Genomic DNA, 223,075 nt, shown 5'->3' with positions numbered 1-223,075 from the left:
GCGGTGTCGGTATCCAGCCGGTGCGCCGGCTGCGGCAGGCGCTTCTTGCCCAGCCGCAGCGCCGGCAGGAAGGTTTCGAGCGTCTCCCCCTGCCGGGCGGAAAGCGGCAGGCCGGCCGGCTTGTCCAGCACCAGCAGATCGGGGTCCAGGTGCAGGATGCGCGCGCGCAGCCAGTCCGGCAGCGCCGGGTCGCGCGTATTCGGCGGTGCAGCATTCTTCGCTTGGCGAAACCTGCCCGGCGGTGGAACCCTGGGAGCCATGAAAGCGCCTGATCTCCGCCCAATCGTTGTCTGCCTCGGCAGCGTGGTCATGGACCACACTTTCCTGGTGCAGGATATCGTGCAGCCGCCGTCGAAGAACCGGGCCAGCGGCTATAGTCTCGGCGCCGGGGGGCTGGCGGCCAATGCCGCGGTGGGCGTGGCACGCCTCGGCGGCCGCTGCATCTTCTGGGGCAGGGTGGGGGACGACCTGAACGGCACCCCGCTGCTGGAGGCGCTGGCCGCCCAGGGGGTCGATGTGGCGCATTGCCACCGCGCCCCCAATGCCCGCACCCCCGTCTCCGCCGTGCTGGTGGACCCGGTGGGGGAGCGCAGCATCTACGCCTATCGCGGCGACAATCTCGGCACCGATCCCGCCTGGCTGCCGCTGCACCTGCTGGAGAAGGCGAATTCCTTCCTCTGCGATCCGCGCTGGCCGGAGGGCAGCGCCCGCGCCCTGGACCATGCCCGCCTGCATGGCGTGCCCAGCGTGATCGATGGCGAGAAGAGCGAGACGCGCCTACTGCTGGACCTGATCCCGCGCGCCGACCACGCGATCTTCTCCGAGCCCGGCCTGACCAACTACGCCCCCGGCGCCCGGCCGGTCGAGGGGCTGCGCAAGGCGATCGCCGCCGGCTGCCGCACCGCCGCCGTGACGCGTGGCGAGAAGGGCACGCTCTGGCTGACGGCGGAGGATCCGGAGCCGCGCATCACCCCGGCCTTCCGCGTCCAGGCCACCAATACCACCGGCGCGGGGGATGTCTTCCACGGCGCCTATGCCCTGGCCATGGCGGAACGCCAGAGCGTGGCGGAGGCGATGCGCTTCGCCTCCGCCGCCGGCGGCCTGCGGGCGCGGGACGGCGCGACGCCGACGCGGGCGATGGTGGAGGAACTGCTCCGCGGATAGGCGGGTTCAGCGCCCCAGCACGGGCAGTTCCGCAAAGCGGTGGCTCAGCGCCCAGGGGCTGTTGGCCAGCGTGATGCCGGTGCCCTGGATGCGGACGCTGACCTCGGTCGCCTGGCCCGGCGGCAGGGCCAGGGGGCGGGGGAACTTGAAGAGAAAGCCGGTGGCGCCGAGCTCGCGGCCCATGCGTTCAAGGTCGGAGCGCCGCCGCTCCGCCGGCGCGCTGCCCACCATCTGGCCATCCAGCCAGATCTCCACCGTCACCGGCAGGTCGGGGCAGGCGAGGTTGGCGGCCCAGCCGCGCACCAGGGATTCGTTGCACCGATCGATGGCACCGGCCAGGCGGGTGGCGATGCGGCGCCGCGCCAGCGGCTGCAGCCCGCCCCCGACTTCCACGGCCAGGGCGATCTCGGTCCCCTCCGCCAGCGCGGCCTCGGCCAGGGGGATGCGGAAGCGCAGCGGGCCGCCCTGGGTGGCCTCGGGCAGCCGCGCCTGGCCCAGGCTGCGCCCCGCATGCAGCGCATGCAGCAGCGCCCCGGCCCAGCGACCCGGCGCGGCCTCCCCGGCCAGGTGGAAGCGGTCCGCCGCCAGCAGCATCAGCCCGTCCTGGCCTGGTTCAGCCAGGGTCCCCGCCGATGCCCGGGGGCCTTCCCTCACATTCGATTCGCTCACCGCGCAGACTCCAAGCCCGTCCGGAAAAGGCCGTGATGTTCCTGGACGTGCCCTGGCGGGGCGGGGCACCGGGCTTGGCGCCCGTGGTGCCGATGCACTGCCGCGGCGTCCCTGGCGCCGCGACCCCCTTATTGCCCGGGTCCTATTCCTGGCCCGGCGCCCCTTCGAACCAGGGGCGGATATGCTCCAGGCAATTGCGGATCTTGTCGAAGCCCACGGGATTATGGAGAGCCTTGGCGTCGGAATACAACTCCAGGATGAACCGCTGCGACAGGTCGATCTCCTGCTTGTGCTCGGCGCGCAGCTTCAGCGTGTGGAGCAGCGGCAGCAGGTGGTCGGTGTAGTGGTCGTCGTCCAGGATGTTCTGCAGGTAGTAGATGCGCGGCACCGCGGCGCCGCCGGCGATGCTGGCGACGAAGGAGAAGCGGTCGGGGAATTCCGCCTTGGCGCGGTCCAGCGGGATGCCGCCGAAGCCCACCTCCAGCAGCCGCCGCACGCCGCCGCGGCGGAACTTCAGCACATCGGTCTGCGGGTTGTTCACCAGGGCAGAGGCGCCGGGCATGCGGCTTGCCATCATCAGCGAGGTGAAACCGCCGGCGGAGGAGCCGTAGAAGAGGATGTTCTCGTTGCGGATGCCGAGCGTGTCGCGCACCTTGCCCACGATCTCGCAATGCGTCGGCAGCACCGGCGCATCCGCCGTGCCGGCGCACCAGCCGAGGCTGATATCCTCCCGCAGGAACAGCGTGGGATCGTTGAAGATCAGCACGTTGTAGGGAAGCTCCTCGGCCCAGTCCATGCGCTGGAAGCGCGGCAGCTGGACCTCCGAGCGGGACTGGAAGCCCTGGCCGAAGACCAGCAGCGGCTGACCGGGATCGGTGAACTTCAGGTAGAAGGCGAAGTGCAGCGGGCTGCCCTTGTGGTCGTAGATGAAGGTGCCCGGCCGCAGTTCCAGCTTGGCCAGATCCGCCACCGGCAGCGTCTCGGTCCGGGCGCGGGCAGCCATTTCGCCGCGCGAGACGAAGCGCCGGGGGGCGCTGTCCGGCTTGACGGAAGTCGCGGCCGGAGGCGGGGAATCCACCATGTCGAACTCAGATCCTCAGAGGGGCGGGCAGGGCAGTCGGTCAGCCGAACTTGCGGGCCAGGCGCCGCGCATGTTCCAGGCCGCGCCGCAATTCGGGCGAGGCACCGGCGGAGGGTTCTACCGTCTGCAGCACGAATTGCGACAGCCCTGCATAAGCATCCTGTAACATATCCGCGCGTGACTCGGCCGCCTGGGCCTGCGCGGTCAGCCGCGCCACCTCCCGCCGCAGGTCCGCCGCCTCCCGGCTCGCCTCGCGCCGCGCCCCCTCGGCGGAGGAGGCCTTCCAGAACAGGCCCTGGGACAGCAGGAGGAAGGGGCGCACCGCCTCCGGCGCCGTCTCCAGGTAGATCTCCGCCGCCCGCATCAGCGCGCCGTTGCGGTCCCGCTTGCGCCAGCCGCTGCCCCAGCTGGCTAGGGTGGTGCGGTACCAGAGCAGCGATTCCGGCACCACGTCCACGCGCAGGCCCTTCGACCAGGCCTTGGCGAAGAAGCGCCAGTCCTCGGCATGGTTGAAGCGGCCATCCACGGTGAAGCCGCCGATCTCCAGGAAGCGGTCGCGGCGGACGAAGGAGTTCAGGTCGCCATAGCTGTTGCAGATCAGGCCGAGCGGCCCGAAGTCGCCCATCACCACGAAGCGCTTCAGCGCCTCCTGGTCCGCGGCCGGCGGCGCCTCGGTGGCGAAATGGTCGTTGAAGCAGGTCAGCACATCGGCGCCGCCGGTCTCCGCCGCGCGGCAGAAGACCTCCACCTCCTGCGGCTTCGGCACATTGTCGTCGTCCATGAACAGCACGTATTTGCCGCGCGCCGCATAGGCGCCGGCATTGCGCGCGGCGGGCTCGTAGAGGTTTTCCCCCAATCGGACGATGTGAAGATTGCCGCGGCTGCTGGCCTCCAGCTGCGCCAGATAGGCCACGGCCTCCGGCGTGCGGCTGCCATTGTCGACGATGATGATCTCGAGATTCGGGTAGGTCTGCGCCTCCAGCGCCGCGATGGCCTGGGCCAGCCCCTCCGGCCGCTCGTAGTGCAGGATATTCACGCTGACGAGCGGCAGGCGCGCCGGCGGCGGGGCGGTCGGGCGGGCGCGGTCCGCGGCGATCTCGGCCGCGAGATCCGTGTGGAAGCGCAGCATCCGCGCGCGATGCGCGGCGAAGTCGAAGGCGCTTTCGGCCGCGCCGAAGCCGGGGGCGGAAAGCGTCCGCAGGATATGCGTACCGAGTCCGGCCGGGGTCGGCGGAAACAGCACCGCGTCGCGGCTGGCCGGGCCGATCAGCTCCGCCACCCCGCCGACATCGGAGGAGATGAAGGGAATGCGGTGGTAGACGCATTCCATGACCGTATAGGGCGAATTGTCGTGCAGCGCCGCCAGCACGGCCAGCCGCCCCGCCCCGCGCAGATAGTCCACCGCCTGGAAGGTATCGAGGCCCGAGAGCACGCTGACCGGCCGGCCCCATTTCGTCGCCCGCGCCTCCAGCACCTCCTGCGGATACTCCCGGCCGGCCTTGCCGAGGAAGGTGATCTTCACCTCCGGCGGCAGTTCCGCGTTGATGCGGTCGATGGCATCGCAGAAGACCAGCAGGCCCTTGCGCGGCTCGATCCGGCCGAAGAAGACCAGTTCCCGGATCGGACCGGCCTCGGTCGCGGCCGGCGGCGGCGCGCCGTGCAGGCGTTCCGGCATCAGGTTGGGCAGCATCACCTGGCGCGCGGGCAGCCGGAAGCCGGCATCGCGCAGCCATTTCAGCATGTAGTGGCTGGGGCTGATGACGAGGTCCGCCAGCTCCACCAGCCGGCGCTCCATGCGGTCCCGCACCATGTAGGAGATGTCATCGACCGGGGAGGCATTGGTCAGCCGCGACCAGAGGGTCGGCGAATGGGTGGTCACCGCGATGCGGGTATGCGGCAGGCAGAGGCCCTGGGACTTGGCGAGCGCCGTGAAATAGCCGAGGCCGATATAGTCGACGAAATGGATCAGGTCGTAGTCGCTGTGCTTCAGCACCTCATGGACCTGGTAGGCGCGGGCGATATTGTCCTGGTCATAGACGGTGGGCGTGCGGTGCACCGGCGGCAGCGTCTGCTCCGGCAGGCCGATCAGCCGGACACCGGATTTCGCATAGGCCTCCTGCCAATAGGCCAGGTCCTGGTTCTCGAAATAGGTCGAGGTGTAGAACAGCGTCACCTCATGCCCCGCCGAGGCCAAAGCCTGGGCCAGCGCGGTGCAGGCGGTGCCGACGCCGCCATTCTTGATCGGCCCCACGATATCGGGCGAGGCGACGCAGATCTTCATGGCGGCGGGTCCCGTGGCGCGGTGGGTGGCAGGGTCTATTCCACGGCCTCGCGCGCCGCGGCATCCCGCGACGGCGCGAAGGCCATGGACTCGTCAGGCAGGGCATCCAGCTGCAGCAGGCTTTCGCGCGTCACCGCGCGGCAGACCCACCAGGGGCTGTTGGCGAGCTCCACATCCGTGTCGCGCACCCGCACGGAAACCCAGGCATCGGCGCTGACCGGCAGGTGGATCGGCCGGGCGAAGGTGAATTCGAAGCCGGAATGGGCATAGTCGGCGCCGAATTCGGCCAGGTCCGGCCGCGGCCGGTCGGCGCGGGCGGAACCCTGGAAGGCGCCGTTGATGAAGACATCCACCATCACGGGGTGCCCGGGCAGCGCGGGATTGGCGGCAAAGCCCCGCACCATGCTCTCGTTGCAGCGGTCGAGGCCGCCGGTGAAGGTCGAGCGCAGCGGCGCGGAGGCGAGGGTGAAGCGCTCCCCCTGCCGTTCCAGCGCCAGCTCCGCCACCATGCCGTCGCAGACGAAGGCGCCGCGGCCGAAGGTCATGCGCAGCGCAACCGCCTCGCCCTCCGCCGGCAGGCGCAGCGCGGCCAGCGGCATGCGCCCGGCCGGCCGGCCATCGACCGAGAGCAGGAAGGCGGCGCCATCGCGCGCGGCCGCCTTCGCCCAGTCGCCGCCGGGCAGCACCACCTCCGCCGCCAGATGCATGATATCGGCGGCCAGGATGCGGGTGGCCACCTGCGCCTCCGCCTCCGGCAGGATGGGCGTGATGCTCGTGCCATGCTTGACGCGGGCCAGCGCCAGGCGCGCGAGGTCGAGCGGATAGGCCAGTTCCGGCCGGTCATTGACCCGGACCAGCAGCCCGCCCTCGCCGATCGCCAGCTGCAGCCGGATCGGCGCCTCGAAATCGGCCGGCTCCAGCGGCAGCCGGACCTCGGGCTGCCAGGCGCCGCCCAGGAAGCTGTTGAAGACGACCCAGCCCAGCGCCCGCAGCGGCTTGGCGTGGAACAGGATGTCGTCGCCGTCGATGAAGTCCAGGTGGGTGCTGTCGCGGATGGCGCGCTGGGAGAAGAGGTAGCTGTCGGAGGCACCCGGCAAGGCCATACGAAGTCTCTCCTGCGCATCGCGGACCAGGGACCGGCCCCATCACCCCGGGATGGCCTCCGCGGATCCCGCCCGCAAGGCCCTGGCCCGTGGGTGGCGGGCTGAGACCCGGAGCAGGAGGCCTGGTCAAGCCTAGGGCTCGGCGGTTACAGGAGAAGGCCGCTTCCGGTCAACGTCAGGCCGCCGGGGCCAGGGCCGATGGACAGGCGCGGCCGAGCTGTGGTCTAGATCGTATCGCAGCCGCAGCGCCCCAGCTTCCGGACCGACCAGGATGAAGATCACCCTCGCGAAGCCGATCGAGGTGGGCGAGCGCCACAGCTTCCGCGTCTCCCGCACCGGCGGCCATGCCTCGCCCACCATCGACTATGTCTGGCGCGGCACCAGCATCCTGCATCTCCGCCTCGACAAGGCGCGGCAGCGGCTGGTGCTGAACGACAAGGCGCTGGGCCATTGGCGGGCCGAGACCGTGCTGCCCTTCCCCGCAGCGGCGGGGGAGAGCCTGGCCCTGTCGCTCCGCTTCCAGGAATTCGGCGCGCGGGTCAGCCTGGAGGAAGGCGGCCAGGCCGATTTCGACCGCGACATCGAGCTGAAGGACGCCGAGCAGATCCTGTTCGACGACAGCATCAGCTTCAGCCGGAGCGAGGCCTCGCCTGCCGCCCCCTCGGCGCCCGCCGTCCCGCCCCTCGCGGCGGAGGCGCCGGTGGGCGCGCTGACCTTCGCCGGGGCCGCCGGGGTGCGCGGCTGGGCCTTCGATGCGCGGCGGCCGGCGGCGCCCGTCGCGGTGGAGCTGCTGGTGAATGGGCGGGCGGTGGCGCAGGTGCTGGCCGATCGCGGCCATGCCGGGCTGCGCCGCGCCCGGCCGGAGCTTGCCCATCGCGGCTTCACCCACCGCTTCGACCCGCCGCTGGACCTGGCCGAGGGCCAGGACCTGGTGGTGGAGGCGCGGGTGGGCGGGACGCTGCTGCAGCACAGCCCCTGGTTCCTGACCCGGCGCCTGCGGCCGGAGGCGCCGCAGCCGGGCGCGGCGCCGGCGCCGCAACTGGCCCGCCTGGCCGCGGCCGCGCCGCGCGGCAGAGCCCGGGCGCCGCTCCCCCCCAGGGGGAGAGGACTGGTCCGCTCAGCCGCGGGCGACGGCGACCTGGGCGCGGGCGGCGGTCAGCATCAAGCCGCTGTCGTTCATGATGGTGGCCAGGTTGAAGCCGCGCTCGAACATCTCCTTCGAGTACTGGCCCGTCATGGTGTGGATGCCGACCTTCACGCCGGCCGCCTGGGCGGTGGTGCGGATCTTGTCCAGCACGGCCAGGAATTCCGGCTCCCGCCGATCCTGCAGCGGCGCCATGCCGAGCGAGAGGCTGAGGTCGGAGGGGCCGATATAGATCGCATCCACGCCGGGGACATTGACGATGGCTTCCAGATTGTCGAGCGCCGTCTTGGTCTCGATCATCGGGATGACCAGCACATCGTCATTCGCCGCATTGGTATCCGCCGCGGCGCCGTAGATGCCGGAGCGGATCGGGCCGAAGCTGCGGGCGCCCTTCGGGGGGTAGCGGCAGTAGGAGACCAGGGCGCGGGCCTCGGATTCGGTGTTCACCATCGGGCAGATCACGCCCTTGGCGCCGCCATCCAGCACCTTGCCGATGATGCCCGGCTCGTTCCAGGGCACCCGGACCATCGGCGTGACGCCATGCGGCTGCATGCCCTGGAAGCAGGCGACCATGGACATGTAGTCCTGCACGCCGTGCTGGATATCCACGGTCAGGCTGTCCCAGCCGGCCTGGGCCATGACTTCGGCCGTGAAGCCATGCGGGATGGCCAGCCACCCGTTCACCACGGGCTTGCCTGCCGCCCAGGCCGCCTTGACGCCGTTTGCCATCTTCTACGTTCCCCCGAGGGTGGTTGTATGATGACTGGAACGCTAGGCCCGGGGGTGAAAGGCGTCAACGCGGGGGGGGGCGGTTCAGCGCGGCGGGGACCATTCGCTCTGCAGCTGCAGCATCAAGGCGGCGGCGGCCAGATCCCCGCTGGAGGCCGCAAGCTGGCCCGGCTCGACGGCGGGCGGCGTGATCACCTCATCGGCCAGGATCGTGCCGCGCCGCAGGTCGACCGCCGTGACCCGGTAGATCGAGCCGCCCGGCGCCGCCTGCATCGGCGCGGCGCGCACCAGCACCACCACCTCCGCATGCTCCCGGATCGCCGCGGTCTCCAGCTGCTGCGGATCAAGGACGCTGCGGGCCGCGGTGGAAATCCGCAGCGCCGTGGCGCGGTCCACCATCCGCACCCGCTCGGTCGCCAGGCGCCGCGTGAAGCCGGTCTCGAACAGCCATTGGCTGCCCTCGTCCATTGGCGCGTTGCGCGCGCCAAAGGCCTGGCGTTCGACGGTCACTTCCGTGCGGCGTTCGCTCTGCAGGCGCAGGCGCTCCCCCACCTCGACCTGCCGCGGCCCCGTCTCGCCGGGGGCTGTGGCATCAGGCTGGGCCTGCACCTCCAGCGTGGACTTGCTCTGGCCCAGGGGTGGCCGTTCGACTGTGGTGGCCGGCGCGGCGGGGGCCTGTTCACGCAGCGTCAGCCGGCCGTCGCGCTCAAGGGTCGCGATGTCGCGGCGCTGCACACGCGCTTCGCTCGTCGGAATGGCGGAGATGTCGCGGTTGAAGAACAGGATCAGCCGCGGGCTGCCGGCGCGGCGATAGGCGCTGGCAAAGGGGGTCTCGGGCGCCGGCTGCGGCGGGCGTGGCGGCCGTGGCGGGCTCAGCACGCCGGGGACGCCCTGGCGGAAGCCGTCCTGGCCGATGCGGGGCTGGTCCTGCGCCGCGCCGGGGCCCGCCGAGGCCAGGAGCAGCAGGGCGGCCAGCGCCAGGGCCGGTGGGGCGGAGGAGCGGATTGCCAAGGTCATGTCAGCTGCCCCTGCGGATATCGATGGTGAAGGCCGCGGCCCGGGCATTGGTCGAGATCTCCGAAAAGTCGCGGCTGCTGCGCGGCGGCAGAAAGACGCGCTTCCAGACGCTGGGCGGCTCCGTCTGCGCCCCCGCCGCATCAAGGAACTGGATCGCGCCCTCGATCTGCACCGGAAAGGCGCTGCAGTTCAGCAGCCGGACCGCCACCTCGACGCTGCCGTTCGGCCGGCGCCCGCTGCGAAGCTCCTCGACATGGACCAGGTTGTTTGCGTCATCGACCATGCGCACGCCGCGCCGGTCGATGGCGGTGGCGGATTGCGGGAAGGCGGGCGCGGTGCCGCGGCCCAGCGCCGCCTCGGCATTGTGGAAGGCCGGTGCCTCGCAGATCTGCGGCGGCGGTGGCGGCTGGTTGGCACAGGCGGCAAGCCCGAGCAGCGCCGCGCCGAGGGAGATCTGCCGCATCACGCGTGGCATGGCGCCGTCCTTCTCCGGTTCAACGGGCAAGCGTGTAGGGCGCCGTATCGGGCACCGAGAGCGCCGGAACCTCGCGGCCCCAGGCGATCGAGCAGGCCCCGGCGGTGCGCACCGCCAACTCCCGCTGCATCGGTCGGCCGCCCCGCTCGAAGCTGGCCTGGACGGTTGTCGGTGCCGGCACGGGCGCGGGCTGCGGGCCACGTCTCGTGGTGGGGCGGGTCATTGGGCGCGGCGCCGTGCCGAAGAGCAGGTTCGCGGGCAGATTGTCCCAGAACCGTGCATCGGCCTCGGTCTTCATGGATTCGGCGGCAGCCTGGGCGATCAGGCCCACCAGCATCACGGCCGCGCCGGCGGCGGCCATATTGGTCTGCGCCTGGTGGTTGCCCTGGAAGGCAGAGGCCGCCAGGAGGCCCGCACCCACTGCGGTCGCCGCACCGCCGGCAAAGGCCGTGTTGGTCTGGTAGACGACCTTGCCCTGATTGATCAGGTCGACCCAGCGGCCCGCGCGCGTTGCGGCCTGGTAGAACAGGTCCTCGGCGGGTGCGGCGGCGATGCTGGTCGGGCCGAGCTGGAAGCTGGCGCGCGCGAGGGCGGGGACGCTGCCGCGGCTGTAGCTGAGAAGCTCCCTGCGCGAGCCGGCGGTGCCCTTGTTCGGACCCGTGCCGGCTTCGAAGATCAGCAGCATGTTGTTTTCGGCAGGCGGCTCCGGGAGATTGGCGTTGCGGCTCCGCGCCTCGGTGAAGGAGGCCTCGACCGTCTGGCGATCGAAGGCGGCGCAGCGGGCCGCCCAGCCTTCCAGGAAGGCCATGGCGCCGAAATCGGACGCCATGCGCGTATTCTCCTCCATGAAGGTGTCCTGCAGCAGGCCGCCGCGGAAGGAGGCGCGGGCGTTCTGGTAGTCGCCCTGCATCAGGTAGATGAGGCCCCGGTAGTAATAGGCCATCGCCCGTTCATAGGGTTCGCCCTTGAAGTCCTTGGTGCTCTCGGCATACCAGACGGACCGCGCGCGCTCCGCCGCCGGATTGTCGGCGTAGATCGCCTCGATGATCTGCAGCGCGTCGTCGAAGCTGGCGGCCGCCAGGTCCAGCCGGCCGAGGTCGAGCGCGGCGAGGCCGCTGCGCATCTGGTTCAGGGCGCGGTGCTGGTCGCCCTGGATGGGCACCTGCCGGCTCAGCCGGCGCAGCTCCGGCGGATGGTCCGCCACGAAGCTGTCGATGGCCTGGGCGCTGACGACGGGACGTTGCTGCTGCGCCACGCAGGCGGTGAGCAGGAGCGCGCTGGCCGCCACGAGGCTGGCCGAGCGCAGGGCGATGCTGTTGTGCATTCTTTTCGTGTTCCCGCGCTTGTCAGCGATAGAGGATGTCGTCGGCGGCGGCGCGGGCGAATTCGTAGAGTCCGGACCAGACGATGACGCCGCGCTCCAGGTCGATCATCTCGAAGGTGACCTGGTTGTAGCGCTGCACCATGCCGGTCCGCGGATTGCGCTGGTCGAGCGAATTCAGCCGGCCGACGAGGCGGAAATCGCCGCCCGCCTGGGCCCGCGTCAGGCCCAAGGTCCCGACATCGACGCGGCCGCCACGGCGCATGGCGCGCTCATCGGCCACCACCCCGAAGCTTTCGCGCGAGACGAAGACCATCCGCCCCTGCGCCGCACGCGACAGGCCGATGCGAAGCCGGTCCGTGATCGCGTTGACGTTCAGCCGCTGTGAGGAGAGGTTCTGGAAGTACTGTGCATCGACGATCACCTGCGGCGGCCGTGCGGGATTGGCCAGCAGGGGGTTCTGCAGCATGTCGCGCATCATCTGGTCGGTCATCGCCAGGATGTCCTGGCTCTCGATCCCGACGCCGCTGACGGGGCCGCGGGTCGAGGGGTCGAGTTCCGTGGTTGCGACGCCGCCGACATTCGGTGGCATGGGGGCGCAGCCAGCCAGCAGGGCCAGGAGCGCGGCCGCGAGGGGAAGGCGGTTGCGCGAGGGCCGTCCCGGCGCGAGAGAGTTACCGGCGATGCGGACAGAAGACGCGGGGATCACAAGATTCGATCCTAAATTGTTCTCAATTAAGAATATTGCATTAAAGGCTCGAGTCAACTGTAGGCAGGCGGTTACAAATTCTGATCGCCGCCTCGGCGCCGTTTGGGCGCCGCGGCGAAGTCGGGCCCTGGAGATTAGGAACAGTTGGGCTGCGGCCCCATCGCGGTCCCCAGGCCCTAGCCCAGCACGGGGCCCCTGCCATACCATCGCCCCATGAACACCTTCTCCCCCCGCCCCGTGGACGCCGTCATCGCCGCCGCCAGCCAGTTCCTCGGCGACCGCATCACCACAAATGCGGCGCTGCGCGAGCAGCACAGCCATGGCGAGGACAGCTCCACGCCGACCCTGCCGGATGCCGTTGCCTTCGTGGAGACGACCGAGGAGGTCAGCCAGCTTCTGGCGCTGTGCCACCAGCACGGCGTGCCCGTGGTGCCCTTCGGCGCCGGCACCAGCCTGGAGGGGCATGTGAACCCCGTGCGTGCCGGCATCAGCCTCGACCTCTCGCGCATGACCGCGATTCTCGAGGTCAACGAGCAGGACATGGACTGCCTGCTGGAGCCCGGCGTCACCCGCCAGCAGCTGAACGAGTATCTGCGGGACAAGGGCCTGTTCTTCCCGGTGGACCCGGGCAGCCATTGCACGCTGGGCGGCATGGTCGCCACGCGGGCCAGCGGCACGAACGCCGTCCGCTACGGTACCATTCGCGAAAATACGCTCGGGCTGGAGGTGGTGCTGGCGGATGGAAGGGTGATCACCACCGGCGGCCGCACCCGCAAGGCGGCCAATGGCTACGACCTGACGCGGCTGTTCATCGGCAGCGAGGGCACGCTCGGCGTCGTCACCAAGATCCGCCTGCGGCTGCACGGCATCCCGGAGGCGATGAGCTCGGCCGTGGTGCAATTCCCAACGCTGGCCGGCGCGGTGGAGAGCACCATCCAGGTGATGCAGCTGGGCATCCCCGTGGCGCGGATCGAGCTGCTGGACGACGACATGATGGCCGCCTCCATCGCCTTCTCCAAGCTCGAAGGCTTTCTTCCCATTCCCACCCTGTTCCTGGAATTCCACGGCACCGAGGCCGGGGTGAAGGAACAGGCGGAGCTGGTGGAGGCGATCACGACGGAAAATGGCGGGTCCGGCTTCCGCTGGGCGACCGACCCCGCCGAGCGCACGAAGCTGTGGAAGGCGCGGCACGACAGCTACTGGGCGGGGGTCGCCTGGAAGCCGGGCCACAAGGCGCTGACCACCGATGTCTGCGTGCCGATCTCCCGCCTGGCGGAGGCGCTGGTGGGCGCCAAGCAGGAAGCCACCGAACTCGGCCATACCACCTGCATCGTGGGCCATGTCGGCGACGGCAATTTCCACCAGATGATCCTCTACAACCCGGAGGATCCGAAGGGGCTGGAAGGCGCCTGGGACATGGACCGGCGCGTGGTGGCGCGCGGCCTGTCGCTGGGCGGCACCTGCTCCGGCGAGCACGGCATCGGCCTCGGCAAGCGCGAATTCCTGGAGACGGAGCATGGGGCGGAGGCGCTGGCGGTGATGCGCAGCCTGAAGGTGGCCCTCGACCCCAAGGGCATCATGAATCCGGGCAAGATGTTCCGGAATTGAGGTGATGTCCCCCGCCCAGGCCGGGATGGCGCTGCCCATCCTGGTGCTGTGCCTCGGCCATGTCTTTTCGAACGCCGTGCGGACGATTCCGGCGGTCGCGGCGGATGTGCTGATGCGCGACCTGGGCCTGACGGCGGAGGCGCTGGCGCAGATCACCGGCGCCTTCCCGCTCGCCTTCGCCGTGGTGATGCTGCCGGTCGGCATCGCGCTCGATCGTTTCGGCGTGCAGCGCGTGGCGCTCGGCCTGCTGACGGTCGCGGGCTGCGGCGCGGTGCTGGGCGCGCTGGCGACCGGGCCCTGGTCCATGCTGCTGGCCCAGGTGGTGCTCGGCGCCGGCTGCTCGGGGATGCTGATGTGCCCCATCACCTTCGCCGCGCGCGGCCTTTCCACCTCCCGCTTCGCGGTCTGGTCCGGGCTGATCCAGGCGGTGGGCAATACCGGCATGCTGCTCTCGGCCAGCCCGCTGGCCCTGCTGATCGAGGCGGTGGACTGGCGTGCCGGCTTCCTGGCCTGTGCCGGCATCGCGGCCCTCGCTTTGCCGCTGGTGGCGCTGCTGGTGCCGCGGGACCGGCCCGCGGCGCAGCCGCCGCGCAGCCTGGGGGCGGATCTGCGGGAGGTGGCGCGCATGGCCGCCCAGCCGGCGCTGCGCGGCGTGATGATCTTCGTCTTCGCCTCCTTCGCGGCGGTGCTGGGGCTGCGGGGGCTCTGGGGCGGGCCCTGGCTGATGGAGGGCAAGGGGCTGGACCGGGTCGCCGCCGGCAATGTGCTGCTGGCCTGCACCGTGGCGCTGACCATCGGGCCGCTGCTGGCCGGCCTGGTGCTGCGGCGGGTCGGCCATGCGCCGGCCCTGCTGGCCGGCAGCCACCTGCTCTGCGCCGGCTTCATCCTGCTGATCGTGGGCGGCGGGCCGGGCGGCTGGCTGGCGGGGCTGCTCGGACGCACGGTGCTGCCGGTGGCCTGGGATGCGGCGCTGCTGGTGGCCTTTGGCGCCGTCATCTCCTTCCAGGTGCTGGCCTTTTCCATCGTGCGCTCCGCCGTGCCGCCGGAACAGGCGGGGCGGGCGCTTTCGGCGGCGAACCTGTTCTTCTTCTCGGGCGCCGCCTTCTTCCAGGCGCTGTCCGGCGTGATGGCCGCCTGGGGCGGACCGGCTGCGGCGCTGACCACTTTCGCCGCGGGACTGCTGGTCTGCTCCCTCGGCTTCTGGGCGCTGCGGCCACGGTGACCCTGCCCCTGTCGTAACTGGCCCGCCGGCGGCCCGGCCGGTTAACCTCTCCCGATCGCGGGGAGGGCGGGGCGATGCTCAGGCTCATCGGGATGCTGGCGCTGCTGGCAGGCGTCGCGGTGCTCGGCCACTGGCTGCTGCTGCAGGGCCAGCAGCAGCCGGGCCAGATCGGGCGCATGGCTGCCGGCAGTTGTGCGGCCTGCCATTGAGGGTGCGGGGTGCCGCGGCCGGCGCGGCTGCGTTAGGATGCCGTTGCAGGAGGAATTGGCATGCTGCGCAGCATTCTGGTCGCTTTGGATGACACGCAGGGCGCAAAGGCGGCGCGCGATGCCGCCTTCGCCCTCTCCCGTCGCACCGGCGCCAGCCTGACGGCGGCCGTGGTGCTCGACCGCCCGCATACCGAAAGCGAGCATGAATTCGTGCCCATCGGCGGCGCCGCCTTCAAGGCGCGGCGCGACGCCGCGCTGGTGAAGCGGGCGCAGCAGGATGCGGACCAGGCGCTGGCCGAATGCGCCGCCGCCGCCGCCGGCCATCCCTATGACGAACTCCGCCTGGAGGAGGCGCCGGAGCCGGCCCTGCAACGCGCCGGCGCGACGCATGACCTGGTGGTGATCGGCCGCGACAGCACGCTGGGCCTGGAGGAGGTGGAGGAGGGCGTGGCGCCGGTGATCGAGCGCCTGCTGATGGACGGCGCCCGCCCCCTGCTGGTGATCCCGCCCGAGCCGGTGCTGGCCGAGGGCCCGGTGCTGGTCGGCTACGACGCCTCCCTGCCCAATATGGCCGCGCTGCAGCTTTTCGCCCTGCTCGGCCTCGCGGAAGGGGCGCCGGTGCGCGTCGCCTCCGCCGCCGAGACGCGGGAGGAAGCGCTGGCCATGGCGGAGGAGGGCTGCGCCTATCTGCGCCGCCACGGGCTGCAGGCGACGCCGCTGGCCCTGGTGGGCGACCGCCCGGCCGACCTGCTGCTGGCCGAGGCCGAGGGCATGGCCGCGCGGCTGCTGGTGGTCGGCGCCTTCGAGGAAAGCGGCCTGCGCCGCCTGCTGACCGGCAGCGCCACCCACGAGCTTCTGCGCCGCGCCCGCTGCCCCGTCTTCATCCACCACTGACGACAACGCCCTCCCCCCTTCTCAGGGGGGAGGGTTGGGTGGGGGGTCGCGCCACCCTCACCCCGGCCGGTGCAGCACCGCCGGCGCCCGCGTCACCGTCCGCCGGCCGCGCTTGAAGGCATCCAGCACCGGCGCGATGCCGCGCAGCGCCTGCACCTCGTCCGGCGCATCCACCACCACCAGGTCGGCCGGCGCCCCCTCCCGCACGCCGTAATCCTCCTGCCGCATCAGCCGGGCGGAGCCGTCGGTGATCATCGACCACATGGCGCGGACATCCTCCGCGTTCCCGCGCTGGATGATATTGCCGTAGTGGCTCGCCTGCCGGATCAGCTGCCCATCGCCATAGGGGGTGAAGGGGTTCTGGATATTGTTGGAGGAGATCGAGCAGACCACGCCCGCCGCCACCAGCCGGTTCGCATCCACCACGCTGCGCGGCACATCCGCATCCCGGTGCCGTCCGCCGAGATAGAGGTCCGTCGCCGGCAGCACCGTCAGCGCCACGCCGGCATCCGCCAGGCGCTTCGCCACCTTGTCCACCTCCGCAGGCTTCATGGTGGAAAGCTTCGTCACATGGCCGATGGCGACGCGCCCGCCCCAGCCGTATTTCTCGGTCAGGTCACAGACCAGCAGCGTGTCGAGATCCTCGCCGCTGGTGCCGCTGTCGAGGTGCATGTCGATATCGACGTCGAATTCGCGGGCCATCTCGAAGACACGGCGGATCTGCGCGGCGCGGTCGCTGTCGTAGTTCGGCGCGGCGCCGACCACCCTGGCGCCATTGCGCAGGGCGGCGACCATCAGCTCGTCGGTGCCGGGATTATTGGTCAGCCCCTCCTGCGGCATGACGCAGATCTCGACATCGATGGCCCAGGCATAGGCATCGATCAGCGCCTTCACGCCCTCGAAGAAGCGGAGCCCGATGCGCGGGTCGACCTCGACATGGGTGCGCATGCGGGTGCAGCCGTGCAGCACGCACATCTCCAGCGTCCGGCCGGCGCGCGCGGTCACCTCCTCCACCGTGATCTCGGGCTTGATGGCGGAGACGCGCTCCATGGCCAGGTGCGGGAAGCGCGTCGTCTCGCAGGCGCAGCGGTTGAACAGGCAGGACTTGTCGAGGTGGATGTGGGTTTCCACGAAGCCGGCGCAGACCAGCCGCCCCTGGCCGTGGACCGTCTCCGCCGCCTCCGCCTGCAGCCGCGGGGCGATGGCGGCGATGCGGCCGGCCTGCACGCCGATGTCCATCAACGGGTCAGATGCGGCCGAATGAGGCAGGCGCATCTCGCGCAGGATCAGGTCGAAGGCCATGCGATGCTCCGGGATACCAGTTGTGCGGCGGGCCACCGAACCATGCAGGGCGCGCCTCGTCTACGGCACCGAAGTTGCTTTCCCCGGCGCGACGCAAGGGAGCCTCTCGCATGCACAAGCCCACCCGCCGCCAGATCCTGGGCGGAACCGCCGTGGCGCTGGCCGCCCCCGCCGTGGCCCGCGCGCAGGCGGCCTGGCCGGAGCGGCCGATCCGCTGGATCGTGAACTTCCCGCCGGGTGGCGCGGCCGACATCCTCTCCCGCATCCTGGCCGAGTGGTTCGGCACGAAGCTCGGGCAGCCGATCGTGGTGGAGAACCGGCCCGGCGCCGGCGGCATGCTGGGCAGCGACCTGCTGGCCAAGGCGCGCGGCGACCAGCACCTGGTGATGATCTCCAACGCCGCCTCGCACGGCATCGGGCCGGTGCTCTATGCCAACGTGCCCTATGACGCGGTCAACGACTTCACGCATATCCACCTGGTCGGCACCTTCCCCAGCGTCCTGGCGGTGGGGCCGGGCGTGACGGCGCCGGACCTCGCGGCCTTCCTGGCGCAAGCTCGGGCAAAGCCGGGCGAGATGACCTATGGCAGCGGCGGCAATGGCACGATGAACCACCTGATCGGCCAGCTTCTGGCCCGCGCCGCAGGAGTCGAGCTGACCCATGTGCCCTATCGCGGCTCGGCGCCTGCGATGACCGATGTGATGGGCGGGCAGATTCCGGCGCTGATGGAGAGCCTGCCCACTGCCTTGCCGAACCTGCGCTCCGGCCGCATGCGCCCGATCGCGACCAGCGAGGCCGAACGCTCCCCCGCCTTGCCGGATGTGCCGACCTTTGCCGAGATCGGCTTCCCGGGCGTCACCTCCACCAACTGGTTCGGCTTCTCCGCCGCCGCCGGCATTCCGCCGGCCGTGAAGGCGCGGTGGGAGGAGGAGATGGGCAAGGCCATGGCCTCCCCCGAGATTGCGGAAAAATTCGGCCGCATCGGCGTGCGCCCCGGCACGCTGGGGGCGGAGGCCTATACCGCGATGATCCGCAGCGAGCTGGACAAGTGGCGGGAGGTGATCCGCGCCGGCGGCATCAAGGTGGATTAGCCGGTCAGCGCGCCGCTCGCCCGCAGCGCCGCGATCTCCGCCTCGGAATAGCCGAGCTCCGCCGCGATGGCCGCGCCATCCGCGCCCACCGGCCGCAGGTCTCCGGTGCCGCCGGGGCGGGCGCCGTCGATGGAGACGGGCAGGGCCGGCAGGTCGATCGGCGTGCCGTCCGGCAGGTGCATCGGCACCAGCCCGCCGGAGCCCAGCAGATGCGGATCCTCGAAGAGTTCGGCCGGCTTGCCGATCGGCGCGAAGGGCAGGCCGAGCGTCTCGCACTTCGCCATCAGCGCGGGCTTGGTGTAGGTCCGCAGCACTTCCGCGATGCGCGGGATGGTGCGGTCCCGCGCATCGGCGCGCTGCTTCTTGTCGCTGAGCGTCGGGTCGTTCGCCAGCTCTTCCAACCCGAAGGCCGCGCAGAAGGCCGGCCACTGCGTATCCGTCACCACGCCCACGAAAACCTGGCCGCCGTCGGACGTGGAAAAGATGTCGTAGACGGGCCAGGCGGGGCGGCGGATGGACATGGGCGGCGGCGCCTCGCCCGTGATCTTCGTCTGCGCCATGTGCTGCGCCATCAGCAGGGCCACCGTCTCGAAGAGCCCGGCCTGGATCTCGCCGCCCCGGCCCGTGCGCTGACGCTCCGCCAGCGCGGCCAGGATGCCGATGACGCCGGACATCCCGCCCATGATGTCGATGACGGAGGACCCGGCCCGCAGCGGCCGCCCCTCCAGCCCGGTCATATAGGCAAGGCCGCCCATCATCTGCACCACCTCGTCCAGCGCCGTGCGGTGCTCATAGGGGCCGGGGAGGAACCCCTTGCAGGAACAATAGATCAGCCCTGGATTGATGGCGGACAACTCCGGAAAACCCAGCCCCAGCTTGGCCATGGCGCCCGGCCGGAAATTCTCGACGATCACATCGGCCTTCGCCGCCAGCTTCCGGACCAGCGCCAGCCCATCGGGCTGCTTCAGGTCCACGCAGAGGCTGCGCCGCCCGCGGCCGAAGGCGGCGTAGAAGCCGGCGCCGGACCCGCCCAGGCGGCGCGTGCTGTCGCCGGAAGGGGCGGGCTCCACCTTGATGACCTCCGCGCCGAGATCGGCCAGCGTCATGCCCACGGTCGGGCCCATCACCATATGGGTGAATTCGAGAACGCGGATCCCGGCGAGCGGGGTCGGGCTGGTCATGCGGATGCTCCGGTGGGCGGCATCAGGTCGCCGCCGAGTCGTCGGGTGAGATCGGAGGCCGCTTCGGCCACCGCGGCAAGATGCGCGGCGTGCTGCGCCTCGATCCGCGCCTTGGGGCCGGAGAGGCCGAGCGCGCCGGCCAGGCTGCCGCCGGGGCCGAAGACGGCGGCGGCGATGGCGGCGGTCTCGGGGTTGCGCTCGCCGAAGGTGGCGACCACGCCGAGCGCGCGGGGGTCGGAAGCCGTCAGCACGCGGCCGCCGGCGCCGGCGGGCAGCGGGATCAGGTCCCCGGCTGCCAGGTCGTCGCCGATGCGGTTGGGGCTGCGAACCCGCGCCAGGCACAGGCGCTGGCTTTCGTGGCGCACCCAGAAGCTGGCGGTCTCCCCGCTGCGCGCGGCGAGCGCGGCCAGCAGCGCCGGCAGGTGCCGCTCCACCGGCAGGGACCGGGCATAGAGCGCGCCCCAGTGGAACAGCATGGGCCCCAGGGCCCAGCGCCCATCCGCCTGCCGCGCGGCGCAGCGGCCGCGCTCCAGCGAGGCGAGCAGTCGCAGAATGGTGGATTTGTAGAGGCCGGTGCGGGCCGCGAGTTCCGCCAATGTCAGCGCCGTATCGCCTTCGCGAAAGGCGCCGAGGATGGACAGCGCGCGATCGACGGCGGCGACGCCCTCGCTCATCCGGCGCGCACCCCGGCGTCCCGCAGGATCACGGCCCATTTGGCCATCTCCGCCGTGACGAAGCCTTGGGCTTCGGCGGGGCTGTTGCCGACCAGGCGCTCGGCGCCGAGCTCGGCCAGGCGGGTGCGCGTCACGGGTTCGGCCAGCACGGCCGCAACCTCCGCCTGGATGCGGGCGAGCAGCGGGTCCGGCGTGGTCGCCGGGGCCAGGATCGCCTGCCAGACCATGAAGGTGGCGTCCGGAAAGCCCGCCTCCGCCATGGTCGGCACATCCGGCATCACCGGGCTGCGGCTGGGGCCGGAGAGGGCGAGCGCCCGGGCCCGGCCGCCCTGCGCCAGGCCGAAGCCGGTGAGGCCCGCATCGTAGAGCATGTCCAGCGTGCCGGAGGCGAGGTCGAGCGCCGCCGGGGCGCCGCCGCGATAGGGCACCTCCGTCATCCTGATGCCGGCGGCCCGCAGGAACAGCAGGGAGACCAGCTGCAAGGCGCCACCGCCGCCGGTGCTGCCATAGCTCAGTTTTTCGGGGTTGGCGCGGGCCGCGGCGACGAGGTCGGCCAGCGTCCGGTAGGGCGAATTGGGCGGCACCAGCAGCACCATCGGGCTTTCCGCCACAATGGAGACGGCCTTGAGATCCGCCGCCGGGTCGTAGTCCAGCTGCGGATAGAGCGCCTTGGTCACGGCATGGCCGATATTGTGGAACAGCAGCGTGTGCCCATCGCCGGGCGCCTTGGCGACGAAGGAACTGCCGATGGCCCCGCCGGCACCGGTGCGGTTCTCCATCACCACCCGCTGCGGCAGGCGCTGCGAGAGCCGGTCCGCCACCAGCCGCCCGATGACATCCGTGGCGCCGCCCGGGGCATAGGGCAGCACCATGCGGATCGGCCGGCTCGGCCAGGCCTCCTGGGCGCGCAGCGGGGCGGCAAGGATCAAGGCGGGGGCGGCGAGCAGGCTGCGGCGGGCGAGGGTCATGGCGCTTCCTTCTGCGTTCTCTCAGATGGAACGCCGTTCTGTTATTGCGGCATGAAGCCCCGCCGGCCCGCGCCGGTCAAGGCCCGCCTCGCCTCAGGCCGCCGGGATCTCGGCCGCCAGCAGGCTGCCGGACTGGCTTTCCGTGATCACCAGCGTGCGGCCATCCGGCGCGAAGGCGCAGTTGGTCGGCATGCGGCCGAAGCCCGTGCAGTCCACCCGATGCGTCGCCAGGCCATGCGGGTCCACCACCCAGACCTGGCCATGGCCGGGATTGGCCACGAACAGCCGGTCATGCGCATCCACCGCCATGCCATCGGGGCCGGAGGTGCCGGCGGGCACCCGGAAGAAGAGGTTCGCCTTGGCCACCAGCGCATCCTCCCGCAGGGCGAAGCGCCAGACCTCGCAGGACCGCGTCATGGCCACCAGCAGATGCGTGCCGGCGCGGTTCAGCGTGAGGCCATTGGGGCTGGGGCCGTTCGAGATCAGCCGGTCCATCCGCCCATCCGGATGCAGCCGCCACACGCGCCCGGTCGGGTCCTGCAGCCCGGTCTGGCCCTGGTCGGTCAGCAGGATGGAGCCGTCCCGGTGCAGGATCAGGTCGTTGATCCCCCGAAAACCTTCGCTGTGGATATTCTCGGCCACCGCCGCCATGGCGCCGGTCCGCGGGTCCAGGCTCAGCACGCCGTGGCGATAATCCGCCACCAGCAGCTCATCCTCCCGCGCTGCCAGGCCGTTGGGCCAGCCCTCGTATTCCACCACCGCCTCCCAATGGCTGCCGGAGACGCGGAAGACGCGGCCATGCGGGATGTCGGTGCAGAACAGGTTCCCGGCGCCGTCGAAGCAAGGGCCTTCCAGGAAGGAATCCACCGGCGCGCCGGCGCGGTTGGCATCGGCCCAGGCGCTGCGGCGTGGCCGGCGCAGGCCCTCCGGCAGGCGGGAGAGAAGGGTCGGGGTGATGACGGCGGGGGGCGTGTTCCACATCGCCAGACCCTGCCCGGCTCTTGCGAAGCCGCCAAGCCGGCGCCATGAGTCCTTTCATGGGACAGACGCTTTTCGAGAAGATCTGGGACGCGCATGTGGTGCAGGCCCGCGATGACGGCCTCGCCTTGCTCTATGTGGACCGCCACTATTTTCACGAAGGCAGCTTTCATGCCTTCAACATCCTGAAGGCGCGCGGCCTGGCCGTGCGCCGGCCGGACCTGACCTTCGGCTTCGGCGACCACTACGCGCCCACCGTGGGCCGCAGCACGCCGGAGGTGGCGGACCCCGAGATCCGGGGAATCATCGAGACGTTCGAGGAAAATGCCCGGGCGAATCGGATCCGCGCCTTCGAACTGGCGGACCCCGACCAGGGCATCGTGCATGTCGCGGGGCCGGAGCAGGGGCTGACCCTGCCGGGCATGACGGTGGTGTGTGGCGACAGCCATACCTCCACCCATGGCGCCCTCGGCGCGCTGGCCTTCGGCATCGGCGCCAGCGAGGTGGCGCATGTGCTGGCGACCCAGACCATCTGGCAGGCCCCGCCGAAGCAGATCCGCTGCAATTTCGAGGGCGCGCTGCCCGCCGGCAGCACCGCCAAGGACATGGCGCTGGCCCTCATCGCCCGCATCGGCACCGGCGGCGGATTGGGTGGCGCCATCGAATTCGCCGGCGCCGCCGTGCGCGCGCTGTCCGTGGAAGCCCGGCTGACGCTCTGCAACATGGCGATCGAGGCCGGCGCGCGGACTGGGATGGTGGCGCCCGATGATGTGACACGCGCCTGGCTCGCCGGCCGCCCCTATGCCCCGGCGCAGCCCGACCCCGCCTGGGACCGCCTGTTCAGCGACCCCGATGCCGTCTTCGCCTCGGAAGTGACGCTGGACGCGGCGCAGATCCGGCCGATGGCGACCTGGGGCACCAGCCCGGAGGAGGCGGTGCCCCTCTCCGGCCGCGTCCCCCGCCCGGACGATGCGCCGGACGAGGCGCGGAAAAAGGCCTGGGCGCGCAGCCTGGAGTATATGGGCCTGCGCGGCGGGGAGGCGATGGCCGATGTGGCGCTGGACCGCGTCTTCCTCGGCTCCTGCACCAATGCGCGGATCGAGGATCTGCGCGATGCCGCCGCCGTGCTGCGCGGCCGCCGCATCGCCGTGCCCATGCTGGTCTCGCCCGGATCGTCCCGGGTCAAGCGCGCGGCGGAGGCGGAGGGGCTGGACCGCGTGTTCAAGGAGGCCGGGGCGCGCTGGGAGGAAAGCTCCTGCGCGCTCTGCGTCTCCATGCATGGCGAGACGGTGGGGGAGGGGGAGCGTTGCGCCTCCACCTCCAACCGCAATTTCGCCGGCCGCCAGGGGCGGGGGGCGCGGACGCATCTGGTCTCCCCGGCCTCGGCCGCGGCCTCGGCGGTCGCCGGCCGCCTGGTGAGTGCGATCTGATGCAGGCCTTCACCCAGCTCACCGCCATCGCGGCACCGCTCGACCTCGCCAATGTCGATACGGACCAGATCATGCCGGCCCGCTTCATGCGGCGCCCGCGCGACGAACGCTACGCGACCTACGGCTTCCACGACCAGCGCTTCACGCCGGAGGGCGCGAAGCGGCCCGACTTCATCCTGAACCAGCCGCCCTTCGACCAGGCCGGCATCCTGGTGGCCGGGCGGAATTTTGGCGTGGGATCGTCGCGGGAGGCGGCGGTCTATGCCCTTCTCGCCATGGGCTATCGCTGCGTCGTCGCCGCCAGCTTCGGCGATATCTTCTTCTCCAATGCGCTGAAGAACGGGCTGCTGCCGGTGCGGCTGCCCGAGTCGACGGTGAACGGGCTGCGGGCCGCCATCGCGGCGGCGCCGGGCACCACACTTTCGGTTGACCTGCGGACTCAGATCCTGACGGCGCCGGACGGTTCCACGCATGAATTCGTCGTCCCCGGCTTCGCCCGTGACTGTCTGCTGCGTGGCTTGGACGAAATCGGCCTGACGCTGACTCTGGAGCGCGAAATCACCGCCTTCGAAACGCGGCGCGCGGCGGGATAGCGCCACGCAGAAAACTTGACGCGAGCGGTCGGGATAGGTTTGGGTACCTGCCAAATCTTGGATCGCCTCCATGCTGACGAAGCACCCGGCCGCGCATCGCGCGGCCTTTTCCGGTTCGGCCCTCCTCCTCGGCCTCTGCCTTCTCGCCGGCCCGGCGCAGGCCCAGTTCGGGCCGCAGGGCCCCCCCGCCGTGGGCGTGCTGGCGGTGGAGCGGCGCCCGGTGACCGAAAGCACCGAATTCGTCGGCCGGGTGGAGGCGCAGAACCGCGTCGAGCTGCGCGCCCGCGTCACCGGCTTCCTGGAGGCGCGGCCCTTCCGCGAGGGCCAGGAGGTGACGGAGGGCCAGGTGCTGTTCCGCCTGGAGCGCCCGCCCTTCGAGGCCGAGGTGGCCCGCGCCCGCGCCTCCGTCGCCTCCGCCGAGGCCGAGTTGCAGAACGCCAATAGCGCGCTGGCCCGCGCCCGGGACCTGGTCCGCAGCTCCGCCGGCACGCAGGTGAATGTGGAGAATGCGACGGCCGCGCAGCGCACCGCCCAGGCGACGCTGCTCGGCGCCCAGGCGCAGCTGCGGGTGGCCGAGATCAACCTCGGCTATACCGAGATCGCCGCCCCCTTCGCCGGCAAGGTCGGGCGGTCCACCTTCTCGGTCGGCGCCGTGGTGGGCCCGACCAGCGACACGCTGGCCACCGTGGTCAGCCAGGACCCGATGCGCGTCTCCTTCCCCGTCAACCTGCGCACGGGGACGGAGCTGCGCGACCGCTATGCGACGCGCGGCGGCGCCGATGCCACCCGCGTGCGCATCCGCCTGGTGACCGGGGAGACCTACAACCAGGTCGGCCGCATCGAATTCATCGACCCGCAGGTGGACCGCAATACGGATACGGTGCTGGTCCGCGCGCTGATCCCCAACCCACCCCGCGGCGCCAACAACAGCGACGGCAGCATGGACCGCGAGCTGATCGACGGCATGTTCGTGAATGTCTTCGTCGAGGGCGCGGAGCCGGTGCAGGCGGTGGTGATCCCGCGCAGCGCCGTGCTGCAGGACCAGGCGGGCAACTACGTCTGGGTGCTGGATGGCGAGAACAAGCCGTCCCGCCGCCCGCTGACCCTCGGCCGCTCGATCGCCGACCAGGTGGTGGTCGAGCGTGGGCTGGAGACCGGGGAGCGCGTGGTGGTGGAAGGCGTGCAGCGCGTGCGCGCCGGCCAGCCGGTGCAGCCCGGCCCGGCCACCCCGCCACTCCGCGCCCCCGGCGGCGCGGCCCCGGCCGGCCGGCAGGGCTGACGGCGCATGATCTCCGCCGTCTTCGTCGATCGCCCCCGGCTGGCGATCGTCCTGTCCATCCTGCTGACGCTGGCCGGTGGGCTGGCCATGCTGCGCATCCCGGTGGCGCAGTTCCCGGATATCGTGCCGCCGCAGGTCTCCGTCACCACCAGCTATCCCGGCGCCTCCGCCGCGGTGGTGGAATCGACCGTGGCGCAGGTGGTGGAATCCGCGGTGAACGGGGTGGAGGGCATGATCTACATGTCCTCCAACAGCGCCAATGACGGCAGCTATTCGCTCTCCGTCTCCTTCGCGCTGGGCACCAACCCGGATATCGCGACGGTCAACGTCAACAACCGCGTGCAATCGGCACTCGCCCGGCTGCCGACGGAGGTGCAGCGTTCCGGCGTGACGGTGCGCAAGCAGTCCTCCGCCGTGCTGCAGTTCATCGCCGTGACCTCGACGAATCCCGAGCACGACGCGCTGTTCATCTCCAACTACGTCACCATCAATATGCTGGACCGGCTGGCGCGCACGCCCGGCATCGGCTCCGCCCAGATCTTCGGCGCCCGCGACTATTCCATGCGGATCTGGTTCGAGCAGGACCGGCTGATCAGCCTGAACCTGACGCCCGCCGATGTCATCGCCGCGATCCAGGCGCAGAACGTGCAGGCGGCGGTCGGGCGCATCGGCGCGCAGCCGATCTCGGACGACCAGCAGTACCAGATCAACCTGCAGACCCAGGGCCGCCTGACCACGGCCGAGGAATTCGGCGCCATCGTCATCCGCGCCGATGCCACCGGATCCCTGCTGCGGCTGCGCGACGTGGCGCGCGTCGAGCTCGGCGCCGCGCGCATCGACCAGGAAAGCCGGCTGAACGGCCGCCCGGCGGTGACCATCGCCACCTATCTCTCGCCCGGCGCCAATGCGGTGACCGCGGCCTCCAACCTCGCCACGGTGCTGCAGGAGATGTCGCGCCGCTTCCCGGAGGGGATGCAGACCCAGGTCTTCTACGACACCTCGACCTTCGTCGTGGACACCATCCAGGAGGTCATCAAGACGCTGCTGGAGGCCTTCGTGCTGGTGGTGCTCGTGGTGCTGCTGTTCCTCGGCAGCTTCCGGGCCACCATCATCCCGACGATCGCGGTGCCGGTCAGCCTGATCGGCACCTTTGCCGTGCTTCTGCTGCTGGGTTTCTCCGCCAATACCGTGTCGCTGCTGGCCATGGTGCTGGCCATCGGCATCGTCGTCGACGACGCCATCGTGGTGGTGGAGAATGTCGAGCGGGTGATGTCCGAACACCCGGAGATGACCCCGGCCGAGGCCACCAAGCAGGCGATGCGGGAGATCACGGCGCCGATCATCGCCATCACGCTCGTGCTGCTCTCGGTCTTCGTGCCGGTGGGCTTCATCCCGGGCCTGTCGGGCGTGCTGTTCAGCCAGTTCGCCGTCACCGTCTCCGTCGCCATGGTGATCTCGGCCTTCAATGCGCTGACCCTGTCGCCGGCGCTCTGCGCGCTGTTCCTGCGGCCGCATCCGCCGGGGCATGGGCCGCGCAAGGGCTTCCTCGCGGCGGTGATGCGGGCCATCGACTGGGTGCGCGACAAATACGGCAATATCGTCGCGCGCCTGGTGCGCTTCTCCATCCTGTCGCTGGTGCTGGTCGCGGTGGCCGGGGGCGGCATCCTCTTCCTCGGCAGCCGCACGCCGCAGGGCTTCCTGCCGGCGGAGGACCAGGGCGCCTTCTTCGTGCAGATGCAGCTGCCGGCCGGCGCCAGCCTGTCCCGCACCCGCGCGGCGGTGGAGCAGGTGGAGGCGATCATCGCCCCGGTGCCGGGCGTGGACCGCGTGCTGTCCATCGTCGGCTTCAGCCTGATCGATGGCGGCTCGCAATCCAATGCCGCCTTCATCGTGGTGCGGATGAAGCCCTTCGCGGATCGCCCCTCGGCGCAGGAAAGCGTCTTCGCGGCCATCGGCACGGTCTTCGGCGCGACGCAGCAGGTGCGCTCGGCCAATACCTTCGCCTTCAACATCCCGCCGATCATCGGCCTCGGCACCGGCGGCGGCTTCGAATATCAGATGCAGAACCTGGAGGGGCGGCCGCCGGAGGAGATGTTCTCCGCCATGCAGGGCCTGGCAGCTGCGGCCAACCAGGATCCGCGCCTGACGGCGGTCTTCTCCACCTTCACCGCCGATACGCCCTCCCTCTACCTCGATGTGGACCGCGACAAGGCGCAGGCGCTGGGCGTGCGCATCAGCGATATCTTCAATGCGCTGCAGACCACGCTGGGCGGCTTCTACGTCAACGACTTCAACCTCTATGGCCGGTCCTGGCAGGTGAATATCCAGGGCGAGGCGACGGATCGCGACGACATCCCCGACCTCTGGCGCGTGCATGTGCGCAATGCGGCCGGGGAGATGGTGCCGCTGCGGTCCTTCGCCGATGTGCGCATCGTGCTGGGGCCGCAGACCATCAACCGCTACAACAATGTCCGCTCCGTGCGCATCGGCGGATCGCCGCGGCCGGGCATTTCCTCGGGCGATGCGCTGGCGGCGATGGAAGAGCTTTCGGAAACCGCGCTGCCGGCCGGCTATGGCTATGAATGGACCGGCACCGCCTTCCAGGAGAAGCAGGCCAGCGGGCAGACCGGCATCATCATGGCGCTGGCCTTGCTGTTCGCCTATCTCTTCCTGGTCGCGCTCTATGAAAGCTGGGTGATCCCGATCCCGGTGCTGATGTCCATCTCGGTCGGCGCGCTGGGGTCCTTCGGCGCCATCGTGCTGGCGGGGTTGTCGCTCGATGTCTATGCGCAGGTCGGGCTGGTGGTGCTGATCGCACTCGCCGCCAAGAACGGCATCCTGATCGTCGAATTCGCCAAGGAGAAGCGGGAGGCCGGGATGCCGATCCGGGAGGCGGCGGTGATGGGCGCGCGGCTGCGCTTCCGGGCCGTCATCATGACCTCGGTCGCCTTCATCCTGGGCCTGGTGCCGCTGATCATCGCCTCCGGCGCGGCCAGCGCCTCCCGCCGCGCGGTCGGCACGCCGGTCTTCGGCGGCATGCTGGCGGCCTCCATCATTGGCATCTTCATCATCCCGATGCTCTACGTGGTGTTCCAGTCGCTGCGGGAGGCGACGAAGCGCCGCTTCGGGGCGAAGCCCGGCGCCGAGGCCTGACGCGAAGGGGGGGCGCGCAGGTCCCCCCTTCCCCAAATCCCCCGCGACAGCAGATACTGTGCTGAACCAAGCGGGGATGTGACGCCATGGCAAAATTCGGATTGAGCCAGTCGGTACGCCGGGTCGAGGATCCGCGCCTGCTGACCGGCCGCGGCCAGTACACGGATGACCTGGCCATGCCGGGCCAGGCGCATGGCATCGTGCTGCGCAGTCCGCAGGCGCATGCCACCATCACCCGCATCGACACCACGGCCGCCAAGGCGATCCCCGGCGTGCTGGCGGTGATCACCGCGGCGGACCTCAAGGCCGCCGGCATCGGCGAGCTGCCCTGCCTGATCCCGATGAAGAACCGCGACGGCACGCCGCGCGGCAATACGCCGCGCCCGGCGCTGGCCGATGGCGTGGTGCGCCATGTCGGCGATCCGGTCGCCTTCATCGTCGCCGAGACCGCCCAGGCCGCCCGCGACGGCGCCGAGGCGGTGGAGGTGGACTACGACGCCCTGCCGGCGGCCACCGACCTCGCCACGGCCTGGGAGCCGGGCCAGCCGCTGGTCTGGCCCGATGTGGCCAACAACGTGGTCTTCGACTGGGAGGCCGGCGACAAGGCGAAGACCGACGCCGCCTTCGCCCGCGCCGCCCATGTCACCCGCCTGACCGTGGTGAACAACCGCGTCGTCGTCGCCAGCATGGAGGCCCGCGCCGCCGTTGCCGCCTGGGAGGGTGACAAGCTGACGCTGCACACCAATACCCAGGGCTCCTGGCTGCTGAAGAACATCCTCTCCGGCAATATCTTCAATATCCCGGCCGAGAATGTCCGCGTGGTGACGCCGGATGTCGGCGGTGGCTTCGGGATGAAGATCTTTCTCTACCCCGAGCATGTGCTGGTGTCCTTCGCCGCGCGCCAGGTGGGCCGCCCCGTGCGATGGGCCAGCGATCGCAGCGAGGCCTTCCTCTCCGACACCCATGGGCGGGACAACATCACGCTGGGTGAACTGGCGACGGATGCGGACGGAAAATTCCTGGCGCTGCGCACGCGCAACTACGCCGGCATGGGCGCCTATCTCTCCACCTTCGCGCCCTTCATCCCGACCGGCGCCGGCACCAAGGTGCTGGCCAGCGTCTATGGCTTCGAGGCGATCCACGCCCATGTCATCGGCGTCCTCACCAACACCGTGCCGGTCGATGCCTATCGCGGCGCCGGGCGTCCCGAGAGCAACTACCTCGTGGAACGCCTGATCGACGCCGCGGCGCGGGAGATCGGCATCGACCGCATCGAGCTGCGCCGCCGCAACATGGTGAAGCAGGAGGCGATGCCCTGGGTCTCCGCCATGGGCCAGCGCTACGACAGCGGCGATTTCGGCCAGCTGATGGACGCGGCGCTGGCAAAGATCGACTGGGCCGGCTTCCCGGCCCGGCGGGCGGAGGCGGCGCGACGCGGCAAGCAGCGCGGCATCGGCCTGGCCTATTACCTGGAAGCCACCGGCGGCGCGGCGACGGAGAATGCCAAGGTCGTCTTCGCCGATGACGGATTCGTCGATGTCTATGTCGGCACGCAGTCGACCGGCCAGGGTCACGAGACCGCCTATGCGATGATGACCAGCCACGAGCTCGGCATTCCACTCGAAAAGATCCGGGTGAAGCAGGGCGACAGCGAGACGCTGCCCTCCGGCGGCGGCACCGGCGGCGCGCGCAGCCTCTATTCCGAAGGCCAGGCCATCCTCGTCACCACCGCCTCCGTGGTGGAGAAGGGCAAGCAGGCGGCGGCGGAGCAGCTCGAGACCGCCGTGGTCGATATCGAATTCACCGCCGGCCGCTTTGCCGTGGCCGGCACCGACCGCGGCGTGGACATCCTCGACCTCGCCGCCATCCAGCGGAAGCGCGTCGCCGCCGGCGAAAGCGCCATCCTGCTGGATGCGATGGAGACCGCGAATATCGATAGCCACACCTTCCCCAACGGCTGCCATGTGGCGGAGGTGGAGGTGGACCCCGAGACCGGCATCGTCACCGTGCCGCGCTACATCGTGGTGGACGATGTGGGCCATGCGCTGAACCCGCTGATCGTGCGCGGCCAGGTGCATGGCGGCGTGGCCCAGGGCATCGGCCAGGCGCTGCATGAGCGGACCAGCTACGACAATGGCTCCGGCCAGCTGCTCTCGGCCTCCTTCATGGACTATGCCCTGCCGCGGGCGGAGGACCTGCCGGATATCGACGTGGACCTGATCGAGGTGACCTGCGCGACCAATCCGCTGGGCGTGAAGGGCGCGGGGGAGGCCGGCGCCGTGGGATCCCCGCCGGCCGCCATCAATGCGCTGGTCGATGCGCTCTCGGGCTCCGGCGTGACGCATATCGACATGCCGGCGACGCCGGAGGCGGTGTGGAAGGCGCTCTCCGCCGCCAAGGCCGCCTGAGCCCCATGGCCCTCCCCCCTTCTCAGGGGGGGGGAGGGTTGGGCGGGGGGCTCGCCCCCCGGGACCGCCCTCTACCGGAAGACCAGGTTGATCATCTGGCAGGTATCCAGCCGCCGCCGTTCCTCGTTGCGGCCATCCATCCAGACGATCCGCACATCGTTCAGGCAGTCCCCGGCCGGCAGCCGCACCGCCAGGTGGCGGCCGGGCGGCAGCACCTGATCGCCCAGCCGGTCCTCGCCCCAGTTATCCTCCCGCACGGAGGAGACATAGACCTCCCGGATCACGGCATTGCCGTGGTTCACCAGGTTGAAGGAGGGATTGGCCTGGCTGGCGCTGGGCGCCGGGGAGGCACCTGCGCCCGCGCCAAAGACCATCTGGCTCATCCGGCAGGTATCCTGCCGTCGCCGCTCCTCCGGCCGTCCATCGGCATAGACCACCCGCACATCCTGCAGGCACCCGGCGGAGGGCGCGATCCGCAGCGGGAAGCTGCCGCCATCCGGCAGCACCTGGCTCTGCAGCAGGTCGTGGCCCCAGTAGCGATCCTCGCTGGGCGAGACATAGATCTCCCGGATCGTCTGGCCGCTGCGGTTCACCAGGTTGAAGGAAGGATCGCCCTGGGCCTGGGCCGGCGCGGCGAAAGGCAGGATCAGGCCGGCCAGGAGAAGCAGGCAGCCCATGAGATGGGCGAGGCGCAGGGGCAGCGGGCGCATCGGCGTCGGGATCCGTTCCGGGGTGCCGCGCAGGCTACAGGCTCCGTCCCGCGCCCTCAACAAGCCGGGTCTTCACGCGGCGGAGGGGTGGCTCAGCCGGCCAGGGTCCGGGGCGCCAGCGCGGTGCCGGCGGCCTGGGTCCCGGCCCAGCCGGCCAGATCCTCCAGCGCGCGGCGGTCCAGGATCTCCAGCCGACCCTTGTTCAGGGTGGCGACGCCGTCCTTGCGCAACCCGGCGAGCGCCCGGTTGGCATGTTCCACGGAAAGCCCCAGCGCATCTGCCAGGTGCGCCTGCTTCAGCGGCACCGCGGCGCCGCGCGAATCGGCCCCGCCGCGCCGCAGCAGCCGGCCGTGCAGTTCCAGCAGCATATGCGCCACCCGGCCCGTGGCATCGCGCCGGCCGAGGCTGGTCAGGCGTTCCCGCATCCGCGCGCGGTCGCGGGTCAGGCCCTCGACATAGGACAGCGCCAGGCCGGGATCGTTGCCCATGAAGGCGCAGAGCCTTTCCTTGGACAGGATGCAGAAGGAGGCATCGGTCAGCGCCTCGACCTCCGCCGTATCCTCGGTCCGCTCCACCAGGTCGCCGGGCAGGTGGAAATCCAGCACCTGGCGCCGGCCATCAGGTGTCGCGGTCCAGGAGAAGGCCCAGCCGGCATACATGGTGAAGACCGCATCCAGGATGGCATCGCCGGCCCGCACCAGCCGGACGCCGGAGCGGATGCGCGCGATCTCCCCCACCCGGGCCTGCGGGATCACCCGGAACAGGGCAAAGGGTCGCACGGTGCAGGCCGCACAACTGCCGGGCAGCGGGGTGAGATTCGGGTTGCGGCTCATGGGGTGGGGATCATCCCTGGCGGTGCAGGCTGCCATCCAATACCCGTAATCTACGCTCCCGTGTCTTTGATGGGAACCTCATTCGCGACATGGCTGCAATGGCTTGACGTTGCCGGGCTTGCCTGTTGTGCCGGGTGCCGGGCGCGGCCGAGAGTGGCTCAACAAGGACCGGTGCCACCAGGGAAGGAAACACGCATGTCCGGCTTCGCCTCCGCCAATGACCTGGCCGAGAAGACCGTCTCCTTCGACGAACTCGGCCCGGGCCTTTTCGCCTATACGGCGGAGGGGGACCCGAATTCCGGCGTGATCGTGGGGCCGGACGGGGTGGTGGTGGTGGATGCCCAGGCCACGCCCGCCATGGCGCAGGACGTGATGGCCCGCATCGCCACGGTCACGCCGCGCCATGTCGGGCAGGTGGTGCTGACGCATTATCACGCGGTGCGGGTGCTGGGCGCTTCCGGCTACGGCAACCCCACCATCATCGCCAGCGAGGCCACCCGGAAGCTGATCGTGGAACGCGGCCAGCAGGACATGGACAGCGAGATCGGCCGCTTCCCCCGCCTGTTCCGCGGCAAGGAGAGCATCCCCGGCCTCACCTGGCCCACCCATACCTTCGCGAATCGCATGACGATGTGGCTGGGGGAGCGGGAGGCGCAGGTGATCCATGTCGGCCGCAGCCATACGGCGGGCGATACGGTGGTCTGGCTGCCGAAGGAACGGGTGCTGTTCGCCGGCGACACGGTGGAATTCGGCGCCACCCCCTATTGCGGCGATGCCCATTTCGCCGATTGGTCCGCGACGCTGGATGCGGTGGCCGCGCTCGGCGCGGAGAAGCTGGTGCCCGGCCGCGGCCGCGCCCTGCTGACCCGGGAGGATTGCCGCGAGGCGATCGAGGGCACGCGGTCCTTCACCACGGATCTCTTCACCCGCGTGCGGGAGGGCGTCGCCAAGGGCTGGGACCTGAAGGCGGTCTATGACGACACCATGGGCTTCATGCGCCCGAGATACGGAAGCTGGGTGATCTTCGAGCACTGCATGCCCTTCAACGTCACCCGCGCCTTCGACGAGGCGCAGGGCCTCGACCACCCGCGGATCTGGACGGCGGAGCGGGACGTGGCGATGTGGCGGGCGCTGGAACACGGCACGGCCATGCCCTCCGCCGAAGTGCCGCGCTGAGGCCGTGCGCCACGTCAACCCACGCTACCCCGCCGCGCCGCGCCCCGACCCGGGCGAGGACCACCGCACGGTCGTCGTGGTCGGCGGCGGGCTGGTCGGGCTGACGCTGGCGCTGGATCTCGCCCGCCACGGCGTCGCGGTGACCCTGCTGGATGAGGAGGACAGCGTCGCCACCGGCAGCCGCGCCATCTGCTTCGCCCAGCGCAGCCTGGAAATCCTCGCCCGGCTCGGCCTGGGCGCGCGCCTGCTGGACAAGGGCGTCACCTGGCAGACCGGGCGGGTCTTCCACGGGCAGCGGGAAGCCTTCGCCTTCGACCTGCTGCCGGAAGCCGGGCACGAATATCCGGCCTTCGTGAATATCCCGCAGTATCACGTGGAAGCCTGGCTGGTGGAGGCCTGCGCCGCGGCCAGCGTGGATCTGCGCTGGCGCCATGCCGTGACGGGCCTGGCGAGCGATGCGGCCGGCGCGACGCTGCAGGTGGAGACGCCCGACGGCCCCTATCGCTTGCGCGCCGACTGGCTGCTGGCCTGCGACGGCGCCCGCAGCTTCGTCCGCCGCAGCCTGGGCCTGGCCTTCCAGGGCCAGGTCTTCCCGGACCGCTTCCTGATCGCCGATGTGGTGATCAAGGGCGAGGTCGCCTTCCCCGCCGAACGCTGGTTCTGGTTCGACCCGCCCTTCCACCCCGGCCAGTCCGTGCTGCTGCACAAGCAGCCCGACGACCTCTGGCGCATCGACTTTCAACTCGGCGCGGAGGCGGATGCGGCCATCGAGACCGAGCCCGGCCGGGTGCGGGACCGCGTCGCGGCGATGCTCGGCCCTGCGGTGCCCTTCGAGCTGGAATGGGTCAGCCTCTATAGCTTCCGCTGCCGGCGGCTCGATCGCTTCATCCATGGACGCGTGATCTTCGCCGGCGATTCGGCGCATCAGGTCAGCCCCTTCGGCGCCCGCGGCGGCAATGGCGGGCTGCAGGATGCGGACAACCTGGCCTGGAAGCTGGCGGCGGTGCTGCGCGGCCAGGCCGGTCCCGCGCTGCTGGCAAGCTATGATGCCGAGCGGATCGCGGCAGCCGACGAAAACATCCTGCACTCCACCCGCGCCACCGACTTCATCTCGCCCAAGACCGCCGCGGCGCGGGCCTATCGGGATGCGGTGCTGGAACTGGCGCCGCGGCACGCCTTCGCCCGCGCCATGGTGAATTCCGGCCGGCTGTCGCGCCCGGCGCATCTGCCGGACAGCCCGCTGAATGCGGCGGATGACGGGCCCTGGCCCGGTGGCGCCGCGCCCGGCAGCCCGGCGCCGGATGCGCCGCTGCTGCGGGATGGCCAGCCGGACTGGCTGCTGCGCCATCTGGGCGGCGACTTCGCCTTGCTGGTCTTCGACGCGGTCTGGGCGCCGGTGGCCGGGCTGCGGCTGGTCTTCCTGACGGCGGAGGAGACGCCGGGGGCGCTGTGGGACCACACCGGCCTGGCCGCCGCCCGCTATGGCGCGCCGCCGGGCGGGGCAGTGCTGATCCGCCCCGACCAGCACATCGCCGCGCGCTTCGCCGCGCCGCGGCCGCAGGCGGTGCGGGCCGCGCTGGCCGTCGCCACGGGATGGAAGGAGCCCCCCGCATGACGCTCGACACAAGGCCGCGGCTCGCGGAGCCGGATGCGATCTTCGCGCTTCTGGTCGCCGCGCATGCCGGGCTGGAGGAGGCGGAATCCCGCCGGCTGGATGCCCGGCTGGTGCTGATCCTGGCGAACCACATCGGCGATCCCGCCGTGCTGCGCCAGGCGGTGGCGCTGGCGGCGGAAGCGGCCGGGGCCGGGCAGAGGCCTGGCCTATCCCTCCCATAGGGGGAGAGGGGCTCGCCCTTCGCGGTGCGGGCGGCCTAGGGTCGCGTCCGCAACGAGATGCAAGGAATCGCCACCATGGCCCGCCCCACCCCGCTGAAAGACGAGTCCCTCGACAAGGTGACCGGAGGCGCCTTCCAGCAGACCGGAGCCGGCCACGACGTGGTGACCGGCACCGGGCAGGAGGATGTCATCTTCGCCGGCTCGGGCAACGATAAGGTGGCTGCCGGCGGCGGCAATGACCAGGCCTATGGCGAGGCCGGCAATGACGTGCTGGCCGGCAATGGCGGCAACGACCTGCTCTTCGGCGGCGCCGGTCACGACACGCTGAACGGCGGCGCCGGCGAGGACCAGCTGCAGGGTGGCGACGGGGATGACAGCCTGGATGGCGGCGCGGGCGATCGCGCCGCCGACCTCGCCTTCGGCGGCCAGGGCAGTGACAGCTTCATCTGGGCCCCCGGCGACGGCAACGACCAGTTCAATGGCGGCGCCGGCACCGATACGCTGCAGCTGGACAATGTCAGCCTGCAGCAGTTGCAGGCGGCCCTGACGCTGGAAGGCAATACCAACCTGCAGATGTCGGTCGCCCAGGGCCCGCAGGGTCCGGTCATCACCTTCACCGATGCGAACGGCAATCCCGCCACCTTCCAGGGCGTGATCCAGATCGGCGGCGAGACCCTGCGCTTCAGCGAGATCGAGCGGATCCAGCTGGTCTGAGCGCTCTCGCTCAGCGCAGCTGGCTGAGCCGCAGCGCGGGGCTGCCGCCGAAGCCGGACGGCTCCTCCAGCCGCACGCCGGTCACCTGCCAGCGCGGCGCCAGCGCCTCGCTGGTCAGCTCCAGCTGCAGGGTGATCGGCGCGAGGCTGCCGCGCAGCGGCATCTCGAAGCGGGTCAGGCCGACCGGCACGGCGCGGCGCAGCGCCTCCACCGCCGCGCCGGGCGGCACGCCGCGGGCGCGGGCCACCTCGGCCAGCGCCTCCGGATTCGCCCAGGCGGCGCCGATCTCCTCGGCCATGGCGCCGAGGAAGGCGCGTGCCTGCGGGGTGCGGGTCGCATCCTCCGGCGCCCGCGCCAAGCTCTCGCGCACCGCGGCCTGCAGGGCGGGCATGTCCAGGTGGCGGGTCATGGTGGCGCCGTCGCGCCCATCCAGCGCATGCACCACCTGCCAGGCGGTGGCATAGGGTGCGCCCAGCCAGCCGGCGGCCAGCACCGGCAGCAGCAGCAGGGCGGCCCAGAAGCGGCGGCGCTGCGGGGTGGCGCGCGGCGCCGGCGCGATCGCCTGTCGCGGCGGCAGGGCCCGTGGCGCGGGCTGCGGCGGCGCCGGCTGGCGCGCATCGTAGTCGGCCCAGACCTGATCCCACTCCGCCGTCACGCCGATGCCCCGTGTGCTCACCTTGTGCCCCGCACGTTAAGATTGTGTCGCCGGATCTTCCAGCCGGAAAGACAACCTTAAGTTGCGTCGCAACTTGTGAGACGTCTCACCTCGGCTCTTCCGCCACGACCTCCATGCGGAGGCGGCAGCTTCTCTTCGGTGGAGACGATCCAGGAGCCCTCTCCGGTTTCGGAGAATGAGGCACAACTGGTGGGAAAAGGATTAACGGGAGATGGGGGTCTGTCGCATTTCTGAGAGTGTGCCGGAAAAGCGAAGCGCACTTCCGGAAAGCGTCACGACCCCGCTCGGCACATCAAGACTTCGTGATGTCTACCGTGCCAGCGGGGCCAGGACCGTCTCCAGCCGCGCCAGGGCCAGGCCCAGCGCCAGCGCCATGGCCTGTGCCATGGCCGGTGCCGCGGCGCCGGGCGCCAGCGGCGCCTCCGCCGTCACCTCCAGCGTCTCGACGACGCGGGAAGCCAGGCGCTCCTCCCGCAGCAGCACCCCCGCCAGCCCGGCACGGGCCTGGCCGGCGGCGGGCACTGCCTCCAGCAGCGTCAGCTGCATTTCCAGCACCAGCTCCGCCTCCGCCCGGCTGCCCTGCGGCACCACGGCGGAAAACAGGCCGGAGGCCTGCAGCCAGGCGCGCAGCGCCGCATCGGCCAGGTCCGCCGGCGGCGCCAGCCATTCCTCATAGACCAGGATCTCATAGGACCCGTCCGGATTGAGGCGCCGCAGGCCGACATCCTGCAGCCCGGGGATCGCCCGCACCCGGCGCACCTGCAGCACCGGCGCCCGCGGCCGCGCGCCCTGGCTCTCGGGGCGCATCGGCGCCAGCGCATAGCGCCGCACCGGCACATTCGGGCGGTCCGGCAGGATGGAACAGCCGCCGGCCAGCAGGGGCAGGGCGGCCAGCAGGTGGCGTCGGTTCATCGGCGGCGATCCGGGGTCGGCGGCGCGCCGAACAGCAGCTGGGAGGGCGAGCTCCGCAGCTGTTCGGCGGTGGCGCGCAGGTTGGCGGTTGTGGCCCGCAAGTCGATCAGGATGGGCAGCAGCTCGGCCTGGATATCCACCGTCGTCTCCCGCGCCGAGCGCAGGGTGCGCTCCAGCCCCTCCACCGCGCCGGGCAGGCGCTGCGCCGTGCGGCGCAGCTCCGCCGCGGCGCCATTGGCATTGGCCAGAATGCCGCGCACTTCCGGCCCGTTCAGCAGCGCGCGCGCTTCCCCGGCCGCGGCGCGGAATTCGCCCAGCGCGCCGGCCAGGTCGGCGCCTTCCACCGCCTGGCGCAGCAGCGCCATGGTGGCCGCGGCCTCCCGCAATGTCTGCGCCAGGTCGCCGTCGCTGGTCTGCCGGTTCAGGTTGGACAGCAGCCCGGCGATGTCGTTGGAAATCTGGTCCACCGGGATATCCGCGATGCGCTGGATCAGCAGCTCCGCGGCATTGGTCACCTGCGCCACGGTGGAAGGCACGCCCGGAATCACCGGGAAGCGCGGCTGCCAGGGCGGCGGCGTCACCGGGAAGCGCTCCGCATTGACGAAATCCAGCTCCAGGTAGTTCACGCCGGTGATGCCCTGCGCGGTGATCCGCGCCCGCAGGCCCAGCCGCACCGCCTCCGCCAGGTCCGGTGCCTCTCCCACCTGCGCCAGGTCCAGCCCGAAGCGCAGGAAGACCCGCTGGAAGCCGCGGCTATAGGCCTCGCCCTGCTGCCGCGGATATTCCGCCGCCACCAGGCCGATCTGCGTCACCCGCCCGATCGCCACGCCGCGGTAGCGCACCGGCGCGCCGACATCGAGGCCCTGCACCGATTCCTCGAAATAGCTCTCGAAGACCTCCGTGGTCTGCAGCCCCCGCCCGCCGGCCAGGAACAGCACGAAGCCCACCGCCAGCACGATGCCCACCAGCACCAGCGCGCCGACCCGCGCATAAAGCGCCCTTCCGCTTGCCATCACGCCGCCTTTCGCAGGAAGAAGGCCTGCACCGTGGGGTGGGTGCTGTGGTCGCGCAGCTCGCGCGGGTCGCCCTCCGCAATCATTCCCTTGGCCCCCTTGTCCAGCATGATGCAGCGATCCCCGATCGCCAGGATCGAGGCCAGCTCATGCGTCACCACCACGAAGGTGGTGCCCAGCGAACGCGACAGATCGCGGATCAGCGCATCCAGCCCCGCCGAGGTCACCGGATCCAGCCCCGCCGAGGGCTCGTCCAGGAACAGGATGGAGGGATCCAGCGCCAGCGCGCGGGCGATGCCCGCCCGCTTCAGCATGCCGCCCGAGATCTCGGACGGCAGCTGGTCCGCCGCCGCCGAAAGCCCCACCAGGCCAAGCTTGGCCCGCGCCACCTCCCGCCGCGCCTCGGGCGGCAGGCTGGTGTGCTCGGCCAGCGGCATCTCGACATTCTCCAGCAGGGTCTGCGAGCCGAACAGCGCGCCCTGCTGCCACATCACGCCGATCCGCTTCAGCAGATCGAGCCGCGCCGCCCCCTCGGTCGCCCAGACATCGGTGCCGAGCACGGAAACCTTGCCCTCCGCCGGCGGCACCAGCCCGATCATCAGCTTCAGCAGCGTCGACTTGCCGCAGCCCGACCCGCCGAGGATGACGAAGACCTCGCCCCGCCGCACATCGAAGGTGACATCGCGGAACAGGGTATTGGTGCCGAAGCGCGCGGTCAGCGCGCGCGCCTCGATCACCGCGGGCACCTCGGGCCCCGGGGCCCGGTCGTCCAGCGCCTCGCCCGCCTCGCTCACAACCCCAGCCTTTCGAAAAGCACTGCAAAGATGCCGTCCAGCACCACGATGGCGACGATGCCCCCCACCACGGCGGAGGTCGCCGCATCGCCCACCGCGCGCGGCCCGCGCCCGGCGCCGAGGCCCGCGCGGCAGCCGATGATGGCGATCGCCAGTCCGAAGACCGCGGCCTTGAACAACCCGCCCAGCAGGTCCTTCAGGCTGACGAAATTCACCAGCTGCTGCGCCACCGTCGTCATCTGGAAGCCCAGCAGCCGCATGATCAGCGCCATGCCGGCCAGCCCCGCCAGCGTCAGCACCAGCGACAGCACCGGCATCACCAGCACCCCGGCCAGCACCCGCGGCAGCACCAGCAGCGCCATCGGGTCGATGCCCATGATGCGCAAGGCCGCCACCTCCTCGTTCACCGTCATGGTGCCGAGCTCCGCCGCATAGGCGGAGCCGGTGCGCCCGGCCAGGACCACGCCCGCCATCAGCGGCCCCAGCTCCCGCAGCAGGGAAATGCCGACCAGGCTGGGCACGAAGATCTCGGCGCCGAATTGCCGCAGCGGGATCGCCGACTGGAAGGCCAGGATCACCCCGAGCAGCGCGCCGAGCAGCGTCGCCAGGCCGAAGGCGCGCGTGCCGGCCTCGTCCAGGTGCCGCAGCAATTCCCGCGCCCGCAACCGGCCCGGGCGGATCAGCGTGCCGAGCGCGACCACCAGCGTCTCGCCCAGGAAGGCCAGCGCCTCCATGCCATTGTTCAGCAGGCCGACCACACGCCGGCCGAGCCCGGACAGCGGCATGAAGCGGCGCGGTGCCACCGCCGGCCGCGGCGCCGCCAGCGCATCCCGCACCCGGTCCAGCACCGCGACCACGCCGGGGCTCGCGCCCTCGATCCGGCTGCCCTCGGCGGCGGATTGCGCGGTCAGCAGCAGGGTGGCACCGGTGGTATCCACCGCCTCCACCGCCTCGAGGTCGAGCACCAGCGGCGCGCCGGGCTTGCGCGCCTCCGCCATCAGGCGGCTCCACAGCGCCGCCGCCGCCTGGGTATCGATGCGTCCGGACAGCGCCAGCCATCGCGCGCCCTCCGCCTCTCGCACCGCAAAGCTCTCCGCCAGCGCCGTCGCCTCCAAAGCCATCATCCCCCGCCATTATGGCAGAGGCCGGTGCATCCTGCGTTACTGCAACGCAGCAAGCACGTTTCCGACTGCAACCTCGCCGGATTCCCAGGCCCCGCCCACCGTGCCGGCCAGCCGCGCATGGCAGGCCTCCCCCGCCAGGCACAGCCGCCCGCCGGCCAGCGGCGCCGCCAGGACCCCCCGCGCCGCCGCGCGCCCGACCCTGGCGGTGCTATAGACGCCCCGCGCCCAGGGGTCGCGCTTCCAATCGGTCACAACCGGCCCAGCCCGCAAGTCCCGCGCCGCCTGCGCCCCGAACCGCAAGGCCACCTCGGCCCGCATGAAATCCTCGGCCGCCGCATCGCCGGCCTCCTCCAGCGCCGCCGCGGCATCGCCGCCGACATGGCAGGCCAGCAGATCCCGCCCGAAGGGCCGCGCCGACATGGCCACCAGCGCCTCCCCCGGCGCCACCTGGCGATCCAGCGCGCTGAAGTCCGGCAGGCCCAGCCCCGCCACGCCACGAAACCCCACCTTCACCACCTGCCCCAGCGGCAGGTCATGCGCCGCCTGCAGCACCTCCACCGGCAAAGGCGGGTCGAAGCGCACCACCTCCGCCGCCAGCAGATCCGTGGGCAGCGTCACCACCACCGCCCGGGCCCGGATGATGCCGAAATCCCCCTCGGCCTCCGCCCAGGCGCCACCCCACCGGACCCGCCGCACCGCCGCCCCCCGCCGGATCGGCAATCCCTCCGCCAAGGCCGCCAGCAGCACCCCGAAGCCCGGCTCCGGCAACATGTTCCGGCCATCCAGGGCCGTCGCCGCGAAATCCCGCAGGCTCAACCGCTCCAGCGGCGCCGCGGCGATGATATCGCCCTGCCAGGCCGCCACCGTCGCATCCCAGTCCCCACCCCGCGGCACAGCCTCCGCCACGCTGATATCCGGCCCCCCCGCCGCCACCCGTGCCCGCACCGCCGCCGCAAACCCATCCCAGGCCGCGCCATAGGCCGCTTCCTCCGCCGCCGTCGCCAGCCGACCTCCCACCCAGCTCCGCTCCCGCCGCGCCGCATCCGAATCGACCAGCCTCACCCCCAGCCCCGCCGCCAAGGGCACCAGGGGATTCTGCTCCGCATTGTGCAGCCAGGCCGCCCCCAGATCGAAGGGCACCCCCAGCCGCCCATCCGTCACCACCCGCCCCCCCACCCGCGCCCGCGCCTCCACCACCAAGACCGACCGCCCCGCCGCCCGCACCGCCCGCGCCGCCGCAATGCCGGCCGCACCCGCGCCGATAACCAGAACATCCGGGTCTGCCATGGCGATCCTCATGCAGTGCGGGGGCGGGGTGGCGCAGGGAGGCGCGGGTTGCTGCCAGGGGGCTTTGCCCCCCGGCACCCCCCACCAAAGGGACAGTGGTCCCTTTGGAATCCCATCAAGGAGCAGGCGGGAGGAGGGGCAAGGCGGGTGTGCTGGCCGAGGCGGTTGCGCCGCGCCCCTCCTCCCGCCTGCTCCTCCATACCGGGGTTCGAAGGGTCCACTGACCCTTCGTGGGGGGAGCGCGAGGGGGGCAAAGCCCCTCTCGCATCACCCGCGCGCCCTGCCTCAGCCTGCCATCGCATGCAGGAGGACGGCCGCGGCGACCGAGACGTTCAGGCTTTCGACGCGGCCGCTGCCTGGCAGGGTGACGCGGTGGGTGCAGGCGGCGGCGGTCAGGCCGGGCAGGCCGATTTCCTCGTTGCCGAGGGCGAGGAGGAAGGGTTTGCCGCGGGGCAGGGCTTCGGGCGGCATGCCGCCGGCGGCCACGGCGGCGACGGTGGTGAAGCGGGGGGCCAGGGCGCGGAGGCCCACCGCGGGGTTGGGCAGGCGGAGGATGTCCAGGTGTTCCAGCCCGCCTTCGGCGATCCGGTAGGCGGCGTCGGAGAGGCTGGCCTGGCGCGGGTCGTTGGACAGCAGCAGGCCGGTGCAGCCGAAGAAGGCGGCGGAGCGGGCGATGGCGCCGAGGTTGTGCGGGTTGCCGATGCCGTCGAGCAGCGGCAGCACGGGGGCGGACAGCAGCTTTGGCGGGAAGGGCCCGTTGCCGAGTTCCGCGATGGTGCGCGGCACGGCGATGGCGACCACGCCGCCGTGGTGTTCGGTGCCGGCGATGCGCATCAGCTCGTCCGGGGTGACTTCCCGGTAGGGGCGGCGGGCGCGGGCCATTTGCGCGCAGAGGGGTCCGACCTCGCGGCGCCGCGTCTCCAGGTAGAACAGGCGGAGGATGGCGTCGGGCCGGGTGGCGAAGGCGGCCGTGGCGGCGGCGGGGCCGCAGAGCCGGTCGAGGTCGGAGTCCCGCCAGCCGCGCACCGGGGCCTGGCCGGGTTCGGTGGGCGGGCGTGGCGTATTGGCCAGTTCGGGGCGTTCGGGCGGGCGATCGGGCGCGCGCCCCCGGCTGAAGGGGCGCGTGCGGAAACCGCCGCCCTCGGGCGGGGTCAGGCGGTCGCGGTCGCTTCGGCCGTCTCCGGCGTCTTGCGGCCCGTCTGCGGGACCGCGTCGTTCTGGCCCAGGAATTTTGCACCCTCCTCGCGGATTTCCGCGGCTGCGTCATCATAGAGGAACGGCAGGAAGGCGTATCGCCGCCCGCGCGTCACCGGACGCGCCTCATGCAGCAGGGAGCAGGAAAACACCACAGCCCCGCCGGCCGGGGCCTTGTAGGTCTGCGGGCCGAATTCGGGGAAGTTCAGCTCGCCGCCCTCATATTCGCCGGTGTTGAGGTTCATCGTGACCGCGAAGCGGCGGTGGGCGGTGGCCTTGGTGGTATTGTCGCGATGCGCCCGGAAGAAGCCCTTGTCGGCGGAATCGTAGCAGGCGACGACGTAGCGCTCGAGGCGGGTGACGTTGTACTGGAAGGCGCGACGGATTTCCGGCACCAGCCGGGCGTTCAGCCGGGCGCGGATCTGCGCCTTCAGCGTCTCATCCTCCAGGAACAGGTCCTTCCGGCGCTTATGGGTCGGGTCCATCACGCCGATGGTGCGGCCGCCTTCGTCGCGCATGAAGCCGCTCTCGCCGCCGCCGAACTTCTCGTATTCCGCGATCAGGCGCTGGCAGAAGGCGGGTTCGAAGACGCGCGGCAGGATCAGCACGGGGGCGACGAGCGGCACGCCGGCGTGGTCGCCGGGCGGCGGCAGGGCGGCGAGGGTTGCCATGGCCTCGGCGCCGGCTTCCAGCGGCCAGACGGCGAAGACGCGCAGCATGGGGTCCAGCAGCACCCAGCCGGTGCGGGGCGCGCCATCGGCCTCGGCGGCGCGGAAGGCGCGGCGGGCGGCGCCGTTGTCGTCCCAGAGCACGCGGCGGCCATTGCCATCCACCAGGCGGCCGGCCTGTTCATCGGCGGGGTCGGTGCCGATCACCAGCATATAGGCGTGGTCCAGACGCAGCACATCGGCATGCGGCGCGACCATGGCCGTCAGGCGCTCCAGCTGGCCGGGCGCGCCGAGCGAGCCGGGGATCAGCACCATCAGCCAGCGCCCCGCCGCCGTGTCGAAGGCGAAGCGGGGATTGCCGGCCGCGCGCGCATGGAAGGGCGGGATGGGCTCGCCGGGGCGGAGCTGCGGCGTCGACATGCTGCGGGTTCCTGGTAGCTGTTGCGCGAAGGTCAAGAAACTTATGCCACGTTAAGGTTTGATCGGGCCAGGGCCTGCAACTGCGCGAGCAGCGAATCCGGCACCTCCAGCCCATCCGCCGCCGCATGCGCGGCGAGGCCGGCGCGGCGGCTGCCGGGCAGGCGCACGCCGGGGTCGCCCTGCATGGCGGCGAGCAGGAATTCCAGCCGGTCGGCGAAGCCGGCCTCGCCCACCAGGGCGCCGGGGTCGATCGCCAGCAGCGCATGGCCGAGGCGCGGGCGATTGCCCTCGGCGGCGAAGAAGCTGTCCGCCTCGAAGCCGAAGGCGGCGCCGGTGAGCGCGCAGCAGAGCAGTTCGACGATCAGCGCCAGCAGCGCGCCCTTGGCGCCACCCATGGCCAGCATGGCGCCGTCCAGCGCCGCATGCGGGTCCGTGGTCGGGTTGCCTTCCGCGTCCAGCGCCCAGCCGAGCGGGATCTTCTTCCCGGCCTTGGCGGCCAGCATGATCTTGCCGCGGGCGACCTCGGACAGGGCCATGTCGATGATGAGGGGGGCGGCGTCGCGGCGCGGGAAGGCGGCGGCGACCGGGTTGGTGCCCATCAGCGGCCGGCGGCCGCCCGGCACCGGCATGGCGGCGGGGGAATTGGTGAAGGCCAGCGCCACCAGCCCCTGCCGGGCCAGCGCCGCGACGGGCAGGCCCATGGCGCCGGCATGGTGGCTATTGGTGATGCCGAGGAAGGCGACGCCATTCTGGCGCGCCCGGCGGGCGGCTTCCCGCACCGCGAGGTCGAGCGCCGGATAGGCTAGGCCGTGCCGCGCATCGATCAGCGCCGCGCCGCCGCGCTCGGCGAGGAGGACGGGGGTGGCGGCGCCATCGGCCCGGCCATTGGCCAGGAAGCCGGCATATTGCGGCACGCGGGACAGGCCATGGCCGCCCTGGCCCTCGGCCTCGCCGGCCACCAGCGCCTGCGCGGTCAGCCGCGCCATCTCGGGATTGGCGCCGGCCGCGGCCAGCGCCGCGGTGGCCAGGGCTTCGGCCTCGGGAAGGGTCAGGCGTGGCATGGGGCGGGGCTCATCGGCAGGTTTCACGCATCGGGCTTGATCCCGGCCTCCGTGACAAGGGTGGCCCAGCGATCCGTCTCCGCGCGCACGAAGGTGGAGGAGCGCGCGCTGTCCCAGCCCAGCACCTGGAAGCCGCCTTCCTCGGCGCGGCGCCTGGTCTCCGGATGGTGGATGGCGGCCAGCACGTCGCGCTCCAGCCGGGCGAGGAGGGCGGGCGGCACGGCGGCCTGGGTCATCAGCGCGGTCCAGTTGGTGATCTCGAGCGCCGGTTGCCCGGCCTCCCGCACCGTCGGCACCTCCGGCACCAGGGGGTGGCGCTCCGCGCTGGTCACGGCCAGCGCCCGCAGCCGGCCGCCGCGAATCTGCGCCAGGCATTCGGGCAGGTTGGAGACCATCATGTCCAGGCTGCCGCCGGCGAGGTCGGTGACGGAGGGGGCGCCGCCGCGATAGGGCACATGCACGATATTGTCGCCCGCCTGCGCCACGCGGCGGAACAGCTCCAGCCCCAGATGCGGCGGCGATCCGGTGCCGGAGGAGCCGCCATTCAGCCGGCGTTCGCGGGAAAGGGCCACAAGCCCGGCCAGGTCCCGCGCCGGGCTTTTCTCGGCATTCACCACCACGGCCAGCGGCAGCGAGCCGAGCACCGAAATGACGGAAAAGGCGCGCCGGAAATCGTAGGGCGCGGCGGGGAAGAGCGTCGCGTTCACCGCATGGGTCAGGGTGATGGAGAGCAGCGTATGCCCATCCGGCTCCGCCTTCGCCGCCAGGTCGGCGCCGATCAGCGCATTGCCGCCGGCGCGGTTGTCCACCACCACGGCGCGGCCCCAGCCCTCGCCCAGGCGCTGCGCCACCAGGCGGGCCATGATGTCGGTGAGGCCGCCGGGTGGGAAGGGGACGATGAGGCGCGGATTGCGCTCCGGAAAGCTCTGCCCATGCGCCCCGAGGGGCAGCAGCGCGGCGGCGAGGCCGAGGACGTGACGGCGGCGAAGCATGAAACCTCCCATCCTGCGTCTTGATGCGCGGCGGGAGAGTGGCAGCAGAGCAGGCGCCGGGGACAGCGAAATCCGCCCCGCGCGCCGGCCGGTCAGCCGGCGAGCCGCACCCCGAGGGCGCGGATCAGCGGCCCCCAGGTGGCGCGCTCCGCCGCCAGCATGGCGTCGAATTCGGCCGGCCCGGAAGTCATGGCGCCGATCCCGCCGGCGGCCAGCCGCGCCTGCACCGTGGGCTCCGCCAGCGCCGCGGTCAGGGTCGCGGCCAGGCGGTCCACCGCCGGCTGCGGCGTGGCGGCGGGTACGACCAGCCCTTGCCAGGCCTCCACCACATAGCCATCCAGCCCGGCCTCCTGCGCCGTCGGCACATCGGGGAGTGCGGGAAGGCGGGTGGCGGAGCCGATGGCGAGGGCGCGCAGCTTGCCCTCCCGCAGCTGCGGCAGGGCGGCGGCGGTGTCGAGCATGGCGAGGTCGAGGCGCCCGGCCATCAGGTCGGTCAGCACTGCGGCGCCGCCGCGATAGGGGATATGCGTCGCCTCCTCCGCCCCCGCCTGGCGCAGCAGCCGCGCCGCGGCCAGGTGCTGCGGGGAGCCGACGCCGGAGGAGCCGTAGCTGAGGCCGCGGCGGCCGCGCAGCGCCGCCAAGTCGCGCAGCGGGCTCTCCGCCGGCACCAGCACCAGAAGCTGGAAGCGTGCCAGCCCGCCGATGGCCCGGAAGTCCCGGGCCGGGTCATAGGGCAGGCGGTCGTGCAGGAAGGGGTGGAAGACCAGGATGCCGTTGTCGCCGGACAGCAGCGTGTGGCCATCCGGCGCCGCGCGCGCCGCCAGCTCCGCCCCCAGCACGCCGCCGCCGCCGGGGCGGTTCTCCACCACCACCGGCTGGCCGAGCGCCCCGGCCATGGCCTGGGCCAGCAGCCGGGCGATGAGGTCGGAGCCGCCGCCGGGCGGATAGCCGAGGATCCAGCGCAGCGGCCGGTCCGGCTGCCAGCCCGGTTGCGCCACGGCGGGCGCTGCCGCCAGGGCGGGCAGGGCGAGCAGGGATCGGCGGCGGATCATGCGGGCCTCACTTCCAGCGCGGCGTGGCAGATGCGGTCATCCTCCGGCGCCCGGCCCAGCGCCGGATGCACCCCGCCCGGCGGCACCGGCGGCAGGTCCCAGACCAGCCTCTGGCTGGCGCGGGCGGCAAAGCCGGCGGCGGCGAAGGCGGCCAGGACTTCGGACAGGCCGAGCTGGTTGCAGTAGAGCCCGGCGCGGGCCACCGCGGGCCCGTTCCAGAAATCCGGGCCGAAGGACAGGTGGCGCAGCCTGCCGCCCAGATGGTCGTGGAAATCCACCGCATGCAGGCCGAGCCCGCCCGGCGCCGTCACCCGCCGCAGCGCCGCCAGCAGCGGGGCCAGCGCGTCCCGCCGCACATGCTCCAGCGCCACTTCGGAGAAGACCAGGTCCACCGAGCCCGCCGGCACCGCCGCCAGCGCCTCCGCCCCGCCCAGCAGCAGCCGGGCGTTGCAGGCGGCCAGCACCTCCGCCCGGTTGCGGCAGGCCGAAAGGTCGGGCGGGGTGAGGCCGGCCTGGCGCGCGGCCTCCGCCGCGGCGCGATAGGGCGCCAGGTCCTGTGGCGCGGCATCCTCCACATCCAGGTACCAGATGGGACCCAGGCCGAGCGCCGCCGCGATCGGCGCGCGCAGCACCATGGCGCCGGGCCCGACCTCCAGCACCGATCGGGGCGCCTGGCCGCACAGCGCCTGGTGGCGGGCCATCCGCCATTGCAGCGGCGCGACCAGCCGGCCGGGGTCCAGCGCCGCGAAGGAATGCCGGCGCAGGCCCAGCGCGCGCCAGGCCTGCGCCGGCACCGGCAGGGCGCCCAGCGCCAGCTTCACGGCGAATTTCAGCCACCAGGGGGCCGGGGCGCCGGCGGCATAGCCGGCCGGCACGGGCACATCCTCCGGCGGGTGGGGGTGGGGCAGGTCCAGGGTCTTGGTCAGGGCGGGCATGCGGCGTCCGGTCGGGGGGCGGCCAAGGTAGCGGAAAGCGCGCGGGCGAAAAGCGCGGGCGAAAGCGGCGGGGCGGCGAACCGGGACCGGTGCGCCTGCGTTCCGGATCCGGACACCACCCCAAGGACCGCTCACCGCATGCCCGAATTCCCGCCCGCCGCCCATCGCGGCGTCCGCGCCGCCGGCGTGCCGCAGAGTGGCGCCGCCATCGCCCAGGCCGCCCTCGTCGTCGTCGCCGTGCTTTATTTCGCGCGCGACCTGCTGGTGCCGCTGGCGCTGGCGGTGCTGCTGTCCTTCGTCCTGGCGCCGATCGCGCGCGCGCTGCGGCGCATCGGCATTCCGCGCGTGGCCGGCGTGCTGGCGGCGGTGCTGGCCGCCGTCGCCGTGATCGGCATGCTGGGTCTGGTCATGGGCCGGCAGCTTGCGGAGCTGGCGAGCGACATCCCGCTCTACCAGTACGAGCTGTCGCGCAAGCTGGCCTCGGTCAATGCCAGTGGCGGGCTCGTGGAGCGGGCGCAGGAGATGCTGCGCGGCCTGGCCGCGGGGGCGGAGCGCGCGGCACCGCAGCCGGTGCCCGCGCTGGATGCGAATGCGGTGCGGCCGCTGCCGGTGGAGGTCCGGCTGCCGGACCCGAAGCCCTTCGAGCTGCTGCAGAACGTGCTGCAGCCATTGCTCTATCCGCTGGCCACCTTCGGCATCGTCGTGGTGCTGGTGATCTTCGTGCTGCTCTACCGCGAGGATCTGCGCGACCGGGTGATCCGCCTGGTCGGCGCCGGCGACCTGCACCGCACCATGGCGGCGATGGACGACGCGGCCTATCGCCTGTCCCGCTTCTTCCTGGCGCAGACGGCGATGAACGCGGCCTTCGGCGTCTTCATCACCATCGCGCTGTTCTTCATCGGCGTGCCGCAGCCGGCGCTCTGGGGCATCGTCGCCGGGCTGATGCGCTTCGTGCCCTTCGTCGGCACCTTCGTCGCGGTGGGCTTCCCGCTGCTGCTGGCGCTGGCGGTCGATCCGGGCTGGGGCATCCCGCTGATGGTGCTGGTGCTTTTCGCCATCAGCGAGGCGATGATGGGCCATGTCTTCGAGCCGCTGGTCTTCGGCCATTCCACCGGCCTTTCCCCCATCGCGGTGGTGGCGGCCGCCACCTTCTGGACCTGGCTCTGGGGCCCCATCGGCCTGCTGGTGGCGGTGCCGCTGACCGTCTGCCTGGTGGTGCTGGGGCGGCATGTGAAGCAGTTCGAATTCCTCGAAGTCGCCCTCGGCGACCGGCCGCCGCTCGACCCGCCCGAGACCTTCTACCAGCGCGCCCTGGCCGGCGATGCCGATGCGCTGGAGGAGCAGGCCGAGAGCGTGCTGCGGGAGAAGCGGCTGTCGGGCTATTACGACGAGGTGGCGCTGCCGGCGCTGGCCCTGGCGCAGGCCGATGCGCTGCGCGGCAGCTTCGCGCCGGAGCGACTGGCGGCACTGCGCGCCCGCGTCGCCGAACTGATCGAGGATCTGGAGGAGGAGGTGGAGGACGACCGGCCGCCCGAGCAGGCGCCGGCCGAGCTGGACGAGGAGAAGGCAGGGGATCGCCCGGCGGACCCGCCGCCGCCGCCTGCCGCGCTGGTGCCGCCCGGTTCCATCATCTGCCTGGCCGGCCGCGGCCCCTTCGACGATGCGGCGGCGGGCATGCTGGCGCAGCTGCTGCGCAAGCGCGGCATGGGCGCGGTGGCGGCCCCCGCCGAATTGCTGCGCGGCAGCGACCTGGTGGGGCTGGAGCCGGAGGTGGTGCGCCAGGCCTGGTTCTGCACGGTGGAGGGCGGTGCCTCCGCCGCCGCCTCCCGCTACCTGCTGCGCCGGCTGCGCCGCCGCTTCCCCGAGGCGCAGGTCTCCGCCCTGGTGGTCGGCGCGACCGGCGAGGGCCGCCTGCCGGATGCGCTGCGGGAGGAAGGTGCCCTGGCGGTGGAGGGCCGCCTGGCCGATGTGGCGCGTGCGACGCTGCGGCTGGCGCCGGCGGTGGAAACGGGCGCCGCCGGGTAGGGCATCTTCCTGCGGCCCATGAGGCCGCCCGGAAGATGCGTCGGACCGATATGCCGGGTCGCTACGCGATCAGCATGTGGTCGGACAGCGTGGCGAGGCTGGGCGCCGGGTCGTCGTTGCGGATGGTGCCGAAGGCCGTGCCCTCCAGGATGGCGAGGCCGGCGGAGGGGCTTTGCAGGGTGACGGCGAAGCCCTCATCCGCCTCATGCGCCGCATCGCGCAGCACGCGGATCTTGATCAGCTGCTCCGCCTGCCCGGCGGCGAAGCCGATGCTGCCGCCCGGCACTACGCCGCCGAGGAAATCCGCGGCATCCGCCGCCGCCGTGCCATGGCCGCGCACCGACCAGCCCACCTGCGCCGCGCCCGCCAGATCGCCGCCGCGGGTGACGGTGTAGGAAAAGACGCTGACGCCGCTGCCGTTGCCCTCGCTGCGGTCGGCGACCTCGGCGGTGAGGGAGAGGCTGCCGCGCGGCGCGTCGTCGTCGCGGATCACGCCGAGGGCGGACAGGGAATGGGCGAAGGGGCTGCCCGCCTCCTTCGCCAGCAGCCGGAAGTAGGAATCGGGCTCCACCTCGGCATCCCGCAGCACCCGCACCTTGATGACCTGCTCCGCCTCGCCCGCCGCGAAGGTCACGCGGCCGCCGGGCAGCACGCCGCCAAGGAAATCGGCGGCATCGGCCGTATCGGCCAGGGGGTGTCCCTCAACGACCCAGTCGAGATGCGAGGTGCCGGAGAGATCGCCGCTGCGGATGATGGTGTAGGAGAAGACGCTGACGCCGGCACCCGTGCCCTCGGTGCGGTCCACGACATCCGTGGTCAGCGCGAAGCTGACCCTTGGCGTGTCGTCGTCGCGAATGATGCCGCCGGCCACCCCGTTGACGACGCGGATGCCCGGAACCGCGGGCGGCGCAAGGGTGACGACGAAGGACTCGTCGCCTTCCTGCGCCGCCTCCCGCAGCACCCGGACCTTGATGGTCTGCTCCGCCTCGCCGGCGGCGAAGGTGACGACCCCGCCGGGCCATACCCCGCCCAGGAAATCCGCCGCCTCCGCCGGGTCGAGGCCGGCGCCGGCGACGGACCAGGCGGCCTGCATCGTCTCCGACAGATCGCCCGTGCGGGTCAGCCGGTAGGTGAAGACGCTGACACCATCGCCGGTGCCCTCGTCGCGATCGGTGATCTCGCCCGCGATCGCCAGGGTGCCCCGTGGTGCATCGTCGTTGCGGATCACGCCGCCCGCCTGCCCGCTGGCGATGCCGGCGCCGATCGGGCGGGACAGGGACAGGGTGAAGCCCTCATCCGCCTCCGGCAGTGCATCGCGCTGGACGCGGACCTTGACCAGCTTCTCCGCCTCCCCCGCCGCGAAGGAGAGGCGGCCCGAGGGCAGGAGGCCGCCCCAGAAATCCGCCGCATCCGCCGGCCGCGCGCCGCTGCCGCGCACCGCCCAATCCACCGTGCTGGTGCCCGAGAGATCGCCGCTGCGGGTGACGAGATAGGTGAGGACCGAGACGCCGGCGCCGTTGCCCTCCGCCATCTCCGTCAGCTGCGGGATGACCGAGAGGTTGGTCCGCCCGGGCAGGTCGTCATCCATGATGGTGGCGACCGTCGCGGTGCCCGCATTGGCCAGCACGGCGCCACCCTGGACGCTGTCCAGCTGGACGAAGAAGCTCTCATCCGCCTCGTAGATCAGGTCGCCCAGGATGGCGAGGCTGAAGGTCTTCTCGGTCTCGCCGATGGCGAAGGCCAGGGTGCCGCTGCTGGCCAGGTAGTCGAGCCCCGCCGTCGCCCCCGCATCCGCGGTGGAATAGGTGACGCGGACGGGCTGGGTCGCCGCGGCGGAAAGCCGCACCGTGAAGATCAGGCCCATCTGCCCGGCATCGCCTTCCACCACCTCCGGATAGGCTGGCGTCAGCGTGACGATGGGCAGAAGCGGGGCATCGTCGTTCAGGATGGTGGGGATGGAGACGGTGCCGCGATTGGCCAGCACGGCGCCGCCGGTGACGCCATCCAGCCGCAGGAAGAAGGATTCGTTCGGCTCATAGACCCGGTCGCCCAGCACCGCCACGAAGATGGTCTTCGCGGTCTCGCCCACGGCAAAGACCAGGCGGCCCGACTGCGCCTCGTAATCCGCGCCGGCGAGGGCCCCGCCATCGGCGGTGGAATAGGCGACGGTCACCGGGCTGGTGGCGGCGGCGGAGAGGCGGACGGTGAAGCCCACCAGGCTGCGCCCGGCATCGCCTTCCAGGATCTCCGGCCAGGCTCCGTCGAAGGCCACCGTGGGCAGCGGCGGCGCATCCTCGTTCAGGATGGTGCCGATGGCGAAGTTCGCGGTGGTGGAAAGCGCCGCCGGCCCGCCGGGCTGCCGCAGGGTGAAGGAAAAATTCTCATCCGCCTCATAGGCCGTATCGCCCAGGATCCGGATGGCGACGGTGCGGGACGTTTCGCCCGGCGCGAAGCGCAGCACGCCGCTCTGTGCCTCGTAATCCACCCCCGCCGTCGCGCCCAGATTGGCGGTGGCATAAGCAATTGTCACTTCTTCGGTTGCGACTGCGGAGAGAAGGACTGTAAAAGTCAGGAAACGGCTTCCGCTCTCGCCCTCCTCGATATCCAGGAACTGGGAGCCGACCGAGACGATGGGGTAGGCCATTTGCAGAGCCGCTCACGAAGGGGTGAGCGTAGCCTATGCAAGAAAATTTACTTCTACAATACTTGGCCCGCCTCCAGGTCACGCAGTCGCGCCGCGATATTGCCGCGGGCGCGCTTCTCCCGCGCCAGGTGGAAGCGGTCGGTGTGGTAGATGCGGTCGCGCCACAGCAGCATCTGCAGCGCGGCGATGCGCCCGGCGCGGTAGCGGTCCGCCGCCAGGTGCGCATACTCGCGGCGGATCGCCGCCTCATAGGCCGCGAAGCGCGCCGCGGGCTCGCCCAGCACCGCCTGGTCCATGTCGAGCAGCAGGGCGGCATCGGCGCGCAGGCCGGGGTCTTCCGTCTCCGGCAGTTCCTGGCGCAGCACGGCGTGGATCAGCGCCTCCGCCCGCGCCAGCATGGGCTTCGGCAGGCTGCGGCCGAGGTGGCGGTGCAGCACGCGCAGGCTTTCGGCCTCGGCCTCGGGATTGGCGCGGTCGAAGACGGCGGTGTGGAACAGGATGGCCAGGATGAAGGCCGGCTTGTCCGCCAGGGCGTGCGAGACCTCCTCCGCCATGGCCAGCAGGCCGGAGATGCGCGCCCAGTCGTGCCAGGCGCGGTGCGGCTCGGCATGGCGGTGCCGCAGGTCTGCAAAAATGGCGGGCGTCATGCCGCGGGTATAGCCCGGCGGCGGGTGAGGGACAGGGCGCGGCCGCCCCTCCTGGCTATTCGCGGCGGGACCGGTTCAGCAGCAGCGCGCCCTGCGCCAGGGCGGCGTCCTCCGTGCAGCGGTCCGGGCCGCTGCGCCCGGCGAGGCGCGGATGCGCCGCCAGCACATCCGCCAGCGCGCCATTCTCCGGCACCCGCACATGCGCGAGGCAGGTGGCGCCTTCCGGCGTCCAGCCGGCCTCGAAGGCCTGGCCTGGTTCGTTGGCGGGCTGCTGGATGCCGACCCGGTCATAGAGGTCGATCGACATGCCATCCCGCGTCCAGGCGCGCTCCGCCCCACCATAGGCGGCGCGCAGCATATGGATGCAGGCGGCGTGGAAGGGGGCGAGGGAGCGGCCATCGGAGAGCCGCGCCCAGGGCCGGTCGCCAAAGCGGATGCATTTGCCGATCGCGCCGGAGGAGCAGGTGAAGTTCAGCCTGCCCGGCGCATCGGGATAGGGCATGGCCAGGCTCTCGCCCTGCGGATCGGGGGTGCAGAAGGGCTGCCAGGGATCGCCCGCGGCGCCACGCGCGCTGAGGCCGAAGAGCCAGACATCCTCCGCCTGGCCGCCGCCCCGGCGCGGCACCGCGGCATCGCGCCGCGCCGTGTCCAGGCGCAACTCCAGCCCCTCGAAGCGCAGCACGGCGCCGAGGAGGTCGGCGCCGCGCAGATGGCTGCCATCCGAGAGGTCGGCGCGCAGATCGCCGCAGCCGGGTCTGCGCCGCCGCCGGCATGGCCGGGGCGAGCAGCAGCGGCAGGATCCGGCGCATGGCGGCGTCCTCAGCGGGCCTGCAGCACCAGGCCGGAGGGAAGGGTGATGTCCTGGAGCACGGGCGCGGCGCTCTCCGCGGTGGTGCCGTTCTGGCGCAGGCCCTGCGATTCCAGGCCGTTCCAGCCGAGGCCGTTCATCCGCATGCCATTCGGCGTGAGGCCGTTCCAGCTGAGACCGTTGAGCCCGCTTCCGTTGAAGGCAAGGCCGTTCAGGGTCACGCCATTCTGCGCGACGCCGTTGGCCTGGATTGTGGCATGGGCCGGGGCCGCGGCGACCAGGGCGGCGAGGGCGGCGGCGGCGAGGAAGGGGGTGCGGATCATCCTGGCGGCTCCTTCAGGTTGGGCGTTTCGACCCCCCCTTGTCCCGCCCCGACATTGCCGCCCCAATTCACCCAGTTGCGCCGCCTTTCGCGCCCGACACATCCGCAGGATGCGCCGGGCGCGCCTCGGTTTCAGGCGCTTTCGTAGAGCCGCGTCAGGCTGAACTCGCGATGGCCGAGCAGCTCGGCCGCCGTCAGCTCGCCATCCGCGGTGCGCAGGATGCAGTCCAGCAGCGCCTCGCCCGCCTCGTCCATGTTCATCTGCTTCTGCAGCAGGCCGGTCACATCCACGTCGATATGCTCGGACATGGTGCGCTGCGTGCGCGGATTGGCCGTGAGCTTGATGACCGGCAGGATCGGATTGCCGATGACATTGCCCTGGCCGGTCGGGAAGGTGTGCACGGCGAAGCCGGAGGCTGCGCAGAGCGTCACCATCTCGGCCGCGGCGCTGGACGAATCCATGAACCACAGCCCGGCATGCGTCGGCACCTCGGCCTTGTCCAGCACGCCATCGACCGTGCACTTCTTGCCGATCTTGGTGATATTGCCGAGCGCCTTCTCCTCGATGGTGGTCAGGCCACCCTCGATATTGCCCTTGGTCGGCTGGCTGTCGGACAGGTCGTTGGTCTTGTTCGCCTCGATCACCCGCTGGTAGCGGTCGAACATCGCCATGAACTGGTTGCGGATCTCCGGCGTCTTGCAGCGCGCCGCCACCAGGTGCTCGCCGCCGGTGATCTCGCTGGTCTCGCCGAAGACCAGGGTGTTCCCGTTGGCCCAGAGCTTGTCATAGGAATTGCCGACGGTGGGGCAGGAGGCGAGGCCGGAGGTGGTGTCGCTCTCGCCGCATTTCGTGGAGACCCAGAGCTCCACCAGCGGCGCCCTGGTCTTCTTCAGCTTCGAGGCATGCTTCACCAGCCGATAGGCGGCGCGGGAGGCGCTGGCGATGGTGTTGATGTCGCCATTCTGCTCGATGGCGAAACCCTCCACCGGCTTGCCGGATTTCGCGATGCCCTCGACGATCCTGCCGGTCCAGCCGGGCTCGATGCCGATGACCACCACGCCCGCGACGTTCGGGTTGGTGCCGGTGCCGATCAGCGTGCGAAAATGCAGGTCGAGGTCGGCGCCGAATTGCAGCCGGCCATAGGCATGCGGAATCGCCAGCGCGCCCTTGATGTTGTTCGCCACCGCCTCGGCGGCCGCGTTCGAAAGATCGTCCACCGGCAGGATGATGACGTGGTTGCGCACGCCCATCCGGCCATTCTCGCGCCGCCAGCCTTCGAAGCTGGCATCCCTCAGGTTCAGGCCCATCGGTTCCGTTCCCCTACCAGCGCTTGGTCTTGACGTTGTGCACGTGCAGATGCTCGCCGGCGCCGATATCGGCCACCGCGCGGCCGATATCCGTGCCGTATTTCAGGATGGTGTCGCCCTTGGCGATGGACCGGATCGCCAGCTTGTGGCCGATCGGGATGTCCGACCTGGCGTCGAACTCCATCATCTTGTCCTGGTCCATGATCCAGCCGTTCAGCTTGGTGCCGGCCTTCAGGCCCTCCACCACCACCACGCCCACGCTGTCGCCCTCATCATGGACGACGAAATGGATCGTCATATGTTCCCCCCGAAGCCGGTGTCCCTGGCGGCACCCTAGGCGCGGGCGGCGCCCCCTTCAACCGTCCCCCCGGACGTGCCATTGCTGGGGGCAGGAACGTGAAAAGAAGGGGCTGCCGCCATGGCGGGCGTCTACTGGTATGCCGGAAACTGGTCGACCGAGGAGCCGAAGGTGATCGGCCCCATGGACCATGCCTTCTGGCTCGGCAGCGTGATCTTCGACGGCGGCCGGTCCTTCGGCGGCGTGGCGCCGGACCTCGACCTGCATTGCGCCCGCGCCGTCCGCTCCGCCCAGAACATGCTGATGAAGCCGACCATGACGGCCGCCCAGATCGAGGAGCTGTGCCGGGAGGGCATCCGCCGCATGGGCCCGAAGGCGGAGCTCTACATCCGCCCCATGTTCTTCGTCCGCAAGGGGCTGGGCGCCGCCCGGCCGGACCCGGACAGCACGGATTTCATCCTGGCGATCTACGACAGCCCGCTGCCGGAATACAAAGGCTTCTCCGCCTGCCTGGCGCCGCAGCGCCGCCCGGCGCCGGACCAGGCGCCCACCGATGCCAAGGCCGCCTGCCTCTACCCCAACGGGTCCCGCGCCGCCGCCTTCGCGCATGAGAAGGGCTTCGAGGCCGCGGTGGTCTGCGACCCGATCGGCCATGTGGCGGAATTCGCCCATGCGAACCTGATGTTCGCCAAGGACGGCAAGGTGATCACTCCGGCGGTCAACGGCACCTTCCTGGCCGGCATCACCCGCGGCCGCGTCATCGCCCTGCTGCGCGAGGCCGGCGTGACGGTGGAGGAACGCGCCGTGAAGCCCGAGGAACTGGACACGGCGGACGAGATTTTTTCGACCGGCAACTACGGCAAGGTGCTGCCGTGTTCGAACTGGCAGGGCCGGCACATGCAGCCGGGGCCGCTCTGCCAGAAGGCGCGGACGCTGTATTTCGACTGGGCCGAGGCCAAGTGGCGCATCCTGCCCAAGGTCGCCGCCTAGCCTTCCCTCTCCCGCAAGGCGGTGGAGGGTGGCCGCGGAGCGGCCGGGTGGGGGCTCTCCCCGCTGAGCCGCACCCGCAGCCCGGGGCCGGGGGTGGCCCCGGCATCCTCCAGCGTCACCGCCAGCCCATGCAGCTCCGCCACCGCGGCGACCAGCGCCAGGCCGAGCCCGGCGCCCGGGCTGCTGCGCGCCGCGTCCAGCCGGTGGAAGCGGCGGAAGACCAGCGGTTTCTGGGCATCCGGGATGCCGGGACCGTCATCGGTCACAGTGATCTCGGGTCCCGGCCGCAGCGCCAGCGCCAGGCGCCCCTCCTGCCGCCCATGACGGATCGCATTCTCCACCAGGTTCGACAGCATCTGCGTCAGCAATTCGCGGTCGCCCTGCATCGCCACGCCCGGGGCGAGGTCCGTCTCCAGCGCCTGGCCGCGCTCGGCGGCGGCGCTCGCATAAAGCTCCGCCACCGTCTCCATCACCGCGGTCAGGTCGATCTGCGAAAAGGCCGCGCGCCGGGCGCCGCTTTCGATCTGGGCGATGCGCAGCAAGGCGGCGAAAATATCCAGGATGCGGTCGCATTCGGCCACCGCCGCCTCGGCCTCCGGCCCCTCCAGCGCCTCCAGCCGCTGGCGCAGGCGGGTGAGGGGCGTGCGCAGGTCATGCGCGATGTCATCCGTCACCTGGCGCAACGCCGTCATGGTGGCGGCAAGGCGGTCCAGCGTGGCATTCACGCGGCGCGCCAGGCGGTCGAACTCGTCGCCGCCGGGCCGGGCCGCCAGCCGCGTGCCGAGCCGGCCCTGCTCCACCTCCGCCAAGGCGCGCTCCATCTGCGCGGCGCGGCGCACCACGCTGCGCCCCACCACCAGCCCGCCGGCGAGTGCCAGCAGCAGCGCCGCCCCGCCAACCCAGCCGGCGGCGCCCAGCAGCTGCGCCTCCAGCTCCCGCACCGGGGCCAGGTCGCGGCCGACCAGCAGGAAGTGGCCGGCGGGCAGGGGTGTGCCGAGTGCCAGCAGCACGCTATCCGCGGCGGAGGAATCGAGCGCCATGGTCGCCCAGCCGGCGCTGCGCGGCGCCGCCGCCAGATTGCCCGCCATCCGCCCGCCATCCGGGCCGGACAGCAGGAAATACTGCGTGCCGCTGCGATCGGCGGCGATCCGCGCCTCGATCGACAGGGCGATGGAGGTGGGGCCGCCCAGCCTTCCGGCATTCAGCAGCACGCCGGCATCGCGCTCGATCTCCGCCTGGATCTGCTGCACGGCGAAGCGGGAGGAAGCCCAGAAGCCGATGCCGGCCAGCAGCACCGTGCCGCCCAGCGTCAGCGCCAGGTGCAGCAGGGTGATGCGGAAGCCGGTGGTGGCCCACCAGCGCGTCGGCCGTTCCGCAGGCAGAGGGGCCTCAGGCATCGGGGGCGCGGGCCAGGTAGCCGGCGCCGCGCAGCGTATGGATCAAGGCGGGCTCCCCCAGCTTGGCGCGCAGGCGGCTGATATGGGTCTCCACCACGCTGGTGCGCGGGTCGAAATGGATGTCCCAGACCTGCTCCAGCAGCATGTTCCGCGTCACCACGCGCCCGGCCTGGCGCAGCAGCACCTCCAGCAGGCGGAATTCGCGCGGCTGCAGCTCGATCCGCTGGCCGGCGCGGGTCACGCTGCGGCGCAGCAGGTCCATCTCCAGGTCGGCCACGCGCAGCACCGAAGGCTCGGCCTGCAGCGCCGGGCGGCGGCCCAGCGCATGCACCCGCGCCAGCAGCTCGGAGAAGGCGAAGGGCTTCGCCAGATAGTCATCGGCGCCGGCGTCCAGCCCCTCCACCCGGTCGCCCAGGCCGGCGCGGGCGGTCAGCATCAGGGCTGGCGTCGCCACCCCGGCGGCGCGCAGCGCACGCACCAGGCCGAGGCCATCCAGGCTCGGCAGCATGCGGTCCACCACCAGCACGTCATAGCCGCCGCCGATCGCCTCCATCAGCCCGGCGCGGCCATCCGCGACATGGTTCACCAGATGCCCCGCCCCGGTCAGGCCGCGCGCCACCTCCGCCGCCGTGCCGGCATCATCCTCCACCAGCAGGATCCGCAAGCCGGGCCTCCTCGAACCTTACGAAATGGTAGCCCAGCCGCGAGCTGGCCGTGATCCGGGCCCCTTAGATCGCCACTACGGGCCAACCCCGCATCGCAGAGGACCACGCCATGAGCAACACCCTGACCAAGCTGCCCCGCTCGCGCAAAATCCTGGCCGCCGGGCTGCTGTCCCTCGCGCTGGGCACCAGCGCGCTGACCGCGCTGCCCTTCGCCGGCCACGCCCAGTCCCCCGCGGCGGAGACCGCCATCACCCTGCCGCGCCAGGCCGGCCCCGCCGGCTTCGGCGACCTCGCCGCCCGCGTGGCGCCGGCCGTGGTGCGCGTGACCGTGACCGGGGAGGCGCCGGCCGCCGCCCTGGCGGAGGTGCCGCCCGAGCTGCGCGGCACGCCGATGGAACCCTTCTTCCGCCGCTTCCAGCAGCAGCAGCGCCCCGGTTCGCAGCAGGGGGGCGCCCCGCAGCAGGCGCCCCAGGGCCGCGTCCGCATGGGCCAGGGCAGCGGCTTCATCATCGATGCCGGGGGCTTCATCGTCACCAACAACCATGTGGTCGGCGATGCCGCCAGCGTCCGCGTCGAACTGGCCGATGGCCGCGACCTGCCGGCCCGCGTGGTCGGCCGCGACCAGCAGACCGACCTGGCGCTGCTGAAGGTGGAAGCCGGCGGCCCGCTGCCCACCGTCGCCTGGGGCGACAGCGACGCCACCCGCATCGGCGACTGGGTGGTCGCCATGGGCAATCCCTTCGGCCTCGGCGGATCCGTCACCGCGGGCATCGTCTCCGCCCGCGGCCGGCAGATCGGCGCCGGGCCCTATGACGACTTCATCCAGACGGATGCGCCGATCAACCCCGGCAATTCCGGCGGCCCGCTGTTCAACGGCAATGGCGAGGTGGTGGGCATCAATACCGCCATCTACGCGCCGGGCGGCGGCAATGTCGGCATCGGCTTCGCCGTCCCCTCCCGCATGGCGCGGCACGTGATCGCCGATCTGCAGCGGGATGGCGTGGTGGCCCGCGGCTGGCTGGGGGTTGCGATGCAGCCGATCGACAGCGAGCTGGCCTCCGCGCTGCGCCTGCCCAACCAGCACGGCGCCCTGGTCGCGAATGTGGAGCCGGACAGCCCGGCCGCCCGCGCGGGCCTGCGCGCCGGCGACGTGGTGGTGGGCCTGGATGGGCGGGAGATCACGAGCCCGCGCGACCTGGCGCTGGCCGTGGCGGAGATGGAGCCGAACAGCCGCGCCACCCTCGCCCTGCTGCGCGACGGCACCCGCACCGAACAGGCGGTGACGGTCGGCCTGCGCGAACAGCCGCAGCAGCAGGCCGAGGCCCGCCCCGAGGCCGCGCGCCCGGGCTCGCTCGGCCTGCGCCTGGCCCCGCGCGGCAGCGCCAGCGCGGGCGGCAACAGCAAGGGCGGCGCGCAGGCGCAGCGCCAGGACGCGGCGCAGGGCGTTCAGGTGGCCGCCGTCGATCCCGGCAGCGTGGCGGAAGCCCGCGGCATGCGCGCGGGCGACATCATCCTGCGCGCCGGCGACCGGTTGGTGAACAGCCCGCGCGACGTGACGGAGGCCGTGGCCGCCGCCCGCCGCGAAGGCCGCCCCGCCATCGCCCTGCAGATCACCCGCGACTCCGGCAATGCCTTCGTCGCGCTGCCGCTGGCCGGCCAGGGCTGAAACCCCGGGGGTGACGTAACGCCGCCCGGCGCCGCCTGTGCGGGCCGGGCGGGAAGGGCGCCGCCGGGTGGGCTGTCAGCCACCCGGCGGCGCGCTACCCTGTTGGCGGAAACGCAACAGGACTGACCCCATGACTGCGACCGAGCGGCGACAGGCTTTTCGAGCCGTGCTTTCCGGCACCGCCTGCCTCCACCCCGCCAGCGTCTTCGACGCCATCTCCGGCCGCATCGCCGCCGATCTCGGCTTCGAGACCGCCATCCTCGGCGGCTCCGTCGCCTCGCTGGCCGTGCTCGGCGCGCCCGACCACATCATCCTGACGCTGACCGAATTCGCCGACCTCATCCGCCGCATCACCCGCGCCGGCGCGCCGCCCCTGCTGGTCGATGCCGACCACGGCTACGGCAACGCCCTCTCCGTCATGCGCACCGTCGAGGAGCTGGAGACCGCCGGCGTCGCCGCACTGACCATCGAGGATACGCTGCTGCCGCGCCCCTTCGGCCCGGACCGCACCGAACTGCTGCCCCTCGCCGAAGGCCTCGGCAAGATCCGCGCGGCGCTGGCTGCCCGCACCGACCCCAGCCTGGTCATCATCGCCCGGACCTCGGCGCTGTCCGTCACCGGCACCGAGGACGCCGTGACCCGCGCCAGGGCCTATGCCGAGGCCGGCGCCGACGGCATCTTCGTTACCGGCCTGACGGACCTCGCCCAGCTCGACGCGCTGCGCGAGGCGACCCAACTGCCGATCCTGGTCGGCAGCGCCAAGCCCGGCCTCGGCGGTGCCGCCGACCTTGCCCGCCACGGCGCCCGCATCGCCCTGCAAGGCCACGCCACCTTTCCCGCCGCCATGCAGGCCGTGCACGACACGCTGAAGGCGCTGCGCGACGGCACCGCGCCGAAGGACCTGCAAGGCCTGCCCGATTCCGCCAGCACGAGGCGCTGGCAGCGCGAGGGCCACTACGACACCGCCATCCGCGACTTCCTGGGCGGCTGACCCCGCCCCTGGCGCGCCTCCGCCATTCGCCCATACTCGTGGCGAATCGGAGGAAACGAACCAGGTGACGAGGCGGGAGCCCCGCAGCGCGTGAAGCCCCTCGCGCCCTTCCGGCAGCCGGGCTTCCGGCGGCAATTCCCGGCCGACCTCGCCACCTCCTGGGCCTTCGAGGTGGAAACCCTGGTGCTCGGCTGGTTCGTCCTGGCGGAAACCGGCTCCGTCGTCTGGCTCACCGCCTTTGCCGCCCTGCAATATCTCGGCACGCTGATCGCCCCGATGTTCGGCGTGGCCGGCGACCGCATCGGGCATCGCCAACTCCTCTCCGCCATGCGCGGCTTCTACGCCGCCCAGGCCGCCGTCATCGCCGCCATGGCCCTGACCGGCACGCTCGGCGCCCCGCAGGTCCTCGTCATCGCCACCCTGATGGGGCTGGTGCGCCCCTCCGACCTCGGCCTGCGCAGCGCCCTGATCGCCGCCACCATGCCACCGCCGCTGATGACCCAGGCCATGGGCATCTCCCGCAGCAGCGCCGATTCCGCGCGCATCGCCGGCGCCCTGGCCGGGGCCGGACTGGTCGCCACCCTCGGCCTCGGCCCCACCTACCTGGTCGTCACCGGCCTCTACCTGTTCAGCCTGGCCCGGACGTTGGGCGTCGCCACGCCGGACCGCATCCCCGTCGCCCGCACCTCCCCCTGGCGCGACCTGCGCGACGGCTTCGCCCATGTGCGCGGCAACCCACCGCTCCTCGCCACCATGCTGCTGGCCTTCCTGGTCAACCTGGCCGCCTTTCCCACCACCGGCGGCCTGCTGCCCTACGTCGCCCGCGAAATCTACGGCATGGACCAAAGCGGCCTCGGCACCCTCGTCGCCTGCTTCGCGGGCGGCGCGCTCGCCGGCACCTGCGTCGTCATCGCCCGCGGCGCCGCCCTGAAACCCGCCCGCAGCATGGTGCTGTCCTGCCTCGCCTGGTTCCCCATGCTGATGCTCTTCGCCCAGATCCGGGACCCGATCCCCGGCATGACCCTGATGACGCTGATCGGCTTCACCCAATCCTTCGCCATGGTGCCGATGTCCGTCATCCTGCTGCGCTGCGCGGACGAACCCTACCGCGGCCGCGTCATGGGACTGCGCATGCTGGCCGTCTACGGCCTGCCCATCGGCCTGGTCCTGTCCGGCCCCGCCATCGCCTGGCTCGGCTTCACCCAGGCCACCACCCTCTACGCCACCATCGGCCTGATCTGCACCCTCGCCATCACCACCACCTTCCACCACCACCTGCTGCCCAGCACCGCAACCGCCAACACACCACGGCCCGGCTGAACGAGGGCCGTTGCAGGGTGGGGCGTGGTGGGGTGAGGGCGCGATGCAAGGAGGGCTCCGCCCTCCCTGCACCCTCCCGCCAAGGGGCAGTGGCCCCTTGGAACCCTTGAATCATGAGCAGGATTGGAGAGGGGGCCAGCGGAACCGCTGGTGATGCGGTCGCTTCGGCCCCCTCTCCAATCCTGCTCAAAGGTCCCGTGGTCCAGGAGGCCACTGCCTCCTGGTGGGGGGTGCAGGGGGGCAAAGCCCCCTTGCAAAGCCACCCGCCCCACAAAGCCCACCCGCAACCGCCGCGTCAGTCCGGCCGAGGCGTGAGGGCGGTTTGGAGCCAGGTGCAGAAGGTGTGGACGGTGGAGCGGCGGGAGGCGAGTTCGGTCATCACCAGGTGGTAGCCGGTGCCGTCGTCGAGGGTGTGGGGGAAGGGGCGGATCAGGCGGCCGGCCTGGATGGCGTCGGCGACGAGGATGCCCCAGGCGACGGCGAGGCCTTGGCCGGCTTCGGCGGCGGCCAGCGTCAGGGCGGTTTCGTCGAAGCGGGGGCCGGGGGTGGCGAGGGCGGGGTCCAGTCCTGCGGCGGTCAGCCAGTCCCGCCAGTGCGGTCGTTCGGCGTAGTGCAGCAGGGTGGATTGGGGGATGGCGGTGGCGGCGGCGGTGCCGGCGGGCAGGTAGTGGGGTGCGCAGACGGGGAAGAGCACTTCGCGGGTGAGGGGGCGCACGACGTGGCCGGGCCAGTCGCCGGTGCCGGCGCGGATGGCGACGTCGACATCGGCGCCGTGGAGTTGGGCGAAGTAGCGGTGGGTTTCGAGGCGCAGTTCGATCCAGGGATGGGCGCGGGTGAAGTCCGCGATGCGGGGCGCGAGCACGCGCATGGCGAAGGTGCGGGCGGCATTGACCACCAGGGTGGTGCGGGAGCGGGGTTGGCCGATGCGGAACAGGCCGGCTTCGAGTTGTTCCAGGCCGCGGCGGACGTAGTCGGCCAGCAGGTCCCCGGCCTCGGTGAGTTTCAGGCCGCGGGGGCCGCGCAGGAACAGGGTTTCGGCCAGCTGGTCTTCCAGGGATTTGATCTGCCGGCTGATGGCGCCCTGCGTCACGCCGAGTTCTTCCGCGGCGCGGGCCATGTTGAGGTGGCGCGCGGCGGCGTCGAAGACGCGGAGCGCCTGCAGGGGAAGGCCGGAGACGCCTTGAGGTAGGCTCATGGCTCGGCACCCTAAAGGGTTGCTACCGGGTGCGCCAAGCCGGGGTCAGACTGCGAGCCTCGGCTGGAGCCATTCGAAAAGATGCACTTCGATCCTGTCACGCTGCAGATCCTGTGGAGCCGGCTGATCTCGATCGCCGATGAGGCGGCGGCGGCGCTGCTGCGGACCTCGTTTTCCACCATCGTCCGTGAGTCGAACGATTTCGCGACGGTGCTGATGGATGCCGAGGGCAACAGCCTGGCGGAGAATTCCATCGGCATTCCGAGTTTCGTCGGGCTGCTGCCGCGCACGCTGAAGCACATGCTGGCGGAATATCCGCTGGAGGAATTGCGGCCGGGCGATGTGCTGATGACCAATGACCCGTGGATGGGCACGGGGCATCTGCTGGACATCACCACGGCGATGCCGGTGTTCCATCAGGGCAAGCTGGTGGCTTTCGCGGGGGCCACCTCGCATATGCCGGATATCGGCGGCACTTTGTGGTCGGCCGACTGCACGGAGGTGTTTGAGGAAGGTCTGCGGATTCCGCCGACGAAATTCCTGGTGGAGGGGCGTGAGAACCGGGAGGTGGTGCGCTTCATCCGCGGCAATGTGCGCGTGCCGGACCAGGTGATGGGCGATATCCAGGCGCAGATCACGGCGATTACGGTGTGTGCGCGGCGCGTGGTGGAGTTTCTGGGCGATACGGGCCTCGCGGATCTCACGGCGCTGTCGGCGACGTTGCAGGCGCGCGCGGATGGCGCGATGCGGCAGGCGATCGCGGCGCTGCCGGATGGCACCTGGCACGGCACGGTCTTCGCGGATGGCTATGAGGAGGCCGAGACGCGCATCCAATGCGCGGTGACCATCGCCGGCGACAGTCTCAGCGTGGATTACGCCGGCACCTCCCCGCAGATCGCGCGCGGGCTGAACAGCGTGATGAACTACACCTACGCCTATACCGTCTATCCGCTGAAATGCGCGCTGGACCCGATGACGCCGCGGAACGAGGGCAGCTATCGCGCCATTGGCGTGACGGCGCCGGAGGGCAGCATCCTCAATCCGCGCTGGCCGGCGGCGGTGAATGCGCGGCACCTGACGGGGCTGTTCCTGTCCGGCGCGCTCTACAAGTGTCTCGCGCAGATCGCGCCGCAGCTGGTGGTGGCGGACAGCGCCTCGCCGGCGCCGCGGCCGGTCTATACGGGGCAGGATGATCGCGGCGATCGGTTCAGCCAGGTGCTGTTCGGCAGCGGCGGCATGGGCGCGACGCAGGGGCGCGACGGGCTGAACACCACGGCCTTCCCGACCAATTCCGGCTCCGGCTCCATCGAGGCCTTCGAGGCATCGGCCCCGATCCTCGTCTGGCGCAAGGATCTGCTGCCCGACAGCGGCGGGCCGGGGCAGTTCCGCGGCGGGCTGGGGCAGGAGATCGAGCTGGAGGTGATGACCGACCAGCCGGTGCGGCTCTCCCTGATCTCGGACCGCATGAAGCATCCGGCGGGCGGGCTGGATGGCGCGCAGGCGGGCGCGCCGGCGCTGGTGCAGCTGCAGGATGGCCGCAAGCCGCATCCGAAGTCGCGCACCATGTTGGCGCCGGGCGATCGGCTGACCATGCATCTCGGCGGCGGCGGCGGCTATGGCGACCCGGCCTTGCGGGACCCGATGGCGGTGCAGCGGGACATCGCCGATGGTTACGTCACGCCCGAGGGGGCGCAACGCGACTACGGGAGGAAAAACCAATGACAACGAAGCTGACCCGCCGCGCCCTGGCGGCGGCCTTTGCGGCTGCGCCCTTCGCGGCGCGCGCGCAGGCGAATTGGCCGACGCGGCCGCTGCGGATGATCGTGCCCTTCGCGCCGGGCGGCGGCTCCGACACGCTCGGCCGCTTGCTCGCGGTGCCGCTGGGCGCGGAGCTGGGCCAGCCCGTGGTGGTGGAGAACCGCGCCGGCGCCGGCAGCCAGATCGGCGCGGAGGCGGTGATGCGCAGCCCGCCGGACGGGCTGACGCTGCTGCTGGGCGACACGCCGCTGGCGACGATTCCGGCCGTGCAGGCGGCCAACAACCAGCCGGTGGCCTTCGACACCGCGCGTGATTTTTCGGCCATCGCGACGCTGGGCGTGGCGCCGGCGCTGCTGGTGGTGGCGAGCAGCTCGCCCTTCCGCACGACGCGCGACCTGCTGGAAGCCGCGCGGGCGCGGCCGGAGGCGGTGAACGTGGCATCGGGTGGCACCGCCACCAGCACGCATCTGATGATCGAGCTTTTGCAGATGCGAAGCGGCGTGAAGGTGACGCATGTGCCCTATCGCGGCACCGGCGCGGCGCTGCCCGATGTGATGAACGGCACGGTGCAGGCGATGATCCAGGCGATGGCCACCGCCGCGCCGCTGGTCGCCGCCGGGCAGATGCGCGTCATCGGCGTGGCGGCGGAACAGCGCCTGGCCGCGATGCCGGATGTGCCGACGCTGCGCGAGCAGGGCGTGGATCTGGTGGCGGGCTTCTGGTGGGGCGTGCTCGGCCCGGCCGGCATCCCGGCGCCGATAGTGGCGCGGCTGCGCGAGGCGATCGACAAGTCCATGGCGACGGAGACGGTGCAGGCGCGGCTGCCGGCGCTGGGGCTGGAGCGGCTGCAGATGGGGCCGGATGACTTCCGGACGATGCTGGTGCGCGAGACGGCGCGCTGGCGCGACGTGGTGACGACGGCGGGGATCAAGCCTGAATGAGTGATGTTTCTGGTCCACTCCGCATCGGTGTCGATGTTGGCGGTACTTTCACCGATTTCGTGCTGGTGGATGACGCCAGCGGCCGCGTGCTGACCGGCAAGCGGCTGACCACGCCGGACGATCCCGGCCGTGCGATCCTGGAAGGCATCGCCCGGATCCTCTCGGAAGCAGATGCCGCCATCGGCGATGTGCGGCAGGTGGTGCATGGCACGACGCTGGTGACCAACACCGTCATCGAGCGCAAGGGCGCGCGCATCGGCCTGATCACCACGCGCGGCTTTCGCGACAGCCTCGAGATGGGGCGGGAGATGCGCTACGACCTCTACGACCTGTTCCTCGACAAGCCGGAGCCGCTGGTGCCGCGGCCGCGCCGCCATGCGGTGACGCAGCGCCACGATGCGCGCGGGCGAGAGCTGGTCGCGCTGGTCGAATCCGAGGTGCGGGACGCCGCGCGCGCCCTGCGGGCGGATGGGGTTGAGGCGGTGGCGGTGTGCCTTCTGCACAGCTACCTCGATCCCGCGCATGAACGGCGCGTTGGCGCCATATTGGCGGAGGAACTGCCGGGCGTGCCCGTCACGGTCTCCTCCGACGTGGCGCCGGAAATCCGCGAATACGAACGCGCGAACACCGCCTGCGTGAACGCCTATGTGCTGCCGCTGATGGACCGCTACCTCGCGAGCCTGGAGGCGGAGCTGCAGCGGCGTGGCCTCGGTGGACCGCTGCATCTGATGCTTTCCGCCGGCGGCATCGCCTCGGTGGCCTATGCGCGCGCCAACCCCGTGCAGCTGATCGAGAGCGGCCCCGCCGCCGGCGCCACCGCCGCGATGCACTATGGGCGTATTGCCGGCGTGTCCGACATGATCTCCTTCGACATGGGCGGCACGACGGCCAAGATGTGCCTGATCGAGAAGGGGGAGGCGGAGCATGCCTCGACCTTCGAGGCGGCGCGGGTGCGGCGGTTCCGCAAGGGCTCCGGCCTGCCGCTCAAGGTGCCGGTGATCGACCTGATCGAGATCGGTGCCGGCGGCGGCTCCATCGCGCATGTGAATGCGATGGGCTTGTTGAATGTGGGGCCGGAGAGTGCGGGCTCCGTGCCGGGACCGGTCTGCTACAAGCGCGGCGGCACGCAGCCCACGGTGACGGATGCGGACCTGCTGCTGGGCTATCTCTCCCCCGAGTATTTTTTGGGCGGCGAGATGGCGCTGGACCTGACGGCGGTGGAGCAGGCGATGGAGGCGCATCTCGGCCAGAAGCTCGGCATGACCGCGCTGGAAGTAGCGGCGGGCATCCACAGCATCGTCAACGAGAACATGGCGGCGGCCACGCGCATGTATGTGGCGGAGAAGGGTCGCGACCCGCGTCGCTACGCCATGCTCGCCTTCGGCGGCGCCGGGCCGGTGCATGCCTATGGATTGGCAAAGCTGCTGAAGCTTCCTCGGGTGATCGTGCCGCAGGGTGCGGGCGTCGCCTCCGCGCTGGGCTTTCTCGTCGCCGCGCCGGCGATCGACCTGGTGCGGGCCGGCGTGCAGCGGCTGACCGCGGTGGACTGGGACGGCGTGACGGCCAAATTCGCGGAAATGGAGGCGGAGGCGCGCGCCATGCTGCTGGATGCCGGCGCCGCACCCGGCGACGTCACCTTCCGCCGCAGCGCCGACATGCGCTACGCCGGCCAGGGTTTCGACATCAGCGTGCCGATCCCCGGCCAGGCCGATGCCGAGTCCGTCGAGCACGCCTTCCGCGAAACCTACTTTGGACTGTTTGACCGCCGCATCACGGGCGTGGCGATGGAGGTGCTGTCCTGGCGCCTGCATGCCACCGCATCCCGCCCCGCCGTGCCCGAGGGTTTCACGCCGCCGAAGGGCGAAGGCCCTGCGCTGAAGGGGCATCGCAAGGTGTGGTTCGCCGCCACCGGCCTTGCCCCCTGCGCCGTCTATGACCGCTACCGCCTGCCCGTGGGCGAACGCATCGCCGGCCCCGCCGTGGTGGAGGAACGCGAATCCACCGTGGTGCTCGGCCCCGATGCGCATGTGACGCGCGATACCCACGGCAATCTGCTGATCGACATCACCTATCCGGAGGAGACCACCCCATGAGCAAAGCGGCGGACTACGCCTGGCTCGACGGCAAGCTGGTGCCCTGGGCCAATGCCACCATGCATATCTCCACCGAATGCGTTCTGCGCGGCGAGAATGTCTTCGAAGGCATCCGCGCCTATTGGAACGAGGAGCAGCAGGAGCTGTTCACCTTCCGCCACGCCGACCACATCGCGCGGCTGCGGCAAGGCGCGCGCATCATGCGCATGACCATTCCGTATTCCGATGCCGAGATCGAGGCGGCGAGCCTCGAACTCATCCGCGCCTGCAACTACCGGGAGACGATCCACTACCGCCCCGTGGTCTATTTCGCGGAGGGCGAGCTGACGCATTACCTGCCCAGCGAAATCCGCACCGGCTTCTTCATCCTGGCCTTCTCCATGCCGTCCAAGAAGGTTCTGGAGACCGGCGTGAAAAGCGCCGTCAGCACCTGGCGCCGCAACAGCGACCTCTCCTCGCCGTCCCGCATCAAGTCCGGCGCGAACTACCACAACTCCCGCCTCGCCTATATCGAGGCGCGGATGAACGGCATGGGCCCGCCGGTGATGCTGAACGCCGCCGGCAAGGTCGCGGAAGGCCCCGGCGCCTGCGTCATGATCGTCCGCCACGGCAAGCTGATCACCCCACCCGTCACGGCCGACATCCTCGAATCCATCACGCGCGAAACGCTGATGGAGCTGGCGCGGGAGGAACTCGGCATGGAGGTGGTGGAGCGCGATGTCGACCGCTCCGAGCTCTACGTCGCCGACGAGGCTTTTTTCTGTGGCAGCGGCGCGGAAGTGCTGCCGATGGTCTCGATCGACCACTACGACATCGGCGACGGCACGCCGGGCGAGGTCACCCGCAAGCTGCAGCAGCTCTACAACGACGCGGTGCGGGGCAGGATCGAAAAGTATCGCCACTGGCTGACGCCGGTGTGGCGCGGCAACGCCACGAAGGCCGCCGCCGAATGACGCGCAGCGTTGGAAGGCTGGTGGCCGAAAGCCTCGCCGCGCATGGCGTGGACCTTTTGTTCTGCGTGCCGGGCGAGAGTTTTCTCGGGCTGACGGATGCGCTGGTGGATGTGCCGGCGCTGAAGCTGGTGGTGTGCCGGCACGAGGGCGGTGCCGCCTATATGGCTGCGGCGGATGGCCGCATGCGGGCCGGGCGCGCCGGCGTCTGCATGGTCTCGCGCGGCCCCGGCGTTTCGAACGCGATGATCGGCCTGCACACGGCCTTTCACGACGCCATCCCGATGGTGCTTTTGATCGGCCAGGTGGAGCGCCGCGACCGCGGCCGTGGCGCGCTGCAGGAGCAGAACTACGAGAAATATCTGGCGGATACGGTGAAGGCCGTGATTCCCGTGGATATGGCCGTGCAGGCCAGCGAGGCCATCGCGCGCGCCTTCCACCTCGCCGAATCCGGCACGCCTGGCCCGGTGGCGGTGGTGCTGCCGGAGGATGTGCTGGACGACGACGCCACCGAGATTCCCCTCGCGAAACCGCGCATCCGCGCCACGCCCGGCCCGGCGCCGGCGCAGGTGGAGGAACTCGCCAAGCGGCTCGCCGCCGCGCAGCGCCCGGTGGTGCTGGTCGGTGGCGCCATGGATGGCCCGCCGGTGGCCCTGGCCGCGCTGAAGCGCCTGGCGGAGGAATGGTCGCTGCCGGTGGCGCCGACGCATCGCCGCCCGCATCTCTTCGACAGCCACCACCCCAACTATGCCGGCTATATCGGCAACCGCGTGCAGCCGCCGCTGATGGCGGCACTGCGCGAGGCCGATCTGCTGGTGGCGCTGGGGGAGCGGATGACCGATGTGGTCAGCCAGTCCTACACCTGGCCGACCGCGCCCGATCCGCAGATCCCGCTGGTGCATGTCTGGCCCGACCCCTCCGAGCTCAACCGCGTCTTCCGGGCCGATCTTCCCATGGCCTGCGACCCGGCCCTGCTGGTGGAGGCGCTGCTCGCCCGCAAGACGCCACCGACTCCCCCCGGCCGCGCCGCCTGGATCGCGCGGCTGCACGGGCTGCATCGCGACCTGACGGCGCCGCGCTGGGACCCGGCGCCGGATGGCGTGAATTTCTCCGCCGTCTGCATCGCGGTGGCGGAGCGGATGACGGCGGATGCGGTGCTGACCACCGATGCCGGGAACTTCACCAGCTTCGTGCACCGCCACATTCCCTTCCGCCCGGGGCAGATTTTCCTGGGCTCGGCCGTGGGCGGCATGGGGGCAGGGATGCCGATGGCGGTGGCCGCCAGCATCCGCCATCCGGGCCGGCAGGTGATCGCTGTGACGGGCGATGGCGGCGCGCTGATGACGGGCAATGAACTCGCCACGGCCATGCGCCATGGCGCGGCCCCGGTGCTGCTGGTCTCCGACAACCGCACCTATGGCTCGATCGGCATGCACCACGCCAACCGCTATCCCGGCCGCAACTACGCCGATGCGGCGGACCTGGTGAACCCGGATTTCGCCGCCTGGGGCCGCGCCTTCGGGGCGGAGGGGTTCACCATCGCCAGCGAGTCCGACATCGCGCCGGTGCTGGATGCGGCGCTGGCGCCGCGCAGCGTGCCGGCGGTGGTGCATGTGCGGGCCTCCGCCCTTCAGGTCACCGCCTGGCGGCGCCTGAAGGGGTGAGCCTCACGCCGTCCAGGCCGCCATCGTGGCCCGGGCGCATTCATGCATCACGGTGAGCGCCCGCTGCGTCGCCGGCACGCCGGTGACGAAAAGGTTCGGCCCGCCCGCCTGCATCCGCTCCAGTCGCGGGATGGCCAGGTCGAAGCTGCTGTGGTTCGAGAGGAAGACGTCGATATCCTGCTCCCCTGCCACCTGCCGGGCGCGGGCGGTGCCGTCGATATAGCTCTGCAGCCGTGCAATGCGGTCCGGCTGCCGGCCGAAGTTGAAGGAGGTGCCGCCCCAGAGCAGGGCGCGATGCGTCGCACCCCCCAGCTTCAGGTCGATGATGGGCGAGATGGTGCCGCGCGTATGTCCAGGGGTGGAGAGGATGCGCACCACCGTATCGCCCAGCCGCACCTCGCTGCCATCGCTGACCGAGATGTCCCGGCGCGGCGGGCGGCCCAGCTCCGGCCGGTCGAATTCCAGCCGGCCTGATTCCAGCATCTGCCAATCCGTCTCGCTCATCACCACGCGGGTGCCGTAGCGGCGGGTGAAATGGCCGCAGCCGCCGTAATGGTCGGCATGGCCATGCGTCACGATCATCAGCTTGACCTGGGCGGGGTCCAGCCCCATCCGGCGCAGCCCGCCCTCGATATCGCGCTCCGCCATGGCGTCGTGGTCCATGCCGTCGATCACGATGATCCCGTCCGAGGTCAGCAGCGCCCAGGCGCTGACCCAGTGATTGCCGAGGAAGACCAGGTTGTCGAAGGCGCGCGCCGGCGGCGGCGTGGGCAGGGCGCGCTGCTCGTCCGGTGTCGGCAGGCGCAGGCCGGGGGTGGGGGAGGCGACCTCGCCCAGCCGCAGCAGATGCGCCAAATCATCCCCCGCCGCGGCGCGGGCCAGGGCCAGGTGCTGCTGCACCGCCGGGGACTGCGCCGCGGCCTGGCTGACCGGCGCGGCGAGTGCCGTGCAACAGGCGCAACCGAGCGCCAGCAGCTGGCGGCGCGAGGGCGCGACCGCCTCCGCCCGCAGCTCCGTGCCGCGGCGGCGTGCGAAGAACGACATGGACATCCTCCCTTTGGAGCCGGCCCCGATTCTGCGCGCGCCGCGGCGGATTGGCCAGCCTCGCGGCGCCCCTCTCGCCCGCCGCCGCGTTTTGCCATACCCATCCCCAAAGCCTCGGGGGAACAGCATGGACCAGGTGGATTGCGTGGTGGTGGGGGCGGGCGTCGTCGGCCTCGCCGTGGCCCGGGCGCTGGCCCAGGCGGGGCGGGAGGTGCTGGTGCTGGACGCCGCGGAGGGCATCGGCACCGAGACCTCCTCCCGCAATTCGGAGGTGATCCACGCCGGCATCTACTACAAGGCCGGCAGCCTGATGGCGAAGACCTGCGTCGCCGGCAAGTGGAAGCTCTACGAATACTGCCGCAGCCACGGCGTGCCCTATCGCAATTGCGGCAAGCTGATCGTCGCCACCAGCCAGGCGGAGGCCGAGCAGCTGGAGGGCATCCGCCAGCGCGCCGCCGCCAATGGCGTGGACGACCTGCGCTTCATCTCGGGCGCCGAGGCGCGCGCCATCGAGCCGTCCCTGTCCTGCACCGCCGCGCTGGTCTCGCCCTCCACCGGCATCATCGACAGCCATGCCTATATGCTGGCGCTGCAGGGCGATGCCGAGGATGCGGGCGCCATGTTCGCCTTCCACGCCCCGGTGCTGCAGGGCCGCGTCGCGGGCGCGCGGATCGAGCTGGAGGTGGGCGGGGCGGAGCCCATGGCGCTGTCCTGCAACCTGCTGGTGAATTCCGCCGGCCTGCATGCGCCGGGCCTGGCGCGGCGCATCGCCGGCGTGCCGGAGGCGCACATCCCCGGCGCCTTCTACGCCAAGGGCAACTATTTCAGCCTGACGATGAAGTCGCCCTTCAGCCGGCTGATCTACCCGGTGCCGGTGCCCGGCGGGCTGGGCACGCACCTGACCATCGACCTCGGCGGCCAGGCGCGCTTCGGGCCCGACGTCGAATGGGTGGATCGCATCGACTACAATGTGGATCCGCGGCGGGGAGAACTGTTCTACGACAGCATCCGCCGCTGGTGGCCCGGCCTGCCGGATGGCGCGCTGGCGCCGGGCTATTCCGGCATCCGCCCCAAGACGGTGCCGCAGGGCGCGCCGGGCCAGGATTTCGTCATCCAGGGTCCGGCGGTGCATGGGATCCCCGGGCTCGTGAACCTGTTCGGCATCGAGAGCCCGGGCCTCACCGCCTCCCTCGCCCTGGCGGAGGAGGTGATGGCGTCGATCGCTACAGCGTGAAGGCCACGCCCTTCTCCGGCACCAGCACCTTCGCCTTGGCGCCCACCATCTCACGTTCGAAGACCGAGGCATCCGGCGCGATCATCGGGAAGGTGCCGAAATGGCAGGGGATGGCGGTGGTGACGCTGGGCAGGAAACGCTTCACGGCCAGGGCACCGCGCTTGCCGTCCATGGTGAAGCGGTCGCCCACCGGGACCATGGCCACGGTCGGGCTGTGCAGCTCCCCGATCAGGGCCATGTCGCCGAACACCTCGGTATCGCCCATGTGGTAGATCACCGGCTCGCCGGCCGTCTTCGGCGTGATCACCAGCCCGCCGGGCAGGCCGAGGTCCTGGGTCACGCCGTTCTCGTCCATCTGCGCCGAGGAATGGAAGGCGATGGTCAGGGTGACGGCGAAATCCTCCTGCTGCGTGGTGCCGCCGGTGTTCATCGGGTCCATGGCCTTCAGCCCCTGGCGGGCCAGCCACATGCAGATCTCGAAATTCGCCACCACCTTGGCGCCGGTGCGCTGGTGGATCGCCAGCGTGTCGCCGATGTGGTCGCTATGGCCATGCGTCAGCAGGATGTGGGTGGCGCCGGCGCTCGCGGCTTCGGCATCGCCCTGGAAGACCGGGTTGCCGGTCAGGAAGGGGTCGATCAGCACGACCGATTTGCCGAATTCCAGGCGATAGGCCGAGTGCCCGAACCAGGTGATTTTCATGGAATCTCTCCGTCTGTCGCGGCGCGCTTTCTAGCCCATGCGGCCGCGCAGCGTCACCGTGGCGGGGCCAGCAGCTTCCAGATGCCGGTGGCCGCGATCACCGCCGTCTCGCCCGCGCGCAGCGTGCCGCGCACGAAGACCACGCTGCGCGTCTGCCGGGTGATCTCCCCGGCACCCACCAGGAACTGCCCCGGCTTCGCGGCGGCCAGGTAGTGCAGGTCGAGCTGGATGGTGGCCAGGTTGATGCCGCCGCCGGTCGCCGCGCGGACGATCAGCCCCAGCGTATGGTCCATGAAGGTGGCCAGGATGCCGCCATGCACCACGCCGCGGCCATTGGCGTGGTCCGGCCGTGCCGCAAAACCGTATTCGGCGCCGCGCTGCCAGAGCGGGTCCGCGACCGCCGGCAGGCCGGAGGGGGTGACGATGTGCCAGCCATCGGCGGCGGGGTCATAGGCGGTGCTGTCCATCCGCTCAGTCTTCCGCGGATTCCCGCTTCGCGCCATCCAGCAGCGCGGCCCGCCGCGCCTCAGCCGCGCGATCGGCCAGCTTCTCCGCGCGAGTCCGGCCGTGCTTCACGCGGTTCGCGGCGGCCTCGGCCTCGGCCTGCCGCTTCGCCTGCGCCTTGCGCACATGGTTGAGGTTGACGAGTTTGCCCATAAGGGAACACTACCCTGCGAAACCTGCCCGGGAAACGCCATGCAGATCGAGCTCACCGCCGCCGATGGCCATCGCCTGACCGCCTATCGCGCCGGCCCGCAGGACGCGACGCGCGCCCTGGTCGTGGTGCAGGAGATCTTCGGCGTGAACCGCCATATGCGCCATGTCTGCGACGCCTTCGCGGCGGAAGGCTATGCCGTGGTCTGCCCGGCGCTGTTCGACCGGGTCGAGCGTGGCGTGGAGCTCGGCTACGCCTCCGAAGACGTGGCCCGCGGACGGGAGCTGCGCGCCAAGGTGGATGAGAAGGGCACGATGCTGGACATCGAGGCCGCGGCCGCTGCCCTGCCGGCCACCGCCGCGCGCGGCATCGTCGGCTATTGCTGGGGCGGCACCATCGCCTGGTGGGGTGCGACCCGCAGCCAGAGCTTCAAGGCCGCCTGCGGCTGGTATGGCGGCGGCATCGCCGGCACTCGCACCGAATCCCCCGGCTGCCCCGTGCAGCTGCATTTCGGCGAGGTCGATGCCTCCATCCCGCTCTCGGACGTGGAGCTGATCCGCGCCGCGCAGCCGGGTGTCGAGATCTTCGTCTACCAGGGCGCCGGCCACGGCTTCGGCTGCGAGGAGCGCGGTTCCTACAAGCCGGCCGATGCCGATGTGGCCCAGGCCCGCACGCTGGCCTTCTTCGCCAAACATCTCTGATCCAAGCATCTGGGGAGCTGACGTCATGCTCGGCTACTACATCACCTCCGGGATCTGCCTGGCCCTGCTGGTCATGATCCCGATCTGGAGCCCCGGCGGCGCGCAGCCGACCTACCCCTTCTGGGTCATCGCCCTGCTGGCCCTGGTGGTCTTCGTGGTGCCCATGGTCCTGAAGCGCCGCAAGCGCGAGGGCGCGGCCCAGACCGGCGAGCTGGCGGTGCGGCTTGAGGAAGTGAAGGACTAGTTTTCGCGCCGCCGCAGCACGGCGGCCGCCGCGGCGGGGGCCGTGCCCAGCAGGCCCAGCAGCAGCGCCAGCGGCAGGGCGGCCGCGGCGCCGAAATGGCTGAAGCCCAGCGCGCCCAGCGTGCCGCCGGCCAGGAAGGCGCCGAGCATGGCGCCCAGCAGCCGCAGTTTCGCGCGATCGCCGCGCACCCTCGGCCCCAGCCGGCTGCCGGCGCGGTTCCAATAGCCCAGCTTGCCCAGCTCGATGCCGATATCGGTGACGATGCCGGTCACATGCGTGGTCCGCAGCCGGGCGCCCGAGACCTTGGTGATGGTCGCGTTCTGCAGCCCCATGATGAAGCAGAGCAGCGCCACCGCCCCAGTCACCATGGTGCCCACCGCGCTGCCGCCCTCCACCGCCAGCCCGGCCAGGCCCAGCCCGGCCAGCAGCACCCCCTCCAGCAGCAGCGGCAGGGCATATTGCGCGGTGGAATCGTGCCGCCGGCCCCAGTTGATCAGCCAGGCGGAGGTCGCGGCCCCCAGCACGAAGCACAGCACCGCCGCCAGCCCGGCCCCGACCAGCACCCATTGGCCCAGCGCCGCATGGTCCGCGACGGCGGAGACGATGCCCGACATATGGGAGGTATAGTGCCCGACGGCGAAGAAGCCGCCGGCATTGATGGCGCCCGCGATGAAGGCCAGCGCGTAGGCCAGGTGGCGGTCGCTGGCCTCACTGCGCCGGTCGGAGACCAGCCGCTGCGCATAGAGGATCGCCGGCAGCAGCCGGGTCCGCATGGTCAGGCGGCCCGCAGCACCCGCCCGGCCACCGCATCCAGCTTCGCCAGCAGCGCCGGGTCCCGCATCTCCGGCGCCGTGATCAGCGCATGGTCCAGCGCGCGGTCGCAGCCGGCGGGGCAGGGGCCCCGCGCCGCGCCGAGGCCCGGCACCACATCGGCCACCAGGGCGCGGGCCTTGTCGGCATTGCCGAAGAGCACCTTCACCACCTGGTCCACCGTCACGGCGTCATGGTCCGGGTGCCAGCAGTCGAAATCCGTCACCATGGCGACGGTCGCGTAGCAAAGCTCCGCCTCCCGCGCCAGTTTCGCCTCCGGCATGTTCGTCATGCCGATCACGCTGCAGCCCCAGCTGCGGTACAGCAGGCTTTCCGCCTTGGTGGAGAATTGCGGGCCTTCCATCACCAGGTAAGTGCCGCCGCGCGTCACCGGCAGGCCGAGTTTCTTGGCCGAGGCCTGCAAGGCATCGCCAAGCCGCGGGCAGACCGGGTGGGCGACGGAGACATGGCCGACGCAGCCCGTCTCGAAGAAGGATTTCTGGCGCGCGAAGGTGCGGTCGATGAACTGGTCGACGATGACGAAGTGGCCCGGCGGCAGCTCCTCCTTCAACGAGCCCACGGCGGAGAGGGAGATGATCTCGGTGCAGCCGGCGCGCTTCATCGCATCGATATTGGCGCGGTAGTTGAGCGCGGAGGGCGGCGTCGGATGGCCGCGGCCGTGGCGCGGCAGGAAGCGCACCGGCACGCCGGCCAGGGTGCCGTGCAGGATCTCGTCCGAGGCCTCGCCCCAGGGGCTGGCGATGCGCTTCCATTCCCGGCCCTCCAGGCCCGGAATGTCATAGAGGCCGGAGCCACCGATCAGGCCGATGACGGGGGTGACGGTTTCGGACATGTTTGCGGGAGGGCTCCTGTCTGCGCGGGGCTTCTACAATGGGGTCCGGAAAGCAGAAAGGGCCGCCCCTTGCGGAGCGGCCCTTCGCAAAACCAGCCCGGGGGCGGGTCTCAGTGCTTCACGTCGGCCCAGACCTTGCGCTTCACGGCATAGGTCAGGCCGCCCAGGACGATCAGGAACAGGATCATCTTCACGCCCATGGCGCGGCGCCGCTCGGTCTCCGGCTCCGCCGCCCAGGCGAGGAAGGTGGTCACGTCGCGCGCCATCTGGTCCACCGTCGCGGCGGTGCCATCGGCATAGGTCACCTGGTCCGGGTTCAGGATCGACGGCATGGCGATCTGGTGGCCGGGGAAATAGGCGTTGTAGTGCATGCCATCGGCCACGGTGAAACCGGCCGGCGGCTCGGTATAGCCGGTCAGCAGGGCATGCACGTAGTTCGCCCCATTCGGCCGCGCCTTGACGATCACCGACAGGTCCGGCGGATAGGCGCCGTTATTGGCGGCCCGCGCCGCCTGCTCATTGGCGAAGGGCCGGCGGAAGCGGTCGGAAAGGCGGGCCGGCCGCTCGAACATCTCGCCCAAGTCGTTCGGCCCGTCCATCACCGTGAAGCTGGCGGCCAGGGCGCGGACCTGGTCCTCGCTGACGCCGATCTCCAGCAGGTTGCGGTAGGACAGGTGGTACATGCCGTGGCAGGCCGAGCAGACCTCCTTGTAGACCTGCAGGCCGCGCTGGGCGGCGCCGCGGTCGAAGGTGCCGAAGAAGCCGGCGAAGCCGAAATTGGCGTTCGGGATGGCGATCGCCTCCCCGGCCGCGCGGGCCGGGCTGGGCAGCACGGCGCCGAGGCTGGCCACGGCGCCCAGGGCCAGGGCGCCGATCAGGTTGCGGACAGCGCGCATCAGGCCTTCTCCATCGGCTTCGCCGCGGCGCCCGCCATCACCGGTCCGCCACCGCGGAGGACAGGCATGGCGATGCTCTCGGGCAGCGACAACGGCCGTTCGAGGCGGCCAAGCAGGGGCAGGATCACCAGGAAATAGGCGAAGTAGTAGGCGGTGGCGATGCGGGAGATCGTCACATAGGGCTCCTCCGCCGGCTTGCCGCCCGCCCACATCAGGACGAAGAAGGCGATCAGCCACAGGAACAGCGCCCACTTCGCGATCGGGCGGAACCGCATGGACCGCACCGGGGAGGTGTCGAGCCAGGGCAGCACGAAGAGCACGGCGATCGAGCCGAACATCAGCAGCACGCCGCCCAGCTTGTCCGGCACCGCGCGCAGGATGGCGTAGAAGGGCAGGAAGTACCATTCCGGCACGATATGTGCGGGCGTCACCAGCGGGTTCGCCGGGATGTAGTTGTCCGGGTGGCCGAGGTAGTTCGGCATGAAGAACACCAGGAAGGCGAAGACGATGAAGTAGACGATCAGCCCGACGCTGTCCTTCGCCGTGTAGTAGGGGTGGAAGGGCAGGGTGTCCTGCGGGCCCTTCGGGTCGATGCCCAGCGGGTTGTTGGAGCCGGTGATGTGCAGCGCGGCGACATGCAGGAAGACCACGCCGGCGATCACGAAGGGCATCAGGTAGTGCAGGCTGAAGAAGCGGTTCAGCGTCGGGTTGTCGACGGAGAAGCCGCCCCAGAGCCAGGTCACGATATGCTCGCCCACCAGCGGGAAGGCGGAGAACAGGTTGGTGATGACGGTGGCGCCCCAGAAGGACATCTGGCCCCAGGGCAGCACGTAGCCCATGAAGGCGGTGGCCATCATCAGCAGGAAGATGACGACGCCCAGGATCCACAGCAGCTCCCGCGGGGCCTTGTAGGACCCGTAGTAGAGGCCGCGCCAGATGTGCACGAAGACCACGATGAAGAACATCGAGGCGCCGTTCATGTGCACGTAGCGGATCAGCCAGCCGTAGTTCACGTCGCGCATGATGCGCTCGACGCTGTCGAAGGCATGCGCGGTGTGCGGCGTGTAGTTCATCGCCAGGAAGATGCCGGTCGCGATCATGATCATCAGCGTGACCATGGCGAGGGCGCCGAAATTCCAGAAGTAGTTGAAATTCCGGGGCGTCGGAAACGTCCCGTATTCCTTCTGCATCATGGTGAACACCGGCAGCCGCTGGTCGACCCAGCGGATGACGGGGTTCTGGATGGTGCTGTCGTGAAGGCCGCTGGCCATCTTGCCTGGCTCCCCAGTGGAGGCCGAGGGGAGGGCGCGGACGATACCGCGCCCAGCCGCCCTCAGCCGATCCGGATTTGCGTGTCGGAGGTGAAGCTGTATTCGGGCACCGCAAGGTTCAGCGGCGCCGGGCCAAGGCGGATGCGGCCCGAGGTGTCGTAGTGGCTGCCATGGCAGGGGCAGAACCAGCCATTGTAGTCACCGCGCGCATCGGTCGGCTTCTGGCCCAGCGGCACGCAACCGAGATGGGTGCAGACGCCCACCACCACCAGCCACTGGTCGCGCTGCACGCGGCTCTGGTCCGGCGCCGGGTCCTTCAGCTGCGACAGCGGCGTGGCGCGCGCCTGCTGGATTTCCTCCGCCGTGCGGTGGCGCACGAAGACCGGCTTGCCGCGCCAGACCACCGTCACCGCCTGGCCGACCGCGATCGGGGTCAGGTCCACTTCGGTGGAGGCCAGCGCCAGCACGTCCCGCGCCGGGTTCATCGAGCTGATGAAGGGCCAGACCACTGCGCCGACGCCGACCGCGGCGAAGGCCGCCGTGGTCAGGGTGAGGAAATCGCGCCGCGTCTCGCCTTCCGGCGCACCATGGGGGGCGGGTCCAGCCGGGGAAGCCCCATGGGACACCAATGTTTCGGCCATCTCGTCGTCCTTTTCCGCCTGCCGCTTGCGGCTCCACCAACCAGTCGGGCCCCGGCCGGCTGGAACCGCTGTCCGAGACCCCATGCCGGCCCCTCGGGGGACCCGCCAGGCGACCCTATCGCCGCGAAACCTTCGATCCAGAAACCTTCGCTCCAGACCGGCGGGTCGAGGCGCCAGACGCTTGCGCGACGGGCACGAAAGCCTCTTCTGCCGGAAATGGCGCTGCGGCGCATATAAAGGGTGGCTTACGGCGGTGTCCATCCGCTGTCGCGCCTGAAATCTTGGCCATCGGCCCTGCCGGCCCATCCTGTGCGGGCAAGGGTCGCCATTCGGTTAAGCCCCTGCCAATCTGCCCGCATGCGCGGCCCACCGAAGCCGCCATCCGAGGAACGACCGCCATGCCCGACTCCGCCGCCCCGCAGCCGCCCGCCCATCCGATGGTCGCGCCCGCCCGCGCCTGGTTCGAAAGCCTGCGCGACCGGATCTGCGCCGAATTCGAGGCGATCGAGGATGAGCTGGCGGATGGCCCCCATGCCGGCCTGCCCGCCGGCCGCTTCCAGCGCACCGCCTGGGACCGGCCGGAGGGGGGCGGCGGCGTGATGTCCGTGATGAAGGGGCGGGTCTTCGAGAAGGTGGGGGTGAATGTCTCCACCGTCTTCGGCGAATTCTCGCCCGAGTTCCGCAAGCAGATCCCCGGGGCGGAGGAGGATCCGCGCTTCCTGGCCACCGGCATCTCCCTGGTGGCGCATCAGCGCAGCCCGCGCGTCCCGGCGGTGCATATGAACACCCGCTTCATCCTGACCACCAGGGCCTGGTTCGGCGGCGGCGGCGACATCACGCCGATGGACCACGCCGCGCCGCATAGCCTGGAGGATGCCGCCACCTTCCACGCCGCCTACCAGGCCGCCTGCGACCGCCACGACCCCAGCTACTACCCCCGCTTCAAGCAATGGTGCGACGAATACTTCTTCCTGCCGCACCGCAACGAGCCGCGCGGCCTGGGCGGCATCTTCTACGACTGGCTGGGCGACCGCACGCCGGGGCGCGGGGTGGAGAATGACTTCGCCTTCACCAGGGACGTCGGCCTGGCCTTCCTGGAGGCCTATCCCGCCATCGTCCGCCGCCGCATGCACGAACCCTGGACCGAGGCCGAGCGCGCCCACCAGCTGATGCGCCGCGGCCGCTACGTGGAATTCAACCTGCTCTATGACCGCGGCACCATCTTCGGGCTGAAGACCGGCGGCAATGTGGAGGCCATCCTGATGTCCCTGCCGCCGGAGACCGGCTGGCCGTAACGACGCTCGACAGCCGGCCCGCCGCTTCGGCACACTCCGCCGCAACGGGCCGGATGGCCCTGCCCAGGAGGCTGGCGATGATCGAGATCACCGTGAATGGCGCGCCGCGCCAGGTGGATGTGGAAGCCGATACCCCGCTGCTCTGGGTGCTGCGGGACACGCTCGGGCTGACGGGGACGAAATACGGCTGCGGCGTCGCCCAGTGCGGCGCCTGCACCGTGCTGGTGGACGGCGCCGCCATGCGGTCCTGCCAGGTGCCGGTGGACAGCGTGGCGGGTCAGCGCATCACGACCATCGAGTCGGTGGAGGCCGATCCGGTCGGCGCGAAGCTGGTCGCGGCCTGGGTGGCGCTGGACGTGCCGCAATGCGGCTATTGCCAGTCCGGCCAGCTGATGGCGGCCACCGCCCTGCTGAAGGAAACGCCGAAGCCGAGCGAGGCGGATATCGCCGTCGCCATGACCAATCTCTGCCGCTGCGGCACCTACAACATGATCGCCGCCGGCATCCGCCAGGCGGCGGATGCGGCATAAGGGGGGCGCGCCATGACCCGTCTCGATGATGCCCTGGGCGCCGCGCTGCAGGGCGATGCGCCGCTGAACCTTTCGCGCCGCGCCACCCTGGCGGCCGGCTTCGGTGGCGGGCTGCTGCTCGCGCTCGGCATCCCGCAGCGTGCGGCGCGGGCCCAGGCCATGGGCGGCTTGGCCCATGCCCGCAAGGTGCCCTCCTACCTCACCATCCGGCCGGATGGCCGCATCCTGCTGCAGAATCCCTTCGCGGAGGGCGGCCAGGGCATCCATACCGCCGTCGCGCAGATCGTGGCGGAGGAGCTGGATGCGGAGCTGACAGCCTTCGAGGTGGTGGTGGCCCCCGCCGGGCCGGACTACCAGGTGCTGTTCAACGGCACCCGCCGCGTCACCGGCGGCAGTTTTTCCATCCGCAACACCTTTGCGCATTTCCGGGTGCTCGGCGCCACCGCGCGGGCGATGCTTTTGGCAGCGGGCGCGCAGCGGCTTGGCGTGCCGGTCGGCGAGCTGGGCACGGAGCCGGGCTTCGTCATCCATGCCGCCACCGGCCGCCGCATCCCCTATGGCGAGCTGGCGGAAGCCGCCGCCGCGCTTCCGGTGCCGCAGGACGCCGAGCCCAAGACCGGCGCCTTCCGCCTGATCGGCACGCCCCAGAAGCGCCTCGACACCCGGGCGAAAAGCACGGGCCAGGCGCAGTACGGCATCGACATGCGCGTCGACGGCATGCTGCAGGGCGCCGTCCTCCACGCCCCCCGCGCCGGCGCCGAGCCGGGCGAGGTGCTGAACGAGGCGGCGCTGAAGGCCATGCCGGGCGTGCATTCCATCCATCGCCTGCCCGGCGCCGTGGCCGTGCTGGCGGACAGTTTCTGGCGCGCCAAGAAGGCGGTGGAGGCGGCGGAGGTGGCCTGGACCGCGCTCTCCGGCCAGCCCGTGGTGCCGCAGGATTTTTCGTCTGCCGGGATGCGGGAGGCGATGCGCGCCCAGGCGGATGCGCCGGGCAACCCCGCCAATGACATGAAGGGCGATGCGCCGGCCGCGCTACGGACCGCGGCCAAGGTGGTGACGGCGGATTACGACGCGCCCTACCTCGCCCATGCGCAGCTGGAGCCGCCCTCGGCCACCGTGCGCTTCAATGCGGACGGCACGCTGGACGTCTGGACGCCGAACCAGTCGCCCGAAGCCTTCCAGGGCATTGCCGCCCGGGAATCCGGCCTGGCGGCCGAGAAGATCCGCATCCATTCACCGCTGCTGGGCGGCTTCTTCGGCCGCCACTTCACCTATGGCAGCATCCACCCGATGAACCAGGCCATCCGCCTGGCGCGCGCCGTGGAACGCCCCGTGAAGGTGATCTGGACCCGCGAGGAGGAGTTTGCGCGGGATGCCTATCGCCCGATGGGTTTTGTTCGTTTGCGCGCAGGCTTGGACGCGGCGGGGAAGATCACCGCCTTCCACGCCACGGTCCCCGGCGAGGGGCCCGTCGCCAAACATTTCGGCACGGCGCGGATGGGCAATCCGCCGGTCGACAGCTCGGCGGTGGAGGGCGTGGCCTTCAAGCCCTACGCCATCCCGAACCACCGCGTGGAATGGGTGCATGTGCCGCACCCCATCAATGTCGGCTTCTGGCGCTCCGTCGGCCATTCCATGAACGACTTCTTCTACGAGGCCTTTTTGGACGAAGTCGCGGAAGCCGCGGGGGCGGACCCGCTGGCCTTCCGGCGGGCGCATCTGGCGGGCAGTCCGCGCCACCTGGCGCTGCTCGACGCCGTGATGGATCTCTCGGGCGGCTGGCGGCGCGGGCCCTATGAGGCGCCGGATGGCACCCGCCGCGCCCGCGGCCTGGCGATGGCCTCCCCCTTCGGCTCGGAGGTCGCGACGGTGGCGGAGGTCTCGCTGCGGGGCGGGGAGGCGGTGGTGCACGAGTTCTTCGTCGCCATCGACCCCGGCCGCGTGGTCAACCCCGCCATCATCAAGGCCCAGGTGGAAAGCGCGGCCTGCATCGGCCTGTCCTCCGCCGCCTTCGAGGAGGTGGTCTTCGAGGGCGGCCAGCCGCAGCAGCGCAATTTCGACAGCTACCGGATCCTGTCGCGGGCCGAGATGCCGAAGGTGCAGGTGCGGATCATCGAGAGCGGGGCGCCGATGGGCGGCGTCGGCGAGCCGGGCACGCCCGGCGTGCCGCCGGCGGTGGCCAATGCCATCGCCGCGCTGACGGGCCGGCGCATCCGCAGCCTGCCCTTCGGCAAGCATCGGCTGGGTGAGGCCTAAGGGTCGGATTAACTTCAGGCAACCTTCGCGGGCATCGTCACGTTAACAAACCTCCATCTATCAGGAGGACAGCCATGGCGATCACCCGGAAGGAAGAGCAGCGCCTGCTCTCGCATGAGGAGGCGCAGCTGCTGGCGCCGAGCCATCATCCGGAGCTGGCTGCGCTTTCGGCCGAGGAGCTGCGCGCCCTGGCGGAGCGTCTGCGCGCCGCCCATCGCCGCGCCCGCGACCTGGTGCGGGAGGCGCAGCGCAGCCGGCGCGGCAAGGGCGTGCCGGTAAGGGGCGAGGCCGTGGCCACGCCACGCGCGGCCACCGCCGCGGCGGAAAAGCTCTCGCAGAAGAAGCAGGTCTTCGCCGCCGGACTGCGCCGCGTGAACGCGCAATTCGCCCGCAAGGCGGAGGCGCGCCAGCAGGGCCGCGCCCAGGCCCGCAATGCGCAGGCGCTGCGCGAGGCCCTGGCGCGCCGCCGCGCCGCGCGGCCGCACCACCCGCAGCCGGGCCGCACGGCTGGCCGCGGCATGCGGGACACCAGCCCTGTGGACGTGCATCTCGGCCCGGACCCGCGTGCCATCGGCAGCATTTCGCAGGCGACGCGTAACAACCAGGCGCGGCGGGACGGCTGACCTCGTCCTGGTAGCCGTGCGGGGCCGGGGCCGCTACCCTGGCCCCGGTCCCACGTCCAGGAGACAAGAAGAATGATCATCAGCCGCCGCGCCCTGCTGGGCACGACGCTCGGCGCGCCCTTTGCCGCCACCCTGCCGCCGCTCGCCGCCCCGGCGCTCGCCCAGTCGCCCTGGCCCAACCGGCCCGTCCGCGTGATCGTCCCCTGGCCGCCGGGCGGGTCCACCGATGTTCTGGCCCGGCTGGTGGCGGAGCAGATGTCCCAGAAGCTCGGCCAGCCCTTCGTCATCGAGAACCGCCCGGGCGCCGGCGGCAATATCGGCCATGACGCGATCGCGAAATCCGCGGCGGATGGCTATACCATGGGGCCCGTGACGGTCGGTGGCTGGTCGATCAACCAGTATCTCTACGCCCGCCTGCCCTATGATCCGGAGAAGGACATTTCGCCCATCTCCATGCATTGGGAACTGCCGAACGTGCTGGCGGTGCCGGCGGCGCATGTGCCGGCGACCAACCTGCGGGACTTCATCGCCTGGGCCAAGGCGAAGCCGGGCGGGGTGAACTACGGCTCCCCGGGCGTCGGCACCACGCCGCATCTCTCGGGCTCCATGTTCACCAACCGGCTGGGGATCGAGGGCGTGCACGTGCCCTTCCGCGGCGCGGCGCAGACCATCCCGGCGCTGCTGGCGGGCGATGTGAACTTCGCGCTGGACAACCTGGCCTCCTATGTCCCGGTCATCGCGGCCGGGCAGATGCGGGCGCTGGCGGTGACGAGCGCCGAGCGCTGGCCCACCCTGCCGGACGTGCCCACCATGGCGGAGGCCGGGGTGCCCGATTTCGTCGTCACCTCCTGGTGCGCCATGGCCTTCCCGGCGGGCGTGCCGGCGGCGATCACGCAGCGCGCCTCGACCGCCATCAAGGAGGTCTCGGAAACGCCGGCGATGCAGGACCGCTTCCTGCGCACCGGCGCGCGGGCGATCTGGAGCACGCCGGAGGAGGCCGCGGCGCGGGCGGCGCGGGAGCGGCCGATGTGGCGCGAGGTGGTGCGCATCTCCGGCGCACGTTTGGAATAGTTAGGCGGCGAAGTTCTTGCCGAAACGGCGCGCCACCGCAGGGTGGCGCGTTTTTTTATGTCCGCGCGCCGCGCGGCGGCGGCGGCGATCGCAGGGCCATACATCCCCTTGAACCGCCTCGATTTCCCGGATCCGCGCGCCCCGCATGGCCGCCGGAGGTGGGCGAAGGCGCTTCGTCTTCTAAGAAGATTTCCTGTTTGCAATCCTTTATCCATGTGGCAGGGAGCGCGGCTCGGCGGAAACCTCTGCCGTGTCCAAGTAAAAAACAACGGAGATCGTAATGGAGAGGCGAGACTGGACAGATTTCATCGGGGGCTCGCTCCTCCTCGTATTCGGCTTGTGGTTCCTGTGGCATGCGCAGATTCATTACAGTTTTGGCGAGATGCGCCGGATGGGCGCCGGAGCTTTCCCGACCGGCCTCGGTATCCTGATCTCCGCCATCGGATTGCTGATCCTGATCCCCGCCTGGTTCCGCCGCGGTGACAAGCCCGGCGCCAATCTGCGGCCCTTCCTGGCCATCCTGGCCGGCGGCCTGGCCTTCGCCTGGCTGATCGAGCCCGCAGGCCTCGTCCCCTCCATCGTCGCGCTGGTGGTCATCGTCTCCCTGGCCGAGGCGGAGCTGCGCTGGCTGCGCACCCTCCTCCTGGCCGTGGCCCTGTCCTGCATCGGCGTCCTGATCTTCACGAAGGGGCTCGGCATGCCGATTCCCGCCTTCCGCTGGTGGAGCCACTGAGCATGGAAGTCTTCGGCATGCTGGGGATGGGCTTCGCCACCGCCCTCTCCCCCGAGAACCTGTTCTACTGCTTCGTCGGCGTCTTCCTCGGCACCTTCATCGGCGTGCTGCCGGGCATCGGCTCGCTGGCCGCCATCTCCATGCTGCTGCCGCTGACCTTCCACCTGGAGGCGACGCCGGCGATCATCATGCTGGCCGGCATCTACTACGGCGCCTCCTATGGCGGCTCCACCGCCTCGATCCTGCTGAACCTGCCGGGCACCCCCTCCGGCGCCGTCGCCTGCCTCGATGGCTATCCGATGTCGAAGCAGGGCCGTGGCGGCATCGCGCTGTTCATGACCACCATCGCCTCCTTCGTCGGTGCCAGCATCGGCATCATCATCATGACCGTCTTCGCGCCGAAGCTGGCCAGTGTGGCGCTGGCCTTCGGGCCGGCGGACTATTTCGCCATGATGCTGCTGGGGCTGGTGGCGGCCTCCACCCTCGCGCAGGGGTCGCCCATCAAGGGCATCGCCATGGTGCTGCTCGGCCTCTGCCTCGGCATGGTCGGCACCGATGTGCAGACCGGCCAGCAGCGCTACACCTTCGACATTCCCTATCTGTCGGACGGGCTGAGCCTGGTCGCCGTCGCCATGGGCCTGTTCGGCGTGGCGGAGGTGATCGGCAGCATCGGCCGGGTGAGGACCGCCGATGCGGCGGCCGAGAAGATCACCATGCGTTCGATGATGCCCAGCCGGCAGGACTGGAAGCTGTCCTGGAAGCCGATGCTGCGCGGCTCGGGCATCGGCAGCTTCGTCGGCGTGCTGCCGGGCGCCGGCGGCACCATCGCCTCCTTCATGTCCTATGCGGTGGAGAAGAAGGTCGCCAAGGATCCGTCCCGCTTCGGCAAGGGCGCGATCGAGGGCGTGGCCTCGCCGGAGGCCGCGAACAATGCCGGGTCGCAGACCGCCTTCATCCCGACCATGACGCTGGGCATCCCCGGCGATGCGGTGATGGCGCTGATGCTGGGCGCGCTGATCATCCAGGGCATCCAGCCCGGGCCGCGGCTGATGACGGAATACCCGGAGATGTTCTGGGGCCTGATCGCCAGCTTCTGGATCGGCAATGTCATGCTGGTGATCCTGAACATCCCGCTGATCGGCCTTTGGGTGCGGATGCTGCGGATTCCCTATTCGATCCTCTATCCCTCCATCATGGTCTTCATCTGCATCGGCGTGTTCAGCATCAACAACAGCTACTTCGATGTGGTGGTGGTGATGGTCTTCGGCATCATCGGCTTCGCCATGATGAAGCTGAAGTTCGAACCCGCGCCGCTGCTGCTCGGCTTCATCCTGGGCCCGCTGATGGAGGAGCATCTGCGCCGTGCCATGCTGCTGTCGCGCGGCGACCTCGCCGTGTTCTGGGAGCGTCCGATCAGCGCCACCCTGCTTACGGTGACGACACTGATGCTGGTATGGGCCGCCATCTCCACCATCCGCGGGCGCCGGCCGAGCGTGCTGCAGCCGGCGGAGGTGAAACCCGCCACGGCGGAATGAGGTTAGGCTCGGCATGGATCGGATCGTCAGCACGGTGGTGGCCTGGGCGGAGGCGCATGCGGCCTGGGCGCCGCTGATCGCCTTCGTCATCGCCTTCATCGAATCGGTGCCGCTGATCGGCATCTTCCTGCCGGGCTCGGCCCTGCTGCTGGGGCTCGGGCTGCTGATCGGCACCGGGGTGCTGCCGGCCTGGCCGCTGCTGCTGGCCACCTTCGCCGGTGCGGTGGTGGGGGATGCGCTGGGCTTCTGGCTGTCGCGCTGGCTGGGGCCCGGCTTCGTGCGCGCCTATCTGCCGCGCGGCTATCGGCGGATCTATGCGCGCGGCGTGCTGATCTTCCGCCGCTGGGGCATCTGGGCGGTGTTCATCGCCCGCTTCATCAGCCCGCTGCGGGCGGTGGCGCCGGTCATCGCCGGCATCTCCCGCATGTCCAACTGGCAGTTCCAGGCGGCCAATATCGGCTCCGCCGTGATCTGGGCGCCGCTGCTGCTGGTGCCGGGCACCGCGGTAGGGGCGCTGGCCGCGCTGGTGGAGGATCGCGGCGATGCGCTGCTGCTGGGCGGCTTCGCCCTGGCCGTGCTGCTGGTCTGGTGGCGGCTGCGCGTCTTCTGGGCCCGGGCCAGCCTGCTGCGCTGAGGCTGGCCTTCCGGCCCCGCAGGCGCCATATCGGCGCGGTGAACCTGTCCTCCCCCGCCGGGCGCCGCGCCGCCTGGATCAACAGCCTGCTGGTGGACCATGCCGCGCTGCGCATTTCCTGGCGCAACTGGGGGGTGGTGGAGGCCGGCCGGCTCTATCGCTCCAACCATCCGCTGCCCTGGCAGCTGGATGCGGCGAAGCGGCGCTTCGGCCTGCGCTCCGTCATCAACCTGCGCGGCCATCGGCAGGATTGCGGCAGCGACGCGCTGGGCCGGGCGCGGGCCGGGGAGCTCGGCCTGACGCATGTCGATGCGCCCTTCGAAAGCCGCGGCGCGCCGCACAAGGACCGCATCCTGCGCCTGGTGGGGCTGCTGGAGACGCTGCCGGAGCCGGTGCTGATCCATTGCAAGTCGGGCGCCGATCGCACCGGGCTGGTCGCCGGCATCTGGCTGCTGCTGCAGGGCCGCCCGGTGGAGGCGGCGCTGGACCAGCTGCACTGGCGCTTCGGCCATGTTTCAGCGAGTCGCACCGGCATTCTCGACGCCTTCTTCCGCGACTACGCGGCCTTCCAGGCGCAGCACGGCCCGAAACCCTTCCTGGACTGGCTGCGCGAGGATTATGACGAGGTGGCGCTGCGCGCCGCCTTCCAGAGCCGGCCCTGGGCCGACCGGCTGGTGGACGGCATCCTGCGCCGCGAATAGCCGCCCGGGAACCCGCGCGACCCGCCGGCATTTGGTGCAGGCAAGGGAGTTGGCAGATGGACCGCATCCACTATCGCATCGTCCAGCATGACGGCGGCTGGGCCTACAAGCTGGGCGATGTCTTTTCGGAATCCTTCCCCACCCATGACGCGGCGCTCGAACGTGCCCGGCAGGTGGCACGGCAGCAGCACGTGCCGGGCGATGCCGGGGCGATGATCGAGTACCAGGACGCGAAGGGCGAATGGCACACCGAATTCTCGGCCGCCGGCGACCGGCCGGAGGCCGATGTGACGGGCTGACGCGCCGCCCCTATCGCTTGTGCAGCGCCCCCGGCTTGTGCGCCGCGCGCGCGCCGGTCTTCGCGCTCTCGACGATGTATTGCGGATCGTCCGTGCTGGCGTCGACCTTGTGGCCCTTGATATGGGTCGGGCTGGTCTGCTTGCGGACCACCTTGCCCTGGGTCTCCCCCTGGCTTGTCTTCCAGGCCACCTTGTCGCCGGGCTTCAGGCTTTCCATGCATCCCTCCTGCGGTTGAGCGGGACTCAATGCGGGCCGGGCGCGCCGGTTGCATCGGCCGCGTGACGCTGGGCCGTTTCGGGTTCATCCTTCCGTCAGCAGACAGGGCCAGCAGGCAGGGAAATTCGCGATGAACCAGGCGGTGATCGAGGGCGTGCAGGCCTGGCAGGCGGAGCTCGCCGCCATCCGCCAGGACATCCACGCGCATCCGGAACTCGGCATGGAGGAGGTGCGCACCTCCGCCCTCGTCGCCCGGCAGCTGCGCGACTGGGGCGTGGAGGTTGAGGAGGGCATCGGCCGCTTCGGCGTGGTGGGCACCATCCGCGGCACGCGGCCGGGCCAGCGCGTCATCGGCCTGCGCGCCGACATGGACGCGCTGCAGATTCCGGAGGCGACGGGCAAGCCCTATGCCTCCACCAACCCGGGCATCATGCATGCCTGCGGCCATGACGGCCACACCACCATGCTGCTCGGCGCCGCGCGCTGGCTGTCGCAGCACCGCGATTTCGCCGGCACGGTCCATCTGATCTTCCAGCCGGCGGAGGAGGGCCGCGGTGGTGCCAAGGCGATGCTGGCGGACGGCCTGTTCGATCGCTTCCCCTGCGATGCCATCTACGGCCTGCACAACAAGCCGACGCTGCCGGCCGGCCGGTTCGCCACGCGCAAGGGGCCGGCGCTGGCCGCCGCCGACCGCTTCGCCGTGACCTTCCACGGCACCGGCGGGCATGGCGGATCGACGCCGCACCTGGCCACCGATGTCACCATCGTGCAGGCGCATTTCGTGCTGGCGCTGCAGACCATCATCGGCCGCAATGTCGCGGCGGTGGAGGCCGCGGTGCTCAGCGTGGGATCGATCCAGGGCGGCTCGCCCATCTCCTCCAACGTCATGCCGGCGGAGATCACCGTCACCGGGACGGCGCGCAGCTACCGGCCGGCGGTGCGGGACCTGCTGGAGCGGCGGATCGGCGAGCTGGCCAATGGCCTGGCGGCCATGCATGGCTGCACGGCCGAGGTGACCTATCGCCGCGGCGTGCCCGCCTTGGTGAACCATGCGGAGCAGACGGAGCTGGCGCTGGAGGCTGCGAAGGCGCTGGTGGACGCGGAGGCGGTGGATGCGGACTTCCCGCTGGTGACGGGGGCGGAGGATTTCGCGCTGATGCTGGAAGCCCGGCCCGGCGCCTTCATGTTCCTCGGCGCCGGCACGGGCCCCGACGGCACCTCGCCCAACCTGCACACGCCGCACTTCGACTTCAATGATGCGATCATCCCGATGGGCGTCGCCTATTGGGTCAGCGTGGTGGACCAGGAGCTCGGCCAGCAGCGGCGCTGATGGGGGGCATCAAAAACAGTTAGACAGGCCGTCTCCATGCTGTAGCGTCCCAGGCACAGGGTTTCCCAGGGCGACCGGACGGACAAACAGATCCGGCGCCCAGGGTCTTTCGGGCTTGGGAGAGTGGGGCATGAACGGGGACGATCTGCGCCAGATGATCGGGCGCGTGCAGCGTGGCAGCCTCTCGCGCCGCGGCTTCGTGAAGCGGATGGCGGCAGTGGGGCTGACGGCCCCGATGGCGACGCAGCTTCTGGCGCTGCACGGGATCTCACCCGCCTCCGCGCAATCCGTGCCGGCCTATGCGCCGCAGCGGCGCGGCGGCGGCGGGGCCTTGAAGATTCTCTATTGGCAGGCGGCCACCTTGCTGAATCCGCATTTCGGATCCGGCACCACCAATGCGGATGCCAGCCGCGTCTTCTACGAACCGCTGGCCGGCTGGGCCTCCGACGGCACGCTGCATCCCATCCTGGCGGCGGAGATTCCCTCCACCGCGAATGGCGGGCTTTCGGCCGATGGGCGCTCCGTCACCTGGAAGCTGAAGCGCGGCGTGAAGTGGCATGACGGCCAGGACTTCTCGGCCGACGACGTCATCTTCAACTGGGAATATGCGAAGAACCCGGCCGTCGCCGCCGTCTCCTCCGGCTCCTATCGTGACGTCAATGTCGTGAAGGTGGACGATCACACGGTGCGGGTGGAGTTCAACCAGCCGACGCCCTTCTGGGCCGATGCCTTCGTCGCCGCCATCGGGCAGCTCATTCCGAAGCATCTGTTCAAGGATTATGCAGGATCCAATGCGCGCGACGCGCCGACCAACCTGCGCCCCGTGGGCACCAGCGCCTACAAGTTCGTCTCCTTCGCGCCGGGCGACAATCTGCGCGCGGAGCTGAACCCGAACTACCACATGGACAACCGCCCCTTCTTCGACACGCTGGAGATCAAGGGCGGCGGCGATGCCGTCTCCGCCGCGCGGGCGGTGATGCAGACGGCGGATTTCGACTATGCCTGGAACATGCAGGTGGAGGACGAGATCCTGAAGCGGCTGGAAGCCAATGGCCGCGGCAAGGTGAACATCGTCGATGGCGGCGGCATCGAATTCGTGCAGCTCAACCCCTGCGATCCGCACCGGGAGGTGGATGGCGAGCGCGCCTCGATCAACTCCGAGCATCCCGCCTTCCGCGACCCCGCCGTGCGCCAGGCCATGGCGCTGCTGATCGACCGCAATGCGCTGGAGCAGTTCATCTACGGCCGCGGCGGCCCGGCCACGGCGAATTTCCTCAACAACCCGCCGCGCTTCAACTCCCCCAACATGCGCTGGGAATTCAGCATCGCCAAGGCGAACGAGATCCTGGACGGCGCCGGCTGGGTGCGCGGCCGCGACGGCATCCGCGCCAAGGACGGCGTCCGGCTGCGCTTCATCTACCAGACCTCGGTGAATGCGCCGCGGCAGCGCACCCAGGCCGTCTACAAGCAGGCCGCGCAGCGCGCCGGCATCGACCTGGAGCTGAAGTCGGTGACCGCCACCGTCTTCTTCTCCTCCGACGTCGCCAACCCGGACACCTATACGAAGTTCTGGGCCGACATGCAGATGTACACCACGACGATGCCGCAGGCGGACCCCGAGCGGTTCATGAACCAGTATGTCTCCTGGGAGGTTTCCTCCAAGGCCAACAACTGGCAGGGCCGCAACATCACGCGCTACCGGTCGGAGGAATACGACCGCATCTTCCGCGAGGCACAGGGCGAGCTGGACCCGGTGAAGCGCGCCGCACTGTTCATCCGCATGAACGACCTGGTGGTCTCCAGCAACTACGTCATCCCGCTGGTCAAGCGCCCCACCGTCAGCGCCAGCCTGAACAACCTGCGGCATGTGCTGAGCGCCTGGGACGGGACCACATGGCTGCTCGGCGACTGGTGGCGCCAGACCTGACCGCCGGCGCGTGGGCACCTACCTCACCCGCCGCCTGCTGATCGCGATCCCGAGCCTGCTCGGGATCAGCGTCATCCTCTTCACCATCCTGGCCCTGGCGCCGGGCGATCCCTTCGAGGAGCTGGCATCGAACCCCGCCATCCCGCCCGATGTGCGCGCGCAGCTGCGCGCCAGCCTCGGCCTGGATGACCCGATCCATGAACGCTACCTGTCCTGGCTGACGGCGATGCTGCGCGGCGAATGGGGCTATTCCTTCGTCAGCCGCATCCCGGTGGACCAGCTGATCCTGCAGCGCCTGCCCACCACCATCGCGGTCATCGGCCTGGCGCAGATCGTGGCGCTGTGCATCGCGCTGCCGGTCGGCGTGTACGCGGCGTCGCGGCCCTATTCGATCTTCGACCAGCTGGCCAATACGCTGGCCTTCATCGGCTTCTCCCTGCCCACCTTCTTCACCGGGCTGCTGATGATCCTGCTCTTCTCCATCCACCTCGACTGGCTGCCCTTCGTCTTCCGCACGGATATCGAGGCGACGGGCCTGGACTGGTGGTGGCAGATGCTGCGGCAGACCATCATGCCCATCATGGTGCTGGGCCTGTTCCAGGGCGCGGCCTGGACACGCTATGTGCGCGCCGCCACGCTGGACGTCATCCGGCTGGACCATGTGACCACGGCGCGCGCCAAGGGCCTGCCGGAATCGCGCATCACCATCCTGCATGTGGTGCGCAACGCCATGATCCCGGTGGTGACGCTGGTGGCGCTGCAGATGCCCGCGGTCTTCGGCGGCGCCATCGTGACGGAGCAGATCTTCCGCATTCCCGGCATCGGGTCGCTGCTCATCACCTCCATCCTGTCCAACGACACGCCGGTGATCATGGCCGTCACCTTCGTCTTCGCGATCCTGGTCATCGTCTTCAACCTGGTGGCGGATATCCTGTATGGCTGGCTCGATCCCCGCATCAGCTACCGCTAGGCCGGCGCGGCGGCCGCAGGTCGGGCCCTGGGGCGAGGCCTGGCGGCGCTTCCGCAAGCACCGGCTGGCGGTGGCCAGCGCCGCGGTGCTGTTCATCCTGGTCGTCGCCGTGCTCTTCGGCCCGCTGGTCTGGACGCTGCCGATCGACGAGATCGATTTCACGGCGCGGCTCGAAAGCCCGTCCTGGGCGCATCCGCTGGGCACCGACGATCTCGGGCAGGACCTGCTGGCGCGCATCCTCTATGGCGGGCGGATCTCGCTGGCCGTCGGCTTCACCGCCATGCTGGTCGCCGTCGGCCTCGGCGTGCTGGTGGGCAGCGTCGCCGGCATGGCGGGGGGCAAGCTGGATGCGGCGCTGATGTGGCTGACGGACCTGTTCCTGTCCCTGCCGCAGCTGCCGCTGCTGCTGCTGATCATCTACCTGTTCCGTGAGGCGCTGACCGGCATCGTCGGCGTGGAGATGGGCGTCTTCATCATGGTCGTCGTGGTGATCGGCGCCTTCAACTGGATGCCGGTGGCCCGCCTGGTGCGGGCACAGTTCTTCTCCCTGCGCGAGAAGGAATTCGTGGAGGCGGCGCGCGCGCTGGGGGCCAGCCGCACGCGGCTGGTGCTGCGCCACATCCTGCCCAATGCGCTGGGGCCGGTGATCGTCACCGCCACCATCGACGTCGCCGGCGCGATCATCGCGGAAAGCACGCTGTCCTTCCTCGGCCTCGGCTTCCCGCCGGATATCCCGACCTGGGGGCGCCTGCTCTTCGATGCGAAGGACAACCTGGATTTCGCGCCGCATTGGGCGCTGTTCCCGGGGCTGGCCATCTTCCTCACCGTGCTGACCATCAACTTCGTCGGCGACGGGCTGCGCGACGCGCTCGACCCGCGGCGCGTGACGTGAGCGAGGTGGTGGAACCGGCCTCGGGCGCCCGCATGACCGAGGCGCCGTTGCTCGCGCTGCACGGGCTGAAGGTCCAGTTCAGGACCGATGACGGCCTGGTCCGCGCCGTCGATGGCGTCGATCTCTCGGTGAACCGGGCGGAGACGGTCTGCGTCGTCGGCGAATCCGGCTGCGGCAAGACCGTCACGGCCATGACCATCCTGAAGCTGATCGCCATGCCGCCCGGCCGCATCGCCGCCGGCGCGATCCTCTTCGAGGGCCGCGACCTAGTGCCGCTGCCGCCAGCGGAGATGCAGAAGATCCGGTCGAAGGAGATCGGCTTCGTCTTCCAGGAACCGATGACCAGCCTGAACCCTGTCTATACCGTGGGCCAGCAGATCGCGGAGACGGTGCGCCAGCACGAAGGCCTTTCGCGCCGCGCTGCCATGGATCGCGCGGCGGAGATGCTGCGGCTGGTCAACATCCCCAATCCGCAGCGCCGCGTGAACGACTATCCGCACCAGTTCTCGGGCGGCATGCGCCAGCGTGTGATGATCGCCATGGCGCTGTCCTGCAACCCGAAGCTGCTGATCGCGGACGAGCCCACCACGGCGCTGGACGTGACGATCCAGGCGCAGATCCTGGACCTGCTGGCGGAGATGAAGCAGCGTCTCGGCATGGCCGTGCTGCTCATCACCCATGCCATGGGCGTGGTGGCGGAAGTCGCGCAGCGCGTCGTCGTCATGTATGCCGGCCGCGTGGTGGAGGAAGCGCCGGTGGAGGCGCTGTTTGCCGCGCCGCGCCACCCCTATACGCAGGGGCTGATCCGCTCCATCCCGCGCATCGACCTGGCAGCCACGACGCATGCGCGGCTGGAGGCGATTCCGGGCACCGTGCCCTCCCTGCTCAACCCGCCCGCCGGCTGCCGCTTCGCCGCGCGCTGCCGCCACGCCATGCCCGAATGCCTCACCACCGATCCGCCGCTGCGGCAGGTGGCGCCGGGCCACAAGGTGGCCTGCCTGCTCTATACGGAAGCCCGCGCATGACCGAACCGCTGCTGCGCGTGCAGGACCTGGAGAAGCGCTTCCTCGTCACCGGCGGGCTGTTCGGCCGGAAGGTGGAGGAGGTGCACGCCGTCTCCGGCGTCAGCTTCGACATCGCGCCGGGGGAGACGCTGGGGCTGGTGGGGGAATCCGGCTGCGGCAAATCCACCACCGGCCGGCTGATCCTGCGGCTGATCGAGCCCAGCGGCGGCCAGGTCTGGTTCGATGGGCGCGACGTGACGGCGCTGGACCGCAACCAGCTCGGCACGCTGCGGCGGGACATGCAGATCATCTTCCAGGATCCCTTTGCCAGCCTCAATCCGCGCATGACGGTGGGCGCCATCATCGGGGAGGCGCTGGTCATCCACAGGCTCGGCCGCACGCGGCAGGAGCGGGAGGACCGCGTGGTGGAGCTGCTGGAGACGGTCGGGCTGAACGCCGACCAGATGCGCCGCTTCCCGCATGAATTCTCGGGTGGCCAGCGCCAGCGCATCGGCATCGCCCGCGCCCTGGCCGTCTCGCCCAAGCTGATCGTCTGCGACGAGCCGGTCTCGGCGCTGGATGTCTCGATCCAGGCGCAGGTGGTGAACCTGCTGGAGGATCTGCAGGCAAAGCTGGGCCTCACCTACCTCTTCATCGCGCATGATCTCTCGGTGGTGGAGCATACCAGCGACCGGGTCGCGGTGATGTATCTCGGCCGCATCGTGGAAATCGCTTCGGCGCGCGACCTCTACACCAATCCGACGCATCCCTATACGGAGGCGCTGCTGAGCGCGGTGCCGATCCCGGACCCCACGGTGAAGCGCCAGCGCATCCGGCTGAAGGGCGACGTGCCGAGCCCGCTGAACCCGCCGAGCGGCTGCCATTTTCATACACGCTGCCCGATCGCGAAGGCGGAGCCCTGCCAGACCGTCGTGCCGGAATTGCGGGAGGTGGCGCCAGGCCATCGCGTGGCCTGCCACCTGCGGGGGTAGCTACCGCGCGCCGCCGAGGTGGTCGAAGGTCACCGCCTTGAGCAGCGCCCAGACGCGCAACCCCGGCCGCAAACCCAATCGCGAAACGCTGTCCTGCGTCACCCGCGCCAGCAGCGTGCTGTCGCCGATGGCGAGGTTCAGAAAGACCTCCTGCGGGCCGCTGCCGGGGCTGAGGGCGGTGATTTCGGCGCCGAGGATGTTGCGCGTGGACAAGCCGCGCGGTTCCTCGATGGCCACCGCCACGTCGCGCGCGCGGATGCGCAGCCGCAGGCGCGTGCCCACAGCCTCCGGCCGCATCACCGCCACCAATGTGCCGCCCGAGAAATCCAGCCGCGTCAGCCCGTCCTGCGCCCCCGCCACGGTGCAGGCCAGCACGGCGCCGGCATCGCGCCGCGCGGCCAGCGGCAGGTCGGTGCGGGTGGCCAGTTCCTCCACCGCGCCCTCCGCCAGCACGCGGCCGTCCTGCAGCAGCACCAGGCGGTCGGCCAGCGCATCCACCTCCTCCAGCGCATGCGTCACATAGAGGATCGGCAGCCGCGCCGCGTCGCGCAGCCGGGCGAGGAAGGGCAGCACCTCCGCCCGCCGCGCGGCATCCAGCGCCGCAAGCGGCTCATCCATCAGCAGCAGGCGCGGGCGGGACAGCAGCGCGCGGCCGAGTGCCACGCGCTGGCGCTCCCCGCCCGAAAGCGCGGCCGGGCGGCGCGGCAGCAGGGGCGCGATGCCGAGCAGGTCGACGACCTCTTCGAATCCGGGCCCCGCCGCATCGCGCGGCGCGCGCTTCAGGCCATAGCGCAGGTTGCCGGCGACGCTGAGATGCGGAAACAGCCGCGCCTCCTGGAACACCACGCCGCAGCGCCGCGCCTCCGGCGGCAGGGCGATGCCGCGCGCCGTGTCCAGCAGCACCGTATCCTCCAGCACCACCTGACCGAAGTCGGGCCGCAGCAGGCCAGCGACAATGGACAGGATGGTGGACTTGCCGCAGCCGGAGGGGCCGAACAGCGCCGTCACCCCGGCCTGCGGCACGGTGAACCCGGCCTCGATCCCGAATCCGTCGCGCCCGTAGCGGTGGCGCAGCGCGACCCGCAGCATCAGCCGAGCAGCGCCCGCACGTCATGCAGGTCCGCGGCCACAAGATGGCACAGGGCGCGCAGCTCCTCGGTCGGCGGCAGCAGGTCCGGCACCATCACGGTGCGCATGCCGGCGGCGGCGGCGGCGCGCACGCCATTGTGGGAATCCTCCAGCGCCAGGCAGCGCGCCGGGGCCAGGCCCAGCACTTCGGCGGCGCGCAGAAAGGGATCGGGCGCGGGCTTGCCTCGGGCATAGTCGCCGGCGGCCACCACGGCATCGAAGCGCTCCGCCAGGCCGTGCAGCGCCAGGTTATGCGCGACATCGGCGTGGCTGGAGGAGGTGCAGATGGCGCGCGGCAGGCGCAGCGCATCCAGCCGGTCCAGCAGTTCCCGCACGCCGGGCTTCAGTGCCAAGGCGCCGCGCATGCCGTCATAGTGGCGCACCCAGGCCTGGCGAAAAATCTCCACATCGCCCTCCGGCCCGACATGGCGCTGCAGGGTCACGCGGTTCAGCGCCCAGGACCGGCCGACCAGCTCCGGGAAATCGGCCTCGGTGAAGGCATGGCCGAGGTCGCGCGCCGCGGCCAGGATGGCCTCGCGATAGAGGGTTTCGCTGTCGAAGAGCAACCCATCCATGTCGAAGATGACGGCGTCGCAGAGGCGGGGAGTCTCGATCATGCCGCTGCGTATCACGCGCGGCCGAGCAGCACATGCATGCGCCGCGCGATCAGCTCCGCCAGCAGCAGTCCGGCCACTGCGAGCGTCAAGGAAACGGCCGCCAGCCGTGCGGCCACCGCCTCCCCGCCCGGGCTTTGCGTCGCGGAGTAGATCGCCAGCGGCAGGGTCTGCGTCTCGCCGGGGATGTTCGAGGCGAAGGTGATGACGGCGCCGAATTCGCCGAGGCCCGCGGCAAAGGCGGTGACGGCGCCGGCCAGGATTCCGGGCGCCATCAGCGGCAGGGTGATGGTCAGGAAGCGGTCCAGCGGACCCGCGCCCAGCGTCCGCGCCGCCGCCTCCAGCCCCGGGTCCACATGCTCCAGCCCCAGCCGCACGGCGCGCACGATCAGCGGGAAGGACATCACGGCGGTGGCCAGCGCCGCGCCTTCCGTCGTGAAGACCAGGCGGATGCCGAACCAGTCATGCAGCGGCGCGCCGATCGGGCCGCGCAGGCCGAAGACCATCAGCAGCGCCCAGCCCACCACCACCGGCGGCACCACCAGCGGCAGGTGCACCAGCGCATCCAGCAGGAAGCGCCCCGGGGGGAAGCGGCGGAAGCGGCCGCGCACCAGCAGCAGCGCCACCGCCACCGCCGGCAGCAGGCCGAGCGCGACCGAGCGCAGCGCGACCTCGAGGCTCAGGCGGACCGCCTGCCATTCCTCGGGCGTCAGCGCCATCACCGGGCCAGGCGGAAGCCGAAGCGCTGGAAAATCGGCTCGGCCTCCGGCCCGGCCAGGAAGCCATGCAAGGCGATGGCTTCGGCATTGCCGGCCGCGCGGCGCGTCAGGGCGAAGGGGTAGGTGATGGGCGCGTGGCTTTCGGCCGGGAAAGTGCCGAGCACGGCAACGCCGGCCGAGGCGGCGGCATCGGTGGAATAGACGATGCCGAGCGGCGCCTCCCCCCGCTCCACCAGCAGCAGGGCGGAGCGGACATTGTCGGCACGGGCCAGCCTGGGCGCGATGGCGCCCCATTGCCCCATCCAGGTCAATGCGGCCTGCGCATAGCGGCCGACCGGCACATGCGCCGGATCGCCCGTGGCGATGCGGCCGCCCTGGGCAAGGGCCAGCAGATCGGTCTCCCGCGTCAGTGCCACCGGCGCACGCACCGGCATTGTGGGGGCCACCAGCACCAGCGCATTGCCGATCGGGCTGATGCGCGAGGCGTTCACGATGAGGTCGCGGGATTGAAGAAAGTCCATCCAGGGTTCATCGGCCGAGAGGAACAGATCCGCGCCCGCCCCCTGCTCGATCTGCCGGGCGAGGGCGGAGGAGGCGGCGAAGGAGAAGCGCGGCGCCGGATGGCCGCGCGAGGCCCATTCCTGCCCCAGGGCCCGCATCGCATCGGTCAGGCTGGCCGCGGCGAAGACGGTGGCTGGCTGCTGGCCGAGGGCGGGCGCCGCCACGAGCATGGCGAGGGCGGCCAGGATCAGGCGGCGCATGGTCGGCGTCCTTTGCGATATCCGTTCAGGACGATATCCATCACCAAAGATAGCGCAAGCCCCGTTTCCGCCTGGCCCCGTCCATGGTTCCCTGGCCGCCATGCCCGCCCCCGACAATTCCCTTCGCATCCGCGTCCTGCTGGCCAAGGACATGCCCTTCGGCCCCGGCAAGGCCGATCTGCTGGAGGCGATCCGGGAGACAGGGTCGATCGCCGCGGCGGGCCGGCGGCTCGGCATGTCCTACCAGCGCGCCTGGGACCTGGCCTCGGCCATGAACAGCCATTTCCGCGAACCGGTGCTGGCCCCGGCCAAGGGCGGCGCGCGCGGCGGCGGCAGCGCGCTGACGCCGTTCGGGGAGGAAGTGCTGGCCGCCTATCGGGAGATCGAGGTGCTGGCCGCCGCGGCGGTGGCGGAGAAGCTGGACTGGCTGCGCCAGCAGATGGTGCGGGAGTAGGCGCCTACTCGGGCACCAGCGGCGCGCAGATGCGGCGCGGGCCCTGCGGCGTCTCCAGCACGCCCACCATGGTGGCGACGCCATAGGCCGCCTGCAGGCGCTCCGGCGTGACCAGCGCCTCCGGCGGCGCCGGGCCCTCCATGCGCCCGCCATGCAGCAGCGCCACCTGATCGGCCAGCAGGAAGGCATGATCCGGATGGTGGGTGGTCATCAGCACCGCCAGCCCATCCCGCCGCGCCAGGCTGCGGAGCTGGTTCAGCACCAGCGCCTGGTTGCCGAAATCGAGGCTCGCCGTGGGTTCGTCCAGCACCAGCCCGGCGGCCTGCTGGGCGAGCGCGCGGGCGATCAGCACCAGCTGCCGCTCGCCGCCCGAAAGCTCCGTCACCGGCCGGTCCGCCAGATGCAGGATGCCGAGCCGCTCCAGCGCCTGCTCGGCCACCTCCGAATCCCGCGCGCCGGGCATGGCCAGCAGCGGCAGCCAGGCGGCGCGGCCCATTGCCACCACCTCCCGCACCCGCCAGGCGAAGCCGCCGGGGGCGGCCTGCGGCACATAGGCCAGCAGGCGGGCCACCTGCCGCCGGCTCAGCGAGGACAAGGGCGCGCCGCCGAGCCGCAGCGTGCCGGCGAGCGGCGGCAGCAGGCCGAGCAGGCTGCGCAGCAGCGTCGTCTTGCCGCCACCATTCGGCCCGAGCAGGCAGAGCACCCGCCCTGGCTCCAGCCGCAGCGCGATGTCCCGGGCCACCACCCGCTTGCCATGGCCGATGGCCAGGCCGGACGCCTCCAGCAAGGCGCTCATCGGCGGCCTGCGCGGGCCAGCAACAGAAGAAAAAGCGGCGTGCCCAGAAGTGCGGTCAGCACGCCGAGGGGCACCTCCAGCCGCCCCGCGCTGCGCGCCAGCGTATCCACCGCCAGCAGGAAGGCCGCGCCCAGCAGCATGGACAGCGGCAGCACCCGGCGCAGCTCCGCGCCGCCCAGCAGCCGCGCCATATGCGGCACCACCAGCCCGACCCAGCCCACCGCGCCGGCCAGCGCCGTGACGGCGGCGGTGGCCAGCGTCGCGGCCGCCACCGCCGCGGCGCGCAGCGCGCCGGTGCGCACGCCCAGCGCCCGGGCCTCATCCTCGCCCAGCGCCAGCAGGTTGAGCCGCCAGCGCAGCGCCGCCAGCAGCACCAGGCCCAGCAGGGCGGCGGGTGCGGCCGCCAGCACGTCGCCGCGGTTCGCACCCGACAGCGTGCCGAGCAGCCAGAAGGTGATGGCCGGCAGCTGGTTGTAGGGGTCGGCCAGGATCTTCAGCAGGCTGATCGCCGCGCCCATCAGCGCGCCGAAGGCGATGCCGGCCAGCACCAGCACGAGAACCGGGTCGCCGCCGCGCCCACGCACCAGCGCCGCGATCCCGGCCACCGCCGCCACCGCCGCGATGCCGCCCGCAAAGGCCAGCCCCTGCACCGCCGCCACCGGCAGGCCGAGGAAGATGCCCAGCACCGCCCCCAGCGAGGCCCCCGCCGTAACCCCGAGCAGGTCCGGGGAGGCGAGGGGGTTGCGGAACATCGCCTGGAAGGCCGCGCCCGCCCCGGCCAGGCTGGCGCCGACCAGCATGGCGCCCAGCACGCGCGGCAGCCGGATGTTCCAGAAGACCAGCGCCGCCGGCCCCTGCTCGGCGCCGGAGAGGATGCCCGGCAGGTCCGCGGCCGAAATCGGGTAGCGCCCGACCGACAGCGCCGCCAGCACCGCGGCACCGAGGGCCAGCCAGGCCAATGGCCAGGCGAGCCGCCTCAAGGGCTGGGCAGCGCCGGGCGCAGCAGCGCGGCGATCTGCGCCGGCTCCGGCCGGCGATGGTAGAAGGATTCGTGGAACTCGGCCGCCGCCTCGGCCAGCCCCGCCGCCGGGCGCAGGCCGAAGAGCACGGGCAGCCAGAGCAGGCCGAGCAGCCGGTTCACCGAGGGCGGGAAATCCACCCAGCCGAAGGGCAGGCCCGGCCCGAGCACCAGCCGCCCCGCGCGCACCGCCGGCAGCGCCCGCCACAGCGGATCGGCCTTGGCGAATTCCGGGAAGGCGGGATGGCTGGCGATCACCCAATCCGGATTCCAGGCCAGCACCTGCTCCACCGAAACCTGCGCAATGCTGCCTGGCCCGAGTGTGCCCGCGACATTCTCGGCGCCCGCGAATTCCAAAATCTCGGTGGTGATCGAGCCCACCAGCCCGGTCTGCTGCCCGCGCGGCCCGCGCAGATAGAGCACGCGCGGGCGGCCCCGCGCCGCCAGCCGCGCCGCATCCTCCCGCGCCGTGTCGAGAATGCGCGCCGCCGCCACGGCCCGGACCTCCGCCGCCTCCGCGCGGTCCAAAATGCCGCCGAGCAGGCGGTAGGTCTCGGGGATGCGCGGCAGCGCGCCATCCAGCAGCAGGCTCGGCAGGCCGGTCTGCGCCTGCACCCGCTCGGCGAGCGAGACATAGGTCGGGCCGGTGGCGCCGTAGTCCAGAACCAGGTCCGGCCGCTGCGCCAGCACCGCCTCCAGATTGGCGGTATTGTCACGACCCGTCAGCCGGCCGATCTGCGGCAGGGCGGCCGCGCGGGGCTCCAGGAAGGCCGCCTCCGCCGGGCTCGGCGGCCGGGCGGGCCAGCCGGCCAGCAGCTCGGGCGCCAGGGTATAGAGCAGGATGGCCGCCGGCGGCCCGGCCGGCAGGACGCGGGTGATGCGGTCCGGCACGGCGATGCGCCGCCCGGTCGCATCCGGCACCAGCCGCTCCGCGCGCGCCGGTGTCGCCAGCGCGGCCAGCGCGGCCCCGATCAGCGCCCGGCGGCGCGGCATCTCAGCCGGCGATCCCGACCATGACGTCCGAGGCCTTGATCACCGCCACGGCCGCGCCGCCGACCGTCAGGCCGAGCTCCTCCACCGCCTCATTGGTGATGGCGGCGGTGAAGATGACGCCAGGCGCCACCTCGATCCGGACATGGGAGGTGGTGGCCCCCTTGCGGATCTCGCGGATGGTGCCGGCGAACTGGTTGCGGGCGGACAGCTTCAGCATGGGGTGGTCCTCATTCTGCCCGCGCATCTGGGGTGGCGCGTCCCTAAGGGGAAGCCGGCGGCGCAAAACCGTGCCGGGCGAGGATCTCCTGGCCGGGCGGCGCCAGCAGGAAGCGGACGAAGCCTGCCGCCTCCGGCCGCGGCGTCAGCACGACCACGCCATACTCGGCCGCCACCTCCAGCGCCGGCGGCACCGCGACCTGCTGCAGGCGGGGATCGGCGGCGCGGGCCAGCACGGCATTGGTGCAATAGGTCAGGAAAAGGTCGGCCGCATCGCGCTCGAACTGCCAGGCATAGGGGTCGCGCCCCTCCGGTGGCCGGGCGCTGTCCGGTCCGCCCGTCAGCAGCCGCGCCTTGCCCTCCAGCGCCGCGCGGGCGCCCGGCTGCACCGCCTCGGCGCGTGCGAACAGCGCGAAGGCGTAGTCGCCGGCCGGGTCGGCGCCGGGGGTGGAGGTGCCGAGCCGCAGCGCGGGGTCCAGCATCCGCGCCAGCAGCGCCTCGGGCGTCACTTCCAGCCCGGGCCGCGCCAGGGCACAAAGCCGGTTGCGGGCGAAGGCGGCGGTCGGCTGCCCCCGCTCCACCGCTCGCGGATGCTCCATATTGGCGGAGGCGAAGACGTCAAAAGCCTCGCCGGCCGCGATGCGCTGGCGCAGCAGGCCGGAGGGCGCATAGCTTTGGGCCACCGCGACGCCGCCCGGCGCGGTCTCGAAGGCGGCCGAGACCTCCGCCAGCGCCGCGCGCAGCGACCCGGCGGCCGCCAGGCGCAACGGCTCGGCCATGGCCGGCATCGCCAGCAGCGCGAGAAGGAGAACGAGCGCCCTCAGGAAACCGGCTCCGGCTGTGCCGCATTCGGGAAGAACAGCTGCTCGCCATTGATCTTGTAGCCGGCGATCGCGGCCTGCCCGGCCGGCGAGACGATCCAGTCGATGAAACGCTGGCCATCGGCCTGCTTCACATGAGGGTGGCGCTGCGGGTTCACCAGCATGACGCCGTACTGGTTGAATAGGCGCGGATCACCCTCGACTACGATGCGCATCGCCTGGCGGTTGCGGAAGGCGAGCCAGGTGCCGCGGTCGGTCAGCGCATAGCCGCCCTGGGCGGCCGCGGTGTTCAGCGTCGGGCCCATGCCCTGGCCGATCTCGCGATACCAGGCGCCGCGCCCGCTGGCGGGATCGACCCCCGCCTGCTGCCAGAGCCGCAGCTCCGCCGCATGGGTGCCGCTGCGGTCGCCGCGGGAGATGAAGGGGGCGCGGTACTGCGCGATGCGCTGCAGGGCGGCAACCGTGTCCTCGGTGCGGGCGATGCCGGCGGGATCGGCCTCCGGCCCCACGACGACGAAATCGTTGAACATCACATGCTGGCGCGGCCCGCCATGGCCCTCCGCCACGAAGCGCAGCTCCGCCGCGCGGTCATGCACGAAGACCACATCCGCATCGCCGCGCCGGCCGACATCCAGCGCCTGGCCGGTGCCGAGCGCCACCACGCGCACGGTGATGCCCGTCGCCTGGGTGAAGATCGGCAGGATGTGCCCGAAGAGCCCGGATTGCTCCGTGCTGGTGGTGCTGGCCACCGTGATGCTGCGCTCCTGCGCCCAGGCGGGCGTTGCGATGGCGAGGCTGGCAGCGAGGAACAGGCGGCGGAACATGGCGGTTCTCCCTAGGGCAGGCCTCACCACAGCAGCGCGCCGCGCAGGAAGGCGGCGGCCTCTTCCGTGGCGGGGGTGGTGAAGAAGCGGTCGGCGGGGGCGTGTTCCCGCAGCCGGCCGCGATGCAGGAAGGCGACATCCCCGGCCAGCCGGCGGGCCTGGGCCAGGTCATGCGTGGTCATCACCAGCTTGGTGCCGCGCGCGGCCAGGGCCTGGATGATGGCCTCCACCGCCGCGGTGGCGGCGGGGTCCAGGCTGGCGCAGGGCTCGTCCAGGAACAGCACCTCGGGCCGCAGCGCCGCGGCGCGGGCGAGCGCCAGGCGCTGCTGCTCCCCGCCCGAGAGCCTGCGGGCCGGGCGGTCCGCCAGCGGCGCCAGGCCGACGAGCGCCAGCGCCTCCGCCGCCCGGGCGTCCTGCTCGGCGCGGTCCAGCCCGGCCAGCGCCAGGGGGTAGCGCAGATTGGCCAGCACGGAGCGGCGCAGCAGCACCGGGCGCTGGAAGACCATGGCCTGGTGGCGGCGCGGATCGCCGGCCGGCCCTTCCCAATGCACCGCGCCGGCGCTGGGCACCAGAAGCCCGTGCAGCAGACGCAGCAGCACGCTCTTGCCCGCGCCATTGGGGCCGATGATGAGCGTGGGGCGCCCCGCTCCGATCTCCAGATCGATGCCCTGGAGAATCACCACCCCGCCGGCATGGAAGCAGAGTCCCTCGGCGCGCAGCGGCAGGATGGCCTCCGGCGCGCGCATCAGCCGGCCTGCCGCGCGGCCAGGTCGCGCAGCGTCTGCGCCAGGGCATTCACCGTCAGCACGATCGCCATCAGCACCAGGCCGAGCGCCAGCGCCAGCGGCAGGTCGCCCTTGCTGGTCTCCAGCGCGATCGCCGTGGTCATGACGCGCGTGAAACCCTCGATATTGCCGCCGACGATCATCACCGCGCCGACCTCGGCGCTGGCCCGGCCGAAGCCGGCCAGCAGCACGGTCAGCAGGGCGAAGCGGCCGTCCCAGAGCAGGGTGGGCACCGCGCGGGCCGGGCCGGCGCCGAAGCTGCGCAGCTGCTCGGCGTACTCCTCCCACATCGCCTCCAGCACCTGCCGGGCGAGGGCCGCCAGGATGGGCGCGATCAGCAGCGCCTGGGCGATGACCATGGCGGTCGGGGTGAACAGCAGGCCGAGCGCGCCCAGCGGGCCCGAGCGCGACAGCAGCAGGTAGATCAGCAGCCCGGCGACGACGGGCGGCAGCCCCATCAGCGCATTCAGCGCCACCACCAACCCGCCGCGGCCGGGAAAACGCGTGACGGCCAGCAGCGCCCCCAGCGGCAGCCCGACCAGGGCGGCGAGGGCCACCGCCGTCAGGCTGACGCGCAGCGACAGAAGCACGATTTTCGCCAGATCCGCATCGCCGCCTGCCACCAAGCCGAGCGCCTGTCCGAAGGCGGAGGTCAGGTCGTCCATGCCCGGCAAGCTGACCATGGCGGTGCTTGACGTCAACCGAAGCCGGCTGCTGTGCTGCGCCAGCATCTGCCGGGATTTGCCAGGAAATGCCGGATGTCCTGACGCTGAAGGAGGCGGCCGCCCTGCTGCGGCTGTCGGAGCGCGCGCTGTATGACTTGGCGCGCGCCAAACGCCTGCCGGCCCTGCAACTGGGCGGCAAATGGCTGTTTCCGCGCGCGCCGCTGCAACGCTGGCTGACCGCGCAGGCGGAGGTGGCGGAGGCCGAGCAGCCCGCCCCGCCCCCCATCCTGGCCGGCAGCCACGACCCGCTGCTGGACTGGGCGGTGCGGCAATCCGGCTGCGGCCTGGCGCTGCGCGCCGGCGGCAGCCTGGACGGGCTGGCGGCGCTGGCCGCCGGCCAGGCCGTGGCGGCCGCGACCCATCTGATCGACCCCGATACCGGTGCCTTCAACGAGCCGGCGGCGCGGGACCTGCTGTCCGGCCAGCCGGTGGTCGGCCTCACCTGGGCCTGGCGGGAGCAGGGCCTGCTCCTGGCCCCCGGCAATCCTGCCGGCTTGCGAGGGGTGGCGGATCTCGCCCGGCCCGGCCTGCGCGTGATCGGCCGCCAGCCCCGCGCCGGCAGCCACCTGCTGCTGATGCACCTGCTGGCGGAGGCCGGGCTGCGGCTGGAGGCGATCGGCTTCCTGGCCGAACCTGCCCTGGCGGAGGACGAGGTTGCCGCCGCCGTGTCCGAGGGCCGCGCCGATGCCGGCTTCGGCATCCGGGCGGAGGCCGCGGCCCGGGGCCTCACCTTCCTGCCCCTGCTGCGCGAACGCTTCGACCTGGTGCTGCGCCGCCGCGCCTATTTCGAGCCCGCCCTGCAGGCCCTGTTCGCCTTCGCCCGCAGCCCGGCCTTCGCCGCCCGCGCCGCGCGGATGGGTGGCTACGACATCGCCGAAACCGGCCGCGTCGCCTTCAACCTGTGACGCGCCTCAGTTGCGCCAGGGATTCGGCAGCGTCTCATTGGCATAGCCGCTGACAAACCCCTTGGGCGCGCCCGTCGCCGCGTCGAAGACATGGCGGGAGACGGCGCCGATATTCGCGCCATAGACATGGATGCTGATGGAGACGCGGTCCGCATAGGCATTGGAGACGCGGTGGATATCGCCGATGCGGGGCGAGACGGCGTCCACCATCCCGGCCTCCAGCCGCTCCCGCCCCGTCGGATGCGGCAGGCCGCCGGGGGTGAAGAGCTCCGCCTCCTCCGCCCCGCGCAGCACGCCGATCAGGCCCCAGACGGTATGGTCGTGGATCGGCGTGCGCTGGCCGGGGCCCCAGACGAAGCTGACCAGGCTGAAGCGCTCCAGCGGATCGCAATGCAGCAGATATTGCCGGTAGTGCACCGGGTCCGGCTGGGCATAGGCCTCCGGCAGCCAGTCATCCACCGCGACCAGCCCGGCCAGCAGCGGGCGGCCTCCGGCCAGGATGCGCGCCTCATCGCCCTCGGCCGCATCGACCAGACGGGTCATCGCCGCGATGAAGGCGCGCAGGCGATGCGGGCCAGATTCGGCTACCTGGATGGGTTCGTTCATTGTCATCATCCTCCCGCGCGGCGATTCCGGACCAGGATCGCCTCCGCATCCTCGGACAGGCGGGCGCGCGGCGCCAGCCCGGAATGCCGGGGGTCGGACAGATTCAGCCTTGCGGTGGGATGCGCCGCCTCAGCGCGGCGCGGTCTCTGCGGCTCGCATCTCAGCGGCCAGCATCTCGGCGACCGCGGCGCCAAAGCCCTCCAGCGGCACGGGCAGGGACACGGTCTGCCGCCGGGCATCGAGGATATAGGACAGGCGCAGCACCTTCGCCTCCCGCAGCCGGGCCAGCAGGTCCTCCGTCACCACCATGGCGGCATAGACGCCGGCGGCATCGCTGCTGCGGAAGGCCAGGCGCTGCGGCGGCGCCTCATCGGCCTGCCAAGTCAGGCCCGCGGGCAAAGCGACGCCATGCGGCATCTGGAAGATCAGGGTGAGGGCGTTGCTCTCCCGCTGCCGGGTCAGCAGCAGCTGGACCAGCGGCGTGTTCTGCTGCCGCGCCAGCAGGGTGGTGAAGACGCGGCAGGTGCGCGCGGACTCGGCCGTCGCCTCGCCGCAGACCATCCGCCAGGCCAGTCCGGGCAGGGCCTCCACCTCCGGCGGCGCCTCGGCCAGGGCCGCGGGCGCGGCCTGCGGGATGGGCGCCGGGGGCGGCGGCGCGGGCAGCGGCCCGGACCCGCGCTGCGCCAGGGCCGGCCCCGCCAGCAGGAGCAGGCCGCAAAGGGCGCGGCCGCAAGGGGCCAGGCCCTTGGGGGGCGGGCGGAGGCTCAGGGCCGCGTGCGGCGGGTGGGGGTGGCCGGCGGTTCCGCACCCGCCGGGCGGCCGGCATCGAAGCCCAGGAAGCCCATCTCCGGCTGCGCCGCGCCGCCATTGCCGGCCCAGAGCCGGGCGCCCGTGGGCTCCGCCGCCAGCACCGGCGGGGTGTTCAGCGGCGCGCGGCTGCGGGCGGCCGGCGGAGGCGCGGCGCCGAGGCGCGCGGCGATGGCCGCGGCCGGGGAAGGCTGGCCCGGCGCCCGCTCCGGCGGCGGGGCGGCGCTGCGCGAGCCGTCCCGCGCCGAGAGCAGGAAGAAGGCGATCTCGTTGCGGCCCTGGTCCACCGCGGCATCCAGCGGCGAGAGGCCGAGCGCGTTGCGCGCCTCGATATTCGCGCCGCGGCTGACCGCATCCCGCGCCGCCGCCAGGTCGCCGCGGCCGATGGCGTCGAAGAGCGCCGCATTGGGGGCGAGGCCGGCGGCGCCGGGCTCGGCCGGGATCGGCGCCGGCGCGCGGCGGGCGGCCAGGCCGGGCAGGGCCGGGGCGCCGGCCGTGGGGGCGGTGGGCGTATCGGCCGGCCGGATGATCCCCTGCGCCCCCGCGGGCGACAGCGGCAGGAGGAGCGGCGCCGCCAGGGCGGCCATCAGGGGCAGACGGGAAAAGGGTCGCATGGGGCCGAACCTAGGGAGATTCGGCGCGCGGAGGAAGGGCGCGCCGCCGCGGTCACCCGCTTTTGGCTGCCGCCCGGCTCAGCCGCAGGCCTCGCCGCGATAGCTGAAGCTTTCCACACGCTGGTCGCGGAGCGCGAAGGTCAGCTCGCAGCTCGCCTGGACATAGGCGGGCGGCGGCGCCCAATAGCCGAAGCGCGGGCCCCATGGGCCATAGGGGGGGCCATAGGGCGGCGCCACCATCAGGCTGTGGCGCTGTTCGAATTGCAGGAAGCGCCGGCCCTCCGCCTCATGCACCCGCACCGGCACGCCCAGCGCGGCGACCAGATCGGCCTCTCCCCGCCCGACGAAGGTGGACAGGCGCTGGTCCAGCGTCGGGCCCTGGGCGCAGGCGGCCAGGGCGGCGAGCGCGAGGGTGGCAAGGATCGGGCGCGAGGACGGGCTCATGCACCGCATGTGGGACGCCGGGCGCGGTGCGTCCAGCCGCTCAACGTCCTTCCCTGCGCCAGGCGAGTAGCGCCAGGCCGAGCACCAGGGGCAGCGCCAGCCAGGGCGGCAGCAGCGGCAGGGCGGTGATGCCCGTGACGCTGTGGTCGCCATTGCGGCGCAGGCCGATCCAGCCCGGCCCGGGCGTGCCGCCGCCCTGGGCATCGCGGCCGATGGCGACGCGGCGCAGCTCCGGCAGCAGCGGCTCCGCGCCCGTACCGAGCCAGCGCAGCCCGCCGCCGGTGGCGGTGACCAGCGGGCGCAGCGGCGCGGCATCGGCGCGCAGGTCGGCCACTTCCATCGGGTTCGGTGCCTCCGCCGCGGCGAAGGCGGCGCGGCGGCCGTCGCTGGCCTGCCAGACCCCGGCCTGCAGCGCCGGCAGCTCCACCACCGCCCGCCCGGCGCCGCGCGCCTCCGGCGCATGGCGGGTCACGCTGCCATCCGGGGCGGTGACGGCGATCTCGGGCGGCGCCGCCTGGTCCAGGCTGCGCCGCACCACGGTCAGCCGGCCATGCTCGATCCGGGCGGCGAGGTCCTCCTCCTCCAGCTCCGGCTCCTTCATCGTCCAGTGGGCGATGCGGCGCAGCAGTTCCTGCTGCGGGCCGCCGCCATCATGGCCGCGCGACCAGAGCCAGATATGGTCGGAGAGCACGAGGGCCACGCGACCCTCCCCCACCCGATCCAGCACCATCAGCGGTGCGCCGTTCGGGCCCTGCATCACGGTGCTGCCGGCCCGCGCATCGGCGCGCAGCGCGCGATACCAGCGGCCCCATGTGGCCTCCGCCAGGGGATTGCCCTCCGGCCCGAAACTATTGGCGCCGGGCAGATTTTCGGTGACCGGATGCCGCGCGCCGAGCTCGGTGACCTGCGGCCGGAAGGGCTGTTCCAGCAAAGCTGCCTGGGCGGCGCCGGCGCCGGTCGGCGGCCGCGCCGGCAGGATCTGGCCGAGCGGCGTGGCGGCGAGGCTGGTGGGCCCCGCGAATTCCGGCCCCACCGAAAGCAGCAGCGCCCCGCCGCCGCGCACATAGTCGGCGATATTGCGGAGATAGACCGGCGGCAGCAGGCCGCGATTGCCAAAGCGGTCGAAGACGATCAGGTCGAATTCGCGCAGCTTCACCTGGAACAGCTCGCGCACGGGGAAGGCGATCAGCGCCAGCTCATGCAGCGGCGTCAGGTCGTCCTTCTCGGGCGGGCGCAGAATGGTGAAGTGGACCAGGTCCACATTCGGGTCCGCCTTCAGCAGGCGGCGCCAGGTGCGCTGGCCCGCATGGGGTTCGCCCGAGACCAGCAGCACCCGCAGCCGGTCGCGCACGCCGTTGATGGAGACCACGGTGCGGTTGTTGAGGTCCGAGACCTCGCCAGCCCGGGTTTCCGCCGTCAGCTCCACCACCGTGGGCCCGCCACGCTCGATGGGCACGGCGATGCGATGCTCCCGCCCCACCGGCACCGATTCCACGCGCGGCGGCTGGCCGTCGCGGCGGATGGTCAGGCGGGCCGCGCCGCCCGCATCGGGCCGCGCGCCGAGATCCTCCACCACCAGGCGCAGCTCGACCGGGCGGCCCACGATGCCGAAGCCCGGCGCCTCGATCACCCGGATCCGCCGGTCCACTTCTCCGGCCTGGCCGGGAAGCAGCAGGTGAAAGGGCGCGTCCAGCGCCGGGGCGGGGGGCACGTCATGCACCTGCCCATCGGTCAGCGCCATGACGCCGGCCAGCCGGGCGCGGGGAATATCGGCGAGCGCGCGCTCCATGGCGGAGAACAGCCGCGTGCCCTGGTTGCCGGCTTCCGGCACCTCCACCGTGCGGAGTTCGAGGTCGGGCAGGCGGCGGGCGCGGGCCTCGATCTCGTCCCGCGCCGCGGTGATCTGGGCCGGTCGCGCGCCGAGGCCGGTGCTGTCGGAACGGTCGACCAGCAGCAGGGCGATGTCGGGCCGCGTCTCCCGCGTCTCCTCCACCAGCCGGGGATTGGCGAGCGCCAGCAGCAAGGCGGCGAAGGCCAGCGCGCGCAGCCAGGCGCCCTGCGCCGGCTGCCAGCGCCGCGCGCCATTCGCGTCCGGCTGCAGGCGGATCAATGCCGGCAGCAGCGCCAGGGCCGCCACCACTCCCAGGCCGACCAGCAGCCAGGGCGGGATGACCGGCGCGAAATCGATGCCGGCGAGGGCCTGGTTCAATTGCCGAGCCTTTCCAGGATGGCCGGCACGTGGACCTGGTCGCCCTTGTAGTTGCCGGTCAGCGCGTACATCACGAGGTTGGTCCCGAAGCGATAGGCGAGCGTCCGCTGCCGCGTGCCGCCGGGGATCGCCGCATAGGGGTTGTTGCCGCGGGCATCGATCGCCCAGGCCGCCGCCCAGTCATGCCCGCCGATGATGACGGGGCTGACGCTGTCATTCGCCCGGTCCTGGTCACGCGCCACCCAGACGGGGCCGCCGGTGAAGCGGCCCGGCAGGTCGGCCAGCAGGTAGAAGGCGCGCTTCAGCACATGGTCCTCCGGCACCGGGGCCAGCGGCGGCACGGTGAGATCCCGGGTCACCCGCCGCAGCGCGGCGCGGGAGCCTGGCGAAAAACCCTCGCCGGAGCCTTCGTCGCGCGTGTCGAACAGGATGATGCCGCCATTGCGCATGAAGCCGTTCAGCGCCGCGACGGCCTGCGCGTCCGGCTGCGGTGCATCGCCGGTCACCGGCCAGTAGAGCAGCGGGAAGAAGGACAGATCGTCCCGCCCCGGCACCACCGAGGCCGGGTCCGCCAGCGCCGCGGCGGTGCGCCGGTTGACGAAGTCGGACAGGCCGACCAGGCCGGCGCGGCTCACCTCATCCACCTGCGCATCGCCGGTGACCACATAGGCCAGCCGCGTCGCCAGCGCCGCATTGCCGTCCTGGGCCAAGGCGGGTGCGGCGCCGAGCAGGCCGGCCAGCAGGGCGGCCGAGGCCACCGCGCGCGGCCGTGCCAGGACGCCGCGGAGCGCCAGCGACACCAGCAGATCCACCACCAGCAGCAGCATTGCCGCCGCCAGCAGCCAGGGCCCGAGGTCGCGTTCCGCCGGCACGCCGCCGATCGCCCGCGTCGCGGTGCCCGCCGGCGGCGCGGCGGCCAGGCGTGGGCCCGAAATGCCGGCGCCGAGGTTCAGCGCCCGCCGATGCGCGCCATCGCCGCTGGTGCCCATGCCATACCAGCCCGGGGGATGCCGCGGGGAGGGCGTTTCGCTTTCCACCCGTGCCGCCGCGATGGGCTGCGCGCCCGGCGGCGGCGGGCCGAGCCGGCCGAAGCCGTCCAGGGTCTCCATGGGGGCCAAGGGCGCCTCCCCATCCGCGCCGCCGACACCGGCCGAGAGCGCCACCAGCCGGCGCAGCATATCGACGAAAAGCCCCGACAGAGGCAGGGACGACCATTCGGCATTGGCGGTGACGTGGAACATCACGATTCGCCCCGCCCCGCGCGTCTCCCAGGTCACCAGCGGCGTGCCATCGGCCAGCCGGGCCCAGGTGCGGCCCGACAATTGGGCGGAGGGTTCGGCCAGCACCTGGCGCTCCACCGTCACCTCCGGCGTCGGCTCCAGCCCCTGGAAGGGCGAGCCCTCGGGGAAGGGGGCGAGGGTCTGCGGCCTTTCCCAGGACAGGGCGCCGCCGAGCTGGCGTTCGCCGGCGCGCAGCGGCACCGGCAGCAGCCCGTCCGGCCGCTCCGCCAGCCGCGGCCCGGCGAAGCGCACCAGGGTGCCGCCGGCCTCGATCCAGGCGGTCAGCTCCTCCCGCTCCCGCCCCGGCTCCACCGGCCTGTCGGCCAGCACCAGCACGGAAAGCCGGCGCGCCAGCAACTCGGGCACGCTGCCGCGGCGCAGCTCGGCGTGCGGGGACAGGGCGCGGTCCAGGTAGAAGAGTTCGCCGATCAGCGGCACGTCCGCCGCGGTGGCCTCCCCGCCCGCGATCAGCCCGACCGGGCGGCGGCGGAAACGCTCATCCAGCAGCACGCTGGCATTGGCCCCGGCCACCCCATCGAGGTCGAGCCGCACCACCTGGTTGCGGATCTCGAGCGGCAGGGGCAGCGCGGCCTCGGCCTCCGTCGCGCCGGCCGGCACCGGCAGGACGGCGCGGGCCAGGGTGCGGCCGTCGCCGGTGCGTGCCAGCACGGCCACCTCGGTCGCCACCGGAAGCGGGGTGGTGCGGAGGCCGACGACCAACTGCTCGGCCTCCGCCCGCGGCGGCGGCAGCAGGCGGGTGGGGCGGCCTTCGCTGCGCGCCACCAGCAGCGCGCCGCCCTCGGCCAGCGCGGCGGCCAGCGGGGTGAAGGCATCGCCCTCCGCCGCATGCTCGATGCCGTCCGCCACATAGAGCGCGGCGAAGCGGCCCGGATTCTGCGCCCGCCAGCCGGCCAGTGCCGCCAGCGCCCCCGCCCGGTCCGGCGCCCAGGGTTTCGGGCGCAGCGCGACCAGACGGCCGCGCAGCTCCTCGGGCGGCATCAGGCCGGTGATGCGGGGGGCATCCGGCACCGCGGGAGGTGCGGTCAGCAGCAGGGCGGTGCGGCGGCCCTCGCGGGCGGCGCCGTCGAGCTCGGCCTCGGCGGCGGCGATGCGGTCCGGCCAGTCGGCGGCCGCCGCCCAGCCATCGTCGATCACCACCAGCAGCGGTCCCTGGCCGGTGGCGCCCGCGGGCGGGCCCCAGATCGGCCGGGCCAGGCCAACAATCATCAGGGCGGCGGCGGCCAATCGCAGGGCCAGCAGCCACCAGGGCGTGCGGGCCGGCGTCTCCTCCGGCGCCGGCATTTCCTGCAGCAGTCGCAGCGCCGGGAAATCCTGGCGTTTCGGGGCGGGCGGGGTGACCCGCAGCAGCCACCAGAGCAGCGGTAGCGCCGGCAGCGCCAGCAGCAGCCAGGGGGCGGCGAAGCTCAGGGCGCCGAGGCTCAGCATCGGTCCTCTCTCATCCGGGCGCGAGCCTCTGATGCAGCGCCAGCAGCGCGGCCTCCGGCGGCTGGTCGGTGCGGTGGGTGCCGAAGGTCCAGCCGGCGGCGGCGGCCAGGGCGGCCAGGCCCGCGCGGTGGCGGGCCAGGCGTTCGGCATAGACCGGCCGCACCGCCTCCACCCGCGGCACCAGGGCCGCGGCGGCGCCCGAGACCGCTTCGAAGCGCACCCGCCCGGCATAGGGCAGCGTCTCCTCCGCCGGGTCGATCACCTGCAGCAGATGGCCACGCACCCCCTGGCCGGCCAGGCGCGCGATGGCCTGGCGGGTTTCCTCCAGCGGCGCCCAGAAATCGCCGAAGAGCACGGCGCGGGCGTGCCGCGCCAGGCGCGCATCCTCCGGCCTTGGCGCCATGCCGGACAGGCCATCGGCGATCTGCGGCAGGGCGCCGCGGCCGGCATAGGGGCGCGGCAGGCCGAAGAGCCGCACCCTTTCCCCGCCGCGCAGCAGCAGCGCGGCCAGGGCCAGCAGCAGCAGATCGGCGCGATCGCCCTTGGCCGGCAGGTCCCGCTGGCTGCGCCAGCCCATGCCGGCATCGGCGGCGCGCCACAGCGCGACCGTCTGCGCCGATTCCCATTCGGTCTCGCGGATGAACAGCCGGTCCGATTTTCCTGACTGCCGCCAATCGATGCGGCTGGTCTGGTCGCCCACCACATAGGGGCGGAACTGCCAGAAGGCCTCGCCCGGCCCGGACCGCCGCCGTCCATGCACGCCCGGCATCACCGTGGCGGCGACGCGGTCCGCCTGCACCAGCAGCGGCGGCAGCCGCGCCCCGAGCTGCTCGGCCCAGGGGACGGTCAGGCGTGCCTTTGCCAGGAGAGGGGGGCTAGTCAAGCTGCGCCTTCAGCACGTCGAGCACCTCGTTCAGATGCACGCCATCCGCGCGGGCGGAAAAATTCAGCGCCATGCGGTGGCGCAGCACCGGCTCCACCAGCGCCTGCACATCCTCGACGCTGGGTGAGAGCCTTCCCTGCAGCACCGCCCGCGCGCGCGTCGCCAGCATCAGCGCCTGGGCGGCACGGGGGCCAGGCCCATAGGCCAGGTGCCGCCGCACATCCTCGATCTCGGTGGTTTCGGGGCGCGCGCTGCGCACCAGGCGCAGGATCGCCTCCAGCACCTGCTCGCCCACCGGCAGGCGGCGGATCAGCAGCTGGGCGGCGGAAAGCTCCGCCCCGGTCATCGCGGGCAGGGCCTTGGCCTCCTTCGCCCCGGTGGTGGCCAGCAGCATGGCGCGCTCGGCGGCGAGGTCGGGGTAGGTGACGTCGATCTCCAGCAGGAAGCGGTCGAGCTGCGCCTCGGGCAGCGGATATGTGCCTTCCTGCTCGATCGGATTCTGCGTGGCCAGCACATGGAAGGGGGCGGGCAGGGCATGCACCTCCCCGGCGATGGCCACCTTGTGTTCCTGCATCGCCTGCAGCAGCGCGGATTGGGTGCGCGGGCTCGCGCGGTTGATCTCGTCCGCCATCAGCAGCTGGCAGAAGACGGGGCCCTTGATGAAGCGGAAGGCGCGCTTGCCATGCACATCCTCCTCCAGCACCTCGCTGCCCAGGATGTCGGACGGCATCAGGTCCGGCGTGAACTGCACGCGGCGGGCATCCAGGCCGAGCACCGTGCCCAGCGTCTCCACCAGCTTGGTCTTGCCCAGCCCCGGCACGCCGACCAGCAGCAGATGTCCGCCGGAAAGCAGGGTGATGAGCGTGCGCTCCACCACCTGCTCCTGGCCGAAGATGACACGGCCGACACCTTCGCGGACCCGCGCCAGCCTGGCGGCCAGGGAATCCGCCTCCTGCAGCAGAGATTCCGCCTCCGCGCCCTCGGCCACTTCCACCATGCGGGTCAGGCTCCCTATATGCGTCACATCCGATATGGGTCGAGTATCCACTCCGCCCATGCCGGATGCCACATCGCAGTGCATCAATCGCGAGATCGATGTGACGCGGGGTGGCGGAGAGGAAACCGGCGCGGCGCGGGCGGAGGTCATTCGGACCCGCCCGGTGCCGGCGGGCACGGGCGCGGAAGATTTGTATGAGCGAAGCACGATCCGGCGGCGCAGGGCAGAGCGGTTTCCAGGGCCAGGCCCCGGCGCTGCCTGCCAGATCGGCCCGACCGGGATCGCTGCCGGGGCGCCTGCCGCCGTTGCGCGCCGAATGCGGCGACTTCTCCATGCGCATCGCCCGCGATGGCAGCTGGTTCTACAAGGGCAGCCCGATCGGCCGGAAGGAGCTGGTCTGCCTCTTCGCCTCCGTCCTGAAGCGGGAGGCGGATGGCAGCTTCTGGCTGGAAACCCCGGTGGAACGCGGCCGGATCGAGGTGGAGGACGCCCCCTTCGTGGCGGTGGAGATGTGGTGGCGCAGCTGCGCCGATCCCTTCGTCCCCTCCGATGCCCCGGGTGCGGAGCCGCGCCAGTGCCTGACCTTCCGCACCAACCTGGATGAGATGGTGACCGCCGATTCGGACCACCCCATCCGCGTGGTGATCGACCCGAAGACCCGCGAACCGCGGCCCTATATCACCGTCCGCCCGGGGCTGGAGGCGCGCATCAACCGCGCCGTCTTCTACGAGCTGGCCGCGCTGGCGGAGCCGGAGCAGATCGAGGGGCGCAGCATGCTCGGCGTCTGGTCGCAAGGCGTCTTCTTCCCGATCGACGAGGCGCCGGGGAGCGAGGCGCCGCCGCCGCGCCGGGGCCGGCGGGGCCAGCGGGCCCAGTCCCGCCAGGGCGATTGCAACTGCCTGCCGGCCGCGGAGTGACGCCCGGCCCCGCCCGATGAGCCTGCTGCTGCCGTCGCGCCAGGACATCGCCGCAAGACTGTCCGACCCCACCGCCCTGGCCCGCGCCGGCGCCACCGCCTTCGACGATGAGGAAGGCTGGGGCAGCCGCCCCGGCGGCCCGGTGCCGGCGGCGGTGCTGGTGCCGATCGTCTGGCACGAGACAGGCCCCGGCGTGCTGCTGACCCTGCGCTCGACCAGACTTTCGGCCCATGCCGGCCAGGTCGCCTTCCCCGGCGGCCGGCTGGAGCCGGGCGAGACGGCGGAACAGGCCGCCTTGCGGGAGGCGGCGGAGGAGGTGGGGCTCGACCCGCGCCTGCCCGTCATCGCCGCCACCCTGCCGGACCATATGACCGGCACCGGCTACCGGGTGACGCCGGTGGTGGCCTTCCTCGATCCGCCCATCACGCTCACGCCGGACCCTTCCGAGGTGCAGGCGGTCTTCGAATTGCCGCTGGCGCTGCTCTTCGACCCTGCGGCGCCGACCCGCCGCAGCACGGAATGGCGCGGGCGGATGCGGGACTACTGGGTCTGGCCGCATGCGGAGCACCTGATCTGGGGCGCCACGGCCACCATCCTGGTGAACCTGTCCCGGGTGCTGCGCGAAGCCTGAGGGCGCGCTACAGCTTTGCGCCACCTCCCCGCGCAGGCTGTTCTCATGCTGGATGCCACCCCTCCCCCTGGACTCGAGGCGCTCGAAAGCCGGCTGCGCCAGGATCTCGGATTCCTGGAACTGCCCGCAAAGCCCTGGGTGCCGGCGCGGTCGCATGCCGGGCAGGCGGTGGCCGATGTGGTCATCATCGGCGCCGGCATGTGCGGCCTCGCGGTGGCGGCCGCGCTGACCCTGCTGGGCATCACCAATATCCGCCTGCTGGACCAGGCGCCGGCGGGGCAGGAGGGGCCCTGGGTGACCTTCGCCCGGATGGAGACGCTGCGATCCCCCAAGACCCTGGCAGGGCCGGCGCTGGACCTGCCGGCGCTGACCTTTCGCGCCTGGTACGAGCACCAGCACGGCGCCGCGGCCTTCGAGGCCCTGGGGAAGATCCCGCGCGGCATGTGGATGGACTATCTGGTCTGGTACCGGAAGGTGATGGGCCTCGCCGTGGAGAATGGCGTGACCGTCACGGAGATCCGGCCGGAGACCGAGGATCTTTTCGCGCTGGAGACGACCGCGGGCCGGATCCTGGCGCGCCGCGTGGTGCTGGCGACGGGGCGGGACGGCCTCGGCGGGCCCTGGCTGCCGGAGATCGCCTATGCGCTGCCGCCCGAGCTGCGGGCGCATTCGCGGGATGCCATCGATTTTCCGGCGCTGGCCGGCAAGCGCGTCGGCGTGGTCGGCGCCGGTGCCTCGGCCATGGACAATGCGGCGGCGGCGCTGGAGGCGGGCTGCGGGCGGCTCGACATGTTCGTTCGCCGACCCGAACTGCCGCGGGTGAACAAGTTCACGGGGATCGGCAGCCCGGGCGTGGTGCACGGATTCGCGGGGCTGCCGGACGATTGGAAATGGCGCTTCCTGGACCTGGTGCTGTCGGCGCAGACGCCGCCACCACGCGATTCCACGCTGCGCGTCTCCCGCTTCCCCCATGCCCATCTGCATCTCGGCAGCCCGATCAGGTCGCTCTCGGCCGAGGGCGGGGCAATCCGGCTGGAGACGCCGAAGGGCGTCTTCGCGCTGGATTTTCTCATATTCGGCACCGGCTTCCGGGTGGACCTCGCCGCGCGGCCGGAGCTGGCGCATTTCGCGCCGCATATCCGCCTCTGGGGCGACCGTTTTGCGGCCGAGCGGCCGAATGAGGAGCTGGCGACCTCGCCCGATCTCGATCCCGGCTTCGCCTTCCAGGAGAAGCTGCCGGGCACCTGCCCCGCGCTGGCCCGGCTGCATTGCTTCAACTACCCGGCGACGCTGAGCCACGGGAAGCTCTCGGGGGACATCCCCGCGGTCAGCGCCGGCGCCAAGCGCCTGGCCCGCTTCCTGGCGCGGGCCTTCTTCGTCGAGGACAAGGAGCAGCACTTCGCCGCGCTGAAGGCCTATGAAACGCCCGAATTGCAGGGCGATGAATGGCCGGAACGCGCATGAACCTCGCCGTCCTGGGCGCCGGCGCCATCGGCCCGGCCGCCGCCGCGCTGGCTGCCTCCCGCGGCCACGCGGTGGTGCTGTGGTCGCCCTCCGGCCAGGGCACGGCGGGCATGACCGACCATATCGAGGCCGAGGGTGCGCTGACGGGGCGCTTTCCTTTGCGCCTCGCCACCACGCTGGAGGAGGCGCTGGCCGGGGCGGAGGTCGCGCTGCTGGCGGTGCCGGCCTATGCGCACGCAGCCCTGCTGCCGCGAATCGCCGCCGCGATGCCCGCCAGCCTGCCGCTGCTGATCGCCCCCGCCGCCGCGCTCTCGCCGCTGGCCTTCGAGGCGCTGCGCGCCACGCTCGGCCCGCGCGCGCCGGTGGGCGGCCTGGCCACCACGCCCACCACGGCGCGCCGCCTGGCGCCGGGGCGGGTGCGCATCCCGGCGATCCGCGCGGCCGTCGACCTCGCCGCCATCCCGGCCGCCGATGCGCCGGCGCTCGCCGCGCTGGCGACCGCGCTCTTCGGCCATGCATGCCCGGTGGCGCCCGATGTGCTGCAGCCGGCGCTGGCCAATGCCAATCCCATCATCCATGCCGTGCTGGCGCTGGCCAATGTCACCCGCATCGAGCGCGGCGAGGCCTGGCCGCAATACGCGCTGATGACCGAGGCCTCCGGCCGGCTGATGGAAGCCCTGCAGGCGGAGCGCGATGCGCTGGCCGCGAACTGCGGCCTGGCCGTGATCTCGCTGGCCGAATCCCTGCACCGCGCCAGCGGCGTGCCGCGCGGGGCCTTGCACGAGATGGGCCAGGCCATCGAGGCGGGCGGCCGCAGCGTGAACGGCCCGGCCGCGATGGAAACCCGCTACGTGACCGAGGACGTGCCCTTCGGCCTGGCTTTCTACCTGTGGCTCGCCGCCCGCCGGGGCGTGCCGATGCCGGCGACGGAGTCGGTGGTGACCGTGCTGGAATCCCTCTGGGGCCGCGACCTGCGCCGCAACGCGCTGCTCGACGGCCTGGCCTTGCACGATCTTTCCGCGGCGCTGCGCGATGGGATCGGGCGCTGAGCTTGCCGCGCCCCGGCCCGCACGGCAGGCTTTTTTCGAGACCAGGAGATCCCGCCATGCCGACCCGCCGCGCACTGCTCGCCACCGCCCTTGCCCTGCCTGCGCTGGCCCGCCCGGCGCGGGCCCAGGGCTGGTCGCCGGATCGGCCGGTGCGGCTGGTGGTGCCCTTCGCGCCGGGCGGCAGCCAGGATGTGCTGGGGCGGCTCTTCGCCCAGGCCGTCACCGCCTCCGTCGGGCAGAATGTGGTGGTGGAGAACCGCGCCGGCGCCGGCGGGCTGCTGGGGGCGGAAACGGTGGCCAAGGCGGCCCCGGATGGCACCACCCTGCTGCTGGCCACCGCCGGGCAGCTGACCATCGCCAAGGCGATCGGCCGCCGCCTGTCCTACGACCCGATCGCCGATTTCGCGCCGATCCTGCATATCTCGGACAGTCCGGTGGCGCTGATCGCCGCGCCGAACCTGCCGGTGCAGGACCTGGCCGGGCTGCTGACCCTGGCCCGCAATGCGCCGCAGCCCATGCCCTATGCCAGCACCGGCACCGGCACCAATACCCACCTGATCATGGAGGATCTGAAGGCGCGGGAGCGGCTGAATGTCGAGCATGTGCCCTATCGCGGCGCGGCCGGCGCTTTCAACGACCTGATGGCCGGGCGGATCGCCATGATGTTCGTCTCCGTCCCCTCCGTGCTCGGCTTCTCGGGCGGCCAGCTGCGCGTGCTGGGCGTGACCTCGGCGGAGCGCTTCCCCGCCATGCCGCAGGTGCCGACCATGATCGAGGGCGGGGTGCGGGACTTCACCGCCTCGATCTGGACCGGCCTCGCGGCGCCGGCCGGCACCCCGGCGCCGGTGATCGAGCGCTGGCGCGGCGAATTCGCAAAGGCGCTGGAGACCGATCTGGTGAAGACCCGCCTCGCCGCGCTGGGCGCCACGCCGAACGGGGCGGGGCCGGCGGAATTCGGCACCCTGCTGCGGGAGGATCTGGCGCGCTGGACGGCGGTGGCCGCGCCGCTGGCGATCAGCCTGGACTGACGCGGGACGCAACACGGCCAGCCGGCTATGCTGCGGGCATGGCATTTCTTCTTCTGCTGCTGCCCCTGCTGGCCTGGCTGCTTTGGCGCTGGCTCGGCCCCAGCCATGGACAGCCGCCGCGCGCGGTGCTGGTGGCGCTGGGCGTCGCGGTGGTGATGGGGGCTGCCGTCGCGCTGTACATCCGGCTGGATGGGCGGGACGTGACCGGCGGCGTCTATGTGCCGCCGAGCCTCGGCCCGGATGGGCGGGTGCTGCCCAGCCGGATCGAGCCCGCGCGATGAAGGACCCGCCGCAGGACCGCATCAGCCCGCCGGCCTTCCTGGCGGAGCCCGCCCCGGCCGCCGTGCTGGCCGCCCTGCCCGGCGCGCGGGCCGTGGGCGGCTGCGTGCGGGATGCGCTGGCCGGGCGCGCGGTGCATGACGTGGACGTGGCCGCGCCCTACCCGCCGGAGGCGATTGCCGAAAAGCTGCGCGCCGCCGGCCTGAAGGTTTTCGAAACCGGCCTCGCCCATGGCACCGTCACCGCCGTGCTGCGCCACACCCCCGTGGAGGTCACCGCGCTGCGCCGCGACCTGGTGACGGATGGCCGCCATGCCGAGGTCGCCTGGACCACCGACTGGCGGGAGGACGCCGCCCGGCGCGACTTTTCCTTCAATGCCATGTCGATGGATGCGGCGGGCCACCTTTGGGACTATTTCGGTGGCCGCGCGGACCTGGCCGCGGGGCGGGTGCGCTTCGTCGGCGATGCGGCGACCCGGCTCGCCGAGGACTATCTGCGCGCGCTGCGCTTCTTCCGTTTCTGGGCGCGCTACGGGCAGGGCGCGCCGGAGCCGGCGGCGCTGGCCGCGATCCGGGATGCGGTGCCGGGTTTTTCCACACGCATTGCCCCCGAACGCATCTGGATGGAGCTGAAGCGGCTGCTGCCGGTGGGCGATCCTTCGGATGCGCTGGACCACATGGCCGCCACCGGCCTGCTGGCCGCCGTGCTGCCGGAAGGGGCCGAGCCCGACAGGCTGCGCCGCATGATCGCGCTTGGCCTGCCGGCGGAGCCGCTGCTGCGCCTGGCCGTGCTGCTGCCGCGCCCGGCCGATATCGCCGCCCTGGCCCGCCGGCTTCGGCTGTCCGGCGAGGAGCGTGAAAGGCTCACCGTGCTGCGCCGGATCGAGGCCGCGCCCCGCCCCGGTGCGGAACAGCGAGGCTACCATTTCCGCGCCTGGCGCGCCGCGATCCGCGCCGCCTCCCGCCATGTCGCGCCGGCGGAGCCGCTCTGGGTGGCGCAGGCCGAGCATGGCGGCGAAGGCTGGGCGGCGCTGCGCGACCGGCTTTCCCCGGGCGAGGCGGATCCGGAATTCCCGGTGCAGGGGCGGGACCTGCTGAGGCTCGGCATCCCGCCGGGGCCGGCCATGGGACAGGTGCTGGGGCGCCTGCGGCAGGACTGGATCGACAGCGACTGCATGCTGGACCAGCCGGCCCTGCTGGCGCGGGTGAAAAAGACCGGGACGGCGGACGGGCCCGCCGCCCCGGATCACCAGGCTGACCTGCCGGGGTCCTGACTCCCCGGCACGATCCGGAACAAACAAGGAACTATCACCGCCAGGGCGATTCGGGAAGCCCCTCGCCCTGCGCGCCCGCCTGCTCTACACGCCGGGCATGGCCCGCTTTGCCTTCGATGCTGCCTCCCTGCCCCTGATCCGCCGGCTGTGGCGCGAGCAGATCCGCCGGCATCCGCGCGGCCTGGCGCTGGCCGCCGCCTGCACCATCGGCGTCGCCGCCACCACGGCGCTCTACCCCCTCATCATCCAGCGCGCCTTCGACCTCTTCGCGGCCGGGGAGGGGGGCGTGGTCTGGCTGCTGCCGCCGCTGATCATCGCGGTCACCTGCGCCCGGGCGCTGACCATGTATGGCAAGGCGCTGGCGACCCAGTCCGTGGTGCTCGGCGTCATCGCCGGGCTGCAGCAGCAGCTCTTCACCGCCCTGACCCGCGCCGACCTGGCCGCCGTGGCGCGCGAGGCTCCGGCGCGGCACGCCGCCCGCTTCACCACCGATGCCGCCCTGATCCGGGAGGCGCTGTCCAAGGCGCTGAGCGGGGTCGCCGATGTGCTGACCGTGGTGGGGCTGGTGGGGTCCATGCTCTGGATCGACTGGCAGATGGCGCTGCTGGCCTCGCTGCTCTATCCGCTCGCGGCCGTGCCGATCCTGCGCATCGGCAAGCGCATCCGCCGCGCCTCCTCCGGCATGCAGGACCGGGTGGGTGAGACCTCGGCCCTGCTGGTCGAGAGTTTTGCGGCCGCGCGCGTGGTGCGCGCCTATCGGCTGGAGGAGGCCGAGGAGGCGCGCGCCCGGATGGCCTTCGAGAGGCTGCGCGACAGCCAGATCTCCATCGCGAAATCCCGCGCCCGGCTGGACCCGGTGCTGGAGGCGATGGGCGGCCTCGCCGTGGCCGCCGTGCTCGGCTTCGTCGGCTGGCGCGTCTCCGCCGGCCTCGGCACCATCGGCGACTTCACGGGATTTGTCGCCGCACTTCTGATCGCGGCGCAGCCGGCGCGCGCGCTGGGCAGCCTGAACGCCGCGCTGCAGGAAGGCCTGGCCGGCCTGTCCCGCAGTTTCGCGAGTATCGACGAAAAGCCGCGCATCACGGACAGGCCCGGCGCCAGGCCGCTGCCGCCGGGCGAGGGCAGCGTGGTCTTCGAGGATGTCGGCTTCGCCTATGACGGCGTGCCGGATGCCGCGCTGTCCGGCCTGAGCTTCGCGGCGAAGCCCGGCCGCACCGTGGCGCTGGTCGGCCCCTCCGGCGCCGGAAAATCCACCGCGCTGGCGCTGGTGCCGCGGCTCTATGACGTGACGGCCGGGCGCATCCGGATCGATGGCGCGGATATCCGCGATGTTACGCTGGCCAGCCTGCGCGATGCCATCGCCTATGTCGGCCAGGACGCCGTGCTGTTCGACGACACCGCCTTCGCCAATATCGCCTGCGGCCGGCCAGGTGCCACCCAGGCGGAGGTGGAGGCGGCGGCGCGCGCCGCGGCGGCGCATGATTTTCTCGCCGCGCTGCCGCAGGGCTATGCGACGCCGCTCGGCACCCAGGGTTCGCGCCTGTCGGGCGGGCAGCGCCAGCGCGTCTCGCTGGCCCGCGCGCTGCTGCGCAATCCGCGCGTGCTGCTGCTGGACGAGGCGACCAGCGCGCTGGATGCGGAGAATGAGGCGCTGGTGCAGCAGGCCCTCGCCCGGCTGCGCGAGGGCCGCACGACGCTGGTCATCGCGCATCGCCTCTCCACCGTGCGGGATGCCGATCTGATCGTGGTGATGGAGGCCGGGCGCGCCGTGGAACAGGGCACGCATGCGGAGCTGATGGAAGCCGATGGCCTCTACGCCCGCCTCGTCCGCACCCAGGCCTTCGCCGCATGAGATCCAAGGCCGAGGCCGCCGCGCTGCCGGACCCGGATGCGCTGCATCCGGTGCCGAACAAGCCGCGCATCGTCTTCCTGAAGCCGCTGCTGGCGACCATGCCCGGCATCACCAATTGCGCGGTGGGCGACTTCACCTATTACGACGATCCGCTGCACGCCAAGGACTTCTTCCGGCGCAACGTGATCTACAATTTCCAGGCGAGCGGCGCGCGGCTGGAGATCGGCCGCTATTGCGCCATCGCCACCGGGGCGCGCTTCATGATGCCGGATGCCATGCATGCCATGGCCGGCCCCAGCACCTATCCCTTCGGCATCCTCGGCGGTGCCTTCGCGACAGCCCTGCCGCTGGCGGACTATCCCTGGCGGAATGCGGGCGACACCATCCTCGGCAACGATGTCTGGGTGGGGATGGAGGCGCTGGTGATGCCGGGCGTGCGGATCGGCCATGGCGCCGTGATCGGCGCCCAGGCGGTGGTGACGCGGGACGTGCCCGACTATGCCGTGGTCGCTGGCAACCCCGCCCGCGTCATGCGCCGCCGCTTCAGCGAGGAGGATGCGGAGCGGCTGGTGGCGCTGGCCTGGTGGGACTGGCCGGCGGCGCGCGTCGCCCGCGCCATCCCGCTGATCGTCAAGGGCAGCGTCACGGCGCTGGAGGATTTTTCCGCCCAACAGGATTGACGCGGGATGCAGCCCGCAGCGCCTGCCAGATGCGCGGCGCGGTCATCGGCAGTTCCACATGCGCGCCGCCCAACGCATCGGCCACCGCATTGGCGAGCGCCGCCGGCGCGCCATTGGTCGGCAACTCGCCGACGCCCTTGATGCCGAGGCTGTTGTTGGGGGAGGGGACGGGCAGCACCGCGTGGACGAAATCCGGCAGCTCCGCCGCGCGCGGCATGGCGTAGTCCATCAGCGTCGCGGCCAGCATCTGGCCGTCTGCGTCATAGACCGCATCCTCCGACAGCGCCTGGCCGATGCCGGCGGCCCAGCCGCCCTGCAACTGGCCGGCCAGCAGCACGGGATTCACCACGCGGCCGGGATCGAGCGCGCAGGCGAAGCGGTCCAGCACCACCTGGCCGGTCTCGGGGTCGATCTCGACTTCCGCCAGTGCGATGCCGGCGGGCCAAGTCTCCACCGTCTCGGCGAAATCGGCCTGGCCGCGCAGCCCGCCCTGGCGCGCGGCGACCTGCGCCAATGTCACGCGGCGATCGGTGCCGGCGATCTCATAGGCGCCGTTGTCCCAGGCCAGGTCGACCACCGCCGCTTCCAGCATCTCCGCCGCCATGGGCAGCCCGCTGTCGATCGCCGCCTGTGCGGCACGGGCAAAGGTGGTGCCGGAGATGATGGTGGAGGAGGAGCCGCCGGTGCCGCCGCCGCGCGGGATGCGGTCGCTGTCGCCCTGCTCGATGGTGACCTGCGACGCCTCGACGCCGAAGGCCGCGGCGAGCAGTTGCGCATAGGCCGTCGCATGTCCCTGGCCCTGGCTTTGCGTGCCGGTGCGCGCGGTGATGCGGCCATCGGCGTGGACTTCCACGATGGAGGTCTCGTCGCCCCATCCGCCGGAGCCATGCAGGTGGCAGGACAAGCCGCGCCCGCGCAGCAGGCCGCGCGCTGCGGAAGCCGCGCGCCGTGCGGCAAAGCCGGGCGCATCGCCGAGGCGCAGCACTTCGTCCAGCAGCGCGGCGGGGTCGCCGCTGTCATAGCGATAGCCGAGCGCGGTGCGATGGGGATAGGCGTCGCGCCGCAGCAGGTTCAGCCGGCGCAGCGCCGCCGGATCGCGGCCGGACTCGCGCGCCGCCACATCCACCAGCCGTTCCAGCAGCACCAGCGCCTCCGGCTTGCCGGCGCCGCGCACCGCATCCACCGGCGCGGTATTGCTGAAGGCGCAGCGCAGGCCGATGTGGATGGCGGGAATGTCGTAGAGCCCGCCCAGCACCTTCGCCATGCCGCCGGTCGGGATGGTGGGGTTCACGGTGGAGACATAGGCGCCGAAATTGGCCACGCCCTGCACCCGCAGCGCCAGGAAGCGCCCTTCCGCATCCAGCGCCAGCGCGGCCTCCGCCACCAGGTCGCGGGCATGGGTATCGGCCAGGTGGTGTTCGGTGCGGTCCTGCACCCAGCGGATATCGCGCTGCAAGTGCCAGGCCGCGAAGCAGGCCAGCGCCTGTTCCGGATAGGGCGGCAGTTTCGGCCCGAAGCCGCCGCCGACATCCGGCGTCACCACGCGCAGCCGCTCCCGCGGCCAATGCAGGACGTGGTCACACAGGACGCGATGCAGCAGGTGCACGCCCTGGGATGGCGTGGTCAGCGTGACGCGACCTTCGCTCCACTGCGCCAGCGCGGCGCGGGTTTCGAGATAGCCGGCCAGGATGCGCGGCGAGCGGTAGCTCACCCGCGCCACCTGCGCGGCCTTGGCGAAAGCGGCCTCCACGGCCGCCGCATCGCCCTTCTGCCAGTCGCAGCAGAGATTGCCCGGCGCTTCCGCATGGATTTGCGGCGCGCCGGGGGCGAGTGCCGCATCGCCCTGCGTCACGGCGGGCAGCGGGTCGTAATCCACCAGCACCGCCTCCGCGCCGTCGCGCGCCGCATGCGCGCATTCGGCCACCACCATGGCGACGATCTCGCCGACATGGCGCACGCGGTCGGCGGCCATGGGCAGGCGCGGCGGCTCGATATGCCGCGCGCCGGCGGCGTCGCGGATTTCCGTCACCGCCGGGTTGTGGCCGAGCCCCGCTACCTCCGCCGCCGTGAACACCGCGACCACGCCCGGCATGCCGCGTGCTGCCGTCGCATCCACACCCAGGATGCGCGCATGCGCATGCGGCGAACGGACGAACACCGCCTGCAACGCGCCGGGTGCCGCCACGTCGCTGGTGAAGCGCCCGCCGCCGGTCAGCAGGCGCGGATCCTCCAGTCGCCGCAGCGGCTGGCCGAGGCCGGGCAGGACGTCGAAGGCCATCTCAGACCTGGGCGGATTGCAAGGCCGCCCAGACCCTTTGGGGCGTCGCCGGCATGTCGATATGCGAAATGCCGCGCTCGGACAGCGCATCGGCCAGCGCATTCATGACCGAAGGCAGCGCGCCCGCGCAGCCCGCCTCGCCGCAGCCCTTGGCGCCCAGCACATTGGTCCGGGCCGGGCTCGGCTGGCTTGCAAAACCGAAGAAGGGCGCGTGTTCGGCGCGCGGCAGGCCGTAATCCATGTAGCTGCCGCTGAGCAGCTGGCCGGATTCGTCATAGGCGGTGGCCTCCATCAACGCCTGGCCGATGCCCTGCACGATGCCGCCATGCGCCTGGCCTGCCACCAGCATCGGATTCACCAGCACGCCAAAGTCGTTCACCGTGGTGTAGCGCACCACCTGCGTCTCGCCCGTCTCGGGGTCCACCTCCACCTCCGCCACATGGCAGCCATTGGGGAAGGCCGATTCCTCGTATTGGTCGGTGTGCGAGACATCGAGCGCACTGGAGGCACCCGTCTCGCTGCGCAGCTGCGCCGCGAGGTCCATGATGCCGATGCCGCGGTCCGTGCCGGCGATGGTGAAGCGCCCGGCCATGAATTCGATATCCTCGACCGCCGCCTCCAGCAGGTTCGCCGCCAGCGGCTTGCCCTTCTCGATCACCAGCGCGCTGGCCGCGGCGATGGCGGTGCCGCTGGCCATGATGGAGCGCGACCCGCCGGTGCCGCCGCCGGCGATCAGCAGGTCGCTGTCGCCCTGTTCCAGCCGGATGCGGTCGAAGGGCACGCCGAGCCGGTCCACCAGCACCTGCGCGAAGGCCGAGGCATGGCCCTGGCCATAGTCCAGCGTGCCGGTGAGGATGGTGACGCCGCCATCCGCATCGAAGCGGATGCCGCCCATCTCCTTCGAGGCCGGCGCCGTCACTTCCAGATACTGCCCGATGCCGATGCCCCGCAGTTTTCCACGCGCACGCGCTTCCGCGCGGCGCTGGCCAAAACTGTCCCACTCCGCGGCTTCCAGCGCCTTGTCGAGCAGCAGCGGAAAATTGCCGCTGTCGTATTGCATGCCGGAGGGCGCGTCGTAGGGGATCTGGTCCGGCGTGATGTGGTTGCGCCGGCGCAGCTCGACGCGGTCGATGCCCATCTCCCGCGCCGCCTGATCCACCAGGCGCTCCATGTAGTAGTTGCCCTCCGGCCGCCCGGCGCCGCGATAGGCGCCGACCGGGGTGGTATTGGTGAAGACGCAGCGGGTCGAGACCTCGACCAGCGGCGTGCGGTAGACGCCGATCACGTTCTTCACCGTATTGGCGGTCGACGGGATGGTGGTGGCGTTGCTGAGATAGGCGCCGAGATTGCCGAAGCCGGTCAGCCGCAGCGCGCGGAATTTTCCGTCAGCGTCCAGCGCCAGCTCCGCCATCATGTCGTGGTCGCGGCCGTGGCTGTCGGAGAGGAAGCTTTCGGAGCGCGTGTCGGTCCACTTCACCGGGCGGCCGAGTTTCCGCGCGGCGAAGAGCAGGGACGGATATTCCGGATAGACGCTGGCCTTCATGCCGAAGGACCCGCCGACCTGGCCGGTCAGCACGCGCATCTGCTCCGGCTTCACGCCCATCACCTTGGCGATGCCGGCGCGCATGCCGAAGACGCCCTGGCTGCCCATGCGCAGCACGTAGCGGCCGTCCTCCCAGCTCGCGATGGCCGAGCGCGGCTCCATCGGCGAGACGACGATGCGGCTGTTGCGAAGGGACAGGCGGGTGACATGCGCGGCGCCGGCAAAGGCGGCGGCGACGGCTTCCGTGTCGCCGTAATGGAAGTCCACCACCTGGTTGCCGGGCACGTCGTCGTAGAGCTGCGGCGCGCCGGGTGCCACGGCGTCCTGCGCCTCCGTCACCGCGGGCAGCGCCTCCACGTCGAGGACCACCGCCTCCACGGCGTCGCGTGCCTGCTTCGGCGTTTCCGCAATGACGATGGCGACGGGGTCGCCCACGAAGCGCACGCGCCGGGTGGCGAGGATCGGCTGGCTCGGCAGATGCACGGGGCGGCCATCGCGGTTCTTCTGCGCGACGGAGGCGGGCATCGGGCCGAGGCCGGCGGCCTCCAGGTCCTTTCCGGTATAGATCGCGACCACGCCGGGCAGGGCCAGCGCCTCCGCCACATCGATGCCGTTCAAGACACCATGGGCATAAGGGCTGCGGACCATGGCGGCATGCAGCTGGCCGGGCAGGGACAGGTCGTCGCTGTAGCGACCCTCGCCGCGCAGCAGCACCGGGTCCTCCTTGCGGGAGACGGACTGGCCGATGCCGAATTTCAGCTGCGCGGGGTCGAGGGGCAGGTTCATGCGGGGATCCTCAGGAGCTTTGCCCCCAAGGTGGGCGGGTATGCTGCAACGCGGAAGCCCCCCGTGCGCGCCAAAGCCTCACTTCCCCGCGGCGACCGGAATGCGTAGCCAGGCCAGCGGCGCCAAGGCGAGGCCGGCCAGCATCAGGAACCCCGCCACCGGCCCGCCCGTGCCGGACAGCAGCGCGCCGAAGAGCGCGGGGCCGAGGCAGGCGCCGATATAGATCATCATCATCACGCCGGAAGTCGCGGCGGCCACCTTGCCGGGCCCGGCGAGGCGCGCCGTCTCCGCCAGGCAGATGCCATTCCAGCCGAAGGCGGCGAAGCCGAAGACGCCGGAGACCAGCCAGACCAGCCAGACCGGCGTGGCAGGCCCGAGGCCCGTGCAGGCCAGGCAGGCCAGCCCCACCACGGCCCCCAGCCCGCAGAGCACGACGGCCGGCGCGACCCGGTCCGCCACCCAGCCCAGCAGCAGCCGCGCGGCGATGGACACCAGCAGGCCGATGGTCAGCGCCAGGCCGGCCGCCGCGATGCTCCAGCCCGCCACCGTCACCAGCACGGTCGCCAGGAAGGCGGAGAAGGTGAATTGCACGCAGGCATAGCAGAGCGAGGCGAGGCCCAGCCGCATGGTCGGCCCGCCCCGCAGCACCGCGGCGAAGGGCGCCAGCAGCCCGGCCCCGCCGCCGCCGGGCGCCAGCGAGCCCGCATCCAGCCGCCAGCGCCAGGGCTGCACCGCCAGCGCCGCGAGCGCCAGCAGCAGCGACAGGCCCAGGCAGGCCGCCTGCCAGCCGAAGCCCCCCGCCAGCAGCGGCACCAGGACCCCCGCCGAGGCGCCCCCCACCGGCACCGCCACCTGCTTGATGGAGAACACCCGGTTGCGCAGCCGCGGCGGCGACAGGCGGGAGAGCAGGGCGGAGCTGGCGGGATTGGCCGGGCCATAGGCCATGCCGACCAGCAGGGCGCTAACGGCCAGGCCCAGCGGATGCGCCAGCGCCAGGGCCAGCAGCCCGGCCGCCGCACTCGCCAGCATCGCCTGGTGCACCCGCACGGGCCCGAGGGCCGCCACCAGCTGCGGCGTGACCAGGGTGGAGACGGCGCCCGCACCGAAGAGCAGCGAGGCATACCAGCCCACCGCCGCCTTCGGCAGGCCGATGGCCGGCAGCACCAGCGCCGCGGTCACCGGCAAGACCAGGGAGGAGAGCACCACCAGCGCCTGGGCGCCCAGCGTGACGCCGATGGCGGGGCGCAGCAGGGCGGTCTCGGCCTCGGGCGTCCCGGTCATGCGCAGTCCTTGGCGGAAGGGGGGGCAAAAGGGGCAGGACCGGCATGCCGGGAATGACGGGCAGTGTCCATGGGGCCGGCTTGGCCGCGGCCAGGGCGGGGCCTATACGGAAAAAGGCCGAAAATGCTCCCAGGGCGCGGCTTTGCAAAATGATCCTGCCTTTCGCGAGCCGGATCGGAGTTGGAGATCGGGCATGGCGGGCGTGGCATCAGACGGACAAGGCAAGCCCTCCGGCTGGGGGCCGAAGCTGCGGCGCCTGGCGCCGGGCCTGCTGGTGTGTCTCGCCATCGCCGTGGTCTCGGTCTGGCTGCGCAATGCCTCGGGCATCGCCGCGCTGAACCCGGTGGTGATCGCGCTGCTGGCGGGGCTGGCCTGGCGGTCGGCCAAGGGACGCCAGCCGGTGCTGGATGCGGGGCTGGCCTTCGCCATCCGGCCGCTGCTGCGGTTTGCCATCGTCATCCTCGGCCTGCAGGTGACGGCGACGGAGGTATTGGCCCTGGGTCCGGGCGCGCTGGCGCTGGCCGTGGTGGTCGTGGGCGTCACGGTGCCGGCGGCGATCTGGCTGGGCCGGCTGCTGGGCGTGCCATCGGGCCTGGCGGCGCTGCTCGGCATGGGCACCGGCATCTGCGGCGCCTCCGCCATCGTCGCGACCAACCAGGTGGTGCGCGCGAAGGATGAGGACGTGACCTATGCGCTGGCCGTCATCACCCTGTGTGGCACGGCGGGGCTGGTGCTGCTGCCGCTGCTGGCGGGGCCGCTGGGGCTTTCCCCGCTGAGCTACGGCCTCTGGGCCGGGGCGTCCCTGCATGAGGTGGTGCAGGCGGTGGGCGCGGCCGCGGCCGGCGGGCCGGAGGCCGCGCAATCCGGCACGGTGATGAAGCTGGCGCGCGTCATGCTGCTGGCGCCGGCCATCATGGCACTGGGCTGGTGGGTGGCGCGCGGTGCCGCGGCGGGCGGCGGCACGGCCAAGGTGCAGGTGCCGTGGTTCGCGGTGTATTTCCTCGGCATGGTGGCGCTGGTCTCCACCGGGCTGGTGCCGCGGATCGCCATCGAGGCCTCCCGCTTCGCGGTGCCGCTGCTGATGGCGGCGAGCGTCGCGGCGCTGGGCCTGTCCACGGACCTGAAGGCGCTGCGGGCGCGGGGGCTGGCGCCGCTGGGGCTGGGCGTGGCGCTGAGCCTGCTGATCGCGACGATCGCCTTCGTGGGGGTGACGCTGATCGGGGTCTAGAGCACGATCCGTCCAGTTGGACGGATCTCGTGCTCTAGAAGTCATTGTTTCTAAAGCACGAAATCCGATAACACTGATTCAGTGTTATCGGATAGTGCTTCAGCTACCCCGCCAGCACCCGCCGCGCCTCCGCCGCATCCGCCGCGATCGCCGTCTTCAACGCCTCCAGCCCATCAAAGGCGGCATCGGGCCGCAGGTAGCGCACCAGCCGCACGCCGATCTCCTGGCCATAGAGGTCGCCCGAAAAATCGAAGAGGTGGGTTTCCAGCCGCGTCACCGGGTCGCCGCCGAGCGTCGGGCGGCGGCCGACATTCGCCACACCCGGCACCACGCGGCCATCCGCCAGCGCCACGCGCACGGCATAGACCCCCCGCGCCGGCTCCAGCTGCCGGCCGAGCAGGATGTTCGCGGTGGGCCAGCCCAGCTCGCGGCCCAGCTTGTCGCCGTGAAAAACCTCGCCGCGCACCTCCCAGTCCCGGCCGAGCTCGGCCGCGGCGCGGTCGGGGTAGCCGTCCTGCAAGGCGCGGCGGATGCGGGTGGAGGAGATGGGCCCGCCCTCATCCACCACCGGCGGCACCACCGTCAGGCCGATGCCGCGCGCCTCCGCCAGGCTGGCCAGCAGATGCACGTCGCCGCCGCGGCGGTGGCCGAAGGCGAAGTCGGCGCCGCAGGCCAGATGCTTGGCGCCCACCGCCTGGTGCAGCACCTGGTCGACGAAGGCCTCGGCCGGCATGGCGGCCAGGCGGGCATCGAAGGGCAGGGCGAAGACGGTCCGCACGCCCTGCGCGCCCAGCGCCTGCGCCTTGGCGGGCAGCAGGGTCAGGCGGAAGGGCGGGTCCTCGGGCCGGAAATGTTCGCGCGGATGCGGTTCGAAGGTCAGCGCCGCCAGCGGCAGGTCGGGGCGCGCGGCATGGGCGGCGCGCAGCACGGCGGCATGGCCCAGATGCACGCCGTCGAAATTGCCGAGCGCCACGGTGGCGCCGCGCGCCGCCTGCGGCACCGCGTGCCAATCGGCCAGGATCGCGGGCATCACGCCTGTTCGGGCCGCAGCCAGGGCTGGGTGCCGGGGGGCGGGGCGAAGGCGGCCAGCTTGTCCAGCGCCTCCGCGACGGTCGTCGCCCGCATCGCCAGCGGCCGCTGCGCCTCGCGGACGAAACCCTCGCGTTGCATGAAGTCCAGCACATCGAGAAAAGGGGTCCAGAAGCCGGCGACGTCGAGAAAGACCACGCCCTTGGCCTGGATGCCGAGTTGCGCCCAGGTCAGGGCCTCCACCGCCTCCTCCAGCGTGCCGAAGCCGCCGGGCAGCACGATGAAGCCGTCCGACAGCTCGGCCATCTTCGCCTTGCGCTCATGCATCGTATCGACGACGTGCATCTCGACGCCGCCGCCATGGCCGACCTCGCGCTTCAGCAGGCCGTGCGGGATGACGCCGATCACCTCGGCGCCGGCTGTCAGTGCGGAATCGGCGGCGATGCCCATCAGCCCCACGGCGCCGCCGCCGTAGACCAGGCCGAGGCCGCGGCGGGCCACTTCCTGGCCCAGCTCCCGCGCCGCTTCCGCATAGTCGTCCCGGGCGCCCACCATGGAGCCGCAGAACACGCATACCCGCTTCGGTCTGGTCACGAATTGGCCCTCATGCTGCGCCGCCGCAAGCTCGCGTTAGCCGGGGCGGGTTGGATCGACAAGGCCGGGCCGGTTTGCCAGAACCGGGAAGCCAATAGCAGATGGATCGCCCCATGCCCGCCACCACCCTCGGCACCTCGGAACGCCTTCTGGAGGAGCTGCGCCTCTGGGTGGAGCAGGAGACGCCGACCACGGATCCGGCCGCGGTGAACCGCCTGGTGGACCGCTGCGAGGCGGAGCTGCGCGCCGTGGGCGGCGAGGTTTCGCGCATTCCCGGCCGGGATGGCTTTGGCGATACGCTGATCTGCCGCACGCCCGGCCAGGCCGGCAGCAACCTGCCGCCGGTGATGGTTTCGGGCCATCTCGACACGGTCTGGGACCACGGGACGCTGGCCGGGCCGATGCCCTTCCGGGTGGAGGGCGACAAGGCCTATGGCCCGGGCATCTACGACATGAAGGCGGGGTCCTTCATGGCCTTCCATTCGGTCCGGGAAATCCTGCGCCAGAAGATCCCGACCAAGCGGCCCATCGTGCTGCTGCTGACGCCGGATGAGGAAGTGGGCAGCCCGACCAGCCGCGACATCATCGAGGAGACCGCCCGCGGCGCCCGGGCCGTGCTGATCCCGGAACCGGCGGGGGCGGGCGGTGCCTGCGTCACAGCTCGGAAAGGGGTGGGCCGCTTCGTGATAAAAGTGCGCGGCGTCTCCGCCCATGCCGGCGGCAATTGGGCGGAGGGGCGCAGCGCGGTCGTCGCCCTGTCGCGCCTGGTGCTGAAGATCCATGAGCTGACGGACCTGGCGGCCGGCATCACCACCAATGTCGCGCCCGTCTTCGGCGGCACCCGCCCCAATGTCATTCCGCCCGAGGCGGGCGCGGAGGTCGACCTGCGCGTGCCGACGATCGCGGAGGGGGAGCGGCTGGAAAAGCTGATTCTGGGGATGGCCGGCGAAGAGGACGGCATTTCCATCAGCATCACCGGCGGCATGAACCGGCCTCCCTTCGCCGAAAACGGGGAAATCCTGGCGCTGTATGAGCAGGCCAAGGTTCTGGCGGCCGCGGCGGGTTACACGCTGCCAAAGCAGCATCGTGGCGGCGGGTCGGACGGGAATTTCACGGCCGCGCTGGGCATCCCGACGCTGGACGGCCTCGGCTGCACCGGCGCCGGCGCCCATGCGCCGCATGAGCACATCGTCTGGACCGACCTGGCAGCCCGCTGTGCGACGCTCTGCGGGCTGCTGGAGGAGATCGACTGACCACCTTCCCCCTCTACGCCCTGGCGGCGCTGGCCGAGATTGCCGGCTGCTTCGCCGCCTGGGCGGTTTGGCGCGAGGGGCGCAGCGCCTGGTGGCTGCTGCCCGGCCTTCTCTGCCTGGCCTTCTTCGCCTGGGTCCTGACGCGGATCGAGGCGGATTTCGCCGGGCGGGCCTTCGCCGCCTATGGCGGGGTCTATATCGCGGCCTCGCTGGGCTGGATGTGGGCGGTGGAGGGCGCGCGGCCGGATCGCTTCGACCTGCTGGGTATGCTCCTATGCCTCGGCGGCGCGGCGGTGATCCTGCTGGCGCCGCGGGGATAGGGAACAGCCGCATGCCAAAGGCCTTGATCGTCGGCGCCGGTCCCGGCTTCTCCGCCAGCCTCGCGCGGCTGCTGGCCCGCGAGGGCTATGAGGTGGCGCTCGCCGCGCGGGATACGCAGAAACTGGCGGCGCTGGCCGCCGAGACCGGCGCCAGCCTGCATCGCTGCGACGCCAGCGACCCCGCCCAGGTGGCCGCGCTGTTCGAAAGGCCGGAGGCGGCGGAGGCCGAGGTGGTGCTCTACAACGCCTCCTTCCGCGTGCGCGGCCCCACCGTGGATCTGGCGCCGGAAAATGTGCGCCGGACGCTCGAAGTCTGTGCCTTCGGCGCCTTCCTGGTGGCGCAGCAGGCCGCCGCCCATATGCTGCCGCGCAAGGCGGGCACCATCCTGCTGACCGGCGCCTCCGCTGGGGTGAAGGGTTTTGCGAAATCCGCCCCCTTCGCCATGGGGAAATTCGCGCTGCGGGGGCTTGGCCAGGCGCTTGCCCGTGAACTGCATCCGCAGGGGGTGCATGTGGTGCATATCGTGGTGGATGGCGGCATCCGCAGCGACCGCCGGCCGGAGACGGGCCAGGACACGCTGCTGGACCCGGACGCCATCGCCACTGCCGCGCTGGCCGCCATCCGCCAGCCCCGAAATGCCTGGTCGGCCGAGATCGAGTTGCGGCCCTGGGTCGAGACTTTCTGAAGGGAAACGCCATGCACAACGATGCCCAGGGCAATGCCATGACCGTGGCCTCCGCCGAGGCGGCGCGGGCCTTCGACCATGCCATCGAGGGTTTTCTGAAATACCGCTTCGACACCGGGCTGCGGCTCAAGGCCTTCCTCACGGCGGACCCCACGGCGCCGCTCGGCCAGGTGATGGCCGGCAGTTTCGCGATGCTGGCCTATGACCGCGGGCTGCTCGGCCGCGCCGCCGGGTCGCTCGCCAAGGCGCAGGCCCTGCCGGCCAATGCGCGGGAACGCGCGCATATGGCGGCGCTCTCGGCCTGGATCGACGGCACGCCCGAGAAGGCGCTGTCCATCTGGGAGCAGATCGTGGCGGAACATCCGCGCGACCTGCTCGCCTTCCGCCTGCACCATTTCTGTGCCTTCTGGATGGGCGCGCCGGAACGCATGGTGACGCTGGTTGAGCAGGTGATGCCCGCCTGGTCGGAGGAGACCGCCGGCTTCGGCAGCGTGCTCGCCTGCCGCTGCTTCGCGCATGAGGAAACCGGCAGCTACACCATCGCCGAACATGCGGGGCGGGACGCGGTGGCGCTGGACCGCGGCGACCTCTGGGCCGCGCATGGCGTGGCGCATGTGCTGGAAATGCAGGGCCGCCGGACCGAGGGGCTGGACTGGATCGCGGCCCTCGAGCCGAACTGGGACGGCGGCAACAACCTGATGCATCACCTCTGGTGGCACCAGGCCATGTTCATGGCGGAGCAGCGCGACTTCGACGGCGTGCTGCGCCTCTATGACACGCGCTTCCGCAACCGCGAGTCGAAGGTCCACCTGGCACAGCCGGACCTCTATATCGACGTGCAGAACGCGGCATCGATGCTGTTCCGCCTGCAGCTGCGCGGCATCGCCGTCGGCGATCGGTGGGAGGAACTGGCGGAGAAGGCGGAGGCCCGCATCGGCGACACGCTTTCGGCCTTCACCCAGCCGCATTGGATGATGGCGCTGGCCGCCGCGGGGCGTCGGGAGGCCGCGGCGCGCATGCTGGCGGCCCTGGAAGACGCGGCGCGCGGCAATACGCATCACGCCCGCATCCTGCGCGACGCCGCCCTGCCGGCGACCCGCGCCGTCGCCCTGCATGCCGAGGGCCGGCACGACGCGGTCTGCGACATCCTGCGCCCGGCCCTCGGCGACCTGCACCGCCTCGGCGGCAGCCACGCGCAGCAGGACGTGCTGGAGCAGATTTTTGTGGATTCCGCGATGAAGGCGGGGCGCACCGCCGATGCGCGGCTGGCGCTGGAACGCGCCGCCGCGAAATCCCCGGTGCCGCCCGCGCGGCGCATCGGCTTTGCCGAGGCGGCGCTGGCGGTGGCCTACTAGGTGTTTGAATTTGGAGCGCGGCCTTTTCACAGGCCAGATTTTCCGCGAGGCGCCGCGTTCATCTCCCCGACGATGAGGGTTGTTGTTGGCGCGGCGGGTTAAGGCAAGGCGCGATTACTGCGGCCTGTTCCGTATCGAGAGCAGGTAACAGAAAGCCAGCCGTTTGCAGATCGTCTTGTCCGTCTGCAGTTGCAAGGACGAAGTTTCTGGGCGACCCCGGGGCAACCGCCCGGGCGAATGCGCGAGGGTCGGTTAAAGCCACGGTTCGATCATTAATCTTACGCGGGTTCGCATAGCTTTGGGAGCTGCTTCGTCCGATTCCGTAGAGCCGAAGGCGTGTCAGTTGCCTTGGGACTGGTGCGTCGAATCGAATGTGACCAACCAAATTGCTGCCTTCGCACCAGAAGAATAGCGTGTCTTGGTTTCCTGTCTCAGTGCTGATGTGCCCATACAACACTAGCATACGCTGATTAGCGCTCGGTCCACTATTTGCGCGGGGCAAGACGCGCCACTGGGAGACGAAATCTATCAGATCTGCGCCTATACCATGCTCTCGCGTGATCTCCGGCATTGGCAACGGGGGCAAGCATCCTTCTAGCGCCGAAGCTAAATCAGCAAGCCCTTCCAAATCGAACTCGGCCGCCACCTTTACCCGGGTACCATGAGCTTCCGCTTCGATGACTAGCGTCCGATGGCGAAGAAGCGTTTCGTAAAAGCGTCGCGGATCACTAGCGAATGCGACGTTCCGGCTCGTTGAAGGCCCCCAGCTCTGCTCGTACGGAGCGCGACTGTCCAACCGAATTCGGACCTTGATGCTGCTAGACTCGGACGATGACACCGGCCGACCAAGGTAGATCTGAGGATTGTAGATTACCTCAAGCTTGTTGTCCTCAACTCCGCACCGAAGGGTAAGTACCGGACTGCGATCGGCCGCTCCTGTAAACTCCGAAGCAGTCTGTGTGACAAACGCTCGATTCGGTCCGCCCATCAAATCCCGTTGGACTCGGACCTGCCATCTGGTCGTAGTGGCTGGCTGAACAACGGGTTCGGTTGTGGGCGCCGCGGTCGAGGTCTCTGTGGGTGCTGGTGTTACGCCAGGAATCGGGGCTTGGTCGAAACAGGCCAGCCTTTCCGCTGGGTCAACTATCTCGCGACAGTTTGGGAGAGAATCTGCCAGGGCAGGAATGCTCGCCGAGGTCAGCGCCACTGTAGTAGCAAGCAGAGCCAGAAGCCGGATCATAGTGGAACCTCCAGGCTGGAATTTGTTGCGTTCCTGCCTTTACGTCTAGTGCGCTTATGCCCCTTGGGAACGTTTATTGGTGAGCTGCCACCGGTGGGCTTCTGCGTATGCGTCCAGATCGCGAACGCCCATTTCTTGCTGCTGGACGCACTCCGATGAGGATCCAGTGATGGTATAACTCCTGCGGCGAGAGAACGCCGACGCCATGTCGGGGCCTAGAGCGGGGATGAGTCCTGGGAGCTGCTTGGCCAACACTGGGAGACGATCCATCCGAGACGTGTGCCGATGCGCTCTCTACGAAAGAGGTGGAAGCTGAAGTTGGTAGCAAGGACCACTCGCGGAACTTGGTCGCGGCCGTAGCGCGCTGTCACTTGCTGACCCCACGTGGCTGCCAGGGGAGACGATCATGGCCTGGCTGTGATGATGGTGACGCTCGGTGAGATTCGGGCGGAATGGGGAGCGGCACGCTACGGGATCGCGTCGGGGTAGACGAAGAGCGCGTCGCCATCCGAGAGCGTCAGCCTCTCGAAGCCCGAGAAGCGGAAGGTCTCCCCGTTGATGGTCAGGCTGCCGGTGATGCCGGTCAGGTCCAGGGTTCCATCGACCACCTTCGGGGCGGGGTAGCCCCAATCCGGCACCAGCCCGGCCAGGACCTGGTCGATGGTGAGCCCCGTGCGTTCCAGCCGCAGCTCGTCGGTGCCGCTGCCGCCGGTGAGGATGTCCGGCCCGTCGCCGGGGCTCCAGATCACCACGTCGTCGCCGGCGCCGCCATCGACCATGTCGCGGCCGCCATTGCCGGCCAGCACATCGTCGCCCGCGCCGCCCATCACCAGGTCACGGCCCTCGCCGCCCAGCACGAAGTCATTGCCGCCGCCGCCGATGGCATAGTCGTCGCCGCGGCCGGCGATGATGATGTGTTGGTCGTTGTCGGCGACCAGCATGTCGTCCTGCCAGGTGCCCATGAGCAGCCCGGCATCCGGATTCTGCTCCCAGAGCGCGGTGGGCTCGGACTCGGCGCTGCCGCCCACCACCTGGTCGAGCGCCGCGGCGTCCAGCGCCGCGGGGGGCGGGCTTTTGGGGGGTTGCGACGTCACGATGGCTCCTTCCTCAACCGGCAGGAGGCCCGGATGCCACGATCCGCCGCCCCGGTGAAATGGGAATTTCCTATCGCCACCAGTGCCATCCCCGAGGGGGCTAGGCGCCCGCCAGCGCCCGCGCAAAGACCGGCACGGCGTCCAGAAGATCCTGCGCCCGCACATATTCGCGCGGCGTATGCGCCAGGGCGATATCGCCCGGTCCGAGCACCACGCAGGGCGCCAGCGCCTGCAACTCGCTGGCATCGGTGCCATAGGGGGCGGTGCGCGGGGCGCGGTTGGTCAGCCGCGTGGCGCGGGCGACGAAGGGGTGGTCCGCCGGCAGCTCCGGCGGAAAACCTTCCATCTGCTCCGCAAGCTCGACCCCCGCCTCGCGCGCCGCCTGGCGCACGGCCTGCAGGATGGGCTTCGGGTCCACCTTGGCGCTGTACCGGAATTTTATCTGGGCCGTGGCCTTGGCGACGGTGACGTTCATCGCCGTGCCGTGGTTGTCGAGGATCAGGTTGAAGTCGGAAAACGGCGGGTCGTAATCCGCATCCTGCAGCGCGGGGTTCGTGCGCAGCTCGTCATGCACCGCGCGCATCGCCACCAGGAAGGGCAGCAGCTTCCAGTTGGCGTTCACGCCCTTGCCGGTGGAGGAATGTGCCTGCACGCCATGCGCCGTCGCGGTGAAGGCGATGTGGCTGCGATGGCCGCGCACCGGCACCAGCCCCGTGGGCTCCACCACGAAGATGCCTTGCAGGTCCAGCGATCTTGCCAAGGCGCTGTCGCGGGCGATGCGGCGGGCGCCGGCCTTGGTGGTTTCCTCATCCGTGGTGATCAGCAGCGTGGCGCCGACATCGGCCGGCGCGCGCTGGGCCGCGATGATGGCGGCGGCCACCTGGCCCTTCATGTCGACGCTGCCGAGGCCATGCAGCAGCCCGTCCGCATCCAGCCGCGGCGCCCAGGGATCGCTCTCCCACCCCGTGGCCGGCACCGTGTCCATGTGGCCGGACAGCGCATAGCCGCCGCGCGGCCCCTTATGGGCCACCAGCACGCGCTTCGCGACGCCATTCGCGTCCGCGTAGTCCAGCCGCTCCACCTCGAACCCCGACAATTCCTGCTCGATGCGGTCGGCGACCGGCAGGTTCGAAAGGCTGGATCGGCTGTCGATCGCGATGAGGTCGGCTGCCAGGCGCAGCACCGGGTCGTGGAGGGTCATGCGCCCAGGGTCGCTTGCCGCGCCTGCGCGGGCAAGGGAGGATGGCCGCATGACCCCGCAACTCTACCTCGACCCCCGCAGCGGCCGGACCTGGCCACTCGACACCCCCCGCTGGTGCGGCGACGACCAGGCGCCCTTGCTGCTGACGATGCGGCAGGGCCTCAGCCGTGCCGAGATTGAAACCGGCACCCGCAGCATCTGGCGCTATGCCGCCGCCCTGCCCTGGCGCCCCAAGGCGCCGATCAGCATGGGGGAGGGCTGCACGCCGCTGGTGGAGCGCGCGCTGCCCGGCGGCACGGCCCTGCTGAAATGCGAATGGTTCATGCCCACCGGCAGCTTCAAGGACCGCGGGGCCAGCGTCATGCTTTCTCTTCTATGCGACCAGGGCGTGAGGAGCGTGCTGGAAGACTCGTCCGGCAATGGCGGCGCGGCCGTCTCCGCCTACGCCGCGGCGGGCGGCATGGCCGCCACCATCTTCGTCCCGTCCAGCACCAGCCCGGCCAAGACGGTGCAGTCCCGTGCGGCCGGTGCGGCCATCGAGCTGATCCCCGGCAGCCGCCAGGACTGCGCCGATGCGGCGCTCGCGAAATCGGCGGAGATCTTCTACGCCAGTCACAACTGGCAGCCCTTCTTCCTGGAGGGCACCAAGACCCTGGCCTATGAGCTGTGGGAGGATCTCGGCTTCAAGGTCCCCGACAATGTCATCGTCCCCTGCGGCGCGGGGTCGAATGTGCTCGGCTGCTGGCTCGGTTTTTCCGAGCTTTTGCGGGCCGGCCAGATCGACCGCCTGCCGCGCATCTGGGCGGCGCAGCCGGCGCATTGCGGACCCATCGCCCGCGCCGCGCTCGGCCTGCCGGCCGTCGAGGCAAAACCCACGATCGCGGAGGGCACCGCCATCGCCCAGCCGATCCGCCTGCCGGAATGCCTGACCGCCCTGCGCGAAAGCCAGGGCGGCGCGGTGCTGCTGGAGGAGGCGGAGATTGCCGAGGCCGCGCTCGCTTTGGCCCGCACCGGCCTCTACGTGGAGCCCACCTGCGCCCAGGCCGCCGCCGCCTTCTCGAAGCTCCGCGCCGAGGGGCGGATCGCGGAGCGCGAGAGCAGCGTGGTGGTGCTGACCGGCACCGGCCTCAAGGCCACGCCGCGATTCGCGGAGATGCTGGGGGTGGCCATCTGATGTCGCTGGACCATCTGCCCACGCCCTGCCTGCTGCTCGACCTGCCGATCCTGAAGCGCAATATCGCGCGCATGGCGGCGGCCATCGCGCGCCACCCCGGCGTGCAACTGCGCCCGCATATGAAGACCGCGAAATCCGCCGCGGTGGCGCAGCTGGCGGCGCCGGGCGGTGGCCCCATCACCGTCTCCACCCTCGCCGAGGCCCGCTATTTCGCCGCGCACGGCTTTCGCGACCAGGTCTATGCCGTGGGCATCACGCCCTCGAAACTCGATGCGGTCGCCGCGCTGAACGCCGAGGGCGCACAGGTAAAAATCATCACGGATGACCTGGAGACGGCGCAGGCCATCGCCGCCCATCCGGGCCAGCTGCCGACGCTGATCGAGGTGGATGTGGGCGAGGGCCGCGCCGGCGTGGCGCCGGATGGCGAAGCGCTGCTGGCCATCGGCGCCGCGCTCGACCCGAAGCTGGCCGGCGTGCTCTCCCATTCCGGCCATTCCTATGCCGGCCGCAGCGAGGCCGCGATGGCGGAGCTGGCGGAGATCGAGCGCGCCGGCATCGTCCGCGCCGCGACCCGGCTGCGGGAGGCCGGGCATGCCGTGAAGATCGTCTCCGCCGGCGCCTCCCCCACCGCCATGTATGCGGCGCATCTGGAAGGCGTCACCGAGATGCGGGCCGGCGTCTATATGATGGGCGACCTGCTGCAGGCGCAGCTTGGCGTCCATCCGCTGGAGGATATCGCCGTCACGGTGCTTACCAGCGTCACCGGGCGGTACCCGGCGCGCCATGCCGTGCTGGTCGATGCCGGGGCGCTGGCCCTGTCCAAGGACCGCAGCACCGAGGCCGCGCCGCGCGACTGGAAGTTCGGCCGCGTGCTGGACGCCGCCGGCCAGCCCAGCCTGGGTGATGCCGTGGTGGTGCGCGTGCACCAGGAACATGGCGAGGTTCGCGCGACGGAAGGCGGCACGCTGGACCTCGATCGCCTGCGCGTCGGCACAAGGCTGCGGATCGCGCCCAATCATGTCTGCCTGACCGCGGCGGCGCATGACCGCTACCACGTGCTGGACGAGACCGGCCGCGTGGTGGCGGAGTGGGAGCGGGTGAACGGCTGGTAACTCCGTTCCGAATTGTTACAGTTCTTGTGCGCGCGGCGCCCGGTTTGGCAGGTTTTTCGCCTCGTCACCCGCCGGGAGCCCGCCCATGGCCGCCCTGCCGCGTCGCGCCGCCCTCTGCCTGCCCGCCCTGCTGATCGCCGTCCCCGTGCGGGCCGGTGGCCGGGTGCCGCCCTTTCCGGAATGGATCGGCCGCACCGCGCGGCTGCGCAGCGAGGCCGGGGATGCGCGGCTGCTGCTGGCCGCCGATGGCAGCGGGCTGATCGCGGTGCGCGCCTTCTTCGCCTGCCGGCCGCTGCCGGTGCTGTCCTGGCAGATCGCCGCCTCCGGCCAGGAGTTGGCCTATCGCCGCGCCAGCGCCCTGGTCCCCGGCCGGGTGATCGCGGGCACGGCCCGCATTGATCCGGAGGCCGCCGCGCTGCGCTGGATCGAGGTGCGGGAGGAGATGGCGGAATTCGAAGGCTTCGCGGCGGCGGAGACGGCCGGGCGCTGCGGCTGATCGCTATCGCTCGTCCGGATAGTCCCGCGCCGGCCGCGGCTTGAAGGCGGGCAGCGACCAGCCGCGCCAGATCGCCGCAGCGCGGATGCCGAAGCCCAGCGCGATGCCGGCCATCAGCGACAGGTCGCGCGGCAGGGGCGCAAGCCGCAGCGCCACATAGGCGCAGGCGGCCGCCGCCGCCGCGGTGATGTAGATCTCCTTCCGCAGGATCAGCGGCAGCTCCATGCAGACCACGTCGCGGATGATGCCGCCCGCCGTGGCGGTGACGGTGCCCAGCAGCACCGCCGCCCAGGGCTCCGCCCCCGCGATCAGCGCGATCTCCGCCCCCAGCACGGCGAACAGCGCCAGCCCCAGCGCATCCGCCCAGAGCAGCGCCTTGAAACGGCTTTCGATGCGATGCGCGAAGAAGAAGACCAGCAGCGCCGCCGCGGCCGCGATCGCGGGCAGTTCCGGCTGCTTCAGCCAGAAGACCGGCGTGCGCCCCAGCAGCAGGTCCCGCACCGTGCCGCCGCCAAAGCCGGTGATCATGCCGATCAGCACGAAGCCCACCACATCCAGCTGCTTGCGGCTGGCCACCAGCGCGCCGGAGGCGGCGAAGACGGCGATGCCCAGAAGGTCCAGGACCTGCAGCGCGGTATCGAAGCGGCCCAAACTATTCGGCCGGGACAGCGAGCGGCCGCGCCGCCATCGCCGCGCTCTTCGCCTGGCCCATGCAGAGCAGGGAGGCCAGCAGCAGCGCGGCCGCCAGCGGCAGCACCAGCGCCGCCTGGCCCAGGTCGATCAGCCAGCCGAAGGGCACCGGCGTGATGGCCCCGCCCAGCGGCAGGCCGGAGGAGACGAAGCCGAAAACCTTGCCCATCTGCCCCGGTGGGATCGCGTCCTTCAGCATCACGTCGCGCGGCGTGCGGGAGGACCCCAGCGCCAGCCCCGCGGCGCCGGCCACCAGCGGCAGCAGCCAGTCCGGCATCCGCACCAGCCCCATCACCAGCAGCAGCGTGGCCGAGACCAGCGTCAGGATCACGATGAAGGCCAGGTGCTTCTTCGACCGGTCGGCGAACCAGCCGCCCACCAGAACGCCGCCCGTGGCGCCCATCATGTACCCGGTCAGCGCCAGGGAGGCGACGGCCACCGGCGTGCCCCAGAGCTCGCCCAGCACGGTGATGGCGAAGGCCTGGATCGCCGTGCCGGCCATGGCGGAGAGCAGGAAGAAGCCGAAGAACAGCAGGATGGGCCGCGACAGCAGCAATTCGCGCCCGCTCGGCCCGCCGGCCTGGCGCGCCTTGGGCTTGGCCTGGTCCTGCAGGATGCGGCTCTGCCACAGGATGGCGAGCACCACCGGCACGCCGATGAGGCCCAGGATCAGCAGCGCCGGCCGCCAGCCCATCACCAGCAGCATCCCCGCGATCACCGGCGGCCCCGCCGCGAAGCCGAGATTGCCCGTGAAGGTATGCATGGCGAAGGCGCGGCCGATGCGGCTGGGATGGATCGAGCCGCCGAGGATCGCGTAGTCCGCCGGGTGGATCACCGAATTGCCGATGCCGGACAGCACCGCCAGCAGCAGGATGGCCCAGTAGCCCGGTGCGAAGGCCATGGCGCCGATCGACAGCGCCATCAGCAGCACGCCGCCCACCAGGAAGGGCCGCGCGCCGTGCCGGTCCACCAGGAAGCCCACCGGCGTCTGCAGCGCGGCCGTCACGCCGCTCATCAGCGCCACCGCCAGGCCGAGCGCGGCGAAGGAGACGTCGAATTCGTCGCGCCAGACCAGGAACAGCGGCGGCAGGCACAGCATGTAGAAATGGCTGAGGAAATGCCCGGTGCCGATCAGCGCCAGGATGCGCGCATCCTGGCCGGTGGCGGGCGTCTCGGTGGCTGCGACCATGCCGCGCGGGCTCCTCTGGCTGCGGCAAAACTGCGCCCGGCCGAGGCCTGTGGTCAATCAGCCGGGCCAGTGCCAGGCCAGGTAGCCGGCATGGAGCGCCAGCAGCAGCGCCCCCTCCCGCGGCTCCCGTATCGCCAAGGCGCGGCGGAGCGGACGGCGATGGGGAGGACCAGCGCCGGGAGGCCCAGGATCAGCAGCAAGGGTGTTCAGGCCGCCGGACCCTCGGGCCTGCGCCGCGGCCAGGCCAGCGCCGCGATCCCGCCCAGCGCCACCAGCGCCGTCGCGGCGCGGGAGGCGGTGGCCGCGCCGGCCTCGCCCGCCAGCAGCGCCGGCAGCTGGGCCAGTGCGGAGCCGCCGCCGAAGAGCGCCAGGCCGCAGATGACGAGGCCCGTCACCTGTGCGGGCCGCGGCCGCTGCCAGGCGGCGAGCAGGGCGAGCGCGCCAAGCCCCGCCGGGATCAGCGCCGTCCAATGCACCGGCGGCGCCGGCAGCAGATAGCCGGCGAGGCCGATCGCCAGCAGCAGCGCGCCCAGGATGCGGAGCGTCCTGGCAGGATGGGTGGCGGTCATCTCGAACCCCTTCCGAGTCATGCGGCCAAGCCGCGTGGCCGGTTCGACATCACGCCGGCCGCCCAAAGGGCCGCGCGGCGCCAGAGGGGCCCGAACCGCCGCAGCAGATGGCCCGCCGCGCCCGGCTTTCAAGCAGGCTGCAGCAGCCCCGCCGCATCGACCACGAGGCGGTCCGCGAAGGCCGCCCGTGGCAGCGCCCGGAAGGCCGCATGCGGCACCAGGATGGCCACCACCTCCGCCTGGGCCAGCGCCGCCTGCACATCGACCAGCGCAACGCCCGCCCGCCCGGCCAGGGGCGGCGGCAGCGCCGCGAGCTGCGGATCGCAGCACAGCACCCGCCGCATGCCGTCGCGGGAGAGTTCCTCCGCGATGGCCAGCGCCGGGCTGGCGCGCAGGTCCCCGACATCCGCCTTGTAGGTCAGGCCGAGGCAGGCGACGGGCGCCCCCGGCGCCGCCAGGGCCCGGATCTCCGCCGCCACCTGGCCCGGCCGCGCCGCATTCACCGCGCGGGCGGCGCGGATCAGCGGGCTGCGGTCCGGCGCGGCCTCGGCCAGGAACCAGGGATCCACCGCGATGCAATGGCCGCCGACGCCCGGGCCGGGCCGCAGGATGGACACCCGCGGATGCCGGTTGGCGAGCGCGATGGCGGCCCAGGGGTCCACCCCCAGCGCGCCGCAGATCCCCGCCAGCTCATTGGCGAAGGCGATGTTCACGTCGCGGAACGCGTTCTCCGCGAGTTTGGCCAACTCCGCCGTGCGGCTATCGGTCAGCCAGCACTGGCCGGTGACGAAGCCGGCATAGACCTGCCGCGCCCGCTCCGCGCAATCGGGGGTCAGGCCGCCGATGATGCGGTCATTCGCCACCAGCTCCCGCAGCATGGAGCCGGGCAGGACGCGCTCCGGGCAATGCGCCAGGTGCACGCAGCCGGGCGGCGCGTCCTGTCCGCGGCCGGGAAAGACCAGGTCCGGCCGGGCGGCGGCGAGGCGCGCGGCCAGCGCCTCCGTCGTCCCCACCGGGCAGGTCGATTCCAGGATCACCAGATTGCCCGGCGCCAGCAGCGGCGCGATGGCATCCGTCGCGGCCTCGACGCAGGTGAGGTCCGCCCGGTGGCCGGGGCCGAGCGGGGTCGGCACGGCGATGAAGAAGACATCGGCCGGGGCCGGCACGGGCTGGGCGGTCAGCCGCCCCGTCGTCACCGCCGCCTGCAGCAGCATGGCGAGGTCCGGCTCGGAGAAATGCGCCTGTCCGGCCGCCACCGCGGCCACCACGCGGGGATCGGTGTCGCAGCCCACCACGGCATGGCCCCGGCTGGCCAGCATCGCCGCCGCCGGCAGCCCGATATAGCCCAGCCCCATCACGCAGAGGCGCTGCATCGCGCCTCCCACCAGGCGGCGATGCCGGCTGCGATGCGCTCCGCGGCGCGGCCATCGCCGAAGGGGAAGACCGGGCGGGCCATTGCGGCGAGGCGCGACGGATCCTCCAGCAGCGCCTGGGCGGCGGCGAGGATTCCCTCGGTCGTGGTGCCCACCACTTCCGCGGCGCCGGCGGCCACCACCTCCGGCCGCTCCGTCACCTCCCGCAGCACCAGCACCGGGCAGCCCAGCGCCGGGGCTTCCTCCTGCATCCCGCCGCTGTCGGTCAGCAGCAGGCTGGCGGCGCGCATCAGGGCGACGCTGTCGCAATGGGGCAGGGGGCCGAGCAGATGCACGCGCGGCACGCCCGCCAGCCGGCGGGTCACGGCATCCCGCACCTCGGGGTTGGGGTGCAGCGGCCAGACCAGCTCGACATCGCCCCGCGCGGCCAGCGCTGCCACGGCGTCCGCGATGCGCAGCAGCGGCGCGCCCCAATTCTCCCGCCGATGCGCGGTGACCAGCAGCAGGCGGCGCCCCGGGGCGATGGCCACCGGCACCACGCCGGTGCGGCGGGCACGGAACAGCGCATCGATGCCGGTATTGCCGGTGACGAGGATCTGGCCACGGCCGTATTCGGCCCGCAGATGCGCCGCCGCGGCCTCCGTCGGCGCGAAGCGCAGCGCCGCCATGGCGTCGATCGAGACGCGGTGGAATTCCTCCGGCCAGGGATTCGCCAGGTCGCCGGAGCGCAGCCCCGCCTCCACATGTCCGACCGGGATGCCGGCCTGATGCGCGGCCAGCGCGGTGGCGAAGGCGCTCAGCGTATCGCCCTGCACCAGCACGAGATCCGGCCGCGCGGCGGCGATGGCGCCCGCCACGGCGGTCAGCAGATAGCCGGTGAGCAGCGGCAGGCCGCTGCCGGGCGGCAGGGCGCCGAGGTCGATCTCCGCCCGTTCGCCGAATTCGGCCAGCACATCGGCCACCAGCGCCGCATGCTGCCCGGTGGCGCAGGAGATCGGGCGCAGCCCGGGGCGGGCGCGCAGCGCGGCCAGCACCGGCATCATCTTGATCGCCTCCGGCCGCGTGCCGAAGACCACCAGGATGCGGCAGCCGGGCAGGGGCGGGGCGAAGGCATTCACGGCGCCTGGGTCCCCAGCGTCTCCCTGATGAAGCCGACGAGCGGTTCCACCACCTGGCTGCGGCCCTCGGCATCGCCGAAGACCGCCATTTCCACCACGCCGAGCTCGGGCAGGCCCGTCACCTCCCGCAGCCCGGCCGGGAAGCCGCTGCGGCCGAGCACGGTCAGGGCGAAGCCGGCCTGGGCGGCTGCCGCCAGCCCCAGCAGGCTGTCGCAGGTGAAGACCGGCTCGCAGGCGATGCCGGCACGGGAAAGGGCGCGCAGCGCACGCTCGCGGAACATGCAGCCCTCCGGCAGCAGGGCCAGCGGCAGGGGGCGGTCGGCCGGCAGCTGCCAGTCCGGCGCCGCGGCCCAGACCACCGGCTCGGTCCAGATCGGCACGCCCGCCACCTCGCCATCCCGGCGCTTGCCGAGCACGAGATCGAGCCCGCCGGCCGCCTGCTTGGCACGCAGATCGTGGCTGCGGCCCACCTCCACCTCCAGCCGCGCCTCGGGATAGGTGCGGGCGAAGCGGGCGAGGATATGGGCCAGGCTGCGCGGCACGAAGTGATCGGCGACGCCGAGCCGGAGGCGGCCGGCCACCGCCGGGGCCACCATCCGCCGCACCGCCTCATCGTTCAGGGCCAGCATGCGGCGGGCATAGGCGAGCAGCGTCTCGCCTTCCGCCGTCAGCTCCACCCGCCGGCTGGTGCGGCGGAAGACCGGGCGGCGCACCAGATCCTCCAGCCGCTTGACCTTGAGGGAGACGGCGGATTGGGTCAGGCCCAGCAGCCCGCCCGCCGCGGTGAAGCCGCCCTGCTCGGCAACCATCACGAAGCAGCGCAGCAGATCCAGGTCGAGGTCGGGAATACGCATGATTCGCCGATGATGGTGAATCAGACGTAAACGGGCAACTGCCGGTTGAAGATGTCGTGAGGTTGGTTACAAATTCCGGGGCAGGCCGAAGCCTGCCCCGGGATGCGCCTCAGATATCCTCGTCGTAGCCGCCGCCATCGTCATAGGCGCTGGCATCGTCCTGGTAGCCGGTCGCATCCTGCTGCCCGCCCGGATCGGTCCAGGGGGAGGAGGTGGGCACGGCCTCCTGGGCGAAGTCGCCGGCCGCGGTGGTCGCCGCTTCCGCCGCGCCGCCGCCGAGCGCGCCCATCAGCGCATTGCCCAGCATCATGCCGCCGGCCACGCCGACCGCCGTCATCATCGCGGTGCGCATGAAGCCGCCGGACTGGCCCTGCTGCAGCGCCTGCGGGTTGTAGCCCGGCGGGTATTGCGGCTGCGGCTGCGGCCGGGTGCGCATCATCGGGCGCTGCTGCTGGCCGCCGCCGAACAGCCCGCCGAACATGCCGCCGCGCGGCTGCTGCTGGGCCTGCTGCGCCTGCACCTGCGCCTGCTCCAGCTCCCATTCCAGCTGCTGGATGCGGTTCTGCATCTCGACCAGCGCGTGCTCCTGCACGAAGGCGGTCTGGGTGATGCGGTAGCGCGCCTCCGGATAGCGGGCGAACAGCTCGCCGATCAGCCGGTCCGCCTCCGGATCCACCGGCGGCAGCGGCTGCGCCGGCTGCTGCTGGCCCCCGCCCAGCGCCCCCCAGGGCGAGGCCGGGCGCGGCGGCGCCGCGCCGGCAGCGCCGCTCACCCGCTCCACATAGCCGGTGATGATCCGGCGTTCCTCGTCCGTCATGGTCCCTTGCTTCCTCTGCCCTATGCCGGCTCGCGGGCCGGAGTGGCCCGATTCCTTACCGACATTTCATCCGGAGCCGGAATTGGCCCGGCCGCCCGGAATTTTCAAGCGGCGCTGTCGTGACGTTCAGTGTCCGATGCGCGCCGGCAGGCCCAGCCGCCGCCACTCGATCACCGGGCAGCGATCCATCACCACGACGAGCCCCGCCGCGCGCGCCCGGGCGGCGGCGGCGGCATCCACCACGCCGAGCTGCAGCCAGACCGAGCGCGCCCCGAGCCGCACCGCCTCATCCACCACCGCGCCGGCCTCGGCGCTGCGACGGAAGACATCGACCATGTCGAGCGGCGCCGCCGCCTCCAGCCCGGCCAGCACCGGGCGGCCATGGATCGCCTGGCCGGCCAGCGTCGGATTCACCGGCACCGCGTCATAGCCACGGTCCAGCAGGAAGCCGAACACGCCATGGCTCGGCCGGTCCGGCCGCGTGGAGGCCCCCACCACGGCGATGCGCCGCGTGGCCAGCAGAAGATCGCGAATCGCCGTGTCATCCATGGCCGGAGGATGGGCCGGTGCCGCGCCTTGGGGAAGGCCGCGATGGCAGGCGCCAAGGCAAGGGTGGACCCGCGCCGCCGGCTGGACTACCGGGTGTTCCAGGACTCGTTCTGGAACAGGGGCGAGTCACCTGCGCCCGCCCAGCCGCCAGGCGTCTTGGACAATCTCTCTGGGCCAAGGGGGTTACCGGTCATGTCGACACGCCGCCATCTGTTGCTGTCCCTGCCATGTCTGATGGCCGCCTGCGCAGCGCGGGAGGAGCCGCTGGCGCCGCTGCAGCCCCTGGTCACCGGCTACCGGCACCTGACACCGCTGCGGCTGAACGTGCTCGAGATCGAGATCGGCCAGCCCCTGCCGGGCACCATCCAGGTGATCGAGCCGGCGCCGATGCGGCCGGAGGTCGAGATGCGGCGGATGGCCGAGCAGCGCCTGGTGCCGATCGGCACGGAGGGGCGGGCGCGCTTCCTCATCACCAATGCGCGCTTCACCCGCCAGACCCTGGCGCAGTCGGGCGGCATCAGCGCGATGTTCGCCGGCGAGCCCGGGGAGCGGCTGGCGGTGGAGCTGGCCTGCCGGGTGGAGATCCTCTCGGGCGACGGCACGCGGGTGGCTTTCGTGGAGGCGCAGGTGCAGCGCCTGCAGACGGTGGCGGATGGGGCCAGCGGCGCGACCCGCCGCCAGGCGGCGGAGGAGGTGGTGCGCCAGGCGATGGAGGCGATGAACGTGGAATTCGAATTCCAGCTGCGCCGGACCCTGCGCGCCTGGCTGGCCGAGGGCGCGACGCCGACCGCGCCGGCCCCGGCGCCGGTGGAGCGCGAGGATCTGCCGGGCGGGGCGCCGCGCATATGAGCGTCACCTTCAGCAATCCGGAGGGCGTGCACGCCCCCGGCGCCCGCTATGCCCATGCCGCGCTGGTGGAGGGGCCGGGACGCCGCCTGGTGATCTCGGGCCAGATCGGCGTGGCCCCTGATGGCACGGTGGTGGCCGCCGGGGCGGACCAGATCGCCCAGGCCTTCCGCAATCTGCGCGCGGTGCTGGCGGCGCATGGCATGGCGCCGGAGCATATCGTGAAGCTGGGCGTCTTCCTGACGGACCGGGCGCTGATCCCAGCCTTCCGGGCGCAGCGGGATGCGGTGCTGGGGCCGATCTGCCCCTGCAGCACGCTGCTGATCGTGGCCGGCCTGGCCGATCCGCGCTTCGTCTTCGAGGTGGAGGCGGAGGCGTTCTTGGCCTCGGGCGCTGGCGCAGCCTCCGGCGGCTGAAGATCGACAGGGCGGCCTGTCCGGGCGGATTCAATCCGCCGGCCTTGCGGTTTCCGCCAGCAGCCAGGCCTGGAAGGCGCTCATCGCGGCGCTGGGCGCGCGGGAATGCAGCCGCGTCAGCCAGTACTGTCCCAGGCTGACCTCGGCCGCGAAGGGCCTGGCCAGCCGCCCCTGGCGCAGGTCGCGGGTGAACAGCCGCAGCGGCAGCAGGGCCACGCCGGCGCCCTGCGCCGCCGCTTCCGCCAGGGCCAGCGAGGAATCGAAGACGAAGCCGCGCAGCGGCGGGCTGTCCAGGCCGAGGGCCGCGAACCAGCGCGGCCATTCCTCGGCGCGGTAGGAGCGCAGCAGCGTCTCCCCCGCCAGGTCCGCGGGGTGGCGCAGCCGGGCGGCCAGGGCGGGGGTGCAGGCCGGTGCCAGTGGCGCGTCGAGGAGGGGGATCGCCTCGGTCCCGTGCCAGGCGCCGTCACCGAAGCGGATGGCGGCGTCCAGCCCCTCGCCAGCCAGGTCCACGCGATTGTTGTTGGTCTGGATGCGCAGGTCGATGAGGGGGCAGGCGGCGCGCATGCGCTCCAGCCGCGGCAGCAGCCAGCCGAGGGCGAAGCTGCTGACCACGCCGAGCGTCAGCACCTCCCGCGCCTGTCCCGCCTCGAAGCGCTCCAGCCCGCGGCCGAGGCGGTGGAAGGCCTCCGCGATCTCGGGCAGCAGGGCGGCGCCTTCATCGGTCAGGGCGATGCCGCGCGGCAGGCGCCGGAACAGGGGCACCCCGAGCATCTCCTCCAGCCCCTTCACCTGGTGGCTGATGGCGGCCTGGGTGACGCGGAGCTCCAGCCCGGCGCGGGTGAAGCTGAGATGGCGCGCCGCGGTCTCGAAAGCGCGGAGGGCGTTCAGGGGCAGGTTCGGCCGCATACGGAGACCCAAGATTTTCTCATGCTTTTCCCGAGAATTACCCGTTTGTCGAGGGGGCATCGTCGCTCTAATGGGCCGCCCCATCCTTGGAGAGAGGGCGATGACGATGCGACGGCGGAGCATGATGACGGGGCTGGGTGTCGCGGGCCTCTGGACCGCGATGCCTTGGCGGGGGGTCCAGGCGACCGTGCCGGAGCCGGCGCTCACCGCCAGGCTGGCGGAGCTTGAAAAGGGCACTGGCGGGCGGCTGGGCGTGGCGCTGCTGGACCTGGGCAGCGGGCGGCAGGCCGCGCATCGGGGGGCGGAGCGCTTCCCGATGTGCAGCACCTTCAAGCTGCTGGCCGCCGCCGCCGTGCTGCGGCGCGTCGAGGCCGGGGAGCTGAGGCTGGACCAGCGGCTGCGCTTCCGCCGGGCCGACCTGGTCCCCTATTCCCCGGCGACCGAGGCGCATGCCGATGGCCCGGGCATGACCCTGGCGGCGCTGTGCGAGGCGGCCGTGACGCTCAGCGACAATACGGCGGCCAATCTGCTGCTGGGCCAGCTGGGCGGACCGGAGGGGCTGACCGCCCAGCTGCGCCGCTGGGGCGACCCGGTGACCCGGCTGGACCGGTGGGAGCCGGCGCTGAACGAGGGCATCCCGGGCGACCCGCGCGACACCACGACGCCCGAGGCGATGCTGGCGCTGATCCGGACGGTGACGCTGGGGGATGGGCTTTCCGAGGCGGGGAAGGCACAGATGATGGCCTGGCTGCGTGGCAACCGCACCGGCGACCGGCAACTCCGCGCCGGCTTGCCGGAGGGTTGGACGGCGGCCGAGAAGACCGGCAGCAACGGGCGCAGCATCGCCAATGACGTGGGGTTGCTGCTGCCGCCGGGCGGGCGGCCGCCGGTGCTGGTCACCGCCTACCTGGCCGAGGCCACCATCCCGGCGGCACAGCAGCCGGCGGTGCTGGCCGCGGTGGCGCGGGCCGCGGTGGCGGCTTTCGGCCCCGGCGCAACGCCGGGGCGGTGATCGTCCCGGCCGATCGGCCGCCCGGCCGCCCACCCGCCTTGCGGCGGGTGCAGGCCGCGCGCCTTCGGCCGAGCGGCGCTCAGGCCTCCGCGCTGCCGCGCGGCGCGCCGATCATCGCCAGGAACTCGCGCCGGGTGGAGGCATCGTCTCGGAAGGCGCCGAGCATGCGGCTGGTGACCATGGAGACGCCCGGCTTGTGGATGCCGCGCGTGGTCATGCACTGGTGCTGCGCCTCGATCACCACGGCGACGCCCTTGGGCTTCAACACCTGCTCGATGGTATTGGCCACCTGCGCTGTCAGCTTCTCCTGGATCTGCAGGCGCTTGGCATAGGCTTCCAGCACCCGGGCGAGCTTGGAGATGCCGACGACGCGGCCGTCCGGGATATAGGCGATATGCGCGCGGCCGATGATCGGCACCAGGTGGTGCTCGCAGTGGGACTCCAGGCGGATGTCGCGCAGCACCACCATCTCGTCATAGCCGTCCGTCTCCTCGAAGGAGCGGGCGAGGAGTTCGACCGGGTCCGTCTCATAGCCGGAGAAGAATTCGCCATAGGCGCGGGCGACGCGGGCCGGGGTGTCCAGCAGGCCTTCGCGCGAGGGGTCGTCGCCGGCCCAGAGCAGCAGCGTGCGGACGGCGGCCTCCGCCTCCTCCCGCGTCGGGCGGATGGGGGTGGCGGGCTGGTCGGCGCCGAGGGTGCGGGCGGGGGTCTGAATGTTCAAGATCAGGTTCCTATCGGCATCTCGTCACGGCGAAGGCAGCTTGCCCCCGCCGCGGCGCGCCCTGTGGAAAGGCAGAGGTGGAGACTGGCACGGCAAGGCAGATGGGGGTGGTCGGAAATCCCGCAATGGTGATCCGTAACCGTTCTGGAACGCCCGAATCAGGCAGTCGATGTCAGGCCGGCGGCTCGCCCTGGACCGGGTGGCTGCCCATGGCGCGCAGCAGCACGGTGATGGCGCGCGCCGCCTCCTCCACCGCATCCGGGTCATTGCCCTTGGCCACCAGCGCCACGCCGCCGCCGCCCATGCGGTAGTAGGGATAGCTGCCGATGTCGAGTTCCGGCCAGCGTGCCTGGATCGCGGCCAGCCCCTCCGCGATGCGGCCTTCCATCACGCCATCCGCATGCACGGCGCGCGACGCGATGGGCGGGCCGCCGGCCAGCGTCGGCGCCAGGGATTCGAACATCGCCTGCATGATGCGCGGCACGCCGGCCATGACATGCACATTGCCCATGGTGAAGCCGGGGGCGATGGAGATGGCATTGTCGATCAGCGTGGCACCGCGCGGCATGGTGGCCATGCGCTGCCGGGCGGCGTTGAACTCGCCGGGCTTGTAGTGGCGTTCCATCCGCGCCCAGGCTTCGGGATGGGGTTCCCAGGGCACGCCGAAGGCGCCGGCGACGCATTCGCTGGTGATGTCGTCATGCGTCGGGCCGATGCCGCCGGTGGTGAAGACGTGGTCGAACTTCTGCCGCACCTCGTTCAGCGTGGCGATGATGGTGGCGCGCACATCGGGGATGATGCGGACCTCGCGCAGCGGAATGCCGATCTCGCCCAGGCGGGTCGCGAGGAAGTTGATATTGGCGTCCTTGGTGCGGCCGGAGAGCACCTCATTGCCGATCACCAGCAGGCAGGCGGTGGGGTTCAACATGCGAGGGTGTCCGGCGACCAGAGGGGAATGGCGAGGCGCGCTGCCAGGTCGGCCAGGCGCCGGTCGAAGGTGGCGAGCGGCAGGCCGCGCGCACGCGCGACCGTCAAATAGAGGCAGTCGAACAGGCCGTGACGTTCCGTGGTCGCCATGGCCGTGGCATCCTTCAGAAGATCGACCTGGCCGATCAGTTCGCACCCGATGCTCTCCAGGTCGATCAAGGCGGCCGTGGCGGTGCCCTTCGCGAGTTCACCGCGGCGTTCCTTCTTGAGCAGAACGGCTGCCGTCTCAAGCAGCAGGATATCCGGTGCGACGAATGTGGCACCTTCGGCCAGAAGACGGAGCGCTAGCGACGTCTCGGCCTCGCCCACGAACCATTTCACGGCCACCGAGGCGTCGAGCACGAGCTTCACGCAGCCTCGTCGCCGGCCATTTCGTCCTTGCCGTCGCGAAGGTCGCGCAGCAGCGTGCTGCTGTCGCAGCTCGAGACAGGCTGTGCGGCCAGCCGCGCCCGCAGCCGCGCCACGATCTCGGCGCGGGTTTCGCTGGCGTCGCGGGTCAGCAATTCTCGTACATAGCCTTCCAGGGAATTGCCGCGCGCGGCCGCCTTGCGCTTCAGCGCCTCGACCACCGCCTCCTCGACCTGCCGCACCAGCACCTGGGCCACGACCGCCTCCTGCTATCTTTGAGTGATAGCATTGCATGCGAAAGCCCGCTACAGGAAATCCCGCAGCATCGCCACCAGCGGCTTGTCGGCCGGCGGCATGGCATAGTCGGCCAGCTTGTTCGGCCGCACCCAGGCCAGGGCCTGGCCCTCCAGCGGCTGCACCCGGCCTTCCCAGCGACGGCAGAGATAGAGGGGCATCACCAGGTGCCGCTCCCCCAGCGGGTGGCTGGCGAAGGTGAAGGGGGCAAGGCAGCTCGCCGCCACGTCGATCCCCAACTCTTCCTTCAATTCGCGGATCAGCGCGTCTTCCGGCGTTTCGCCGGCATGCACCTTGCCGCCGGGGAATTCCCAGAGGCCCGCCATGGGCTTGCCCTCCGGCCGCCGCGCCAGCAGCACGCGGCCATCGCTGTCGATCAACGCACAGGCGGCGACCAGCAGGATGTGACGCGCCGTGCCTTCCAGCACGGGCGCCGCCTCGGCCACCGCGGGGGGAAGGTCGGCGCGGGTCATTTCGAAGAGTTTTACCGGCATGGAGCCGCCGCGCGCCATGAAATCCCGCACGCCCTCCCCGGTCTCCCGAAAACCGATGCGGCGCAGCACGGCCTGGCTGCGGCTATTCTCGATCAGGGCGGAGGCGACCAGCCGGTCCAGCTCCAGGTTCGCCAGCGCCCAGCTGCTGAGGCGGGCGGCCGCCTCCGGCCCCACGCCATGGCCCCAGAAGCGCCGGCCGATCCAGTAGCCCAGCTCCGCCTCCCGCTTCGCGGCATTGCGGGTCAGGCCGATGCAGCCCACCAGCACCTCCCGCTCCCCCGGCTCGCCGGCCTGTTCCAGGCCGGTGATGGCCAGGTGCCAGGCGGTGCCTTCGGCCATTTGGGCGCGGGTGGAGGCGATCCAGTCATCCGCCAGCGCGCGCGGATAGGGGAAGGGCACGCGGGCCAGGGTCTTGGCCACTTCCCAGTCATTCACCAGCCGGTGCAGCTCCGCCGCATCCTCCGGCCGCAGGGGGCGGAGCGTCAGCCGGTCCGTGCGCAGCGGCTGGAAGGGCGGCGGCGCCAGGGGGTCATCCTCTGGCAAATCGAGGGCTTCGGATGGGGGCACCATGAATATCGCCATGCGGGGAGTTCGCAGGTCCAAGGCCTTGCCGACCCACCGGCGGGCGGCCCCCCTCTATGGGCCATTGGCGCCCCCGCGTCATGGTCCGAACGGGATTTTGCGGCATCCATGCCGCAGTGTGGCCGATTGGCCGCAGATCAGCTCCGATACGACCCGTTGATGTCGATGTAGCCATGCGTCAGGTCGCAGGTCCAGGCGGTGGCCTTGCCGCGGCCGAGCGCCAGGTCGACGGTGATCTGGACTTCCCGCCCCTTCATATGGGCGATCACCGGCGCCTCGTCATAGCCCGGCACCACGCTGCCTTCGCGCGCCATCCAGGTGCCGCCGACGCCCACGGAAAGCAGGTCCCGATCCGCGGGTTCGCCGGCCTTGCCCACCGCCATGACGATGCGGCCCCAATTGGCGTCCTCGCCGGCGATCGCGGTTTTGACCAGGGGCGAATTGGCGATGCTCATGGCGATGCGATGCGCTGACTTGTTCGTCACCGCGCCGGTCACATCGATGCGGATCAGCTTCTGGGCGCCCTCGCCATCGCGCGCCACCATCAAGGCGAGGTCCATCAGCACCTCATGCACCGCGCGGGCAAAATCCTTCAGCATCTTGCCGCCCTCGGCCGGCACGCGGGGGTGTTTCGCGGCGCCGGTGGCGAAGAGCAGCACCGTGTCGCTGGTGGAGGTATCGCTGTCCACCGTCACGCAGTTGAAGGATTTCTGGGTGCCCTTGGCGAGGATCGCCTGCAGGGCGGCCGCCGGCACCTTCGCATCGGTCGCCAGGAAACACAGCATGGTCGCCATGTCGGGCGCGATCATGCCGCTGCCCTTGGCGATGCCGCTGACCGTCACGGTCGTCTCGCCGATCTTCGCCGTGCGGGTCGCGCCCTTGGGGAAGGTATCGGTGGTCATGATGGCCCGCGCCGCGCCGGCCCAGCCGTCATCCTGCAACTGGCCGAACAGCGGCGGCAGCGCGGCCACCAGCTTCTCGGTCGGCAGCTTCTCGCCGATCACGCCGGTGGAGGCGAGGAAGACCTCGCCCGGCTTGCAGCCCGCCAATTCGGCCATGGCCTTGGCGGTCTGCGCGCAGGTCTCGCGCCCGGCCTTCCCCGTGAAGACGTTGGAATTTCCGGCGGTGACGACCAGGGCCCGGGCCTTGCCGCCCTTCAGCGCCGCCCGGCACCAGTCGATCGGCGCGCCGGGGCATTTGTTACGGGTGAAGACGCCGGCCACGCTGGTCCCCGCGGGGAAGACCATCATCGTCACATCCTCGCGCGCCTTGTAGCGGATCCCGGCGCGGCCGGAGCCGAGGCGCAGGCCCGCCACCGGGGGCATCTCGGGCAGCGGCAGCGCGAGCGGGGAGACGGGAAGGTCCTTGCCAGCCATCTTCTTGGTCTCTTAGCGACGAGGTTGGGCCGCCGGCGGCGCGGCGCCGTCGAGCAGGGAGGGGGCGGGCGCGGCCGGCAGCGGGCTGCCATCCATGGCGAAGCGTTCGATCCGGGCAGCCAGGCGGATGCGCTCCACCTCCGCCGTCACCGCCTCCTCGAAGGCCCGCTGGCGCAGCGCCTCGCGCGCATCCTCGAAGGCCGGCGGCGGCACGGCGCGGCGCTCCTCCACCTTGATGACATGCCAGCCGAACTGGGTCCGCACCGGGTTCTCCGAGATCTGGCCGGGCTGCATGGCGAAGGCGGCGGCGGCGAATTCCGGGATCATGTCGCTGCGCTTGAAGAAGCCGAGGTCGCCCCCCTCCCGCGCGCCGGGGCCGGTGGAGCGGCGGCGGGCCACTTCGGCGAAATCGGCGTTGGGCCGGCGGGCCTCGGTCAGCGCGGTGCGGGCCTCGGCCTCTGTGGGGACCAGGATGTGGCGGGCGCGCACCTCCTCCTCCGCCGCGCGGCCGGCCACCTCGCGCTGGTAGCGGGCGCGCAGCGCCTCCTCCGTCATCTGCGGCGCGACGGCGCGGGTGATGAGGGCCTGCTGCAGCGCCTCCTCCTCCGCCCGGCGCAGGCGGGCCTGCACCTCCGGGTCGTTCGCCAGGCCCTGGGCGCGGGCGGCGGCGGTGATCGCCTTCTGGGTGATCATCTGGTCCAGCAGCAGCGGCATCAGCATGGGCGCCGGCATGGCGCGCAGCTCCTCCGGCAGGCGCGTCGCCTCGTCCTGCAGCTCCGAGAGGCGGATCTCGGCGCCATCGACGCGGGCCACCACCGGGTCCTGGCCGGCGGGGGCGGGGGCGGGGGCCTGGGCCAAGGCCGGGCCTGCCGCCAGGGCCGTGCTCAGCAGCAGGGTGGCGAGGAGCGAAGCCTTGCGGCGCATCGGGGGGGTTTCCGTCATGACCGGCGGAAGATGGCCGATGCGGGGGGGCGCCACAAGGCGGCCCGGAAGCGGGTGATCCGGCGCCTCTCGTTGACGTGGCAGGGGCGTGCGCCTATCTCTCCGGCCTCGCGCCCCAGCCCGAATTGGGCCTTGCGCCCCCGAGGCCCGGGCGCGACCCCGTGACGCTGCTGGTCTTCTCAGTGCGGGTCGGAGACAGCTTTCCCCCATGTTCCAACGCCTTGTCCGCGCCGTTTTCGGGAATTCCAATGACCGGGCGCTGAAGCGCTTCCAGGCGCGGGTTCCCTCCATCAATGCGCTGGAGCCTGCGCTGGCCGCCCTGTCGGATGAGGCGCTGCGCGGCAAGACGGCGGAATTCCGCGCCCAGCTCGCCGCCGGGCGGACGCTGGACGATATCCTGCCGGAGGCCTTCGCCACGGTGCGGGAGGGCGCCAAGCGGGCGCTGGGCATGCGGCACTTCGACGTGCAGATGATCGGCGGCATGGTGCTGCATGACGGCCGCATCGCCGAGATGAAGACGGGCGAGGGCAAGACCCTGGTCGCCACCCTGCCGGTCTATCTGAATGCGCTGCCCGCCAAGGGCGTGCATGTGGTGACCGTGAACGATTATCTCGCCAGCCGCGACGCGGAATGGATGGGCAAGCTCTACGGCTTCCTCGGCCTGACCACCGGCACCATCGTGCACGGCAAGTCCGACGAGGAGCGCCGCGAGGCCTATCACTGCGACATCACCTACGGCACCAACAACGAATTCGGCTTCGACTATCTGCGCGACAACATGAAGTACCGGCTGGAGGAGATGGTCCAGCGCGACTTCGCCTATGCCATCGTCGACGAGGTGGACAGCATTCTCGTCGACGAGGCGCGCACGCCGCTGATCATCTCCGGCCCATCCGACGACAGCAGCGACCTGTACCAGCGCGTGAACGCGGTGATGAAGGAGCTGGTGAAGGACACCTCGCTCTATGAGAAGGACGAGAAGTTCAAGACCGTCCATCTGATCGAGGCGGGGACGGAGGCGCTGGAGGCGGCGCTAACCGAGGCCGGGCTGCTGACCGAGGGCGCGCTGTATGACAGCGCGAACGTGACCCTGGTGCACCACGCCAACCAGTCGCTGCGCGCGCATGTCCTCTTCACCAGGGACGTCGACTACATCGTCCGGCAGGACAAGGTCGTCATCATCGACGAATTCACCGGCCGCATGATGGAAGGCCGCCGCTATTCGGAAGGCCTTCACCAGGCGCTGGAAGCCAAGGAAGGCGTGACGGTCCAGCCCGAGAACCAGACCCTCGCCTCCATCACCTTCCAGAACTATTTCCGGCTGTACCCGAAGCTCGCCGGCATGACCGGCACGGCCTCGACCGAGGCCGATGAATTCGCCGAAATCTACAAGCTGGAAGTGGTGGAGATCCCGACCAACGTGCCGGTGGCGCGCATCGATTCGGATGACGAGGTCTACAAGTCGGCGCGCGAGAAGTATGAGGCGGTGGCGGCGCTGATCGCGGAGGCGCGGGAGCGCGGCCAGCCGACCCTGGTCGGCACCACCAGCATCGAGAAGTCGGAGCTGATCTCGGAACTGCTTAAGCAGAAGGGCGTGCCGCACCAGGTGCTGAACGCCCGCTTCCACGAACAGGAAGCCGGCATCGTGGCCCAGGCCGGCCGCCCCGGCTCCGTCACCATCGCCACCAACATGGCCGGCCGCGGCACGGACATCCAGCTGGGCGGCAACGCCGACATGCTGGCCCGCGCCGAGGTGGGCAATAGCGACAGCCCCGAATACGAGGCGGCGCTGGCCCGCCACAAGGCGGAGGTGGAGGCGATCCGCCCCGCGGTGAAGGCCGCCGGCGGCCTGCTGGTGATCGGCACGGAGCGGCACGAGAGCCGGCGCATCGACAACCAGCTGCGCGGCCGCTCCGGCCGCCAGGGCGACCCGGGCGCCAGCCGATTCTTCCTCTCCCTCGAAGACGACCTGATGCGCATCTTCGGTAGCGACCGCATGGGCGGGATGCTCCAGAAGCTCGGGCTGAAGGAGGGTGAAGCCATTGTTCACCCTTGGATCAACAAGGCCCTGGAGAAGGCACAGAAGAAGGTCGAAGCCCGCAACTTCGATACTCGGAAAAATCTGCTGAAGTACGACGACGTCATGAACAACCAGCGCAAGGAGGTCTATGCCCAGCGCAAGGCCTTCATGATGGCGCCGGACGTGGCGGAGACGGTGGCCGAGATGCGGCGGGAGACGATCGGCAAGCTGGTCGATACCGCCATCCCGGAAAACGCCTATCCCGAGCAATGGGACCTGGCCGGGCTGCAGGAGAAGGTGCTGGCCGTGCTGGGCCTCGACCTGCCGGTGGCGGCCTGGGCGCAGGAGGAGGGCATCGACGAGACCCAGGTGCGCGAGCGCCTGGTGAAGGCGGCGGAGGAAAGCTACGCCGCCCGCGTTGCCAATATCGGCACCGAGCTGATGCGCATGGTCGAGAAGTCCCTGCTGCTGCAGATCTTCGACGCGGTGTGGAAGGAACACCTGCTGGCGCTGGACCATCTGCGCCAGGGCATCGGCCTGCGCGCCTATGGCCAGCGGGACCCGCTGAACGAATACAAGTCCGAGGCCTTCAACCTGTTCAACGGCATGCTGGAGGATCTGCGGGAGCGCACCACCAGCGTGCTGATGCGCATCGACATCCGCCCGGACGCCCCGCCGCCGATGCCGGAGCCGGTGCAGGTGATGGACATGCGCCACCCCGCGCCGGACGGCGGGATGGGCGAGCTGGAATATGCCGATGCGCCGCCGCCGGCCTATGGCGCGGCCACGCAGGCGGCGCGCGCGCCGATGACGGCGCAGGCGGTGGACCCGAACGACCCCGCCACCTGGGCCGCCACGCCGCGCAACGCGCCTTGCCCCTGTGGGTCGGGCAAGAAGTACAAGCACTGCCACGGGCGGGCCTGAGCCCGCCCCAACCTCAGCCTGGGCTGCGGCAGGTCTCGTAGAGGAACCAGGCGCGGCGCTCGGCCTCGTCGATCCAGACCTCGATCAGGCTCGCCGTTGCGACGTCGCTGTAGCCGTCGCACAGCTCATGCAGCCGGCGCAGCTCCGCCACCAGCTGCTTCGTGTCGCCATGCAGCTCCGCCAGCATGTCATGCGGCGCGACGAAGGCGGCGTCATTGTCGAGGATGCGCTGGCGCCGCGCGATCTCGCCGATCGAGCGGATCGTGCTGCCGCCGATCTTCCGCGCCCGCTCCGCGATCACGTCGGTCATGGCGAAAAGCTGCTCGCCCTGCTCGTCCAGCAGCAGGTGGTAGTCCCGGAAGTTCGGGCCGCTCATGTGCCAGTGGAAATTCTTGGTCTTCAGGTACAGCGCGAAGACATCCGCGAGCAGCCCGGCGAGGCCGGCCGCGATGTCGCGCGTCGCCTCCGCGCCGAGGTCGGTGGGCGTGCCCAGGAAGCGCGCCGACAGGATCGTCTGGCTGGCAGGCTGTGACATGTCGAGCTCCTTTGCCTTGAGGCTTTGCGGAGCAGACAGCTTCGCGGCCCGGCCGCCAATCCAGACATTGGTATAGCCGGGCCCACCCTTTTCGCGTTCAGGCGGCGCGCAGGCGGTTCACCAGGCTGCCGACCTCGGCGCGCAGCGTCTCGCCCTGCCGCGCCACATCCTCCGTGCCGTTGCGCAGGTCGCGCAGCGCGGCGGAGGTCTCGGCGATGCCGGCATTCACGCCCTCGACCTGCGCCGAGACCTCGCTGGTGCCCGACGCCGCCTCGCCCACATTGCGGGCGATCTCCTGCGTCGCCGCGCCCTGCTCCTCCACCGCCGTGGCGATGCTGGCGGCGATCTCGCTGGAGCGTTCGACCGTGGCGCCGATGCCGCGGATGGCGTCCACCGCCTGGTCCGTCGCGCCCTGCATGGCGGCGATCTGCGCGCTGATCTCCTCCGTCGCCTTGGCGGTCTGCGCCGCCAGGGTCTTCACCTCGGAAGCCACCACCGCGAAGCCCTTGCCGGCCTCGCCGGCACGGGCCGCCTCGATCGTGGCGTTCAGCGCCAGCAGGTTGGTCTGGGCGGCGATGTCGCCGATCAGGCGCACGACCTCCCCGATCCGCCCCGCCGCCTCGGCCAGGGACCGCACGGTGGCATCGGTGGCGCGGGTTTCCTCCGAGGCACGCCGCGCGATATCCGCGGCCTCGGTCACCTGGCGATTGATCTCGGCGCCGGTGGCGGCCATCTGCTCGGTCGCCGCGGCCACCGTCTGCACATTGGCGCTGGCCTGGGTGGCGCCGGCCGCGGCGGCGATCGCCTGTTCGCTGGTGCGCTCGGCGCCATGGGTCAGGGTGCCCACCGTCGCCTGCAGCTCGGTCGCCGCGCCGGCCAGCGTGGCGCTGACGCCGCCCACCGTGCGCTCCAGCTCATCGGCGATGGCGCGCTGCGCCGCGAGCCGTGCCTCCTCCGTCCGCAGCCGCTCGGCCGCGGCCTCGGCCTCCAGCGCACGGCCGCGGGCCGTGTTCTCCTTCAGCACGGCCACGGCCTTGGCCAGCGCGCCCAGCTCGTCCTGCCGCGCCTCGCCCTCGACGGTGACGGAAAGGTCGCCGCCGGCGATGCGGGAGACCTGGTCGGCCAGCCGCGTCATCGGCCGCGCCACGCTGCGGGCCAGGGCGAAGCCGCAGAACAGGGCGATGACCGCGGCCGCCAGGGTGCCCAGGCCGAGCATCAGCCGCGCATCGCTGAAGGCCTCCTGCTGCGCGGCCGTGCGCTCCACCAGCAGCTGGCGTTCCACGGCGGAGATTTCCGCCGCCTTGCCACGCAGCGCATCCATCGAGGCCTTGCCCAGCCCCTGTTCCTCCATCCGCCGCGCCTCGGCGCGGGAGGCTTCGTCCCCGCGCGCCATCAGCGCCACCTGGCGCGCCGCCTGGTTGGTCATCCAGGCCTGGGCGGAGCGGTCCAGCTCATCCAGCCGGCGCTGCTGCGCCGCATTGTCCGCGGTGAGGCGGCGCAGATCGGCCAGTGCCTGGGCATAGGTCCGGCGCCCGGCCTCGGTCGGCTCCAGGAATTTCGTGTCCCCGTTCAGCAGGTGGCCGCGCACGCCCGTCTCCTGGTCGACCATCGCCGCCACCAGACGGTCCGCGCGTTCCAGCACCATATGAGTATGTTCATTCCAGCGCGCCGCATCCTCGATGGCGCCGAGGCGGAGCCAGGTGAGCGTGCCGGCCCCGGCCGCCGCGGCGATCACGACCGCGAAGGCGATGGCCAGCTTGCGGGCGATGGACAGATGGAGGAGTGACTGGAGCATGGATGGTGGCTTCGATCCTGATGGTCGGGTCATGCGGGCAGGCGACTGGCATCAGGCGCAGCCGTGGTCGCGGCGCCGTGACCCGCGCAGGCTAGGGCCGTTTGGCTAAGAATGCCTTCAGGGCATCTTGCAACGCGTTAAGGTCAGCCGGCGGCCCAGCCTTCACACCCGCCGCGTCGGCACCTGCGTCGACATCCAGGCGCCGAAGCCGGTCAGCAGCGCGGCGGTGGCGAAGCTGGCGCGGAAGGCCATGGTCATGTCGGCGCGGAAGGTGGCCTCCACCGCCGGGTCCAGCGCCTGCAGCGCCCCTGGCCCCTGGTTCACCAGCAGCACGAAGAGCCGCGTCGCCTCCGGCCCCGCCAGCGTCAGCGCGCCGAACAGCACCGCGCCCAGCAGCGCCGTGCCGGTCGCCGCGCCGAGCGAGCGGGTGAACTGGACGGAGGCGGTGGCCGAGCCCAGCAGCTTCGGCCCCGCCGCCACCTGCACCACCACCTGCACCATGGGGAAGGACATGCCGAAGCCGAGCGAGACCAGCCCCAGCATCGCCGCCATCAGCGGCAGGGGCAGCGCGCCCAGGCCGAAGGTGAAGGCCAGCAGCATGGTGGTGGACAGGCTCAGCCCGATGCCCGGCCAGCGCATCACCAGCCCCGTGCGCGCCAGCAGCGTGCCCGAGATCATCGCCCCGAAGCCCGCGCAGGCCGAGAGCGGCAGCAGCGCCATGCCCGAGGCGGTGGGCGAAAGCCCGCGCACCGCGGCGAAATAGATCGGCAGGAAGGCGACGGTGCCGACGAAGGCCCCCGCGACGCAGGAGGACATCAGGTTGGACCGCCAGACGGTGGCATTGCCCAGCAGCCCCAGCGGCAGCAGCGGATGCGGCGCCCGGCGTTCCTGCCGCAGCAGCAGCCACAGCGCGACTCCCGCCACCGCGGCCAGGACGGCTGCGATCATCAATGGCCCCGCCGCCAGCCGCCGCGCCTGGTCCAGCGCCAGCAGCGCCGGTCCCACGAAGACGGCAAACAGCACCAGCCCCCACCAGTCGAAGCTGAAGCCGCGCGCCGAGCCCCGCGCCGCATCCCCCAGCCGCGTCACCGCCAGCCAGGCCGCGAGGCAGGACAGCGGCAGTTGGAGAAGAAAGATGCTGCGCCAGCCAAAATGCTCGGCCAGCAGCCCGCCGAGCAGCGGCCCGAGGGCGGAGGCGGTGGTGAAGACGGCCGCGATATAGGCCTGGAAGCGCCCGCGTTCCCGCGCCGGCACCACCTCCGCGATCAGGGCGACGGACAGGCTGATCAGCCCGCCCCCGCCAAAGCCCTGCACCACCCGCGCCGCCGCCAGCGTGCCGAGCGAGCCCGCGAAGGCGCAGAGCGTGGCGCCGCCCGCATAGACGGCCAGCGCCACCAGCAGCATGCGCTGCCGCCCGAAGGCGTCGCCCAGGCGGCCATAGACCGGCGCGGCCACGGTATTCGCCACCAGGTAGAGCACGACGATCCAGGAGATGCGCTCCACATCGCCCAGGCTGCGGGCGATGGCGGGGAGCGCCGTGGCGACGATGGTCTGGTCCAGCGCCGCGCCGAACATCGCCAGCCCCACGGCCGGAAACACCCGGAAGAACAACCGCCGCAATTCCGCGGGCGAGGCCGGGGCGGCGGGGCCGCTATCGGGGGGAGGCGTCATATGCCGGCGATCAAACCACCGGCCGGCGGCTCAGACGACCCCCGCGCGCCCCATCTCCAAAAACTTCTCGCGACGACGTGCGCGCAGCGTGGCGCCGTCGAGTGCCAGCAGCGGCTCCAGGCTGTCCCAGATCTGGCGGGAGACGGCGGCCAGCATGGCGGCGGGGTCGCGATGCGCGCCGCCCAGCGGCTCCGCCACCACGGCATCCACCAAGGCCAGCTTGCGCAGGTCCTCGGCGGTCAGGCGCAATGCCTCGGCGGCCGTGGCCGCCTGGGCGGCATCGCGCCACAGGATGCTGGCGCAGCCCTCGGGCGAGATCACCGAATAGATCGAGTGTTCCAGCATCAGGATGCGGTCGGCGGCGGCGAGTGCGATGGCGCCGCCGGAGCCACCTTCCCCGATGATGGTGGCGATGAAGGGCACCGGGGCGTCGAGCCCGGCCTCGATGGCGCGCGCGATGGCCTCCGCCTGGCCGCGCGCCTCCGCCTCGATGCCCGGGAAGGCGCCGGCGGTATCGACGAAGGACAGGATGGGCAGGCCGAAGCGGCCGGCGAGCTCCATCAGACGTCGCGCCTTCCGATACCCCTCCGGCCGTGCCATGCCGAAGTTGTGCTTCACGCGGCTTTCGGTGTCGTGCCCGCGCTCCGTGCCGATCACCATCACGGCGCGCCCGCGGAACCGCCCCATGCCGCCCGTCACCGCGGAATCATCCGCGAAGGCCCGGTCGCCGGCGAGTGGCAGAAAATCCTCGATCAGGCCCTTGATGTAGTCGGAGGCGTGCGGGCGTTCCGGGTGGCGGGCGATCTGCGCCTTCTGCCAGGGGGTGAGCTTGGCATAGGTCGCCTGGAGCAGCTTGTGCGCCTTGTCGCGCAGCTTGCTGACCTCCTCGGCCACGTCGATTCCGCCGGCGTCCGTCGTGCGGCGCAGCTCCTCGATCTTGCCTTCGAGCTCGGCGATGGGTTTTTCGAAGTCCAGGAATTGGCGCATGGCGCAGGCGGGTTAGCGGAAAACCGGCGCGAGAGTAAGGGCCTGCCGATTGGGGGGGCATGCGGCCCCCCGTGTCCCTCAGTTGGCGGAGGCGCCGGTGGCGCGGACGATCGGGGCCCATTTCGCCGTCTCGTCGCGGATGAAGCGGCCCAGCTCCTCCGGCGTCGAGGCCAGCGGGTCCACCCCGTGGCGGGCCAGATGCGCGATCATGGTGCGATCGGACAGCGTCTGGCGCATCGCCGCGTTCAGCTTCTCCACCACCGCCGGCGGCAGGCCGCGCGGCCCGACCAGGGCATACCAGTTGCCCACCTCGTAGCCCGGCAGCAGCTCCGCCACCGTCGGCACATCGGGCAGCAGTTCGGACCGCTGCAGCGTCGGCACGGCCAGCGCCCGCAGCCGGCCGCCCTCGACCTGCGGCATGGCGGTGGGGGCGGTGGAGAAGGCGAAGTCGATCTTGGCGCCGGCCAGGTCGTTCATCAGCGGCCCGCCGCCGCGATAGGGCACATGGATGGTCTTGATGCCCGCCATCTGGTCCAGCAGCGCGCCCGCCAGGTGCCCCGCCCCGCCGACGCCGGAGGAGCCATAGGTCAGCGTCTCCGGCCGTGCCTTGGCGGCTGCCACCAGCTCCGCCACGTTGCGCCAGGGACGGTCCGCGGGCACCACCAGCACGTTCAGGATGGAGCCGGACATGCTGATCGGCGTCAGGTCGGTCTGCGGATTGAAGGGCAGGTTGCTGTAGATGGTGGGGTTGATGGCCAGCGCGCCGACCGTGCCCATCAGCAGCGTATAGCCATCCGGCGCCGCCCGGACGGTCATCTCGGTGGCCAGGTTCCCGCCGGCGCCGGGCCGGTTCTCGATGACGATATTGGCGCCGCCCAGCGCCTCCTGCAGCTTCGGCTGCATGGTCCGCGCGGTGAGGTCCGTGCCGCCGCCGGCGGCGAAGCCGACGATCAGGCGGATCGGCCGGTTGGGATAGTCACCGGCCTGCGCCAGGGCGCGGGTCGCAAGCCCCGGGGCAGCAAGGATGGGCGCGGCGAGGCCGAGCGGCAGCAGGCCGGCCAGGGAGCGGCGGGTGAGCATGGCATTTTCCTCCGGAGTCTTTTTCTTGGCTCCGTCATCCTGCCCCGCGCCCCGCCGGGCCGCCACCGGAAATCGCCGGCCCGTCAGGGCAGCATGATCGGCGTCAGCCCGTGCCGCTGGGCGGAGCGGAGGAGGCTGCCATCGCCCCGCATGCGCTCCAGGAAGGCATTCACCTCGGCCAGCCAGGCGGCATCGCCGCGCGCGATCGCATAGGCATAGAGCGTCTCGCCGAAGCGGCCGGGCGGGTCGATCACCCGCGCCCAGTCATGCATCAGCACCATGCGCCGGGTATAGGGATAGTCCGACATGAAGACATCGGCGCGGCCCGACAGGATCTCGCCCTCCCGCGTCCGGGGGGCGGCGACCACCATCACCTCGGCATTGCGCAGCGTCTCGCGCATCAGCGGCTCCATCACCGTGCCGGCGGCCACCGCCACCACGGTGCCGGCGCGGTCGATGTCCTGCCAGGACTGGATGCGGGTATTGGTGCGCGTCGTCACCGCATAGACGGGGCTGGCCATATAGGGCTTGGAGAAGGCGACGCGCCGCGCGCGGGCCGGGGTGACGCCCACGGCCATCATGGCGATGTCGCAGCCGCCATCATCCAGCCGGTCCATGAATTCCGCGAAATTCGTCTCGACGAAGGCCAGCCGCACGCCCAGCCGCGCCGCCAGCGCGCGCGCCATGTCGATATCCAGCCCCTCCATCTCCCCATTCCGGGGGTTGCGGTAGGAGATGGCGAAATACTCGGGCCAGATGCAGGCCTGCAGCTCGCCACGCGTCATGATTGCAGACAGCCGGGGGGATTGTGCGGCCTGGGCGAGGAGGGTGCGGCCCGCGGGGCGCTCCGTGGCCGCAGGGTAATGTTGCGACTCCAAAATCTGCGCCCGAACCGTGTCTCCGCGCTCGCAAAATAAGACGAAAAGGCCGATAAACACTGTCGCAAAGATGGTCCCACGCATCACCCAACTCCGTTCCGCCTTGCGGCGTTCGCTCGGCCTCGGCGCTCCTCGCCCCTCCGAGCCACGTCCCTGGCTGCTGTTTTCGGCTGCCGTCGGGCTGGTCGCCCTGTGTCTGGTCGGCATCTACAGCATCCTCATGCACCGCGGCCAGGAAGACGCCATCGCGGAGGCGGAGCGCCTGACCCAGGGTGTCGCGGCCGGATTGGCGGACCAGCTGACGCGGGCGATGCAGACGGTGGACCTCGTGCTGCTGGATGCCACGGACCGGCTGGCGGAGCTGGAGCCTGGGCAGGTGGCGCGGCAGGTCAACACCCGCATCCGCGACGTGCCGCAGATGCGCGCCCTGCTGGTGACCGATGCGCAGGGCTTCATCCTGGCCAGTTCGGTGGAAGGGCTGCGGGAGGCCTCGGTGGCGGATCGCGAGTGGTTCCGCCTGCTGCGCTTCGGCGGCCAGGCGGTGCGGCTGGGCGCGCCGGAGGCCGGGCGCTACCTCGGCCCCTCCGGCCGCGCCGTCGGCCAGGCCGGCGGGCTCTATGCGATTCCCTATGCCCGCGCGTTGCGCGGCCCGCGCGGCGAGTTCCTGGGCAGCATCGTCGCCATCCTTAACCCGGACTACCTGGTGGGGGTGGCGCGGCGGCATGCCGAGAGCTTCGGCGCCGTCATCCGCATCCATTCCTTCCAGGGGCTGCTGCTGGCGCGGTCCGATGGCCGGGTGGATGGGGTGGGGGAGCTGAATGCCTCCGCCTGGATCTTCCGGGACTTCCTGCCGCGGCGCGAATCCGGCACCTGGTCCGGCCTCGACCAGGACCGGGCGGAGGTCGTCGCCTCCTTCGCCGTCACCCGCCAGGGTGCCTTCGTGGTGGAGGTGGCGCGCAACCGGGAGGATGCGCTGGACAGCGCGCATCGCCTCGGCGCGCTGCTGGCCGCCGGCGTCGCCGCCGCCGCCGTGGTCACGCTGGTCGCGCTCTGGCTGCTGGTGCGGCAGGCCCAGGCGCTGAAGATGCAGGGCCAGCGCCTTGCGGAATCGGAACGCCATGCCGTCGCCGCCTCCCGCGCCAAGGAGGAATTCCTGGCGTCCATGAGCCATGAGATCCGCACGCCGATGAATGGCGTGATCGGGATGACGGGGCTGCTGCTGGATACACGCCTCGATTCCCTGCAGCGGCGCTATGCGGAGACCATCCAGGGCTCGGCCGAGCACCTGATGATGGTGCTGAACGACATCCTCGACTTCTCCAAGCTGGAGGCCGGCGCGCTGCAGCTGGAGGCGGTGCCCTTCAATATCGAGGCGGAGATCGCGACGATCGTGGAGCTGTTTGCCCCGCGCGCCGCGGCCAAGGGGGTGGAGCTGGTCTGCGCCCTCTCGCCCGACCTGCCGGCGCGGGTGATGGGCGACCCCGGCCGCATCCGGCAGATGCTGTTCAACCTCGTCGGCAATGCGGTGAAGTTCACCGAGACGGGCTGGATCCAGGTGGCGATCTCGGTGGAGGCGGAGCTGGACTACTGGCGGCTGCGCGCCTCCGTCTCCGATACCGGGATCGGCATCGAGCGCGACCGGATCGCGCATCTTTTCGAACGCTTCACCCAGGCCGATGCCTCGATCCGCCGCAAATACGGCGGCACCGGCCTCGGCCTCGCCATCTGCAAGCGGCTGGCGGAGGAGATGGGCGGTGGGATCGAGGCGGTGCCGCGGCTGGCCGGCGTGCGCAATGGCGGCGGCAGCGTCTTCCGCTTCACCGTGAAGATCGGCCGGGTGGAGGGCGATCAGCAGCCGCTGACGGGCCTGGACCGGCGCCGCGTGCTGGTGGTGGACGACCTGCCGCTGAACCGGGAGATCCTGGTGCGCCAGCTGGTCGGCATGGGGGCGGAGGCCGCTGCGGTCTCCGACGGCGGCACCGCGCTGGCCGCGCTGCGGGCCGCCGCCAGCCAGGGCCGGCCCTTCGAGGCGGTGGTGCTGGACGGCCAGTTGCCGGATGGCGACGGCCTGGCCCTGGCGCGGCGCATCCGCCAGGAAGGGGAGGCTTTCGGGCAACCGCGCCTGCTGCTCTGTGCCTCCGGCTCGGCCGATCCGCGGGAGGCGCAAGGCACGGGCCAGGGCTCGGGCGGCGGCGTGCTGGACGGGCTGCTGCTGAAGCCCGCCCTGCCGACCCGGCTGCGGGATGCGCTGCTGCAGGCGCTGACGCCGCGGCCGGAGGCGCCGCCCGCCCCGGTGGCGGAGGCGGTGGAGGGGCCGCAGATCCGCATCCTGCTGGTGGAGGACAATGCCACCAACCAGCTGGTGATGCGCACCATCCTCTCCCGCGCCGGGGCGGCGGTGGATGTGGCGGGGGATGGCGCCCAGGCGGTGGAGGCGGCGCGCGGCGCGCTCTACGACGCCATCCTGATGGACCTGCAGATGCCGGTGATGGACGGGCTGGAGGCGACCCGCACCATCCGCGCCCAGCCCGGCCCGAACCGCGGCGCCCGCATCATCGGCCTGACCGCCGCGGTGGGCCCGGAATTCGAGCGGCAATGTCGCGAGGCCGGGATGGACGACTATTTGGGCAAGCCGGTGCAGCGGGACACGTTGCTGCGCAAGCTCGGGCTGATCGGCCCGGCGGCGGGCAGCCAGCCCGCAGGCACCCGCGCCGCCTGAGCCTAGGGCAAGCGCACAAAGGTCTCACCTTTCTGCCCCTCGAACGCCGGGCGCCGCGCATCCGCGCGGCTTGGCCTCGCCGCATAAGCGGCGGGCCGCGTTCTCACTCCAGCAGCGCCAGCCCCTGCACCGCGACGGCCATGCCGCCCGCGGCCGTGCGATGGGCCGTGGCCGCCAGGCCGGCCACCGCCCATCCGGCGCCCTGCCGCACCAGCAGCGGCGCGCCGGAGACGCCGCGCGTGCCGGCGCAGCTGTGCCGCAGCAGCCGGCGGCCTTCGGCATCGCGCGGCGCCGCCTCGATCCGGCACGCGGTATCGGCCAGCAGCGCATGGGCGCGGTCCTGCTGCCAGCCGCCGAGCATGGCCGCCGTGCCAGGCGCCGGCAGCGCCGCCAGCGGCAGCACCGGGCCGGGCAGGTTTCTTTCCAGTTGCAGCACCGCCCAGTCCGCGCCGACCGGGCCCTTGGTGGCGGGGTCGAAGCCGGGGCCGAGGCGGAGCGCGGTAGCGGTGGCATGCGCCCGGAACTCGCCGCGGTCATAGCCGGCCAGCACATGCACGCGGCCGGGCTGCACCAGCTGCCCGGTCAGCCGCGCCACCAGGCAGTGGGCGGCCGTGAGCACCCGGTCCGGGGCGATCAGCACCCCGGTGCAGCGGCCGCCCGCCTCGGACTGCACCCGCACCAGGCTGGACCAGGGCGCCTCCGCCACCGCGGCCGGGCGCCGCGCCTGGGTGGCATCGAGCCCCGGCAGCTGCGCCGCCGCCGGTCCGGCCAGGAGCAGCAGAAGGGCGAGGCGCCGGATCATCGGCGGGTCGGCAGCCGGTAGATCAGCACGCCGACCACCGCCGCCATCGCCGCCAGCAGCCAGGGCACCACCGCCGCACCGGCGAGGTCCGCGGCCAAGCCGAGGGTGGCGGGGACCACCGCCACCCCCAATGTCGCCGCCGAGACCTGCAGCCCCACGGCCTGCGCCGCCGCCGCGGCACCCAGCCGGGCCGGGGTGCGCGCCATCAGGGTCGGGTAGATCGGCGCCAGCGCCACCGCCAGCAGCCCCAAGGCGGCAAGATCGGCCCGGCCGCTGGCGAAGCCGAGCGCGGCCAGCACGGCGACCGGGGCCAGCAGCCGCAGCAGGCGGTCCGCGCCGATGCGGTCCACCACGAAGCCGAGGCCGATGCGCCCGCCGGTCAGCGCCGCGAAGAACAGGGTGGCGGCGGCCGCGCCCTCGGCCGGGGTGGCGCCGCGGCCGGCGGTCAGGATGGTCGCCGCCCATTGGCCGGCGCCGGCCTCGAGGCCCGTGTAGAGGAAGAAGATCGCCACCTGCAGCCGCGCCACCGGGTTGCGCAGCACGGTCCAGGCGGTGTGGCGCGGCCCGTCGGAGGGGCCGGCGCCGGTCCAGCGGGCGCGGGTCAGGAAGAAGGCCAGCGTCAGCGCCGCCAGCGCCAGCCCGACCGCGAGATACCCCGCCTGCCAGCCGAATCCCACCGCCAGCAGCGCCGCCGCCACCGCCGGGCCGAGCGTGGCGCCCACCCCCCAGAAGCCGTGCAGCCAGTTCATGTGGCGCGGCTGGAAGCGCGCCGCGGCGAAGGCGTTCATCCCGGCATCCACCGCTCCGCCGCCGGCGCCCGCCAGTGCGGCCAGGGCGACGAAGCCGAGGAAGGGCGGGGCCGAGGATTGCAGCAGCGCCGCGGTCGCCGTCGCCGCCAGGCTCGCCACCAGCAGCCAGCCAATGCCGAAGGCATCGATCAGGCGCGCCGTAAAAATGCCGGCCAGCACATAGCCGCCGGCGGTGACCGCCAGGATCAGGCCGAGCCCGGCATTCGGCACCCCGTAGAAGGGCCGCAGCTCCGGCCAGAGGCTGCCCGGCATCGGGTCCGGCAGGCCGAGGCCGATGAAGGCGAGGAAGGCGAAAGCGAGAAGGGGCACGCGCCGACCTACACCGGTCTGGGCGTGCGGCCAATCATGCAGGCTTCGTCGCCTGCAATGGCGTGCCGTCCTTGCGCGTGTACATCGCCGGCCGGTCATGCGGCGGGGCGAGCATGTCGATGTCGCTATAGGTGGCGTCGTCGGCCTCGATCCGGCTGCCGATCTCCAGCACCAGGGCCTCGGCGCCCGAGAGGTTGCGCAGGTGGTGGCCATCCGCCTCGCCGGCCTTGAAGCCGGCCGCCTCCCCGGTGCGCAGCAGCTCGGGGCCGGCATCGGTCACCAGCGTCACCTCGCCGGCCACGACGAAAACGAATTCGTCGGACAGGCCGTGCCAGTGGCGCTGGCTGGACCAGGCGCCGGGCGGCAGGCGCAGCAGGTTGACGCCGAACTGCGTCAGCTCCGCCGCATCGCCCAGCCGCCGGCGTTCCCGGCTCCGGCAGGGTTCATCATGCGGCACCGGGTAGGAGCAGCCGATGACGGGCGGAAGCGAGGCGGGGTCGATGCGCTTGGCCATGCCGTGACGTCCCTCGGGGATGGGGCGGCATCACAGCACGGCCGCGCCATCAGGTCAGTGCCGGTGCGGCGCCGCTGCCGGCCCACGGGCACCGGCGGATTGCACGGCGAGCTGCACCTGCACCTCCCCGGCCCGCTCGAACACAAGCGTGACAGGCACCGAATCGCCCTGGTTCAGCGGCCGCTTCAGCTCCAGCAGCATCAGGTGCAGCCCGCCGGGCTCCAGCGTGACGCTGCCATTGGCCGGCACCTCGATCGCCTCCACCGGGCGCATCCGCATCACGCCACCCTCATGCACATGCGTGTGCAGCTCCACGCGGGTGGCGATGGCGGCGCGCGCCGCCACCAGCCGGTCCGCCGCGCCGCCATTGCGCAGCGTGAGGTAGCCCGCACCGGTGCGGCCGGCGCCGGCGGCGCGGCTCCAGCCGGCCTCGGCCTGGATGGGGGCCGGGGCCTGGGCCTGGGCGTGGGTCGCGACCAGGCCGATCAGCGCGCCGAGGCCGGCGCGCCGCGAGAAATCCGTCATGTGCCTGTCCTCAGCCCAGCAGTTCGAGGCTGTCCGGGCCGATGCCCGCGCGGCCTTCGATGCGGCCCGCCAGGCGGGCCAGGTTCGCGGCGATGCGGGCGCCGGCCACCGGATCCCCGGTGGTGCAGGTGCCATTGGCGATGGTCAGCGCACGCTGCATCGCCATCACCTCGGCGGGGGTGGCATGCGGCATGGCGGCCTCCAGCGCCGCGCGGGCGGGGGCGAGCGCCCCGTCGCAGACGGCGGTGAGATGCGCCTCCATTGCCTCCGCATCGCAGGCGCTGGCGCGGCGGGGGGCGAGCAGGCTGCCAGCGGCGACGGCCGCGGCGGCGAGCGGCAGGAAACGGCGGGTCTGGTTCATGGCTTGGTCCTCAGTTGCGCGGCGTGAGCCGCACGGCCGGGGCGGGCATGCGGTAGTCGGTGATGCGGCGGCCGGCCTCGGGAATCTCGGTCCAGGCGGCCTGCTTGCCGTCCGGGCAATCCTGCACCACGGGGATGTACAGAAGCTCGCCGGGCGTATTGGGCAGGCGCATGCGGACAACGAATTCGTCGTAATGCGCATTTTCGAGGGACCCGCCTTCCCAGATGATCTCGGCGAGCGGGGCGGTGGCGCCATGGCCATCCGCGGCCTCGCCACGGGCCACGGTGCGGAGCGTCCAGCCGGGCTTCGGCATGGGCTGGGCGACGGTCACGCCCTCCGGCACCCGCACGGTGAGGCGGATGGTGGGGGCGCCGTCGCAGCCATGCGGGACGCGGAAGGTGGCGCGGTAGTAGGAGTTCGGCGTGGCCTGCTGGGTCTCCAGCGTGACATGGGCGACGGCCGGCAGGCTGCCGAGCGCGGCGCCGGCCAGCGCCAGCGCGGCGAGGGTGGTCTTCATCATGAGTCCTGGTCCTGAATCCTGGGGAAAATCCGCGGGTGATTCAGGAGGTGGGCGGGGCCCTCGGGGGCGGCTGGCAGCGCGGCGGGGGCGCCGGGCTGGGGGTGCTCGGCGTCGGCGGGGCCTCGGTCTGCACCAGCAGCAGTGGCGGCAGCAGCATGGCCGGCGGCGGCGGCAGGCCGGCGCCGCCCAGCCCGCCGCAGACCGGGCAGAGCATGCCCATGGCATGCTCGGTCTCCGGCGCGTCGCCGGAATCCAGCGGCAGGGCGATGCTGCGCAGCCCGTCCGGCGTGCAGATATCCATGTGCAGCACGCCCGGCATCGCCCCATGCGGCGCGCTGAGCTTCAGGCAATGGCCGAAGGCCGACCCCCACTGCAGCAGCAGCAGCAGGACCAGCAGCCGGGTGAGGGCGGGGCGGAGGCGCACGGCCGATCCATACCACCGGCACCCCTCAAAACGGAAGCGGCGCGCAACCCTTCCGGATTGCGCGCCGCCAGGCATCACCTGGATGTCCTGCCGATCAGTCGCTGTTCTGGCGCACGCCCATGAACTGCAGCAGCAGCTGGAACAGGTTGACGAAGTTCAGGTACAGGCCCAGCGCATCGAAGACGCTGCGCTTGCCGGCCTCGTCCGAGCCCTCGGCATAGGCGTATTCCACATAGTCCGCCTTGATCCGCTGCGTGTCGTAGGCGGTGAGGCCGACGAAGACCACCACGCCGATCACGCTGATGGCGAATTGCAGGGCGGAGCTCTGCAGGAACATGTTCACCAGGCCGGCGATGAGGATGCCGATCAGGCCCATCATCATGAAGCTGCCCATCTTCGTCAGGTCGGCCTTCGTGGTGTAGCCGTAGAGGCTGATCGCCGCGAACATGCCGGCCGTGATGAAGAAGGTGCTGGCGATGGAGGCGCCGGTATAGATCGCGAAGATGTTGGACATCGACGCGCCCATGACGGCGGCGAAGGCCCAGAACAGCGCCTGCGCGCTGGTCTTGCTCATCCGGTTGATGCCGAAGCTCAGCACCAGGATGAAGGCCAGCGGCGCGAACATCGCGGCCCAGCCCAGGATGGTCGGCGCCGTGGCATTGCCGCGCGGCGTGCGCACCACCTGGTAGAACAGGCTGGCGATATCCGGGTTGGAGGCGATGAAATAGGCGACGATGCCGGTCAGGGCGAGACCGGAGGCCATCCAGTTGTAGACCCGCAGCATATAGGCGCGCAGGCCCGCATCGAGTGCGGCGGCGTCAACGCCCGCGGCCCGCCCATAGGGCTGGGTCCAGGCCGACGCGCCCGTCTGGAAGCGGTTGTCGGGACCGAGAGCCATGGTGTCGAAATCTCCTCACGGGCGATGGTTGGAGCCGCCCGCATGTCCCGAGTATATGGAACTTCTGTAATCCGGATCAACGGGGGCAGCGGCCCCGAAGCGCAAGATTCACGCAGGGTCAGGCCTTGCCGGGTCGGCTCAGGCGGCGCCCGGGATCCAATAGCCCTCATGCGGCACCGCGCCCTCCGCCTCCAGCGCCGGGCCCACCACCTCCACCGGCTCCGCGGCGGAGGCCAGCACGGCGCGGCAGGAGAGGGTGAGGCCCGCGGTATGCGGCTGGGCATTGCGCAGATGCAGGATGGCGGCGGCCGAGAGGCCGTAAACCACCCGCCCGATGCCGGTGTAGAAGATGGCGGCCGAGCACATCGCGCAGGGCTCGCCCGAGGAATAGATGGTGGCCCGCCGCAGCCGGGACCGCGGCACGGCGGCCGCGATCACCGCCTGGCAGGCGTTCATCTCGCTATGGGCGAGGGTGCCGCCGCCGCCGGCGCCCTGGGTGGAAAGCCCCTCCGACAGGATGGTGCCGTCCTCCGCGACGATGACGGCGGAGAAGGGGCGGTCGCCCCGGGCGCGGGCCTCGCCGGCCAGCCGGAAGGCGTGGCGCAGGTGCTCTTCATCTTCGGGCAGCAGGTCGGTGTCCATGGCGGCATCCAAGCCCGGTGCTACTCGTTGCGCAACAGCGGTGCGGGCCGCGCGCGCAAGGCAAGCGCCGTGCCGATATAGCCGAGGCCCAGCGTCAGCAGCACGCAGCCCAGCACGGTCACCGCCAGGGTGCCGGGCAGGAAGATCCAGTCGGCGCGCATGACGAAGCGCACCACCGCCCAGCTCGCGGCCGATCCGGCGGCGCCGGCCAGCAGCCCGGCCACCAGGCCCAGCAGGCCGAATTCCACCAGCCAGGCGCCGCGGATCTGCGACCGGGTCGCGCCGATGGTCTTCAGCACCACCGCATCCCGCACCCGCGCCCGCTGCCCGGCGGCCACCGCCCCGGCCAGCACCAGCATGCCCGCCAGCAGGGTGACGGAGGAGGTGGCCTGCAGGGCGACGCCGACCCGCGTCAGCAGCCCCGCCACCGCCTCCAGCGCATCCCGCACCCGGATGCCGGAGATGTTCGGGAAGGCGTCCGTCAGCACCCGCAGCACCGCGGGCTCCACCTGCTCCGTGCTGCGGACCGTCGCGATATGCGTATGCGGCGCCGCGGCCAGCAGGCCGGGGGAGGCGACCATGACGTAGTTGATGCCGAGCCCCCGCCACTGGATCTCCCGCAGCGAGGCCACCTTCAGGTCGATGTCGCGGCCCAGCACATTCACCGTGACGGTGGAGCCGATGCCCATGCCCCAGCCGCGCGCCAGATTGGCGTCGAAGGAGACCAGCGGCGGGCCGCTGTAATCCGCCGGCCACCACTGGCCCTCCACCAGCCGCGTGCCGTCCGGCGGCGTCGCCGCATAGGTCAGGCCGCGATCGCCGCGCAGCGCCCAGCGCGTATCCTCCGTCGCCTGCACCTGCTCGGCCGGCGTGCCATCCACGGCCACGATGCGGGCGCGCAGCGAGGGCACGGAGCGCACCTCCGACACGCCGGGCTGCGCCGCGGCCAGGGCGTTGAACCGCTCGGACTGGTCGTTCTGGATATCGATGAAGAAGAAGCTCGGCGCCGCATTCGGCATCTGGTCCGAAAGCTGGCGGCGCAGATTGCCCTCGATGGTGGCGATGGCGGCGAGCGTGGTGAGCCCGATGCCCAGCGCCACCAGCATGGTGGGCGTGGGCGCGCCGGGGCGGTACAGGTTCGCCAGGCCGAGGCGCAGGGTCGGCCGGCGGATGCCGCGCAGGCTTCGGGCGAGGGCCATCAACCCGCTGGCGCCGAGGCGGAACAGCAGCAGGGTCAGCGCCGCGCCGGCGCAGAAGCCGAGCGCGAATTTCGGCTGCTCCGCCGTGCCCACCACCAGCGCCACCAGCGCCAGGGCGGTGAGGCCATTGGCCACCAGAATGCCGCGGGAGGGCCAGCCGGGATTGGCGGTGACGAGGTCGCGAAACAGCGCCGCCCCCGGAATCCGCTGCGCCCGCCCCAGCGGCCAGAGGGAAAAGGTCAGCGCCGTCAGCAGGCCATAGAGCCCGGCGAGCGCCAGCGGCTGCCAATAGAGGCCGAAGCGCGGCGGCACCGGCAGCGCGCCGGCCAGGGCCTGGGCCGCCAGCCAGGTCAGGCCGAAGCCCGCCACCAGGCCGATGGCGATGCCCGCCAGCGCCAGCACCAGCACCTGGATGAGATAGGTGGCGAGCAGGGTGCCGGCCGGCGCGCCCAGGCAGCGCAGCGTCGCGATGGTGCGGCCGCGCGCCTCCAGCCAGGCGCGCACGCCGGTGGCCACGCCGATGCCGCCCACCAGCAGGGCGGTGAAGCCGGCCAGCACCAGGAAGGCGGTGGCGCGGTCGAGGAAGCGGTTCACCCCCGGCTCCGCCTGGTCCGCCGTGCGCACCCGCCAGCCGCCATCGCCGACCGCATTGCGGAACTGCGTGGCGAAGGCGCGCACATCCGTGCCCGGCGGCAGGCGGAAGCGGGTGTCGTAGGACACCAGGCTGCCGGGCTGGATCAGCGCCGTGGCGGGCAGGGCGCTGTCCAGGATCAGCGCGCGCGGACCGAGCACGGCCGGGCTCGCCACCCGGTCCGGCTCCTGTGCGATCGTGCCCGCGAAGACCAGGCTGGCCTCACCGATGCGGACCGTATCGCCCGGCACCAGGCCCAGCCGCTCCACCACCGAAGCCTCCAGCGCCACGCGGTGCCGGCCATCGGGTGCGGCGAGGGTCGCCTCCGGCGGGTCCAGGCGCAGCTCGCCATACAGCGGATAGGCGGCATCGATGGATTTCAGCTCGACCAGGGCGCGGTCGCCGGAGGGCGCCACGGCCATGGCGCGCATCTCGATGACCTCGGAGGCCGCGGCGCCGCGCTCCCGCGCCCAGTCCAGCGCCCGGGAAGGCAGCGGCTGGTAGTTCACCCGCACTTCCACATCGCCGCCGAGCAGCCTGGCGCCATCGGCCAGCAGCCCGGCCTTCACCGCGCTCTGCAGCGTGCCGACGGCGGCGATGCTGGCCACGCCGAGCGCCAGGCAGGCCAGCACCAGCCGCAGCTGGCGAAACCCGCCGCGCAATTCCCGCCGCGCCAGACGCGCGCCGAGCGCCATATGCTGCATCATGGCGTTATTCCGCCGCCAGCTTCAGGCCGGCGGTGTCGGAGACGATGCGCCCATCCTCCATCCGCACCTGCCGGCCGCAGCGCTCGGCCAGCGCCGGGTCATGGGTGATCAGCAGCAGCGTGGTGCCGAGCCGGGCGCGCAGGCCGAAGAGCAGGTCCATCACCACCTGGCCGGTGGCGCGGTCGAGATTGCCGGTGGGCTCATCCGCCAGGATCAGCCGGGGCTCGGCCACCACGGCACGGGCCAGCGCCACGCGCTGCTGCTCGCCGCCCGACATCTGGCCGGGGTAGTGGTCCAGCCGGTGGCCGAGGCCCACGCCCTTCAGCGCATCCGCCGCGCGGTCGAAGGCATCGCGGCGGCCGGCGAATTCCAGCGGCATGGCGGCATTCTCCAGCGCCGTCATGGTCGGGATCAGGTGGAAAGCCTGGAAGACGATCCCCACCTCGTCGCGACGGAACCGGGCCAGCGCATCCTCGTCCAGCGCCCCCAGATCCCGCCCGGCGACGGCGAGGCGCCCGGCACTCGGCGTCTCCAGCCCCGCCAGCAGCATGAGGAGCGATGTCTTGCCCGAGCCCGAAGGCCCCACGATGCCCACCGCCTCCCCGGCCGCGACCGAGAGGTCCACGCCGCGCAGCACATGCACCGGGCCGGAGGCCGCCTTGGCGGTGAAGACGAGCCCGGTGGCGGCGATCAGCGGCGAGGCGGGTGGGGTCACGGGCCAGAGATCCTGTTACGGCGATGTCATGTCATATGGGCGGCGTGCTGCGCTGCGGAAGGCGGCGCTTGGTTTCGGAGTATTGCTGGCCGGGACGGGCGGCGCCCGCGCCCAGGGGCGGGAGGTCCGGCTGCTGATGCTGGGCGATTCGATCACCGCTGGCTATGGCCTGGCGCGTGGCGAGGGTCCGCCGGCGCGGATCGAGGCGCTGCTGCGGGCGAAGGGCCGGCAGGTGCGGGTGCTGGATGCGGGCGTTTCCGGCGATACCACGGCGGGCGGCCGCGCCCGGCTGGAATGGGCGCTGGCGGACCGGCCGAATGCCGCGATCGTGGCGCTCGGCGGCAATGACGCGCTGCGCGGCCTGACGCCCCAGCAGATGCGCGCGAACCTGACGGCGATCCTGGACGGGCTGGCCGCTCGTGACATCCCGACGCTGCTGGCGGGGATGATGGCGCCGCCCAATCTCGGCGCGGAATACGGCCGCGAATTCACCGCCGTCTTCACCGAACTCGCCGCCGCGCGGCCGCAGCTGGTCTTCTACCCCTTCCTGCTGGAGGGGGTGGCCGGCGACCCGGCGTTGAACCAGGCGGACCGCATCCACCCCAATCCGCGTGGCGCGCAGGTTCTGGCGGAGCGGATGCTGCCTGCCATCGAAACGCTACTGGACCGCGTGGCCCCCTCTGCTTCAGGCTGAGGGCGCCCCGGAGTCGCGGAGCGCAAGCCCATGATTCGCCTTTTCGTCGCCCTGGCCCTGCCCGATGAGGTCAAGGCCCAGCTCGCCGCCCTGGCCGGCGGCATCCCCGGCGCCCGATGGGTGCCGCCGGAGAACTACCACCTCACGCTCCGCTTCATCGGCGAGATCGAGAGCTGGCAGGCGGAGGAGGTGGATGCCGCACTCGCCGCCATCCGCGCGCCGCGCTTCGAACTGGCCCTGGCCGGGATCGGCACCTTCGAGAAGGGCGGGCGGATCCAGTCCATTCATATCACCGCGGAGCGGAGCGAGGCGCTGACCCGGCTGCAATCCAAGGTGGAGACGGCGCTGCAGCGCGTGGGGCTGGAGCCGGACCGGCGCCGCTTCGCCCCGCATGTGACCCTGGCGCGGACGGACAAGGCGGAGACGCACAAGCTGGTGGGCTTCATCCATGCCCATAGCCTGTTCCGGTCGCCGCCGGTGCCGATCGACAATTTTGTCCTCTTCTCCTCCTACCTCGGCAAGGAGGCGGCGCATTACGTGCCGGAGGTCGAGTATGAGTTGAGTTAGAATCAACCACAGGTTGATTCCTGACGAAATCTGCGGATCGTCGTCACCTTCCGGGTTTCCAATTGCGCCAGATCAACGAGCGGAAGCAGGGCGAGACCTAGTCTCGGCGCGTTGCAGGAGTTTGTGCGATGCGCAAGGAAGATTTCGACGTCTCGAACCCCGTGGTGGTGGTGCGGCTGCTCTGCGGACTGTTCTACGGGCCGCATATCCTGTTCAAGCTGGGCAACATGGCGGGCTCCGCCGCCTTCTTCGGCAAGGTTCTGCCCTTTCCCGAGCTGTTCCTCTATCTGGCCATCGCGGCGGAACTGGCCTGCTTCTTCGGCCTGACGCTGAACATCATGACCAAGTGGCTCGGGCTTCTTTCGGCCGGCGTGATGGCGGTGGCCGTCTATGCGACGGTGATGACCAAGGGCATGGGCTGGTTCTGGAACCTGGGCGGGATCGAGTATCTGGCCTTCTGGGGCATTGCCTCCGCCAGCCTGGCGGTGCAGGCCTGGAAGCAGGAGCAGGCGACCTATGGCCGCCTGTCCTTCCTGCTGCCCACCACCCCCCGCCTCGCCTGATCCCCCGGGAGGCGGGCGCCGATGCGCCCCCTCCCATCCCGCAGACCCGCGCCGTCCCAGGCGCCCCGCCGTGCCACCAGACCGCGGCAGCCAGTCAAAAATACCCTTCGCGTTTCTTGCGTTCCATGGAGGCTTCCTGGTCGGTGTCGATCAGGCGGCCCTGGCGTTCGCTGGTGCGGCTGTCGCGGATTTCGGCGAGGACCTGGTCCAGGGTTTCGGCGCGGCTTTCATGTGCGCCGGTCAGCGGCCAGTCGCCCATGGTGCGGAACCGGACCCAGAGGGTTTCCTCGACCTCGCCCGGTTCCAGCGGCATCCGGTCGTCGTCGCGCATGATGAGGGCGCCGCTGCGCCGGACCATCGGCCGGGGGGCGGCGAAATACAGCGGCACCACCGGGATGGATTCGGCCGCGATATAGTCCCAGACGTCGAATTCGGTCCAGTTGGAGAGGGGGAAGACGCGCATGCCCTCGCCCTGGTTGATGCGCGTGTTGTAGAGGCCCCAGAGTTCCGGCCGCTGGCCGCGCGGGTCCCAGACATGGCCGGGGGCGCGGAAGGAGAAGACGCGTTCCTTGGCGCGGGCCTTTTCCTCGTCGCGCCGGGCGCCGCCGATGGCGGCGTCGAAGCCATGCGCGTCGAGTGCCTGCTTCAGGGCCTCCGTGCCCATGACGGACATGTGGAGCTGGGAGCCGTGGGTGAGGGGGCCGATGCCACGGGCCAGGCCGTCCGGATTGGTGTGGACGATGCAGTCCAGCCCCAGCTCCGCCATGCGGCGATCCCGGAATTCCAGCATCGCCCGGAAGTCCCAGCCGGTGGCGATGTGGAGCAGGCGGAAGGGCGGCTTGCCCGGGGCGAAGGCCTTCATCGCCAGCTGCAGGACGACGGAGCTGTCCTTGCCGATGGAATAGAGCAGGACGGGGTTGCGGAAGCTGGCCGCGGTTTCGCGGAGGATGCCGATGGCCTCGGCCTCCAGCCGCCGCAGATGGGGCGTCAGGTGCGGCATGGTTCGTTGCGTCTCCCGCGGCGAATGGCGCGCATGTCAGATGCCATGCGCGCCGAGCCGCAGGAAGCCCGTCAGGCCGCCTTCAAGAAGGTCAGCAGCTTCTCGGAGGCCGCGGCCTTGTCGGTGCGGTCGATGGCGGCGAGTTCGGCGGCCAGGCGGTCGAGGGCCTGTTCGTAGATCTGCCGTTCGGAGAAGGACTGGTCCGGCTGGCCGGCGTTGCGGTGCAGGTCGCGCACCACCTCGGCGATGGCGATGGGGTCGCCGGAGTTGATCTTCGCCTCGTATTCCTGGGCGCGGCGGGACCACATGGTGCGCTTGATGCGGGCGCGGCCGCGCAGCACCTCGAGGGCCTCGTTCATCTGCTCGTCGGTGGCGAGCTTGCGCAGGCCCGACGAGGCGGCCTTGTTGACCGGCACCCGCAGGGTCATGCGGTTTTCCTCGAAGGTGACGATGATCACCTTCAGGGACATGCCGGCGACGGGCATTTCCTCGATGCCCTGCACCTGGCCGACGCCATGGGTCGGGTAGACCACATGGTCGCCCGCCTTGAATTCCACGGGCGGGCCCTTGGGCTTCGGCGGCGGCGGCGGGCTGCCATCCTCGGGGTCTTCCACCCGGGGGGCGCCGCGCGGCGGGAAGATCGAGGAACGCGGTGCATTGGCGGCCATGGCGCCGGGGCGCGCGGGCGGCCGGTGCGGCGGCGGCGGGCTGTCCTGGCGCGGCGGCAGGGGCGCGGTGCCGACCTTGGCCGGCGCCTTCTCCGGCTTCGCGGCGGCCGGCTTGGCGGAACGCTCCGCCGCCGTGGCCTCGGTCTCGCCGGTCTTCGCCGGGGCGGTTTGTTTCATGTGGCCACCCGCTTCTGCATCCCATGAAGAAGGCCTGCCCCGCGCCGATGGCGGAGGCGGCCCCATCCCTGGGCATGTCATGGACCCGATGGGTGGGAAAGCCGCGGAGGGGTGCTCCCGTTTCCCGATCCCATTGATAATATAATACAAACCCGCGCGAATTGCCACCCCTGGGCGAATCGGGCCCGGCGGCGGCGTCTCACCCCATGCGACCAAGCCTTGCCGGGCTGTCAGGCCTTGCCGGGGGCGGGGTCGAAGAGGTCCTTCTTGCCCGGCTTGTCCTTCCACTCATCCGCATCGGCCGGGGCTTCCCCCTTGCGGGTGATGTTCGGCCATTGCGTGGCATAGGTGCGGTTCAGCTCCACCCAGGGCGTCGCCTTGTCGTCGCTGTCCGGCAGGATGGCCTCGGCCGGGCATTCCGGCTCGCAGACGCCGCAATCGATGCATTCATCCGGATGGATGACCAGCATATTCTCGCCGACATAGAAGCAGTCCACCGGACAGACTTCCACGCAGTCCATGTACTTGCACTTGATGCAGTTCTCGGTGACGACGTAGGTCAACTGCGCCTCCGGCGGGGATGCGGGGCGGCGCCCATCGGCCGGCCCACCGCCGCGCCATGGTCGGGGCGCGGCCAGCCCCACATGGCGCAGCGCCGCCTGCAAGGCAAGCGCCGCACCGCAACATCAGGCCTCGGAAAGATCCGGCGTGGCGGGTGGGGGATCGGACGGGTCGGAAAGATCCTCGTAGAGGCCCCGCGCCTCGCTGGCCGGGCCGCGGCGGGCGGCGAGGGACAGCACGCGCCAGACCCGGATGTCCCGGCCCATGCCGAAGGTCAGCACATCACCCGGCCGCAGCTTGTAATGCGGCTTGTCGGTGCGCTGGCTGTTCACCCGGACGCGGCCGGCCTCGATCTGCCGGGCGCATTCCCCGCGCGTCTTGGCCATGCGCGCGCACCAGAGCCAGAGGTCGAGGCGCTGGAACGCGGCCTCCGCCTCCGCCGGCACCCGGTCAGTCCTTGCGCAGCTTCAGCTGGGCGAGGACGGCGAAGGGCGAATCGACCTTGGTGGGGCCGGAGGACCATTCGCGCGGCGCGCCCCGATCCCCGCCCCGATCGCCGCCGCGGTCGCGGTCCTGGCGCGGATAGCGGTCGCCGCCGCCCGGCTTGCCGCCGGGCCCGCGATCCTGGCGACCGCCGCGCGGCGGACCGCGATCCTCGCGCCGGCCTTCCTGCGGTGCCGCGCCCTCGGGCCGCGGGGCGCCGGGCGGGCCGCCGCGGCGGGGGCCGTCGAAGCGGGGGCGGTCGCCGCGTGGCGCCTCGGGGCTCGTCTCCGGCGGTGGCGAGACGCCGGGCGGCAGGCCGTCCACGCGCCAGTCGCGGCGCGGGCCGTGATCGACACGCTCCCGCCGCGGCGGGCGAGGGCCGTCGCGGCGCGGGCCCTGCGGGCGGGCGCCCTCGGGGCGGGCCGGGCGCAGCTCGGGCGGGATCGGCGGGCCGAAATAGACGGGGCGCGGGCCTTCGGGACGCTGGCCTTCAGGACGCTGGCCTTCAGGACGGGGCCCGCGCTCCGGCCGCGGCCCCCGCTCGCGCGGCTGGTCGCTGCGCGGCTGCGCCTCGCCCCGGTTCTCGCCGCGCCCGTCGCGGCGCGGGCCGCGCTGGGCCGGGCGGTCCTGCCGCACCACGCTGATGCGCGCCGGCAGCGGCGGGCCGAATTCCCCTTCCGCGAGCGGCGGGGAGGGCATCAGGCGAAAGCCCATCGCCTCCAGCGCCATGGGCAGGGTGTCGCCCTTCACGCCGAGGCGGGAGGCCAGGCCATCCGGCACCGGGGCCGGGGCGCGGCGGGTCAGGTAGCCGAGCTCGCCGGCGATGCGTTCCGCCACGTCGAGGCGCAGCAGCACGCGCCCGGCCGGCAGCCAGCCGGCCATGATGGCGAAGCCTTGCGGCCAGCCTTCCGGCCCGCGCGGCGTATTGGGATCCTCCGGCGCCGGCAGCGGGTTCTCGGGCAGGGTGACGGAGACGAGGCCGGGGTTCGGCAGCAGCGGCGTCGGGATATTGCGGCGCAGCGCCCAGAGCTGCGCGCGCAGGCCCATGGCGCGCGGCTTCAGCACATCCGGCAGGTACATGGCGTAGCGCCCGGCGCGGATGCCGATGGCCTTCAGCCGCGCCCGCAGCTCCGCCGGAATCTCCCGCTCCGTGGCGCCGGGGGCCAGGCCCATGGCCTCGCGCAGCCGGAAGGCGGGGCCGCGCAGGGTATTGTCCTCGGCCGCCTTGGCCTCGATCGCGTCCAGCCCGCCCAGCTCGCGCTTGACCAGGGAGTCGAGCCAGGTGGCGAGGCGCACCCGCACCCGCTCGCGCTGGGCGTTATCCAGGAATTCGGTGGCGATGACGTCGACATGCGGCTTCAGCGGCTCCGGCCCCGGGCGCAGGCGGGCGATCTCGGCCGTGTCCCAGACCACGCGGTGCTGCGGGGTCAGGCTGAAAGCGTCATCCTTCGCCGTCTCCAGGCTGGCGAGGCGGCGCGGGATTTCCTCCCGCAGCGCGCGGCGCGCGGCGCGCAGCACCAAGCGCTTGTCTTCCTCCTTCGTCGCCTCCGGGTCCGGCTGGAAGTGGAAGCCGGTGACCTTGCCGACGGTGTGCCCCTCGACCACCACCTCGCCCTGGCGGGTGACGGCGGAGAGCAGCGTCTCCTCCGTGTCGTCCAGCCGGCGGATCAGATGGGCCGCGCGGCGGTCGACGAAGCGGGCGATCAGGCGCTCATGCAGCGCGTCGGAGACGGCCTCCTCGGCCTTGCGGGCCTCGGCCTGCTGGGTCGCGGCATCGCTGATCCAGTCGGCGCGGGCGGCGATATAGGACCAGATGCGGATATTCGCGAGGCGGGCCATCAGCGTATCGAGGTCGCCCTCGACATTGCCGAGCGAGGCGATGTTCCCCGCCACCCATTCGGTCGGCAGCCGGCCTTCGGTGGCGAGATGCCCGAAGATCTTGGCGCAGAGGCGGGTGTGGCTGTCATCCGCGATCTTGCGGAAATCCGGCACCTGGCAGGCTTCCCAGAGCAGCCGCACCCGGGCGCGGCCGCGCGCCAGCTCGCGGATCTCCGATTCGCGGGAGAGCGCGTTCAGCGTGATGTGGTCGACCGCGTCGTTGCCCTTGGCGAGGCCCGGCGTCGGCGGTGCGGCGGCCAGGCTGTCCAGCAGCCCGTCGATGCTGGCGAAATCCAGGTCCGAATTGCGCCAGGCAATCTGGGCGAGCGGCTCGAAGGCGTGGCCCTCGATCTGCCGGGCCAGTTCCTCCGGCAAGGGAGGGCATTCGGCGGTGGTCCCGAAGGTGCCGTCGCGCATGCCGCGGCCGGCGCGGCCGGCGATCTGCGCGGCCTCCTGCGCATTCAGCGCGCGGATCTGGTGGCCGTCGAACTTCTGGAGGTCGGCGAAGGCGATGTGGTCGACATCCATGTTCAGGCCCATGCCGATGGCATCGGTGGCGACCAGGAAGTCCACTTCGCGATTCTGGTAGAGCGCGACCTGGGCATTGCGGGTGCGCGGCGACATGCGCCCCATCACCACGGCGCAGCCGCCGCGGCGACGGCGGATCGCCTCCGCGATCGCATAGACCTCCGCCGCGCTGAAGGCGACCACCGCGCTGCGTGGCGGCAGTTTCGTCAGCTTGGCCGGCCCGGAATGGGTCAGCTGCGAAAGCCGGGGGCGGGTCTCGATCTCGGCCTGCGGCACCAGGCGCTGCAGCAGCGGCCGGATCGTCTCGGCCCCCAAAAACATCGTCTCGACCATGCCGCGCGCATGCAGCAGGCGATCGGTGAAGATATGGCCGCGATCGGCGTCGGCGCAGAGCTGGATCTCGTCCACCGCCACGAATTCGGCGCGGCGGTCGAGCGGCATCGCTTCCACGGTGCAGGCGAACCAGCGCGCCTCGGGGGGGACGATCTTCTCCTCCCCGGTGATCAGGGCGACGTATTTCTCCCCCTTCGCCGCGACCATGCGGTCGTAGTTCTCGCGCGCCAGCAGGCGTAGCGGGAAGCCGATGATGCCGGAGGCATGCGCCAGCAGGCGGGTGATCGCCAGATGGGTCTTGCCGGTATTGGTCGGGCCGAGCACCGCGCGGACGCGCGGGGCGAACATCTGGCCGTGGGACATGTGATGGTCGGACATATTGGTATTCGGCATGGTCCGTGGGGGCAGTGGTTGCGTGGCACGCCGCCGCGCCCTTGGCAACAGCAGCCCCCCCTCCGGCGGCACCGGCCGCGCTCTCGCGGCGCTTCCTCATTCCGAAAACGAAGCGTTAACCTCCCTGCGCCAGCTTGCGCGCGGTGGCCGCTCCCACTGGGCCACATCCGGGCAGGAGGCCCTGCATGTCCGCCACGTTCCGCCGACCGCTGGACCGCAGCCGCGCCCATGCCGCGGCCCCTCGGCCGCACGAGCCCGAGGAGGGGCAGGGCGGCCGGCTCGCCTGGTGGGGCGGCATCGGGGCGCTCGCGGCCATCGGCCTGGCGGCCACGCTGCTGCTGCCCTGGCCGCGGGCGGAATCGGGCCCGCAGACGGCGCCGCGCGCCAGCGGCGGATCCTCCCTCCTGCAGGCGGCCACGCTGCTCGGCCCGCGGCCGCCGGAACCCGCGACGCTGGGCGGGATGGAGCGTGCGCTGGCGCTGCTCGATCGCGACCTCGCCAATTGGCAGCGGCTGGTGGCGCCCGAAGGGCGCGTCGATCTCGGCGCGCTGCGGGAAAGCGCCGCGCAATTCACCCGCATCAGCAGCGTGCTGCCGCAGGCGGCCGCCGAGCCGGAGGCCCGGCCGGAGGCGCGCCCCGATCCCGGCAGCGACCCCGGCAGCGTGGCGCTGGTGGCCCTGGCCGTGACCCTGGCCGCCGCCACCCTGCTCGCCGGCCTCGGCGCGCTGCTGCTGGAGCGGATGGTGCTGGCCCCCTTCCGCGCCCTGCGCGCCGTCGCCGCGGCGATGGCGGAGGGGCATCTGGGCACGGAAGTGCCCGGCACGGCGCGGGATGACGAGGCGGGCGCCCTGGCCCGCAGCCTGGAACGCTTCCGCCTGCAGGCGCTGGCGCTGCGGACGGAGGCCGAGCGCGACCCGGCCTGCCTCGCCGAGGCCGGTCTGCGCATGGCCGCCGCCGGGCGGCAGCTGGAGCGCCTCTCCGCCTCCGCCGCCGCCCTGGCGCTGGAGGCGACGCTGCGGCCGCCGACCGGGGGGCTGCCGCCGGCGGAGCTGGTGGTGGCCCAGGGGGTGCGCGAACTGGCCCTGCAGGTGGTCGAGCTGCGCGAGGCGGCGGATCGCAGCGTGCAGACCATCGCCCGGATGGTGGAGGTGCTGGAGCCTCCTTCCGGGTCCGCGCCCGGGTCCGCGCCCGATTCGTCCCCCGGGGCGGTGGCCGGACGGCAGCCCGAGTCGCGGCATCTGACCGGCGCCGGCATGCGCTGAACCGTCGGGCAACCGCGCCGGGTGCTTGGCAGCGGGGCGCGGGCGGGCGAGTTTGCGGCGGTGACCCCCGCAAGCCGCTTCGTCCTGCTCTACAGCGCCCAGTTCGTGGTTGTGGGCATCACGCTGCCCTTCCTGCCCTCCGTGCTCGCGGGGCATGGGCTTTCGGCCGAGCAGGTGGGTGTGGCGCTGGCGGTGGGGGCGGGCGTCCGGCTGGTGGCCGGGCCCGCCGGCGGGCGGCTGGCGGATGCGCTGGGGGATGCCAGGGTCCTGCTGGTCGCGGGCTCGGCCCTTGCCGCCCTGGCCGCCTGCGGCTTCCTGCTGCCGGCGGGATTCGGGCTTCTGCTGCTGGTGATGGCGCTGCAGGGTGCGGCCTTCGCGCCGGTGGTGCCGCTGACCGATGCGCTGGCCGTCGCGGCCTCCCGCGCGCCCGCTTCCCCCTTGGGGGGCTTCGATTATGCGCGGGTGCGGGCGGCGGGCAGCATTGCCTTCATGCTGGCGGCGATCGGCGTGGGGCAGGCGGTATCCGCCTTCGGCATCCACGCGGCGGCCTGGCTGCTGGTGGCGGGATTCGTGGCGACCTCGCTGGCCGCGCTGGCGCTGCCCAGGGCGGCCCCGCGCAACAGCCGGGCGGCCGTGCGCGGCTGGGCCGGCTTCTGGGCGCCCTTGCGCATCAAGGCGGTGCGGCGGCTGATGCTGGTCTCCGCGCTGATCCAGGGCAGCCATGCGTTGTATTACGGTTTTGGCACGCTGCACTGGCAGGCGGCGGGGCTCGGCGCCGGGCTGATCGGGGGGCTCTGGGCGGTCGGCGTTCTGGCGGAGGTGGCGCTGTTCCTCTGGGGCAGGGGGCTGGTCGCGCGGCTCGGGCCGGTTGGGCTGTCGCTGGTCGCGGCGGGGGCGGGGGTGCTGCGCTGGGGCGTCACGGCGCTGACGGTGGAGCCCTGGCTGCTGGTGCCGGCGCAGATGCTGCACGCCGCCAGCTTCGGCATGCAGCACCTGGCGACCATGGCGGTACTGGGGCGGGCGGTGCCGCCGGCGGAGGCGGGCACGGCGCAGACCCTGCATGCCTCGCTCGGGGTCGGGCTGTGGATGGGCCTGCTGTCCCTGGCCTGCGGGCCGCTCTATGCGGCGGCGGGGGGCGCGGGCTTCTGGGTGATGGCGGCGCTCTGCGCCCTGGCGGTGCCGGCCAGCCTGGCGCTGGGGGCGGCGCTGCGGCGGTAGGATCGTTCAGGTCGCGGGCAGGTCTTCCCAGCCCGCCCCATGCCAAACCCGCGGCGTGACCCGGGCGCGGCCCTCCTCCACCAGGATGCGGTTATAGGCATTGGGCGTGCCGCGCAGGCGGACGGAGGTGGCGCTGCCGGCCTGGGCGACCACCAGCCCCCCCTCCCGCACCGGCCGCACATCGCCGAGGTGCAGATGCCCGGTCAGCACCAGCCGCACATCATGCCGGGCGAAGGCGGCCAGCGCCGGCTCCGCATTGCCGACCAGCCGGGCGCCCGGCTTCAGCATGGGTGCCAGGAAGGGGTGGTGCGCCACGACGATGCGGAAAAGGCCGGGCGGCAGGGCGGCCAGCCGTCCCTCCGCCGCCGCCAGCCGGCTGCCGGAGACGCGGCCGCGCGCCCAGTTGAGATAGAGCCCGGCGCGGCGGGCCGTGTTCATGCCGACCAGGGCCATCTCCCCATCCTCGAAGACCGGCTCCGTCGCCGGCTGCACATGGCGGCGCCAGCGGCGGTAGGGGTCCGTGAAGCGCTCCACCAGGTTGTAGGGGGACATGTCGTGATTGCCCGGGACGATCAGCCGCGGCGCGGGCAGCGTCTCCAGGAAGGCCATGGCGGCGATGAATTCCTCATGCCGCGCCCCCTGGGTCAGGTCACCCGAGACGGCGATGAGATCTGGTGCCCAGTCGGCCAGCTCCTGCGCGAAGCTGGCGACCACGGCGGGGTCTTCCGCGCCAAAGTGCAGGTCGGACAGATGGGCGATGCGGCGGGTCATGCCCTCAGGTCGGAGGTGAGGTCCGCCGGCGCGGTTTCCGCCGGCGGGTCGGTGGCGGGCGGGCCGGGGACGATGACGCGCAGCGCGCCGGGGTGGATGCGATAGACCAGCGGCGGCGGCAGCAGCAGCGCCTCGCCGTCATTCATCACGCGGATCGCGGTGCGCGCGGAGCCCACCGTCACCTCCTGCGCCGTGCGCTCCTGCACGAGGCGGGAGCCGCGCCAGGTGCCGAGGAACATGCCCGCCATCAGCTTCACCCACCACCATGTGCCGTAGCGACGCGCGACATAGAGCGCGAGTTCCCCGGCATCGAGCCGTGGCCGCGCCATCATCATGTTGAAGCCCTCGGCATAGCGGTTGTTCGCCACCGCCAGCGCCCGGGTCCAGAGCCGCACGCTGCGCCCCTGGCCGAGCCGCACGCTGAGCCGCATCGGCCGGTGCCGCCATTCGGAACGCAGCGCGGCCAGGGCGAAGAGGATCCGCGGCCGCCACCCGGTCTTGCCCCGCCCGCGCTCCCGGTGCCGGCCGAGCCAGGAGGGGCTGCCGAGCACGGAGGAGCAGAGGAAGACATGGCCGTTCACATCGGCCACGTCGATGGCGCGGATGGTGCCGTGGGAGAGGGCGGCCGCCGCGGCCTCCAGCTCCAGCGGAATGCCGAGGTCCTTGGCCAGCATGTTCATGGTGCCGAGCGGCAGGATGCCGAGCGCCGTCTCCTTGCCCATCAGCCGTTCCGCGGCCGCCATGATGGAACCGTCGCCGCCGCCGACCACCACGGCCTGCGCGCCCATCGCCACCGCCTCGTCCAGGCGGGCGAGCAGGCCATCCGCATGCTCCGGCACCAGCACGGCCTCCAGCCCCGCCGCGGCCAGGTGGCGCGCGACCTCGGCCTCGATCGTGTCGCGGCCGAGCGCGGTGCCGGAGGAGGCGTTGATGACGACGGCGACGCGCATGGGGCGGGCGGTGTCTTCGGGTGACGAGAGCGACAGGGCCGGCCTCCAATGCGCGGATGGAACGCTGTCACAGCGGCGGCGACGGGCGAAGGTTCCGAAGCCGCAGTGTTACAACGGCCCCGGATGCAAAAAGGGCGCGGCCCCTGCGGACCGCGCCCTTCCTGTCACCGAGGGTGAAGCCGGCTCACGCCGCCTTCGCCATCCCGCGCAGCACATAATTCAAGATGCCGCCGTTCTTGTAGTACTCGACCTCATCCGCCGTATCGACGCGGCAGAGCAGCTTGGTCTCGTGCTTCGTGCCGTCCGGGCGGTGGATCACCATGCCCACCTCCATGCGCGGGCTCAGCGTCTCGAGGCCCGTCAGGTCGATGATCTCGGCGCCGGTGATGCCCAGCGTCTGGCGGGTCTCGCCATTCTGGAAGACCAGCGGCAGCACGCCCATGCCGACCAGGTTGGAGCGGTGGATGCGCTCGAAGCTCTCGGCGATCACGGCCTTCACGCCGAGCAGGAAGGTGCCCTTGGCCGCCCAGTCGCGGGAGGAGCCGGTGCCGTATTCCTTGCCGCCGAAGATCACCAGCGGCACGCCCTCGGCCTTGTACTTCATCGCCGCGTCGTAGATCGGCAGCACCTCGCCCGAGGGGTGGTGCTTGGTCATGCCGCCCTCGATGCCCGGCACCAGCTCATTGCGAATACGGGTATTCGCAAAGGTGCCGCGCATCATGACTTCATGGTTGCCGCGGCGGGCGCCGTAGCTGTTGAAGTCGTGCTGGCGCACCTGGTGCTGCAGCAGGTAGTCGCCGGCGGGCGAGGTCTTCTTGATGGCACCGGCCGGGGAGATGTGGTCGGTGGTGATGCTGTCGCCGAGCTCGGCCAGCACCCGCGCCCCGGTGATCGGCGGGATCGCGGGGATCTCCATCGTCATGCCGGTGAAATAGGGCGGGTTCTGCACATAGGTGGAGCCGCCGTTCCAGCGATAGGTGTCGCTGTCCGCATCCACGCGGATGGCCTGCCACTGCGCCGGTCCCTTGAAGACGTCGCCGTAGCGTTCCATGAACATTTCGCGGGTGACGGCGGCGTGGACCGTGTCGTTCACCTCCTTCTGCGTCGGCCAGATGTCCTTGAGATAGACGGGCTGGCCGTTGCTGCCGGTGCCGATCGGGTCCTGGGTGATGTTCAGCTTCACCGTGCCGGCCAAGGCATAGGCCACCACCAGCGGCGGGGAGGCCAGGTAGTTGGCGCGGACATTGGCGTGGACGCGGCCCTCGAAATTGCGGTTGCCCGACAGGACCGAGGAGACGACCAGCTTGTTGTCCTCGATGGCCTCCAGGATCGGATCGGCCAGCGGGCCGGAATTGCCGATGCAGGTGGTGCAGCCATAGCCCACGGTCTGGAAGCCGAGCGCATCCAGCTCCGCCGAAAGGCCGGCCTTGTCGAGATACTCGGTGACCACCTGGGAGCCGGGGGCCAGCGAGGTCTTCACCCAGGGCTTCGGCTTCAGGCCGAGCGCGCGCGCCTTCTTCGCCACCAGCCCTGCGGCGACCATGACATAGGGGTTGGAAGTATTGGTGCAGGAGGTGATCGCGGCGATCACCACGTCGCCATGGCCGAGGTCGTAATTGGCCCCCGAGACCGGCACGCGGAGGTCGGCCTTGTCGCCGGGCACGCCCATGGTGCCGGCGGCCAGGTCCTTGCCGAAGCTGGTGGAGACCTGGGTCAGCGGCACGCGGTCCTGCGGGCGCTTCGGGCCGGCCATGGAGGGCTCGACCGTCGACAGGTCCAGCTCCATGACATCGGTGAAGACCGGGTCGGGCGTGTTGGTGTCGCGCCACATGCCCTGCGCCTTGCAGAAGGCCTCGGTCAGCGCGATGCGGTGCTCGTCGCGGCCGGACAGGCGCAGATAGTCGATGGTCATGCGGTCGACCGGGAAGAAGCCGCAGGTGGCGCCGTATTCCGGGGCCATGTTGCCGATCGTCGCACGGTCCGCCAGCGGCAGGTCATCGAGGCCCGCGCCGAAGAATTCGACGAATTTTCCGACCACGCCCTTCTTGCGGAGCATCTGGGTGACCGTGAGGACGAGGTCGGTCGCCGTCACGCCCTCGCGCAGCTTGCCGGTCACCTTGAAGCCGATGACGTCGGGGATCAGCATGGCGATGGGCTGGCCGAGCATGGCGGCCTCCGCCTCGATGCCGCCGACGCCCCAGCCGAGCACGCCCAGGCCGTTCACCATGGTGGTGTGGCTGTCCGTGCCGTAGCAGCTGTCCGGGAACACATAGGTGTCCGGGCCGTCCTGCGAGGTCCAGGCGACCTGGGCCAGATACTCCAGGTTCACCTGGTGGCAGATGCCGGTGCCGGGCGGCACGACGCGGAAGTTCGCGAAGGCGGACTGGCCCCAGCGCAGGAACTCGTAGCGCTCGCCGTTCCGCTCGAACTCGATGTCGACGTTCTTCTGCAGCGCGTCCTTGGTGCCGGAGACGTCGACCATCACCGAGTGGTCGATCACGAGGTCGACGGGCACCAGCGGGTTCACCTTGCGCGGATCGCCGCCGAGGTTGGACAGCGCATCGCGCATCGCGGCCAGGTCCACCACGGCCGGCACACCCGTGAAATCCTGCAGCAGGATGCGGGCGGGGCGGAAGGGAACCTCCTTGGTGGAGGAGCCCTTCTCGAGCCAGCCGATCACGGCCTTGGCGTCGTCCACCGTGTAGCTGCGCCCATCCTCGAAGCGCAGGATATTCTCCAGCAGCACCTTCAGGCTGCAGGGCAGCCGCGCCGGGTCGCCGATGGCAGAAGCAGCCTCGGGCAGGCTGAAATAATGATAGTCCTTGCCGTCCACCTTGAGGGTGCGGCGGGTCTTCAGGCTGTCCTGCCCGATCATCCGCATGGTCCGGGGTCCCCGTTCGCGTGGCGCCGGGTTGGGTGCCACCCCGGAAGCGGGGCGCCTTCCGCCAAGCCTGGCGCGGTTCCGCCGTGCCGCTTTCGCGACCGCAGCAGGCGGCTTAAACCACAGGGGCACGGGGCGGTCCATCCGCTACGAGGCGGTTACGCAGGCTTGTGCGGTGTGATGCGCTTGGCGCATGCCTTAACCCACCTGCGGAGCCTGCCTGCGGGTTGTTTTCGTGCGCGGCGATAGGCTGGGGGGCTTTGGGGTGCTGGAAGCGCGGGATCTGGCCTGCTGGCGGGGCGACCGCGCGATCTTTGCCGGCCTCTCCTTCCAGCTGGAGGCCGGTGGCGCGCTGCTGCTGCTGGGCGCGAACGGTGCGGGAAAATCCAGCCTGCTGCGCCTGCTGGCCGGGCTGATCCCGCCGGCCGAAGGTTGTCTTCAATGGGACGGCGTTGATGCGCTGGCCGATCGCGTCGCCCATGCGGCGCGGTTGCGCTACCTCAGCCACCAGGATGCGCTGAAGCCCAGCCTGACGGCGCGGGAGAACCTGATGTTCTATTCGCGGCTCTGGGGCGGCGATGTGGAAGCGGCGCTGGAGGCGGTGGGCCTGACCGAACTTGCGGAATTGCCGGCCCGCATCCTCTCCTCCGGCCAGAAGCGGCGCCTGGCGCTGGCCCGGCTGGCACTCGCCCCGGCGCGGCTCTGGCTGCTGGACGAGCCGACGGTGGGGCTGGACGCCGCCTCCGTCGCGCGTCTCGGCGGCCTGCTGGCCGCGCATCGGGCGGCGGGCGGCGCGGTCATCGCGGCGACGCACCTGCCATTGCCCCTGCCGGGTGCGCGGGAGCTGGCGCTGTGAGAGGCTTCGGCGCGGTCCTGGGGCGGGAGGTGCGGCTGGCGCTGCGGCATCCGGCGGATACGCTGGCTGCGGTGCTGTTCTTCGTGCTGGTCTGCGCCCTGTTCCCCTTCGGCATCGGGCCTTCGCCCGAAATCCTGGCGCGCATCGCCCCGGGCGCGCTGCTGGCGGCCGCGCTGCTGGCGGCACTGCTGCCGCTGGACCGGCAATTCGGGGCGGAGGCGGAGGATGGGTCGCTGGACCAGCTTCTGCTCTCCGGCCTGCCGCCCTCCGCCCTGGCGGGGGCCAAGGCGCTGGGCCATTGGGTGGTGACCGGCCTGCCGCTGCTGGCGGCCACGCCGATCGCCGCCGCCATGCTGAACCTGCCGGTGGAGGCCTGGGGCACGGCGATGCTGGCGCTGGGCCTGGCCACCGGCGTGCTGTCGCTCTTCGGCACCGCCGGCGCCGCGCTGACGCTGGGGGCGCGGCGCGGCGGCGTGCTGCTGCCGCTGCTGGTGCTGCCGCTGTCCATCCCGGCCGTGATCTTCGGCGCGGCCGCCATCGAGGCGGCGGCGGGCGGCATTTCGCCGCGGCCCTATCTGCTGTTGCTCGGCGCGCTGCTGGCGCTGGCCGCACCGCTGGCGCCGCTGGCCGCGGGGGCGGCGCTGCGGGGGGAATAGGGCACTTCCCTGGTGACAAGCCTCCGTCACCGGGACCAGGATGAGCCCCGAGCGCGCCCCGCCAGATGGACGCGCCGGGAGGTTTCGGATGTCCATCTCGCGTCGCGCCACATTGGCGCTGCTGCCTGCAATGCTCGCCGCGCCGGCCCTGGCGCAGGGTCGCGGCGACCCGGGCACGCTCCGGGTCAAGCTCTTCGGCGACCTGCGCGGGCTCGATCCCTTCATCTCGCCCGAATACATGGCCCGCAACCATGGCTACATGGTCTACGACACGCTCTTCGCGCTGGATTCCAAGCTGCGTCCGCAGCCGCAGATGGTGGAAAGCCACAGCGTCAGCGCCGACCGCCTGGCCTGGGATTTTTCGCTGCGCCCCGGGCTGCGCTTCCATGACGGGGCGCCCGTCACCTCCGAGGATGTGGTGGCCTCGCTTCGCCGTTGGGCGATCCGCGATGGGCATGGCGCGCAGATGCTGGCGGAGGGGAATACCCTCGAGGCCGTGGATGCGCGGCGCTTCCGCCTGGTGATGCAGCGGCCCTGGGGGCTGGTGCTGGATGCGCTGGCCAAACCCTCCGGCCTGCCGGCCTTCATCATGCCGGCGCGCGTGGCGGCCACCCCCATCACCACCCCGATCACCGACCCCACCGGCAGCGGCCCCTATATGCTGCGGCGGGAGGATTGGCGGATGGGCGACCGCACCACCTATCGCCGCAACCCGGACTACCAGCCGCGGGCGGAGGCGCCGGATGGCCTGGCGGGGGGCAAGCACGCGCGGATCGAGCGCGTCGAATGGCTCGTGCTGCCGGATGCGGCGACGGCGCTGAGCGCGCTGCAGACCGGCGAGCTCGACATCTTCGAGGAATGCCCGCCGGATCTGTTCCCGGTGGTGGCGCGCAACCGGAACCTGCGGCTGGCGGCGCAGGATGCCGCCGGCGTGCAGCCGATCTTCCGCATGAACCACGCCGTGCCGCCCTTCGATAACCCGAAACTGCGCCAGGCGATGCGGCTGCTGGTGGACCCCGCGGAGATGATGCCGGCCTATATGACCGAGCGCGACCGCTGGCAGGACTGCCGCAGCTTCTTCCCCTGCGCCTCCCCCTTCCATACCAGCGAGGGCTGGGTGGCGCCCAATGCCGACCTGGCGCGCACCGCCGTGCAGCAATCCGGCTATGACGGCACGCCGGTGGTGGTGCTGGATGCGCAGGACAGCACCATCAGCAGCACCTTTGCCCGTGTCGCGGCGGACCGGCTGCGGCGGGCGGGGATGACGGTGGACCTGCAGGCGATGGACTGGGCGACGCTGGTCACCCGCCGGCTGTCGAAGAACCCGGTGGGGCAGGGCGGCTGGAGCCTCTTCGTCTCGGCCCCCGCAGCGGTGGATCTCATGGACCCGGTCAGCCACATCGCGCTGCGCGCCGCCGGCGCCCGCACCGCTTTGCCCGGCTGGCCCGACGATCCCGAGCTGGAACGCCTGCGCGACGCCTTCGCCTTCGCGCCGACCCAGGAGGACCGCCAGCGCATCGCGCGGGACGTGCAGCTGCGCGCGGTGGAGACGGTGCCCTATCTGCCGATCGGCATGATGAGCCTGGTGCGCGGCCATTCCGCCCGCCTCCAGGGCATCCTGGACGCCGCCATCCCGGTCTATTGGAACATCAGCAAGACCGCCTGAGGGTCGCTCCCGCTACCCCATCAGGCTGCCAGGCGGCGCCAGCAGGAACAGGCTGGCGCTGACCTCGGCCAGGGCGAGGCCCTGGATCACCACCTCATTGCCATTGTCCATCCGCAGCAGCGTGCCGCCCTCGATCCCGCTGAGATCTTCCGCCAGCACGGCGAAGTTGTCGTAATAGGCGGCCAGGCCGATGCGGTCCTCGGCCAGGCTGAAATCGGCGATGGTCAGCCGGCCCTCGCTGCCGCCGGCCCAGGCGAAGATATCGGCGCCGGCGCCGCCCTGCAGGCGGACCTCGCCGCTGCCGCCCACCAGCACGTCATTGCCGGCATCGCCGATCAGCGTGTCGTTGCCGCCCTCGCCCAGCAGCGTATCCGCCCCGGCATCGCCCGCCATGCGGTCGTCGCCCGCGCCGCCGAGGAGCAGGTCCGCGCCCTCTCCGCCGCGCAACGTGTCCCGGCCGCTGCCGCCTTCCAGGCTGTCATCGCCGACGCCGCCGGCCAGCCAGTCATCGCCCGAACCGCCCACCAGCGAATCGGCGCCGGCCCCGCCCAGCACCCGGTCCGCCCCGGCGCCGCCCGAGAGGGTGTCGTCGCCGCCGAGGCCGGACAGCAGGTTGTCCATGGCGCTGCCGCTGATGTCGTTGTCCAGCGCATTGCCGAAGCCCTGCAGGGCGCGGTCGATCAGCACCAGCTCCTCCAGCGCCGCGTCCAGGCGGGTCACATCGAGGCTGGAGATGACGGTGTCCTGCCCCTCCTCCGCCCGTTCCAGAACGCGGTCGCCGGCCTGGTCGATGGCATAGCTGTCATTGCCGGTGCCGCCGGCCATGCGGTCCGCACCCTCGCCGCCCAGCAGCACGTCGTCGCCCGCCCCGCCGAAGAGCAGGTCGTCGCCCGCGCCGCCGGAGAGGAGATCGGCATCCGCCTCCCCGAACAGCCGGTCGATGCCGCCATGGCCGGAGAGCGCGTCATTCCCCGCGCCGCCCACCAGGGTATTGTCGAAGCCATTGCCCTCGATCCGGTTCGCCTCGGCATTGCCCAGGCCGCGCGCGGCACCGGCCGCCTCGGTCAGCAGCAGCACCTCGAAATGCGCGCCGAGCTGCCAGCCGCGGGCGGCGATGACGGTATCGCGGCCGCCGGCGGCCTGCTCCACCACCCGGTCGCCGGACTGGTCGACCAGGTAGGTATCGTCCCCGGCGCCGCCCTCCATCCGATCCGCCCCGGCCCCGCCATCCAGCGTATCGGCGCCCTGCAGGCCGAGCAGCGTATCCGCCCCCGCCGCGCCCGCCAGGCGATTGGCGGCGAGATTGCCGGAGATGCGGTCATCGCCCGTCCCGCCCCAGACATCCTCGATCAACGACCGCGGGTCGTCCTGGTAGAGGAAGGCGTTGTAGAGGCTGCGCTGCGCCCGCCAGGTGCCGGGCTCCTCGCCCAGCGGCGTCAGGTCGGCCAATTGGGCCGGGGAGAGGATGGAGCCCGCGCCGGGGGCCAGGTCGATGCGCAGGTCGTCGGCATAGGCGCGCAGGTCATAGGTGTCCCGGCCGCCGCCATCCCAGATGGTCAGCAGGATGCGGTTGGCCCCCGGCGCGCCCTGGCCGATGCCATTCACCGTCACCTCCCCGGTCAGGGGATCGAAGCGATAGACGGTGTCTCCGGCCTCGGTCGCGTAATTGGCGCCATAGAGGTGCTGCAGCGCGCGGATGTCGTAGGTCATCCAGCTCTGTGGCAGGTCGAAGCCGTCGATCGGGGACTGGTCGTCGACCGAGCCCTCTGGGTGCAGCCGATAGGCCATATTGGTGAATTCGACGCTGTTCCAGGCATCCGGCATGGCGACCACGGTGCCGCCCGCCTGGCCCGGCCCCTGGTGCGGATGCGCCAGGCCCAGCGCATGGCCCAGCTCATGCGTCAGCGTATGCCAGGCGAGGCCCCCCGGCACGGGGTCCAGCACGCCGCCGGGCCCGGTCATGAAATTGGCGAAGCTGAGCCAGACATCACCGCCGCGCACCCCCGGCCCGACCGAGCCGACCCCGCCGCCCCAGGCCTCGTTGCCCGGCGGGAAGGCGAGGCCGAAGGCCTCGGGCAGCCGGTCGGCGAGGCCGAGGCGGAGCGTCGCGCCTGCCACATCCTCGCTGCGCGCCAGGGTCAGCGGGGTGAAGGCGGCGAGCGAGGTCAGGCGCTGCAGCGGCCCCTCCGCCCCCTCGCTCTGGCCGGTCAGGATCAGGTCCATGGCGCGGGCGAGGGATTCGCTGGGCGGCAGGGCGGCCTCGGAAAGGCCCGCCAGGAAGCCATCGCCCCAGGCCGCCTGGTCCGCCGGCAGGGCATAGGACAGGCTGGTGCCGGTCCAGCGGGAGCCGAGCAGCAGGGAATCCAGCGTGGCATCCCCGGTATAGTCGGCGAAGGCCCAGCCGCGCTGGGGCGGCGCGACGAGGCTGGCCGCCAGGTGCTGCGCCGGCTGGTCCTCGGCCCGCAGCCCCGTGCCCGCACAGATCATGCACATGCGCTGGCGCTCCCCCTGCTTTTCAAGCCGGAGGATTAATGAATATCATCGTCCGCGCCAGACGAACGCCGGCTGCGAAATGTCCGGGCGGCCCGGCCAAAAAAAAGGCCGCCAGCCCGTTGGGGTAGCGGCCTAAGTCAAACAGGGAGGCTTCACGTCTGGGAGACGAAGGGGTTCGGGATAACCCGAGTGACCCTGATCCAACGTCGCCGTCGGAACACCCCCTACATAGTGTGCGGTGCGGCATGGCGCATGGGTGAAAAGGCGGTGGCCGCCATGCGTGGGGTGCATGGATAGTTAATACAACCTCGCGGAACACATTGCTCAAGGAAGCGATCGCATTCCGCGATCACGCACCCAGGCGAGGGTTCAGCTCGCGGCCTGCAACCTGGCCGGCATGGCCAGCTCCGCCACGAGGAAGTCGCGGAAGACGGCGACGCGCTTGGAATGGCGCAGCTCCTCCGGATAGACGAAATAGGCCTCGATGCGCGGCGACTTCAGCTCCGGCAGCACCTGCACCAGCCCGTCCAGCTCATCGCCCATGTAGTCGGGCAGGGCGGCGATGCCGAGGCCGCTGCGCACGGCGGCCAGGATGCCCGGCAGGCTGTTCATCTCCAGCACCGCACGGCGCGCGGAGCCTGGGCGGCGCCCGGCCTCCTGCAGCCAGTTCACGGATTCAACCGGCGGACGATAATCGCCATAGACGATCATCCGATGGGCATCGAGATCCTCCGCCCGCATCGGCATGCCGGCAGTCTTCAGGTAGTCGGGCGCGCCGCAGACGCGCCAGCCGAAGGAGCCCAGGTTGCGCTGGATCAGGTCCGGCTGCCGCGGCGGATGCAGGCGGATGGCCACATCGGCCTCCCGCATCGCGAGATCGAGGTCGGCATCGTCCAGCACCACGGTCAGCGTCACATCCGGATGCAGCGCCATGAAGCGACGCAAGCGGGGCGCGAGCCAGACGCTGCCGAAGCCGGTGGTGGTGGTGACCTTCAGGCGGCCGGTGGGCCGCTCGCGGCTCTCGGTCAGCAGCGCCTCGGTCATCGCCAGCTTGGCGAAGACCTCCCGCACCGCGCGGTTCAGGGTCTCGCCCTGCTCGGTCAGGATCAGGCCGCGGGCATGGCGGTGGAACAGCGGGACCTGCAGCGCCTCCTCCAGCGCCTGGATCTGGCGCGAGACGGCGGACTGGGAGAGATTCAGCGTCTCCCCGGCATGGGTGAAGGACCCTGCCTCGGCCACCGCGTGGAAAACGCGCAGCTTATCCCAATCCAACGGCATACCTGCGCCCGATTCCCTGTTCCCGCTGCGTGGCAAGCTGCCATGCGCATCCGTGGTTTGAGTAGCATGTCAGTTGCTGACGAGGCGTTTTTTTCCTGGGAAATGAAGGCCCAGGAGGCAAATGCCGCGCCGCGCCGCGCCTCAGGCCGTCGCGACGTCCACCGCCGGCAGATGCGCCAGGAACTTCTCCGCCTCCAGCGCCGCCATGCAGCCGGTGCCGGCGGCCGTCACCGCCTGGCGATAGATCTTGTCCTGCACGTCGCCCGCGGCGAAGACTCCGGGGACGCTGGTCTGCGTCGTGCCGGGCGTGGTGCGGATATAGCCTTCCTCATCCATGCCGAGCTGGCCCTTGAACAGGGCGGTCGCCGGGTCATGCCCGATCGCCACGAACAGCCCATGCACCGGCAGCTCGCTGGCCTCCCCCGTCTTCAGGTTGCGCAGCGCCAGGGCGCGGGCCACCGCAACGCGTCCGGTCGTATCCGCCAGCACGGCATCGACCGCGGTGTCCCAGATGACGGAGACGTTGGGCCGCTCGAACAGCCGCTTCTGCAGGATCTTCTCCGACCGCAGGCTGTCCCGCCGGTGGATCAGCGTGACGTGGCGCGCCAGGTTGGACAGGTACAGCGCCTCCTCCGTCGCGGAATTGCCGCCACCCACCACGGCCACATCCTTGCCGCGATAGAAGAAGCCATCGCAGGTGGCGCAGGCGGAGACGCCGAAGCCGGACAGCTCCTTCTCCCCCGGAATGCCCAGCCAGCGCGCCTGGGCACCGGTCGCGATCACCAGCGACTCCGCCTCATAGACCGCCCCCGAATCGCCGGTGCAGAGGAAGGGCCGGCGGCCGAGATCCACCTTGGTGATCACGTCCTGGATCACCTGCGCGCCGACATGCGTGGCCTGCGCCTGCATCTGGTCCATCAGCCAGGGCCCCTGGATCGGCTCGGCAAATCCCGGGAAATTCTCCACCTCGGTCGTGATGGTCAGCTGCCCGCCCGGCTGCAGCCCGGCCACCACCAGCGGCTTCAGCCCGGCACGCGCGGCATAGATGGCGGCGGTATAGCCGGCAGGGCCGGCGCCGAGGATCAGCAGGCGGGTGGCAATGGTCTGGGACACGGCGATCGATCCGGCAGGGGAAAACTCTGGGCTGCATATCGGCCGTGCCGGGCGAATGCTCAACCCCGCCGCCGCCACGGCGGCCCCTCCCGCAGGAACTGCCGCGGAATCGACGTGCCGCGTCTTGTAGATCGCGCAGGTCGAAAGGATATTGCGTCGCGAACCCAGGCCGGGACACGACAGACTAAATGATGGACGCAGCTGATCCGGATATCGACGAGGTGGACCGCCACATCCTGGCGGAACTCCAGGCCGATGGCCGGATGACCAATGTGGAACTGGCCCGCCGCGTCGGCCTCTCGGCCCCGCCCTGCCTGCGCCGCGTGCGGCGGCTGGAGGAACAGGGCGTGATCCGCGGCTACCACGCCGACCTCGACCCCCAGGTGCTCGGCTGGGAAATCACCTTCTTCGCCCTGGTCGGCCTGGAGACGCAGAAGCAATCCGTGCTCTCGGCCTTCGAGGCGATGGTCTGCGAATGGCCGGAAGTGCGCGAATGCCACATGATCCGCGGCGGCGGCGACTTCATGCTGCGCCTGGTCGCCCGCGACACGGCGCATGAAAACGCCCTGACCGCGAAACTGACCGACGCGCCCCATGTGCTGCGGGTGCAAACCCTGCAGACCATCCGCACCACCAAGGACGCCTCCGGCGTGCCGGTGGAGGGCCTGCCGGCGTGACTGCGGGCGGCTGGCGGCGACTGGCCGCCATCGGTCTCTGCCTGCTCGCCGGCCCCGGCGCCGCGGCGGAACCACCGCAACCCGCCGCCTGCCCCCCCGGCCTGCCCGAGACCACCCAATGCCTGCGTGGCCGCGACGCCAACGGCGCCCATATCCTGCTGGCCCGCCCCGCCGACTGGAACGGCGGCCTGGTCACCCACATCTTCGGCGGCCCGCGCATGGCCCCGCCCGCCCCCGATACCACCGACGAAGACCTGCTGCGCTACCGCGAATTCCTCGACAATGGCTGGGCCTGGGCCTCCACCAGCCGGCGCCGCGCCGGCTTCGGCATCCGCCGCGCCGCGGAAGACACGCTGGCCGCCCGCCGCATCGCGGAGGAGGCGCTGGGCCCCATCCGCTTCAGCCTGCTGCACGGCCAGTCCTGGGGCGGCGCCGTCGCCGCCAAGACCATCGAAACCCTGAACGAGCCCGACACCGAAGGCCGCCGCCCCTTCCAGGCCGCCCTGCTCACCTCCGGCGTCCTCGCCGGCCCCAGCCGCGCCTACGACATGCGGGTCGACCTGCGCGCCGCCTTCCAGGCGATCTGCGGCACCCACCCCCGCCCCGAGGAACCGCAATACCCCGTCACCCTCGGCCTGCCCCGCGGCAGCCAGATGGCGCGCGACGACCTGATGGCCCGCTACCTGGCCTGCACCGGCGCGGACCTGGCCCCCGAAGCCCGCAGCCCCGCCCAAAGCCAGGCCCTGTCCGACCTGGCCGCCGCCAGCCGCATCCCCGAATGGGCCATCCCCGGCCACCTGGCCTGGGCCACCACCCTCTTCGCCGATATCGCCTGGCAGATGATGGACGGCCGCAGCGCCTTCGGAAACGCCACCGTCCGCTACCGCGGCACCTCCAACGACACGGCCCTCAACGCCCGCATCCCCCGCATCACGCCAGACCCCGAAGCCGCCGCCCGCCTGGCCGCCGACGGCGACCCCACCGGCCAGATCGCCATCCCCGTCCTGACCCTGCACGGCATCGACGACCCAACCGTCTTCGTCGAACACCAATCCGCCTACCGCGATACCCTGACCCGCGCCAACACCGCCCACCTCCTCGTGCAGGTCTTCACGCAGGAAATGGAACACGGAAAACTCTCCGGCCCGATCTACGCCGCCAGCGCCGCCGCACTCCGCGACTGGGCCGAACTCCGCCGCCAACCCACCGCCGCCGACCTCCGCGGCCGCTGCGACACCCTGACCACCCCCGCCACCGGCCCCTGCCGCATCCTGCCCCACTACCACCCCCAACCCTGGCACAGCCGCGTCAACCCACGCTGATCCGGGCGGAGGCTGGATGCGACCATGGGTCTGCGCGGGCGATTTGCAGGGGGCGCTGCCCCCTGCACCCCCGCCAAAGGGACAGTGGTCCCTTTGGGATCCCGTTAAGGGGTAGGCGAGAGGAGGGGCACGGAGCGGGTTTCGGGCGAGGCGGGCGCGCTGCGCCCCTCCTCTCGCCTACCCCTCATCCATGGGTTCGAAGGGGCCACTGCCCCTTCGCGGGAGGGTGCAGGGAGGGCAGCGCCCTCCCTGCAATCAGCGGTGTAACCTAAGGCCGGCTCAGCCCCGCCGGACCACGTAGTCGGCGGCTTGCAGGGCGGCGATGATGGCGTTGCCTTGGGTGCCGTCGCGGACTTCGACCATCAGGTAGAGTTCGGTCGATTGGACGGTGGGGGCGCCGAAGAGTTGTTGGTGGTTCACTTCGATGACGTTGCCGCCGAGGGAGGAGATGCGGCTGGCGATATCGGCCAGGACGCCGGGGCGGTCCGGGATGTCGAAGTGGAGGCGGAGGATTCGGCCGTCGCGCAGGAGTTGGCGGAGCAGGACGTTGGACAGGGCGCGCGCGTCGATATTGCCGCCGCAGAGGGGGATGCCGATGGTGCGGCCGGCGAAGCGTTCCGGGTGGGCCAGCACGGCGGCGAGACCGGCGGCGCCGGCGCCTTCGGCGACGAGTTTGGCGCCTTCGGCCAGCAGGGCGATGGCCTGTTCGACGCTGCGTTCGGGGGCGAGCAGGACTTCGATCTTGTGGCGTTGCAGCCAGGCGAAGGGCACTTCGCCGACGTCGCGCACGGCGATGCCTTCGGCGACGGTGGGGCCGCCGACGGAGACGGGCAGGCCGGCCAGGCGCTGGTGCATGGCCGGGTAGCCTTCGACTTCCACGCCCACCACGGTGATGCCGGGTTTCAGTTCGCGGGCGGCCGCGGCGCAGCCGGTGAGGAGTCCGCCGCCGCCGACGGGCACGACCAGCGTGTCGATCTCCGGGAAGTCTTCCAGCATTTCGAGGGCGGCGGTGCCCTGGCCGGCGATCACGGCGGGGTCGTCATAGGGGTGGACGAAGGTCAGGCCGTGCTTCAGCGCCAGTTCGTGGGCATGGGCGGCGGCTTCGGCCAGGGTTTCGCCGTGCAGCACCACCTGGGCGCCCCAGCCTTCGGTGCGGGTCACCTTGGTGGCGGGGGTGAAGCGCGGCATGACGATGGTGGCGCGGATGCCGGCCAGCGAGGCGTGGCGGGCGACCGCCTGGGCGTGGTTGCCGGCGGACATGGCGATGACGCCGGCGGCGCGTTCGCGGGCGGTCAGCAGTGCGATGCGGTTGGCGGCGCCGCGTTCCTTGAAGGCGCCGGTGGCCTGCAGATTGTCCAGCTTCAGGTGGATGCGCGCGCCCGTGGCGCGGGAGAGGGCGTCGGAGAAGATGGTGGGCGTGCGCAGCACCGCGCCCTGGATGCGGGCGGCGGCGGCGCGGATATCGGCGAGGCCGATCGAGGGGGCCTCGACCGGCTGCAGGCTCGTAACGGGGCTCATGGCCTTAGCTGAAGCGGACGCTGGCGATCTCATAGACCTTGGCGCCGCCCGGGGCCGGCACTTCGACGCTGTCGCCGACCTTCTTGCCGATCAGCGCCTTGGCGAGGGGGGAGGAGTTGGAGATGGAGCCGTTCTTCATATCGGCTTCGTATTGGCCGACGATGCGGTAGGTCTTCTCCTGCTCCGTCTCCTCATCCACCACGGTGACATGGGCGCCGAACAGCACCTTGTCGCCGGAGAGCTTGCTGGAATCGATGACCTCGACAGAGGGGATGACGGATTCGAGCTCCGCGATGCGGCCTTCGATGAAGGACTGGCGTTCGCGGGCGGCGTGGTATTCGGCGTTTTCGGAGAGGTCGCCATGCGCACGGGCTTCCGCGATGGCGCGGATCACGGCGGGGCGTTCCTCGACCTTGAGCTCACGCAGCTCCTCCGTCAGTCGGGCCAGGCCTTCCGCGGTCATGGGGAACTTCTGCACGTCGCGTCCTTCCTCCGGGCACTTCGCGCCCGGCCTTGCCGTTGGACCAGGGCCCCGGACGGGGCTGGGCCTATGCAAGCAGATCGCGGGGCGCGCTGAAACAGGCGAGGCGGGGAGGGGGTGCTGCCCCCTCCCCGCCCGCTCAGAATGAGCGCGTAAAGTAGGCCTGGAGGGGCGTTACATCAAGGGTTCCGCCCTTCAAGGCCGCGATGGCGTGAACGGCGGCCCGGGCGCCGGCCAGTGTCGTGTAGTGCGGGACGCCGTGCGTCAGCGCGCTGCGGCGGATGTCGAAGCTGTCGGAGACGGACTGGCCGCCGCTGGCGGTGTTGATCACCAGCTGGATGGCATCCGACTTGATGGCGTCCACGCAATGCGGCCGCCCTTCGGCAACCTTGTTGACCACAGCGCAATCCAGCCCGACTTCGCGCAGCCGGGCGGCGGTGCCGCGGGTGGCCAGCACCCGGAAGCCCATCTCGATCAGCCGGCGGGCGAGGGTGACGGCGCCGGCCTTGTCGCTGTCCTTCACCGAGAGGAAGGCCGTGCCGGATTCGGGCAGTTTCACGCCCGCGCCCATCTGCGACTTCAGGAAGGCTTTCTCGAAGGAGAGGTCGAGGCCCATGACCTCGCCGGTCGATTTCATCTCCGGGCCGAGGATGACGTCCACATTCGGGAAGCGGTTGAAGGGGAAGACGGCTTCCTTGACCGCGACGTGGCGGGAGACGGCGGTATCGTCCAGCCCGAATTCGCGCAGATGGGCGCCGGCCATGACCCGCGCGCCGATCTTCGCCACGGCGATGCCGGTGGCCTTGGCGACGAAGGGCACGGTGCGGGAGGCGCGGGGATTCACCTCGAGGACAAAGATCTCGCCGTCCTTGACCGCGTATTGCACATTCATCAGGCCCTTGACCTTCAGGGCCTTGGCCATGGCTTCCGTCTCCGCCTTCAGCTCCGTGATGATGGCGGGGGGCAGGGAATAGGGGGGCAGGGAGCAGGCGCTGTCGCCGGAATGGATGCCGGCTTCCTCGATATGCTCCATGACCCCGGCGACATAGACGTCACCCGTCTCGTCGGCGATGCAGTCCACATCGACCTCGATCGCATCGGCCAGGTACTGGTCGATCAGGATCGGGTTCTCGCCCGAAACCTTGACCGCCTCCGCGCCGAAGCGGCGCAGCTGCTCCTTGTTATAGGCGATCTCCATCGCGCGGCCGCCCAGCACATAGGAGGGGCGCACCACGACCGGGTAGCCGATGCGCTCGGCCTCGACGAGGGCCTCGTCCAGGTCGCGCGCGATGCCGTTCTGCGGCTGCTTCAGGCCGAGCGACTTCAGCAATTGCTGGAACCGCTCGCGATCCTCGGCGATGTCGATGGCCTCGGCCGAGGTGCCGAGGATCGGGATGCCCGCCTTGTGCAGCGCCTGGGACAGCTTCAGCGGCGTCTGCCCGCCATACTGCACGATGCAGCCCAGCAGCTCCCCGCTCTCCTGCTCCTTGCGGCAGATGGCGATCACGTCCTCCGCTGTCAGCGGCTCGAAATACAGGCGGTCGGAGGTGTCGTAGTCGGTCGAGACGGTCTCGGGGTTGCAGTTGACCATGATGGTCTCGTAGCCGGCATCGCGCAGCGCGTAGCAGGCATGGACGCAGCAGTAGTCGAATTCGATGCCCTGGCCGATCCGGTTCGGCCCGCCGCCGAGGATGATGATCTTCTGGCGGTTCGTCGGGCGGGATTCGCAGGCCGGCGCGCCGAAGCCGCCCTCATGGGTGGAATACATATAGGGCGTGTCGGAGGCGAATTCGGCGGCACAGGTGTCGATGCGCTTGAAGACGGCCTGCACCCCCAGCGCATCGCGCGCGGCGAAGACCTGCGCCTCCGTCAGCCCCGCGAGCTTCGCCAGCCGCTTGTCGGAGAAGCCCAGCGCCTTCAGCGCCCGGAACCCGTCCGCCGTCTTCGGCAGCCCCTCCGCCTTCACCTTCGTCTCGGCGTCGACGATCCGGGCAATCTCGCGGATGAACCAGGGGTCGAAGCGGCAGGCCTGGTGGATCTCCGCCACCGACATGCCCGCGCGCAGCGCCTGCGCCACCACCAGGGAGCGGTCCGGCGTGGGCGTGGCGAGCGCGGTGCGGATGGCGGCGTGGCTGCCATCGCCGGGCAGGGCGATCTCATCCAGGCCCGAAAGCCCCGTCTCCAGCCCGCGCAGCCCCTTCTGCAGCGCCTCCGCGAAGCTGCGGCCGATGGCCATGGTCTCGCCGACCGACTTCATGCTGGTGGTCAGCGTCGCCGGTGTGCCCGGGAATTTTTCGAAGGTGAAGCGCGGGATCTTCACCACGACGTAGTCGATGGTCGGCTCGAAGCTCGCCGGCGTCACCATGGTGATGTCGTTCTTGAGCTCGTCCAGCGTGTAGCCGACGGCCAGCTTCGCGGCGATCTTGGCGATCGGGAAGCCGGTGGCCTTCGACGCCAGCGCGGAGGAGCGGGAGACGCGCGGATTCATCTCGATGACCACCATGCGGCCATCGACGGGGTTGATGCCGAACTGCACGTTGGACCCGCCGGTATCGACGCCGATCTCGCGCAGACACGCGATGCTGGCATCGCGCATCCGCTGGTATTCCTTGTCGGTCAGCGTCAGCGCCGGGGCGATGGTCACGCTGTCGCCGGTATGCACGCCCATCGGGTCCAGGTTCTCGATGGAGCAGATGATGATGCAGTTGTCGGCGCTGTCGCGCACGACCTCCATCTCATACTCCTTCCAGCCCAGCACGCTTTCCTCGACGAGAACTTCGGTGGTCATCGAGGCTGAAAGGCCGGCGGCGACGATCTGCTCGAATTCCTCGCGGTTATAGGCAATGCCGCCGCCGGTGCCGCCGAGGGTGAAGCTCGGGCGGATGACGCAGGGCAGGCCCACTTCCTCCAGGCCCTTGCGGGCTTCCTCCATCGAATGGGCGATGGCGGATTTCGGGCTCTCGATGCCGATCTTGGACATGGCGTCGCGGAACTTCAGCCGGTCCTCGGCCTTGTCGATGACCTCCGCCTTGGCGCCGATCAGCTCGCAGCCGTACTTCTTCAGCACACCCGCGGCATCCAGCTTCAGCGCGGTGTTCAGCGCGGTCTGGCCTCCCATGGTCGGCAGCAGCGCATCGGGGCGCTCCTTGGCGATGATCTTCTCGACCATCTCGACCGTGATCGGCTCGATATAGGTGGCATCCGCAAGGCCCGGATCGGTCATGATCGTGGCCGGGTTGGAGTTCACCAGGATGACGCGATAGCCCTCGGATCGCAGGGCCTTGCAGGCCTGGGCGCCGGAATAGTCGAACTCACAGGCTTGGCCGATGACGATCGGGCCGGCGCCGATGATGAGGATGGACTTGATATCGGTGCGCTTCGGCATGTCAGGCTCCGGTCGAAGGGGTTTGCTTCCGCGCGCTCAACAGCAGCAGCGGCAGGATCAGCAGATGGGGGACGCCCCAGAAGTACAGGGCGGTCGGCGCTTCCTCGCCCAGCATCAGCGTCGTCGCGCCATGCACGAGGACGGAGAGGGCGAAGGCGCCCAGCGCCGCGCGCATCGGCGAGACCAGCCGGCGCAGCGACGAGGCGACGGTGAAGAGCACCAGGCCCGAATAGGCGAGCGCGAAAAGCGCGAAGGCGAAGGGTATCATGCGGCGCGGCTTTCCGTCGCGAGCTTCACCGCCAGCAGCGCCAGCGCGCCGCCGAGCACCCAGCGCTGCACCGCCATCCAGGTGGGGTTCGCGCCGAGGAAGCGCGCCGCGCCGGCCGCGCCCCAGACCAGCACCGCATCCCAGGCGGTGCAGATGGCGATCTGCACGAAGCCGAGGATCGCGGCCTGGAGGAACAGGTTGCCCCGCTCCGGATCCAGGAAGGGCGGCAGCACCGCCATGTAGAACAGCGCCACCTTCGGGTTCAGCGCCGCGGTGGCGAAGCCCACCCAGAACAGCCGTGCCCGCGGTTCGCGCGGCATGGGCCGCGCCGCGAAGATCGGCTGCCCGCCTGGCCGCACGCTCTGCCAGGCCAGGTAGAGCAGGTAGATGGCGCCGCCGATCCGCAAAACGTCCCAGGCATAGGGCACCGCCAGCAGCGCGGCGGTGATGCCGGCCGCGGCGCAGACCATGATGGTGAAGGAGCCGAACTGGCAGCCCACCAGCGAGACCATGCCCGCCCCGGTGCCCTGCGCGAGCGAGCGCGAGATCAGGTAGAGCATGTTCGGCCCCGGCGTGACCGCGAGGCCGAGCGACAGCGCGGCGAAGATCAGCAGGGTGTCGGCGGAGGGCATCAGGCCACCCCCTCCCGCGCCAGCTTCTGCTGCTGCAGCCCCTCCAGCACCCGCGCGTAATAGGTGCCGGCGCCGCGCGCCAGGTGGCGTTCGGACCGGATCGCCAGCAGGTGCCGGGCCAGCCCCTTGCGATGCTGCGCCGGCGTGCGCGCCATGGGCAGCATGGCCAGCACCTCGTCCATGAAGCCCTCCAGCCGGTAGGGGGCGAGGGTCGCCGCATCGCGCGCGGCGGCATCCCGCGCCGCCCCGGCATAGCCCTGCAGGATCTCGGCCGCGATGGCGGCGCCATCGAGCCGCCGCTCGCAGCAGAGGCCGCTGAAGTTGCGCTCCGCCACGGCGGCGAAATTGGCCTCGCGCAGCCAGCCCGGGCCGCCGAAATGGTCGTAGACATAGGCGGCGCGGCGGGCCCGCAGCGCATAGGGGATGGTCTTGCCGATCGAGACCACCGCATCGGCGGCGGCGAGGTCGGCGGGCATCAGTCGGCGGTCCCGCACCTCCCCCTCCTGGCCCCAATGCACCACCTGCATCCCCTCCGCGCGCAGCAGCCGGGCGGCCTCGGCCACCTCCGGCGGCAGGTGGTTGGAGACCAGCAGCAGCGTGCCGGGCTGCGCGCGCGGCGGCGGCGGCGGCATCTCGAAGGCGGCGGGGGCGGCGTTGTGCGAGAGGCGGATGGCGTGCCGCGGCAGGCCACCGGCGGCGATTCGCGCCCGCGCCGCCTCCACCGTGACGATGAAGACCTGCCCGAGCACCCGTTCCGCCACCACGCCCGGCTGGGCCAGCGCCCAGTCGCGGTCGAGATGCGCGAAGGCGAAGAGGGTGCGTTCCGCCTCCGCCGGGTCCAGCGCATAGTCCAGCACCGTCTCCTGCCGGCTTTGCAGCCAGACGAGGTCATAGGTGAAGGGCCGCGCCTCGGACACCTTGGGCAGCAGCCGCAGCCCGGCCTGGCGCGCCAGCCCCGCCATCGGGTCGGCGGCGTACCAGGTGGCGAGGTCGCAGTGCCAGCCGCGGCCGATCAGCTCCTCCGCCGCTTCCAGCAGCACGAGCTCGGAGCCCGCCACGCCGACGAAGCCGGCATTGCCGAACAGCGCGCGCGGCGGTCGCAGGGTCACGGCCGCGACGCCTCCATCATCCCCACGAAGCGGCGGAACAGGTGGTGGCTGTCGGTCGGGCCCGGCGAGGCCTCCGGATGGTACTGCACGGAGAAGGCCGGCTTCGTGGTGCTGGCGATGCCCTCGTTGCTGCCGTCGAAAAGGCTGCGATGGGTCACCACCACGCCTTCCGGCAGGCTGGCATCGTCCACCGCAAAACCGTGGTTCTGCGAGGTGATCTCCACCTTGCCGGTGGCGAGTTCCTTCACCGGCTGGTTCGCGCCGCGATGGCCGCGATCCAGCTTGTAGGTCTTGGCGCCCAGGGCCAGCGCCAGCAGCTGGTGGCCGAGGCAGATGCCGAAGACGGGAAGGCCCGTCTCCAGCACGCCGCGGATCGCCGGCACGGCGTACTCGCCCGTCGCCGCGGGGTCGCCCGGGCCATTGGAGAGAAAGACGCCATCCGGCTTGTGCGAAAGAATATCCTCGGCGGTGGCGGTGGCCGGCACCACGGTCACGGCGCAGCCGGCGGAGGCGAGGCAGCGCAGGATATTGCGCTTGGCGCCGTAATCCACCGCCACGACCTTCACCTTCGGCGCGGTCTGGGTGCCGAAACCCTGGCCCCAGGCCCATTCGGCCTCGTCCCAGGCATAGGTCTGGCGGGTCGAGACCTCCTTCGCCAGGTCCATCCCCTCCAGCCCCGGCCAGGCCTTGGCCTGGGCCACCAGGGCGGGAATGTCGAAGCGGCCATCGGCCGGATGCGCCAGAACCCCATTCGGCGCGCCGCCGTCGCGGATGCGGATGGTCAGCGCGCGGGTGTCGATGCCGGCGATCCCCGGCACGCCATGCGACTTCAGCCAGTCATCCAGGTGCCGCGTGGCGCGGTAATTGGCGGGCTCGGTCAGGTCCTGCTTGACGATCAGCCCCCGCGCGGCCGGCGTCACCGCCTCGATATCCTCCGCATTGGCGCCGACATTGCCGATATGCGGGAAGGTGAAGCAGATGGTCTGCCCGGCATAGGAGGGATCGGTCAGCACCTCCTGGTAGCCGGTCATGGAGGTATTGAAGCAGATCTCCGCCACCGTCGTGGCCTGGGCGCCGAAGCCGCGGCCCCAGAAGACGCTGCCATCGGCCAGCACCAGGGCGGCGGTCGCGCCGGCAGGCGCGCGGATGGCCGACTCGCCTGGGGAAGGGGTCGTGCTGTCGGTCTGGCTCACGGGGCGGGTCTCCGGATGCGGGGCGGGGCGCGGGGTGCTATCCCCTTGCGGCAGGTCGTTCAGGCTGAGGCCGGTGGCGGCCAGGATGGCGGACCAGTGTTTCGCGGGCACCGCGCGCGCCTGGCGCCATTTCCGCAGGGCCTCGGTGCCGACGCCGAGGCGCTGGGCGGCGGCATCCGGTCCGCCCATCAGGGCGATGATATCTTCGACAGTGCGCATGGCAGGACCATGTGGGAATTTTCTTCCCAAAGCAAGGCTGGCGAGCGCCTGGGAAGATTTTTCCCGGCGGCCGGCGCGTGCTATAGACCCGGAACAAGGAGAACCCCCATGGCCGATGACCTGCGCACCCGTTTCACCGCCGAGCTGAAGACCGCGATGCTGGCCAAGGACGCCGCGCGGACCTCCGGCATCCGGATGATCACCGCCAAGCTGAAGGACGCCGATATCGCCGCCCGCCCCTCCGGCGTGGACAAGATCCCGGACGACCAGATCATCTCCATGCTGCGCGGCATGGTGAAGTCCCGCACCGAGAGCGCCACCATGTACCGCCAGGGCAACCGGCCGGAGCTGGCGGAGAAGGAGGAGGCGGAGATCGCCATCATCGAATCCTTCCTGCCGCAGCAGATGGACGAGGCCGCGATGCAGGCCGCCGTCACCGCGGCGGTGGCTGAATCCGGCGCCGCCAGCGTGAAGGACATGGGCAAGGTGATGGCCGTGCTGCGGGCGAAACACGCCGCCAGCCTCGACATGGCCAAGGCCGGCCCGCTGGTGAAGGCGGCGCTGGGCGGCTAACCGTTTCCGGGCGCATTTTCCGAACCGTCAGGCGAAGCCGCCTGACTTGAAAATGCTATCCGTTTTTGGGCGCATTTTCCGAGTCGTCAGGCGAAGCCGCCTGACTTGAAAATGCTAAGCCGCCGCCACCGGCACCACCACCACCTCGGCACCCGGGATCAGCGCCTCCAGCTCCCGGGTCATTTCCTGCGCCACCGCCGCCACCTCCCCGAAGGGCCGGGCGGGGGCGAAGCCGAGCGCGATCTCGATATGGGCGCGGCCGCCGGATTGCCGGGACCGCACCCGCTCCAGCGTCTCGTAGCGGTGGAAGTGGTGGCCGAGGCTGCGGTTGATCGCCGCCTGCAGCCGCTCCTCCAATGCGCGGTCCAGCAGGTCCGGCAGCGCCTGCCGCAGCATGCTGAAGCCGATGCCGGCCATCACCGCCACCACCAGCAGTCCGCCGGCGATATTGGCGATCCAGGCCGCCCGCGTGCCCGGCCAGGTCGCGCTGACCGCGACCGCCGCCAGCACCAGCGCGGAGGTGGCGAGCTTGCCCAGCCGCGCCTGCACCTGGCCGGTCAGCAGCAGCGAGGTGCCGTCCCGCGCCGCACGCCACATGCCGAGGAAGGCGGCGGCATTCACCCCCACATTCAGCGCCGCCAGCACGATGGCCGCCATCAGCCAGGATCCGCTGCCCGCCGGCGCCGGGCCGGCCATCCAGGCGCCGAGGGTGCGCGTCACCACCCAGGCCGCGCCCAGCAGCAGCAGCAGGCCCATCAGGAAATTGGCGAAGCGCTCCAGCTTGCCGCTACCATAGTCATAGGCCTGCAGATGCCCGCGATGCACCCGGCGCATCATCGCCAAAATGCCCCAGCCGAGCGTCAGCTGGATGCCGGCGCGCAGCGTCTCGGCCAGCATCGGCAGGGAGGCGGCGCCGAAGGCCACCACGGAATAGGCCAGCAGCATGAGCGTATCGGCGACCAGGCTCAGGCCGAGCGACCATTCGCGACGGCACGAGTCCGGGCTGGCCATGCGCAACCTTTGTCTGAATTCAATATTCCGGCGGGGTCGAGGATCGTGGATCGCCGGCGGCGTGGCAAGCCATCATTCCGGGCGCACCATCTCCTCCCGCCCCGGCAGGATCAGCCCCTCCGCCCCCACCAGCCGGGCGCCACGCAGATCGGCCTGGCGCAGATCGGCCATGGTCATGGTGGCATCGGTCAGATCCGCCCCGCACAGCCCGGCCTCGCGCAGATCGGCCTGGGTCAGGTCGGCATCCGACATCCGGGCCTCGGACAGGTTGGCGCCCACCAGCTTCGCCCGCACCATCCGCGCCGTGCTGAAATTGCTGGGCCAGCTCTGGCCGCTTTTCAGCAGCATCGGCCCCGCCTCCACCCGGCTGAGATCGGCCTCGTTCAGCGAGGCGCGCACCAGGCTGGCGCCGCGCAGCACGGCGCCCGAAAGCTTGGCCCCGCGCAGATCCGCCATGGCAAGATCCGCCATGGCCAGCACCGTGCCGGTCAGGTCGCAGCCGCGCATCACCGCATGCTTCAGCACCGCCGCAGCCAGGTTCACGCCCGCCAGGTTCAGGCCGCTGAGGTCGCAGGCCGAGAGATCCGCGCGCTCCCCCTCCCGCCCATTGCTGCGGATCCAGTCCTGGTGCAGGCGCAGGGCCGCGCCCACGGCGCCTTCCAGGTTCTCCAGCCGGCGCGTCATCTCCGCGCCCTCCAGCTTCGCGCTGCTGAGGTCCACCCCATCCAGCAGCGCGCCCAGCAGATTGGCGCCGCGCAGATTGGTGGAGCGCAGCACGGCGTGGGTCAGGATCGCGCCCTCCAGCACCGCGCCGGTCAGGTTCGCCTCGGACAGGTCGGCGCCTTCCAGGTTGCAGCCGCTGAGATCGGCGCAGCTGAGATCGGCCCGGACGAAGACCGCCTGGCGCAGGTTGGAATCGCGCAGGTCGGTCTGCACGATGAAGGCATTGGAGAGCTTGGCGCGGGTCAGGTTGGCATTGGCGGCGCTGGCCTCGGCCAGGTCGCCATTGCCCTCCGTCGCGCCGGCGGGCACCAGCTCCCCGTTCTTGGCGCGCACCAGGTGGCCGTCGCGCAGGTCGGCGCCGGTCAGGTTGGCGCGCATCAGCATCGCACCGCGCAGCGAGGCGCCGCGCAGGTCCACCTGCTGCAACTGCGCCCGGCTCAGATCGGCGCGGCGGAGATTGGCGCCGAAGAGGCAGGCATCGCGCAGATCGGCCTCCGCCAGGTCGGCGCCTTCCAGCCGCGCGCCGGTCAGGTCCGCGCCAGCCAGCTGCGCACCGCGCAGGCTTGTATGGCCCAGGTCGGTGAACTTGAAGGAGGCCCGGCGCCCGCCCTTGGCGCCCTTCAGGTGCAGCTGGTGCGCCGCCAGCGTCTCGGCCAGCTCGTTCGGCTTCAGCGGGCGGTATTCGATCGCCAGCGCATCGCGCCAGCTGGGTTCTTCGCCGCGCAGACGGCGGGAGGGCGGGGGGGTGGGGGAGGGCGTCGTCACTGCCGCCATGCATGCCCCGAAAGCCTGAAGAATTCGCTACGCCAGCCGTTCCCTTGCCCCCTCCCATCGGTGCTAAGAGGCCGCCTCCATGGCCCTCCCTCCGAACTTCCTCGAGGAGCTCCGCGCGCGGACTCCGCTGGCGCCGCTGATCCAGCGGAAGACGCGGCTGACCAAATCCGGCCGGAACTGGAAGGGCTGCTGCCCCTTCCATGGGGAGAAGACGCCCTCCTTCTACGTCTATGACGACCATTTCCACTGCTTCGGCTGCGGCGCGCATGGCGATGCCATCAGCTTCGTCATGCGCGCGGAGGGCCAGGCCTTCCCGGAGGCGGTGGAGCGCCTGGCCGCCGAGGCGGGCATGCGGATCCCCCAGGCCACGCCCGAGGCCGCGGCCCGGGAACGTCGGGCGCGCGACCTCTATGGCGTGCTGGAGGCCGCCGAGGCCGCCTTCCGGCGCCGCCTGCGCCTGCCGGAAGGCGAGGCCGCCTTAGCCTATCTGCGGCGCCGGGGACTGACGGAGGAGACCATCCAGGCCTTCGGCCTGGGCTGGTCCGGCAGTGGCCGCGGCGTGCTCGCCGCCGAGCTGAAGGCGGAGGGCATCACGCCGGCCCAGCTCGCGGAGGCCGGGCTGATGCGGGAGCGGGAGGATGGGGAAGGCTTCTCCGACCTCTACTTCAACCGTGTGATCTTCCCGATCCGCGACCGGCGGGGGCGCACCATCTCCTTCGGCGGACGCATCCTGGGGGATGGCCAGCCGAAATACGTGAACGGGCCGGAGACGAGCCTGTTCTCCAAGCGCCGCAATCTCTACGGCCTGGACCTGGCCCGCGAAGGCGCCTTCCGCGGCGCGCCGGTGGTGGTGGTGGAGGGCTATATGGATGTCATCGCCCTGCACCAGGCCGGCTTCGCCGGCGCCGTGGCACCACTCGGCACCGCGCTGACGCCGGAGCAGATGGAAGAGCTGTGGCGCCTGACGCCGGAGCCGGTGCTCTGCTTCGACGGCGACGCCGCCGGCGGCCGTGCCGCAGCAAGGGCGGCGGAGGCGGCGCTGCCGCTGCTGACCACGGAGCGCAGCCTGAAGCTGGCCACCCTGCCGCAGGGGGAGGATCCGGATACGCTGGTCACCCGCCGCGGCCCCGCCGGCTTCACCGCGGTGCTGGACGGCGCCCGGCCGCTGTCGGAGGCGCTCTATGCGCTGATCACGGAAGGCCGCCCTGCCAGCACGCCGGAGCAGCGCGCCGGGCTGCGCAACCGGCTGGCGGAGGTGGCGAATGCCATCCCGGACAAGTCGCTGGCGGCGGAGTATCGCCGCGCCCTGCTGGACCGCTTCTTCGCCGCCACCCGCGCCGCCCCCGGCGGGCGCGGCGGGCCGCCGGGCCGCAAGCCGCCGGCCTCGCCGCGCAGCCGGCCGGCCATCACGCCCGAGCGCACCCGCGGCGCCCAGGCGGCGGCGCTGCTGGCCATCACCCTGCGGCATCCCTGGCTGCTGGCGGAGGTGGAGGAATGCTTTGCCGCCATCCATCCGGAGGATGCGCGCCTGGCCGAATGCCGGGCGGAGATGCTCGCCTGGCTGGAGGGTGGCCACGAACTTGACTCAACCCGCCTGATGGACCAACTCGCCGGCAGAGGCTTGGCGGAGCTGGCGAGCGGCCTTTTGCGGGATCCGGGCCTGCCGGAGGCGGCGAGCGCGGAGGCCCAGCCGAAGGATGTGCTGGATGGCTGGTGGCACTTCTATGGCCTGCTGCGGGGCGAGGCGGCGCTGCTGGAGGATATTGCCATCGCGCAACGGGATTGGGTCCAGGCGAGCGATCCGGTGGCGCAGGCCCGGGTGCAGCAGCGGCTCATCCGGTTGAAGCAGGCGCTGGCGGCGCAGCGCCGCGGCGAGGCGGAGGAGGCGGCCCTGCCGGCCGGCTCCCTGGGATGAATAGGCGCGGTGGCGCGGGACTTGGCGAATTCGCGCGGGCAGGGCGGGGGCAAAAGCCCACCCTGCCAGGGCGCCTTTGACGGAGCGGGAAAAGGCATGGCGAGCAAGGCCGCGAATGGCGCCGACACGGCAGAAGGACGCGACGAGGCGGTGGAAGGCGTGCTGCTGGATACCTTGACGGCCTCGGTCAAGAAGCTGATCGCCCGGGGCAAGGAACGCGGCTACGTCACCATCGACGAGATCAACGCCGCCCTGCCGCCGGGCCAGGTGTCTTCCGAGCTGATCGAAGACACCATGGCCACGCTGAACGACCTCGGCATCAATACGGTGGATTCCGAGGAGAGCGAGGACGGCGAGGCTGCCGCCGAGAAGCCCGCCGCCAAGGCCGATGACGAGGACAAGGACGACGAGGAAGGCGGCGGCAATGTCGACGAGGCCAATCTCGGCCGCACCGACGACCCGGTCCGCATGTACCTGCGCGAGATGGGCAGCGTGGAGCTGCTCTCGCGCGAGGGCGAGATCGCCATCGCCAAGCGGATCGAGGCCGGCCGCGACATGATGATCGGCGGGCTCTGCGAGAGCCCGCTGACCTTCAAGGCCATCGTCGCCTGGCATGACGCGGTCAAGGAAGGCCGCATGCTGCTGCGGGATGTCATCGACCTGGAGGCGACCGCCGGCGCGAATACGCCCGAGGGTACGCCGCCGCCCGAGGAGGAATACGAGGAAGGCGACGAGGCCGCCGAGGGCGTCGGCCTGTCCCTCTCGGCCCTTGAGGAAAAGCTGAAGCCGGAGGCGCTGGCCGCCTTCGAACAGATCGAGAGCCTGTTCGG

The 223,075-nt window shown here is 71.5% G+C and carries 210 protein-coding genes and 1 pseudogene (2 of these 211 running past the window's edge); 81 read left to right on the top strand and 130 right to left on the bottom strand.

Features of this window, described 5'->3' with window-relative positions:
• On the bottom strand, positions 1-260 hold the start of the coding sequence (locus ACTIF1_RS01730; protein ID WP_439594638.1) for an RluA family pseudouridine synthase. 478 nt of this gene lie to the left of the window's left edge; 260 of the gene's 738 nt are visible here — the first part of the coding sequence; its start codon is at positions 258-260; its stop codon lies beyond the left edge, outside the window.
• On the opposite strand from ACTIF1_RS01730, the gene ACTIF1_RS01725 reads away from it, so the two are divergent.
• Positions 157-1,164 (top strand): PfkB family carbohydrate kinase, encoded by a 1,008-nt coding sequence (locus ACTIF1_RS01725; protein WP_439594637.1) that lies wholly within the window; start codon positions 157-159, stop codon positions 1,162-1,164. The two genes, ACTIF1_RS01730 and ACTIF1_RS01725, sit on opposite strands and share 104 nt — an antisense overlap.
• 6 nt (positions 1,165-1,170) lie before the next feature.
• Here ACTIF1_RS01725 and ACTIF1_RS01720 read toward each other — a convergent pair whose 3' ends face one another.
• The 10 genes from ACTIF1_RS01720 to ACTIF1_RS01675 all read right to left on the bottom strand — a co-directional run bounded on the left by ACTIF1_RS01720 (position 1,171) and on the right by ACTIF1_RS01675 (position 11,576).
• Complete coding sequence (locus tag ACTIF1_RS01720) at positions 1,171-1,758, bottom strand: hypothetical protein (protein ID WP_439594636.1); 588 nt, start codon at positions 1,756-1,758, stop codon at positions 1,171-1,173.
• Positions 1,759-1,975: 217 nt separating this feature from the next.
• Positions 1,976-2,914 carry a hypothetical protein gene (locus ACTIF1_RS01715; RefSeq protein WP_439594635.1) on the bottom strand — a complete coding sequence of 313 codons (939 nt, stop codon included), beginning with the start codon at positions 2,912-2,914 and terminating at the stop codon, positions 1,976-1,978.
• Between the two features lie 40 nt (positions 2,915-2,954).
• A complete protein-coding gene (locus tag ACTIF1_RS01710) occupies positions 2,955-5,195 on the bottom strand; it encodes a glycosyltransferase (RefSeq protein ID WP_439594634.1) in 2,241 nt (746 codons plus the stop codon).
• A 35-nt stretch (positions 5,196-5,230) separates the two neighbouring features.
• A complete protein-coding gene (locus ACTIF1_RS01705) occupies positions 5,231-6,298 on the bottom strand; it encodes a hypothetical protein (RefSeq protein WP_439594633.1) in 1,068 nt (355 codons plus the stop codon).
• A 175-nt stretch (positions 6,299-6,473) separates the two neighbouring features.
• A complete protein-coding gene (locus ACTIF1_RS01700; RefSeq protein ID WP_439594632.1) occupies positions 6,474-7,268 on the bottom strand; it encodes a hypothetical protein in 795 nt (264 codons plus the stop codon).
• A 147-nt stretch (positions 7,269-7,415) separates the two neighbouring features.
• A complete protein-coding gene (locus ACTIF1_RS01695) occupies positions 7,416-8,171 on the bottom strand; it encodes an HpcH/HpaI aldolase family protein (protein ID WP_439594631.1) in 756 nt (251 codons plus the stop codon).
• An 84-nt stretch (positions 8,172-8,255) separates the two neighbouring features.
• Complete coding sequence (locus tag ACTIF1_RS01690; protein WP_439594630.1) at positions 8,256-9,188, bottom strand: hypothetical protein; 933 nt, start codon at positions 9,186-9,188, stop codon at positions 8,256-8,258.
• A gap of 1 nt (position 9,189) precedes the next feature.
• Positions 9,190-9,663, bottom strand: coding sequence for a DUF1425 domain-containing protein (locus ACTIF1_RS01685; protein ID WP_439594629.1), 474 nt, complete (start codon positions 9,661-9,663; stop codon positions 9,190-9,192).
• 19 nt (positions 9,664-9,682) lie between these two features.
• Positions 9,683-10,987 (bottom strand): hypothetical protein, encoded by a 1,305-nt coding sequence (locus tag ACTIF1_RS01680; RefSeq protein ID WP_439594628.1) that lies wholly within the window; start codon positions 10,985-10,987, stop codon positions 9,683-9,685.
• 22 nt (positions 10,988-11,009) lie between these two features.
• The gene (locus ACTIF1_RS01675; protein ID WP_439594627.1) at positions 11,010-11,576 is read right to left on the bottom strand and encodes a hypothetical protein; all 567 of its coding nucleotides are present in this window, start codon (positions 11,574-11,576) and stop codon (positions 11,010-11,012) included.
• Between the two features lie 330 nt (positions 11,577-11,906).
• Between ACTIF1_RS01675 and ACTIF1_RS01670 the strand changes: the two genes are divergently transcribed.
• The 4 genes from ACTIF1_RS01670 (at position 11,907) to ACTIF1_RS01655 (ending at position 15,626) form a co-directional block, all read left to right on the top strand.
• Entirely contained in the window at positions 11,907-13,301 is a 1,395-nt protein-coding gene (locus ACTIF1_RS01670) for an FAD-binding oxidoreductase (RefSeq protein WP_439594626.1), read from the top strand.
• Positions 13,302-13,305: 4 nt separating this feature from the next.
• A complete protein-coding gene (locus ACTIF1_RS01665) occupies positions 13,306-14,523 on the top strand; it encodes an MFS transporter (RefSeq protein ID WP_439594625.1) in 1,218 nt (405 codons plus the stop codon).
• 74 nt (positions 14,524-14,597) lie between these two features.
• Complete coding sequence (locus ACTIF1_RS01660; RefSeq protein WP_439594624.1) at positions 14,598-14,732, top strand: hypothetical protein; 135 nt, start codon at positions 14,598-14,600, stop codon at positions 14,730-14,732.
• Positions 14,733-14,792: 60 nt separating this feature from the next.
• Positions 14,793-15,626, top strand: coding sequence for a universal stress protein (locus tag ACTIF1_RS01655; protein ID WP_439594623.1), 834 nt, complete (start codon positions 14,793-14,795; stop codon positions 15,624-15,626).
• Positions 15,627-15,683: 57 nt separating this feature from the next.
• Here the strand turns inward: ACTIF1_RS01655 and ACTIF1_RS01650 are convergent, their stop codons facing one another.
• Positions 15,684-16,928: an amidohydrolase family protein gene (locus ACTIF1_RS01650; protein ID WP_439594622.1), complete on the bottom strand. Its 1,245-nt coding sequence runs from the start codon at positions 16,926-16,928 to the stop codon at positions 15,684-15,686.
• 110 nt (positions 16,929-17,038) lie between these two features.
• On the opposite strand from ACTIF1_RS01650, the gene ACTIF1_RS01645 reads away from it, so the two are divergent.
• A complete protein-coding gene (locus tag ACTIF1_RS01645) occupies positions 17,039-18,019 on the top strand; it encodes a Bug family tripartite tricarboxylate transporter substrate binding protein (protein ID WP_439594621.1) in 981 nt (326 codons plus the stop codon).
• Here ACTIF1_RS01645 and ACTIF1_RS01640 read toward each other — a convergent pair.
• The 4 genes from ACTIF1_RS01640 to ACTIF1_RS01625 form a co-directional block, all read right to left on the bottom strand.
• On the bottom strand, positions 18,016-19,200 hold the full coding sequence (locus ACTIF1_RS01640) for a CaiB/BaiF CoA transferase family protein (protein WP_439594620.1): 1,185 nt from the start codon (positions 19,198-19,200) through the stop codon (positions 18,016-18,018). The genes ACTIF1_RS01645 and ACTIF1_RS01640 overlap by 4 nt on opposite strands.
• The gene (locus tag ACTIF1_RS01635; RefSeq protein ID WP_439594619.1) at positions 19,197-19,874 is read right to left on the bottom strand and encodes an IclR family transcriptional regulator; all 678 of its coding nucleotides are present in this window, start codon (positions 19,872-19,874) and stop codon (positions 19,197-19,199) included. The genes ACTIF1_RS01640 and ACTIF1_RS01635 overlap by 4 nt, the downstream gene beginning before the upstream one ends.
• Positions 19,871-20,842 (bottom strand): Bug family tripartite tricarboxylate transporter substrate binding protein, encoded by a 972-nt coding sequence (locus tag ACTIF1_RS01630; RefSeq protein ID WP_439594618.1) that lies wholly within the window; start codon positions 20,840-20,842, stop codon positions 19,871-19,873. Before ACTIF1_RS01630 ends, ACTIF1_RS01635 begins: the two co-directional genes overlap by 4 nt.
• Before the next feature lie 93 nt (positions 20,843-20,935).
• On the bottom strand, positions 20,936-21,823 hold the full coding sequence (locus ACTIF1_RS01625) for an SMP-30/gluconolactonase/LRE family protein (protein WP_439594617.1): 888 nt from the start codon (positions 21,821-21,823) through the stop codon (positions 20,936-20,938).
• Between the two features lie 56 nt (positions 21,824-21,879).
• Here ACTIF1_RS01625 and leuC point away from each other — a divergent pair, with 56 nt between their 5' ends.
• From leuC to ACTIF1_RS01600, 5 genes are all read left to right on the top strand, one after another.
• Complete coding sequence (gene leuC / locus ACTIF1_RS01620) at positions 21,880-23,250, top strand: 3-isopropylmalate dehydratase large subunit (RefSeq protein WP_439594616.1); 1,371 nt, start codon at positions 21,880-21,882, stop codon at positions 23,248-23,250.
• Positions 23,250-23,843 (top strand): 3-isopropylmalate dehydratase small subunit, encoded by a 594-nt coding sequence (gene leuD, locus ACTIF1_RS01615; RefSeq protein ID WP_439594615.1) that lies wholly within the window; start codon positions 23,250-23,252, stop codon positions 23,841-23,843. The genes leuC and leuD overlap by 1 nt, the downstream gene beginning before the upstream one ends.
• 70 nt (positions 23,844-23,913) lie before the next feature.
• Entirely contained in the window at positions 23,914-25,122 is a 1,209-nt protein-coding gene (locus ACTIF1_RS01610; RefSeq protein WP_439594614.1) for an efflux RND transporter periplasmic adaptor subunit, read from the top strand.
• A 6-nt stretch (positions 25,123-25,128) separates the two neighbouring features.
• Positions 25,129-28,275: an efflux RND transporter permease subunit gene (locus ACTIF1_RS01605; protein WP_439594613.1), complete on the top strand. Its 3,147-nt coding sequence runs from the start codon at positions 25,129-25,131 to the stop codon at positions 28,273-28,275.
• Positions 28,276-28,361: 86 nt separating this feature from the next.
• Positions 28,362-30,683, top strand: a complete 2,322-nt coding sequence (locus tag ACTIF1_RS01600; protein ID WP_439594612.1) for a xanthine dehydrogenase family protein molybdopterin-binding subunit — start codon at positions 28,362-28,364, stop codon at positions 30,681-30,683.
• Between the two features lie 71 nt (positions 30,684-30,754).
• Here the strand turns inward: ACTIF1_RS01600 and ACTIF1_RS01595 are convergent, their stop codons facing one another.
• Both ACTIF1_RS01595 and ACTIF1_RS01590 read right to left on the bottom strand, forming a co-directional pair.
• Positions 30,755-31,393, bottom strand: a complete 639-nt coding sequence (locus tag ACTIF1_RS01595) for a hypothetical protein (RefSeq protein WP_439594611.1) — start codon at positions 31,391-31,393, stop codon at positions 30,755-30,757.
• Between the two features lie 92 nt (positions 31,394-31,485).
• Complete coding sequence (locus ACTIF1_RS01590) at positions 31,486-32,226, bottom strand: Crp/Fnr family transcriptional regulator (protein ID WP_439594610.1); 741 nt, start codon at positions 32,224-32,226, stop codon at positions 31,486-31,488.
• A 195-nt stretch (positions 32,227-32,421) separates the two neighbouring features.
• On the opposite strand from ACTIF1_RS01590, the gene ACTIF1_RS01585 reads away from it, so the two are divergent.
• The 4 genes from ACTIF1_RS01585 to ACTIF1_RS01570 all read left to right on the top strand — a co-directional run bounded on the left by ACTIF1_RS01585 (position 32,422) and on the right by ACTIF1_RS01570 (position 35,952).
• Positions 32,422-33,402 carry an MBL fold metallo-hydrolase gene (locus tag ACTIF1_RS01585; RefSeq protein ID WP_439594609.1) on the top strand — a complete coding sequence of 327 codons (981 nt, stop codon included), beginning with the start codon at positions 32,422-32,424 and terminating at the stop codon, positions 33,400-33,402.
• A 4-nt stretch (positions 33,403-33,406) separates the two neighbouring features.
• The gene (locus ACTIF1_RS01580; RefSeq protein ID WP_439594608.1) at positions 33,407-35,017 is read left to right on the top strand and encodes an FAD-dependent oxidoreductase; all 1,611 of its coding nucleotides are present in this window, start codon (positions 33,407-33,409) and stop codon (positions 35,015-35,017) included.
• Entirely contained in the window at positions 35,014-35,238 is a 225-nt protein-coding gene (locus tag ACTIF1_RS01575; protein ID WP_439594607.1) for a DUF2783 domain-containing protein, read from the top strand. The genes ACTIF1_RS01580 and ACTIF1_RS01575 overlap by 4 nt, the downstream gene beginning before the upstream one ends.
• A 75-nt stretch (positions 35,239-35,313) precedes the next feature.
• A complete protein-coding gene (locus ACTIF1_RS01570) occupies positions 35,314-35,952 on the top strand; it encodes a calcium-binding protein (protein ID WP_439594606.1) in 639 nt (212 codons plus the stop codon).
• A gap of 10 nt (positions 35,953-35,962) precedes the next feature.
• Here ACTIF1_RS01570 and ACTIF1_RS01565 read toward each other — a convergent pair whose 3' ends face one another.
• From ACTIF1_RS01565 to ACTIF1_RS01510, 12 genes are all read right to left on the bottom strand, one after another.
• A complete protein-coding gene (locus ACTIF1_RS01565) occupies positions 35,963-36,628 on the bottom strand; it encodes a DUF2939 domain-containing protein (RefSeq protein ID WP_439594605.1) in 666 nt (221 codons plus the stop codon).
• A 309-nt stretch (positions 36,629-36,937) separates the two neighbouring features.
• Positions 36,938-37,540, bottom strand: a complete 603-nt coding sequence (locus ACTIF1_RS01560; RefSeq protein ID WP_439594604.1) for an ABC-type transport auxiliary lipoprotein family protein — start codon at positions 37,538-37,540, stop codon at positions 36,938-36,940.
• Positions 37,537-38,553 carry an MlaD family protein gene (locus ACTIF1_RS01555; protein ID WP_439594603.1) on the bottom strand — a complete coding sequence of 339 codons (1,017 nt, stop codon included), beginning with the start codon at positions 38,551-38,553 and terminating at the stop codon, positions 37,537-37,539. The genes ACTIF1_RS01560 and ACTIF1_RS01555 overlap by 4 nt, the downstream gene beginning before the upstream one ends.
• Positions 38,553-39,347: an ABC transporter ATP-binding protein gene (locus tag ACTIF1_RS01550; RefSeq protein WP_439594602.1), complete on the bottom strand. Its 795-nt coding sequence runs from the start codon at positions 39,345-39,347 to the stop codon at positions 38,553-38,555. Before ACTIF1_RS01550 ends, ACTIF1_RS01555 begins: the two co-directional genes overlap by 1 nt.
• On the bottom strand, positions 39,344-40,471 hold the full coding sequence (locus ACTIF1_RS01545; RefSeq protein ID WP_439594601.1) for an ABC transporter permease: 1,128 nt from the start codon (positions 40,469-40,471) through the stop codon (positions 39,344-39,346). Before ACTIF1_RS01545 ends, ACTIF1_RS01550 begins: the two co-directional genes overlap by 4 nt.
• Before the next feature lie 36 nt (positions 40,472-40,507).
• Positions 40,508-41,758 (bottom strand): flavin monoamine oxidase family protein, encoded by a 1,251-nt coding sequence (locus ACTIF1_RS01540; RefSeq protein ID WP_439594600.1) that lies wholly within the window; start codon positions 41,756-41,758, stop codon positions 40,508-40,510.
• Between the two features lie 285 nt (positions 41,759-42,043).
• Positions 42,044-42,784 carry a TrmH family RNA methyltransferase gene (locus ACTIF1_RS01535; protein WP_439594599.1) on the bottom strand — a complete coding sequence of 247 codons (741 nt, stop codon included), beginning with the start codon at positions 42,782-42,784 and terminating at the stop codon, positions 42,044-42,046.
• Positions 42,785-42,909: 125 nt separating this feature from the next.
• Entirely contained in the window at positions 42,910-44,040 is a 1,131-nt protein-coding gene (locus ACTIF1_RS01530) for a 2OG-Fe(II) oxygenase (protein WP_439594598.1), read from the bottom strand.
• A 41-nt stretch (positions 44,041-44,081) separates the two neighbouring features.
• Positions 44,082-45,101: an Ldh family oxidoreductase gene (locus ACTIF1_RS01525; RefSeq protein WP_439594597.1), complete on the bottom strand. Its 1,020-nt coding sequence runs from the start codon at positions 45,099-45,101 to the stop codon at positions 44,082-44,084.
• A 23-nt stretch (positions 45,102-45,124) separates the two neighbouring features.
• Positions 45,125-46,093 carry a tripartite tricarboxylate transporter substrate-binding protein gene (locus ACTIF1_RS01520; RefSeq protein ID WP_439594596.1) on the bottom strand — a complete coding sequence of 323 codons (969 nt, stop codon included), beginning with the start codon at positions 46,091-46,093 and terminating at the stop codon, positions 45,125-45,127.
• 92 nt (positions 46,094-46,185) lie between these two features.
• The gene (locus tag ACTIF1_RS01515) at positions 46,186-47,145 is read right to left on the bottom strand and encodes a Bug family tripartite tricarboxylate transporter substrate binding protein (protein WP_439594595.1); all 960 of its coding nucleotides are present in this window, start codon (positions 47,143-47,145) and stop codon (positions 46,186-46,188) included.
• The gene (locus tag ACTIF1_RS01510) at positions 47,142-48,080 is read right to left on the bottom strand and encodes a methyltransferase domain-containing protein (protein WP_439594594.1); all 939 of its coding nucleotides are present in this window, start codon (positions 48,078-48,080) and stop codon (positions 47,142-47,144) included. The genes ACTIF1_RS01515 and ACTIF1_RS01510 overlap by 4 nt, the downstream gene beginning before the upstream one ends.
• A 138-nt stretch (positions 48,081-48,218) precedes the next feature.
• Here ACTIF1_RS01510 and ACTIF1_RS01505 point away from each other — a divergent pair, with 138 nt between their 5' ends.
• Positions 48,219-50,105 carry an AI-2E family transporter gene (locus ACTIF1_RS01505; RefSeq protein ID WP_439594593.1) on the top strand — a complete coding sequence of 629 codons (1,887 nt, stop codon included), beginning with the start codon at positions 48,219-48,221 and terminating at the stop codon, positions 50,103-50,105.
• A gap of 61 nt (positions 50,106-50,166) precedes the next feature.
• Here the strand turns inward: ACTIF1_RS01505 and ACTIF1_RS01500 are convergent, their stop codons facing one another.
• The 6 genes from ACTIF1_RS01500 to ACTIF1_RS01475 form a co-directional block, all read right to left on the bottom strand.
• Positions 50,167-52,749 carry a Calx-beta domain-containing protein gene (locus tag ACTIF1_RS01500; RefSeq protein ID WP_439594592.1) on the bottom strand — a complete coding sequence of 861 codons (2,583 nt, stop codon included), beginning with the start codon at positions 52,747-52,749 and terminating at the stop codon, positions 50,167-50,169.
• A 53-nt stretch (positions 52,750-52,802) separates the two neighbouring features.
• Entirely contained in the window at positions 52,803-53,396 is a 594-nt protein-coding gene (locus ACTIF1_RS01495; protein WP_439594591.1) for an HD domain-containing protein, read from the bottom strand.
• Between the two features lie 55 nt (positions 53,397-53,451).
• The gene (locus ACTIF1_RS01490; protein ID WP_439594659.1) at positions 53,452-54,105 is read right to left on the bottom strand and encodes an ADYC domain-containing protein; all 654 of its coding nucleotides are present in this window, start codon (positions 54,103-54,105) and stop codon (positions 53,452-53,454) included.
• Between the two features lie 110 nt (positions 54,106-54,215).
• Positions 54,216-54,527: a hypothetical protein gene (locus ACTIF1_RS01485; protein ID WP_439594590.1), complete on the bottom strand. Its 312-nt coding sequence runs from the start codon at positions 54,525-54,527 to the stop codon at positions 54,216-54,218.
• Between the two features lie 131 nt (positions 54,528-54,658).
• Complete coding sequence (locus ACTIF1_RS01480) at positions 54,659-55,834, bottom strand: UxaA family hydrolase (RefSeq protein ID WP_439594589.1); 1,176 nt, start codon at positions 55,832-55,834, stop codon at positions 54,659-54,661.
• Between the two features lie 13 nt (positions 55,835-55,847).
• A complete protein-coding gene (locus ACTIF1_RS01475; protein ID WP_439594588.1) occupies positions 55,848-56,132 on the bottom strand; it encodes a UxaA family hydrolase in 285 nt (94 codons plus the stop codon).
• Positions 56,133-56,252: 120 nt separating this feature from the next.
• On the opposite strand from ACTIF1_RS01475, the gene ACTIF1_RS01470 reads away from it, so the two are divergent.
• Entirely contained in the window at positions 56,253-57,122 is an 870-nt protein-coding gene (locus ACTIF1_RS01470) for a branched-chain amino acid aminotransferase (protein WP_439594587.1), read from the top strand.
• On the opposite strand, the gene ACTIF1_RS01465 is transcribed toward ACTIF1_RS01470, so the two are convergent.
• Together ACTIF1_RS01465 and ACTIF1_RS01460 are read right to left on the bottom strand one after the other, a co-directional pair.
• A complete protein-coding gene (locus tag ACTIF1_RS01465) occupies positions 57,119-58,519 on the bottom strand; it encodes a sensor histidine kinase (protein WP_439594586.1) in 1,401 nt (466 codons plus the stop codon). The genes ACTIF1_RS01470 and ACTIF1_RS01465 overlap by 4 nt on opposite strands.
• On the bottom strand, positions 58,512-59,183 hold the full coding sequence (locus ACTIF1_RS01460; protein ID WP_439594585.1) for a winged helix-turn-helix domain-containing protein: 672 nt from the start codon (positions 59,181-59,183) through the stop codon (positions 58,512-58,514). The genes ACTIF1_RS01465 and ACTIF1_RS01460 overlap by 8 nt, the downstream gene beginning before the upstream one ends.
• Positions 59,184-59,293: 110 nt before the next feature.
• Here ACTIF1_RS01460 and ACTIF1_RS01455 point away from each other — a divergent pair, with 110 nt between their 5' ends.
• The 3 genes from ACTIF1_RS01455 to ACTIF1_RS01445 all read left to right on the top strand — a co-directional run bounded on the left by ACTIF1_RS01455 (position 59,294) and on the right by ACTIF1_RS01445 (position 63,161).
• Positions 59,294-60,850 (top strand): Do family serine endopeptidase, encoded by a 1,557-nt coding sequence (locus tag ACTIF1_RS01455; protein ID WP_439594584.1) that lies wholly within the window; start codon positions 59,294-59,296, stop codon positions 60,848-60,850.
• 130 nt (positions 60,851-60,980) lie between these two features.
• The gene (locus ACTIF1_RS01450) at positions 60,981-61,841 is read left to right on the top strand and encodes an isocitrate lyase/PEP mutase family protein (protein ID WP_439594583.1); all 861 of its coding nucleotides are present in this window, start codon (positions 60,981-60,983) and stop codon (positions 61,839-61,841) included.
• 90 nt (positions 61,842-61,931) lie between these two features.
• Positions 61,932-63,161: an MFS transporter gene (locus ACTIF1_RS01445; protein ID WP_439594582.1), complete on the top strand. Its 1,230-nt coding sequence runs from the start codon at positions 61,932-61,934 to the stop codon at positions 63,159-63,161.
• 295 nt (positions 63,162-63,456) lie between these two features.
• Here ACTIF1_RS01445 and ACTIF1_RS01440 read toward each other — a convergent pair whose 3' ends face one another.
• A complete protein-coding gene (locus tag ACTIF1_RS01440) occupies positions 63,457-64,356 on the bottom strand; it encodes a LysR substrate-binding domain-containing protein (RefSeq protein WP_439594581.1) in 900 nt (299 codons plus the stop codon).
• Positions 64,357-64,437: 81 nt separating this feature from the next.
• Between ACTIF1_RS01440 and ACTIF1_RS01435 the strand changes: the two genes are divergently transcribed.
• The 5 genes from ACTIF1_RS01435 to ACTIF1_RS01415 are packed head-to-tail and all read left to right on the top strand — an operon-like array spanning position 64,438 to position 71,762.
• A complete protein-coding gene (locus ACTIF1_RS01435) occupies positions 64,438-66,078 on the top strand; it encodes a hydantoinase B/oxoprolinase family protein (RefSeq protein WP_439594580.1) in 1,641 nt (546 codons plus the stop codon).
• Complete coding sequence (locus tag ACTIF1_RS01430) at positions 66,075-67,055, top strand: Bug family tripartite tricarboxylate transporter substrate binding protein (RefSeq protein ID WP_439594579.1); 981 nt, start codon at positions 66,075-66,077, stop codon at positions 67,053-67,055. The genes ACTIF1_RS01435 and ACTIF1_RS01430 overlap by 4 nt, the downstream gene beginning before the upstream one ends.
• Complete coding sequence (locus ACTIF1_RS01425) at positions 67,052-69,148, top strand: hydantoinase/oxoprolinase family protein (protein ID WP_439594578.1); 2,097 nt, start codon at positions 67,052-67,054, stop codon at positions 69,146-69,148. The genes ACTIF1_RS01430 and ACTIF1_RS01425 overlap by 4 nt, the downstream gene beginning before the upstream one ends.
• Positions 69,145-70,101: a branched-chain amino acid transaminase gene (locus tag ACTIF1_RS01420; RefSeq protein ID WP_439594577.1), complete on the top strand. Its 957-nt coding sequence runs from the start codon at positions 69,145-69,147 to the stop codon at positions 70,099-70,101. The genes ACTIF1_RS01425 and ACTIF1_RS01420 overlap by 4 nt, the downstream gene beginning before the upstream one ends.
• Positions 70,098-71,762, top strand: coding sequence for a thiamine pyrophosphate-binding protein (locus tag ACTIF1_RS01415; RefSeq protein ID WP_439594576.1), 1,665 nt, complete (start codon positions 70,098-70,100; stop codon positions 71,760-71,762). The genes ACTIF1_RS01420 and ACTIF1_RS01415 overlap by 4 nt, the downstream gene beginning before the upstream one ends.
• Positions 71,763-71,765: 3 nt before the next feature.
• Here ACTIF1_RS01415 and ACTIF1_RS01410 read toward each other — a convergent pair whose 3' ends face one another.
• Positions 71,766-72,806 (bottom strand): MBL fold metallo-hydrolase, encoded by a 1,041-nt coding sequence (locus ACTIF1_RS01410; protein ID WP_439594575.1) that lies wholly within the window; start codon positions 72,804-72,806, stop codon positions 71,766-71,768.
• A 127-nt stretch (positions 72,807-72,933) separates the two neighbouring features.
• On the opposite strand from ACTIF1_RS01410, the gene ACTIF1_RS01405 reads away from it, so the two are divergent.
• Positions 72,934-74,040, top strand: a complete 1,107-nt coding sequence (locus ACTIF1_RS01405; protein WP_439594574.1) for an NAD(P)/FAD-dependent oxidoreductase — start codon at positions 72,934-72,936, stop codon at positions 74,038-74,040.
• Here ACTIF1_RS01405 and ACTIF1_RS01400 read toward each other — a convergent pair.
• The 3 genes from ACTIF1_RS01400 to ACTIF1_RS01390 are packed head-to-tail and all read right to left on the bottom strand — an operon-like array spanning position 74,030 to position 75,397.
• Positions 74,030-74,740, bottom strand: coding sequence for a metal-dependent hydrolase (locus tag ACTIF1_RS01400; protein ID WP_439594573.1), 711 nt, complete (start codon positions 74,738-74,740; stop codon positions 74,030-74,032). The two genes, ACTIF1_RS01405 and ACTIF1_RS01400, sit on opposite strands and share 11 nt — an antisense overlap.
• A 53-nt stretch (positions 74,741-74,793) precedes the next feature.
• A complete protein-coding gene (locus tag ACTIF1_RS01395) occupies positions 74,794-75,207 on the bottom strand; it encodes a PaaI family thioesterase (RefSeq protein ID WP_439594572.1) in 414 nt (137 codons plus the stop codon).
• A gap of 4 nt (positions 75,208-75,211) precedes the next feature.
• Entirely contained in the window at positions 75,212-75,397 is a 186-nt protein-coding gene (locus tag ACTIF1_RS01390; RefSeq protein WP_439594571.1) for a DUF4169 family protein, read from the bottom strand.
• A gap of 39 nt (positions 75,398-75,436) precedes the next feature.
• Here ACTIF1_RS01390 and ACTIF1_RS01385 point away from each other — a divergent pair, with 39 nt between their 5' ends.
• The gene (locus ACTIF1_RS01385; protein ID WP_439594570.1) at positions 75,437-76,096 is read left to right on the top strand and encodes a dienelactone hydrolase family protein; all 660 of its coding nucleotides are present in this window, start codon (positions 75,437-75,439) and stop codon (positions 76,094-76,096) included.
• A 25-nt stretch (positions 76,097-76,121) separates the two neighbouring features.
• Entirely contained in the window at positions 76,122-76,340 is a 219-nt protein-coding gene (locus ACTIF1_RS01380; protein WP_439594569.1) for a hypothetical protein, read from the top strand.
• On the opposite strand, the gene ACTIF1_RS01375 is transcribed toward ACTIF1_RS01380, so the two are convergent.
• The 5 genes from ACTIF1_RS01375 to petA form a co-directional block, all read right to left on the bottom strand.
• On the bottom strand, positions 76,337-77,113 hold the full coding sequence (locus ACTIF1_RS01375) for a YoaK family protein (protein ID WP_439594568.1): 777 nt from the start codon (positions 77,111-77,113) through the stop codon (positions 76,337-76,339). The two genes, ACTIF1_RS01380 and ACTIF1_RS01375, sit on opposite strands and share 4 nt — an antisense overlap.
• A gap of 2 nt (positions 77,114-77,115) precedes the next feature.
• Positions 77,116-78,003, bottom strand: coding sequence for an S-methyl-5'-thioadenosine phosphorylase (locus ACTIF1_RS01370; RefSeq protein WP_439594567.1), 888 nt, complete (start codon positions 78,001-78,003; stop codon positions 77,116-77,118).
• 110 nt (positions 78,004-78,113) lie between these two features.
• Positions 78,114-78,899, bottom strand: coding sequence for a cytochrome c1 (locus ACTIF1_RS01365; RefSeq protein WP_439594566.1), 786 nt, complete (start codon positions 78,897-78,899; stop codon positions 78,114-78,116).
• Positions 78,899-80,170, bottom strand: coding sequence for a cytochrome b (locus ACTIF1_RS01360; protein WP_439594565.1), 1,272 nt, complete (start codon positions 80,168-80,170; stop codon positions 78,899-78,901). The genes ACTIF1_RS01365 and ACTIF1_RS01360 overlap by 1 nt, the downstream gene beginning before the upstream one ends.
• A gap of 62 nt (positions 80,171-80,232) precedes the next feature.
• Positions 80,233-80,811 (bottom strand): ubiquinol-cytochrome c reductase iron-sulfur subunit, encoded by a 579-nt coding sequence (gene petA / locus ACTIF1_RS01355; RefSeq protein WP_439594564.1) that lies wholly within the window; start codon positions 80,809-80,811, stop codon positions 80,233-80,235.
• A gap of 398 nt (positions 80,812-81,209) precedes the next feature.
• Between petA and hemF the strand changes: the two genes are divergently transcribed.
• From hemF to ACTIF1_RS01305, 10 genes are all read left to right on the top strand, one after another.
• On the top strand, positions 81,210-82,106 hold the full coding sequence (gene hemF / locus ACTIF1_RS01350; RefSeq protein WP_439594563.1) for an oxygen-dependent coproporphyrinogen oxidase: 897 nt from the start codon (positions 81,210-81,212) through the stop codon (positions 82,104-82,106).
• Between the two features lie 77 nt (positions 82,107-82,183).
• Positions 82,184-82,636, top strand: coding sequence for a (2Fe-2S)-binding protein (locus tag ACTIF1_RS01345; protein WP_439594562.1), 453 nt, complete (start codon positions 82,184-82,186; stop codon positions 82,634-82,636).
• A gap of 12 nt (positions 82,637-82,648) precedes the next feature.
• On the top strand, positions 82,649-84,892 hold the full coding sequence (locus tag ACTIF1_RS01340) for a molybdopterin cofactor-binding domain-containing protein (RefSeq protein WP_439594561.1): 2,244 nt from the start codon (positions 82,649-82,651) through the stop codon (positions 84,890-84,892).
• A 74-nt stretch (positions 84,893-84,966) separates the two neighbouring features.
• On the top strand, positions 84,967-85,515 hold the full coding sequence (locus ACTIF1_RS01335) for a hypothetical protein (protein ID WP_439594560.1): 549 nt from the start codon (positions 84,967-84,969) through the stop codon (positions 85,513-85,515).
• 72 nt (positions 85,516-85,587) lie between these two features.
• Complete coding sequence (locus ACTIF1_RS01330; RefSeq protein WP_439594559.1) at positions 85,588-86,586, top strand: Bug family tripartite tricarboxylate transporter substrate binding protein; 999 nt, start codon at positions 85,588-85,590, stop codon at positions 86,584-86,586.
• 280 nt (positions 86,587-86,866) lie between these two features.
• Entirely contained in the window at positions 86,867-87,319 is a 453-nt protein-coding gene (locus tag ACTIF1_RS01325; RefSeq protein WP_439594558.1) for a tripartite tricarboxylate transporter TctB family protein, read from the top strand.
• Entirely contained in the window at positions 87,307-88,854 is a 1,548-nt protein-coding gene (locus tag ACTIF1_RS01320) for a tripartite tricarboxylate transporter permease (RefSeq protein ID WP_439594557.1), read from the top strand. The genes ACTIF1_RS01325 and ACTIF1_RS01320 overlap by 13 nt, the downstream gene beginning before the upstream one ends.
• A 13-nt stretch (positions 88,855-88,867) precedes the next feature.
• Positions 88,868-89,488 (top strand): DedA family protein, encoded by a 621-nt coding sequence (locus ACTIF1_RS01315; RefSeq protein WP_439594556.1) that lies wholly within the window; start codon positions 88,868-88,870, stop codon positions 89,486-89,488.
• A gap of 38 nt (positions 89,489-89,526) precedes the next feature.
• Complete coding sequence (locus tag ACTIF1_RS01310; protein WP_439594555.1) at positions 89,527-90,189, top strand: tyrosine-protein phosphatase; 663 nt, start codon at positions 89,527-89,529, stop codon at positions 90,187-90,189.
• A gap of 56 nt (positions 90,190-90,245) precedes the next feature.
• Entirely contained in the window at positions 90,246-90,488 is a 243-nt protein-coding gene (locus tag ACTIF1_RS01305) for a DUF2188 domain-containing protein (protein ID WP_439594554.1), read from the top strand.
• 10 nt (positions 90,489-90,498) lie between these two features.
• Here the strand turns inward: ACTIF1_RS01305 and ACTIF1_RS01300 are convergent, their stop codons facing one another.
• Positions 90,499-90,705 (bottom strand): DUF2945 domain-containing protein, encoded by a 207-nt coding sequence (locus ACTIF1_RS01300; RefSeq protein WP_439594553.1) that lies wholly within the window; start codon positions 90,703-90,705, stop codon positions 90,499-90,501.
• A 130-nt stretch (positions 90,706-90,835) separates the two neighbouring features.
• On the opposite strand from ACTIF1_RS01300, the gene ACTIF1_RS01295 reads away from it, so the two are divergent.
• From ACTIF1_RS01295 to ACTIF1_RS01270, 6 genes are all read left to right on the top strand, one after another.
• Positions 90,836-92,035, top strand: a complete 1,200-nt coding sequence (locus ACTIF1_RS01295) for a M20 aminoacylase family protein (RefSeq protein WP_439594552.1) — start codon at positions 90,836-90,838, stop codon at positions 92,033-92,035.
• Positions 92,036-92,165: 130 nt separating this feature from the next.
• Entirely contained in the window at positions 92,166-93,962 is a 1,797-nt protein-coding gene (locus tag ACTIF1_RS01290; protein WP_439594551.1) for a peptide ABC transporter substrate-binding protein, read from the top strand.
• 10 nt (positions 93,963-93,972) lie between these two features.
• Positions 93,973-94,932, top strand: a complete 960-nt coding sequence (locus tag ACTIF1_RS01285) for an ABC transporter permease (protein WP_439594550.1) — start codon at positions 93,973-93,975, stop codon at positions 94,930-94,932.
• The gene (locus ACTIF1_RS01280; protein ID WP_439594549.1) at positions 94,898-95,824 is read left to right on the top strand and encodes an ABC transporter permease; all 927 of its coding nucleotides are present in this window, start codon (positions 94,898-94,900) and stop codon (positions 95,822-95,824) included. Before ACTIF1_RS01285 ends, ACTIF1_RS01280 begins: the two co-directional genes overlap by 35 nt.
• A 32-nt stretch (positions 95,825-95,856) precedes the next feature.
• Positions 95,857-96,849: an ABC transporter ATP-binding protein gene (locus ACTIF1_RS01275; RefSeq protein WP_439594658.1), complete on the top strand. Its 993-nt coding sequence runs from the start codon at positions 95,857-95,859 to the stop codon at positions 96,847-96,849.
• Complete coding sequence (locus ACTIF1_RS01270; protein ID WP_439594548.1) at positions 96,846-97,820, top strand: ABC transporter ATP-binding protein; 975 nt, start codon at positions 96,846-96,848, stop codon at positions 97,818-97,820. The genes ACTIF1_RS01275 and ACTIF1_RS01270 overlap by 4 nt, the downstream gene beginning before the upstream one ends.
• Here ACTIF1_RS01270 and modC read toward each other — a convergent pair whose 3' ends face one another.
• Genes modC through modA form a run of 4 tightly spaced genes read right to left on the bottom strand, consistent with a single transcriptional unit; the run spans position 97,821 to position 101,042 of the window.
• Positions 97,821-98,909, bottom strand: coding sequence for a molybdenum ABC transporter ATP-binding protein (modC, locus tag ACTIF1_RS01265; RefSeq protein WP_439594547.1), 1,089 nt, complete (start codon positions 98,907-98,909; stop codon positions 97,821-97,823).
• Complete coding sequence (locus ACTIF1_RS01260) at positions 98,909-99,565, bottom strand: HAD family hydrolase (RefSeq protein ID WP_439594546.1); 657 nt, start codon at positions 99,563-99,565, stop codon at positions 98,909-98,911. Before ACTIF1_RS01260 ends, modC begins: the two co-directional genes overlap by 1 nt.
• Positions 99,566-99,576: 11 nt before the next feature.
• Positions 99,577-100,281, bottom strand: coding sequence for a molybdate ABC transporter permease subunit (modB, locus tag ACTIF1_RS01255; RefSeq protein ID WP_439594545.1), 705 nt, complete (start codon positions 100,279-100,281; stop codon positions 99,577-99,579).
• Positions 100,281-101,042, bottom strand: a complete 762-nt coding sequence (gene modA / locus ACTIF1_RS01250) for a molybdate ABC transporter substrate-binding protein (RefSeq protein WP_439594544.1) — start codon at positions 101,040-101,042, stop codon at positions 100,281-100,283. Before modA ends, modB begins: the two co-directional genes overlap by 1 nt.
• Before the next feature lie 100 nt (positions 101,043-101,142).
• Between modA and ACTIF1_RS01245 the strand changes: the two genes are divergently transcribed.
• Positions 101,143-101,496, top strand: coding sequence for a winged helix-turn-helix domain-containing protein (locus ACTIF1_RS01245; RefSeq protein WP_439594543.1), 354 nt, complete (start codon positions 101,143-101,145; stop codon positions 101,494-101,496).
• Between the two features lie 4 nt (positions 101,497-101,500).
• On the opposite strand, the gene ACTIF1_RS01240 is transcribed toward ACTIF1_RS01245, so the two are convergent.
• From ACTIF1_RS01240 to ACTIF1_RS01205, 8 genes are read right to left on the bottom strand one after another with little or no spacing between them, the layout of a single operon-like run.
• On the bottom strand, positions 101,501-102,292 hold the full coding sequence (locus ACTIF1_RS01240) for an ABC transporter ATP-binding protein (protein WP_439594542.1): 792 nt from the start codon (positions 102,290-102,292) through the stop codon (positions 101,501-101,503).
• Complete coding sequence (locus tag ACTIF1_RS01235) at positions 102,289-103,251, bottom strand: FecCD family ABC transporter permease (RefSeq protein WP_439594541.1); 963 nt, start codon at positions 103,249-103,251, stop codon at positions 102,289-102,291. Before ACTIF1_RS01235 ends, ACTIF1_RS01240 begins: the two co-directional genes overlap by 4 nt.
• 17 nt (positions 103,252-103,268) lie before the next feature.
• Positions 103,269-104,303 (bottom strand): ABC transporter substrate-binding protein, encoded by a 1,035-nt coding sequence (locus ACTIF1_RS01230; RefSeq protein ID WP_439594540.1) that lies wholly within the window; start codon positions 104,301-104,303, stop codon positions 103,269-103,271.
• A 1-nt stretch (position 104,304) separates the two neighbouring features.
• Entirely contained in the window at positions 104,305-104,517 is a 213-nt protein-coding gene (locus ACTIF1_RS01225) for a TOBE domain-containing protein (protein ID WP_439594657.1), read from the bottom strand.
• A 46-nt stretch (positions 104,518-104,563) separates the two neighbouring features.
• Positions 104,564-105,316 carry a molybdate ABC transporter substrate-binding protein gene (locus ACTIF1_RS01220; protein WP_439594656.1) on the bottom strand — a complete coding sequence of 251 codons (753 nt, stop codon included), beginning with the start codon at positions 105,314-105,316 and terminating at the stop codon, positions 104,564-104,566.
• 23 nt (positions 105,317-105,339) lie between these two features.
• Complete coding sequence (locus tag ACTIF1_RS01215; protein ID WP_439594539.1) at positions 105,340-106,164, bottom strand: substrate-binding domain-containing protein; 825 nt, start codon at positions 106,162-106,164, stop codon at positions 105,340-105,342.
• 23 nt (positions 106,165-106,187) lie between these two features.
• Positions 106,188-106,910, bottom strand: coding sequence for an ATP-binding cassette domain-containing protein (locus ACTIF1_RS01210; protein ID WP_439594538.1), 723 nt, complete (start codon positions 106,908-106,910; stop codon positions 106,188-106,190).
• Positions 106,910-107,614: an ABC transporter permease gene (locus ACTIF1_RS01205; protein WP_439594537.1), complete on the bottom strand. Its 705-nt coding sequence runs from the start codon at positions 107,612-107,614 to the stop codon at positions 106,910-106,912. Before ACTIF1_RS01205 ends, ACTIF1_RS01210 begins: the two co-directional genes overlap by 1 nt.
• A gap of 86 nt (positions 107,615-107,700) precedes the next feature.
• Here ACTIF1_RS01205 and ACTIF1_RS01200 point away from each other — a divergent pair, with 86 nt between their 5' ends.
• Positions 107,701-108,579 (top strand): substrate-binding domain-containing protein, encoded by an 879-nt coding sequence (locus tag ACTIF1_RS01200; RefSeq protein ID WP_439594536.1) that lies wholly within the window; start codon positions 107,701-107,703, stop codon positions 108,577-108,579.
• A 6-nt stretch (positions 108,580-108,585) separates the two neighbouring features.
• Here ACTIF1_RS01200 and ACTIF1_RS01195 read toward each other — a convergent pair whose 3' ends face one another.
• From ACTIF1_RS01195 to ACTIF1_RS01160, 8 genes are all read right to left on the bottom strand, one after another.
• Positions 108,586-109,185 carry a cysteine dioxygenase gene (locus ACTIF1_RS01195; RefSeq protein WP_439594535.1) on the bottom strand — a complete coding sequence of 200 codons (600 nt, stop codon included), beginning with the start codon at positions 109,183-109,185 and terminating at the stop codon, positions 108,586-108,588.
• Positions 109,186-109,314: 129 nt separating this feature from the next.
• On the bottom strand, positions 109,315-109,776 hold the full coding sequence (locus ACTIF1_RS01190) for an invasion associated locus B family protein (protein WP_439594534.1): 462 nt from the start codon (positions 109,774-109,776) through the stop codon (positions 109,315-109,317).
• Positions 109,777-109,949: 173 nt separating this feature from the next.
• Positions 109,950-110,579, bottom strand: a complete 630-nt coding sequence (locus ACTIF1_RS01185) for a hypothetical protein (protein WP_439594533.1) — start codon at positions 110,577-110,579, stop codon at positions 109,950-109,952.
• Positions 110,580-110,684: 105 nt separating this feature from the next.
• Entirely contained in the window at positions 110,685-111,050 is a 366-nt protein-coding gene (locus tag ACTIF1_RS01180; protein ID WP_439594532.1) for a hypothetical protein, read from the bottom strand.
• Between the two features lie 40 nt (positions 111,051-111,090).
• Positions 111,091-113,259 (bottom strand): hypothetical protein, encoded by a 2,169-nt coding sequence (locus ACTIF1_RS01175; RefSeq protein WP_439594531.1) that lies wholly within the window; start codon positions 113,257-113,259, stop codon positions 111,091-111,093.
• Positions 113,256-115,985 carry a DUF4159 domain-containing protein gene (locus tag ACTIF1_RS01170; RefSeq protein ID WP_439594530.1) on the bottom strand — a complete coding sequence of 910 codons (2,730 nt, stop codon included), beginning with the start codon at positions 115,983-115,985 and terminating at the stop codon, positions 113,256-113,258. Before ACTIF1_RS01170 ends, ACTIF1_RS01175 begins: the two co-directional genes overlap by 4 nt.
• Positions 115,986-115,995: 10 nt before the next feature.
• A complete protein-coding gene (locus ACTIF1_RS01165; RefSeq protein WP_439594529.1) occupies positions 115,996-116,868 on the bottom strand; it encodes a DUF58 domain-containing protein in 873 nt (290 codons plus the stop codon).
• The gene (locus ACTIF1_RS01160; protein WP_439594528.1) at positions 116,861-117,865 is read right to left on the bottom strand and encodes an AAA family ATPase; all 1,005 of its coding nucleotides are present in this window, start codon (positions 117,863-117,865) and stop codon (positions 116,861-116,863) included. Before ACTIF1_RS01160 ends, ACTIF1_RS01165 begins: the two co-directional genes overlap by 8 nt.
• Before the next feature lie 332 nt (positions 117,866-118,197).
• Between ACTIF1_RS01160 and ACTIF1_RS01155 the strand changes: the two genes are divergently transcribed.
• From ACTIF1_RS01155 to ACTIF1_RS01115, 9 genes are all read left to right on the top strand, one after another.
• Entirely contained in the window at positions 118,198-118,782 is a 585-nt protein-coding gene (locus ACTIF1_RS01155; RefSeq protein ID WP_439594527.1) for a DUF1285 domain-containing protein, read from the top strand.
• A 16-nt stretch (positions 118,783-118,798) separates the two neighbouring features.
• On the top strand, positions 118,799-119,413 hold the full coding sequence (locus tag ACTIF1_RS01150) for an NUDIX hydrolase (RefSeq protein ID WP_439594526.1): 615 nt from the start codon (positions 118,799-118,801) through the stop codon (positions 119,411-119,413).
• A gap of 45 nt (positions 119,414-119,458) precedes the next feature.
• Positions 119,459-120,877, top strand: a complete 1,419-nt coding sequence (locus ACTIF1_RS01145; RefSeq protein ID WP_439594525.1) for an NAD(P)-binding domain-containing protein — start codon at positions 119,459-119,461, stop codon at positions 120,875-120,877.
• Entirely contained in the window at positions 120,874-121,926 is a 1,053-nt protein-coding gene (locus ACTIF1_RS01140; RefSeq protein ID WP_439594524.1) for an NAD/NADP octopine/nopaline dehydrogenase family protein, read from the top strand. Before ACTIF1_RS01145 ends, ACTIF1_RS01140 begins: the two co-directional genes overlap by 4 nt.
• A gap of 56 nt (positions 121,927-121,982) precedes the next feature.
• On the top strand, positions 121,983-122,954 hold the full coding sequence (locus ACTIF1_RS01135) for a Bug family tripartite tricarboxylate transporter substrate binding protein (protein ID WP_439594523.1): 972 nt from the start codon (positions 121,983-121,985) through the stop codon (positions 122,952-122,954).
• A 38-nt stretch (positions 122,955-122,992) separates the two neighbouring features.
• Entirely contained in the window at positions 122,993-123,235 is a 243-nt protein-coding gene (locus ACTIF1_RS01130) for a hypothetical protein (protein WP_439594522.1), read from the top strand.
• A complete protein-coding gene (locus ACTIF1_RS01125; RefSeq protein ID WP_439594521.1) occupies positions 123,232-124,506 on the top strand; it encodes a CCA tRNA nucleotidyltransferase in 1,275 nt (424 codons plus the stop codon). The genes ACTIF1_RS01130 and ACTIF1_RS01125 overlap by 4 nt, the downstream gene beginning before the upstream one ends.
• A gap of 97 nt (positions 124,507-124,603) precedes the next feature.
• Complete coding sequence (locus tag ACTIF1_RS01120) at positions 124,604-126,358, top strand: ABC transporter ATP-binding protein (protein ID WP_439594520.1); 1,755 nt, start codon at positions 124,604-124,606, stop codon at positions 126,356-126,358.
• On the top strand, positions 126,355-127,038 hold the full coding sequence (locus ACTIF1_RS01115) for a CatB-related O-acetyltransferase (RefSeq protein WP_439594519.1): 684 nt from the start codon (positions 126,355-126,357) through the stop codon (positions 127,036-127,038). Before ACTIF1_RS01120 ends, ACTIF1_RS01115 begins: the two co-directional genes overlap by 4 nt.
• On the opposite strand, the gene ACTIF1_RS01110 is transcribed toward ACTIF1_RS01115, so the two are convergent.
• The 3 genes from ACTIF1_RS01110 to ACTIF1_RS01100 all read right to left on the bottom strand — a co-directional run bounded on the left by ACTIF1_RS01110 (position 127,001) and on the right by ACTIF1_RS01100 (position 132,926).
• Complete coding sequence (locus tag ACTIF1_RS01110) at positions 127,001-129,316, bottom strand: xanthine dehydrogenase family protein molybdopterin-binding subunit (protein ID WP_439594518.1); 2,316 nt, start codon at positions 129,314-129,316, stop codon at positions 127,001-127,003. The two genes, ACTIF1_RS01115 and ACTIF1_RS01110, sit on opposite strands and share 38 nt — an antisense overlap.
• 1 nt (position 129,317) lies before the next feature.
• On the bottom strand, positions 129,318-131,645 hold the full coding sequence (locus ACTIF1_RS01105) for a xanthine dehydrogenase family protein molybdopterin-binding subunit (protein WP_439594517.1): 2,328 nt from the start codon (positions 131,643-131,645) through the stop codon (positions 129,318-129,320).
• Positions 131,646-131,723: 78 nt separating this feature from the next.
• Entirely contained in the window at positions 131,724-132,926 is a 1,203-nt protein-coding gene (locus ACTIF1_RS01100) for an MFS transporter (RefSeq protein WP_439594516.1), read from the bottom strand.
• Positions 132,927-133,119: 193 nt separating this feature from the next.
• Here ACTIF1_RS01100 and ACTIF1_RS01095 point away from each other — a divergent pair, with 193 nt between their 5' ends.
• The gene (locus tag ACTIF1_RS01095; protein WP_439594515.1) at positions 133,120-134,154 is read left to right on the top strand and encodes a YeiH family protein; all 1,035 of its coding nucleotides are present in this window, start codon (positions 133,120-133,122) and stop codon (positions 134,152-134,154) included.
• Positions 134,155-134,257: 103 nt separating this feature from the next.
• On the opposite strand, the gene ACTIF1_RS01090 is transcribed toward ACTIF1_RS01095, so the two are convergent.
• Complete coding sequence (locus ACTIF1_RS01090) at positions 134,258-135,184, bottom strand: bifunctional riboflavin kinase/FAD synthetase (RefSeq protein WP_439594514.1); 927 nt, start codon at positions 135,182-135,184, stop codon at positions 134,258-134,260.
• The gene (locus ACTIF1_RS01085; RefSeq protein WP_439594513.1) at positions 135,184-135,777 is read right to left on the bottom strand and encodes a TIGR00730 family Rossman fold protein; all 594 of its coding nucleotides are present in this window, start codon (positions 135,775-135,777) and stop codon (positions 135,184-135,186) included. The genes ACTIF1_RS01090 and ACTIF1_RS01085 overlap by 1 nt, the downstream gene beginning before the upstream one ends.
• 113 nt (positions 135,778-135,890) lie before the next feature.
• Here ACTIF1_RS01085 and ACTIF1_RS01080 point away from each other — a divergent pair, with 113 nt between their 5' ends.
• The 4 genes from ACTIF1_RS01080 to ACTIF1_RS01065 are packed head-to-tail and all read left to right on the top strand — an operon-like array spanning position 135,891 to position 139,391.
• Complete coding sequence (locus ACTIF1_RS01080; protein WP_439594512.1) at positions 135,891-137,030, top strand: M20 family metallopeptidase; 1,140 nt, start codon at positions 135,891-135,893, stop codon at positions 137,028-137,030.
• On the top strand, positions 137,027-137,350 hold the full coding sequence (locus ACTIF1_RS01075; RefSeq protein ID WP_439594655.1) for a YnfA family protein: 324 nt from the start codon (positions 137,027-137,029) through the stop codon (positions 137,348-137,350). Before ACTIF1_RS01080 ends, ACTIF1_RS01075 begins: the two co-directional genes overlap by 4 nt.
• A gap of 11 nt (positions 137,351-137,361) precedes the next feature.
• Positions 137,362-138,036 carry an SDR family NAD(P)-dependent oxidoreductase gene (locus ACTIF1_RS01070; protein WP_439594511.1) on the top strand — a complete coding sequence of 225 codons (675 nt, stop codon included), beginning with the start codon at positions 137,362-137,364 and terminating at the stop codon, positions 138,034-138,036.
• A gap of 11 nt (positions 138,037-138,047) precedes the next feature.
• Positions 138,048-139,391, top strand: coding sequence for a tetratricopeptide repeat protein (locus tag ACTIF1_RS01065; protein ID WP_439594510.1), 1,344 nt, complete (start codon positions 138,048-138,050; stop codon positions 139,389-139,391).
• A gap of 58 nt (positions 139,392-139,449) precedes the next feature.
• On the opposite strand, the gene ACTIF1_RS01060 is transcribed toward ACTIF1_RS01065, so the two are convergent.
• The 3 genes from ACTIF1_RS01060 to ACTIF1_RS01050 form a co-directional block, all read right to left on the bottom strand.
• A complete protein-coding gene (locus ACTIF1_RS01060; protein WP_439594509.1) occupies positions 139,450-140,631 on the bottom strand; it encodes a type VI secretion system-associated protein TagO in 1,182 nt (393 codons plus the stop codon).
• A gap of 467 nt (positions 140,632-141,098) precedes the next feature.
• Positions 141,099-141,725, bottom strand: coding sequence for a hypothetical protein (locus ACTIF1_RS01055; RefSeq protein ID WP_439594508.1), 627 nt, complete (start codon positions 141,723-141,725; stop codon positions 141,099-141,101).
• Between the two features lie 100 nt (positions 141,726-141,825).
• Entirely contained in the window at positions 141,826-142,926 is a 1,101-nt protein-coding gene (locus tag ACTIF1_RS01050) for a M20/M25/M40 family metallo-hydrolase (protein WP_439594507.1), read from the bottom strand.
• 49 nt (positions 142,927-142,975) lie between these two features.
• On the opposite strand from ACTIF1_RS01050, the gene ACTIF1_RS01045 reads away from it, so the two are divergent.
• The 3 genes from ACTIF1_RS01045 (at position 142,976) to ACTIF1_RS01035 (ending at position 145,708) form a co-directional block, all read left to right on the top strand.
• Complete coding sequence (locus tag ACTIF1_RS01045; RefSeq protein ID WP_439594506.1) at positions 142,976-144,100, top strand: pyridoxal-phosphate dependent enzyme; 1,125 nt, start codon at positions 142,976-142,978, stop codon at positions 144,098-144,100.
• Positions 144,100-145,212 (top strand): alanine racemase, encoded by a 1,113-nt coding sequence (locus tag ACTIF1_RS01040; protein ID WP_439594505.1) that lies wholly within the window; start codon positions 144,100-144,102, stop codon positions 145,210-145,212. Before ACTIF1_RS01045 ends, ACTIF1_RS01040 begins: the two co-directional genes overlap by 1 nt.
• Positions 145,213-145,297: 85 nt before the next feature.
• A complete protein-coding gene (locus ACTIF1_RS01035; protein WP_439594504.1) occupies positions 145,298-145,708 on the top strand; it encodes a hypothetical protein in 411 nt (136 codons plus the stop codon).
• 3 nt (positions 145,709-145,711) lie between these two features.
• Here ACTIF1_RS01035 and ACTIF1_RS01030 read toward each other — a convergent pair whose 3' ends face one another.
• The 8 genes from ACTIF1_RS01030 to ACTIF1_RS00995 all read right to left on the bottom strand — a co-directional run bounded on the left by ACTIF1_RS01030 (position 145,712) and on the right by ACTIF1_RS00995 (position 152,867).
• Positions 145,712-146,359: a trimeric intracellular cation channel family protein gene (locus ACTIF1_RS01030; RefSeq protein WP_439594503.1), complete on the bottom strand. Its 648-nt coding sequence runs from the start codon at positions 146,357-146,359 to the stop codon at positions 145,712-145,714.
• Between the two features lies 1 nt (position 146,360).
• The gene (locus ACTIF1_RS01025) at positions 146,361-147,587 is read right to left on the bottom strand and encodes an MFS transporter (protein ID WP_439594502.1); all 1,227 of its coding nucleotides are present in this window, start codon (positions 147,585-147,587) and stop codon (positions 146,361-146,363) included.
• Positions 147,588-147,793: 206 nt separating this feature from the next.
• Positions 147,794-148,156: a hypothetical protein gene (locus ACTIF1_RS01020; RefSeq protein WP_439594501.1), complete on the bottom strand. Its 363-nt coding sequence runs from the start codon at positions 148,154-148,156 to the stop codon at positions 147,794-147,796.
• Between the two features lie 128 nt (positions 148,157-148,284).
• Positions 148,285-149,529 carry a UDP-N-acetyl-D-mannosamine dehydrogenase gene (gene wecC / locus ACTIF1_RS01015; protein WP_439594500.1) on the bottom strand — a complete coding sequence of 415 codons (1,245 nt, stop codon included), beginning with the start codon at positions 149,527-149,529 and terminating at the stop codon, positions 148,285-148,287.
• The gene (gene wecB, locus ACTIF1_RS01010) at positions 149,511-150,647 is read right to left on the bottom strand and encodes a non-hydrolyzing UDP-N-acetylglucosamine 2-epimerase (RefSeq protein ID WP_439594499.1); all 1,137 of its coding nucleotides are present in this window, start codon (positions 150,645-150,647) and stop codon (positions 149,511-149,513) included. Before wecB ends, wecC begins: the two co-directional genes overlap by 19 nt.
• Complete coding sequence (locus ACTIF1_RS01005; protein ID WP_439594498.1) at positions 150,644-151,501, bottom strand: LysR substrate-binding domain-containing protein; 858 nt, start codon at positions 151,499-151,501, stop codon at positions 150,644-150,646. Before ACTIF1_RS01005 ends, wecB begins: the two co-directional genes overlap by 4 nt.
• A gap of 109 nt (positions 151,502-151,610) precedes the next feature.
• A complete protein-coding gene (locus tag ACTIF1_RS01000) occupies positions 151,611-152,318 on the bottom strand; it encodes a DUF2076 domain-containing protein (protein ID WP_439594497.1) in 708 nt (235 codons plus the stop codon).
• A gap of 126 nt (positions 152,319-152,444) precedes the next feature.
• A complete protein-coding gene (locus ACTIF1_RS00995) occupies positions 152,445-152,867 on the bottom strand; it encodes a CoA-binding protein (RefSeq protein ID WP_439594496.1) in 423 nt (140 codons plus the stop codon).
• A gap of 192 nt (positions 152,868-153,059) precedes the next feature.
• Between ACTIF1_RS00995 and ACTIF1_RS00990 the strand changes: the two genes are divergently transcribed.
• Positions 153,060-153,716: a hypothetical protein gene (locus ACTIF1_RS00990; RefSeq protein ID WP_439594495.1), complete on the top strand. Its 657-nt coding sequence runs from the start codon at positions 153,060-153,062 to the stop codon at positions 153,714-153,716.
• The gene (locus ACTIF1_RS00985; protein ID WP_439594494.1) at positions 153,713-154,129 is read left to right on the top strand and encodes a RidA family protein; all 417 of its coding nucleotides are present in this window, start codon (positions 153,713-153,715) and stop codon (positions 154,127-154,129) included. The genes ACTIF1_RS00990 and ACTIF1_RS00985 overlap by 4 nt, the downstream gene beginning before the upstream one ends.
• Positions 154,130-154,159: 30 nt before the next feature.
• Here the strand turns inward: ACTIF1_RS00985 and ACTIF1_RS00980 are convergent, their stop codons facing one another.
• Positions 154,160-155,047 carry a LysR family transcriptional regulator gene (locus ACTIF1_RS00980; RefSeq protein ID WP_439594493.1) on the bottom strand — a complete coding sequence of 296 codons (888 nt, stop codon included), beginning with the start codon at positions 155,045-155,047 and terminating at the stop codon, positions 154,160-154,162.
• Positions 155,048-155,135: 88 nt separating this feature from the next.
• Between ACTIF1_RS00980 and bla the strand changes: the two genes are divergently transcribed.
• Positions 155,136-156,047, top strand: coding sequence for a class A beta-lactamase (gene bla / locus ACTIF1_RS00975; RefSeq protein ID WP_439594492.1), 912 nt, complete (start codon positions 155,136-155,138; stop codon positions 156,045-156,047).
• A gap of 79 nt (positions 156,048-156,126) precedes the next feature.
• On the opposite strand, the gene folE is transcribed toward bla, so the two are convergent.
• From folE to ACTIF1_RS00940, 7 genes are all read right to left on the bottom strand, one after another.
• Positions 156,127-156,768 carry a GTP cyclohydrolase I FolE gene (gene folE / locus ACTIF1_RS00970; RefSeq protein WP_439594491.1) on the bottom strand — a complete coding sequence of 214 codons (642 nt, stop codon included), beginning with the start codon at positions 156,766-156,768 and terminating at the stop codon, positions 156,127-156,129.
• Positions 156,769-156,940: 172 nt separating this feature from the next.
• On the bottom strand, positions 156,941-157,693 hold the full coding sequence (locus ACTIF1_RS00965; protein WP_439594654.1) for a competence/damage-inducible protein A: 753 nt from the start codon (positions 157,691-157,693) through the stop codon (positions 156,941-156,943).
• Positions 157,690-158,106, bottom strand: coding sequence for a type II toxin-antitoxin system VapC family toxin (locus ACTIF1_RS00960; RefSeq protein WP_439594490.1), 417 nt, complete (start codon positions 158,104-158,106; stop codon positions 157,690-157,692). Before ACTIF1_RS00960 ends, ACTIF1_RS00965 begins: the two co-directional genes overlap by 4 nt.
• Positions 158,103-158,360 (bottom strand): FitA-like ribbon-helix-helix domain-containing protein, encoded by a 258-nt coding sequence (locus ACTIF1_RS00955; RefSeq protein WP_439594489.1) that lies wholly within the window; start codon positions 158,358-158,360, stop codon positions 158,103-158,105. The genes ACTIF1_RS00960 and ACTIF1_RS00955 overlap by 4 nt, the downstream gene beginning before the upstream one ends.
• A 48-nt stretch (positions 158,361-158,408) precedes the next feature.
• A complete protein-coding gene (mutT, locus tag ACTIF1_RS00950) occupies positions 158,409-159,461 on the bottom strand; it encodes an 8-oxo-dGTP diphosphatase MutT (RefSeq protein ID WP_439594488.1) in 1,053 nt (350 codons plus the stop codon).
• Positions 159,462-159,610: 149 nt separating this feature from the next.
• Positions 159,611-160,849: a bifunctional glutamate N-acetyltransferase/amino-acid acetyltransferase ArgJ gene (gene argJ, locus ACTIF1_RS00945; protein ID WP_439594487.1), complete on the bottom strand. Its 1,239-nt coding sequence runs from the start codon at positions 160,847-160,849 to the stop codon at positions 159,611-159,613.
• A gap of 12 nt (positions 160,850-160,861) precedes the next feature.
• Positions 160,862-161,791, bottom strand: a complete 930-nt coding sequence (locus ACTIF1_RS00940) for a peptidylprolyl isomerase (protein WP_439594486.1) — start codon at positions 161,789-161,791, stop codon at positions 160,862-160,864.
• A 208-nt stretch (positions 161,792-161,999) separates the two neighbouring features.
• On the opposite strand from ACTIF1_RS00940, the gene secA reads away from it, so the two are divergent.
• On the top strand, positions 162,000-164,735 hold the full coding sequence (gene secA / locus ACTIF1_RS00935) for a preprotein translocase subunit SecA (protein WP_439594485.1): 2,736 nt from the start codon (positions 162,000-162,002) through the stop codon (positions 164,733-164,735).
• 13 nt (positions 164,736-164,748) lie between these two features.
• Here secA and ACTIF1_RS00930 read toward each other — a convergent pair whose 3' ends face one another.
• The 6 genes from ACTIF1_RS00930 to ACTIF1_RS00905 all read right to left on the bottom strand — a co-directional run bounded on the left by ACTIF1_RS00930 (position 164,749) and on the right by ACTIF1_RS00905 (position 171,588).
• Positions 164,749-165,270: a Dps family protein gene (locus ACTIF1_RS00930; protein WP_439594484.1), complete on the bottom strand. Its 522-nt coding sequence runs from the start codon at positions 165,268-165,270 to the stop codon at positions 164,749-164,751.
• A 97-nt stretch (positions 165,271-165,367) separates the two neighbouring features.
• Positions 165,368-167,065 (bottom strand): methyl-accepting chemotaxis protein, encoded by a 1,698-nt coding sequence (locus ACTIF1_RS00925; RefSeq protein WP_439594483.1) that lies wholly within the window; start codon positions 167,063-167,065, stop codon positions 165,368-165,370.
• Positions 167,066-167,227: 162 nt separating this feature from the next.
• Positions 167,228-168,736 (bottom strand): MFS transporter, encoded by a 1,509-nt coding sequence (locus ACTIF1_RS00920; protein ID WP_439594482.1) that lies wholly within the window; start codon positions 168,734-168,736, stop codon positions 167,228-167,230.
• A gap of 30 nt (positions 168,737-168,766) precedes the next feature.
• A complete protein-coding gene (locus ACTIF1_RS00915; protein WP_439594481.1) occupies positions 168,767-169,723 on the bottom strand; it encodes an acetyl-CoA carboxylase carboxyltransferase subunit alpha in 957 nt (318 codons plus the stop codon).
• Between the two features lie 78 nt (positions 169,724-169,801).
• Positions 169,802-170,803, bottom strand: a complete 1,002-nt coding sequence (locus ACTIF1_RS00910) for a Bug family tripartite tricarboxylate transporter substrate binding protein (RefSeq protein WP_439594480.1) — start codon at positions 170,801-170,803, stop codon at positions 169,802-169,804.
• 83 nt (positions 170,804-170,886) lie between these two features.
• Positions 170,887-171,588, bottom strand: coding sequence for a substrate-binding periplasmic protein (locus ACTIF1_RS00905; RefSeq protein WP_439594479.1), 702 nt, complete (start codon positions 171,586-171,588; stop codon positions 170,887-170,889).
• 163 nt (positions 171,589-171,751) lie between these two features.
• Between ACTIF1_RS00905 and ACTIF1_RS00900 the strand changes: the two genes are divergently transcribed.
• Positions 171,752-174,400: a response regulator gene (locus ACTIF1_RS00900; RefSeq protein WP_439594478.1), complete on the top strand. Its 2,649-nt coding sequence runs from the start codon at positions 171,752-171,754 to the stop codon at positions 174,398-174,400.
• Positions 174,401-174,503: 103 nt separating this feature from the next.
• Here ACTIF1_RS00900 and ACTIF1_RS00895 read toward each other — a convergent pair whose 3' ends face one another.
• The 11 genes from ACTIF1_RS00895 to ACTIF1_RS00845 all read right to left on the bottom strand — a co-directional run bounded on the left by ACTIF1_RS00895 (position 174,504) and on the right by ACTIF1_RS00845 (position 183,456).
• Complete coding sequence (locus ACTIF1_RS00895) at positions 174,504-175,202, bottom strand: trypsin-like serine peptidase (protein ID WP_439594477.1); 699 nt, start codon at positions 175,200-175,202, stop codon at positions 174,504-174,506.
• A complete protein-coding gene (locus ACTIF1_RS00890) occupies positions 175,199-176,320 on the bottom strand; it encodes an MFS transporter (RefSeq protein ID WP_439594476.1) in 1,122 nt (373 codons plus the stop codon). The genes ACTIF1_RS00895 and ACTIF1_RS00890 overlap by 4 nt, the downstream gene beginning before the upstream one ends.
• Before the next feature lie 34 nt (positions 176,321-176,354).
• Entirely contained in the window at positions 176,355-176,834 is a 480-nt protein-coding gene (locus ACTIF1_RS00885) for a cupin domain-containing protein (RefSeq protein ID WP_439594475.1), read from the bottom strand.
• A gap of 54 nt (positions 176,835-176,888) precedes the next feature.
• A complete protein-coding gene (locus ACTIF1_RS00880) occupies positions 176,889-177,359 on the bottom strand; it encodes a copper chaperone PCu(A)C (protein ID WP_439594474.1) in 471 nt (156 codons plus the stop codon).
• A gap of 10 nt (positions 177,360-177,369) precedes the next feature.
• Positions 177,370-177,720, bottom strand: coding sequence for a hypothetical protein (locus ACTIF1_RS00875; RefSeq protein ID WP_439594473.1), 351 nt, complete (start codon positions 177,718-177,720; stop codon positions 177,370-177,372).
• A 10-nt stretch (positions 177,721-177,730) separates the two neighbouring features.
• The gene (locus tag ACTIF1_RS00870; protein WP_439594472.1) at positions 177,731-178,240 is read right to left on the bottom strand and encodes a YcnI family copper-binding membrane protein; all 510 of its coding nucleotides are present in this window, start codon (positions 178,238-178,240) and stop codon (positions 177,731-177,733) included.
• A gap of 40 nt (positions 178,241-178,280) precedes the next feature.
• Complete coding sequence (locus tag ACTIF1_RS00865; protein ID WP_439594471.1) at positions 178,281-178,664, bottom strand: DUF2946 family protein; 384 nt, start codon at positions 178,662-178,664, stop codon at positions 178,281-178,283.
• Positions 178,665-178,758: 94 nt separating this feature from the next.
• On the bottom strand, positions 178,759-179,562 hold the full coding sequence (locus tag ACTIF1_RS00860; protein ID WP_439594470.1) for a Bax inhibitor-1/YccA family protein: 804 nt from the start codon (positions 179,560-179,562) through the stop codon (positions 178,759-178,761).
• A 138-nt stretch (positions 179,563-179,700) separates the two neighbouring features.
• Complete coding sequence (locus tag ACTIF1_RS00855; RefSeq protein WP_439594469.1) at positions 179,701-180,204, bottom strand: nucleoside deaminase; 504 nt, start codon at positions 180,202-180,204, stop codon at positions 179,701-179,703.
• Positions 180,205-180,224: 20 nt separating this feature from the next.
• Complete coding sequence (locus ACTIF1_RS00850; protein ID WP_439594468.1) at positions 180,225-182,741, bottom strand: ABC transporter permease; 2,517 nt, start codon at positions 182,739-182,741, stop codon at positions 180,225-180,227.
• 4 nt (positions 182,742-182,745) lie between these two features.
• The gene (locus tag ACTIF1_RS00845) at positions 182,746-183,456 is read right to left on the bottom strand and encodes an ABC transporter ATP-binding protein (RefSeq protein ID WP_439594467.1); all 711 of its coding nucleotides are present in this window, start codon (positions 183,454-183,456) and stop codon (positions 182,746-182,748) included.
• An 82-nt stretch (positions 183,457-183,538) separates the two neighbouring features.
• Between ACTIF1_RS00845 and ACTIF1_RS00840 the strand changes: the two genes are divergently transcribed.
• From ACTIF1_RS00840 to ACTIF1_RS00830, 3 genes are all read left to right on the top strand, one after another.
• On the top strand, positions 183,539-184,150 hold the full coding sequence (locus ACTIF1_RS00840; protein WP_439594466.1) for an arylesterase: 612 nt from the start codon (positions 183,539-183,541) through the stop codon (positions 184,148-184,150).
• Positions 184,151-184,180: 30 nt separating this feature from the next.
• Entirely contained in the window at positions 184,181-184,717 is a 537-nt protein-coding gene (gene thpR / locus ACTIF1_RS00835) for an RNA 2',3'-cyclic phosphodiesterase (RefSeq protein ID WP_439594465.1), read from the top strand.
• A gap of 128 nt (positions 184,718-184,845) precedes the next feature.
• Complete coding sequence (locus tag ACTIF1_RS00830; RefSeq protein ID WP_439594464.1) at positions 184,846-185,280, top strand: DoxX family protein; 435 nt, start codon at positions 184,846-184,848, stop codon at positions 185,278-185,280.
• 94 nt (positions 185,281-185,374) lie between these two features.
• Here ACTIF1_RS00830 and cysD read toward each other — a convergent pair.
• The 5 genes and pseudogenes from cysD to ACTIF1_RS00805 form a co-directional block, all read right to left on the bottom strand.
• Positions 185,375-186,283 (bottom strand): annotated as a pseudogene (gene cysD / locus ACTIF1_RS00825) (sulfate adenylyltransferase subunit CysD); the annotation flags it as partial.
• 68 nt (positions 186,284-186,351) lie between these two features.
• Positions 186,352-187,125, bottom strand: coding sequence for a CarD family transcriptional regulator (locus ACTIF1_RS00820; RefSeq protein ID WP_439594463.1), 774 nt, complete (start codon positions 187,123-187,125; stop codon positions 186,352-186,354).
• A gap of 230 nt (positions 187,126-187,355) precedes the next feature.
• On the bottom strand, positions 187,356-187,688 hold the full coding sequence (gene fdxA, locus ACTIF1_RS00815; RefSeq protein WP_439594462.1) for a ferredoxin FdxA: 333 nt from the start codon (positions 187,686-187,688) through the stop codon (positions 187,356-187,358).
• Between the two features lie 123 nt (positions 187,689-187,811).
• Positions 187,812-188,132, bottom strand: a complete 321-nt coding sequence (locus ACTIF1_RS00810; RefSeq protein ID WP_439594461.1) for an RNA-binding S4 domain-containing protein — start codon at positions 188,130-188,132, stop codon at positions 187,812-187,814.
• Between the two features lie 4 nt (positions 188,133-188,136).
• Positions 188,137-191,301: a helicase-related protein gene (locus tag ACTIF1_RS00805; RefSeq protein ID WP_439594460.1), complete on the bottom strand. Its 3,165-nt coding sequence runs from the start codon at positions 191,299-191,301 to the stop codon at positions 188,137-188,139.
• Between the two features lie 185 nt (positions 191,302-191,486).
• Between ACTIF1_RS00805 and ACTIF1_RS00800 the strand changes: the two genes are divergently transcribed.
• Both ACTIF1_RS00800 and ACTIF1_RS00795 read left to right on the top strand, forming a co-directional pair.
• Positions 191,487-192,563: a HAMP domain-containing protein gene (locus ACTIF1_RS00800; RefSeq protein ID WP_439594459.1), complete on the top strand. Its 1,077-nt coding sequence runs from the start codon at positions 191,487-191,489 to the stop codon at positions 192,561-192,563.
• Between the two features lie 60 nt (positions 192,564-192,623).
• A complete protein-coding gene (locus ACTIF1_RS00795) occupies positions 192,624-193,781 on the top strand; it encodes an MFS transporter (protein ID WP_439594458.1) in 1,158 nt (385 codons plus the stop codon).
• Positions 193,782-193,787: 6 nt separating this feature from the next.
• Here the strand turns inward: ACTIF1_RS00795 and ACTIF1_RS00790 are convergent, their stop codons facing one another.
• The 3 genes from ACTIF1_RS00790 to acnA form a co-directional block, all read right to left on the bottom strand.
• Complete coding sequence (locus ACTIF1_RS00790; RefSeq protein WP_439594457.1) at positions 193,788-194,552, bottom strand: metallophosphoesterase family protein; 765 nt, start codon at positions 194,550-194,552, stop codon at positions 193,788-193,790.
• Positions 194,549-195,502 carry a diacylglycerol/lipid kinase family protein gene (locus ACTIF1_RS00785; protein WP_439594456.1) on the bottom strand — a complete coding sequence of 318 codons (954 nt, stop codon included), beginning with the start codon at positions 195,500-195,502 and terminating at the stop codon, positions 194,549-194,551. The genes ACTIF1_RS00790 and ACTIF1_RS00785 overlap by 4 nt, the downstream gene beginning before the upstream one ends.
• 184 nt (positions 195,503-195,686) lie before the next feature.
• Positions 195,687-198,383, bottom strand: coding sequence for an aconitate hydratase AcnA (acnA, locus tag ACTIF1_RS00780; protein WP_439594455.1), 2,697 nt, complete (start codon positions 198,381-198,383; stop codon positions 195,687-195,689).
• Positions 198,384-198,618: 235 nt separating this feature from the next.
• Between acnA and ccmA the strand changes: the two genes are divergently transcribed.
• The 3 genes from ccmA to ACTIF1_RS00765 all read left to right on the top strand — a co-directional run bounded on the left by ccmA (position 198,619) and on the right by ACTIF1_RS00765 (position 201,561).
• Complete coding sequence (gene ccmA, locus ACTIF1_RS00775; RefSeq protein WP_439594454.1) at positions 198,619-199,239, top strand: heme ABC exporter ATP-binding protein CcmA; 621 nt, start codon at positions 198,619-198,621, stop codon at positions 199,237-199,239.
• Entirely contained in the window at positions 199,236-199,895 is a 660-nt protein-coding gene (ccmB, locus tag ACTIF1_RS00770) for a heme exporter protein CcmB (RefSeq protein WP_439594453.1), read from the top strand. Before ccmA ends, ccmB begins: the two co-directional genes overlap by 4 nt.
• Positions 199,896-199,983: 88 nt before the next feature.
• The gene (locus tag ACTIF1_RS00765) at positions 199,984-201,561 is read left to right on the top strand and encodes an ABC transporter substrate-binding protein (protein ID WP_439594452.1); all 1,578 of its coding nucleotides are present in this window, start codon (positions 199,984-199,986) and stop codon (positions 201,559-201,561) included.
• A gap of 12 nt (positions 201,562-201,573) precedes the next feature.
• Here the strand turns inward: ACTIF1_RS00765 and ACTIF1_RS00760 are convergent, their stop codons facing one another.
• From ACTIF1_RS00760 to trxB, 3 genes are all read right to left on the bottom strand, one after another.
• The gene (locus tag ACTIF1_RS00760) at positions 201,574-204,054 is read right to left on the bottom strand and encodes a M10 family metallopeptidase C-terminal domain-containing protein (RefSeq protein ID WP_439594451.1); all 2,481 of its coding nucleotides are present in this window, start codon (positions 204,052-204,054) and stop codon (positions 201,574-201,576) included.
• A gap of 369 nt (positions 204,055-204,423) precedes the next feature.
• Complete coding sequence (locus tag ACTIF1_RS00755; RefSeq protein ID WP_439594450.1) at positions 204,424-205,332, bottom strand: LysR family transcriptional regulator; 909 nt, start codon at positions 205,330-205,332, stop codon at positions 204,424-204,426.
• Positions 205,333-205,473: 141 nt separating this feature from the next.
• The gene (gene trxB / locus ACTIF1_RS00750) at positions 205,474-206,445 is read right to left on the bottom strand and encodes a thioredoxin-disulfide reductase (protein WP_439594449.1); all 972 of its coding nucleotides are present in this window, start codon (positions 206,443-206,445) and stop codon (positions 205,474-205,476) included.
• A 188-nt stretch (positions 206,446-206,633) separates the two neighbouring features.
• On the opposite strand from trxB, the gene ACTIF1_RS00745 reads away from it, so the two are divergent.
• Together ACTIF1_RS00745 and ACTIF1_RS00740 are read left to right on the top strand one after the other, a co-directional pair.
• On the top strand, positions 206,634-207,122 hold the full coding sequence (locus ACTIF1_RS00745) for an Lrp/AsnC family transcriptional regulator (protein ID WP_439594448.1): 489 nt from the start codon (positions 206,634-206,636) through the stop codon (positions 207,120-207,122).
• The gene (locus tag ACTIF1_RS00740; RefSeq protein WP_439594447.1) at positions 207,119-208,444 is read left to right on the top strand and encodes a hypothetical protein; all 1,326 of its coding nucleotides are present in this window, start codon (positions 207,119-207,121) and stop codon (positions 208,442-208,444) included. The genes ACTIF1_RS00745 and ACTIF1_RS00740 overlap by 4 nt, the downstream gene beginning before the upstream one ends.
• Before the next feature lie 279 nt (positions 208,445-208,723).
• On the opposite strand, the gene ACTIF1_RS00735 is transcribed toward ACTIF1_RS00740, so the two are convergent.
• The 7 genes from ACTIF1_RS00735 to carA form a co-directional block, all read right to left on the bottom strand.
• On the bottom strand, positions 208,724-209,962 hold the full coding sequence (locus ACTIF1_RS00735; RefSeq protein WP_439594446.1) for a threonine ammonia-lyase: 1,239 nt from the start codon (positions 209,960-209,962) through the stop codon (positions 208,724-208,726).
• Between the two features lie 4 nt (positions 209,963-209,966).
• Entirely contained in the window at positions 209,967-210,440 is a 474-nt protein-coding gene (gene greA, locus ACTIF1_RS00730; RefSeq protein WP_439594445.1) for a transcription elongation factor GreA, read from the bottom strand.
• A gap of 142 nt (positions 210,441-210,582) precedes the next feature.
• Positions 210,583-213,828 (bottom strand): carbamoyl-phosphate synthase large subunit, encoded by a 3,246-nt coding sequence (gene carB / locus ACTIF1_RS00725; RefSeq protein ID WP_439594444.1) that lies wholly within the window; start codon positions 213,826-213,828, stop codon positions 210,583-210,585.
• Position 213,829: 1 nt separating this feature from the next.
• Positions 213,830-214,096, bottom strand: a complete 267-nt coding sequence (locus tag ACTIF1_RS00720) for a hypothetical protein (protein ID WP_439594443.1) — start codon at positions 214,094-214,096, stop codon at positions 213,830-213,832.
• On the bottom strand, positions 214,093-214,728 hold the full coding sequence (locus ACTIF1_RS00715; protein ID WP_439594442.1) for a LysE family translocator: 636 nt from the start codon (positions 214,726-214,728) through the stop codon (positions 214,093-214,095). The genes ACTIF1_RS00720 and ACTIF1_RS00715 overlap by 4 nt, the downstream gene beginning before the upstream one ends.
• A complete protein-coding gene (locus ACTIF1_RS00710) occupies positions 214,728-215,837 on the bottom strand; it encodes a hypothetical protein (RefSeq protein WP_439594441.1) in 1,110 nt (369 codons plus the stop codon). Before ACTIF1_RS00710 ends, ACTIF1_RS00715 begins: the two co-directional genes overlap by 1 nt.
• On the bottom strand, positions 215,834-217,249 hold the full coding sequence (gene carA, locus ACTIF1_RS00705; RefSeq protein ID WP_439594440.1) for a glutamine-hydrolyzing carbamoyl-phosphate synthase small subunit: 1,416 nt from the start codon (positions 217,247-217,249) through the stop codon (positions 215,834-215,836). The genes ACTIF1_RS00710 and carA overlap by 4 nt, the downstream gene beginning before the upstream one ends.
• A 108-nt stretch (positions 217,250-217,357) precedes the next feature.
• Here carA and ACTIF1_RS00700 point away from each other — a divergent pair, with 108 nt between their 5' ends.
• A complete protein-coding gene (locus tag ACTIF1_RS00700) occupies positions 217,358-217,822 on the top strand; it encodes a GatB/YqeY domain-containing protein (protein ID WP_439594439.1) in 465 nt (154 codons plus the stop codon).
• A 114-nt stretch (positions 217,823-217,936) separates the two neighbouring features.
• Here ACTIF1_RS00700 and ACTIF1_RS00695 read toward each other — a convergent pair whose 3' ends face one another.
• Positions 217,937-218,833, bottom strand: a complete 897-nt coding sequence (locus ACTIF1_RS00695) for a cation diffusion facilitator family transporter (RefSeq protein ID WP_439594438.1) — start codon at positions 218,831-218,833, stop codon at positions 217,937-217,939.
• Between the two features lie 72 nt (positions 218,834-218,905).
• Entirely contained in the window at positions 218,906-220,330 is a 1,425-nt protein-coding gene (locus tag ACTIF1_RS00690) for a pentapeptide repeat-containing protein (RefSeq protein WP_439594437.1), read from the bottom strand.
• A gap of 79 nt (positions 220,331-220,409) precedes the next feature.
• Here ACTIF1_RS00690 and dnaG point away from each other — a divergent pair, with 79 nt between their 5' ends.
• Together dnaG and rpoD are read left to right on the top strand one after the other, a co-directional pair.
• Positions 220,410-222,245 carry a DNA primase gene (gene dnaG, locus ACTIF1_RS00685; protein ID WP_439594436.1) on the top strand — a complete coding sequence of 612 codons (1,836 nt, stop codon included), beginning with the start codon at positions 220,410-220,412 and terminating at the stop codon, positions 222,243-222,245.
• 96 nt (positions 222,246-222,341) lie between these two features.
• Positions 222,342-223,075, top strand: partial view of an RNA polymerase sigma factor RpoD gene (gene rpoD, locus ACTIF1_RS00680; protein WP_439594435.1) — the 5' portion only. Its footprint extends 1,189 nt past the window's final position; only the first 734 of its 1,923 coding nucleotides appear in the window; the start codon lies at positions 222,342-222,344; its stop codon lies off the right edge, out of view.

This window comes from Falsiroseomonas sp. (assembly GCF_051860665.1).
In the GTDB taxonomy this organism is placed as follows: Bacteria; Pseudomonadota; Alphaproteobacteria; order Acetobacterales; family Acetobacteraceae; genus Falsiroseomonas.
The sequence above is the reverse complement of the archived record's forward strand: the minus strand, read 5'-3'. Positions and strand labels throughout refer to the sequence as shown.

Excerpts from the sequence above, each read along its gene's own strand:
- ACTIF1_RS01725 (WP_439594637.1), top strand. The coding sequence starts at position 157 with ATGCGCGCGCGCAGCCAGTCCGGCAGCGCCGGGTCGCGCGTATTCGGC.
- ACTIF1_RS01720 (WP_439594636.1), bottom strand. The coding sequence starts at position 1,758 with ATGCTGCTGGCGGCGGACCGCTTCCACCTGGCCGGGGAGGCCGCGCCG.
- ACTIF1_RS01715 (WP_439594635.1), bottom strand. The coding sequence starts at position 2,914 with ATGGTGGATTCCCCGCCTCCGGCCGCGACTTCCGTCAAGCCGGACAGC.
- ACTIF1_RS01710 (WP_439594634.1), bottom strand. The coding sequence starts at position 5,195 with ATGAAGATCTGCGTCGCCTCGCCCGATATCGTGGGGCCGATCAAGAAT.
- ACTIF1_RS01705 (WP_439594633.1), bottom strand. The coding sequence starts at position 6,298 with ATGGCCTTGCCGGGTGCCTCCGACAGCTACCTCTTCTCCCAGCGCGCC.
- ACTIF1_RS01695 (WP_439594631.1), bottom strand. The coding sequence starts at position 8,171 with ATGGCAAACGGCGTCAAGGCGGCCTGGGCGGCAGGCAAGCCCGTGGTG.
- ACTIF1_RS01690 (WP_439594630.1), bottom strand. The coding sequence starts at position 9,188 with ATGACCTTGGCAATCCGCTCCTCCGCCCCACCGGCCCTGGCGCTGGCC.
- ACTIF1_RS01685 (WP_439594629.1), bottom strand. The coding sequence starts at position 9,663 with ATGCCACGCGTGATGCGGCAGATCTCCCTCGGCGCGGCGCTGCTCGGG.
- ACTIF1_RS01680 (WP_439594628.1), bottom strand. The coding sequence starts at position 10,987 with ATGCACAACAGCATCGCCCTGCGCTCGGCCAGCCTCGTGGCGGCCAGC.
- ACTIF1_RS01675 (WP_439594627.1), bottom strand. The coding sequence starts at position 11,576 with ATGCCACCGAATGTCGGCGGCGTCGCAACCACGGAACTCGACCCCTCG.
- ACTIF1_RS01670 (WP_439594626.1), top strand. The coding sequence starts at position 11,907 with ATGAACACCTTCTCCCCCCGCCCCGTGGACGCCGTCATCGCCGCCGCC.
- ACTIF1_RS01665 (WP_439594625.1), top strand. The coding sequence starts at position 13,306 with ATGTCCCCCGCCCAGGCCGGGATGGCGCTGCCCATCCTGGTGCTGTGC.
- ACTIF1_RS01660 (WP_439594624.1), top strand. The coding sequence starts at position 14,598 with ATGCTCAGGCTCATCGGGATGCTGGCGCTGCTGGCAGGCGTCGCGGTG.
- ACTIF1_RS01655 (WP_439594623.1), top strand. The coding sequence starts at position 14,793 with ATGCTGCGCAGCATTCTGGTCGCTTTGGATGACACGCAGGGCGCAAAG.
- ACTIF1_RS01650 (WP_439594622.1), bottom strand. The coding sequence starts at position 16,928 with ATGGCCTTCGACCTGATCCTGCGCGAGATGCGCCTGCCTCATTCGGCC.
- ACTIF1_RS01645 (WP_439594621.1), top strand. The coding sequence starts at position 17,039 with ATGCACAAGCCCACCCGCCGCCAGATCCTGGGCGGAACCGCCGTGGCG.
- ACTIF1_RS01640 (WP_439594620.1), bottom strand. The coding sequence starts at position 19,200 with ATGACCAGCCCGACCCCGCTCGCCGGGATCCGCGTTCTCGAATTCACC.
- ACTIF1_RS01635 (WP_439594619.1), bottom strand. The coding sequence starts at position 19,874 with ATGAGCGAGGGCGTCGCCGCCGTCGATCGCGCGCTGTCCATCCTCGGC.
- ACTIF1_RS01630 (WP_439594618.1), bottom strand. The coding sequence starts at position 20,842 with ATGACCCTCGCCCGCCGCAGCCTGCTCGCCGCCCCCGCCTTGATCCTT.
- ACTIF1_RS01625 (WP_439594617.1), bottom strand. The coding sequence starts at position 21,823 with ATGTGGAACACGCCCCCCGCCGTCATCACCCCGACCCTTCTCTCCCGC.
- leuC (WP_439594616.1), top strand. The coding sequence starts at position 21,880 with ATGGGACAGACGCTTTTCGAGAAGATCTGGGACGCGCATGTGGTGCAG.
- leuD (WP_439594615.1), top strand. The coding sequence starts at position 23,250 with ATGCAGGCCTTCACCCAGCTCACCGCCATCGCGGCACCGCTCGACCTC.
- ACTIF1_RS01610 (WP_439594614.1), top strand. The coding sequence starts at position 23,914 with ATGCTGACGAAGCACCCGGCCGCGCATCGCGCGGCCTTTTCCGGTTCG.
- ACTIF1_RS01605 (WP_439594613.1), top strand. The coding sequence starts at position 25,129 with ATGATCTCCGCCGTCTTCGTCGATCGCCCCCGGCTGGCGATCGTCCTG.
- ACTIF1_RS01600 (WP_439594612.1), top strand. The coding sequence starts at position 28,362 with ATGGCAAAATTCGGATTGAGCCAGTCGGTACGCCGGGTCGAGGATCCG.
- ACTIF1_RS01595 (WP_439594611.1), bottom strand. The coding sequence starts at position 31,393 with ATGCGCCCGCTGCCCCTGCGCCTCGCCCATCTCATGGGCTGCCTGCTT.
- ACTIF1_RS01590 (WP_439594610.1), bottom strand. The coding sequence starts at position 32,226 with ATGAGCCGCAACCCGAATCTCACCCCGCTGCCCGGCAGTTGTGCGGCC.
- ACTIF1_RS01585 (WP_439594609.1), top strand. The coding sequence starts at position 32,422 with ATGTCCGGCTTCGCCTCCGCCAATGACCTGGCCGAGAAGACCGTCTCC.
- ACTIF1_RS01575 (WP_439594607.1), top strand. The coding sequence starts at position 35,014 with ATGACGCTCGACACAAGGCCGCGGCTCGCGGAGCCGGATGCGATCTTC.
- ACTIF1_RS01570 (WP_439594606.1), top strand. The coding sequence starts at position 35,314 with ATGGCCCGCCCCACCCCGCTGAAAGACGAGTCCCTCGACAAGGTGACC.
- ACTIF1_RS01560 (WP_439594604.1), bottom strand. The coding sequence starts at position 37,540 with ATGAACCGACGCCACCTGCTGGCCGCCCTGCCCCTGCTGGCCGGCGGC.
- ACTIF1_RS01555 (WP_439594603.1), bottom strand. The coding sequence starts at position 38,553 with ATGGCAAGCGGAAGGGCGCTTTATGCGCGGGTCGGCGCGCTGGTGCTG.
- ACTIF1_RS01545 (WP_439594601.1), bottom strand. The coding sequence starts at position 40,471 with ATGATGGCTTTGGAGGCGACGGCGCTGGCGGAGAGCTTTGCGGTGCGA.
- ACTIF1_RS01540 (WP_439594600.1), bottom strand. The coding sequence starts at position 41,758 with ATGGCAGACCCGGATGTTCTGGTTATCGGCGCGGGTGCGGCCGGCATT.
- ACTIF1_RS01530 (WP_439594598.1), bottom strand. The coding sequence starts at position 44,040 with ATGTCGACGCCGCAGCTCCGCCCCGGCGAGCCCATCCCGCCCTTCCAT.
- ACTIF1_RS01525 (WP_439594597.1), bottom strand. The coding sequence starts at position 45,101 with ATGCCACGCCTGACCCTTCCCGAGGCCGAAGCCCTGGCCACCGCGGCG.
- ACTIF1_RS01520 (WP_439594596.1), bottom strand. The coding sequence starts at position 46,093 with ATGCTTCGCCGCCGTCACGTCCTCGGCCTCGCCGCCGCGCTGCTGCCC.
- ACTIF1_RS01515 (WP_439594595.1), bottom strand. The coding sequence starts at position 47,145 with ATGATCCGCCGCCGATCCCTGCTCGCCCTGCCCGCCCTGGCGGCAGCG.
- ACTIF1_RS01510 (WP_439594594.1), bottom strand. The coding sequence starts at position 48,080 with ATGCCCGCCCTGACCAAGACCCTGGACCTGCCCCACCCCCACCCGCCG.
- ACTIF1_RS01505 (WP_439594593.1), top strand. The coding sequence starts at position 48,219 with ATGCCCGAATTCCCGCCCGCCGCCCATCGCGGCGTCCGCGCCGCCGGC.
- ACTIF1_RS01500 (WP_439594592.1), bottom strand. The coding sequence starts at position 52,749 with ATGGCCTACCCCATCGTCTCGGTCGGCTCCCAGTTCCTGGATATCGAG.
- ACTIF1_RS01495 (WP_439594591.1), bottom strand. The coding sequence starts at position 53,396 with ATGACGCCCGCCATTTTTGCAGACCTGCGGCACCGCCATGCCGAGCCG.
- ACTIF1_RS01485 (WP_439594590.1), bottom strand. The coding sequence starts at position 54,527 with ATGATCCGCACCCCCTTCCTCGCCGCCGCCGCCCTCGCCGCCCTGGTC.
- ACTIF1_RS01480 (WP_439594589.1), bottom strand. The coding sequence starts at position 55,834 with ATGGGCCTGAACCTGAGGGATGCCAGCTTCGAAGGCTGGCGGCGCGAG.
- ACTIF1_RS01475 (WP_439594588.1), bottom strand. The coding sequence starts at position 56,132 with ATGACGATCCATTTCGTCGTCCATGATGAGGGCGACAGCGTGGGCGTG.
- ACTIF1_RS01470 (WP_439594587.1), top strand. The coding sequence starts at position 56,253 with ATGGCGGGCGTCTACTGGTATGCCGGAAACTGGTCGACCGAGGAGCCG.
- ACTIF1_RS01465 (WP_439594586.1), bottom strand. The coding sequence starts at position 58,519 with ATGCCTGAGGCCCCTCTGCCTGCGGAACGGCCGACGCGCTGGTGGGCC.
- ACTIF1_RS01455 (WP_439594584.1), top strand. The coding sequence starts at position 59,294 with ATGAGCAACACCCTGACCAAGCTGCCCCGCTCGCGCAAAATCCTGGCC.
- ACTIF1_RS01450 (WP_439594583.1), top strand. The coding sequence starts at position 60,981 with ATGACTGCGACCGAGCGGCGACAGGCTTTTCGAGCCGTGCTTTCCGGC.
- ACTIF1_RS01440 (WP_439594581.1), bottom strand. The coding sequence starts at position 64,356 with ATGAGCCTACCTCAAGGCGTCTCCGGCCTTCCCCTGCAGGCGCTCCGC.
- ACTIF1_RS01435 (WP_439594580.1), top strand. The coding sequence starts at position 64,438 with ATGCACTTCGATCCTGTCACGCTGCAGATCCTGTGGAGCCGGCTGATC.
- ACTIF1_RS01430 (WP_439594579.1), top strand. The coding sequence starts at position 66,075 with ATGACAACGAAGCTGACCCGCCGCGCCCTGGCGGCGGCCTTTGCGGCT.
- ACTIF1_RS01425 (WP_439594578.1), top strand. The coding sequence starts at position 67,052 with ATGAGTGATGTTTCTGGTCCACTCCGCATCGGTGTCGATGTTGGCGGT.
- ACTIF1_RS01420 (WP_439594577.1), top strand. The coding sequence starts at position 69,145 with ATGAGCAAAGCGGCGGACTACGCCTGGCTCGACGGCAAGCTGGTGCCC.
- ACTIF1_RS01415 (WP_439594576.1), top strand. The coding sequence starts at position 70,098 with ATGACGCGCAGCGTTGGAAGGCTGGTGGCCGAAAGCCTCGCCGCGCAT.
- ACTIF1_RS01410 (WP_439594575.1), bottom strand. The coding sequence starts at position 72,806 with ATGTCGTTCTTCGCACGCCGCCGCGGCACGGAGCTGCGGGCGGAGGCG.
- ACTIF1_RS01405 (WP_439594574.1), top strand. The coding sequence starts at position 72,934 with ATGGACCAGGTGGATTGCGTGGTGGTGGGGGCGGGCGTCGTCGGCCTC.
- ACTIF1_RS01400 (WP_439594573.1), bottom strand. The coding sequence starts at position 74,740 with ATGAAAATCACCTGGTTCGGGCACTCGGCCTATCGCCTGGAATTCGGC.
- ACTIF1_RS01395 (WP_439594572.1), bottom strand. The coding sequence starts at position 75,207 with ATGGACAGCACCGCCTATGACCCCGCCGCCGATGGCTGGCACATCGTC.
- ACTIF1_RS01390 (WP_439594571.1), bottom strand. The coding sequence starts at position 75,397 with ATGGGCAAACTCGTCAACCTCAACCATGTGCGCAAGGCGCAGGCGAAG.
- ACTIF1_RS01385 (WP_439594570.1), top strand. The coding sequence starts at position 75,437 with ATGCAGATCGAGCTCACCGCCGCCGATGGCCATCGCCTGACCGCCTAT.
- ACTIF1_RS01380 (WP_439594569.1), top strand. The coding sequence starts at position 76,122 with ATGCTCGGCTACTACATCACCTCCGGGATCTGCCTGGCCCTGCTGGTC.
- ACTIF1_RS01375 (WP_439594568.1), bottom strand. The coding sequence starts at position 77,113 with ATGCGGACCCGGCTGCTGCCGGCGATCCTCTATGCGCAGCGGCTGGTC.
- ACTIF1_RS01370 (WP_439594567.1), bottom strand. The coding sequence starts at position 78,003 with ATGTCCGAAACCGTCACCCCCGTCATCGGCCTGATCGGTGGCTCCGGC.
- ACTIF1_RS01365 (WP_439594566.1), bottom strand. The coding sequence starts at position 78,899 with ATGCGCGCTGTCCGCAACCTGATCGGCGCCCTGGCCCTGGGCGCCGTG.
- ACTIF1_RS01360 (WP_439594565.1), bottom strand. The coding sequence starts at position 80,170 with ATGGCCAGCGGCCTTCACGACAGCACCATCCAGAACCCCGTCATCCGC.
- petA (WP_439594564.1), bottom strand. The coding sequence starts at position 80,811 with ATGGCCGAAACATTGGTGTCCCATGGGGCTTCCCCGGCTGGACCCGCC.
- hemF (WP_439594563.1), top strand. The coding sequence starts at position 81,210 with ATGCCCGACTCCGCCGCCCCGCAGCCGCCCGCCCATCCGATGGTCGCG.
- ACTIF1_RS01345 (WP_439594562.1), top strand. The coding sequence starts at position 82,184 with ATGATCGAGATCACCGTGAATGGCGCGCCGCGCCAGGTGGATGTGGAA.
- ACTIF1_RS01340 (WP_439594561.1), top strand. The coding sequence starts at position 82,649 with ATGACCCGTCTCGATGATGCCCTGGGCGCCGCGCTGCAGGGCGATGCG.
- ACTIF1_RS01335 (WP_439594560.1), top strand. The coding sequence starts at position 84,967 with ATGGCGATCACCCGGAAGGAAGAGCAGCGCCTGCTCTCGCATGAGGAG.
- ACTIF1_RS01330 (WP_439594559.1), top strand. The coding sequence starts at position 85,588 with ATGATCATCAGCCGCCGCGCCCTGCTGGGCACGACGCTCGGCGCGCCC.
- ACTIF1_RS01325 (WP_439594558.1), top strand. The coding sequence starts at position 86,867 with ATGGAGAGGCGAGACTGGACAGATTTCATCGGGGGCTCGCTCCTCCTC.
- ACTIF1_RS01315 (WP_439594556.1), top strand. The coding sequence starts at position 88,868 with ATGGATCGGATCGTCAGCACGGTGGTGGCCTGGGCGGAGGCGCATGCG.
- ACTIF1_RS01305 (WP_439594554.1), top strand. The coding sequence starts at position 90,246 with ATGGACCGCATCCACTATCGCATCGTCCAGCATGACGGCGGCTGGGCC.
- ACTIF1_RS01300 (WP_439594553.1), bottom strand. The coding sequence starts at position 90,705 with ATGGAAAGCCTGAAGCCCGGCGACAAGGTGGCCTGGAAGACAAGCCAG.
- ACTIF1_RS01295 (WP_439594552.1), top strand. The coding sequence starts at position 90,836 with ATGAACCAGGCGGTGATCGAGGGCGTGCAGGCCTGGCAGGCGGAGCTC.
- ACTIF1_RS01290 (WP_439594551.1), top strand. The coding sequence starts at position 92,166 with ATGAACGGGGACGATCTGCGCCAGATGATCGGGCGCGTGCAGCGTGGC.
- ACTIF1_RS01280 (WP_439594549.1), top strand. The coding sequence starts at position 94,898 with ATGGCTGGCTCGATCCCCGCATCAGCTACCGCTAGGCCGGCGCGGCGG.
- ACTIF1_RS01275 (WP_439594658.1), top strand. The coding sequence starts at position 95,857 with ATGACCGAGGCGCCGTTGCTCGCGCTGCACGGGCTGAAGGTCCAGTTC.
- ACTIF1_RS01270 (WP_439594548.1), top strand. The coding sequence starts at position 96,846 with ATGACCGAACCGCTGCTGCGCGTGCAGGACCTGGAGAAGCGCTTCCTC.
- modC (WP_439594547.1), bottom strand. The coding sequence starts at position 98,909 with ATGCTGCGGGTCGCGCTGCGCCACCGCTACGGGCGCGACGGATTCGGG.
- ACTIF1_RS01260 (WP_439594546.1), bottom strand. The coding sequence starts at position 99,565 with ATGATCGAGACTCCCCGCCTCTGCGACGCCGTCATCTTCGACATGGAT.
- modB (WP_439594545.1), bottom strand. The coding sequence starts at position 100,281 with ATGGCGCTGACGCCCGAGGAATGGCAGGCGGTCCGCCTGAGCCTCGAG.
- modA (WP_439594544.1), bottom strand. The coding sequence starts at position 101,042 with ATGCGCCGCCTGATCCTGGCCGCCCTCGCCATGCTCGTGGCGGCGCCC.
- ACTIF1_RS01245 (WP_439594543.1), top strand. The coding sequence starts at position 101,143 with ATGCCCGCCCCCGACAATTCCCTTCGCATCCGCGTCCTGCTGGCCAAG.
- ACTIF1_RS01240 (WP_439594542.1), bottom strand. The coding sequence starts at position 102,292 with ATGAGCGCCTTGCTGGAGGCGTCCGGCCTGGCCATCGGCCATGGCAAG.
- ACTIF1_RS01230 (WP_439594540.1), bottom strand. The coding sequence starts at position 104,303 with ATGCCGCGCCGCCGGGCGCTGATCGGGGCCGCGCTGGCCGCGCTGGCG.
- ACTIF1_RS01215 (WP_439594539.1), bottom strand. The coding sequence starts at position 106,164 with ATGTTCCGCCGCCTGTTCCTCGCTGCCAGCCTCGCCATCGCAACGCCC.
- ACTIF1_RS01210 (WP_439594538.1), bottom strand. The coding sequence starts at position 106,910 with ATGCGCGCGCCGGAGGCCATCCTGCCGCTGCGCGCCGAGGGACTCTGC.
- ACTIF1_RS01205 (WP_439594537.1), bottom strand. The coding sequence starts at position 107,614 with ATGGACGACCTGACCTCCGCCTTCGGACAGGCGCTCGGCTTGGTGGCA.
- ACTIF1_RS01200 (WP_439594536.1), top strand. The coding sequence starts at position 107,701 with ATGCCGGATGTCCTGACGCTGAAGGAGGCGGCCGCCCTGCTGCGGCTG.
- ACTIF1_RS01195 (WP_439594535.1), bottom strand. The coding sequence starts at position 109,185 with ATGAACGAACCCATCCAGGTAGCCGAATCTGGCCCGCATCGCCTGCGC.
- ACTIF1_RS01185 (WP_439594533.1), bottom strand. The coding sequence starts at position 110,579 with ATGGCCGCCCTGGCGGCGCCGCTCCTCCTGCCGCTGTCGCCCGCGGGG.
- ACTIF1_RS01180 (WP_439594532.1), bottom strand. The coding sequence starts at position 111,050 with ATGAGCCCGTCCTCGCGCCCGATCCTTGCCACCCTCGCGCTCGCCGCC.
- ACTIF1_RS01170 (WP_439594530.1), bottom strand. The coding sequence starts at position 115,985 with ATGCTGAGCCTCGGCGCCCTGAGCTTCGCCGCCCCCTGGCTGCTGCTG.
- ACTIF1_RS01160 (WP_439594528.1), bottom strand. The coding sequence starts at position 117,865 with ATGGTGGAAGTGGCCGAGGGCGCGGAGGCGGAATCTCTGCTGCAGGAG.
- ACTIF1_RS01155 (WP_439594527.1), top strand. The coding sequence starts at position 118,198 with ATGCGCATCGCCCGCGATGGCAGCTGGTTCTACAAGGGCAGCCCGATC.
- ACTIF1_RS01150 (WP_439594526.1), top strand. The coding sequence starts at position 118,799 with ATGAGCCTGCTGCTGCCGTCGCGCCAGGACATCGCCGCAAGACTGTCC.
- ACTIF1_RS01145 (WP_439594525.1), top strand. The coding sequence starts at position 119,459 with ATGCTGGATGCCACCCCTCCCCCTGGACTCGAGGCGCTCGAAAGCCGG.
- ACTIF1_RS01140 (WP_439594524.1), top strand. The coding sequence starts at position 120,874 with ATGAACCTCGCCGTCCTGGGCGCCGGCGCCATCGGCCCGGCCGCCGCC.
- ACTIF1_RS01135 (WP_439594523.1), top strand. The coding sequence starts at position 121,983 with ATGCCGACCCGCCGCGCACTGCTCGCCACCGCCCTTGCCCTGCCTGCG.
- ACTIF1_RS01130 (WP_439594522.1), top strand. The coding sequence starts at position 122,993 with ATGGCATTTCTTCTTCTGCTGCTGCCCCTGCTGGCCTGGCTGCTTTGG.
- ACTIF1_RS01125 (WP_439594521.1), top strand. The coding sequence starts at position 123,232 with ATGAAGGACCCGCCGCAGGACCGCATCAGCCCGCCGGCCTTCCTGGCG.
- ACTIF1_RS01120 (WP_439594520.1), top strand. The coding sequence starts at position 124,604 with ATGGCCCGCTTTGCCTTCGATGCTGCCTCCCTGCCCCTGATCCGCCGG.
- ACTIF1_RS01115 (WP_439594519.1), top strand. The coding sequence starts at position 126,355 with ATGAGATCCAAGGCCGAGGCCGCCGCGCTGCCGGACCCGGATGCGCTG.
- ACTIF1_RS01110 (WP_439594518.1), bottom strand. The coding sequence starts at position 129,316 with ATGGCCTTCGACGTCCTGCCCGGCCTCGGCCAGCCGCTGCGGCGACTG.
- ACTIF1_RS01105 (WP_439594517.1), bottom strand. The coding sequence starts at position 131,645 with ATGAACCTGCCCCTCGACCCCGCGCAGCTGAAATTCGGCATCGGCCAG.
- ACTIF1_RS01100 (WP_439594516.1), bottom strand. The coding sequence starts at position 132,926 with ATGACCGGGACGCCCGAGGCCGAGACCGCCCTGCTGCGCCCCGCCATC.
- ACTIF1_RS01095 (WP_439594515.1), top strand. The coding sequence starts at position 133,120 with ATGGCGGGCGTGGCATCAGACGGACAAGGCAAGCCCTCCGGCTGGGGG.
- ACTIF1_RS01090 (WP_439594514.1), bottom strand. The coding sequence starts at position 135,184 with ATGCCCGCGATCCTGGCCGATTGGCACGCGGTGCCGCAGGCGGCGCGC.
- ACTIF1_RS01080 (WP_439594512.1), top strand. The coding sequence starts at position 135,891 with ATGCCCGCCACCACCCTCGGCACCTCGGAACGCCTTCTGGAGGAGCTG.
- ACTIF1_RS01070 (WP_439594511.1), top strand. The coding sequence starts at position 137,362 with ATGCCAAAGGCCTTGATCGTCGGCGCCGGTCCCGGCTTCTCCGCCAGC.
- ACTIF1_RS01065 (WP_439594510.1), top strand. The coding sequence starts at position 138,048 with ATGCACAACGATGCCCAGGGCAATGCCATGACCGTGGCCTCCGCCGAG.
- ACTIF1_RS01060 (WP_439594509.1), bottom strand. The coding sequence starts at position 140,631 with ATGATCCGGCTTCTGGCTCTGCTTGCTACTACAGTGGCGCTGACCTCG.
- ACTIF1_RS01050 (WP_439594507.1), bottom strand. The coding sequence starts at position 142,926 with ATGACCCTCCACGACCCGGTGCTGCGCCTGGCAGCCGACCTCATCGCG.
- ACTIF1_RS01045 (WP_439594506.1), top strand. The coding sequence starts at position 142,976 with ATGACCCCGCAACTCTACCTCGACCCCCGCAGCGGCCGGACCTGGCCA.
- ACTIF1_RS01040 (WP_439594505.1), top strand. The coding sequence starts at position 144,100 with ATGTCGCTGGACCATCTGCCCACGCCCTGCCTGCTGCTCGACCTGCCG.
- ACTIF1_RS01035 (WP_439594504.1), top strand. The coding sequence starts at position 145,298 with ATGGCCGCCCTGCCGCGTCGCGCCGCCCTCTGCCTGCCCGCCCTGCTG.
- ACTIF1_RS01025 (WP_439594502.1), bottom strand. The coding sequence starts at position 147,587 with ATGGTCGCAGCCACCGAGACGCCCGCCACCGGCCAGGATGCGCGCATC.
- ACTIF1_RS01020 (WP_439594501.1), bottom strand. The coding sequence starts at position 148,156 with ATGACCGCCACCCATCCTGCCAGGACGCTCCGCATCCTGGGCGCGCTG.
- wecC (WP_439594500.1), bottom strand. The coding sequence starts at position 149,529 with ATGCAGCGCCTCTGCGTGATGGGGCTGGGCTATATCGGGCTGCCGGCG.
- ACTIF1_RS01005 (WP_439594498.1), bottom strand. The coding sequence starts at position 151,501 with ATGCGTATTCCCGACCTCGACCTGGATCTGCTGCGCTGCTTCGTGATG.
- ACTIF1_RS01000 (WP_439594497.1), bottom strand. The coding sequence starts at position 152,318 with ATGACGGACGAGGAACGCCGGATCATCACCGGCTATGTGGAGCGGGTG.
- ACTIF1_RS00995 (WP_439594496.1), bottom strand. The coding sequence starts at position 152,867 with ATGGATGACACGGCGATTCGCGATCTTCTGCTGGCCACGCGGCGCATC.
- ACTIF1_RS00990 (WP_439594495.1), top strand. The coding sequence starts at position 153,060 with ATGTCGACACGCCGCCATCTGTTGCTGTCCCTGCCATGTCTGATGGCC.
- ACTIF1_RS00985 (WP_439594494.1), top strand. The coding sequence starts at position 153,713 with ATGAGCGTCACCTTCAGCAATCCGGAGGGCGTGCACGCCCCCGGCGCC.
- bla (WP_439594492.1), top strand. The coding sequence starts at position 155,136 with ATGACGATGCGACGGCGGAGCATGATGACGGGGCTGGGTGTCGCGGGC.
- mutT (WP_439594488.1), bottom strand. The coding sequence starts at position 159,461 with ATGGTGCCCCCATCCGAAGCCCTCGATTTGCCAGAGGATGACCCCCTG.
- argJ (WP_439594487.1), bottom strand. The coding sequence starts at position 160,849 with ATGGCTGGCAAGGACCTTCCCGTCTCCCCGCTCGCGCTGCCGCTGCCC.
- ACTIF1_RS00940 (WP_439594486.1), bottom strand. The coding sequence starts at position 161,791 with ATGACGGAAACCCCCCCGATGCGCCGCAAGGCTTCGCTCCTCGCCACC.
- secA (WP_439594485.1), top strand. The coding sequence starts at position 162,000 with ATGTTCCAACGCCTTGTCCGCGCCGTTTTCGGGAATTCCAATGACCGG.
- ACTIF1_RS00930 (WP_439594484.1), bottom strand. The coding sequence starts at position 165,270 with ATGTCACAGCCTGCCAGCCAGACGATCCTGTCGGCGCGCTTCCTGGGC.
- ACTIF1_RS00925 (WP_439594483.1), bottom strand. The coding sequence starts at position 167,065 with ATGCTCCAGTCACTCCTCCATCTGTCCATCGCCCGCAAGCTGGCCATC.
- ACTIF1_RS00920 (WP_439594482.1), bottom strand. The coding sequence starts at position 168,736 with ATGACGCCTCCCCCCGATAGCGGCCCCGCCGCCCCGGCCTCGCCCGCG.
- ACTIF1_RS00915 (WP_439594481.1), bottom strand. The coding sequence starts at position 169,723 with ATGCGCCAATTCCTGGACTTCGAAAAACCCATCGCCGAGCTCGAAGGC.
- ACTIF1_RS00910 (WP_439594480.1), bottom strand. The coding sequence starts at position 170,803 with ATGCTCACCCGCCGCTCCCTGGCCGGCCTGCTGCCGCTCGGCCTCGCC.
- ACTIF1_RS00905 (WP_439594479.1), bottom strand. The coding sequence starts at position 171,588 with ATGACGCGTGGCGAGCTGCAGGCCTGCATCTGGCCCGAGTATTTCGCC.
- ACTIF1_RS00900 (WP_439594478.1), top strand. The coding sequence starts at position 171,752 with ATGGTCCCACGCATCACCCAACTCCGTTCCGCCTTGCGGCGTTCGCTC.
- ACTIF1_RS00895 (WP_439594477.1), bottom strand. The coding sequence starts at position 175,202 with ATGATCCGGCGCCTCGCCCTTCTGCTGCTCCTGGCCGGACCGGCGGCG.
- ACTIF1_RS00885 (WP_439594475.1), bottom strand. The coding sequence starts at position 176,834 with ATGGCCAAGCGCATCGACCCCGCCTCGCTTCCGCCCGTCATCGGCTGC.
- ACTIF1_RS00880 (WP_439594474.1), bottom strand. The coding sequence starts at position 177,359 with ATGACGGATTTCTCGCGGCGCGCCGGCCTCGGCGCGCTGATCGGCCTG.
- ACTIF1_RS00875 (WP_439594473.1), bottom strand. The coding sequence starts at position 177,720 with ATGAACCAGACCCGCCGTTTCCTGCCGCTCGCCGCCGCGGCCGTCGCC.
- ACTIF1_RS00870 (WP_439594472.1), bottom strand. The coding sequence starts at position 178,240 with ATGATGAAGACCACCCTCGCCGCGCTGGCGCTGGCCGGCGCCGCGCTC.
- ACTIF1_RS00860 (WP_439594470.1), bottom strand. The coding sequence starts at position 179,562 with ATGGCTCTCGGTCCCGACAACCGCTTCCAGACGGGCGCGTCGGCCTGG.
- ACTIF1_RS00855 (WP_439594469.1), bottom strand. The coding sequence starts at position 180,204 with ATGGACACCGACCTGCTGCCCGAAGATGAAGAGCACCTGCGCCACGCC.
- ACTIF1_RS00850 (WP_439594468.1), bottom strand. The coding sequence starts at position 182,741 with ATGATGCAGCATATGGCGCTCGGCGCGCGTCTGGCGCGGCGGGAATTG.
- thpR (WP_439594465.1), top strand. The coding sequence starts at position 184,181 with ATGATTCGCCTTTTCGTCGCCCTGGCCCTGCCCGATGAGGTCAAGGCC.
- ACTIF1_RS00830 (WP_439594464.1), top strand. The coding sequence starts at position 184,846 with ATGCGCAAGGAAGATTTCGACGTCTCGAACCCCGTGGTGGTGGTGCGG.
- ACTIF1_RS00820 (WP_439594463.1), bottom strand. The coding sequence starts at position 187,125 with ATGAAACAAACCGCCCCGGCGAAGACCGGCGAGACCGAGGCCACGGCG.
- ACTIF1_RS00805 (WP_439594460.1), bottom strand. The coding sequence starts at position 191,301 with ATGCCGAATACCAATATGTCCGACCATCACATGTCCCACGGCCAGATG.
- ACTIF1_RS00800 (WP_439594459.1), top strand. The coding sequence starts at position 191,487 with ATGTCCGCCACGTTCCGCCGACCGCTGGACCGCAGCCGCGCCCATGCC.
- ACTIF1_RS00790 (WP_439594457.1), bottom strand. The coding sequence starts at position 194,552 with ATGACCCGCCGCATCGCCCATCTGTCCGACCTGCACTTTGGCGCGGAA.
- ACTIF1_RS00785 (WP_439594456.1), bottom strand. The coding sequence starts at position 195,502 with ATGCGCGTCGCCGTCGTCATCAACGCCTCCTCCGGCACCGCGCTCGGC.
- acnA (WP_439594455.1), bottom strand. The coding sequence starts at position 198,383 with ATGCGGATGATCGGGCAGGACAGCCTGAAGACCCGCCGCACCCTCAAG.
- ACTIF1_RS00765 (WP_439594452.1), top strand. The coding sequence starts at position 199,984 with ATGTCCATCTCGCGTCGCGCCACATTGGCGCTGCTGCCTGCAATGCTC.
- ACTIF1_RS00760 (WP_439594451.1), bottom strand. The coding sequence starts at position 204,054 with ATGTGCATGATCTGTGCGGGCACGGGGCTGCGGGCCGAGGACCAGCCG.
- ACTIF1_RS00755 (WP_439594450.1), bottom strand. The coding sequence starts at position 205,332 with ATGCCGTTGGATTGGGATAAGCTGCGCGTTTTCCACGCGGTGGCCGAG.
- ACTIF1_RS00745 (WP_439594448.1), top strand. The coding sequence starts at position 206,634 with ATGATGGACGCAGCTGATCCGGATATCGACGAGGTGGACCGCCACATC.
- ACTIF1_RS00735 (WP_439594446.1), bottom strand. The coding sequence starts at position 209,962 with ATGAGCCCCGTTACGAGCCTGCAGCCGGTCGAGGCCCCCTCGATCGGC.
- carB (WP_439594444.1), bottom strand. The coding sequence starts at position 213,828 with ATGCCGAAGCGCACCGATATCAAGTCCATCCTCATCATCGGCGCCGGC.
- ACTIF1_RS00720 (WP_439594443.1), bottom strand. The coding sequence starts at position 214,096 with ATGATACCCTTCGCCTTCGCGCTTTTCGCGCTCGCCTATTCGGGCCTG.
- ACTIF1_RS00715 (WP_439594442.1), bottom strand. The coding sequence starts at position 214,728 with ATGCCCTCCGCCGACACCCTGCTGATCTTCGCCGCGCTGTCGCTCGGC.
- carA (WP_439594440.1), bottom strand. The coding sequence starts at position 217,249 with ATGCGCACTGTCGAAGATATCATCGCCCTGATGGGCGGACCGGATGCC.
- ACTIF1_RS00700 (WP_439594439.1), top strand. The coding sequence starts at position 217,358 with ATGGCCGATGACCTGCGCACCCGTTTCACCGCCGAGCTGAAGACCGCG.
- ACTIF1_RS00695 (WP_439594438.1), bottom strand. The coding sequence starts at position 218,833 with ATGGCCAGCCCGGACTCGTGCCGTCGCGAATGGTCGCTCGGCCTGAGC.
- ACTIF1_RS00690 (WP_439594437.1), bottom strand. The coding sequence starts at position 220,330 with ATGGCGGCAGTGACGACGCCCTCCCCCACCCCCCCGCCCTCCCGCCGT.
- dnaG (WP_439594436.1), top strand. The coding sequence starts at position 220,410 with ATGGCCCTCCCTCCGAACTTCCTCGAGGAGCTCCGCGCGCGGACTCCG.